At 70.8% G+C, this 223735-nt stretch carries 222 protein-coding genes and 6 pseudogenes (1 of these 228 cut by a window edge); 128 read left to right on the plus strand and 100 right to left on the minus strand.

The window, feature by feature from the left end; genetic code table 11:
- Positions 1 to 468 (minus strand): lytic polysaccharide monooxygenase (locus tag L6E10_RS13165; protein WP_236219794.1); only part of this gene is annotated, 468 nt, incomplete at its 3' end.
- Positions 469 to 536: 68 nt separating this feature from the next.
- Here L6E10_RS13165 and ilvA point away from each other — a divergent pair.
- Positions 537 to 1772 (plus strand): threonine ammonia-lyase IlvA, encoded by a 1236-nt coding sequence (gene ilvA, locus L6E10_RS13170; protein WP_236219795.1) that lies wholly within the window; start codon positions 537 to 539, stop codon positions 1770 to 1772.
- Here ilvA and L6E10_RS13175 read toward each other — a convergent pair.
- The 3 genes from L6E10_RS13175 to L6E10_RS13185 form a co-directional block, all read right to left on the minus strand.
- The gene (locus L6E10_RS13175) at positions 1769 to 3004 is read right to left on the minus strand and encodes a hypothetical protein (RefSeq protein ID WP_236219796.1); all 1236 of its coding nucleotides are present in this window, start codon (positions 3002 to 3004) and stop codon (positions 1769 to 1771) included. The two genes, ilvA and L6E10_RS13175, sit on opposite strands and share 4 nt — an antisense overlap.
- Before the next feature lie 96 nt (positions 3005 to 3100).
- Positions 3101 to 3745, minus strand: a complete 645-nt coding sequence (locus L6E10_RS13180; protein ID WP_236219797.1) for a DUF4360 domain-containing protein — start codon at positions 3743 to 3745, stop codon at positions 3101 to 3103.
- 58 nt (positions 3746 to 3803) lie between these two features.
- Positions 3804 to 4427 carry a DUF4360 domain-containing protein gene (locus tag L6E10_RS13185; protein WP_236219798.1) on the minus strand — a complete coding sequence of 208 codons (624 nt, stop codon included), beginning with the start codon at positions 4425 to 4427 and terminating at the stop codon, positions 3804 to 3806.
- Between the two features lie 297 nt (positions 4428 to 4724).
- On the opposite strand from L6E10_RS13185, the gene L6E10_RS13190 reads away from it, so the two are divergent.
- The gene (locus L6E10_RS13190; RefSeq protein ID WP_089919660.1) at positions 4725 to 4970 is read left to right on the plus strand and encodes a mycoredoxin; all 246 of its coding nucleotides are present in this window, start codon (positions 4725 to 4727) and stop codon (positions 4968 to 4970) included.
- Here the strand turns inward: L6E10_RS13190 and L6E10_RS13195 are convergent.
- The 3 genes from L6E10_RS13195 to L6E10_RS13205 all read right to left on the minus strand — a co-directional run bounded on the left by L6E10_RS13195 (position 4967) and on the right by L6E10_RS13205 (position 7275).
- Positions 4967 to 5458, minus strand: a complete 492-nt coding sequence (locus L6E10_RS13195) for a DinB family protein (protein WP_236219799.1) — start codon at positions 5456 to 5458, stop codon at positions 4967 to 4969. The genes L6E10_RS13190 and L6E10_RS13195 overlap by 4 nt on opposite strands.
- Before the next feature lie 53 nt (positions 5459 to 5511).
- Entirely contained in the window at positions 5512 to 6540 is a 1029-nt protein-coding gene (locus L6E10_RS13200) for a glycoside hydrolase family 19 protein (RefSeq protein ID WP_236219800.1), read from the minus strand.
- A 351-nt stretch (positions 6541 to 6891) separates the two neighbouring features.
- Complete coding sequence (locus L6E10_RS13205) at positions 6892 to 7275, minus strand: VOC family protein (RefSeq protein WP_236219801.1); 384 nt, start codon at positions 7273 to 7275, stop codon at positions 6892 to 6894.
- 138 nt (positions 7276 to 7413) lie between these two features.
- On the opposite strand from L6E10_RS13205, the gene L6E10_RS13210 reads away from it, so the two are divergent.
- The gene (locus L6E10_RS13210) at positions 7414 to 10608 is read left to right on the plus strand and encodes a GH92 family glycosyl hydrolase (RefSeq protein ID WP_240010482.1); all 3195 of its coding nucleotides are present in this window, start codon (positions 7414 to 7416) and stop codon (positions 10606 to 10608) included.
- Positions 10609 to 10841: 233 nt separating this feature from the next.
- Here the strand turns inward: L6E10_RS13210 and L6E10_RS13215 are convergent, their stop codons facing one another.
- Entirely contained in the window at positions 10842 to 11159 is a 318-nt protein-coding gene (locus L6E10_RS13215; protein ID WP_236219803.1) for a hypothetical protein, read from the minus strand.
- Between the two features lie 175 nt (positions 11160 to 11334).
- Here L6E10_RS13215 and L6E10_RS13220 point away from each other — a divergent pair, with 175 nt between their 5' ends.
- The gene (locus L6E10_RS13220; protein ID WP_236219804.1) at positions 11335 to 12228 is read left to right on the plus strand and encodes an aminoglycoside phosphotransferase family protein; all 894 of its coding nucleotides are present in this window, start codon (positions 11335 to 11337) and stop codon (positions 12226 to 12228) included.
- Between the two features lie 91 nt (positions 12229 to 12319).
- Here the strand turns inward: L6E10_RS13220 and L6E10_RS13225 are convergent, their stop codons facing one another.
- The gene (locus L6E10_RS13225) at positions 12320 to 13228 is read right to left on the minus strand and encodes an RluA family pseudouridine synthase (RefSeq protein ID WP_236219805.1); all 909 of its coding nucleotides are present in this window, start codon (positions 13226 to 13228) and stop codon (positions 12320 to 12322) included.
- Between the two features lie 92 nt (positions 13229 to 13320).
- On the opposite strand from L6E10_RS13225, the gene L6E10_RS13230 reads away from it, so the two are divergent.
- Positions 13321 to 14184: a DMT family transporter gene (locus L6E10_RS13230; RefSeq protein ID WP_236219806.1), complete on the plus strand. Its 864-nt coding sequence runs from the start codon at positions 13321 to 13323 to the stop codon at positions 14182 to 14184.
- Here the strand turns inward: L6E10_RS13230 and L6E10_RS13235 are convergent.
- The gene (locus L6E10_RS13235) at positions 14087 to 14974 is read right to left on the minus strand and encodes a LysR family transcriptional regulator (protein WP_236219807.1); all 888 of its coding nucleotides are present in this window, start codon (positions 14972 to 14974) and stop codon (positions 14087 to 14089) included. The genes L6E10_RS13230 and L6E10_RS13235 overlap by 98 nt on opposite strands.
- Positions 14975 to 15054: 80 nt before the next feature.
- Here L6E10_RS13235 and L6E10_RS13240 point away from each other — a divergent pair, with 80 nt between their 5' ends.
- A complete protein-coding gene (locus tag L6E10_RS13240) occupies positions 15055 to 15657 on the plus strand; it encodes a hypothetical protein (protein WP_236219808.1) in 603 nt (200 codons plus the stop codon).
- Complete coding sequence (locus tag L6E10_RS13245) at positions 15654 to 16325, plus strand: fibronectin type III domain-containing protein (RefSeq protein ID WP_236219809.1); 672 nt, start codon at positions 15654 to 15656, stop codon at positions 16323 to 16325. The genes L6E10_RS13240 and L6E10_RS13245 overlap by 4 nt, the downstream gene beginning before the upstream one ends.
- A 179-nt stretch (positions 16326 to 16504) precedes the next feature.
- On the opposite strand, the gene L6E10_RS13250 is transcribed toward L6E10_RS13245, so the two are convergent.
- On the minus strand, positions 16505 to 17149 hold the full coding sequence (locus L6E10_RS13250) for a hypothetical protein (RefSeq protein ID WP_236219810.1): 645 nt from the start codon (positions 17147 to 17149) through the stop codon (positions 16505 to 16507).
- A 188-nt stretch (positions 17150 to 17337) separates the two neighbouring features.
- Between L6E10_RS13250 and L6E10_RS13255 the strand changes: the two genes are divergently transcribed.
- From L6E10_RS13255 to L6E10_RS40775, 4 genes are read left to right on the plus strand one after another with little or no spacing between them, the layout of a single operon-like run.
- Positions 17338 to 19509 (plus strand): hypothetical protein, encoded by a 2172-nt coding sequence (locus L6E10_RS13255; RefSeq protein WP_236219811.1) that lies wholly within the window; start codon positions 17338 to 17340, stop codon positions 19507 to 19509.
- A complete protein-coding gene (locus L6E10_RS13260; RefSeq protein WP_236219812.1) occupies positions 19506 to 20471 on the plus strand; it encodes a MoxR family ATPase in 966 nt (321 codons plus the stop codon). The genes L6E10_RS13255 and L6E10_RS13260 overlap by 4 nt, the downstream gene beginning before the upstream one ends.
- Positions 20468 to 21574, plus strand: a complete 1107-nt coding sequence (locus L6E10_RS13265) for a DUF58 domain-containing protein (protein WP_236219813.1) — start codon at positions 20468 to 20470, stop codon at positions 21572 to 21574. The genes L6E10_RS13260 and L6E10_RS13265 overlap by 4 nt, the downstream gene beginning before the upstream one ends.
- Positions 21575 to 21620: 46 nt before the next feature.
- Complete coding sequence (locus L6E10_RS40775; RefSeq protein ID WP_236219814.1) at positions 21621 to 23633, plus strand: transglutaminase domain-containing protein; 2013 nt, start codon at positions 21621 to 21623, stop codon at positions 23631 to 23633.
- Positions 23634 to 23667: 34 nt separating this feature from the next.
- On the opposite strand, the gene L6E10_RS13275 is transcribed toward L6E10_RS40775, so the two are convergent.
- The 3 genes from L6E10_RS13275 to L6E10_RS13285 all read right to left on the minus strand — a co-directional run bounded on the left by L6E10_RS13275 (position 23668) and on the right by L6E10_RS13285 (position 26549).
- Positions 23668 to 24186 carry a hypothetical protein gene (locus L6E10_RS13275; RefSeq protein WP_236219815.1) on the minus strand — a complete coding sequence of 173 codons (519 nt, stop codon included), beginning with the start codon at positions 24184 to 24186 and terminating at the stop codon, positions 23668 to 23670.
- 52 nt (positions 24187 to 24238) lie between these two features.
- Positions 24239 to 25855 carry a serine/threonine-protein kinase gene (locus L6E10_RS13280; protein WP_236219816.1) on the minus strand — a complete coding sequence of 539 codons (1617 nt, stop codon included), beginning with the start codon at positions 25853 to 25855 and terminating at the stop codon, positions 24239 to 24241.
- Positions 25856 to 25937: 82 nt separating this feature from the next.
- On the minus strand, positions 25938 to 26549 hold the full coding sequence (locus L6E10_RS13285; RefSeq protein ID WP_236219817.1) for a DUF4230 domain-containing protein: 612 nt from the start codon (positions 26547 to 26549) through the stop codon (positions 25938 to 25940).
- Positions 26550 to 26679: 130 nt separating this feature from the next.
- Here L6E10_RS13285 and L6E10_RS13290 point away from each other — a divergent pair, with 130 nt between their 5' ends.
- From L6E10_RS13290 to L6E10_RS13300, 3 genes are read left to right on the plus strand one after another with little or no spacing between them, the layout of a single operon-like run.
- Positions 26680 to 27567 (plus strand): proteasome assembly chaperone family protein, encoded by an 888-nt coding sequence (locus L6E10_RS13290; protein ID WP_236219818.1) that lies wholly within the window; start codon positions 26680 to 26682, stop codon positions 27565 to 27567.
- Positions 27568 to 27577: 10 nt separating this feature from the next.
- A complete protein-coding gene (locus tag L6E10_RS13295; protein WP_236219819.1) occupies positions 27578 to 27937 on the plus strand; it encodes an MmcQ/YjbR family DNA-binding protein in 360 nt (119 codons plus the stop codon).
- A complete protein-coding gene (locus tag L6E10_RS13300) occupies positions 27937 to 28461 on the plus strand; it encodes a YciI family protein (protein WP_236220111.1) in 525 nt (174 codons plus the stop codon). Before L6E10_RS13295 ends, L6E10_RS13300 begins: the two co-directional genes overlap by 1 nt.
- Here L6E10_RS13300 and L6E10_RS13305 read toward each other — a convergent pair.
- From L6E10_RS13305 to L6E10_RS13320, 4 genes are read right to left on the minus strand one after another with little or no spacing between them, the layout of a single operon-like run.
- Complete coding sequence (locus L6E10_RS13305) at positions 28455 to 28910, minus strand: dihydrofolate reductase (protein ID WP_236219820.1); 456 nt, start codon at positions 28908 to 28910, stop codon at positions 28455 to 28457. The two genes, L6E10_RS13300 and L6E10_RS13305, sit on opposite strands and share 7 nt — an antisense overlap.
- The gene (locus L6E10_RS13310; protein WP_236219821.1) at positions 28907 to 29704 is read right to left on the minus strand and encodes a thymidylate synthase; all 798 of its coding nucleotides are present in this window, start codon (positions 29702 to 29704) and stop codon (positions 28907 to 28909) included. Before L6E10_RS13310 ends, L6E10_RS13305 begins: the two co-directional genes overlap by 4 nt.
- 34 nt (positions 29705 to 29738) lie before the next feature.
- Positions 29739 to 30830, minus strand: a complete 1092-nt coding sequence (locus L6E10_RS13315) for an acyl-CoA dehydrogenase family protein (RefSeq protein WP_236219822.1) — start codon at positions 30828 to 30830, stop codon at positions 29739 to 29741.
- A 22-nt stretch (positions 30831 to 30852) separates the two neighbouring features.
- Positions 30853 to 31290: a MarR family winged helix-turn-helix transcriptional regulator gene (locus L6E10_RS13320; protein WP_236219823.1), complete on the minus strand. Its 438-nt coding sequence runs from the start codon at positions 31288 to 31290 to the stop codon at positions 30853 to 30855.
- 83 nt (positions 31291 to 31373) lie between these two features.
- On the opposite strand from L6E10_RS13320, the gene L6E10_RS13325 reads away from it, so the two are divergent.
- Positions 31374 to 32138, plus strand: a complete 765-nt coding sequence (locus L6E10_RS13325) for an SDR family NAD(P)-dependent oxidoreductase (protein WP_236219824.1) — start codon at positions 31374 to 31376, stop codon at positions 32136 to 32138.
- 51 nt (positions 32139 to 32189) lie between these two features.
- The gene (locus tag L6E10_RS13330) at positions 32190 to 32975 is read left to right on the plus strand and encodes an aldo/keto reductase (RefSeq protein ID WP_236220112.1); all 786 of its coding nucleotides are present in this window, start codon (positions 32190 to 32192) and stop codon (positions 32973 to 32975) included.
- Between the two features lie 63 nt (positions 32976 to 33038).
- Here the strand turns inward: L6E10_RS13330 and L6E10_RS13335 are convergent, their stop codons facing one another.
- The 3 genes from L6E10_RS13335 to L6E10_RS13345 are packed head-to-tail and all read right to left on the minus strand — an operon-like array spanning position 33039 to position 36060.
- Positions 33039 to 34367, minus strand: coding sequence for an ABC transporter permease (locus L6E10_RS13335; protein ID WP_236219825.1), 1329 nt, complete (start codon positions 34365 to 34367; stop codon positions 33039 to 33041).
- Complete coding sequence (locus L6E10_RS13340; RefSeq protein ID WP_236219826.1) at positions 34367 to 35071, minus strand: ABC transporter ATP-binding protein; 705 nt, start codon at positions 35069 to 35071, stop codon at positions 34367 to 34369. The genes L6E10_RS13335 and L6E10_RS13340 overlap by 1 nt, the downstream gene beginning before the upstream one ends.
- Complete coding sequence (locus tag L6E10_RS13345; protein ID WP_236219827.1) at positions 35071 to 36060, minus strand: efflux RND transporter periplasmic adaptor subunit; 990 nt, start codon at positions 36058 to 36060, stop codon at positions 35071 to 35073. The genes L6E10_RS13340 and L6E10_RS13345 overlap by 1 nt, the downstream gene beginning before the upstream one ends.
- A gap of 139 nt (positions 36061 to 36199) precedes the next feature.
- Between L6E10_RS13345 and L6E10_RS13350 the strand changes: the two genes are divergently transcribed.
- From L6E10_RS13350 to L6E10_RS13360, 3 genes are read left to right on the plus strand one after another with little or no spacing between them, the layout of a single operon-like run.
- Positions 36200 to 36994 carry an SDR family oxidoreductase gene (locus L6E10_RS13350; protein ID WP_236219828.1) on the plus strand — a complete coding sequence of 265 codons (795 nt, stop codon included), beginning with the start codon at positions 36200 to 36202 and terminating at the stop codon, positions 36992 to 36994.
- Between the two features lie 16 nt (positions 36995 to 37010).
- Entirely contained in the window at positions 37011 to 37202 is a 192-nt protein-coding gene (locus L6E10_RS13355; protein ID WP_236219829.1) for a DUF2795 domain-containing protein, read from the plus strand.
- On the plus strand, positions 37199 to 37675 hold the full coding sequence (locus L6E10_RS13360; protein ID WP_308102784.1) for a DUF1360 domain-containing protein: 477 nt from the start codon (positions 37199 to 37201) through the stop codon (positions 37673 to 37675). The genes L6E10_RS13355 and L6E10_RS13360 overlap by 4 nt, the downstream gene beginning before the upstream one ends.
- Here the strand turns inward: L6E10_RS13360 and L6E10_RS13365 are convergent.
- Entirely contained in the window at positions 37670 to 38251 is a 582-nt protein-coding gene (locus tag L6E10_RS13365; RefSeq protein ID WP_236219830.1) for a hypothetical protein, read from the minus strand. The two genes, L6E10_RS13360 and L6E10_RS13365, sit on opposite strands and share 6 nt — an antisense overlap.
- Before the next feature lie 72 nt (positions 38252 to 38323).
- Here L6E10_RS13365 and L6E10_RS13370 point away from each other — a divergent pair, with 72 nt between their 5' ends.
- Both L6E10_RS13370 and L6E10_RS13375 read left to right on the plus strand, forming a co-directional pair.
- The gene (locus L6E10_RS13370) at positions 38324 to 39019 is read left to right on the plus strand and encodes a HemK2/MTQ2 family protein methyltransferase (protein ID WP_236220114.1); all 696 of its coding nucleotides are present in this window, start codon (positions 38324 to 38326) and stop codon (positions 39017 to 39019) included.
- On the plus strand, positions 38961 to 39185 hold the full coding sequence (locus L6E10_RS13375) for a CDGSH iron-sulfur domain-containing protein (RefSeq protein WP_236219831.1): 225 nt from the start codon (positions 38961 to 38963) through the stop codon (positions 39183 to 39185). Before L6E10_RS13370 ends, L6E10_RS13375 begins: the two co-directional genes overlap by 59 nt.
- 69 nt (positions 39186 to 39254) lie before the next feature.
- On the opposite strand, the gene L6E10_RS13380 is transcribed toward L6E10_RS13375, so the two are convergent.
- From L6E10_RS13380 to L6E10_RS13390, 3 genes are read right to left on the minus strand one after another with little or no spacing between them, the layout of a single operon-like run.
- Entirely contained in the window at positions 39255 to 40253 is a 999-nt protein-coding gene (locus L6E10_RS13380; protein ID WP_236219832.1) for an iron-containing redox enzyme family protein, read from the minus strand.
- On the minus strand, positions 40228 to 41205 hold the full coding sequence (locus tag L6E10_RS13385) for a YbdK family carboxylate-amine ligase (protein ID WP_236220115.1): 978 nt from the start codon (positions 41203 to 41205) through the stop codon (positions 40228 to 40230). The genes L6E10_RS13380 and L6E10_RS13385 overlap by 26 nt, the downstream gene beginning before the upstream one ends.
- Positions 41189 to 41620, minus strand: coding sequence for a DUF4383 domain-containing protein (locus L6E10_RS13390; RefSeq protein ID WP_236219833.1), 432 nt, complete (start codon positions 41618 to 41620; stop codon positions 41189 to 41191). The genes L6E10_RS13385 and L6E10_RS13390 overlap by 17 nt, the downstream gene beginning before the upstream one ends.
- Positions 41621 to 41712: 92 nt before the next feature.
- Between L6E10_RS13390 and L6E10_RS13395 the strand changes: the two genes are divergently transcribed.
- On the plus strand, positions 41713 to 42111 hold the full coding sequence (locus L6E10_RS13395; protein WP_236219834.1) for a hypothetical protein: 399 nt from the start codon (positions 41713 to 41715) through the stop codon (positions 42109 to 42111).
- Here L6E10_RS13395 and L6E10_RS40305 read toward each other — a convergent pair.
- The 3 genes from L6E10_RS40305 to L6E10_RS13415 all read right to left on the minus strand — a co-directional run bounded on the left by L6E10_RS40305 (position 42060) and on the right by L6E10_RS13415 (position 47801).
- On the minus strand, positions 42060 to 44936 hold the full coding sequence (locus L6E10_RS40305; protein ID WP_275676467.1) for a LuxR family transcriptional regulator: 2877 nt from the start codon (positions 44934 to 44936) through the stop codon (positions 42060 to 42062). The genes L6E10_RS13395 and L6E10_RS40305 overlap by 52 nt on opposite strands.
- A 70-nt stretch (positions 44937 to 45006) precedes the next feature.
- Positions 45007 to 45195, minus strand: a complete 189-nt coding sequence (locus tag L6E10_RS13410; RefSeq protein WP_236219835.1) for a hypothetical protein — start codon at positions 45193 to 45195, stop codon at positions 45007 to 45009.
- Positions 45192 to 47801: a type 2 lanthipeptide synthetase LanM family protein gene (locus L6E10_RS13415; RefSeq protein WP_236219836.1), complete on the minus strand. Its 2610-nt coding sequence runs from the start codon at positions 47799 to 47801 to the stop codon at positions 45192 to 45194. The genes L6E10_RS13410 and L6E10_RS13415 overlap by 4 nt, the downstream gene beginning before the upstream one ends.
- Positions 47802 to 47943: 142 nt before the next feature.
- Between L6E10_RS13415 and L6E10_RS13420 the strand changes: the two genes are divergently transcribed.
- Positions 47944 to 49029 (plus strand): helix-turn-helix domain-containing protein, encoded by a 1086-nt coding sequence (locus L6E10_RS13420; protein ID WP_236219837.1) that lies wholly within the window; start codon positions 47944 to 47946, stop codon positions 49027 to 49029.
- Positions 49030 to 49102: 73 nt separating this feature from the next.
- Here L6E10_RS13420 and L6E10_RS13425 read toward each other — a convergent pair whose 3' ends face one another.
- Together L6E10_RS13425 and L6E10_RS13430 are read right to left on the minus strand one after the other, a co-directional pair.
- Entirely contained in the window at positions 49103 to 49723 is a 621-nt protein-coding gene (locus tag L6E10_RS13425; RefSeq protein ID WP_236219838.1) for a superoxide dismutase family protein, read from the minus strand.
- A 66-nt stretch (positions 49724 to 49789) separates the two neighbouring features.
- Positions 49790 to 52132, minus strand: a complete 2343-nt coding sequence (locus L6E10_RS13430) for a hypothetical protein (protein WP_236219839.1) — start codon at positions 52130 to 52132, stop codon at positions 49790 to 49792.
- A gap of 121 nt (positions 52133 to 52253) precedes the next feature.
- Between L6E10_RS13430 and L6E10_RS13435 the strand changes: the two genes are divergently transcribed.
- Positions 52254 to 54128, plus strand: a complete 1875-nt coding sequence (locus tag L6E10_RS13435) for a S41 family peptidase (RefSeq protein ID WP_236219840.1) — start codon at positions 52254 to 52256, stop codon at positions 54126 to 54128.
- A gap of 56 nt (positions 54129 to 54184) precedes the next feature.
- Here the strand turns inward: L6E10_RS13435 and L6E10_RS13440 are convergent, their stop codons facing one another.
- Positions 54185 to 54760 (minus strand): hypothetical protein, encoded by a 576-nt coding sequence (locus L6E10_RS13440; protein ID WP_236219841.1) that lies wholly within the window; start codon positions 54758 to 54760, stop codon positions 54185 to 54187.
- 83 nt (positions 54761 to 54843) lie between these two features.
- Positions 54844 to 55770, minus strand: coding sequence for a LuxR C-terminal-related transcriptional regulator (locus tag L6E10_RS13445; protein WP_236219842.1), 927 nt, complete (start codon positions 55768 to 55770; stop codon positions 54844 to 54846).
- Between the two features lie 234 nt (positions 55771 to 56004).
- Between L6E10_RS13445 and L6E10_RS13450 the strand changes: the two genes are divergently transcribed.
- Positions 56005 to 57747, plus strand: a complete 1743-nt coding sequence (locus L6E10_RS13450) for a S8 family serine peptidase (RefSeq protein WP_236219843.1) — start codon at positions 56005 to 56007, stop codon at positions 57745 to 57747.
- A gap of 112 nt (positions 57748 to 57859) precedes the next feature.
- Positions 57860 to 58609 carry a PIG-L family deacetylase gene (locus tag L6E10_RS13455; RefSeq protein WP_236219844.1) on the plus strand — a complete coding sequence of 250 codons (750 nt, stop codon included), beginning with the start codon at positions 57860 to 57862 and terminating at the stop codon, positions 58607 to 58609.
- A 58-nt stretch (positions 58610 to 58667) separates the two neighbouring features.
- Here L6E10_RS13455 and L6E10_RS13460 read toward each other — a convergent pair whose 3' ends face one another.
- The 4 genes from L6E10_RS13460 to L6E10_RS13475 all read right to left on the minus strand — a co-directional run bounded on the left by L6E10_RS13460 (position 58668) and on the right by L6E10_RS13475 (position 64607).
- The gene (locus L6E10_RS13460; protein WP_236219845.1) at positions 58668 to 59273 is read right to left on the minus strand and encodes an LPXTG cell wall anchor domain-containing protein; all 606 of its coding nucleotides are present in this window, start codon (positions 59271 to 59273) and stop codon (positions 58668 to 58670) included.
- Positions 59274 to 59408: 135 nt separating this feature from the next.
- Positions 59409 to 62279: a bifunctional RecB family nuclease/DEAD/DEAH box helicase gene (locus tag L6E10_RS13465; protein ID WP_236219846.1), complete on the minus strand. Its 2871-nt coding sequence runs from the start codon at positions 62277 to 62279 to the stop codon at positions 59409 to 59411.
- A 162-nt stretch (positions 62280 to 62441) separates the two neighbouring features.
- Entirely contained in the window at positions 62442 to 63104 is a 663-nt protein-coding gene (locus L6E10_RS13470; RefSeq protein WP_236219847.1) for a Ku protein, read from the minus strand.
- Between the two features lie 117 nt (positions 63105 to 63221).
- The gene (locus tag L6E10_RS13475; protein WP_236219848.1) at positions 63222 to 64607 is read right to left on the minus strand and encodes an SDR family oxidoreductase; all 1386 of its coding nucleotides are present in this window, start codon (positions 64605 to 64607) and stop codon (positions 63222 to 63224) included.
- 35 nt (positions 64608 to 64642) lie between these two features.
- Between L6E10_RS13475 and L6E10_RS13480 the strand changes: the two genes are divergently transcribed.
- Genes L6E10_RS13480 through L6E10_RS13490 form a run of 3 tightly spaced genes read left to right on the plus strand, consistent with a single transcriptional unit; the run spans position 64643 to position 67008 of the window.
- Positions 64643 to 65338 (plus strand): haloacid dehalogenase-like hydrolase, encoded by a 696-nt coding sequence (locus tag L6E10_RS13480; protein ID WP_236219849.1) that lies wholly within the window; start codon positions 64643 to 64645, stop codon positions 65336 to 65338.
- Between the two features lie 54 nt (positions 65339 to 65392).
- Positions 65393 to 66595 (plus strand): DUF4231 domain-containing protein, encoded by a 1203-nt coding sequence (locus L6E10_RS13485; protein WP_236219850.1) that lies wholly within the window; start codon positions 65393 to 65395, stop codon positions 66593 to 66595.
- On the plus strand, positions 66592 to 67008 hold the full coding sequence (locus L6E10_RS13490; RefSeq protein ID WP_236219851.1) for an SLATT domain-containing protein: 417 nt from the start codon (positions 66592 to 66594) through the stop codon (positions 67006 to 67008). Before L6E10_RS13485 ends, L6E10_RS13490 begins: the two co-directional genes overlap by 4 nt.
- A gap of 280 nt (positions 67009 to 67288) precedes the next feature.
- Here L6E10_RS13490 and L6E10_RS13495 read toward each other — a convergent pair whose 3' ends face one another.
- The gene (locus L6E10_RS13495; protein WP_236219852.1) at positions 67289 to 67972 is read right to left on the minus strand and encodes a DUF2306 domain-containing protein; all 684 of its coding nucleotides are present in this window, start codon (positions 67970 to 67972) and stop codon (positions 67289 to 67291) included.
- 90 nt (positions 67973 to 68062) lie between these two features.
- On the opposite strand from L6E10_RS13495, the gene L6E10_RS13500 reads away from it, so the two are divergent.
- The 9 genes from L6E10_RS13500 to L6E10_RS13540 all read left to right on the plus strand — a co-directional run bounded on the left by L6E10_RS13500 (position 68063) and on the right by L6E10_RS13540 (position 80710).
- A complete protein-coding gene (locus L6E10_RS13500) occupies positions 68063 to 68278 on the plus strand; it encodes an RNA-binding S4 domain-containing protein (RefSeq protein ID WP_236219853.1) in 216 nt (71 codons plus the stop codon).
- Between the two features lie 374 nt (positions 68279 to 68652).
- The gene (locus L6E10_RS13505; protein ID WP_236219854.1) at positions 68653 to 70146 is read left to right on the plus strand and encodes a sugar transferase; all 1494 of its coding nucleotides are present in this window, start codon (positions 68653 to 68655) and stop codon (positions 70144 to 70146) included.
- Entirely contained in the window at positions 70146 to 71186 is a 1041-nt protein-coding gene (locus L6E10_RS13510; protein ID WP_236219855.1) for a Gfo/Idh/MocA family protein, read from the plus strand. The genes L6E10_RS13505 and L6E10_RS13510 overlap by 1 nt, the downstream gene beginning before the upstream one ends.
- Positions 71183 to 72184, plus strand: coding sequence for an NAD-dependent epimerase/dehydratase family protein (locus L6E10_RS13515; RefSeq protein WP_236219856.1), 1002 nt, complete (start codon positions 71183 to 71185; stop codon positions 72182 to 72184). The genes L6E10_RS13510 and L6E10_RS13515 overlap by 4 nt, the downstream gene beginning before the upstream one ends.
- A 182-nt stretch (positions 72185 to 72366) precedes the next feature.
- Positions 72367 to 73509, plus strand: coding sequence for a DegT/DnrJ/EryC1/StrS aminotransferase family protein (locus L6E10_RS13520; protein WP_236219857.1), 1143 nt, complete (start codon positions 72367 to 72369; stop codon positions 73507 to 73509).
- A gap of 148 nt (positions 73510 to 73657) precedes the next feature.
- Entirely contained in the window at positions 73658 to 78433 is a 4776-nt protein-coding gene (locus L6E10_RS13525) for a DUF4082 domain-containing protein (protein WP_236219858.1), read from the plus strand.
- Positions 78430 to 79074, plus strand: a complete 645-nt coding sequence (locus L6E10_RS13530) for an acetyltransferase (protein WP_236219859.1) — start codon at positions 78430 to 78432, stop codon at positions 79072 to 79074. Before L6E10_RS13525 ends, L6E10_RS13530 begins: the two co-directional genes overlap by 4 nt.
- Positions 79071 to 80153, plus strand: coding sequence for a DegT/DnrJ/EryC1/StrS family aminotransferase (locus L6E10_RS13535; protein WP_374236527.1), 1083 nt, complete (start codon positions 79071 to 79073; stop codon positions 80151 to 80153). The genes L6E10_RS13530 and L6E10_RS13535 overlap by 4 nt, the downstream gene beginning before the upstream one ends.
- Positions 80150 to 80710 (plus strand): acyltransferase, encoded by a 561-nt coding sequence (locus L6E10_RS13540; RefSeq protein ID WP_090097918.1) that lies wholly within the window; start codon positions 80150 to 80152, stop codon positions 80708 to 80710. Before L6E10_RS13535 ends, L6E10_RS13540 begins: the two co-directional genes overlap by 4 nt.
- A gap of 88 nt (positions 80711 to 80798) precedes the next feature.
- Here the strand turns inward: L6E10_RS13540 and L6E10_RS13545 are convergent, their stop codons facing one another.
- A complete protein-coding gene (locus L6E10_RS13545) occupies positions 80799 to 81536 on the minus strand; it encodes a maleylpyruvate isomerase family mycothiol-dependent enzyme (protein WP_236219860.1) in 738 nt (245 codons plus the stop codon).
- Positions 81537 to 81616: 80 nt separating this feature from the next.
- A complete protein-coding gene (locus L6E10_RS13550) occupies positions 81617 to 82798 on the minus strand; it encodes an HNH endonuclease signature motif containing protein (RefSeq protein ID WP_236219861.1) in 1182 nt (393 codons plus the stop codon).
- A gap of 176 nt (positions 82799 to 82974) precedes the next feature.
- Between L6E10_RS13550 and L6E10_RS13555 the strand changes: the two genes are divergently transcribed.
- The 4 genes from L6E10_RS13555 (at position 82975) to L6E10_RS13570 (ending at position 85359) form a co-directional block, all read left to right on the plus strand.
- Positions 82975 to 83823 carry a helix-turn-helix transcriptional regulator gene (locus tag L6E10_RS13555; protein WP_236219862.1) on the plus strand — a complete coding sequence of 283 codons (849 nt, stop codon included), beginning with the start codon at positions 82975 to 82977 and terminating at the stop codon, positions 83821 to 83823.
- Positions 83798 to 83974, plus strand: coding sequence for a DUF397 domain-containing protein (locus L6E10_RS13560; RefSeq protein WP_236219863.1), 177 nt, complete (start codon positions 83798 to 83800; stop codon positions 83972 to 83974). The genes L6E10_RS13555 and L6E10_RS13560 overlap by 26 nt, the downstream gene beginning before the upstream one ends.
- Before the next feature lie 90 nt (positions 83975 to 84064).
- Positions 84065 to 84814: a DddA-like double-stranded DNA deaminase toxin gene (locus tag L6E10_RS13565; protein ID WP_236219864.1), complete on the plus strand. Its 750-nt coding sequence runs from the start codon at positions 84065 to 84067 to the stop codon at positions 84812 to 84814.
- The gene (locus tag L6E10_RS13570; RefSeq protein WP_236219865.1) at positions 84811 to 85359 is read left to right on the plus strand and encodes an Imm1 family immunity protein; all 549 of its coding nucleotides are present in this window, start codon (positions 84811 to 84813) and stop codon (positions 85357 to 85359) included. Before L6E10_RS13565 ends, L6E10_RS13570 begins: the two co-directional genes overlap by 4 nt.
- A gap of 25 nt (positions 85360 to 85384) precedes the next feature.
- Here the strand turns inward: L6E10_RS13570 and L6E10_RS13575 are convergent, their stop codons facing one another.
- On the minus strand, positions 85385 to 86710 hold the full coding sequence (locus tag L6E10_RS13575; protein ID WP_236219866.1) for an O-antigen ligase: 1326 nt from the start codon (positions 86708 to 86710) through the stop codon (positions 85385 to 85387).
- Positions 86692 to 87546 carry a hypothetical protein gene (locus tag L6E10_RS13580; RefSeq protein ID WP_236219867.1) on the minus strand — a complete coding sequence of 285 codons (855 nt, stop codon included), beginning with the start codon at positions 87544 to 87546 and terminating at the stop codon, positions 86692 to 86694. The genes L6E10_RS13575 and L6E10_RS13580 overlap by 19 nt, the downstream gene beginning before the upstream one ends.
- A gap of 137 nt (positions 87547 to 87683) precedes the next feature.
- Here L6E10_RS13580 and L6E10_RS13585 point away from each other — a divergent pair, with 137 nt between their 5' ends.
- Entirely contained in the window at positions 87684 to 88649 is a 966-nt protein-coding gene (locus L6E10_RS13585; RefSeq protein ID WP_236219868.1) for a hypothetical protein, read from the plus strand.
- On the opposite strand, the gene L6E10_RS13590 is transcribed toward L6E10_RS13585, so the two are convergent.
- From L6E10_RS13590 to L6E10_RS13600, 3 genes are read right to left on the minus strand one after another with little or no spacing between them, the layout of a single operon-like run.
- Positions 88642 to 89835: a glycosyltransferase family 1 protein gene (locus L6E10_RS13590; protein WP_236219869.1), complete on the minus strand. Its 1194-nt coding sequence runs from the start codon at positions 89833 to 89835 to the stop codon at positions 88642 to 88644. The genes L6E10_RS13585 and L6E10_RS13590 overlap by 8 nt on opposite strands.
- Positions 89832 to 91280 carry a lipopolysaccharide biosynthesis protein gene (locus L6E10_RS13595; RefSeq protein ID WP_236219870.1) on the minus strand — a complete coding sequence of 483 codons (1449 nt, stop codon included), beginning with the start codon at positions 91278 to 91280 and terminating at the stop codon, positions 89832 to 89834. The genes L6E10_RS13590 and L6E10_RS13595 overlap by 4 nt, the downstream gene beginning before the upstream one ends.
- The gene (locus L6E10_RS13600) at positions 91277 to 92302 is read right to left on the minus strand and encodes a glycosyltransferase (protein ID WP_236219871.1); all 1026 of its coding nucleotides are present in this window, start codon (positions 92300 to 92302) and stop codon (positions 91277 to 91279) included. Before L6E10_RS13600 ends, L6E10_RS13595 begins: the two co-directional genes overlap by 4 nt.
- 109 nt (positions 92303 to 92411) lie before the next feature.
- On the opposite strand from L6E10_RS13600, the gene L6E10_RS13605 reads away from it, so the two are divergent.
- Entirely contained in the window at positions 92412 to 93257 is an 846-nt protein-coding gene (locus L6E10_RS13605) for a glycosyltransferase (protein WP_236219872.1), read from the plus strand.
- Here L6E10_RS13605 and L6E10_RS13610 read toward each other — a convergent pair.
- From L6E10_RS13610 to L6E10_RS40780, 3 genes are all read right to left on the minus strand, one after another.
- Complete coding sequence (locus L6E10_RS13610; protein ID WP_236219873.1) at positions 93229 to 94452, minus strand: MFS transporter; 1224 nt, start codon at positions 94450 to 94452, stop codon at positions 93229 to 93231. The two genes, L6E10_RS13605 and L6E10_RS13610, sit on opposite strands and share 29 nt — an antisense overlap.
- A gap of 156 nt (positions 94453 to 94608) precedes the next feature.
- Positions 94609 to 96432, minus strand: a complete 1824-nt coding sequence (gene asnB / locus L6E10_RS13615) for an asparagine synthase (glutamine-hydrolyzing) (protein WP_236219874.1) — start codon at positions 96430 to 96432, stop codon at positions 94609 to 94611.
- 2 nt (positions 96433 to 96434) lie between these two features.
- Positions 96435 to 98435 carry a glycosyltransferase gene (locus L6E10_RS40780; protein WP_236219875.1) on the minus strand — a complete coding sequence of 667 codons (2001 nt, stop codon included), beginning with the start codon at positions 98433 to 98435 and terminating at the stop codon, positions 96435 to 96437.
- Between the two features lie 111 nt (positions 98436 to 98546).
- Between L6E10_RS40780 and L6E10_RS13625 the strand changes: the two genes are divergently transcribed.
- Positions 98547 to 99878 carry a glycosyltransferase family 4 protein gene (locus tag L6E10_RS13625; protein WP_236219876.1) on the plus strand — a complete coding sequence of 444 codons (1332 nt, stop codon included), beginning with the start codon at positions 98547 to 98549 and terminating at the stop codon, positions 99876 to 99878.
- Positions 99878 to 101182: a UDP-glucose/GDP-mannose dehydrogenase family protein gene (locus L6E10_RS13630; protein ID WP_236219877.1), complete on the plus strand. Its 1305-nt coding sequence runs from the start codon at positions 99878 to 99880 to the stop codon at positions 101180 to 101182. The genes L6E10_RS13625 and L6E10_RS13630 overlap by 1 nt, the downstream gene beginning before the upstream one ends.
- 121 nt (positions 101183 to 101303) lie before the next feature.
- Here the strand turns inward: L6E10_RS13630 and L6E10_RS13635 are convergent, their stop codons facing one another.
- Positions 101304 to 102032: a PIG-L deacetylase family protein gene (locus L6E10_RS13635; protein ID WP_236219878.1), complete on the minus strand. Its 729-nt coding sequence runs from the start codon at positions 102030 to 102032 to the stop codon at positions 101304 to 101306.
- A gap of 34 nt (positions 102033 to 102066) precedes the next feature.
- On the opposite strand from L6E10_RS13635, the gene L6E10_RS13640 reads away from it, so the two are divergent.
- Entirely contained in the window at positions 102067 to 102522 is a 456-nt protein-coding gene (locus tag L6E10_RS13640; protein ID WP_236219879.1) for an SLATT domain-containing protein, read from the plus strand.
- Between the two features lie 164 nt (positions 102523 to 102686).
- On the opposite strand, the gene L6E10_RS13645 is transcribed toward L6E10_RS13640, so the two are convergent.
- Positions 102687 to 103592: a hypothetical protein gene (locus L6E10_RS13645; protein ID WP_236219880.1), complete on the minus strand. Its 906-nt coding sequence runs from the start codon at positions 103590 to 103592 to the stop codon at positions 102687 to 102689.
- A gap of 10 nt (positions 103593 to 103602) precedes the next feature.
- On the opposite strand from L6E10_RS13645, the gene L6E10_RS13650 reads away from it, so the two are divergent.
- Positions 103603 to 103833 (plus strand): hypothetical protein, encoded by a 231-nt coding sequence (locus L6E10_RS13650; RefSeq protein ID WP_236219881.1) that lies wholly within the window; start codon positions 103603 to 103605, stop codon positions 103831 to 103833.
- Between the two features lie 230 nt (positions 103834 to 104063).
- Here the strand turns inward: L6E10_RS13650 and L6E10_RS13655 are convergent, their stop codons facing one another.
- Together L6E10_RS13655 and L6E10_RS13660 are read right to left on the minus strand one after the other, a co-directional pair.
- Positions 104064 to 104831 (minus strand): enoyl-CoA hydratase/isomerase family protein, encoded by a 768-nt coding sequence (locus L6E10_RS13655; RefSeq protein ID WP_236219882.1) that lies wholly within the window; start codon positions 104829 to 104831, stop codon positions 104064 to 104066.
- A 7-nt stretch (positions 104832 to 104838) separates the two neighbouring features.
- Complete coding sequence (locus L6E10_RS13660) at positions 104839 to 105795, minus strand: magnesium transporter CorA family protein (protein WP_236219883.1); 957 nt, start codon at positions 105793 to 105795, stop codon at positions 104839 to 104841.
- 69 nt (positions 105796 to 105864) lie between these two features.
- Between L6E10_RS13660 and L6E10_RS13665 the strand changes: the two genes are divergently transcribed.
- Positions 105865 to 107190, plus strand: coding sequence for a serine/threonine-protein kinase (locus tag L6E10_RS13665; protein ID WP_236219884.1), 1326 nt, complete (start codon positions 105865 to 105867; stop codon positions 107188 to 107190).
- Here L6E10_RS13665 and L6E10_RS13670 read toward each other — a convergent pair.
- Both L6E10_RS13670 and L6E10_RS13675 read right to left on the minus strand, forming a co-directional pair.
- Entirely contained in the window at positions 107175 to 108041 is an 867-nt protein-coding gene (locus tag L6E10_RS13670; protein WP_236219885.1) for a hypothetical protein, read from the minus strand. The two genes, L6E10_RS13665 and L6E10_RS13670, sit on opposite strands and share 16 nt — an antisense overlap.
- Positions 108034 to 108531: an RNA polymerase sigma factor gene (locus tag L6E10_RS13675; RefSeq protein ID WP_236219886.1), complete on the minus strand. Its 498-nt coding sequence runs from the start codon at positions 108529 to 108531 to the stop codon at positions 108034 to 108036. Before L6E10_RS13675 ends, L6E10_RS13670 begins: the two co-directional genes overlap by 8 nt.
- 79 nt (positions 108532 to 108610) lie before the next feature.
- On the opposite strand from L6E10_RS13675, the gene L6E10_RS13680 reads away from it, so the two are divergent.
- Both L6E10_RS13680 and L6E10_RS13685 read left to right on the plus strand, forming a co-directional pair.
- Entirely contained in the window at positions 108611 to 109105 is a 495-nt protein-coding gene (locus L6E10_RS13680; RefSeq protein ID WP_236219887.1) for a GNAT family N-acetyltransferase, read from the plus strand.
- Between the two features lie 36 nt (positions 109106 to 109141).
- A complete protein-coding gene (locus L6E10_RS13685) occupies positions 109142 to 110437 on the plus strand; it encodes a beta-propeller fold lactonase family protein (protein ID WP_236219888.1) in 1296 nt (431 codons plus the stop codon).
- A gap of 21 nt (positions 110438 to 110458) precedes the next feature.
- Here the strand turns inward: L6E10_RS13685 and L6E10_RS13690 are convergent, their stop codons facing one another.
- On the minus strand, positions 110459 to 110647 hold the full coding sequence (locus tag L6E10_RS13690; protein WP_236219889.1) for an MbtH family protein: 189 nt from the start codon (positions 110645 to 110647) through the stop codon (positions 110459 to 110461).
- Between the two features lie 113 nt (positions 110648 to 110760).
- On the opposite strand from L6E10_RS13690, the gene idi reads away from it, so the two are divergent.
- Entirely contained in the window at positions 110761 to 111336 is a 576-nt protein-coding gene (gene idi / locus L6E10_RS13695; RefSeq protein WP_236220118.1) for an isopentenyl-diphosphate Delta-isomerase, read from the plus strand.
- A gap of 6 nt (positions 111337 to 111342) precedes the next feature.
- Here idi and L6E10_RS13700 read toward each other — a convergent pair whose 3' ends face one another.
- Entirely contained in the window at positions 111343 to 111561 is a 219-nt protein-coding gene (locus tag L6E10_RS13700; protein WP_236219890.1) for a cold-shock protein, read from the minus strand.
- An 80-nt stretch (positions 111562 to 111641) separates the two neighbouring features.
- Positions 111642 to 112190: a LysE/ArgO family amino acid transporter gene (locus L6E10_RS13705; protein ID WP_236220119.1), complete on the minus strand. Its 549-nt coding sequence runs from the start codon at positions 112188 to 112190 to the stop codon at positions 111642 to 111644.
- A gap of 99 nt (positions 112191 to 112289) precedes the next feature.
- Here L6E10_RS13705 and L6E10_RS13710 point away from each other — a divergent pair, with 99 nt between their 5' ends.
- From L6E10_RS13710 to L6E10_RS13745, 8 genes are all read left to right on the plus strand, one after another.
- A complete protein-coding gene (locus L6E10_RS13710; RefSeq protein WP_236220120.1) occupies positions 112290 to 113147 on the plus strand; it encodes a LysR family transcriptional regulator ArgP in 858 nt (285 codons plus the stop codon).
- 66 nt (positions 113148 to 113213) lie between these two features.
- On the plus strand, positions 113214 to 113555 hold the full coding sequence (locus L6E10_RS13715; protein WP_236219891.1) for a hypothetical protein: 342 nt from the start codon (positions 113214 to 113216) through the stop codon (positions 113553 to 113555).
- Positions 113556 to 113583: 28 nt separating this feature from the next.
- Positions 113584 to 114309, plus strand: coding sequence for an SDR family NAD(P)-dependent oxidoreductase (locus tag L6E10_RS13720; RefSeq protein ID WP_236220121.1), 726 nt, complete (start codon positions 113584 to 113586; stop codon positions 114307 to 114309).
- Between the two features lie 80 nt (positions 114310 to 114389).
- Positions 114390 to 115097, plus strand: coding sequence for a DUF998 domain-containing protein (locus tag L6E10_RS13725; RefSeq protein WP_236219892.1), 708 nt, complete (start codon positions 114390 to 114392; stop codon positions 115095 to 115097).
- A complete protein-coding gene (locus L6E10_RS13730; RefSeq protein ID WP_236219893.1) occupies positions 115022 to 115432 on the plus strand; it encodes a YbjN domain-containing protein in 411 nt (136 codons plus the stop codon). Before L6E10_RS13725 ends, L6E10_RS13730 begins: the two co-directional genes overlap by 76 nt.
- Complete coding sequence (locus tag L6E10_RS13735) at positions 115432 to 115998, plus strand: TIGR03086 family metal-binding protein (protein WP_236219894.1); 567 nt, start codon at positions 115432 to 115434, stop codon at positions 115996 to 115998. Before L6E10_RS13730 ends, L6E10_RS13735 begins: the two co-directional genes overlap by 1 nt.
- Before the next feature lie 11 nt (positions 115999 to 116009).
- A complete protein-coding gene (locus tag L6E10_RS13740; RefSeq protein WP_236219895.1) occupies positions 116010 to 116348 on the plus strand; it encodes a hypothetical protein in 339 nt (112 codons plus the stop codon).
- 80 nt (positions 116349 to 116428) lie between these two features.
- The gene (locus tag L6E10_RS13745; RefSeq protein ID WP_236219896.1) at positions 116429 to 117010 is read left to right on the plus strand and encodes a type II secretion system F family protein; all 582 of its coding nucleotides are present in this window, start codon (positions 116429 to 116431) and stop codon (positions 117008 to 117010) included.
- A 129-nt stretch (positions 117011 to 117139) separates the two neighbouring features.
- Here L6E10_RS13745 and L6E10_RS13750 read toward each other — a convergent pair whose 3' ends face one another.
- Both L6E10_RS13750 and L6E10_RS13755 read right to left on the minus strand, forming a co-directional pair.
- On the minus strand, positions 117140 to 117904 hold the full coding sequence (locus L6E10_RS13750; RefSeq protein ID WP_236219897.1) for a class I SAM-dependent methyltransferase: 765 nt from the start codon (positions 117902 to 117904) through the stop codon (positions 117140 to 117142).
- A complete protein-coding gene (locus L6E10_RS13755) occupies positions 117897 to 118127 on the minus strand; it encodes a hypothetical protein (RefSeq protein WP_236219898.1) in 231 nt (76 codons plus the stop codon). Before L6E10_RS13755 ends, L6E10_RS13750 begins: the two co-directional genes overlap by 8 nt.
- A gap of 31 nt (positions 118128 to 118158) precedes the next feature.
- Between L6E10_RS13755 and L6E10_RS13760 the strand changes: the two genes are divergently transcribed.
- Both L6E10_RS13760 and L6E10_RS13765 read left to right on the plus strand, forming a co-directional pair.
- On the plus strand, positions 118159 to 118491 hold the full coding sequence (locus L6E10_RS13760; RefSeq protein WP_236219899.1) for a cellulase family glycosylhydrolase: 333 nt from the start codon (positions 118159 to 118161) through the stop codon (positions 118489 to 118491).
- Positions 118451 to 118558 carry a glycoside hydrolase family 5 protein gene (locus L6E10_RS13765; protein ID WP_236219900.1) on the plus strand — a complete coding sequence of 36 codons (108 nt, stop codon included), beginning with the start codon at positions 118451 to 118453 and terminating at the stop codon, positions 118556 to 118558. Before L6E10_RS13760 ends, L6E10_RS13765 begins: the two co-directional genes overlap by 41 nt.
- Before the next feature lie 202 nt (positions 118559 to 118760).
- Here L6E10_RS13765 and L6E10_RS13770 read toward each other — a convergent pair whose 3' ends face one another.
- The 3 genes from L6E10_RS13770 to L6E10_RS13780 form a co-directional block, all read right to left on the minus strand.
- Positions 118761 to 120239 (minus strand): glutamate--cysteine ligase, encoded by a 1479-nt coding sequence (locus tag L6E10_RS13770; protein WP_236219901.1) that lies wholly within the window; start codon positions 120237 to 120239, stop codon positions 118761 to 118763.
- A gap of 212 nt (positions 120240 to 120451) precedes the next feature.
- Positions 120452 to 121102 (minus strand): 4'-phosphopantetheinyl transferase superfamily protein, encoded by a 651-nt coding sequence (locus L6E10_RS13775; RefSeq protein WP_236219902.1) that lies wholly within the window; start codon positions 121100 to 121102, stop codon positions 120452 to 120454.
- Entirely contained in the window at positions 121099 to 121917 is an 819-nt protein-coding gene (locus L6E10_RS13780) for a metallophosphoesterase (RefSeq protein ID WP_236219903.1), read from the minus strand. The genes L6E10_RS13775 and L6E10_RS13780 overlap by 4 nt, the downstream gene beginning before the upstream one ends.
- A gap of 659 nt (positions 121918 to 122576) precedes the next feature.
- Here L6E10_RS13780 and L6E10_RS13785 point away from each other — a divergent pair.
- Positions 122577 to 122930 (plus strand): annotated as a pseudogene (locus L6E10_RS13785) (transposase); the annotation flags it as partial.
- Positions 122931 to 123164: 234 nt separating this feature from the next.
- Here the strand turns inward: L6E10_RS13785 and L6E10_RS13790 are convergent.
- From L6E10_RS13790 to L6E10_RS13810, 5 genes are all read right to left on the minus strand, one after another.
- Positions 123165 to 124340: a sensor histidine kinase gene (locus L6E10_RS13790; RefSeq protein WP_236219904.1), complete on the minus strand. Its 1176-nt coding sequence runs from the start codon at positions 124338 to 124340 to the stop codon at positions 123165 to 123167.
- Between the two features lie 13 nt (positions 124341 to 124353).
- Complete coding sequence (locus tag L6E10_RS13795) at positions 124354 to 126096, minus strand: cation acetate symporter (protein ID WP_236219905.1); 1743 nt, start codon at positions 126094 to 126096, stop codon at positions 124354 to 124356.
- Positions 126093 to 126467: a hypothetical protein gene (locus tag L6E10_RS13800; protein ID WP_236219906.1), complete on the minus strand. Its 375-nt coding sequence runs from the start codon at positions 126465 to 126467 to the stop codon at positions 126093 to 126095. The genes L6E10_RS13795 and L6E10_RS13800 overlap by 4 nt, the downstream gene beginning before the upstream one ends.
- A gap of 23 nt (positions 126468 to 126490) precedes the next feature.
- Positions 126491 to 127417, minus strand: coding sequence for a LytTR family DNA-binding domain-containing protein (locus tag L6E10_RS13805; RefSeq protein WP_236219907.1), 927 nt, complete (start codon positions 127415 to 127417; stop codon positions 126491 to 126493).
- 246 nt (positions 127418 to 127663) lie between these two features.
- Positions 127664 to 127951, minus strand: coding sequence for a hypothetical protein (locus tag L6E10_RS13810; RefSeq protein WP_090097958.1), 288 nt, complete (start codon positions 127949 to 127951; stop codon positions 127664 to 127666).
- 255 nt (positions 127952 to 128206) lie between these two features.
- On the opposite strand from L6E10_RS13810, the gene L6E10_RS13815 reads away from it, so the two are divergent.
- Positions 128207 to 129550: a hypothetical protein gene (locus L6E10_RS13815; protein ID WP_236219908.1), complete on the plus strand. Its 1344-nt coding sequence runs from the start codon at positions 128207 to 128209 to the stop codon at positions 129548 to 129550.
- A gap of 7 nt (positions 129551 to 129557) precedes the next feature.
- Here the strand turns inward: L6E10_RS13815 and L6E10_RS13820 are convergent, their stop codons facing one another.
- Both L6E10_RS13820 and L6E10_RS13825 read right to left on the minus strand, forming a co-directional pair.
- Positions 129558 to 132050, minus strand: coding sequence for an RNA helicase (locus L6E10_RS13820; RefSeq protein WP_236219909.1), 2493 nt, complete (start codon positions 132048 to 132050; stop codon positions 129558 to 129560).
- A gap of 10 nt (positions 132051 to 132060) precedes the next feature.
- On the minus strand, positions 132061 to 133395 hold the full coding sequence (locus L6E10_RS13825) for a glutamine synthetase family protein (RefSeq protein ID WP_236219910.1): 1335 nt from the start codon (positions 133393 to 133395) through the stop codon (positions 132061 to 132063).
- A gap of 364 nt (positions 133396 to 133759) precedes the next feature.
- Between L6E10_RS13825 and L6E10_RS13830 the strand changes: the two genes are divergently transcribed.
- Positions 133760 to 134275: a MarR family winged helix-turn-helix transcriptional regulator gene (locus L6E10_RS13830; RefSeq protein ID WP_236219911.1), complete on the plus strand. Its 516-nt coding sequence runs from the start codon at positions 133760 to 133762 to the stop codon at positions 134273 to 134275.
- A gap of 336 nt (positions 134276 to 134611) precedes the next feature.
- Here the strand turns inward: L6E10_RS13830 and L6E10_RS13835 are convergent, their stop codons facing one another.
- Together L6E10_RS13835 and L6E10_RS13840 are read right to left on the minus strand one after the other, a co-directional pair.
- Entirely contained in the window at positions 134612 to 135961 is a 1350-nt protein-coding gene (locus tag L6E10_RS13835) for an aminotransferase class V-fold PLP-dependent enzyme (protein ID WP_236219912.1), read from the minus strand.
- A gap of 49 nt (positions 135962 to 136010) precedes the next feature.
- Entirely contained in the window at positions 136011 to 138107 is a 2097-nt protein-coding gene (locus L6E10_RS13840) for a glycoside hydrolase family 95-like protein (RefSeq protein ID WP_236219913.1), read from the minus strand.
- Between the two features lie 307 nt (positions 138108 to 138414).
- Between L6E10_RS13840 and L6E10_RS13845 the strand changes: the two genes are divergently transcribed.
- From L6E10_RS13845 to L6E10_RS13860, 4 genes and pseudogenes are all read left to right on the plus strand, one after another.
- A complete protein-coding gene (locus tag L6E10_RS13845; protein WP_236219914.1) occupies positions 138415 to 139101 on the plus strand; it encodes an energy-coupling factor ABC transporter permease in 687 nt (228 codons plus the stop codon).
- Entirely contained in the window at positions 139098 to 139382 is a 285-nt protein-coding gene (locus tag L6E10_RS13850) for a PDGLE domain-containing protein (RefSeq protein ID WP_236219915.1), read from the plus strand. Before L6E10_RS13845 ends, L6E10_RS13850 begins: the two co-directional genes overlap by 4 nt.
- Positions 139379 to 140017 (plus strand): annotated as a pseudogene (gene cbiQ, locus L6E10_RS13855) (cobalt ECF transporter T component CbiQ); the annotation flags it as partial. The gene L6E10_RS13850 and the pseudogene cbiQ, both read left to right, overlap by 4 nt.
- Positions 140006 to 140794: an energy-coupling factor ABC transporter ATP-binding protein gene (locus L6E10_RS13860; protein WP_236220122.1), complete on the plus strand. Its 789-nt coding sequence runs from the start codon at positions 140006 to 140008 to the stop codon at positions 140792 to 140794. The pseudogene cbiQ and the gene L6E10_RS13860, both read left to right, overlap by 12 nt.
- Here the strand turns inward: L6E10_RS13860 and L6E10_RS13865 are convergent.
- Positions 140773 to 141288, minus strand: a complete 516-nt coding sequence (locus L6E10_RS13865) for a TetR/AcrR family transcriptional regulator (RefSeq protein ID WP_236219916.1) — start codon at positions 141286 to 141288, stop codon at positions 140773 to 140775. The two genes, L6E10_RS13860 and L6E10_RS13865, sit on opposite strands and share 22 nt — an antisense overlap.
- A gap of 73 nt (positions 141289 to 141361) precedes the next feature.
- Here L6E10_RS13865 and L6E10_RS13870 point away from each other — a divergent pair, with 73 nt between their 5' ends.
- Genes L6E10_RS13870 through L6E10_RS13880 form a run of 3 tightly spaced genes read left to right on the plus strand, consistent with a single transcriptional unit; the run spans position 141362 to position 143015 of the window.
- Positions 141362 to 141778 (plus strand): nuclear transport factor 2 family protein, encoded by a 417-nt coding sequence (locus L6E10_RS13870; RefSeq protein WP_236219917.1) that lies wholly within the window; start codon positions 141362 to 141364, stop codon positions 141776 to 141778.
- Positions 141778 to 142677, plus strand: coding sequence for a phosphotransferase (locus L6E10_RS13875; RefSeq protein WP_236219918.1), 900 nt, complete (start codon positions 141778 to 141780; stop codon positions 142675 to 142677). Before L6E10_RS13870 ends, L6E10_RS13875 begins: the two co-directional genes overlap by 1 nt.
- Before the next feature lie 29 nt (positions 142678 to 142706).
- The gene (locus L6E10_RS13880) at positions 142707 to 143015 is read left to right on the plus strand and encodes a DUF4303 domain-containing protein (RefSeq protein ID WP_236219919.1); all 309 of its coding nucleotides are present in this window, start codon (positions 142707 to 142709) and stop codon (positions 143013 to 143015) included.
- Here the strand turns inward: L6E10_RS13880 and L6E10_RS13885 are convergent.
- Entirely contained in the window at positions 143012 to 143743 is a 732-nt protein-coding gene (locus L6E10_RS13885; RefSeq protein ID WP_236219920.1) for an RDD family protein, read from the minus strand. The genes L6E10_RS13880 and L6E10_RS13885 overlap by 4 nt on opposite strands.
- 19 nt (positions 143744 to 143762) lie before the next feature.
- Between L6E10_RS13885 and L6E10_RS13890 the strand changes: the two genes are divergently transcribed.
- Entirely contained in the window at positions 143763 to 144770 is a 1008-nt protein-coding gene (locus L6E10_RS13890; protein WP_236219921.1) for a stage II sporulation protein M, read from the plus strand.
- On the opposite strand, the gene L6E10_RS13895 is transcribed toward L6E10_RS13890, so the two are convergent.
- From L6E10_RS13895 to L6E10_RS13920, 6 genes are all read right to left on the minus strand, one after another.
- Complete coding sequence (locus tag L6E10_RS13895) at positions 144767 to 146056, minus strand: DUF58 domain-containing protein (RefSeq protein WP_236219922.1); 1290 nt, start codon at positions 146054 to 146056, stop codon at positions 144767 to 144769. The genes L6E10_RS13890 and L6E10_RS13895 overlap by 4 nt on opposite strands.
- A gap of 1 nt (position 146057) precedes the next feature.
- Positions 146058 to 147020: a MoxR family ATPase gene (locus L6E10_RS13900; protein ID WP_236219923.1), complete on the minus strand. Its 963-nt coding sequence runs from the start codon at positions 147018 to 147020 to the stop codon at positions 146058 to 146060.
- Positions 147017 to 148048: a DUF4350 domain-containing protein gene (locus L6E10_RS13905; protein ID WP_236219924.1), complete on the minus strand. Its 1032-nt coding sequence runs from the start codon at positions 148046 to 148048 to the stop codon at positions 147017 to 147019. Before L6E10_RS13905 ends, L6E10_RS13900 begins: the two co-directional genes overlap by 4 nt.
- The gene (locus tag L6E10_RS13910; protein WP_236219925.1) at positions 148045 to 148644 is read right to left on the minus strand and encodes a DUF4129 domain-containing protein; all 600 of its coding nucleotides are present in this window, start codon (positions 148642 to 148644) and stop codon (positions 148045 to 148047) included. The genes L6E10_RS13905 and L6E10_RS13910 overlap by 4 nt, the downstream gene beginning before the upstream one ends.
- On the minus strand, positions 148631 to 149638 hold the full coding sequence (locus tag L6E10_RS13915; RefSeq protein ID WP_236219926.1) for a hypothetical protein: 1008 nt from the start codon (positions 149636 to 149638) through the stop codon (positions 148631 to 148633). The genes L6E10_RS13910 and L6E10_RS13915 overlap by 14 nt, the downstream gene beginning before the upstream one ends.
- A gap of 71 nt (positions 149639 to 149709) precedes the next feature.
- Entirely contained in the window at positions 149710 to 150288 is a 579-nt protein-coding gene (locus L6E10_RS13920) for a uridine kinase (protein ID WP_236219927.1), read from the minus strand.
- Positions 150289 to 150382: 94 nt separating this feature from the next.
- Between L6E10_RS13920 and L6E10_RS13925 the strand changes: the two genes are divergently transcribed.
- Complete coding sequence (locus L6E10_RS13925; RefSeq protein WP_236219928.1) at positions 150383 to 151732, plus strand: replication-associated recombination protein A; 1350 nt, start codon at positions 150383 to 150385, stop codon at positions 151730 to 151732.
- Positions 151733 to 151854: 122 nt separating this feature from the next.
- Positions 151855 to 152490 carry a maleylpyruvate isomerase N-terminal domain-containing protein gene (locus L6E10_RS13930; protein WP_236219929.1) on the plus strand — a complete coding sequence of 212 codons (636 nt, stop codon included), beginning with the start codon at positions 151855 to 151857 and terminating at the stop codon, positions 152488 to 152490.
- Here L6E10_RS13930 and L6E10_RS13935 read toward each other — a convergent pair.
- Entirely contained in the window at positions 152477 to 153079 is a 603-nt protein-coding gene (locus L6E10_RS13935; RefSeq protein WP_236219930.1) for a GNAT family N-acetyltransferase, read from the minus strand. The two genes, L6E10_RS13930 and L6E10_RS13935, sit on opposite strands and share 14 nt — an antisense overlap.
- Before the next feature lie 340 nt (positions 153080 to 153419).
- On the opposite strand from L6E10_RS13935, the gene L6E10_RS13940 reads away from it, so the two are divergent.
- The 6 genes from L6E10_RS13940 to L6E10_RS13965 are packed head-to-tail and all read left to right on the plus strand — an operon-like array spanning position 153420 to position 159317.
- Entirely contained in the window at positions 153420 to 153812 is a 393-nt protein-coding gene (locus tag L6E10_RS13940) for a DUF948 domain-containing protein (RefSeq protein WP_236219931.1), read from the plus strand.
- Positions 153809 to 154078, plus strand: coding sequence for a hypothetical protein (locus L6E10_RS13945; protein ID WP_236219932.1), 270 nt, complete (start codon positions 153809 to 153811; stop codon positions 154076 to 154078). Before L6E10_RS13940 ends, L6E10_RS13945 begins: the two co-directional genes overlap by 4 nt.
- A 56-nt stretch (positions 154079 to 154134) precedes the next feature.
- Positions 154135 to 156804, plus strand: a complete 2670-nt coding sequence (gene alaS / locus L6E10_RS13950; protein WP_236219933.1) for an alanine--tRNA ligase — start codon at positions 154135 to 154137, stop codon at positions 156802 to 156804.
- Positions 156791 to 157279, plus strand: coding sequence for a Holliday junction resolvase RuvX (gene ruvX / locus L6E10_RS13955; protein WP_236219934.1), 489 nt, complete (start codon positions 156791 to 156793; stop codon positions 157277 to 157279). The genes alaS and ruvX overlap by 14 nt, the downstream gene beginning before the upstream one ends.
- Positions 157276 to 158496 carry an endolytic transglycosylase MltG gene (gene mltG / locus L6E10_RS13960; RefSeq protein ID WP_236219935.1) on the plus strand — a complete coding sequence of 407 codons (1221 nt, stop codon included), beginning with the start codon at positions 157276 to 157278 and terminating at the stop codon, positions 158494 to 158496. The genes ruvX and mltG overlap by 4 nt, the downstream gene beginning before the upstream one ends.
- Positions 158496 to 159317, plus strand: coding sequence for a shikimate dehydrogenase (locus L6E10_RS13965; RefSeq protein ID WP_236219936.1), 822 nt, complete (start codon positions 158496 to 158498; stop codon positions 159315 to 159317). Before mltG ends, L6E10_RS13965 begins: the two co-directional genes overlap by 1 nt.
- 149 nt (positions 159318 to 159466) lie before the next feature.
- On the opposite strand, the gene L6E10_RS13970 is transcribed toward L6E10_RS13965, so the two are convergent.
- Genes L6E10_RS13970 through L6E10_RS13980 form a run of 3 tightly spaced genes read right to left on the minus strand, consistent with a single transcriptional unit; the run spans position 159467 to position 161870 of the window.
- Positions 159467 to 159856, minus strand: a complete 390-nt coding sequence (locus tag L6E10_RS13970; protein WP_236219937.1) for a hypothetical protein — start codon at positions 159854 to 159856, stop codon at positions 159467 to 159469.
- Positions 159853 to 161199, minus strand: coding sequence for a cell wall metabolism sensor histidine kinase WalK (locus L6E10_RS13975; RefSeq protein WP_236219938.1), 1347 nt, complete (start codon positions 161197 to 161199; stop codon positions 159853 to 159855). Before L6E10_RS13975 ends, L6E10_RS13970 begins: the two co-directional genes overlap by 4 nt.
- Positions 161196 to 161870, minus strand: a complete 675-nt coding sequence (locus L6E10_RS13980) for a response regulator transcription factor (RefSeq protein WP_236219939.1) — start codon at positions 161868 to 161870, stop codon at positions 161196 to 161198. Before L6E10_RS13980 ends, L6E10_RS13975 begins: the two co-directional genes overlap by 4 nt.
- Positions 161871 to 162110: 240 nt before the next feature.
- On the opposite strand from L6E10_RS13980, the pseudogene L6E10_RS13985 reads away from it, so the two are divergent.
- Positions 162111 to 162464 (plus strand): annotated as a pseudogene (locus L6E10_RS13985) (phosphatase PAP2 family protein); the annotation flags it as partial.
- 198 nt (positions 162465 to 162662) lie between these two features.
- On the opposite strand, the gene L6E10_RS13990 reads toward L6E10_RS13985, so the two are convergent.
- The 3 genes from L6E10_RS13990 to L6E10_RS14000 are packed head-to-tail and all read right to left on the minus strand — an operon-like array spanning position 162663 to position 164992.
- A complete protein-coding gene (locus tag L6E10_RS13990; protein WP_236220123.1) occupies positions 162663 to 162929 on the minus strand; it encodes an HPr family phosphocarrier protein in 267 nt (88 codons plus the stop codon).
- A 30-nt stretch (positions 162930 to 162959) separates the two neighbouring features.
- On the minus strand, positions 162960 to 164240 hold the full coding sequence (locus tag L6E10_RS13995) for a PTS transporter subunit EIIC (RefSeq protein ID WP_236219940.1): 1281 nt from the start codon (positions 164238 to 164240) through the stop codon (positions 162960 to 162962).
- A complete protein-coding gene (locus L6E10_RS14000) occupies positions 164237 to 164992 on the minus strand; it encodes a GntR family transcriptional regulator (RefSeq protein ID WP_236219941.1) in 756 nt (251 codons plus the stop codon). The genes L6E10_RS13995 and L6E10_RS14000 overlap by 4 nt, the downstream gene beginning before the upstream one ends.
- Positions 164993 to 165103: 111 nt before the next feature.
- On the opposite strand from L6E10_RS14000, the gene L6E10_RS14005 reads away from it, so the two are divergent.
- From L6E10_RS14005 to aroQ, 7 genes and pseudogenes are all read left to right on the plus strand, one after another.
- Positions 165104 to 165340 carry a glucose PTS transporter subunit EIIB gene (locus tag L6E10_RS14005; protein ID WP_236219942.1) on the plus strand — a complete coding sequence of 79 codons (237 nt, stop codon included), beginning with the start codon at positions 165104 to 165106 and terminating at the stop codon, positions 165338 to 165340.
- Positions 165337 to 165792 (plus strand): PTS glucose transporter subunit IIA, encoded by a 456-nt coding sequence (locus tag L6E10_RS14010; RefSeq protein WP_236219943.1) that lies wholly within the window; start codon positions 165337 to 165339, stop codon positions 165790 to 165792. Before L6E10_RS14005 ends, L6E10_RS14010 begins: the two co-directional genes overlap by 4 nt.
- A gap of 112 nt (positions 165793 to 165904) precedes the next feature.
- Complete coding sequence (locus L6E10_RS14015) at positions 165905 to 166357, plus strand: A24 family peptidase (protein ID WP_236219944.1); 453 nt, start codon at positions 165905 to 165907, stop codon at positions 166355 to 166357.
- 13 nt (positions 166358 to 166370) lie between these two features.
- Positions 166371 to 167570: a chorismate synthase gene (aroC, locus tag L6E10_RS14020; protein WP_236220124.1), complete on the plus strand. Its 1200-nt coding sequence runs from the start codon at positions 166371 to 166373 to the stop codon at positions 167568 to 167570.
- Positions 167567 to 168092 (plus strand): annotated as a pseudogene (locus L6E10_RS14025) (shikimate kinase); the annotation flags it as partial. The gene aroC and the pseudogene L6E10_RS14025, both read left to right, overlap by 4 nt.
- A 28-nt stretch (positions 168093 to 168120) precedes the next feature.
- On the plus strand, positions 168121 to 169179 hold the full coding sequence (aroB, locus tag L6E10_RS14030) for a 3-dehydroquinate synthase (RefSeq protein WP_374236566.1): 1059 nt from the start codon (positions 168121 to 168123) through the stop codon (positions 169177 to 169179).
- The gene (aroQ, locus tag L6E10_RS14035) at positions 169176 to 169604 is read left to right on the plus strand and encodes a type II 3-dehydroquinate dehydratase (RefSeq protein ID WP_236219946.1); all 429 of its coding nucleotides are present in this window, start codon (positions 169176 to 169178) and stop codon (positions 169602 to 169604) included. Before aroB ends, aroQ begins: the two co-directional genes overlap by 4 nt.
- On the opposite strand, the gene L6E10_RS14040 is transcribed toward aroQ, so the two are convergent.
- From L6E10_RS14040 to L6E10_RS14050, 3 genes are all read right to left on the minus strand, one after another.
- Positions 169565 to 169819 carry a hypothetical protein gene (locus L6E10_RS14040; protein WP_236219947.1) on the minus strand — a complete coding sequence of 85 codons (255 nt, stop codon included), beginning with the start codon at positions 169817 to 169819 and terminating at the stop codon, positions 169565 to 169567. The genes aroQ and L6E10_RS14040 overlap by 40 nt on opposite strands.
- A 123-nt stretch (positions 169820 to 169942) precedes the next feature.
- Positions 169943 to 170119, minus strand: a complete 177-nt coding sequence (locus tag L6E10_RS14045) for a hypothetical protein (protein WP_236219948.1) — start codon at positions 170117 to 170119, stop codon at positions 169943 to 169945.
- Between the two features lie 595 nt (positions 170120 to 170714).
- Positions 170715 to 171650 (minus strand): hypothetical protein, encoded by a 936-nt coding sequence (locus L6E10_RS14050; RefSeq protein ID WP_236219949.1) that lies wholly within the window; start codon positions 171648 to 171650, stop codon positions 170715 to 170717.
- A gap of 68 nt (positions 171651 to 171718) precedes the next feature.
- Between L6E10_RS14050 and L6E10_RS14055 the strand changes: the two genes are divergently transcribed.
- A complete protein-coding gene (locus tag L6E10_RS14055; protein WP_236219950.1) occupies positions 171719 to 172096 on the plus strand; it encodes a VOC family protein in 378 nt (125 codons plus the stop codon).
- 19 nt (positions 172097 to 172115) lie between these two features.
- A complete protein-coding gene (locus L6E10_RS14060) occupies positions 172116 to 172718 on the plus strand; it encodes a hypothetical protein (protein ID WP_236219951.1) in 603 nt (200 codons plus the stop codon).
- Here the strand turns inward: L6E10_RS14060 and L6E10_RS14065 are convergent.
- Positions 172702 to 173112, minus strand: a complete 411-nt coding sequence (locus tag L6E10_RS14065; protein ID WP_236219952.1) for a B-4DMT family transporter — start codon at positions 173110 to 173112, stop codon at positions 172702 to 172704. The genes L6E10_RS14060 and L6E10_RS14065 overlap by 17 nt on opposite strands.
- 35 nt (positions 173113 to 173147) lie before the next feature.
- Here L6E10_RS14065 and L6E10_RS14070 point away from each other — a divergent pair, with 35 nt between their 5' ends.
- The 3 genes from L6E10_RS14070 to nusB are packed head-to-tail and all read left to right on the plus strand — an operon-like array spanning position 173148 to position 175241.
- Positions 173148 to 174224, plus strand: a complete 1077-nt coding sequence (locus L6E10_RS14070; protein ID WP_236219953.1) for a Xaa-Pro peptidase family protein — start codon at positions 173148 to 173150, stop codon at positions 174222 to 174224.
- Between the two features lie 31 nt (positions 174225 to 174255).
- Complete coding sequence (efp, locus tag L6E10_RS14075; RefSeq protein WP_090097995.1) at positions 174256 to 174822, plus strand: elongation factor P; 567 nt, start codon at positions 174256 to 174258, stop codon at positions 174820 to 174822.
- Complete coding sequence (gene nusB / locus L6E10_RS14080) at positions 174822 to 175241, plus strand: transcription antitermination factor NusB (RefSeq protein ID WP_236219954.1); 420 nt, start codon at positions 174822 to 174824, stop codon at positions 175239 to 175241. The genes efp and nusB overlap by 1 nt, the downstream gene beginning before the upstream one ends.
- Before the next feature lie 42 nt (positions 175242 to 175283).
- On the opposite strand, the gene L6E10_RS14085 is transcribed toward nusB, so the two are convergent.
- Positions 175284 to 175925, minus strand: a complete 642-nt coding sequence (locus L6E10_RS14085) for an HD family hydrolase (protein WP_236219955.1) — start codon at positions 175923 to 175925, stop codon at positions 175284 to 175286.
- Between the two features lie 109 nt (positions 175926 to 176034).
- On the opposite strand from L6E10_RS14085, the gene L6E10_RS14090 reads away from it, so the two are divergent.
- The gene (locus L6E10_RS14090; protein ID WP_308102785.1) at positions 176035 to 176844 is read left to right on the plus strand and encodes a sigma-70 family RNA polymerase sigma factor; all 810 of its coding nucleotides are present in this window, start codon (positions 176035 to 176037) and stop codon (positions 176842 to 176844) included.
- Positions 176845 to 177509: 665 nt separating this feature from the next.
- On the opposite strand, the gene L6E10_RS14095 is transcribed toward L6E10_RS14090, so the two are convergent.
- The gene (locus tag L6E10_RS14095) at positions 177510 to 177998 is read right to left on the minus strand and encodes a transcriptional regulator (RefSeq protein WP_030471611.1); all 489 of its coding nucleotides are present in this window, start codon (positions 177996 to 177998) and stop codon (positions 177510 to 177512) included.
- A 257-nt stretch (positions 177999 to 178255) separates the two neighbouring features.
- Here L6E10_RS14095 and pyrR point away from each other — a divergent pair, with 257 nt between their 5' ends.
- From pyrR to L6E10_RS41195, 16 genes and pseudogenes are all read left to right on the plus strand, one after another.
- On the plus strand, positions 178256 to 178828 hold the full coding sequence (gene pyrR / locus L6E10_RS14100) for a bifunctional pyr operon transcriptional regulator/uracil phosphoribosyltransferase PyrR (RefSeq protein ID WP_090097999.1): 573 nt from the start codon (positions 178256 to 178258) through the stop codon (positions 178826 to 178828).
- Positions 178825 to 179757 carry an aspartate carbamoyltransferase catalytic subunit gene (locus L6E10_RS14105; protein ID WP_236219956.1) on the plus strand — a complete coding sequence of 311 codons (933 nt, stop codon included), beginning with the start codon at positions 178825 to 178827 and terminating at the stop codon, positions 179755 to 179757. The genes pyrR and L6E10_RS14105 overlap by 4 nt, the downstream gene beginning before the upstream one ends.
- Positions 179754 to 181034, plus strand: a complete 1281-nt coding sequence (locus L6E10_RS14110; protein ID WP_236219957.1) for a dihydroorotase — start codon at positions 179754 to 179756, stop codon at positions 181032 to 181034. The genes L6E10_RS14105 and L6E10_RS14110 overlap by 4 nt, the downstream gene beginning before the upstream one ends.
- Positions 181031 to 181519 carry a transporter gene (locus tag L6E10_RS14115; RefSeq protein ID WP_236219958.1) on the plus strand — a complete coding sequence of 163 codons (489 nt, stop codon included), beginning with the start codon at positions 181031 to 181033 and terminating at the stop codon, positions 181517 to 181519. The genes L6E10_RS14110 and L6E10_RS14115 overlap by 4 nt, the downstream gene beginning before the upstream one ends.
- Positions 181486 to 182628: a glutamine-hydrolyzing carbamoyl-phosphate synthase small subunit gene (gene carA / locus L6E10_RS14120; RefSeq protein ID WP_236219959.1), complete on the plus strand. Its 1143-nt coding sequence runs from the start codon at positions 181486 to 181488 to the stop codon at positions 182626 to 182628. Before L6E10_RS14115 ends, carA begins: the two co-directional genes overlap by 34 nt.
- Position 182629: 1 nt before the next feature.
- On the plus strand, positions 182630 to 185932 hold the full coding sequence (carB, locus tag L6E10_RS14125; protein WP_236219960.1) for a carbamoyl-phosphate synthase large subunit: 3303 nt from the start codon (positions 182630 to 182632) through the stop codon (positions 185930 to 185932).
- 5 nt (positions 185933 to 185937) lie between these two features.
- The gene (gene pyrF / locus L6E10_RS14130; protein WP_236220127.1) at positions 185938 to 186750 is read left to right on the plus strand and encodes an orotidine-5'-phosphate decarboxylase; all 813 of its coding nucleotides are present in this window, start codon (positions 185938 to 185940) and stop codon (positions 186748 to 186750) included.
- Between the two features lie 295 nt (positions 186751 to 187045).
- Positions 187046 to 187363: an integration host factor, actinobacterial type gene (mihF, locus tag L6E10_RS14135; RefSeq protein ID WP_030471603.1), complete on the plus strand. Its 318-nt coding sequence runs from the start codon at positions 187046 to 187048 to the stop codon at positions 187361 to 187363.
- Entirely contained in the window at positions 187360 to 187956 is a 597-nt protein-coding gene (gene gmk / locus L6E10_RS14140; protein WP_236219961.1) for a guanylate kinase, read from the plus strand. Before mihF ends, gmk begins: the two co-directional genes overlap by 4 nt.
- A gap of 2 nt (positions 187957 to 187958) precedes the next feature.
- A complete protein-coding gene (rpoZ, locus tag L6E10_RS14145; RefSeq protein ID WP_045313812.1) occupies positions 187959 to 188237 on the plus strand; it encodes a DNA-directed RNA polymerase subunit omega in 279 nt (92 codons plus the stop codon).
- Positions 188234 to 189487: a bifunctional phosphopantothenoylcysteine decarboxylase/phosphopantothenate--cysteine ligase CoaBC gene (gene coaBC, locus L6E10_RS14150; protein ID WP_236219962.1), complete on the plus strand. Its 1254-nt coding sequence runs from the start codon at positions 188234 to 188236 to the stop codon at positions 189485 to 189487. Before rpoZ ends, coaBC begins: the two co-directional genes overlap by 4 nt.
- Positions 189488 to 189524: 37 nt before the next feature.
- Entirely contained in the window at positions 189525 to 190727 is a 1203-nt protein-coding gene (gene metK / locus L6E10_RS14155; RefSeq protein WP_236219963.1) for a methionine adenosyltransferase, read from the plus strand.
- A 211-nt stretch (positions 190728 to 190938) separates the two neighbouring features.
- A complete protein-coding gene (locus L6E10_RS40320) occupies positions 190939 to 191070 on the plus strand; it encodes a hypothetical protein (protein ID WP_275676479.1) in 132 nt (43 codons plus the stop codon).
- A gap of 355 nt (positions 191071 to 191425) precedes the next feature.
- The gene (locus L6E10_RS14160) at positions 191426 to 193372 is read left to right on the plus strand and encodes a phosphocholine-specific phospholipase C (RefSeq protein WP_275676480.1); all 1947 of its coding nucleotides are present in this window, start codon (positions 191426 to 191428) and stop codon (positions 193370 to 193372) included.
- Positions 193373 to 193753: 381 nt separating this feature from the next.
- A pseudogene (locus L6E10_RS41190) lies at positions 193754 to 194104 on the plus strand (primosome assembly protein PriA); the annotation flags it as partial.
- Positions 194105 to 194719: 615 nt separating this feature from the next.
- Positions 194720 to 196432 (plus strand): annotated as a pseudogene (locus L6E10_RS41195) (primosome assembly protein PriA); the annotation flags it as partial.
- A 5-nt stretch (positions 196433 to 196437) separates the two neighbouring features.
- Here the strand turns inward: L6E10_RS41195 and L6E10_RS14170 are convergent.
- The gene (locus tag L6E10_RS14170) at positions 196438 to 196905 is read right to left on the minus strand and encodes a hypothetical protein (protein WP_236219966.1); all 468 of its coding nucleotides are present in this window, start codon (positions 196903 to 196905) and stop codon (positions 196438 to 196440) included.
- A 65-nt stretch (positions 196906 to 196970) separates the two neighbouring features.
- On the opposite strand from L6E10_RS14170, the gene ggt reads away from it, so the two are divergent.
- Entirely contained in the window at positions 196971 to 198740 is a 1770-nt protein-coding gene (ggt, locus tag L6E10_RS14175; RefSeq protein ID WP_236219967.1) for a gamma-glutamyltransferase, read from the plus strand.
- A 1-nt stretch (position 198741) separates the two neighbouring features.
- Here ggt and L6E10_RS14180 read toward each other — a convergent pair whose 3' ends face one another.
- Positions 198742 to 199260 (minus strand): DinB family protein, encoded by a 519-nt coding sequence (locus tag L6E10_RS14180; RefSeq protein ID WP_236219968.1) that lies wholly within the window; start codon positions 199258 to 199260, stop codon positions 198742 to 198744.
- A 263-nt stretch (positions 199261 to 199523) separates the two neighbouring features.
- On the opposite strand from L6E10_RS14180, the gene L6E10_RS14185 reads away from it, so the two are divergent.
- From L6E10_RS14185 to L6E10_RS14200, 4 genes are all read left to right on the plus strand, one after another.
- On the plus strand, positions 199524 to 199673 hold the full coding sequence (locus L6E10_RS14185) for a hypothetical protein (RefSeq protein WP_236219969.1): 150 nt from the start codon (positions 199524 to 199526) through the stop codon (positions 199671 to 199673).
- A 46-nt stretch (positions 199674 to 199719) separates the two neighbouring features.
- Complete coding sequence (gene def / locus L6E10_RS14190; protein ID WP_090098011.1) at positions 199720 to 200268, plus strand: peptide deformylase; 549 nt, start codon at positions 199720 to 199722, stop codon at positions 200266 to 200268.
- A gap of 2 nt (positions 200269 to 200270) precedes the next feature.
- Positions 200271 to 201197 (plus strand): methionyl-tRNA formyltransferase, encoded by a 927-nt coding sequence (fmt, locus tag L6E10_RS14195; protein ID WP_236219970.1) that lies wholly within the window; start codon positions 200271 to 200273, stop codon positions 201195 to 201197.
- A gap of 64 nt (positions 201198 to 201261) precedes the next feature.
- On the plus strand, positions 201262 to 202698 hold the full coding sequence (locus L6E10_RS14200) for an RsmB/NOP family class I SAM-dependent RNA methyltransferase (RefSeq protein ID WP_236219971.1): 1437 nt from the start codon (positions 201262 to 201264) through the stop codon (positions 202696 to 202698).
- Between the two features lie 155 nt (positions 202699 to 202853).
- Here L6E10_RS14200 and L6E10_RS14205 read toward each other — a convergent pair whose 3' ends face one another.
- A complete protein-coding gene (locus L6E10_RS14205) occupies positions 202854 to 203855 on the minus strand; it encodes a hypothetical protein (protein WP_236219972.1) in 1002 nt (333 codons plus the stop codon).
- Positions 203856 to 203942: 87 nt separating this feature from the next.
- Here L6E10_RS14205 and L6E10_RS14210 point away from each other — a divergent pair, with 87 nt between their 5' ends.
- Genes L6E10_RS14210 through L6E10_RS14240 form a run of 7 tightly spaced genes read left to right on the plus strand, consistent with a single transcriptional unit; the run spans position 203943 to position 208937 of the window.
- Positions 203943 to 204443, plus strand: a complete 501-nt coding sequence (locus L6E10_RS14210) for a flavoprotein (RefSeq protein WP_236219973.1) — start codon at positions 203943 to 203945, stop codon at positions 204441 to 204443.
- Between the two features lie 26 nt (positions 204444 to 204469).
- Complete coding sequence (gene rpe / locus L6E10_RS14215) at positions 204470 to 205120, plus strand: ribulose-phosphate 3-epimerase (protein WP_177229636.1); 651 nt, start codon at positions 204470 to 204472, stop codon at positions 205118 to 205120.
- 14 nt (positions 205121 to 205134) lie between these two features.
- A complete protein-coding gene (gene ribD / locus L6E10_RS14220) occupies positions 205135 to 206118 on the plus strand; it encodes a bifunctional diaminohydroxyphosphoribosylaminopyrimidine deaminase/5-amino-6-(5-phosphoribosylamino)uracil reductase RibD (protein ID WP_236220128.1) in 984 nt (327 codons plus the stop codon).
- Between the two features lie 8 nt (positions 206119 to 206126).
- The gene (locus tag L6E10_RS14225) at positions 206127 to 206747 is read left to right on the plus strand and encodes a riboflavin synthase (RefSeq protein ID WP_236219974.1); all 621 of its coding nucleotides are present in this window, start codon (positions 206127 to 206129) and stop codon (positions 206745 to 206747) included.
- Complete coding sequence (locus tag L6E10_RS14230) at positions 206744 to 208006, plus strand: bifunctional 3,4-dihydroxy-2-butanone-4-phosphate synthase/GTP cyclohydrolase II (protein WP_236219975.1); 1263 nt, start codon at positions 206744 to 206746, stop codon at positions 208004 to 208006. Before L6E10_RS14225 ends, L6E10_RS14230 begins: the two co-directional genes overlap by 4 nt.
- On the plus strand, positions 208003 to 208500 hold the full coding sequence (gene ribH, locus L6E10_RS14235) for a 6,7-dimethyl-8-ribityllumazine synthase (protein ID WP_236219976.1): 498 nt from the start codon (positions 208003 to 208005) through the stop codon (positions 208498 to 208500). The genes L6E10_RS14230 and ribH overlap by 4 nt, the downstream gene beginning before the upstream one ends.
- Positions 208497 to 208937, plus strand: coding sequence for a PH domain-containing protein (locus L6E10_RS14240; protein WP_374236582.1), 441 nt, complete (start codon positions 208497 to 208499; stop codon positions 208935 to 208937). Before ribH ends, L6E10_RS14240 begins: the two co-directional genes overlap by 4 nt.
- On the opposite strand, the gene L6E10_RS14245 is transcribed toward L6E10_RS14240, so the two are convergent.
- The 3 genes from L6E10_RS14245 to L6E10_RS14255 all read right to left on the minus strand — a co-directional run bounded on the left by L6E10_RS14245 (position 208934) and on the right by L6E10_RS14255 (position 214229).
- Positions 208934 to 209359: a DUF1761 domain-containing protein gene (locus tag L6E10_RS14245; protein WP_236219978.1), complete on the minus strand. Its 426-nt coding sequence runs from the start codon at positions 209357 to 209359 to the stop codon at positions 208934 to 208936. The two genes, L6E10_RS14240 and L6E10_RS14245, sit on opposite strands and share 4 nt — an antisense overlap.
- A 135-nt stretch (positions 209360 to 209494) precedes the next feature.
- Positions 209495 to 211204: a VWA domain-containing protein gene (locus L6E10_RS14250; protein ID WP_236219979.1), complete on the minus strand. Its 1710-nt coding sequence runs from the start codon at positions 211202 to 211204 to the stop codon at positions 209495 to 209497.
- 178 nt (positions 211205 to 211382) lie between these two features.
- Positions 211383 to 214229, minus strand: coding sequence for an aconitate hydratase (locus tag L6E10_RS14255; RefSeq protein WP_236219980.1), 2847 nt, complete (start codon positions 214227 to 214229; stop codon positions 211383 to 211385).
- A gap of 203 nt (positions 214230 to 214432) precedes the next feature.
- On the opposite strand from L6E10_RS14255, the gene L6E10_RS14260 reads away from it, so the two are divergent.
- The 3 genes from L6E10_RS14260 to L6E10_RS14270 are packed head-to-tail and all read left to right on the plus strand — an operon-like array spanning position 214433 to position 218657.
- The gene (locus tag L6E10_RS14260; RefSeq protein WP_236219981.1) at positions 214433 to 215143 is read left to right on the plus strand and encodes an ATP-binding cassette domain-containing protein; all 711 of its coding nucleotides are present in this window, start codon (positions 214433 to 214435) and stop codon (positions 215141 to 215143) included.
- A 50-nt stretch (positions 215144 to 215193) separates the two neighbouring features.
- A complete protein-coding gene (locus L6E10_RS14265) occupies positions 215194 to 215772 on the plus strand; it encodes a hypothetical protein (protein ID WP_236219982.1) in 579 nt (192 codons plus the stop codon).
- Complete coding sequence (locus L6E10_RS14270; RefSeq protein ID WP_236219983.1) at positions 215772 to 218657, plus strand: BTAD domain-containing putative transcriptional regulator; 2886 nt, start codon at positions 215772 to 215774, stop codon at positions 218655 to 218657. The genes L6E10_RS14265 and L6E10_RS14270 overlap by 1 nt, the downstream gene beginning before the upstream one ends.
- Here L6E10_RS14270 and L6E10_RS14275 read toward each other — a convergent pair.
- The 3 genes from L6E10_RS14275 to L6E10_RS14285 all read right to left on the minus strand — a co-directional run bounded on the left by L6E10_RS14275 (position 218577) and on the right by L6E10_RS14285 (position 221897).
- The gene (locus tag L6E10_RS14275; RefSeq protein WP_236219984.1) at positions 218577 to 219878 is read right to left on the minus strand and encodes an FAD-dependent monooxygenase; all 1302 of its coding nucleotides are present in this window, start codon (positions 219876 to 219878) and stop codon (positions 218577 to 218579) included. The two genes, L6E10_RS14270 and L6E10_RS14275, sit on opposite strands and share 81 nt — an antisense overlap.
- Before the next feature lie 85 nt (positions 219879 to 219963).
- Positions 219964 to 221448 carry a flagellar basal body protein FliL gene (locus L6E10_RS14280; protein ID WP_236219985.1) on the minus strand — a complete coding sequence of 495 codons (1485 nt, stop codon included), beginning with the start codon at positions 221446 to 221448 and terminating at the stop codon, positions 219964 to 219966.
- A complete protein-coding gene (locus L6E10_RS14285) occupies positions 221445 to 221897 on the minus strand; it encodes a hypothetical protein (protein ID WP_236219986.1) in 453 nt (150 codons plus the stop codon). The genes L6E10_RS14280 and L6E10_RS14285 overlap by 4 nt, the downstream gene beginning before the upstream one ends.
- A gap of 17 nt (positions 221898 to 221914) precedes the next feature.
- Here L6E10_RS14285 and L6E10_RS14290 point away from each other — a divergent pair, with 17 nt between their 5' ends.
- Both L6E10_RS14290 and L6E10_RS14295 read left to right on the plus strand, forming a co-directional pair.
- Positions 221915 to 222724: a Sir2 family NAD-dependent protein deacetylase gene (locus tag L6E10_RS14290; protein WP_236219987.1), complete on the plus strand. Its 810-nt coding sequence runs from the start codon at positions 221915 to 221917 to the stop codon at positions 222722 to 222724.
- A gap of 10 nt (positions 222725 to 222734) precedes the next feature.
- Positions 222735 to 223735, plus strand: partial view of a class I adenylate-forming enzyme family protein gene (locus tag L6E10_RS14295; RefSeq protein WP_236219988.1) — the 5' portion only. It continues 514 nt past the right edge of the window; the window shows 1001 of its 1515 coding nt (coding positions 1-1001); the start codon lies at positions 222735 to 222737; its stop codon lies off the right edge, out of view.

A 223735-nucleotide genomic window follows, 5' to 3' on the forward strand; every position in this document is an offset into this window, starting at 1 on the left:
GGAGCCGTTCACGAGCGGGGGACCGGGCACGGTGAGGAACTGCTCCAGGTCCGCCCACCGCAGCGGCCGGGCGGGCGAGTACCCGTCGCGCGTGACGTAGAAGCGGAACGACCCCCGGTGCGGGATCGTCGCCCGGTAGGTGAAGGCGGTGCCCTTGAGCTTCGTCGCGGGCCAGGCGGCCGACGGCACGTCGAGCCCGGCGTACCTCGGCAGGCCCGCGCTGCACAGCTTGCCGTCGGGGACCATCGCCGCGTCACGCCCCCGGACGTCCGCCAGGCGGACGTTGTCCCACTCCTCGGACGGCAACCCCGCCGCGATGGCGCCGCGGCAGGGCGAGGATGATGCTGTGGGCTGACCTGGCGAACACAGGAACGCCCTGCTCGCGGGGTCGGTCGGCGCGCCATGGGCGTGCGCGGGCACCCCGGAGACCAGCATGAGCAGCGTCAGCACGCCCACAAGGCGAAACACGGGCACCGCCCCCTTCCTTCCAGGAGTACGCGTGCCAGACCCGAGTCGTTCACGGAAGATGTACTGACATGTCCTTCGCTGATGAGGTGTCCGCGGCCGCAGCCCGGCTCGGTGGAGTCGCCCGCACCACGCCGCTCGAGGTGAACCAGCGCTTGTCCGAGCGCACCGGCGCGCGGGTGTGGTTCAAGCGCGAGGACCTCCAGGTCGGCCGCTCCTACAAGCTGCGCGGCGCGTTCAACCTGCTCTGCCAGACCGAGCTCGCGTTCGGCGGCGCCGTCTGCGCCTCCGCGGGCAACCACGGCCAGGGCATGGCCTACGCGTGCCGCCGCCTCGGCATCGAGGGCCGCGTGCACGTGCCGCGCACCACCCCGCGCCAGAAGCGGGACCGCATCGCCGCGCTCGGTCAGGGCATGGTCCAGCTGATCGTCGACGGCGACACCTACGACGACGCGGCGGCCCTCGCCCAGGAGTACGCGCAGACCACGGGCGCAACCCTGGTCCCGGCCTTCGACGACCCGCGCACGGTCGCGGGCCAGGGCACCGTCGGCCTGGAGATCGTCCAGCAGCTCGGCGGCGCCCCCGACGTCGTCGTGGTGCCCGTCGGCGGTGGAGGCCTGCTCTCCGGCGTCGGCACCTGGTTCAAGGAGCGCTTCCCGCGCACCCGCATCATCGGCGTCGAACCGGCCGGCGCCGCGAGCATGATCGCCGCTGTCCACGCGGGCGGCCCCGTGACGCTGCCCGAGGTGGACTCGTTCGTCGACGGCGCCGCGGTCCGCCGCGCGGGCGACGTGACGTTCCCGATGGTGCGCGACAGCGGCGCCGAGCTGCTCACCGTCGCCGAGGGCGCCGTCTGCACCGAGATGCTCGAGCTGTACCAGATCGACGGCATCATCGCCGAGCCCGCGGGCGCCCTGGCCTCGGCCGCGCTGCTGGAGGAGATCTCCGTCGCGCCCGACTCGACCGTGGTGTGCCTGCTCTCCGGCGGCAACAACGACGTCTCCCGCTACGCCGAGATCGTCGAGCGCTCGATGATCCACCGGGGCCTCAAGCACTGGTTCCTCGTCGAGTTCCCGCAGGAGCCCGGCGCGCTGCGGCGGTTCCTCGACGACGTGCTCGGCAAGGACGACGACATCGTGCGGTTCGAGTACGTCAAGCGCGACAACCGGGAGACCGGCGCCGCGCTGGTGTGCATCGAACTCGGCCGTCGCGAGGACTACGACCAGCTGTGGGGGCGGATGAAGGAGTCCCCGCTCAGGATCCAGCACGTCGAGCCGGGGTCGACGGCGTACCGCTTCCTGATCTAGGCGGTGTCGACGCGGTGCAGCACCGCGCCGGTCGCGACGTCGACGACCTCGACGAGGTGAGCCGAGCGCTGCACCGCCACCCACGGCAGCCCGTGGTGCTGGATCACGGGTCCCTCGAACTCGACGACCGTGCGCACGTCGTGCTGCCGCCGTGCTCGGACGACCTCGCCCTCCCGGGTCAGCAGCGCCGGTTGTCCCTCGACCTCGGTGAGGCCGAGGACGTGCTCGTCCGGAGGATCCGGGATGACAGCGCCGTCCGTGCTCCAGATCTTCCACCCCGACCCCTGCAGTTCGCCGTGCGAGCCGTTCGGCCCGAAGAGCGATCGATCGCCTCCGAAGACCTCGGCGTGCCAGGGCCAGCGGCCGGGCTGATGTGTCGTGGCCCGCGACTCCGCGAGCGTGACCGTGCCGCCGTGGTAGCGCAGGTTCCACCACCTCCCGGCGCGGCGGAAGTAGACGCCGTACCGCCACGGTTCGTCCATGTCGAGGTAGAGCGGTGAGAGGTCCCGCTCCGCCTCGTCGGTGACGCTGAAGCCGATCGGTGTGCGCAACTCGCTCGTCTCCGGGTCCTGGCCGTGTTCGACGCGCACCAGCTCGCCGTCGACCTCGACCAGTGCGATCAGCTGCTCCTGGGACGTGTCGGCCACGTGGGTCGCCGCGAGCACCGGTCCCGCCATGCGGTACCTCGTCACCGGCAGGCCGCACCGCCAGAGCAGCAGCTCGTCCGGCCCGTCGCCGCGGGCGAGGATCGAGGCACCCGCGCTCGGGAAGACGGGGAACCGCAGTGGCGTTCCCCTCACGCCGGTCTTCAGCAGACGCCGGCAGTCCTCCTCGGACGGCACCGCGACCGCGATCCGCACGTCACCCGACGTCACGTGCACGGTGCCGTCCTCCTCGGTCAGCGTCACCGTGCGCCAGGGCGACTGCTCCTTGCCGTCGGCGAAGGTGAACCCGCGGGAGGGGTGTTCCCGCGAGATCAGCCACTCCGAGCCGATCCGGTTCCAGTGGCAGGCCGTGACGGGCAGGACCCGGAACCTCGGAGCTTCCCTCTCGAGCACCACGATCACGGCCAGCCGCACGAGGTCCAGCCGCGCGGACGAGTCCGGCAAGTCGTCGAGCAGCACCGAGATCCGCGGGTCCACCGGAAGCGGCAGGTCCTTCGCGATCGCGTCCACGACGGACCGGAAGGCCTCGCCGGGATCCGTCCCGGCCAGCACGGGCAGGTGAGTCATGGTCGTCCCCCCGGACGTCGGCTCGGAGCCGATCATCCCAGGACGAGGGCGTGCCGGGCACCCCGTTCGCGGAATGCCCGGCACCTGGCGGGACGACTACGGCCTCGTGGGGGGACAGACCTTCCAGGAGAAGTGGTAGGTCGTCTCGATCGACCCGTCCGTCGAGTCCATCGAGATGAAGCTGGTCAGCTTCTTGTCGGAGGTGCCGGCCATGACCCGCAGCTCCGTGTTGATGTTGAAGTTCCGCTTCTCGCCGCACGGGTGGTAGACGATGGCGGCCACGTCGGTCGTGTCCGTCGCCTGCCAGTCGTCGCTGAACGGGCCGCGGTAGTTGTGCTGCTTGTACTCGGTCTGCGACATGCCCTGGAAGTAGTAGTTCGCGCGTTCCAGGGCCGTGGCGCCGCGTTCGAGGTGCGCGAAGCCGCGGTAGTCGGTCGACGAGATGCCGTAGGTGAAGCCGGACGGCACGTTGACGCGCAGGTTCAGCTGGCAGTTCTTGCGGAAGTCGGTCGGCAGGGCCTGGGGTCCGACCTGCGCCATGAACTCGCTGTAGGTGACCGTGAACGCCTTGTTGTCCGGGCTGACGGCGACGGCGGCGGTTCCGGCCCGGCAGCCCGATCCGTTGATCGTCACGACGTCGATGGTGATGTGGTCCGGCGGCGGGGTGTCGCCGGGGGCGCCGCCGGGCGGGATGATGATCGTCGACATCGCGAGTGCGGCCGCGGCCAGTGTCGTGAGCATGGGGCACCTTTCCGTCTGGGGGTCAACGCTGAACGGGCGGCGGCGATCGGTGCCGGGGTCAGCAGCGCTTCCAGGAGAACTGGTACTTCGTGCTCACGCTGTTGTCGGTGGAATCCATCGTCATGAAGCTGTTCGCCTTCGACGCGGTTCCCGCATTCACGCGCAGTTCCGTGTTGATGTTCAGGTGGCGGACCTCACCGCACGGCGCGTAGACGATTTCCGACACCTGCGCGCGGTCGGTGGCCTGCCAGTTGTCGCTCTTCGGGCCGTTGAAGGTGTGGGTGCGGCTCGCGCCCTGCGACATGCCCTGGAAGTAGTAGTTGCCTCTTTCCGTTCCTGTGGCGCCCGGCTGCAGGTGGGCGAAACCGCGGTAGTCGGCCTGGGCGATGCCGAACGTGAAGCCCTGCGGGTAGCTCACCCTGATGTTGAGCTGGCAGTTCTTGCGGAAGTCGGTGGGGCCGGAGCCCTGTCCGGCCTGCGCGAGGTACTGGCTGTACGTGACCGTGAAGGCCGTGCGGTCGTCCGCGGCCGCGACCGCCGCGGTGCCGGCGGGACAACCGGAACCGTTCACGGTGACGACGTCGATCGTCACGAAGTCGGGGACGTCGGGTGCTGCGTGGGCGGCAGGCGCGGTCAGGACCGCGGACAGCGCGAGGGCGGCAGCCGCCACCGTTTTCAACATGGCCAGCCTTTCTTTTGTGCGGTGCGGTAGCGGCGGCGGAATGCAGACGATAGCGGAAACCCTCCGTGGTGACGGGCCACCGAATGGGTGACTGAATTGTGCGGTGGTCACGGCTCGAATGCACGACTGAATGCACGTCCGAAATTCTCGGACGCGCGGGAACCATGCTGGCCGAAGGCGTGCGGAATAGACCTGACGATTGCCTGACGATCGGGGCCGGGCGGGCCCGGGAAGAACCGCGCGCGGCGGTGCGTTGACACCGGTGACACCGTCCGACCCCGACGAGGAGTGCGCCTGATGGCTCCCGACCAGCTGACCGTCTACTCGACCTCGTGGTGCGGCTACTGCCGCATCCTGAAGAGCTCGCTCGACCGGGAAGGCATCGAGTACGTCGAGATCAACATCGAGGAGACGCCGGGAGCGGCCGACTTCGTGATGAGCGTGAACGGCGGCAACCGCACGGTGCCGACCGTCCACTTCCCGAACGGCGCGGCGCTCACCAACCCGTCGCTGGCGCAGGTCAAGGAACAGCTCGCGGCCTAGGACTCGCGAAGGGACGCGGTCGTCGACTGACCGTCGAGCGTCTCCCGGATGATGTCCGCGTGACCCGCGTGCTGCGCGGTCTCCCGGATCAGGTGCAGCACGATCATGCGGATCGACATGGGCTGCGGGTCCGTGTCCCACGGCGCGGACGGCAGCGGGACGAGCTTGTCGAGCGAGGCGGCGCGCACGGCCTCATCGGTCGCGCGCACCGCCTCGTCGTACGACGCGAGCAGCCCCTCGAAGTCCGTGCCCGTCCAGGTGTACTGGTCGGAGTCCAGCATCCCGGGCGGGGGGAGGGGCTGCTCGGTCAGGATGTGGGTCCAGCTGCGCTCACACCGGATGAGGTGCTTGAGCAACCCACCCAGCGTGAGCTCGCTGGCCGTCGCGCGCTTCACCGCGTCGGCCGCGGTGAGACCCCGCATCGTGATGCGGAAGGTCCGGCGCTGGTCGTTCAGTTCGTGCAGCAGGTCGTTGAGCTCCATGGTCATGCAGTGAAGCTATGACCGAACCAGGACCGCTCGAGTCCTGGTCCGGCCGACCACTAGCAGTAGAGGTTGCCGCCGGGGGTCACCCCGATGATGCCGGTGATCTGCTGGTACTTCGAGACGCGGCTCTGGACCTGCGCCGGGTTGCGGCCGTCGCACTCCAGGGAGCCGTTGATGCTGCGGATGGTCTGGCCGAAGCCGGCGCTGGTGACCATCGCGTCGTGCGGCGTCATCGAACCGGGACCGCGCTGCGTCATCCAGTACCAGATCGCCGTCCGCCACGCGGTCGTGGAGTTCTGCGCCACCTGGTACGGGTTCTGCAGCAGGTTCAGGCCGAGGTAGTCGCCGGCGGCCTTGTAGTTGAAGTTCCACGACAGCTGGATCGGACCGCGGCCGTAGTAGGCGTAGGTGCCGGCCGGGCAGCCGTAGGGCTGGCTCTCGTCGCAGAGGTCGTTGTTCTTGTTGATCTCTTCGATGTGCACGAGGCCATCGGTCTCGTGCGACGCGTTCGCGAGGAACGCCGCGACTTCCTGCTTCTTCACCGTGTCGCTACCGGTCGTGCCGAACGCGGGGATGGTGCGCGCCGCGTCGACGAAGCCCTGGTAGGTGTAGAAGGCGTTGCGGCCGGGGAACATCTGGTTGAACTGGGCTTCGCTGACGACGAAGCTGCCGCCGCCACCGCCGCCTCCGCCGCCGCCGCAGTTGTGCGGCTCCCAGAACCACGTGGAGACCGTCGGGTCGTAACCGGGGTTGTCGTGCTCGGCGATGTAGTAGGAACCGTTGTAGCGCACGATGTTGCCGGTGTAGTACTGCCGTCCGGCGACCCAGTCGGTGGCGCTGGTGCAGGTGCCGCCGCCACCTCCGCCACCGCCGTCACAGCTCGTCGGCTCCCAGTACCACGTGGAAACCGTCGGGCTGTAGCCCGGGTTGTCGTGCTCGGCGACGTAGTACCTGCCTTCGAATCTCACGATCGAGCCGGTGGTGTACCACTGACCCTGGACCCAGTCCGTGGAGGTGCAGGCCTGCGCGGACACTTCTGCCTGGGAGGACGCGGCCGGCGCGATGACGGCCAGAGAAGCCGCCATCACCCCTGCCGCGAGAGACGCCAAGATGCGTTTTTTCAGCAAGGTCACCCACTCCTGGAGTCTTGGTGCATCCGAGGAATCGAGGATGTGAACAGTGCTGAGGTTGGCACTATTGGTCCAGACCAGTCAAGGGTCTAGACCTGTTTTGTCGCGCCGATGGTGCAGCCGCTGTGGAGGTGGGCCTGTTGCGGGACGGAACACGCGCTTGGCGATGTGCGGCGCGTGTTCCCGCCGCGGCGACCAACTCCTCGGAGGGTCTGCGCCCACTGCGTGTTACCGCTCTCACGGTGGCAGGCGGGGACGCCGAGTACAAGAGTCGGTCTGTGCCTTTTGGCTGCGTGAACCGGTTCGTCAGGCACCGGACCCGTACGGACGCGTGATGATCTCCAGTGCGTGGCCGTCCGGGTCGTTCCAGTAGACGCCGCGGCCACCGTCGTTGTGGTTGATCTCTCCCGGCCGGCTGTGGAAGGGGTCGGCCCAGTGGTCGAGGCCGCGTTCCCGGATGCGTCCGAAGATCTCGTCGAACTCCTCCTCGGACACGAGGAACGCGTAGTGCTGCCCGGTGATGGGGCCCTGGCTGGTCATGTAGTCGAGGGAGACGCCGTTCGCGACCTCGACGACGAGGAACGGGCCGTAGCGCACCGGGTCCGGCAGACCGAGCAGTTCGGTCAGGAAGCGGGCGGAGCGGTTCTGGTCGCTGGCGTGGACGATGGTGTGGTTGAGCTGTGCGGGCATGACACCTGCTTACCGCAGGCGCCTCGAGGTGACCACGATTGACAAAACACGACAGGAACAGCCGGCACCGCGACAAAAACGCGCATCGCCGACCTCGGACGGTGTCGGCGCGGCGGTGAACGGACAATACTGCCTTTCATGCGGACACTGGTTGTGGTCGGGCTGTTACTAGGGTTGACGGTCCCCGTGCAAGCGGCTCAGGCGGACGAGGACCCCTCGTCCCTGGTGAACCCCTTCGTGGGGACGCAGAACTTCGGCAACACCTTCCCGGGCGCCTCGCTGCCGTTCGGAATGGTCCAGGTCAGCCCTGACACGGGTGGTCAGGGCGGGTACGACTACAAGGCCACCTCCCTCCACGGCTTCTCGCAGACCCACCTGTCGGGTGTGGGGTGCGGCGTCATGGGCGAGCTGCCGGTGATGCCCACTGTCGGGTCTGTTGACAACGTTGACATCAACGGTTACAAGTCCGGCTTCAGCCATTCGGACGAAGCCGCGCAGCCCGGCTACTACCGCGTCGGCCTGTCCCGCTACGGCGTGAACGCCGAGCTCACGGCGACGCAGCGGACCGGCTGGCAGCGCTACACGTTCCCGTCGTCGGGGGCGGCCAACGTCCTGTTCAACACCGGGCGTTCCAACCAGACGGTGCTGGACTCGGAGATCCACGTCGTCGGCGACAGGACGATCGAGGGCCGGGTGCGCAACGGCCGGTTCTGCGCGGGCAAGGACGAGCACACCGTGTACTTCACGGCCTCGTTCGACCGCCCGTTCGCGTCCTTCGGCTCGTGGCGGGGCAACGTTCCCACGCCGGGGTCGCGGGACGCCGCCGGCACGGGCGGGAACGGCGCGTGGGTGACGTTCGACGCCACCGCCGACCGCGATGTCGTGCTGAAGCTCGGCCTGTCCTACACGGGCATCGAGGGCGCGCGGAAGAACCTCGCGGCCGAGGCGCCGTCCTACGACTTCGACGGCACGGTCGCCGCGGCGAAGGACGTCTGGAAGAAGCAGCTCGACGCCGTGCGGGTGTCCGGCGGGCCGCGGGACCGGCAGGTCGCGTTCTACACCGCGCTCTACCACTCGGTGCTGCACCCGAACCTCGCCGGTGACGTCGACGGCAGGTACATGGGCTTCGACGGCAAGGTGCGCACGGCGTCGGGCTACACGCCGTACCAGAACTTCTCGCTGTGGGACACCTACCGGCCGCAGAACCAGTTGCTGCAGATCCTCGAACCCCGTGTCGCGCGTGACGTCGCACTGTCGGTCGTGGCCAGTGGCCGGGACGGCGGGTGGCTGCCGCGCTGGGCCCTCGCGTCGTCCGAGACGAACATCATGACCGGCGACCCGGTCACGCCGTTCCTCGTCGAGGCCTGGTCGAAGGGGCTGCTCAAGGGGTACGAGGAGGAGACCTACCGGCTCCTGCGCGCGAACGCGACGTCGTTGCCCCCCGCCGAATCCCCGTACAACGGCCGTTCCGGCGTCACCTACTACGCCGACCGCGGGTACATCCCGTCCGGTCTCGAACTGGGTGAGGACTGCGCGCACAAGGGCGGCGACAACGACTGCGTGCACCCGGCCTCCGCGACCCTCGAGTACTCGGCCGCCGACGCGTCGCTCGCGCTGATGGCCGAGGGGCTCGGCAAGAAGGCGGACGCGCGGATGTTCGCGGACCGCGGCCAGTGGTACCGCAACCTCTGGGACTCCTCGATCGGCCAGTTCCGCCCGCGCACCGCCGCAGGCACCTGGCTGGCGCCGTACAACCCGGTCGACGCCTCGCACCAGTTCCACGAGGGCGGCGCGTACCAGTACCAGTGGCTGGTGCCGCAGGACCCGGCCGGGCTGGTGTCGCTGATGGGCGGCCGCAAGGAGACCGAGAAGCGCCTCGACTCGTTCTTCGCCTACGACAAGCTGCTCGTCGACCCCGCCGGCACCGCGCGGCGTGACTGGATCACCGAGCCGTACGACTACTACGGCAAGCCGACCTACAACCCGAACAACGAACCCGACCTGCTCGCGCCGTACATGTACCTGTGGGCGGGCGCGCCGTCGAAGACCGCGACGGTCGTGCGGGCGGCCATGACGTTGTTCACGACCGGCCCGGACGGCATGACCGGCAACGACGACCTGGGCACGATGTCGGCCTGGTACGTCTTCTCGTCGCTGGGGCTCTACCCGACGTTCAACGGCGCGGACTTCCTCGCCCTGTCGTCACCGCAGTTCGAGTCCGCGACCGTCCGAATCGGACAGCACGGCTCGCAGGGCGGCACGCTGAGCGTGACGGCGAAGGGCGTGTCGGACACCAACCGGTACATCAAGAGCGTGTCGTTCGGCGGCCGCGACGTCCGCAAGACCTACCTGACGTGGTCGTCGCTGCAGCGCGGCGGCAAGCTGACCCACGAGGTGTCGTCGAAGCCCTCGTCGTGGGGCACGGGGCGCTCGGACGAGCCGCCGTCGCTCAACGACGGCAAGCAGGACTCGCGCCGAGCCCTGTCCGCGTCGCTGCGCAACACCGAGGTCGTGCTGCCGGCCTCGGACTCCCCGCAGTCGCTGACGGTGCAGCTCGACGTGCTGGCCCAGTCGCCGGGCGCCACCTCGGTGCGGCCCGCCGTGACGGCACCCGCCGGGTGGGAGGTGAACGGCGCCAAGCCGTTCGTCATCGTGTCGCGGCACCTGCCGTCGCAGAAGACGGTGCCGCTGACGTTCACCGTGCCCGCGGGCGTGGCGCCGGGGTCGTACGAGATCTCCGTGCAGGTCGAGTCGATCTCGCTGAAGGCGGTGGTCGAGGTCAAACCGGCCGCCCTGTGCGCGTTCTCGACGTGCTCGGTGGACGTCACGTCGGAGCTCAACCACGACGGCACGGCCACGGTCGCGGACTCCGCCGCGGGCAACTTCGACGGCGGCGGCTGGAGCTACGACGCCGCCCTGCTGCCCCCGGCCGGTCCCGTGACGTGGGGCGGCATCACCTACCAGGCACCGGATCCGACCGGTACGGCGCCGAACTTCGTGGAGGCGCGGGGCCAGGGCCTGCTGCTGCCCGCCGGCCAGTACTCGTGGCTGCACGTCGTGGGGTCGTCGCACAACGGACCGGTGTCCGCCGCGTTCACCGTCTGGTACACCGACGGCACCTCGGCCGAGGTCGCCGCGCCGGTGCCGGACTGGGCGGGCGGCGGCCCGGCGGTCCTGGAGATGCCGCACCGCATCAAGGCAGGACAGGGTGTTGACGGGCCACCGGTCCGGCTGTTCGGTCAGTCGCTGAGGCTGGACGCGTCGAAGACGGTCCGCTCGGTGACGCTGCCCGACGACCCGCGGGTGGAGCTGTACGCGCTGACGCTCGCCTGACCCGAGCCGGTCGGGGTGCCCGCGGATCCACCGTTCCGCGGGCACCTCGACCAGCCGGTGCGGCAGCCAGGCCGCGACCGTCGACGCCGCGAACGTCCCGAGCGCCGCGGCGAGCGGGAACGCGTGCACGTCGAAGGCCTTCTCCGCCACCCGCATGACGATCTGGGGCCCATGTGGAACGCGAACGACACGGTCCCGAGCCACACCATCCACCGCGACCGCCACGGCCGGGATCAGCAGTGCCAGCGGGACCACCGTGCCGGCGACGTACGGGAACGACGCCGGCAGGTACCAGGACCCGACGTACGCGACGACGAACAGGCGGAAGACGAAAACGAGCCGGTGTTCGACGTGTTCAGGTCGAAGTAGACGCTCTCGCTGGGGATCCACGCCTGCGGCAACGACAGGTTCGCGAGCGCCGCCGCGGGTGTCGCCGACACCGCGAGCAGGACGACGAGCCAGGTCGCGACGTGGTTGGGGAAGATCTTCGCGGCTCGCCGCCGCCACACCGCCGGTGCCGGGGTGCCCGGCCTCGCCGACCAGGTGAGCACGATAGGGCCACAAGCCGGCCGCGTTGATGTGGAAACCGAACGCGGCGATGAATCTCATGCCGGTCAGCGACGGTAATCGTCCCGCTTGCTCGCCACGGTTCCGCACGACTGTGGATCCGCGTGGTTCGCGGACGTTGTTACACAACTCTTCGAACGTGTGGAATGGTGTTGTTCCGTGGAACGGCTTCCGAGCGGAGTGCGGTCGCGGGTGTGGGCGGACGGCGACCGGGTCGTCAAGCAGGTGGTGGCGGACCAGGCCGCTTTCGAGCGCGAGGTGACGGCGCTGCGACTGGCCGCGCACACGGGTGCGGTGCCGCGCGTCCTGTCCGTGGACCACGCCGAACGGACCGTGGTGCTGGAGAAGCTGCGCTCCGATCCGCCGCGCGAGGACTGGGTCGTCGACTACGCCCGCGGTCTCGCCCGGCTGCACGGCGCCACCGGCCCCGAGCACGCCGGCCTGCTGCCGCGCCAGGTGGTCCCGGACCCGACGCCGTTCCTGCGGTTCGTGCGGGCGATGGAGGTCGAGCTCGGCGGCGCCGAGGAGGAACTGGTCTTCGAGGACACCGGGAAGTTCGACCTCCTGCACGGCGACCCGTGTGCCGGCAACGACATGTACTCACCGCAGGGCGCGAGGTTCGTCGACCTCGAAGGCGCCGCGCTGGGCGACGGCCTGACCGAGGTCGTCTACCTCCGCATCGGCTTCCCGACCTGCGCCACGGTCACCGAAACGCCCCGTGAGCTGCGCGAAGCCGCCGAGCAGGCGTACTTCGAGGAGCGCGGGTTCACGGCCCCGCTCGAAGACGCGTGCCTGCGGTGGTTCGTGCAGGGCGACGCCTTGGTGCAGCGCGCCGAACGCGACGGCACCGACCACCTCGCCAGGGTCGTGGACGAGGACTGGTTCTGGTACAGCACGACGGCGCGCGGCCGGCTGATGTACCGCGCGCGGGTGGTCGCGACGTTCACCGAGACGCACCCGCGGATGAGCGCGCTCGCGGCGCGGCTGCTCGAACGGATGGGGCAGGTGTGGGAACCGCAGCCGATCGGGACTGTGCGCACGCACGTCTCATGACCACGCGTGCGCTCTCGCGGCGTGGGTGACTCGGACTCCGGTCAGCGGTTGCCACGCCTGCGAACCGGTCCGCACCGGTCGCTCGCACGTCTCATGACCAGGCGGACAGCTCCAGCCGGGAGCGGAAGGACCGCCGCACCCCGGACACCGGGTCCACGAAGGACAGATCGCGGGCCAGCAGCTGCAGCGGCGACGAGAAGTCGTCGAGCGGCCGGTCCCGCAGCACCGGGTAGAAGTCGTCGTTCACGATCGGCACCCCGAGCCCGGACATGTGCAGCCGCAGCTGGTGGGTGCGTCCGGTCAACGGCTTCAACCGGTAGCGCCCCAACCCGTCGCGGTGCTCCACGAGGGACACGTGCGTCTCGGCGTTCGGCTCGCCGTCGACCTCGAACGCGGTGATGATCCCGCGCTCCTTGACGATCCGCGAGCGCACCACGCGAGGCAACGACAACGCCGGGTCGTGCGGTGCGATGGCCTCGTATTCCTTGTGCACCAGGCGGTCGCGGAACATCGTCTGGTACTTGCCCCGCAGCTCGCGCCGCACGACGAACAGCACGAGCCCGGCCGTGACGCGGTCCAGGCGGTGCGCGGGGGAGAGCTCCGGCAGGCCGAGCGAGTCGCGCAGCTTCACCAGCGCCGTCTGCATGATGTGCTGCCCGCGCGGGATCGTCGCGAGGAAGTGCGGTTTGTCCGCGACCACGATGTCGTCGTCCTGGTGCACGACCCCGATCTCGAACGGCACCGGCACCTCGGTGGGCAGGTCGCGGTGGAACCAGATGTAGGAGTCGGGCACGAACGGCGCGTCGAGGCCGAGCGGTCCGGAGACGCCCCAGATCCGGTCCTCCGCCAGCATCTCGTCGATGCGTGAGGAGGCCACGCGCGGCAGGCGCTCCACCAGGTGGTCGCGCAGCGACAGCCACGGGCCTTCCGGGGGCAGCTTCAGCCGCGCGGCGTCCAGGCCGTGGCGCTGGGGGAGGGGGGAGGTGAGTTTGCGTCTCATCGCCCGACCAGTCTAATCGGTCGGAAAAACCGAACGATACCGCTCATTAACATTCGCTGTACTGAACAGACGGCAGCACGAAGACTGGCCGCATGTCGGTCTTCCTCGTCCTCGGCTCGGTCATCTCACTGCAGTTCGGCGCGGCGTTCGCGAACCAGCTCTTCGGCCAGGTCGGCGCTCCGGGCGCCACGGCCCTGCGGCTCGGCATCGCGGCGCTGGTGCTGGCGGTGGTGGTGCGGCCGAAGTTCCGGCAGGAGACGCTCGTGCTCGGCATGACGATGGCCGGCATGAACGGCACGTTCTACCTCGCCCTCGACCGGATCCCGCTCGGCGTGGCCGTGACGATCGAGTTCCTCGGGCCGCTCGGGCTCGCCGCGGTGCTGAGCAGGCGGCCGCGGGACTTCGTGTGGGTCGGGCTGGCCCTCGTGGGCGTGCTGGTCCTCGGGTGGCGCGAGTACACGGGCTCGGAGCTCGACCTGGTCGGGGTGGCGCTCGCGTTGATCGCGGCCGCGTTCTGGGCCTGCTACGTGCTCGCGGGGCGCGAGGTCGCGACGGCGGGGCTCGGCACCGGCGGACTGGCGGGCGCGAGTGTGATCGCGGCCGCGCTGACGTTGCCGTACGGGCTGTCGACGGCAGGCACCGCGTTGTTCGAGCCGAAGATGCTGCTGCTCGGCACGCTGGTGGCGCTGCTGGCGTCCGCGGTCCCCTACACCCTGGAGATCAGGGCGCTCAAGACGTTGCAGCCCAGCACGTTCGGCGTCGTGCTCGCCCTCGAACCCGCCGCCGCCGCGCTCGCCGGGGCGTTGCTGCTCGGCCAGCACCTCGGTGTGGTCTCGCTGCTCGGCATCGCGCTCGTGATCACGGCCGGGGTCGGAGCGGCGCTACGGAAAGCGCCAGCGTCTCGCGGAAAGCCCGCACAGCCGGATGCTGACCTCGCCCTGCCCGTGCGGCGGTGAACAGCAGCCGGGACCTCGGTTCCGGCAGCTCGTGCAGGTCGACGGTGATCTCGCGGTCGTACCAGACCAGGTCCGGCAGCAGCGCGACCGCGAGACCCCGCTCCACGAACCGCAGCTTCACCAGCACGTCGGTGGAGGAGAAGCGCACGTCCGGCTCGAAACCGTTGTGGCGGCACCAGTTCACGTTGAAGATCCGCTGCGGGTAGCCCTCGGTCTCCATGATCCACGGGTGGGAGCCGATCTCGGAGACCGGGAGTCCGCGGGGGACGGCCAGCCGGATCGGGTCCCGGGTCAGTTCCCGGTACTCGAGACCGCTGAACCGTGCCTCCGGCTGGTCCGGCCACTCCTCCACGAAGACGAGGTCGAAGTCCCTGGCGTTCAAGGCGGACAGCGCTTCCGCGGGGTCGAGCACCTGGAACTCGATCCGCAGCGACGGGTGCTCGTCCCGCATGCGCGCCAGCGTCGCCGGGATCAGCGCCAGGGCCGCCGTCTGGAACGTCGCGACGCGCAGCGTGCCGGTGATCTCGTGCAGCGAGGCGGCGACCTCCGACTCGGCCTGGTCGAGCCGGGTGAGGACCTCTTCGGTGTGCCGCACCAGGATCTCGGCCTGGGGAGTGAGCTTGACACGACGGCCGACGGGTTCCAGGAGCGGCACGCCGACCTCGTTCTCCAGCAACGACAGCTGCTGCGACACCGACGAGGGGCTGTAGTTCAACGCCTGCGCGACGGCCGCGAGCGTCCCCCTTCGGGAGAGTTCGCGCAGAAGTCGCAGGCGGTGGAGGTCGAACACCGGATCATTATCCGCTACAGTCCGGCTACCGCCCCCTGAGAAGACGTGCTGTCCTCAGCACGTCTTGAGGAGGTAGCGGTATGTCCGAACGACTCCGCGCCATCGCGGCGATCGCACTGGCAGCCGGTCTGCTCGTGCCGGTCTCCCCGGCGCAGGCCCAGGTCGAAACCGGACCGTGGACGAGCTACTCGCCGTCGTTCACCGTCCAGGAACGCGGCTGCGGCACGGTCAGCGACCTGACGTTCCGGCTCACCTGCTCCACCGCGAGCGGTGACCAGCGCGCCGAGCGGCGTTACGCCACCTACACCGGCGGCACGCGCCAGTTCGAGGGCAGCTTCCGGATCACGAGTCTCGGCGGCACCCGCGTCAGTCTCAAGCAGACGTTCCGGGAGGCCCCCACCGCGGGACCGTTCTGGATGCTCGCCGTCGAACGCGGCGGCCGCCTGTACGCCGTGCACGGGGGCGCCACCATCTCCACCGGCGCGACCGTGGGCACGACCGTTCGCGTGAACACCGTGCACAACACGGCTACAGAACACCGCACGTACATCAACGGCTCGCGCGCGCACACCTACGCGAGCTCGGGTACGAGCTTCTACGACAAGTTCGGCGCCTACAGGACGTCCAGCGGCCAGGGACCTGCCACGGTCGTCTGGAGCAACGTGCGGTTCTGGCGCAAGTGATCGGGCGGGCGACCCTGGTGGGACTGCTGTTCCTGGCTGCCTGCGGCCAGGAGCGGCAGGACCCCGTGCTGACGTCCGAGCTGACCTCGCCCGTGGACGTGACGCTGCACTGGCGTCCGGAGGCGGGGGCGGCCGGGCAGGTCGTCGAGTACGCGAACGCGGCGGACGGCGAGTACGCGGTCCTGGAGTTCAGCCCACCGGCGAAGAACTCCTACCGGCACCGGGACCTGATCCCGGAAACCTCTTTCTACTACCGGGTCCGGCCGTACACGGGAACCGCTTCGGCCACCGTGGACGTCGCTCTGCCACCGGGGGACGACGTGCCGGAGATCGAGGGGCCGGACTGGACGGCGCCGCGCAGGGACGGCGGGGGCACGCACCCCGTGGCGTCACCCGAGGCGGCGGCGCGCGAGCTCGGGGCGGAGGTGAAGCACGCCAACGGGATCCTGTTCACCTGGCGGGACAGGGCGTCGGACGAGGACGGGTACCTGATCGAGGTCAGGCCCGCGGGCGCGGTGGACTACCGCGTCGCCGTGCAGCTCGACCCGGACACCACGTCCTACGGGGTGATCACACTCCCAGACGAGAAAGCCGCGGCCTATCGGGTGCGGGCGTTCCGGTTCGGGGCGCCCTCGAACCTGACCCACCAGAGGACGGGGAAGGTCTGAGGGCCTGTCTGCCGCACCACGCGCTCGCGGCGAGGAGCATCGCCGCGAGCGGGTAGGGCCAGGTCGTGCTCTCGGTGACCGCGAGCAGGACGTTCACCGCGGCCAGGAGTCCGAAGACGCCGGTCAGCAGCCACCAGATGAGTTGATCTTCGCGCGCGTGGGCCGTCATGGCGGCCGGGTTACCCGTTCTCGTCCTCCTTCACACCCTCTTCTTCCTCCTTTTTCTCCCCGCGGCGGCGCATGAACCCGAAACCGGGGATGCCGAGGATCGCCTGGCGCATGTCGCTCGTGACCTCGAGCAGCTGGTGCACCTCGGGGCCGACGCGGTCGAGGGTGGCGAGGATCGGCAGGATGTCGCTGGTCAGGTGCTCGGTCAGCACCGGCAGCTCGTCCACGAGCTTGATCGCGGCCTCGATCTCGTGCGGCGAGAGCTCCTCCACGAACCGCTTCGCGAGCGGCTGGGCCTGCTTGGCGATCGGTTCGTAGATGCCGATGAGCTCGTTGGCCGTGTCCGCGGTCTGACCGGCCGCCGTGACGACCAGACCGGCGCGCTGGGCGACGTCGCCGGCGCTCGCCGTGATCGCGCGGACCTCGTCGACCGCCTTCTCCGCGTCCGAGACGACGTTCGCCGTGCGGCCGACGAGCTCGTCGGCCCTGCGCACGACGCCGTCGACGGCGTCGATCGTGCCGTTGACCTTGCGGACGAGCTGCTCGACCTCGGTGATGAGACCCAGCAAGCGGGTGGGGACGGCCGCGACGGCCGCCGTCGTGTCGAGGGCGGTGTCGAGCGCCTGCTTGGCGAGTCCCATGCCGGGGATTTCCATGCGTCCCACTCTGCCTTAAGCGTTGGTCGGTTCGGGGTAACGCCATTCGGTTTTCCACACTGTCAGACCTCCGGATTACCGTTTTCGATGTCTGCCAGTCGGCTGACCGGGCGAACCGGGAACCATGCGCCGCCCGAACAGGTCAGAGCCGGGGGTTAGCATCCCCGGCGGGCGAGGGAGGGCGCGCTATGTCTTGGTGGCACCGGATCAGACGCATCATCTCCGGTGGAGGGCGGGAATCGGCGAGTTTCGTCGCGGCACTGCTGGGTGTCCTGGTGCTCGCGGGCGCCGCGCTCGGTCAGGGCATCTCCCGGACGTCGGTCGCGGTGTCGGACGGGCTCACCTGGCTGGGCGACGACCAGCGGGGTGAGGTCGTGCAGGTCAACCCCGTGTCGGGCAAGCCGCAGACGCGCCTGCAGATCAGCGGCCCCGACTCGCGGCTCGAGATCGCGCAGGAGGACGGGCGGCTCATCGTCCTCGACCGCCGCACCGGCGAGATCACCGTCATCGACCTGGCCACGCTGCTCGCCTCCGGCCGCCGGCAGGCGCCGCCCGGTGCGACGAGCAAGGTGCTGGTGTCGAACGGGATGGTGTTCGTCGTCGACCGCGCCGGCGGCACCGTGCACACCGCCGACCCGCTGACGCTGGCCGACGTCGGCCGGCCGTGGGAGGCGGGCCAGCCCCTCGCCGACGCCGTGGTGGACGAGCGCGGCGTGCTGTGGCTGGTCGACCACGGCGGCACGCTGCGCTCGCTCGACTGGTCCTACGACGAGGAGCGGTTCGAGGAGCGCACCCAGCGCCAGGTGACCGGTGCCGGTCCGCGCACGGTTCTCGTGCCGCACGACCAGGGCGTCACGCTGATCGGCCTCGACGGCGGTGTCGTCGTGCGCGACGGCACGGGGGAGGACGTCGACTCGTCGACCGACCGCTCCGACGCCGAGGTGGTCGCCGCCCAGTCCTCGCCGCTCGACCTGGTGCCCGCGTCGGTCCCGGCGTCCTCGGCCGTGGTGCTGGTCGTCGGCCGCGACGTCCTGCGCGTCGACGTCGGCGCGATGGGGTGCCCGAAGCCGGGCAGGCCCGCGGTGTTCCGCGACAAGGTCTACGTGCCCTGCAAGGGGTCCGGCAAGGTCGTCGTCCTCGACCGCGGGGGCAGGCGCGGTGGCGACGACGTGCGGACGTCCGGCGGGTCCGACCCCGAGCTCGTCTTCGACGACGGCCGGCTGTTCGTGAACGTGCCGGGCTCGTCCACGGGCGTGCTGGTCGACCCGGACGGCGCGACGCGCTCGCTGACGATCCGCAGCCCCGAGCTCCCGGTGAAGGACCCGGACCGCTCGCCGCCGCCGTCCGTGCCGCCGCCCCCGCCACCGAACCCGGACGAGCCGGCGAAGCCGCCGCGCAACCCCGGCAACGGCAACAACGGCGACAACAACGGCAACGGGCCCACCACGGAGGTCTCCACCCCTCCGACGACGTCGTCGGTGCCGCCCTCCACGGGGGGCACGGCTCCGGCCGCGCCCGCCGGTGTGTCGGTGCGGGAGAAGTCGCGCAGCGCGTCCGCTCTCGTCGTCACGGTGAGCTGGAACGCGGCCACGTCGGCCGATCCGGTCGTGGGCTACACGGTGTCCGGTTCCGGCTCGTTCTCCGGCGGCTCGGTGTCGGCGCAGACGGCCGGGACGTCCACGGACCTGTCGGTGCCGTGCGCGGGTTCGACGTTCTGCACGAGCGGCAGGCTCGACGTGACGGTGCGGGCCTCCACGGCGTCGGCCGCGGGTGCGGCGGGCATGGCGGCGTTCACGGTGACGCCGCCGAACAACCCGCCTCCTCCGCCCCCGCCGCCGGTGACGACCACGACGACACCTCCGCCCCCGCCGCCACCTCCGCCGCCGGTGACGACCACGACCACGCCCCCGCCTCCTCCGCCGCCACCCCCGCCGTCGCTGCCGACCGCGGGCGCCGCGGTGATCACCGGCGTCAGCGGTGTCCGGACGTTGCCCAGGCGCACGGTGAGCATGGCGCCGCCGGCGGACTGGGCGAGCCACAACGGCCGTTGTGAGGTCGTGAACAGGACGTACGGCTACTCCGTCGGCATCCCGTGCAACGCGACGACGGCCACGATCGACCTGGAGGAGGGCGCCAACGCGATCGTGGTGCGCGCCTACGCGGCCACCGGTGCCGGCCAGGTCGACTCGGCGGTGAAGAACGCGTTCTTCACCTACGACGAGTGCCAGGGAAAGCCCGGGTGCATCCCCAGGATGGCGCCGGCCGGAGCGGGGACCGCGCCGATGGGGGCGGGCGGTCTCGGCCTGCTGGCGTGTGCGTTCCTGCTGCGCATCGGTGTTCGCAGAGAAGAGGAAAAGTGATCGACGCCGGTGAGGTTTCCGCCTTCCGCGACCTGCACACCCGGCTCGGTGACGCGGTCGAGGGCGCCGTGCGCGGCAAGCGCGACGTGGTCGACCTGGTCCTCGTGGCCATGTTCGCGGGCGGTCACGTGCTGCTCGAGGACGTTCCGGGCACGGGCAAGACGACGCTCGCGCGTGCCGTCGCGGGCGCGCTCGGCGGGGTGTCGCGGCGCGTGCAGTTCACGCCGGACCTGCTGCCGTCCGACGTCACGGGCACCTCGGTCTACGACCCGCAGACGGGCCAGATCCGGTTCCGGCCGGGCCCGGTGTTCGCGAACGTCGTGCTGGCGGACGAGATCAACCGCGCGGCGGCCAAGACGCAGTCCGCGCTGCTCGAGGTGATGGAGGAGCGCACGGTCACGATCGACGGCGTCGGGCACGCGGTGCCCGACCCGTTCCTCGTCGTGGCCACGCAGAACCCGATCGACCTCGACGGCACCTACCGCCTGCCCGAGGCCCAGCTGGACAGGTTCATGCTGCGCACATCGATCGGCTACCCGTCGGTCGAGGACGAGCTCGACGTGCTGCGCCCCGGCAGCGGCGCCGGCCGGATCGCCGACGTGCACACCGTGTCGTCGCCACGGGAGATCAGCGCGTTCAGCGGCCGCCTGTCGCTGCTGCACGTGGCCGACCCGATCCTGCGGTACATCTCGGGCCTGGGCACGGGCACGAGGTCCGACGAGCGCCTGCGCCTCGGCGCCTCGACCCGCGGCCTGCGGACCCTGGTCCGCTGCGCCCAGGTGTACGCGGCGTCGAAGGGCCGGCACTTCGTGGTGCCGCAGGACGTCCAGGACATCGCCGACCCGGTGCTGGCCCACCGCCTGGTGCTGACGCGGGAGAGCGTGCTGGCGGGCGTGACGACGTCCGAGGTGCTGGCCGACGTGCTGTCGCGCGTGCCGGTGCCCAAGCCCTCGGCCCAATGAGACTCACCGTGCGCGGCACCGGGACAGCGGTGCTGGGCGTGCTGATGCTGGGCGTCGGCCTGTGGTGGCGCTACGCGGGCATGGCGGCGTTCGGCCTGGCCCTGACGGCCCTGGTCGTCGCGTCGGTGGTCTCGGTGCTGGTCGCGTCGCCGCTGTCGGTGTCGCGCACGGTCCGTCCCCGCACCGTCGCGCGCCTGGCCCGCTGCAACGGCCGCCTGGAGCTGTCCGCGGTGGGCCGCTGGCCGGTCGCCCTGGACGCCGTCGACGTGGTGGCGGGGGTCCCGATGTCCGTGGACGTGCCGCTGCTGGAGCCGGGAGCGGTCGAGGCCGTCGACTACGCCATCCCGACCGAGCGCCGAGGTGTGTTCGACGTGGGCCCGCTGACGTTGCGCCGCAAGGGCCTGGCCGGCCTGGCGCAGGCGAGGACGGTGCTGGGCGAGGTCGTGCAGGTGCGCGTCGTCCCGCGCGTGCTCCCGGTCCGCGGCCTGCCGTCCGGCGCACGCCGTGGCCAGGTGGGCGCCGACGAACGGGTGGAACGCGGTGGCACCGACCTGGTGGGCCTGCGCGAGTACGTGCCGGGCGACGACCTCCGCCGCCTGCACTGGGCCACCTCGGCCCGCACCGGCACCCTGATGATCCGCGAGGACGCCGACCCGGCCCGCCCGCACCTGGCCGTGCTGCTCGACGACAGCACCACCTCGTACGCCGACCCCCAGCGCTTCGAGGAGGCCGTCGAGGTGGCCGCCTCCCTGATCACCTCGGCCCTGGAACAGGGCCACCCGGTCCGCCTGCTGACGTCCTCCGGCGGCACCGACCTCGAGGAGCAGCAGGACCCGGCCCCGATCCTCTCCGCCCTGGCGGACCTGGAACTGCGGGACGTCGACGGCCGCCCGGCCGTGCCCGTGCGCGACCTGGACGTGGTGGCCGTGGTCAGCGGAACCTCCGTCCCGGCCCTGGTCCTGGAGGCGGGACGAGCGGCCCACGGCGTCGTGCTCGTGGTGGACGGGCAACGCCCGGTGAGCGCGGCCGGGTCGGTGCTGGTGATCAGCGGCGACCGTGCGGAGGACCTGGTCGACTCGTGGAACGCGGTGGTGGCGCGATGAGGCGCCGGACAGGGCGACGCGGCGCGCCGGCAACGGCGGTGGCCGCGTGAACGGCTCCCTCCTCAAGTACGGCTGGGTGGCCGCCCTCGTCCTGGTCGCCTCCCTCCAGCTGGCCCAGGCCTGGGACGGCGCGACCCTCTACTTCGGACTGGCCGCGCTCGTCGGCTTCGTCGCCCTGCCGCTCAAGAGGCTCGTCCCCGCCGGCCTGGCCGCCCTCGCCATCATGGTCGTGGCCATGACCGGCGGCTTCTTCGCCGCCAGAGGCGCCTCCCCGGACCGCGACCCCACGTGGGTCCTGCTGGACACCGTGCCGAGGCTCCTCACGGCCGCGCGTCCCGCCCCGGCGACCCCGGAACTGCTGGTGCCGGGCCTTCTGCTGATCATCGGCGTCTCGACCGGCGCGGTGCTGTCGGTGAGCAAGCGCGGCACGGCGTTGTTCGTGCCGGCGCTCGGAGCGGCCGCGTTGTACGTGTCGGCGGCGTTGCTCACCACGGGGCGTGCGGACAAGTACGGGCTTGTGGCGCTCACGTTGGTCGTGTTGCTGGCGTTGGGGTGGCTGATCATCGACCGGCGCGGGCCCGTGGTGCCGCCGGCCGTGCCGGCGACGGCGCTCTCGTCCTTGACGTTGGTGGCGTTCGTGTTGCCCACCAACGGGTTCGAGCCGCGCAAGCTGGTCACGCCGCCGGTCACGGACATCGCGATCTCCAACCCGCTGCCGCAGCTCGCGGCCTGGGCGGCGCAGGGGGAGGCGGAGCTGTTCCGGATGCGCGGGCCCGAGGTGCCGGTGCGGCTGGTGACGCTCAGCCGGTACACGGGGGCCTCGTGGGAGGCGGCGTCGACGTACGGGCCGCTGGGCGTCGTGGACCCGCCGGACCTGCCGGTTGGAGGCAGGGTCCAGGACGCGAGCGTCGACCTGCGGATCACCGGGTTGCAGGGGGAGTGGCTGCCCGGTGTCGGGAAGCCGCAGGCCGTGTCGCTGAGCAACGCCATGGTGGACCCGGACACGGGGTCGCTGGTGGTGGCCGAGGGGCTCAGGACCGGGATGAGCTACACGGTCCGGGGCGTGCTCGAGACTCCGGCCGACGCCGATCTCGCCGAGGCCCGGGTGCCCGCGGACGCGACGAAGTACACGGCGTTGCCGCGGTTGCCGTTCACGCTGGCGGACTACGCGCGGCAGGCCACGCAGAACGCGCGCACGCCGTACGAGAAGGCCGTTGCGCTGGAACAGGTCGTGCGGCTCAACCGGCGGCCGGACGCGGAGGCGCCGGTCGGGTCGTCGTACGCGCGGCTGGAGACGTTCCTGTTCGGGGCTCCCGGGGAGTCCGGCGCCGGAGCGGGGACGGCGGAGCAGTTCGCGTCGGCCTACGCGGTGCTGGCGCGGGCCGTCGGGTTGCCGACGCGGGTGGTGGTCGGGTTCCAGCCGGTGCCCGAGGTGAACGGTGAGCGCATCGTGCGGGCCGCGGACGCCACGGCGTGGCCGGAGGTGTACTTCAGCGGGTGGGGCTGGGTGGCGTTCGATCCCGTGTCCGGCAACGGGAGCGGGCCCAGCGCGGCCTCGAAGCGCGAGGTGCTGAACCGCCTCGCGTCGACGACCGCGAAGCCGACGCCGACGTCGCTGCCGTCGGTGCCGCCGCTGGTGCAGCCGACGGCCGTGCAGGGCGACGCGGTGGCCGCGCCCCCGGCGGACAGCGGTTTCCCGTTCTGGGTGTTCACACCGCTGCTGGTGCTCGTGGCGCTGTACGCGGCACGGACTTCGCGGCGCCTGAGGCTCCGCGCGGCAGGGCCGGTGGGCGCGTGGAACGAGGTGCTCGACGCGCTGCAGCTCGCGGGCCTGAGGCCGGAGCCGAGTCGCACGGTGCCGGACATCGGCCGCGAGTGGGGCGAGGCGGGTGCCCGGCTGGCGGTGATGGTCGACCAGGCCGCGTTCGCGCCACGGCCGGCACCGGCCGAGGACGGCTGGCGGCTGGCGCGGCAGGTCGAGAAGGCGGTGCGGCGCAAGGCTTCCCGGTGGCGCAGGGTGCTGTGGGCGGTCGACCCGCGTCCGCTGTTCCGCCGCTGATCCGGGCAGGTCGTCCGCTGCCCGGCCGGAACGGTCAGCGGACGACCTGCGCGGGGATGCAGTTCTTCCCGGTCACCTTGAGCAACGCCTCGCACAGCGACGGCGCGACGTCCGACTGGAACGGCCCGATCCACACGAACCGCGTGAACTTCGGGTCGTTCGGGACGATCGCGTCGCAGACGTCGTCCCGCCTGCTCAGCAACGCCGTCTGGCCGCGCAGGACGGGGTTCGCGTTCTCCCGGTACCGCACCCACAACGTCTCGTAGTCCAGCAGCACCTTGACGTCCGCCGCCGGCATGGCGCCCTCCAGCGAGTGCAGGACGAGCACCGACGAGCCGGGGTCGCAGGGCATGTCGGTGTACTCCAGTTGCGGGGCCTCGTTCACCGGTGCGGTGGGGGTGGGGTTCACCGGAGCGGGAGGGGTGAGGTCGCCCCCGATCAGCACGCCGATCCCGATGCCGACGACGAGGGGAACGGCCGCCCACGCCACGAGTGCGCGGCGCTTACTTCCACGGGCGAACATCGGTGGGCCGGCATAACGAGCGCTTTGCACCGGGGGACCGTACGCCAGCGCGCGCACCCGCAACAACGTGACCTCGCAACCGTCAGTTCTTGGTGGCGCAGACCTTCCCGGAGCTGCCCCGTTCGCCGCTGTAGCCGAAAGCCGCGATCTGGAAGCAACGCCGCGAACCGCCGCCGTCCTCGATCACGTACTTGGTGCCACCGCCGGTCACCCTCGTCACGGCCGTCGGCTTCGCGCCCGTCACGTCGATCACCACGAACTCGGCCTGGCCGTCGCTCGGATCGCTCCACTCCAGCTCGATCGCCCCGCCCCGGTACTCGGCGCGCTTGAGGACCGGGACGAACCTCGGATCGGCGTTCGGGGGCGGGCCCGCGTCGACGGACTCCGACGTCGGCACGGGCGGTGTCGTTGTCGTCACAGGAGGTTGCGCCTGCTGCCGGTCATCGCCACCGCGGTTGAGCAGCATGCCCGCGACCACACCGCCCGTCACCGCGATTACGGCCAGGAGTGCGAGCACGCCGCCGCGCCTGCTCCTGCGGACAGGCCCGGTCATCGGCTCTACCGGGGGCGGCAGGTCGACCGCGGGCAGCACGGCGACCGGTTCCGGCCGCGGAGGAGGGGGCGGGACGAGGTCGTGCCGCCGGTAGGTCAGGTCCTCGAGCTGCCCGCGCCACGAGTCGTCGCGCTCGGCTTCCGGTTCGGCTTCCGGTTCGGGTTCCGGTTCCGGGACGAAGCCGCGCGGACCGAAGCCGGGAGCCTCGGTCGGGCCCTCCGGGAAGAACAGGGGGCGCTCGCCCAGCACCGCCGTCGCATCGACGTCCACAGTGGACAGGGTCGTGCCGGAGTTCGCCGCCATCAGCGCGTCCCGCAGCTCCAGCGCCGACCCGAACCGCTCGGCGCGGTCCTTGCGCAGGCAGCGGTCGATGACGGCGACGAGCGGCGCCGGCACGTCGAACCGGGTGAGCGAACGGGGTTCCCCGCTGCCGACCCGGCCGACGTAGGACAGCAGCGTGTCCTCGTCCGGGTTGTCCGACGCGAACGGCGGTTTGCCCTCCAGCAACGTGAACAGCGTCGAGCCGAGCGACCAGATGTCGTCGGCGAACGACGGCGCGACGCCTTCCAGCATCTGCGGGGCGGCGTGCCGGTAGCTGACCATCTGCAGCGACGCGGAGTGACCCGCGTCGGCTCCGCGCGCGACGCCGAAGTCGGCCAGCACGTAGGAGGTCGGGAGCGCCAGCACGTTCTGCGGCTTGACGTCGCGGTGCAGGACGCCCTGGCCGTGCGCGAACGCCAGCGCGTCCGCGACCGCGATGCCCGCCGCCACCACGTCGGCCACGGGCAACGGGCCCATGGCGCGCAAACGGTCGTGCAGCGAGCCGCGCTCGTAGAACTCCATGACGATGCACGGGCGGCCGTCGGGCAGCGTGCCCGTGTCGAGCACCGTGACGATGTGGGGGTGCTGGCGGCCGAGCTCGACGGTGATGGCGAGCTCGCGGCGGAAGCGGGTCACCGTCGCCGGGTCGGTCACCTGCAGCACCTTGACCGCGACGTCGCGGCCGAGACCGTCCTGGCGGGCGCGGTAGATCGTGCCTTCCCCGCCCTGCGCGATCACGCGGAAACCGCTGTAGCCGGGCAACGCGATCTCGGGCGCCCGTGCGGCGCCCTGCGCGGGCGCCCAGGCCATCAGATCGTCGTCCACCGGCGGATCCTATCCCGGGGAGAAGGGGTCACCGGTGGAAGTTCGCGCGGGGAGGACCCGGCGGTCCGGATCGTCCGCGGAGCTAGTCCCCGACCACCTTCACCTGGAATCCCAACGACTGCAGCATTCCGGTGAGCATCACGCGGGTGTTGTCCTCTGCCCGCTTGAGCAGCTCCGACTGCTTCGCGGCCTCCGTCAGCTTCCCCTCGGCCGCGACGTAGAACCGCTGCTGGTCGGGAGGCCCGGCCAGCGCCTGCAGGTCGTTGACGAGTCCGCGTTCCTGGCTGAAGACGTAGGACCTGTCGTGGTGCAGGTTCGGCTTGTCCAGCCGGGGCTCCGGCAGCCGCAGTTCGACCGTCTTGCCGTCCGGCGACACCACCAGCCCGTCGTCCTTCAACGACCCCAGGTCCACGTACGCGTTGACGGACCCGGCCGCGACGAACAGCGTGCGCTGACCCGCCAGCGCGGCGGGCACCCACTTCACGTCGTCCTCGATGTCCAGCACGACCTGGAACTCGCCCGCCGCGGCGTGGTACTGGCTCAGGTCCCGCACCGACTTGAGCATCGCGGGCTGGCTGCGGTCGATCGACTCGCCGCCGAACGGCCGGACCAGGCCGAAGACGTACGCCGCCGCGCCGAGGAGAATGAGAACGGCCGCGACCAGAGCTCCACGCATCACCCAGCGCTTGTACACCGCGCTCGGGTACCCGTGAAGTGATGCGCGCACACGGGCCGTATGGGCTAATCGACCCGAGCGGAATCAGTTGCGCGTCCGCGTGGTTGGCTTTGGGCGAGACGAAAGCGATTGTTCAGGAGGCGTTGCGGTGGACCCGGAGAACCTGTACGAGGTGGACTCGGAGGTGCCGGACCTCACGGGTGCGGTGCTGCTGCACCACTTCGAGGGCTTCATGGACGCCGGCGCCGCGGGCCGCCTGCTCGCCGAGCACCTGCTGGAGACCCTCGAGAGCCGCGTCGTGGCGCGGTTCGACGTCGACGGCCTGATCGACTACCGCTCGCGCCGCCCGCTGATGACCTACGCGACCGACCACTGGGAGGACTACGCCGCCCCGCAACTGGTCGTGCACCTGCTGTTCGACAGCGCGGGGCACCCGTTCCTGCTGCTCACGGGCCCGGAGCCGGACCGCGGCTGGGAGGCGTTCATCCAGGCCGTGAAGTCGTTGGTCGACCGTTGGGGCGTCCGCCTCACCATCGGCTTCCACGGCATCCCGATGGGCGTGCCGCACACCCGCCCGCTGAACGTCATCGGCCACGCCACGCGCCCCGAGCTCGTGTCGGAGTACCAGCCGTTCTTCAACCGCGTGCAGGTGCCGGGCAACGTCTCCGGCCTGCTGGAGTTCCGCCTGGGCCAGGCGGGCCACGACGCCATGGGTTTCGCCGCCCAGGTGCCGCACTACCTCGCCCAGTCGCAGTACCCGACCGCCGCCGTGACGCTGCTGGACGCCGTCGCCCGCGCCTCGGGCCTAGCCCTGCCGATCGGCTCGCTGATCGAGGCTGCCCAGACCGCCGACGCCGAGATCCACCGCCAGGTCGCGGAGTCCGAGGAGGTCGCGCAGGTGGTGGAAGCGCTCGAGCGGCAGTACGACGCGTTCATCCAGACTGTCGGCGACACCGACATCCCCAGCGCGGACGAGCTGGGTGCCGAGTTCGAGCGGTTCCTCGCCGAGCAGCAGCGTCCGCCGGACCACCTGTAGGAGCTCCGCCATGGCCACCTGGGACGACGTGCGCAGGATCGCCACCTCCATGCCGGACGTGACGGAGGGGGTGCGGGAGGGCGTCGCCGACTGGAGGGTCAGGGAGAAGCTGTTCGTCTGGGAACGGCCGCTGCGGGGGACCGACCTGTCGGCCCTGGGCGCGGCGGCCCCCTCCGGGCCTATCCTGGCGGCGCGGGTGCCCGACCTCGGCGTCAAGGAGGCGCTGCTCGCGTCGGACCGGTCGGTCTACTTCACGACGCCGCACTTCCAGGGGTACCCGGCGATCTTCGTGCGGCTGGAGCACATCGGGGTGGGGGAGCTGGAGGAGCTGATCGTGGAGGCGTGGCACGCGCGGGCGCGCAGGCGCTGATGGAGTTCTTCTGCCACCACCGGGACCGGCCGGGCTCGATGCCGTTGCGCGAGAGGCTCGTCGAGCAGCACTGGTCCTACATGGACCGGTTCGACCTGATCGCCCGCGGCCCGACGTTCACCGGCGGTGTGCTCACCGGCAGCGTCCACGTCGTCGACCTCCCCGGCCCGGCCGCCGCACGGGCGTTCGCGTTCGACGAGCCGAACCACCGGGCCGGCGCGTACCGCGACGTGCTGCTGCGCAGGTGGCGCAACGTGCTCGGCCGCACGATGTGGGACTTCCCCGGCGGCCGCGAGGGCGGTGGCCACCTCGTGCTCGGGTTCGGGTCGGGCGAACCGGCCGACCTCGTCCCCGCGCGCCCCGACGAGCTGATCGCGTACGGGCCGTTGCTGTCCGACGACGGCACTGCGTGGCTGGGGACGGCGGCACTGGTCAGGTCGGCCGACCCGCGGTCGGTGCTGACCGTCGACCGGTACGACGCCGTCGAGGTGCACGAATGGGAGTTCGGCGGCCGGCGTCAGTAGCTGACGAACCGGTAGTGCAGGCCGCTGCTCGACTCCAGCCACTCCCCGACGCGCACCGGCTCGCGGTCCACGGCGGGCGCGCGGGTGTCGCCCTCGAACGCCTCCCGGATCTCGGTCACCTCGACGCGGTCCGCGAACGGCAGCGTGGCCGCGTACACCGCGGACCCGCCGATCACCCACAGGTCGCCGGTGACGTCCGCGAGCGCCTCCCGCAGCGAGGAGAACGTCTCCGCACCCTCCTGGGGCGTGCGCGACAGCACCAGGTTGCGGCGGCCGGGCAGCGGGCGGAAGCGCGGCGGCAGGGACTCCCAGGTGCGGCGTCCCATGAGGACCGCCGCCCCCGCGGTGGTCTCCCGGAAGTGCTTCATGTCCTCGGGGACGTGCCACGGGATGGCGTTGTCGCGGCCGATCACGCCGTTCGCGGCCTGCGCCCAGATCAGGCCGATCACACCGCCACCGGGGCCTTGATGCCGGGGTGCGGGTCGTAGCCCTCGATCGTGAAGTCCTCGTAGGTGTGGTCGAACAGCGACGGCGCGGAGGCCAGCCGGAGGGTGGGGAACTCGCGGGCCTCGCGGCTGAGCTGCAGTTCGACCTGCTCGACGTGGTTGTCGTAGATGTGGCAGTCGCCGCCGGTCCAGATGAAGTCGCCGACGCCGAGGCCGGTCTGCGCCGCGATCATGTGCGTGAGCAGCGCGTAGGAGGCGATGTTGAACGGCACGCCGAGGAACAGGTCCGCGCTGCGCTGGTAGAGCTGGCAGGACAGCTTGCCGTCGGCGACGTAGAACTGGAAGAACGCGTGGCAGGGCGGCAGCGCCATCTGCGGGATCTCGCCGACGTTCCAGGCGGAGACGATGATCCGGCGCGAGTCCGGGTTCTCCCGCAGGGTCCTCAGCACCTCGGCGATCTGGTCGACGTGCCCGCCGTCCGGGGTGGGCCACGAGCGCCACTGCACGCCGTAGACGGGGCCGAGCTCGCCCTCCGGGGACGCCCACTCGTCCCAGATGGACACGCCGTGCTCCCGCAGCCAGCGGACGTTGCTGTCGCCGCGCAGGAACCACAGCAGCTCGTACGCGATCGACTTGAAGTGGACCTTCTTCGTCGTGATCAGCGGGAAGCCCGCGGCGAGCGGGTAGCGCAGCTGGTGGCCGAAGATCGACCGCGTGCCGGTGCCGGTGCGGTCTTCCTTGCGCACGCCCTCCTTCAGGACGTGGCGGAGCAGGTCTTCGTACTGCGTGTCGGGCATGCACGCACCCTAGCTCCACCATCCCGGTCCGGCTTCAGAACCTCGACATGTCGGGTCCGAGGCCCAGCTTGAGCATCGAGTACGTCTCCAGCACCCGGCGCGACACCACGGTGTGCTGGGCGGCGACGTGGGCGTCGCGCAGGCACCGTTGCAGGGCGGACGACTCGAACACCGAGCTGCCGCCGCCCGCCGCGAACGCCTTCTGCGTGACGTCGGCCGCCTCACCCGAGGCGAACGAGCAGGCCAGCCGCAGCCGCGCCTTCACCGCGTCCGGGGTCGGGGTGCCGTTCACGGCGTGCTCCCAGGCGGCGCTCAGGGCCTCGTGCAGGAACGCCGTCGCCGACGACAGCCGTGCCTCGGCCAGCGCGAGCTCGATCTGCACGCCGGTCTGCTCGGCGAGCCGGGTGGTCGCGTGCTGAGGGGTCTTCGCGACGGCCAGCGCCTCTATCTCGTCGACCGCGCGGCGGGCGATGCCCAGGCACACGGACGCGACGCCCACGGCCAGGAAGCTGAAGTACGGGAAGACGGTGATCGGGCCCTCGATGCCGGGCGTGCAGCCGATCGGCCACACTGCACGGCGTGCCGGCAGGAAGGCGTCGTCGAGGGAGAACTCGTGCGAACCGGTGGCGCGCAGGCCGGCGGCGTTCCAGGTGTCGTGGATCGTCACGTCCGCACGGGGGTACACGGCCAGACGCGGGCCGACGGGCGTGAGCGTGCCTGCGATGACCCAGTCGGAGTGGGTGACGGCGCTGCCCCAGCCCCAGCGGCCGGTGACGCGGTAGCCGCCGTCGGCCTCGACCGCCCTGCCGAGCGGTGCGGCCGTGCCCGCGATCAGCGCACGCGGGTCGCCGAAGACCTCGTCGGAGGCATCCCGGGGCAGGTACCAGGCCAGTGACGCCGAGACCGCGGTCGTCATCGCGGTCCACCCGGTCGAGGCGTCGGCCCGCGCCAGCTCCTGGACCTCCCGGCTCCACTCCGGCAGGCCGAGTTCGGCGCCGCCGTAGCGCCGCGGGGCGATCCGGCGGTGCACGCCGTGGTCGACGAGCGCGGTGAGCACCGGTTCGGTGAGGGCGCGCTGCTGCTCGGCCATCGGCGCCTCGGCGCGGATCAGGGCGTGGAGATCCATGCGGGTGATCTTGCCGAGTGGGTCAGAGCTTGGCGAGCGCCTCAACGAGTGGCTTCAGCTCCGGAGCGGCCGAAGCCTCCTCCAGCGAGGCGGAGAGGACGGCGTCGTGCGTGGGACGGGCCTGTGCGAGCAGCGCGTGGCCCTTGCCGGTGACCTCGGTGTAGATGCCGCGCCGGTCGGTGGGGCAGAGGTAGCGGGCCAGCAGGCCGCGGTCCTCCAGGCGCGTGACCAGGCGCGTCGTGGCCGACTGGCTGAGCACCACGGCGTTGGAGAGCTGGTTCATCCGGAGGTGGAAGCCGTCCTGGCGGTTGAGGACGTCCAGAACGGTGTACTCGCTGACGGAAAGTTCGTGGGCCTTCTGCAGCGCTCTTTCGAGACGGTCCTCGATCCGCGCGTGCAACGCCGCGAGCGTGCGCCACCCCTGTGCGCGCGCCTGGACGGCGTCGTCGTCCAGTGACATGGGTCGATCCCTCTCGAATAGACAGCGTGTGCAACTATTGCGTACGCTTGTAATCGTCTTCAGCAAGTCTACCGGGGAGAGACATGGATCTGTCGGGACGCACGGCGCTCGTGACGGGCTCCACCGCCGGCATCGGGTACGCCACGGCGGAGGCGCTGCTCAAGGCGGGTGCCGCCGTCGTCATCACCGGCCGCGGCCCCGACCGCGTCGCCGAGGCGGTCGGCAAGCTGAGCGCGAACGGTGACGTGCGCGGCGTCGCGGCGGACCTCGCGACCGCCGAGGGCGCGGCCGACCTCGTCAGCCGGGTGCCCGACGTCGACGTCCTGGTCAACAACCTGGGGATCTACGGCGCGAAGCCGGTCTTCGAGATCGACGACGCCGAGTGGCAGCGCTACTTCGACACCAACATCATGTCCGGCGTGCGCCTCGCCCGGCACTACACGCCCCGCATGGTCGAGCGCGGCTGGGGCCGGGTGATCTTCGTGAGCAGCGAGTCCTCCGTCTTCACCCCGACCGAGATGGTCCACTACGGCATGACGAAGACCGCGCAGCTCGCCCTCTCGCGCGGCATGGCCCAGGAGGTCAAGGGCACCGGCGTCACCGTCAACTCGGTGCTGCCCGGCCCGACGCTGACCCCCGGCGTCGAGGAGTTCATCCGCGACCGCGTCGGCGAGGGCGGCGAGGCGGAGTTCGTCCGCACCGAACGCCCCACGCTCCTGCTCGGCCGCCTGATCCGCCCCCACGAGGTCGCGAACCTCATCACCTACGTCGCGTCGGACCTGTCGTCCGCGACGACCGGAGCCGCGTTGCGCGTCGACGGCGGCACCGCTCCGACGCTCATCCCGTAACGACGTAAGGATTTTCTCTTGAACACCGTGAAGCTCAACAACGGCGTCGTCATGCCCCAGCTCGGCTTCGGCGTCTGGCAGGTGCCCGACGCGGAGGCCACCCCGGCCGTCGCGGAGGCGCTGGAGGCCGGCTACCGCAGCATCGACACCGCGGCCGCCTACGGCAACGAGGCCGGCACCGGCCAGGCCATCGCCGAGTCCGGCCTGGCCCGCGACGACGTCTTCGTCACCACCAAGCTCTGGAACTCCGCGCAGGGCTACGACTCGACGCTGCGCGCGTTCGACGACTCGATGCGCAAGCTCGGCCTCGACGTGCTCGACCTGTACCTGATCCACTGGCCGGCCCCGGCCCGCGACCTCTACGTCGACACGTGGAAGGCGTTCGTCGAGCTGCGGGAGCAGGGCCGCATCCGCGCCATCGGAGTCTCCAACTTCCAGCCCGAGCACCTGCGCCGCCTGATCGACGAGACCGGCGTCACCCCGGCCGTGAACCAGATCGAGCTGCACCCGTACCTCCAGCAGGCCGAGCTGCGCGCGTTCAACGCCGAGCACGGCATCCAGACCGAGGCGTGGTCGCCGCTCGGCCAGGGCGGCGAGCTGCTGTCCGACCCGGTCGTGCAGAAGATCGCGCTGGCGCACGGCAAGTCCGCCGCCCAGGTCGTGCTGCGCTGGCACCTGCAGATCGGCAACGTCGTGATCCCGAAGTCCGTGACGCCGTCCCGGATCCGGGAGAACATCGACGTGTTCGACTTCGAGCTGCCGGAGGCCGAGCTGGAGGCCCTGTCCACGCTGGACCGGGGTGGCCGGATCGGGCCGGACCCGGACGAGCTCAACTAGCCCGGAGAACACGAAGCCCGGACCGCTCGATCGCGGTCCGGGCTTCGCCGGCAACGAGCCGCCTCAGGCTCGCATGACTGTGGCGATCGGGATCCGCGCCGCCCGGACGGCCGGGATCAACCCGCCCAGCACGCCCGCGACCAGACCCGCGATCACGCCCGCGACCCCCGCCTCCCAGGGGAAGGCGGTGCCCTGCAGCGACGGGAAGCGGCTGCCGAACATCATCAGGGCCACCTGCAGGCCCGCCGCGCCGGCGCCGATCGCGAGCGTCGCGGTCAGCAGGCCCGTCAGCAGCGTCTCGGCCAGCACGATGCCGGCGAGCAGCATCCGGGACATGCCCACCGCGCGGCGCAGGGCGAACTCCTCGACCCGCTCGCCGACGGTGGCGAGGCCGACGTTCAGGATGCCGGCGACGCCGATCAGCAGCACCAGGAACGCCATGCCGAGGAAGATCAGGCGCATGATCTTCAGCTCGGACTCCATGCGCTCCTTGGAGTTCACGACCTGGAAGTGCATCTGGTCCTGCGGGATGCCGACGCCGGCGAGCTTCGCCTTGAGCAGCCGCTGGAGGTCGTCGGAACCCGGCTGCAGGTAGAGCTCGAGGTTGGTGCCGCCGCCGCGCATCCTGTCGACCTCGGTGGTCTCGGCGGCCGCGGGCATCCACGTGCGCAGTTCGTCGAGGCGCATGTAGATGCGCGGCTGGAAGTAGCCGTCCTGCACCACGCCCGTGATCTGGGGCGACACGTGGTGGGTGGCGCCGTCGATCATCATCTCGCCGGGGACGCGGTACTGCCGCAGGCCCTTGGCGGCCTCCTCGTTCAGCACGATCCGCGGTGCCAGGGAGGGCGCGGTGCCGAACTCGAGCCAGTTGCCGGAGACCGGGCGGAACGGCTTGAACGGGCGGATGTCACCGGTCAGCGCGACCATGCTGACCTCGATCGCCTGGCCGTCCGGCTTCTTCTCCTGCGCCTTCTGCTCGGTGCAGGTGCCGTTCTTGTCGCAGTACACCTGCGGGCCGGAGTAGTCACCGCCGCGGCCCGCGTACTCGAACGGCATGCCGCCCTCGTTGATCGGCCGCACGCCGGGCTCGCCGATGATCGCTTTGGAGCCGATCATCGCGACCGCGTCGGTGCGGCCCTTCATCATGGCCTCGACGATGCCCGGCGCGCCCTTCTCGCCGGGGACGTAGCCCATGACCGTGCCGTCCTTGCCGGACTGCAGCTCGACGTCGGTGAGCATCGCGCGTTCGGCGATCTCCGCGCCCGCCTGCACGGCGACGACGGCGAGGACGCCGAGGAACAACGAGACCATCGACAGGAACGTGCGCAGTTTTCGGGCGCGGATGCCCTGTCCGCCGATGACGAGGGCGGACCGGAACTTGCCGGAAAGCATCAGTTGAACCGCCCGTCGCGCAGCTCCAGCACGCGGCCCATCTTGCGCGCGTGGTCGTGGTCGTGCGTGACCAGCACGAGGCCGCAGCCCTGCCTGGTCGTGTTGAGCAGCACCTCGACGACGAGGTTGCCGGTCTCGGTGTCGAGCGCGCCCGTGGGCTCGTCGGCGAGGATGATGCGCGGCTGCCGCACGAGGGCGCGGGCGATCGCGACGCGCTGCTGCTCGCCGCCGGAGAGCCTGGTGGGCTTGGACTTCGCGAGGTGAGCGATGCCGACCTGCTCCAGCGCGTCCATCACCTGCTGCCTGCGCTTGCGCCGCGCCGACCAGCCCTGGCCGTTCACGAGCGCCATCGCGACGTTCTGCGCCGCGGTGAGGTGCTTGAGCAGGAAGAAGCGCTGGAAGACGAACCCGAACTCCGCGCTGCGCAACGCCGCGGCCCTGCGTTCGGGGAGCTTGGTGATGTCGTCGCCGTGCAGGAGGTACTGACCTCCGTCGGCACGGTCGAACAGTCCGATCAGCGACAGCAGGGTCGACTTGCCGGAGCCGGAACGGCCGAGGATCGCCACGCTCTGTCCAGGGTGGACGGTCAGGTCCACCCCCGACAGGATGGTGCGCGGTTCCTCCTGCCCCTTCAGCACTTTCGTGATCCCGTTGAGCTGCAACAGCGGTGCCTGCACCGCGGGCTGGGCGAAGGACTGCGTCATCACGGTCCCGTCGGCTTGCTCTGGTCGCCGCCCTGCTGCTGGCCCTCCGGCAGGTTCGGGCCGGGCACGGCGAGCTCCTCGTCGCCGGTGAGACCCGACTTCACCTCGATCACCTTGCCGTCGGTGAGGCCGAGCACCACGTCGGTGGTGCGGCGCCGGCCGTCGGCGCCGAGGACGTCGACCTTGCCCTTGCCCTGCTGGCCCGCGACGGCCTCGACCGGGACGACCAGCGCCTGCGTCGACTTGCCGGTGGTGACCTCGATCGACGCCGTGGCGCCGTTGATCATCTGCACGTCGGCGGGCGCGGTGCACACGATGCGCAGGCCCGTCGAACCGCTCGGCTGCTGCGGCTGCTCCGGGGTCTTGGGCTGCTGCTGCGGCTGCTGCTCCTTGGAGTCCTTGCCGTCGGGCGTGGCCGGAGGCTTCTCCGGGACGGTGCCCTGCGGCAGCGCGGCGATCGTGCCGAGCACCGTGCACGGGAAGGGGCCGGGCCCGCTCTTGATCTGCGCCGTCACGTCGGTGAGCGCGCCGCTGATCTTGTACGCCTGCTGGCCGTCGATGTCGCCGACGAGCGCGTAGCCGACGTGCTTCGCGGACGCGATCGGCATGCCCGCCGTCACCGTCGCCTTGTCGTCGACGAGCCTGCCGCTGAACGTGGACCCCGCCGGGGCCTCGACGTAGTTCGGCGTCTGGCCGCTCCACACGGTCGCGACCCGGATCGGCCTCGTGGGGGTGCCGTTCGGAGCCGGGACGTCGAAGTACCGCACCTGGCCCGCGGTGGGGGCGACCAGCCCGAACGTGGGGTTCATCTCGACCTTGCCCGAGATGCTGAGCTTGGTGGTCAGGTCCTGCCTCGTCGGCTTGACCTTCGTCATCGTCGTGCCCCGCGGCGCCAGCTCCGGGTCGGTCTGGTCGGGACCCGACGGACTGCACGCAGCCACGCCCACCGTGACCAGCGCGCACAGCGGCGCGAGAACAATTTTCCGCACGAACGTCCCCCATGTCGTTTCGACCAACCTATGGATAAGGACACCCCACCCGCCGTGGAGGTTGCATCGGACTTTCGGCCGATGTCGCATCGACCTGGTGGCCACGGGTATCCGGGCGTTGACCGGAAGGAGAAAGCTTGTGAATGCGCTTGCCGTGGTAACCGGCGCGTCCAGTGGAATCGGTTACGAACTCGCCAAGGTCTTCGCGGACAACGGCTTCGACGTGGTGGTCGTGGCGGAGGACGAGAGGATCGAGGAGGCCGCCGCGCAGCTGGGGCTGCGCAGCGGCGGTGTGCGGGTCGAACCGGTGCTCGCCGACCTGCGCCTGTTCGAGGGGGTCGAGTCCCTCGTGGCACGGCTGCGCGCGATGGGCCGCCCGGTCGACGCGCTCGTGATCAACGCGGGCGTCGGTGTCGGCGGCGACTTCGTGCGCGACACCGCGCTCGGCGACAACCTGGAGATCGTCGACCTCAACGTCCGCTCCGCGGTGCACCTCGCGCACCGCCTGATCGGCGACATGGTGGACCGCAAGGAGGGCAAGGTGCTCTTCACGTCGTCCATCGCCGCCACCGCGCCCGGCCCGTTCCACTCCGTCTACGCGGCCTCGAAGGCGTTCCTGGCGTCGTTCGCCCAAAGCCTGCGCGAGGAGCTGCGCGACACCGGCGTCAGCGTCACGAGCCTGATGCCCGGCCCGACCGACACCGAGTTCTTCGACCGCGCCGGCATGCAGGACACCAAGGTCGCGACGGGGGACAAGGACGACCCGGCGCAGGTCGCGCAGCAGGGGTTCGAGGCGCTGATGAAGGGCGACGACCACGTGGTGGCCGGGTCGCTCAAGAACAAGGTCCAGGCGATCGCGGGCAGGGTCGCCCCGGACCCGGTGAAGGCCAAGATGATGCGTTCGATGACGGAGCCCGGTTCAGCCGACTCCTGACGGGTATTCGCGGCCCATGGACCAACCGAACCCCAGCGAAGTCCGGAAGTACCCGTCCGGCGTCGGCCACCCCGTGCACGAGGGGCACCCGCTCGACGCCGGACGGGGGAACGGGGCCGGCGAGGACGTCCCGGCAGCGCCGGAAAAGCTGCCCGAACACGACTACAACGGCCCGAACGCCGTCAGTGCGGAGGTCTCGAACGCGTGAACCGGATCCAGCAGGCGTACGGCGAGGGCAGGCCGCTTCCCGGCTACCTGCTCGCCATGGGCACGTACGCGGCACTCGTCGGCGCCGTCGCGGCGGTCGGACGCTTCACCGGCGCCCGGCTTCCCGAGAAGTTCTCCCTCGGCGACACCGCGCTCGTGGCCGTGGCGACGCACAAGGCGAGCCGGCTTCTCACCAAGGAAGCGGTGACGAGCCCGCTCAGGGCACCGTTCACCCGCTACGAGGAGCCGGCGGGCCACGCGGAGCTCAAGGAGTCGGTGCGGTCGGACCACCCGGCGCGGCACGCGATCGGCGAGCTGCTGACGTGCCCGTTCTGCGCGGGCGTGTGGATCGCGAGCGGGCTCACCGCCGGCATGGTGTTCGCACCGCGGTTCACCCGCCTGGTGTCGACGGCCCTCACCGCCGTGGCGGCCTCGGACACCCTGAACCTCGTCTACGACAAGTTGAAGTCATGACCCGCGGCGACCGCGCCGGCTCCCCTCGTAGGCCTCCCGGCGCACCGTGGCGAGCCAGCGCGGCGCCAGTTCCAGCTCCGGCGGCAGGTTGAGCACCGGGTCGAACGCCACCGGTCGCGCGTCCTCGCGCGGCCGCAGCGTCAGCTCGGCGACCTGGCGCCACCGCGCGTCCCTGCCCGACGCGTGCAGGGTGAACCTCCCCGGCGGCTCGCCCTCGCCGGGAACGGCCATGAACCACAGCAGCTCGCCGCGGTACCGGTAGGGCGCCAGCGTGCCGAGCCGGGCGTCGCGCCAGCGGCGCACGAACTTCGGCAGCATCCGCGTCCGCCGACCCGTGCCGGTGCTCGACAGCAGCAGGTCCCAGTCGCCGGACGGGGTGGGCACGCGCAGGGCGAGGCCGAGCACGTCGGGCTTGCCGGGACCGGTGCCCGCGCCTTTGGACAGTCGCACGACGACCTCGGCACCGCGGGGGAAGGGGTCGGATCCGGTCAGCTCCCCGGTCAGCAGGAGGCCGCGCGGGTGGAAGGCCCGGGCGTGCCGCGCCTTCGCGAGCAGCCGGAAGACAGTCGTCAGCACATCCTCGTGTACCCCCGAAACGCGCAGGAAAACGTGGTGTTTCAAGGCATTCCGACGGGGGATTCCAGCGTGGTGAGGCTGCTCAGAGCACCAGGCGTGTACACGCCCCAGGACGACACCGCGCTTCTCGTCGAAGCGCTGCACGCGGCGGCGGTTCCGCCCGGTGGCCGTGTGCTCGACATCGGAACGGGCACCGGCGCGCTCGCCATCGCGGCGATCCGCGCGGGAGCCGCCGAGGTGACCGGAGTGGACGTCTCCCGGCGTGCGGTGTGGACCGCGCGCGTCAACGCCGCGCTGAACCGGGTTCCGCTGCGCGTCCGGCTCGGCAACGCGCTGGAGGTGGTCGCCGACGAGAGCTTCGACCTGGTGCTCTCGAACCCCCCGTACGTGCCCGCGTCGAACCCGTGCGCGGCGCAGGGGCCGGCCAGGGCCTGGGACGCGGGGCTCGACGGGCGCCAGCTGCTCGACCCGTTGTGCGCCAGGATGTACGAGCTGCTGAACCCCGGCGGCGTCCTGCTGATGGTCCACTCGGCACTGTGCGGGGTGGAGGCGACGCTCGCGCGGTTGCGCGACTGCGGTCTCAAGGCCGCTGTCGTGCAGCGGCGCTGGGTGCCGTTCGGTCCCGTCATGAACAGCAGGACGAGCTTCCTGGAACAACACGGTCTGATCGAACCCGGTCAGCGGCACGAGGAACTGGTGGTGATCCGAGGTGACCGGCCAGAACGCCCGCAGGGTGACGGTGGTGCCGAACGGGCCGGTGCTCGTTGAGGGCCCCGTCGAACTGGTGACCGACGACGGCGTGACGCACTCCAGCGACCGCTTCGTGGTCGCGGTGTGCGCCTGTCGTCGCAGCAAGCGCTTTCCGTTCTGCGACACCAGCCACCGCAAGCGTGTGCGCACCGATGCCGCGGAGCACCAGGACGACAGCAGCTGATCCCTCGCAAGTGCGGACAAAGGTCTGGCCCCGGGAACACGTGTTCTCGGGGCCAGACCTCTTGTCAGGTCACTGCAGGCGTCGGTGCAGCGACGTCTCGCCCGCGCGCCACGACGACAACAGGTGGTTCGCGAGGCGTTCCTCCAGCAGTTCCGTGGCCTGGATGCCGAACACCACGTCCGGCTTGAGCTCGGGCTCCTGCTCCAGCAACGAGCCGATGACGTCGCGGCGCATGATCTGCTCGTGCACGGCGTCGGCCTCGATGTGCTCGGTGAAGAACTCGACGCAGCGCGGGTCGGCCTCCAGGCGGGTCAGGGCCTGCGCCATCCGGTGCGCACTGGGCGCCGTGGTGATCTCGGCGGCGGCGAAGTGCCCGACCAGGGCGCCCCGCAGCGAGCGGTGCAGCCCGAACAGCGACATCATGTTCACGATCGCGATGGCCGGAGCCGGCACGTCGTCGAGGTAGGACAGGTACTCCGACGACATCCCGGCGCCCTCGAGCAGGTCCGCGTAGAGGCGGGAGTGCATCCGGTCGGCCTTGCCGCCGCCGAACTCGTCGAACTCGACCGCGACCAGCGCCGCCTTCGCCCTGCCGCGCAACCGGGGGATCACCCACGCGTGCGGGTCGGCCTCCTTGTGGTGGTAGACCGACCTGTGCGCGAAGTACTCGCGCATCTCCTCCCAGGTGCCGTTGTCGCGCAGGTGGTGCGACACGCCGGTGCCGGGGACGTGTTCCACCAGCAACGCCTCCAGCGCCGCGTCGAGGTCGCTGCCGCCCTCCACCTCCGACCGCAGCGCGCCGAGGAACGCCTGCTCGACCTGCGCTCGCAGCCTGAGCAGGTCCGGGTCCCACTCCCAGTCCGGGTCCACGCCGTCGAAGCCGCCGTAGTGCAGCTCGTAGAGGACGTGCAGCGCGATGGTCAGGTCCTCGCCGAACGGGTCGGCGGCGGCGAAGGGGATCGGCCTGCCGCGTTCGCCGTTCAGGGCGTCGATCACGGCCTCGGACAGTTGCCCGCGGGGCGAGGGAAGTTTCACCCGGTTGTCATACCCGCCGTCCGAGGAGGTCATGCACGAGCCGGAGCTCACCCCGGGCCTCCAACGCCGGCGTCACGTGCTCGACCAGCGCCTCGAGCAACGCGGTCGCGGGCACCCTGCACTCGCGCCACGGATCGACCGCCACACCGTCCAAGCCGTACCGGGAAGCCGTCCAGACGGCCGCCGCGCACACGTCGTCACGCACCGGCGCCGGTTCCCCTCCCCGGGACGCCACCTGGACGAGAGCACGCGACAGGGCCGCGAGCAGCACCGCGTCCTCGACGGCCGGCGCCGCGTCCGCGACCCGGAACTCCACGGTCGGCAGCTTCGGCGACAGCCTGATCAGCCAGAACGACTGGGCCTCGTCCACCAGGGTCCCGCACGCGACCATCCGGGCGACCTGCTCGTCGTAGTCCGCCGCACCGGTGAAGACCGGCGGCACGCCCGAACCGGGGAAGCGCGACTGCTGCACCATCCGCCAGCTCGCGTAGCCGTTGTCCGGGGAGTTCGCCGACAGCGCGAGCAGCGTGGGCAGCCAGGGGCGGACGTGGTTCAGCACCCGCACGGCCGTCTCCCGGTCCGGGACGCCCACGTGGACGTGGCACCCGCAGGCCTCGTAGTCCTCGACGACGCCCGCGTAGGTGTCGAGGACCCGGCGGAAGCGGGGGTTCTCGCGGCTCACGACCTGCTGCTCCGACGGTTCCGGCGGGGTGCCGCGGGAGAGCAGCGCGAGGCCTTCCTCGTCCGCCGCCTTCGCGAGCGCGTCCCGGGCCTGCCGCAACGCGTCACCCAGATCGGTGACAGAGGTGCACGGACCCGTCGCCGCCTCGACCTGCGTGCCGGCCAGCTCGGCGTGGAACTTCGTCAGATCCGTGTCCTGCACACGCGCCAACACGGCGCCGGCACGCACCGAGGTGCGTCCGGACGCCGTGTCGACGAGCAGGAACTCTTCTTCGACGCCAACGGTGTCAGCGCACTGCGGCACGCTTGCCAAGCGCCACTCCCAGTCCGATCATGGCGACGCCGAGCACGAAGTGCAGCCAGTCGTCAGCGGTGTTGAGGGGGACGAAGTTGGCGCCGCTCGTCTTGTCGATCACCAGCCCGTACAGCCACAGCACGAGGTAGATCGCACCGCCGCCGATCAGGTACGCCCGCGCGCCCGCGGCGGTGCGCGCCATCAGGAAACCCGCGACGCCGAACAGCAGGTGCACGATGTTGTGCAGGATCGACACCATGAAGACGCCGAGCAGCATCGCGCCGGACTCGTGACCCGCGAAGGTCATCTGGTCGTAACCGGTCGTGACGCCGGGGATGAAGCCCAGCACACCGACCAGGGCGAACACCGCGGCCACGGCTAACGCGGCCTGCTGGACCTTCGTGCGGGTAGCTACATCGACCATCGGACTCACCTCGAGGTTTGGTCGTGAACGTGGTCGATCTGCGGCTACCCGGCGAAGGTAGGCGCAAACTTCCGCTGGGTATTCGTTCCGGCATGGACGACAAGACGATCCAGGCGCTCGGCAAGCTCAGCGAGGCGCTGGAGACCACCGAACGGGCCCGCGGCCACCTCTACTCGTTCCACCAGCTCACCGGCCACGCCGACCTGATGCTCGACGAGGTGGTCTCGCTGTTGCGCGAGGCGGGCCACCACGAGCACGCCGACCGGGTCCAGCGGGACGTGCTCGGTCGCGACGTGCTGCCGGGCAAGTGGACCTTCGAGGTCGTCGAGCAGTACGAGGACACCTACTACGAGGTGTTCCGCGAGGTCGAGCGCGCCGCGCGCACCGACCTCGCGGGCGGGAAGCGCCACGAGTTCGAGGCGCGGATGAAGCGCGAGCGTCAGCGGCTCAGCGCGGCGGCGTACGCGGACAGGGACTCCCGGTCGGGCTGACCCGTCTTCGCGATGAGCGAGGCGACGTGCTTCTCCACCGTGCGCGGCGAGATGTGCAGGCGCGTACCGATGGCCTTGTTGCCCATCCGGTCGGCCAGCAGCACGAACACCTCGAACTCGCGCACCGTCACACCGTGCCCGCGCAGCTGCCGCGGGACCTGGTCCGTGCCCGTGCGGCGTTGCTGCACGGGCGCTCCGGCCTGCCTGAGCAGGCCGCGGCACGCCGACGCCACGGCGGTGTTGCCGGCCTGGTGGAAGTACTCCTCCGCCGACCGCAGCCACGTCACCGGATCGCCCCACCCGGCCGCCTCCGGCGCCACCAGCCGCAGGCCCAGGTGCCGGGCCATCGGGTAGATCGCCGCGGCCTCCTGGGCACACCGGAACGCCTCCGCGGCCTCGGCGTGCCTGCCGTCGCGGCCGAGGAGGACGGCGCGCGCCAGCGCGGTGAACTGCCGGTTCCACCGCATCCCGGCAGCCGAGGGCGCGGTCTGCGCCTCGAAGTCGGGCCAGGAGAACCGGCCGTCCAGCACGCCGAGGAGCACGCGCATGCCGTGCGTGCCGGAGAGGTGGAACGTCGTGGGGTTCTGCGACTCCACGTCGAGCGCGCGGTCGAGCTCCGCCGCCGCCAGCCGGTGGTTCTCCTCGAGCAGCGCGCAGAACGCTCGGGCGAGCCCGAAGCAGAGCGAGTGCTCCTGCGCGCCGTTCTTCGCGACGGACTCGAACCTCCCGACGGCGTCGTCGGTCGCCGCGCGGTCACCGCGGTGCGCGGCCAGCGTCGCCTTCGCCATCAGCAGGTAGCGGGTCAGCGCGTGGAAGCGCAGGCGGGTCGTGGTCCGCAGGCACCGGTCGATCTGCTCGGCCGCGACCGCGTAGTCGCCGGTCAGCACGTGCTGCAACGCGAGGATCGCGTCCACGTTGTGCGCCACCGTGATCGCGCCCGCCCGGCAGGCCTCGGCGTGCGTGCGGTCCAGGGAGGCCGTGGTGCCGTGCTGCAACCAGTCGTTGCCCGCCATGCGCACCAGCGCGTAGACGTGCTGGATCGGCATCCGGTGCGCGTCCGCGAGTGACAGCGCCTTGCCGAAGCACGCGTTCGCCTCGTCCAGGTCCTGTTCGCGCGCGATGATGCCGAGCAGTTGCCACGCCTCGCACGCCACCGCCGGCAGTCGCGCGCGGTCCGCCGCCAGCGCCGCCTCCCTGGCGAGCCCCGCCGCGGACGAGATCCGGTCCGGGCTCGGGATGTTCAGCGTCAGGTAGGCCGAGTTCACGTCCAGCTGCGCGGTCAGCTCGTCCGGGGCGTCCGGGCCGAGCAACGTCCGCGCGATGCGCACCTGCTCCACGCCCTCGGTGAACCAGCCCGCGGTGTAGGCCACCCTGGACAGTCGCGTGTGGAGCTTCGCGCGCCGGGAGGCGTCCAGGGACTGCAGGCCCGCGACGTCCAGCGCGAAGGCCCGTTCGAAGTCACCGGTCTCGGCCAGGGCGGGGAGGAGCGTGTCGAGCACTTCGGCGCGCGCGGCGACGTCGTGCTCCAGCAACTGCTGCGCGCGGTCCAGCAAGGTGACGGCGGAACCCGCCGCGCCACCGGCCAGCGCGCGTCTGCCCGCCTCGGCGAACAGCAGCCCCGCCTGCGTCTGGGCTCCCGCGTCGAACCGCAGCTTCGCGACGAGCGGGCACCAGTCGCCGGGCAGGCCGGGGTGCAGCTCCTCCACCGCGTCGGCCGCGCGTTCCGACAGGTCGGCGCGTTCGGCGGGGGTGAGCTGGGCGAGCAACGCGTCCGCGGTGAGCGGGTGGCGGAACGCGTACCAGTCCGGCGCGGGCTCGTCCGGCGTGACGAGCTGCGCGGCCACGCCCGCGTGCAGGTGGCTGAGCAGCTCGCGGTCGTCCGTGCGGGTGACCTTCTGCACCACCGAGAGCGGGAACCTGTGCCCGAGCACCGCCGCGCTGGACAGCACCTCGCGGCCCTGTGGCCCCAGCCTGTCCGTGCGGTGCGCGACGCTGCGCACGAACGCCGCCGGCACCGGCAGCTTCAGCTCTCCCAGCACCTGCCAGCCCTGGGCCCCGGCGACGAGCAGGCCGCCGCTCACCATGCCGTGCAGCAGTTCCTCGACGACGAACGGGTTCCCGGCGCTGTCCGTCCACAGGCGATCGACGAGCTCCGCCGGGACGGCGGCGCCCTCCAGGCAGGCGGCCGTCATCTGCTCGACCTCGTCCTGCGACAACCGGTGCAGCTCCACGAGACCACCGGACCCGCGCTGCACCATCCGGCGCACGAGCTCCAGCGCGTTGCCGGGTTCGGTGCGGATCGTGGCGAGCAGGAGCACCGGCTGGTCCTCCAGGTTGTCCGCCAGGTACTCGATGACCGCGAGCGTCTCGGCGTCCGCCTCGTGCAGGTCCTCGAGGACGAGCAGGCACGGCGTCTTGCGCGCGACCGACGCCAGCAGCCTGAGCACCGCCTCGGCCAGCACGACGACCGACTCCGTCGTGGACGACGGGTCGTGCCACTCGGGGATCAGCGCGCCCAGCACGGGTTTGTACGGGCCCAGGGCGGAGTCGTCCGGCGGATCTCCGCGGAAGAGGCCGAGAAGTGCCTCCGCGATCGGGCGGAACGGCACCATCGGCCCGATCGTCGTGCCACGGCCCTTGATCACGCGCATGCCGTCGTCGTAGGCGAGGCCCGCCGCGTACCTCGCGAGCCTGGACTTGCCGATGCCCGCCTCACCGGTGAGGAAGAGAGCACCGCCGCGGGACTCGCGCGTCCGGGAGAGCGCCCCGGTGACGGCCGCGATCTCGCGATCGCGGCCGACCACGTGGGACGCGCGGGTTTGCATGTCTGGACCCTAACGGTCCCGTGACGGTCTCCCTATCGGCTGCCCAGGCGTATTCGGGGGGAATAGTGCTCTACACGACGCTCACGGTCGTGTCCGAGAGCGCCGGGGTGAGCGCCGTGAACGCACCCATCGCGAGGGTCAGTCCCATCAGCGCGCGCGCCCGTGCCCCCGCGGAGGTCTTCGGCGCGAGCTCCATCTCCCCGATCGCGTGTTCGGCCGCCTCGGGCTGGTCGGCCGTGCGGTGCAGGGACTCGTTCATCGGGTGGACTCCTCTTCATCGGGTGGTGCTTGCAACAGCAGGGCGGACGGCACCGGAAAACCTCGGCGCAGCAGGCCGTGACCGATGCCGGCCAGGCCCGTGAGCAGCCCGGGCGACGGGACACCGCCCGGGGTGGCGCACCGGGCGCCGTGCTCGTCCAGTGCTCCCAGCAGCAGCGCCGTGCGACGGGTCGCGGCGCTGGGGTGGTGTGCGGCCAGTGCCTCGACCACGCCGAGCTCGCCGTGGCAGAGACTCATGTCCCGCAACGGTTCCCTCGACGCCAGCAGACCGGCCAGGCGCTCGTCGTCGCGGGCGAGCGAGATCCCGGCCAGACCCGTGCACCAGCCGGTGTCGGTCGGGTCGAGGGCGTCGCTCTCCAGGAACGTCTGTGCGGCCACATACGCATTCTCGTCGCCGACCGCCGCAGCGTAACGCCGAAGCGCCCATCCGATTCCCGCATGACCCCGGGCGAAGCCATTCGTCCGGCAAATAGCGCCACGCAGGAGCGACGCGTAGTGGTCCGCCAGCTCCAGCGCCTCGGGCGTGCCCACGGCGAGCATCGCGGCCAGCGAGCCCGCCACACCGTCCACGACGGTCGGAGACGTGTCGTCGCGGGGCATCAGCGACACCGCACGCGCCAGCAGTGCGGGGTCCAGGCCGAGCAGGGGGGTGAGGCGGGCGAGGCCGTAGCAGATGCCACCGAGCCCGTGCACCCCGCCGCCCGCGGCCGACACCATTTCCGGCTCGGCGGCGAAGACCTCCAGCAGAGCGGGCAACGGCCGCACCGCGTCCCGGGCGAAGTCGACGTACCGCGCGGCACCCGTCAGCGCGCCCAGCTCCGCCAGGAACAGCGCCACACCCGTGTACCCGTTCGACAACCCGGCCCCGAGCGGCTGCACCGTCCAGTGCCGGTCGTCGACCAGTTCGAGTCCGAGCCAGTTGACGCGGTCCTCGCCCGTGACCGCGTGGGCGAGGATCTGGTCCGCGATCCCGCACGCCGCCACCAGCAACCGCGCCGGGTCCGGGTCGACCAGCGCGACGTGGCCGGGCACCGGGGCGCCGCTGCGGTGCGACACCGGACGCGACCGCGACGCGAGCAGCGCCCTGATCACCCACTGCTGGTCGTGCCGGTCCACCTCGTTCATCGCGAGGACCTTGCGCGTCACCGCGTGCAGCCCGGGCTCCGGCAGCATCCCCGGCAGCCGGAGCCCGGACGCGGTCCACAGGTCGGTCGAGCCGGGCCTGCAGGTGAAGAGCGGCACGTCACCGCGCCACAGGTCCGAGACCTCGAACGGCACGAGCCGGTCGAGCAGCGGGTCGTCGGCCACCAGCACGGCGAACGCCAGGTCGCGGTCCAGGGCGTCGGCCAGCACGGACGGGTGCGTCGACTCGTCCAGCAACCGCGCGTACTGGCGCGTCGCGCGCGCCACGAACCGCACCTCTTCGTCGGCGCACGCCCTGAGGAGGCGCAGCAGTTCGTCGCGGTGGTCGACTACCGCGTCGTAGCCCGAGCGGAACCCGGCGAGCAGCGAGTCCTGGTAGTCGGCGGGCTCGGCCGGCACACCACCGAGCAGCGGCCTGTTCCTCGCGCCGGTGGAGGCGCGGGGCCGCCGGACGAGCCGCATCCTGTCCGTGCCGGCGTCGGCCCAGTCGACGACGTCGAGCGGCGACAGCACGCCGTGGTCACCGCCGACGCCGGACACGTCCGCGACCCCGTTGTCGCCCAGCAGCACGTGGGGGAGCAGGGCGGTGCGGTGCACCGACCGCACGAGCGCGAGGACCGCGGGGTCGGTGGCCGGGCTCAGCGTCGGGTGGAACAGCGTCTCCACGTCCACGAGCACCGGCTGGTCGCCGCACGCGATCAGGTTCTCGTAGTGCATGTCCGTGCCGTCGACCGCGTAGAGCAGCGCCAGCAGGGCGCCGAGCCTGCGGTAGAACTCGGCGACGCCGGCGACGTCCGCGCACGGTTCGTGCTCGACGTGCTCGATCCAGCCGTAGCCGTCGCGGGCGAGCAGACGCGGTGCCCGGAACGTGATTCCAGTTCGCTGGGAAAGCCAGTCCAGCTGCTGGGTGAACCGCACGTGCAGGCCGATCGGGCGCGGCCGGTAGACGAGCTTGCGCCCGCGGTCGAAGGTCAGGACCGCCACGGTCCGCCCCTGCTGGTGGGCGTCGCCCCGGCCGGTCTCGATCGACACGAGCGCACCGGGGTCGTGGCCGTCGAAGAGGGTGCGGACGATCTCCCCGCGATCGCGCGTGTACCGCGCCGACAGCTCGTGGTGGGCGGAAACGGCCTGCTCACAGGCCTGGGCGAGCAGCCGCGCCAGCACCGGGTAGCGGCTGAAGAGGCGGGAGAGGTCGAGCGTGCGGGTGAACTCGGTGAACCGCTCGGCGCTCGTCGCGGCGGTCAGGGTGTCGCGGACGGTGTGCAGCTCCAGCACGAGCGTGCGCGCCGCGATGGCCACGAGCCGCCGTCCGAGCTGCTCGGCGAACGCCGCGTCGAACGGCGGCGCCACCTCCGTGCGGGAGGCGTCTATCAGCGGGCGCAACGCGTGGGCGAAGGCCGCTGTCCAGCTCTCGCTGGTGCTGGTGTCGGCCGCTGAGGTCACGAGGGCAACCTGGCACGCGCGGGCGCGGCGGCACATGGGGACCAACCCCCCACATTTGCACCCGGACGCGAATATGGGGGAGCGCCACCCATGTCCCCCCGCCCGGTTCGTCCGAGACTCGGTGTCCAAGGGAGGGAAGGGCATGAAGGAGTTCGGGGAACTACTGCGCACGCACCGCATCCGTGCCGGCCTCACCCAGCAGCAGCTGGCCGACTTCGCGATGGTGAGCGTGCGGGCGATCCGCGACCTGGAGTGCGGCCGGACGCGCTCGCCCCGCGCCGAGACCGTGCGGCTGCTCGCGGACGGCCTGCGCCTCGACGACCGCAGCCGGGCGGAGCTGCAGCAGGCGGGAGGACGCGGTGCCGGCCGGGCGGCGGTGGCACCGCCGGCACCCGCGGGGCCCGCCGGCGTCCTCGTCGGACGTGAGGCGGAGGCAGCGGCCCTGACGGCGCTGCTGACCGACGCGTCCTGCCTGCCGGGCGAGTCGCGCCTGGTCACCATCACCGGCGTCAGCGGCGCCGGCAAGACGAGACTCGCCCTGGAGGTCGCGGGAGACCTGCACTTCCGCCAGGGCTGGTCCGTGGTGTGGCAGCCGTCGTCGGCGACTCCGCCGATCGACGACGACCAGGACACCGTCCTCGTCACCGACCGCCGCCCGGACCGGGGCCTGCTCGACGCCCACCCGCGCCTGCGGGTCGTCGTCACGGCGCTGGCCCCCACCGGCGTGCCCGGGGAACACGTCTTCCCGCTGGGACCGCTGGCCGACGACGCGGCGGTGCGGCTGCTGCTGCGGCACGTGCACCGGGTGCGCCCCGCATTCCGGGCCGAACCCGCGAACCAGGCCGCCCTGGTCGGCCTGGTCCACGCGCTGGACGGACTGCCGTCGGCGCTGGAGTTCGCCGCGGGCTGGTTCATGGTCTACTCGCCGCAGCACCTGCTGGAACGGCTGCGCGGCAACCCGCTCGACCCGACCTCGGCCCACCTGCGCGACTCGCTGCGCCGCTCGTTGTCCACTTTGGACGAGGAAGGCCGCGCGCTGCTGGTGCGGATGGCCGAGGGGGACGAGGACCCCGGGCCGGCGGGGCTCGTGCGGGAGCTGAGCGTGCGCGGACTGGTGCGCCGCGCGGGGCCCCGGCACGAGGTGCTCAACCTGGTGCGGGCCGCGGTGCTGGAACCGGTGGCCGGGCCGCACCTCGGCGGAGGGGTGGCTCTGAGCTGGCCGGTGTAGCCCGCGGGGCGGTGGCACCTCGACCGGTGAGGTGCCGCCTCGAGCTCGCGGCACGCGTCCGCCATCCGCGGGCTCAGAACGCGGCCGTCAGGCACGCGAGCCGGTCACCCGCCGTTCCCGCCTTCCCGTGCTCGGTGCTGGTGTGCGCGGCGTGCACCACGACCGAGTTCGCCTCGCCCTTGCGGAACTCCCACTCCACCGTCGCCGTGCCCGTGGCGGCGCCCTGCGCGTCGGTGGTGAAGTCCAGCCAGATCTCGTTGCGCGCGTTGGCGAACGCCGGGTCGACGCTCGGCGACACCGGGTCCTTCTCGTGCTGGTAGTGCGGGCCCGAGTCGGCGGGCTTGGCGCCGCACGGCTTGGTGTGCACGTGCGAGCCGTACTGCGTGTTCGGCAGCAGGCCGGACACCTCCAGCCGGACCGTCGTCCGTCCATTCGCGACGGAGGAACCGGTGGAGAGCCGCGCGCCCACCGGGATCCGCGCCACGTCGTAGGTGATGCCCTTCGGCTGGTCCCCGGACGCCACCGGCGCCACCACGTCGGCCTCCGCCACCGGCTTCACGGCAGGAGCCCCGGACGACGCCGGTGCCCCCGGCGACGACGGGGCGGTGGAGGGGGCCTCGGACGGGGCCGAGCAGGCGGCCAGCCCTCCGGTGAGCAGCACGGCACCCACGAGGGTCGCCACAGTCGCGCGCATGTTTCTCCTTGGGTCAACGGCGTTCCAGGTTCCCATCCCCTCCACGTCCACGATCGGGTGACCGGTTCAGATCGGCCGGGACACGAGGTCCGCGAAAGCGTCTCGATAGGCGGAGCACAGGTGGTAGTCGCTGTGCGTCTCCACCTTGTCCGCCGAGCCGTCCGTCTCGCCGGCGCGGCGGTCGAGGTCGTTGGGCTGCCAGCCGTGCACGGGGAACCCGAGGTAGTCGGTGCGCCGCCACAGGTTGATCCAGTTGGTGCCCAGCAACGAGTACAGCCCGCGGTCCTGCGCCGCGCCGGGATCCCGGCGCCACGGGTCGCACGAGAACATCGCGCCCGCGCGCACCTCCGGCGTGCCGAGGACGGCCGGGCCGAGCAGGTCGGGGAAGATCCGGCCGAAGTACGGCCGCAGCTGCACGCCGTACGTCAGCAGCTGCACCCGCCGCAGGTACCCGTCCGGCAGCGCGTACAGCGCCGCGACGGCCAGCACCGCGCCCAGGCTGTGCGCGGACAGCACCACGCGGTGCCGCGGCGAGGCGTCCAGGAACTCGCGGGCCCGGTCGGCGATCTCCGGCACCGCGCGTTCGGCGTAGCAGGGCGGCGCGAAGGGGTGCGCCGTGCGCGGCAGGAAGCACATCAGGTCCCACAGCAGTCCGAGCGGCCTGCGGTTGGTGAGCATCCCGGCGCCGACGAACGACCCGATCACCGCGACCCCGGCGAGACCCGTCACCCAGTCGCCCCTGCCCACCACCCACGCGACGCCGGACGATCCGGCCCAGCCCGGCGAGGCGAACGTCAGGTAGCACGTCAGCAGCACCGCGAGCACGCCCAGCGTCGACAGCACGCCGACCACGTTCTCGGCCCGGTGCGTCACCGCGACGACGTGCCGCACCCGCACGACGAGCACCTCGGCCTCGTCGTCGAGCACGGACGGCTTCGTCAGCCGGGACAGCAGGACGAGGGCCTGCACCAGGAGCAGCACCACCAGCGGCACCAGCGCCGCCGCGAACGCCGCGCTGAACCACGAGTAGAACGACGGCACGCGCAGTCCTGTGCCGACCCAGCCGCGGAACGTCAGCACCAGCACCGCCGACAGCACCACCGACGCCGTCAGCGACAGGCCCAGCAGCACTCCGGGTCCGGCACCGTGCCAGGCCTGCCACTCGTCACCACGCCGCGGCCTCGCCCGCCACGCCAGCGCCCCGCCGGCCACCGCCGCACCGGCCCACGCGAGCGGGAACCAGTACGTGGCGACCATGAACGCCACGAACAGCACGAGCAGGACCAGCGGGCCCTTGGCGTCGTCGCGCCGCCACGACCACGCCGCCAGCACCGACCCGAGCAGCGCCACCGCGACCACCGGCGGTCCCCACGACGTCAGCCACAGCGGCCCGTCGAAGACCGGCTCGACCGCGTGCAGCGCGAACCCGTGCGCCACCAGCACGACGACCGCCGAGATCATCAGCAGCCACGACCACAGGCCGCCCTTCTCGGTCGACGGCACGTCCGGGCAGTCGGCCGCCGTCACCACGACCCGGCCCACCACGACGGCGAGCACACCACCCGCGACCACGCTCAGCACCAGGAAGACCGCGTTCTGCCACACCTGCGTGCTCGTCACCAGCACCACGACGCAGCACCCGGCGGCGATGTGCAGCCGGGTGAGCCGGCGGATCCGCGGGCTGCCCTCCCACATCGACGCCCGGCTGAGCACCACGCCCGGCCGCCGCACCGGCGTGCGGCGCATCGCCGTCATCTCGTACCTGCTGCGCGACAACGAGGTCAGCGCCAGCAACCCGAGCAGCAGCAACACCGGTACGGCGGACGCGGCGAGCACCCGGACGTGCCGCGCGGGATCGCCGAGCACGTCGAGGAACTCCGGCAGGCGCCTGCACGTGGTGCCGGGCAACGAGCACTGGACCGCGTAGACGTCGATCGCGACCTCGCACACCGCGAGCACCAGCAAGATCGTCAGCCCCAGCCCGAAGAGCCGCGTGCTGGCCGCACCGCGCCCGGCGTTCCACCACACCATCCGCTTCGTCGCCGGCACCGAGTCGTCGGGGAGCCTGCGGGACCAGTAGGCGACGTTCGCGAGCCCGAACGGCAGCAGCAACGCCCACCCGATGCGCCCCAGCACGTTCGCGAGCACCGACGGCACCCCGCTGCCGGGCACGCCGGGGCTGCTGCGCGCCATGCCGCCCCACGAGTACGCCTCGCGCCGCACGGCCTGCGACACCCGCCCGGCGTGGTCGGCGGGCAGGTCGGCGAGCCTGTCCGCCTTCGGCCGCCAGAAACTGCCGAACCGGTCGCCGCGGAACTGCTCGACGGCGTGGTCGGGGAGCGCCAGCATCGCGTTCGGGGGCGTGTTGTTGACCCCGTGGATGCGCAGTTCCAGGACACGTGGGCTCATCGCGCGCCTCCCCCTTTACTCCGGTTGTCGTCGCGGCAGCTGCTCCGGTTAGCGGCCGAACGGGTGAAAAAGGTGTATCCGGACGCCTCCGCAAGCCTCTACTTGGCAAGGAGGCCCCACCATGACCGCAACCGCTCACCCGAACGTCGCACACTCCGCAGGACTCGCCGAGTTCCTGGCCACCGCGGGCACGCTCACCCTGGCGCAGCGCAAGCTCATCGTCGACCAAGCGCTGATCATGCTGGAACAGAACTACGCGCACCTGCCGCTGAAAGTCGCCATGCACGCGGTGAACCCCGTGCAAAGACTCAGGGTCCTCAGAGCCAGGCTCGAACGGCAGACCGACGCCACGGCCGAGCCCGAGTGGCAGTTCCACCGCGAGCTGTCGAGCACCTTCCACTCGGTGCGCGACCTGCACACCAACTACCTCCTGCCGGCGCCGTTCGCGGGCAAGATCGCCTTCCTGCCGTTCCAGCTGGAGCGCTGCTTCGCACCCGACGGCACCGAGCAGTACCTCGTCGCCCGCACGGTCGCGGGCTTCACCGGCATCGAGGCCGGCACCGAGGTGACGCACTGGAACGGCACGCCGATCGCCCGCGCGGTCGCGCTGAACGGCGCGGTGTTCGCGGGCAGCAACGCCGCCGCGAACCTCGCCCGCGGTCTGGAGTCGCTCACGCTGCGCCCCCTGGTGATCCAGCTCCCGCCCGACGAGGACTGGGTGGTCGTCACCTACCGCGGCGCGACCGGTCCCGAGGACGTGCGCGTCGACTGGCAGGTGACGGAGAACCTGCCGCCGATGACGGACGTCGACGCGCTCTCACCCGCCGCGGCCGCGCAGGGCGTGGACCTGGACTCCGACGAGAAGGCACGTGCCAAGAAGTTGTTGCACGCGCCCGAAGTCGTGCAGGCCGAGGCCGCCGGCGGCGCCGTCGCGATGGGCTCGCAGGACGTCGCGACGACGATGCCCGGCGTGTTCCGGGCCCGCCCGGTCACGACGCCGTCCGGCACGTTCGGGCACCTGCGGATCTTCACGTTCAGCGTCGACGACCCCGACGCGTTCCTCGCGGAGTTCGTGCGGCTCGCGGCTTTGTTGCCGCAGAACGGACTCATCGTCGACGTGCGCGACAACGGCGGCGGCCACATCTTCGCCGCGGAGTTCCTGCTGCAGACGATGACGCCCCGCCGCGTCGAACCGGAACCCGTGCAGTTCCTCAGCACCCCGCTGAACCTGCGCATCTGCCGGCGCCACGCGGACGACCCGACGGGCCGGATCAACCTGGGCCCGTGGTTCCCCTCGCTCGACTCGTCGACCGAGACGGGCCAGGCGTTCTCCTGCTCGCACACCATCACGCCGGTCGAGGGCGCGAACGCCGTGGGCCAGACCTACCACGGCCCGGTCGTGCTGATCACCGACGCGCGCTGCTACTCCGCGACCGACATCTTCGCCGCGGGCTGGGCCGACCACGACCTGGGCCCGATCCTCGGTGTGGACGACAACACCGGTGCCGGCGGCGCGAACGTGTGGACGCACGGACTCCTGGCGACACTGCTGAAGATCCCCGCGCCGGCCGACGCCGAGTCGCCGTACAAGCCGTTGCCCAACAAGGCGAACATGCGCGTCTCGATCCGCCGCACCCTGCGCGTCGGCAAGCTCGCCGGCACACCCGTGGAGGACCTCGGCGTGCGCCCGACGCACCAGCACAAGGTCACGCGCGCGGACCTGCTGGAGGGCAACGTGGACCTGCTCGCCCGCGCGGGGGAGCTGCTGGCGGAACAGCCCGTGCGCAGGCTGGGGGTGGCGGTCGCCGGAACGACCGTCTCACTGGACACCGTGAACCTCGACCGGGTCGACGTCTACGTCGACGGGCGCCCCGCCACCTCGCTGGACGTGACCGACGGCGCGCACACCGCGACGTTGACCGCGACCGGCGCGGAGGTGCGCGTCGAGGGCTTCGCGGACGGGCAGCTGGTGGCCGCGCGCAAGGTCGCCGGCTGATGGAGCGGGCGCTTCCGGTGACGCCATGACCGGAAGCGCCCGCTCTCCACTTCTCCCTAGCGCGTGAACGTGTACGCGCGGTCCGACGCCACCGCGGCCAGCTGCGCCTCGGTGCCCGGCGTCCAGCTCTGCGCCCAGACGACCTCACCGTTGCGGCGGAAGTTCCACGCGACCGTGATGCCGTGCACCTCGTCCTTGGTGAAGACCGTCACGCCACCGCGGTGGTCGCCGGCCTCACCGGTGCACTTGTCGCGCTCGCAGAGCTGCTTCGGCGAGTCCTTGAAGAAGCCCGGAGCGTTGACCTGCATGAACACCGTGCTGCCCTGACCGCGGACGTCGAACGTCGTCCAGTTGGTCATGTACTGCATGTCGTCGAACAGCCCCTCGGCCTCGCCACCCCAGTTGCCGGGCGAGACGTTCCGGGCACCGGCGAAGATCCTCGGGAAGGTCTTCTGCTGGCGGGCGGTGAACCCGGCAGCCTGCTTCTCGAGCTCCGCCTTGGTCTTGTGGACCGGCGTGACGTCCTTCGGCGGCCAGACCACGTCCGCCGACGGCGAGGCCGAGGCCGTGCCCGCGAGACCGATCAGGGCGAGGCCCGTCAGGGCAGCCGCCATCACCTTGCGCATGCGCATCGTTGAATCCCCCTGGTGAGTGTTCGCTTGCTGTGGGTGAAGACGCCGCAAGATCACCGGAGGTTGCACGCGAGATCCGCTTTCTACAGCCAGCCGCGCCGCATCGCCTGCACCCCGGCCTGGAACCGCGTCTGCGCCCCGCACCGGTCCATCAGCTGCCGCACCCGCCGCTGCACCGTGCGCGGCGCCAGCCCCAGCTGCCGCGCGATCGACTCGTCGGTCAGCCCGGCCGCGAGCAGCCCGAGCAGGTTCGGGTCGACGTCGGCCGCCGCCGCGTAGATCCCGCCGGGGCTGAACGGGATTCCCTTGTCCCAGTACAGCTCGAACGTCGAGCGCAGCACGTCGAGCAGTGCCGACGGGCGGATCAGCAGCACTTTGTCGACCACGTCGCCGTTCACGACGGGGAGCACGGCGGCGTGCGCGTCGATCACCGCGAGCTTGAACGGCAGCGTCGGCGTGACGCGGGCCCGCTCGCCGGCGGCGACCAGTTCGATGATCTCGACGACACGGCCGGGGATGTCCACGGCGGACCTGTCGTAGACGACCCGCCACCGCACGTCCCGCTCGCGCGTCTCGTCCTCCAGGGCGACGTGCTGGCCGAGCGGCGTCACGTACGGCGGCTGGTCGAGGACGCAGACCTCCTCGCGGGCGCCGCGCAGCAGCGTGTGCCACAGGTCGCGGACCGCGGCCACGCCGGAGATCACCTCGACGAACGCGTTGTCCGCCAGCTCCTCGTCGCGGTTGCGCAGGTAGAGCTCCATCAGCGGGCCGACGTCCGCGCGTGCCCGGCGGTGGGCTTCTTCGCGGGCGGCGATCAGCGCCTCCACCGCGAGGTCCGGCGCGACGGCCTGCCACACGTCCCCCGGCAGGTGCCGGACCAGGCCGAGCTCGCGCATCTCCCGCAGCACCCCGGCGGTGACGCCGATCTCCTCCGTCGTGCGGCTACCCCCTGTGACCAGGAGTTCGTAGACCGCCGACAGCTCCGGCGAGACGCCCAGATGTCCGAACACGGCCATATTGTGCGCCATTCAGCGCAACGCCCCTGTCGTGAACACGCCAGTGTCGTTATTCGGACTCCGCTGGACCTGTTTTCGCAGGGTGACGCGACTTACGGTCCTCCCCACCTCCGCAGCCGGTTCAGAACCCTGACGCCCTCAACGGCACGCGGAAGGTCATGCGTGGAAGGACCTCACGTGAACGGATTGCGACGCACGAGTGTGTGCGCCGCGGCAGTTTCCGCCGCTGTGCTCAGCGTTGTCGCCCCTGTCAGCGCGGCACCGTCCCAGATCCAGTCCCAGCCGGACTCGACGCAGGTCAACCGGCCTTTCGAGCGGTTGATCGTCGGCTACCGGCCGGGCACCGCCGAGGCCTCGTCCGACTCCGCCGCCTCGGACGACGCCCGCAGCAAGGGCAAGTCCGTGCACCGCCGCATGGCGAGCGGCGCCGTCGTCGTGGACCTGGGATCGAAGACCTCGAACGCCGACTCGGTCATCCAGGCGTTCAAGAACGACCCCGATGTCGCCTACGTCGAGCCGGACCTGCTGATGCAGCCGTTCGCCGACCCGAACGACACCGAGTACTCCCGGCAGTGGGACCTCTTCGAGGGGACCGCCGGCATGAACGTCCCCGGCGCGTGGTCCAGCACGACCGGCGCGGGCGTGACCGTCGCGGTCATCGACACCGGCTACGTCGCGCACAGCGACCTCGCGAGCAAGGTCGTCGCGGGCTACGACTTCGTCTCGGACGCGGCGCGCGCCCGTGACAACAACGGCCGCGACGCCAACCCGGCCGACGAGGGCGACTGGGTCGCCCGCGGCGAGTGCGGCACCGACGCGAACGGCAACCCGGTGCCCGCCGCCGACCAGAGCTCGTCCTGGCACGGCACCCACGTGGCCGGCACGATCGCCGCGTCCACGAACAACACCAAGGGCATCGCCGGCATCGCCTACGACGCCAAGATCCAGCCCCTGCGCGTCCTCGCGAAGTGCGGCGGCGCCACCTCGGACATCGCCGACGCGATCACCTGGGCGTCGGGCGGCGCGGTGAGCGGCGTCCCCGCCAACGCCACGCCCGCCAAGGTCATCAACATGTCGCTGGGCGGCCAGTCCTCCTGCTCGACGACCTACCAGAACGCGATCAACGGGGCCATCAACCGCGGCAGCACGGTCGTCGTCGCGGCCGGCAACTCGAACATGAACGTCTCGAACTTCACCCCGGCGAACTGCAACGGCGTCATCACCGTCGCGGCCTCCTCGCGCGAGGGCAACAAGGCGTTCTACTCGAACTACGGCACCCGCATCGACATCGCGGCCCCCGGCGGCGAGACCCGCCGCGGCACCGACACCCCCGGCACCACCACCACGCCGGAGAACGGCATCTGGTCGACGCTGAACGCGGGCACCACCGTCCCCGGCGCCGAGAACTACAAGCCGTACCAGGGCACCTCGATGGCGGCCCCGCACATCGCGGGCCTCGCGGCGCTGCTCGTGGCGAAGAAGCCGTCCCTGACCCCGGCCCAGGTCAAGGACCTCATCAAGACGAACTCCCGCGCCCTGCCCGGTACCTGCTCGGGCGGCTGCGGCGCCGGCCTCGCCGACGCCACCAAGACCGTGAACGCCCTGGACACCACGCCTCCGCCCAGCGGCGCCCTGGAGAACACCACGGACGTCGCCATCCCGGACCGCGGCACCGCGGTCACCTCGTCCATCACCTCCACGGTGACGGGCAACGCCAGCAGCACCACCAAGGTCGGCGTGGACATCGTCCACACCTACCGCGGCGACCTGGTGATCGACCTGGTCGCGCCGGACGGCACCGCCTACCGGCTGAAGAACTCCTCGTCGTCCGACAGCGCCGACAACGTGGTGGCGACCTACACGGTCAACGCCTCGTCCGAGGTCGCGGCGGGCACGTGGAAGCTGCGGGTCCAGGACCTGTACTCCGGTGACACCGGGTACATCAACGCCTGGAACCTGACCCTGCGATAGCTCCACGAGTTCGCCGAGGGGCGGCGCCTCCCAGCCTGCACGGGGGAGCGCCGCCCTTTCACATGTCCGCGGCCACCCGGGGCGAACCCCGCCACCGGGTAACGTCGCGACCATGGCAACCCTGGTGACGTTCCACGCCCACCCCGACGACGAGTGCATCGTGACCGGCGGCGTCATGCGCAAGGCCTTCGAAGAGGGGCACCGCGTGGTGCTGGTGGTGGCCACCAGGGGCGAGGCGGGCGAGATCCCCGACTTCCTCGGGGAGAACGAGGAACTGTGGCAACGCCGTGTCCAGGAAACCCTTGCGTCAGCGGACATCCTCGGCGTGGCGCGAGTGGAGTTCCTGGGCTACCGCGACTCCGGCATGATGGGGGACGCCCTCAACACCGAACCCGGCTCCTTCTGGACCGCGGACGTGGAGGAGGCGGCCCGGACACTCGCGAAGATCCTCGAGGAGGAGGACGCGAAGGTCCTCACGACGTACGACAGCTTCGGCGGCTACGGCCACCCCGACCACATCCAGGTCCACCGCGTCGGCATGCGCGCGGCCGAGCTCGCCGGCACCCCGAACGTCTACCAGGCGATGGTGCGGGAGTCGGAGTTCCGCGAGGCCTTCCGCCGCTCCGGCATCGCGGAGCCGCCGCCCCTGGGGGAAGGCGCCGTCCCGGAGTCGGAGATCAACGTGGGCGTCGACGTCACCGAGTACCTGGAGTTCAAGCGCAAGGCCATGCGCGCGCACGCCTCGCAGATCGCCGAGGACTCGTTCTTCCTGGCGCTGGACGAACCGACGTTCGCCCACGCGTTCGGCACGGAGTGGTTCATCCGCGAGGGCCACGGCCCGGCCACGGCGTTGGACCTCTAGAAGAGCGGGAAGCGGCGGTGGCCGGAAGGTGGCCACCGCCGCTCCTGGATCGGCTACTTCACGCGCTGCGGCGGCGGCGCAGGAACAGCAGGGTGCCGGCACCGGCACCGACGAGGCCCAGACCCGAGAGCAGCAGCCACGTCGGGGACGCACCGGTCGCCGCGAGCGGCGGTTCCGGAGCGCTGCCGCCGGGAGCGGCCGGGGTGGTCGACGGCGGGGCCTCAGCGGAGGTCGAGGGCATCTCCGGAGCCGTGGTGGCCGGCGTCGTGGTCGTCGTCGTGGGCTTGGTCGTCGTGGTGGGCGGCGTCTTCTTCGCGCACGGCTCGACCGTCTTGGTGTCGGTCTTGTTGAAGCCGTCCCAGGCCGTCACGACGATCTTGAACTCGTGCTTGACGCTGGCGTCGAGGTCGTTCTTCTTCCAGTGGAACGACTCCGGGAACTCGGTCGTCTTGAGGAGTTCCTTGCCGTTGTCCGTGAGCGTGACGGTGTTCTTGCCCTTGCTCACGTACTGGGTGAGGTCGATCGACACCTTGGTGACCTTGGCGTCCTCGTCGCAGCGCGCAGACCAAATGGGGTTGTGGGCGCTTGCGGGGGTGGCCATCACGATCGTGGCCAGCGCGGCGGTGGCGGTCACCGCGACCGCGCCGAGAACTCTCCGTGCCAACGAATCTCTCCTGCTCTGCGTTGATGCGTGGCGGATCGAGCGAACATTCATGGTCTGAACCACCCGATCGGGTGAACCGCGTCACGCTAACAACCCAGAGCAGTCGAAAGGTCACCGTCCGACAACGCTACGGTGTCACCACGGAAAGATTCTCATGTTTTCGGTCAGCCCGATCGTGCCCGCCACCAGCCGCATCTGCTCCACTCCGCGCACGTCGGCGTCCAGCAGCCGGGGCGAGCAGATCATCACGGCCAGCACCTGAGCCCGCGACAACGCCACGTTCAACCGGTTGCGCGACAGCAGGAAGTCCAGGCCGCGGGGCAGGTCCACGGTGGACGACGACGTCATCGACATGATGACGGCCGGCGCCTCCTGACCCTGGAACCGGTCCACGGTGCCCACCCGCGTGCCCTCGAACCCCGCCTCGGCCAGCCGGCGGCGGATCACCCGCACCTGCAGGTTGTACGGCGCCACGACCAGGATGTCCGCATCGGTAAGTTCGCGTGTTTTGCCGTTGTCCGTCCATTCCCGACCGACGATCGCGCGCACCGTGTCGACCACGGCGTCGGCCTCCTCGACCGACGACGTGATGTTGTGCCGGTGGTCGACCTCGCGCAGGTAGATCCCGGGTTCGATGCCGGAGATCGACCGGAGGGCGGCGGTCTCGTGCGAATGGAGCAGTCCGGCGTAGGACAGTTCGGACACGGGACGGCACACCGCCGGGTGCATCCGCCGCGTCTCGGCGAGGAAGTAGCCCAGGTGCGGGGGGATCACGTCCGAGTCGCCGAGCAGGTGGCCGAGCGCCGAGGCGTCCGAGCCGGGCGGGTGCACGCCCTGCACGACCTGCGGGAGCTGCTGCGGATCGCCCAGCAGCACGAGGTTGCGCGCCGCCGTCGCCACGGCCACCGCGTCGGCCAGCGCGAACTGGCCGGCCTCGTCGATGATCATCACGTCGAACGGGTTCGCCTTGACCACGGCGTTCGAGAACGTCCAGGCGGTGCCGCCGACGAGATGGCCCTGCGGGTGTTCCTCACGCCACCGGGCCAGCGCGCCGTTGGTCTTCGGCTGGTCCCACGGCAGGCCCTCCTCCGGCTTCTTCTCCTTGGGGCGCTTGGCCATCGGGATGTCCGGGTCGACGCTCGACAGCACGTTCTCGACGGCCTTGTGCGACGTCGAGGTGACCGCGACGGTCTTGCCCTGGTCGATCAGGTGCCGCACCAGCTTCGTCGCGAGGTACGTCTTGCCGGCGCCGGGCGGTCCCTGCACGGCCAGCGTTCCGCCGTCGAGCTGGTCGACGGCCTTGATCACGGCCTGCACCACGTCGTCGTGCTGCGGCAGCGGTTGCGCGGGCGGTGTGCGCAGCAGCAGGTCGATGCCGGGGTTGCGGGGGAGCAGCGGCAACAGGCCGACCGCCTGCTCGGCCAGTTCCGCGACGGCCTCGTCCTTCGGCGATGCCGGCACCGGGCTGCCCGGCAGCACCGCGATCGGCATCTCGCCGTGCACGACGGCGTTGCTCTCGGTCAGCACCAGCTCGTACGGGTTGTCGTCGGCCACCACGGCGTTGCGCGTCACGTTGCCGGGGTAGAGCAGCCGGACCTGCTCGCCGGAGCCGAACGGGTGCGGGCGCTCCGGGTCGATCCGCGCGTGCACCTGCCGCTTGTGCGTCCTGACCCGCCCGCTCGGCGGCACCCAGTCCTCGGCCCGCAGCGTGATCGGCACCGCGCAGTTCGAGTCCGTCTCCAGGTCGGAGATCGGCGCGGTGGCCTGCCGGAAGAAGTCGCCCCACGCCGGACTCGCCTCGCGCCGGTGGTAGCCGACCGTCGCCGCGAAGAGGTCGTGCCCTTCCGCCGCCAACGGCTCGGTCAGCGCCGCCATCCGGCGTGCCCGCTCGGCCGCCTTCTCCAGCGCCGCCTCGTCGCGTTCCGGCGGGGCGGCGGTCTCGATCTCGAGCTCCACCTTGATGCGGTGCAGCAGATCCCGCAGGCCGCGCGTCGGGACCTCGTCGTCCAGCAACGGCTTCAGCGCGGGCAGCGTGTACTCCCTTGTGGACACCCGCAACACCCGCCGCGTCAACGCACCCAGGTCGACGCACCGCCGCACCAGCTCGTCCACTTCGGACTCCAGCGTCGCCGACCGCGCGGCCCGGCCGGCCAGGTCGTGCGGCGTGAAGTGGTAGACCGTCGCGGACGGCGTGCGCTCGACGAACTCCGCGAACGTCCCCTCCCAGCCCGGCGTGCGGAACGTGTCGCCGTCGACCTCCAGGAACACGTCGTCCGCGGCGGGCTCCGGCAGGTGCGCCAGCGCCTCGGGCGCCACGACCTCGTAGGTGGTCTCGCCGGTGCGTTCCTGCCGCACCTGCAGCCGAGCCTGGGCGGCCAGCGCCGTGAAGCTGGCGGGCGACATCGCGGCAGGCCGTTCCTCGGTCTCCGCAAGCGCGTCGATGGTGTCAATGCCGGCTGAAACCAGCTTCCGCCGCTGGTCCGCGCGCAACCCGGCCACGAGCGAGAGGTCACGCGCCTCCTCACGGCCGGAAGCGCAGTGACGGGCGAACCGGCACCCGGTGCACGCCGCCCGCACCTCACCCCACGACCGGGCGGGCGCGGGACCGGGTTTCGCGAGCCGCGTCCGCAGCCGCCCGAGCAGGGGGGTGAAGTCGGCGACGCGCAACGACGTCCGCCGCCCGTCCACGACCAGGTGCGCCCGCTCGGCCCCCACCGCCTGCGCGGCCGCGACCAGCGACAACACGGCCAGCGGCGTGGCTTCGGGGACTTCGTCGCACGGCTCGTAGCCGTCGGCCGTGCGCACGAGGGTCTGCGTCGAGCAGTGGAAGACACCGTCGAAGAACACCGCGTTCTCGACCAGGTCCGCGCCGGACCGCACGTCCCGCGCCGTCCGGGCGGCGAGCCGGTGCAGCTCGGCGGGGTCGCCGCGCCGTTCGTCACGAGCCAGGTGGCTGCGGTGCTCGCACTCGAGCAGGTCGACGAGGTCGGACGGACTGACGAGCATGGGCAGTGATGCTAGTTAGCCGCACCGACAGCGGTGGGACCTCACCCCGGCGTGGCAACCCCGGGAGTGCTTCCGGGGTTGCCACGCCGGCGGCGCGGGCGCGCGCCCCGCGTTCATCCCCGATACGCGGGGAGCGCGCCCGGTCCCACCTGGAGCGGTGGCCTAGACGTTCGCCTCCACGAGGTGCAGCAGCGCCTCGTGGTGCGTGTTCGGGTAGTCGTGCGGCTTGAACGGACGGGTCTGCGCGCGGACCAGCGCCGCCGCGGCGGCCAGTTCGCCGGTTCGCACCTCGGTGTCGCGGTGCAGGAACGCGAAGTGCGGCTCCCGCACCTCGTCCGGCCACAGCAGCGTGTGCAGGACGAGGACGCCCTGCTGCGGCCGGATCGCGGCCAGTGCCTCCTTGCCCCGCAGGGCGAACTTCACGATGGCCGCGGCCTTGGTGCGCTCCAGCGTCTCGCGCAGCAGCACGTAGGACCGCACGGCCAGGTCGTCGGGCTCCAGGTAGTAGCTGCGGTGCAACGCCACCGGGTCGAGGTCGACCTGCGGTGCGAACTGCTGCACGTCGATCACGCCGTCCTCGGGCGCCGGAAGGTCCGCCGGGTCGATCTGCACGATGCGCCCGTCGTCGAGCTCGTAGCCCCGCCCGATGTCGTCCGGTGTGAGCCTCAGCGAGCATTCCCCGCACACCTGCTGGTGCCGCACGCGGCCGCTGTCCTCGCGGTGCACGAGGTGCACCTTGCTGCGGTGCTCGGTCGCCGCCGACACCAGCCGCACCGTCATGGTCGTCATCCCGAACCGGAGTGCTCCCCGCCACACAGTTCTCATGACAAAGGAGTACTCGAACAGGTGTTCAAACAGGCCTTCGACGTGACGAAAGGGCTCGTTCGGGTGCGTCCGACCGGTACCTCGGACGCGTGTTTCCCGACGGAAGGCGCTCGCCGCTCACCACGGGGAGGGTGCGTAGTCCTTCAGGAAGCAGCCGTACAGGTCCTCGCCGGCCTCGCCGCGCACGATCGGGTCGTACACCCGCGCCGCGCCGTCGACCAGGTCCAGCGGGGCGTGGAAGCCCTCCTCGGCCAGCCGCATCTTCATCGGGTGCGGCCGTTCGTCGGTGATCCAGCCGGTGTCGACGGCCGTCATCAGGATCCCGTCGGACTGCAGCATCTCCTCGGCGCTGGTGCGCGTCAACATGTTGAGCGCGGCCTTGGCCATGTTGGTGTGCGGGTGCCCGGAACCCTTGTAGGCGCGGGAGAACTGGCCCTCCATCGCCGACACGTTCACCACGTACTTGCGGCGGTGCGACGACTTCGCCATCGAGGCGCGCAGCCGCGAGATCAGCAGGAACGGCGCCGTCGAGTTGCAGAGCTGCACCTCCAGCAGCTCCACCGGGTCGACTTCGTCGACGTTCTGGATCCACGAGTTCGTCGCCGCCGTGTCCGGCACCAGGCCGCCCGCGTCGATGTCCTTGGACCCCGCCATCAACGCCAGCGTCGTCACCGAGTGGGCCTCGGGAACCGCGGTGCCCGGCAGCGCGAGCTGGCCGTGGCCGCCGAACGAGATCAGCTCCGGACGGCGGGCGTCCCCGGTCAGCGCCTCGTGCTCGGCGTGGGCCAGCGGTGCGTACGCGCCGGGGGAGCGGCGCACGGTCTGGGCGGCGTTGTTGATCAGGACGTCCAGCGGGCCGTTCGAGGCGACCTCGTCCGCCAGCGCCAGCACCTGGGCCGGGTCGCGCAGGTCGATGCCCACGATCTTGAGGCGGTCGATCCAGTCGGCAGCGTCGGGCATCGAGGCGAACCGGCGGGCCGCGTCCTTGGGGAAGCGGGTGGTGATCGTGGTGTGCGCGCCGTCGCGCAGCAGCCGCAGCGCGATGTACATGCCGATCTTCGCCCTGCCGCCGGTCAGCAGCGCGTTGCGGCCGGTCAGGTCGGTGCGGGCGTCGCGCTTGCCGTGGTTGAACGCGGCGCAGGAGGGGCAGAGGTTGTGGTAGAAGGCGTCGACCTCGACGAACCTCGAACGGCACGTGTAGCAGGACCGGGCGCGCAGCAGCGTCCCGGCGGTGGCGCCGGCGGCGTTCGACACCAGGGGGAGGCCCTGCGTCTCGTCGTCGATGCGGTCCGGCGACCCGGTGGCCGTGAGCGCGGTCACAGCGCGGTCGTTGGCCACGATGGCGGCCTTGCGCTCGGACTTCCGGAACTTCTTCGCGGCCTTGAAGATCTTCGCGGTGGCCCGGCGGACGCGCACGGCGTCGTCGTGTTCGGCCGGCAGGTCCTCGACCTGGGCAAGCACGCGCAGGCAGACTTCCAGCTCTGCGGGGTCGATCGAGGTCATGATCAGGCATTTTACGGGGAGTGGGGGGTGGTCCGGTGACCGGGCCCGAGCTGCTGGTGCTGTGGGACGTCGACAACACGCTGATCTCGGCGCGCGGGTTCGGCGGGCTGATGTACAGCCAGGCGTTCCGCGCGGCGTTCGGCCGGGAGCTCACCGGTCCCGTGGACCTCGGCGGACGTACCGAGGTCGACGTCATCGGCGAGGTGCTGCGGCAGCACGGCATCGAGGACACCGAGGAGGCCGCGCGCCTGCTGTCCGACGCGCTGGCGCACTCCTTCGAGACGCGCCGCGCCGAGATCCCCGGCCACGGCGAGGTCCTGCCGGGTGCGCTCCGGGCCCTCGAGCACTTCGCGGACGACCCGCGCGTGCACCAGGGCGTGCTGACCGCCAACCTCAGGAGCGTGGCGCTCATCAAGCTCGAGGAGTTCGGCCTCGCGCACCTCGTCGACTGGGACGTGAGCGCGTTCGGCGACGAGCACGCGGACCGCGCCGAACTGGTGACCTTCGCCCGCGAACGCGCACAGCGCATCCGGCCCTTCACCCGCGATCAGGTCGTCGTCATCGGCGATACCCCGCACGACGTGCACGCGGCCACGAAGGCGGGCGTGCGCCTGGTCGCGGTGGCCACGGGGCGCAGCTCGCGGCAGGACCTCCACCGGGCAGGGGCGCAGATCGTGATCGACGACCTGAGCGACCTGGAAGAGCTGATCAGGAGCGTGTGGGCGAGGTGAGACGGGTCTGAACGGCTCTGGCCTCCGGTCGATCACGGCGTTATGGTGCGCGGCATGCCCACAGCAGGCGGCCCTACAGTCAAACGGCTGTCCCAGCCGGACGCCGAGATCAAACCGAAGGCCCTCGGCCTGCCCCGAGGACGCACGGTCATCGCGGTCTTCGGTTCCACGCAGGACATCGAGACGGATCTCGCCGCGAAGTTGTTGCCGGTGCTCAGATCCGTGGTCGTGACCGCGGCGCGCCATGGTGCCGTGTTCGTCACCGAAGGCACCGACAGAGGCGTTGTCCACCTGCTGGGCCTGGCTTTGCGGGCGTGCGAGCAGCAGTGGCCCGCCGTCGTCGGTGTCGCACCGAGCAGCAAGGTGCACGACCTCACCGAGACCTCCACCAACGGTCAGGTCCCGCTGGAACCCCACCACAGCGTCGCCGTGATCGTCCCCGGTTCGGAGTGGACGGACGCGACGCCGGTGCTGTTCCGCACGGTCGACGCGGTGCGCCACAAGAAGCCCGTGGTCGCTCTCGTCGCCGGAGGCGAGAACGAGGAGGAGGTCGTCGACCACCTCGGCGGGAACAACCCGTTGCTGGTGCTCGCCGGCACCGGCGGTCTCGCGGACCGCATCGCGACCGGTGACCTCAGCGGCGACCTCGCGGTGCTCGTGCGCAGCGGCCGGATCTTCATCGTCCACGTGGACGAGGGGCCCGCGAAGGCCGTCACCGCGCTGGAACGGTTGCTGGGCAAGGAGAAGCCCGTCAAGCCGCCGAAGCTGCTGCCCCAGGTCCGCTACCGGGCACCGCAACCGCGCCCGCTCGTCGACCCCGGCTTCGTCGTGGCGTACCCGGCGCTCGCCGACGCGATCCACGACGCCAACCAGGTCGTCGCACCCGCCTTCCAGGAGCTCGACGCGCAGGCGGAGGCGGAGCAGAACCGCTACCGCCTCACCGCGGTGCTCGCGATCGCCGGTGGTCTCACGACGACGGTGTTCGCCGCGCTGCAGACGTGGCTCAGGGACACGCCGTGGCCCGGCGTCCTGGTCGTCGCGGGCGGGGCGTTCGCCGCGGCCATCACGATCGTGGCGCGCAGGAGGGAGTCGCTCGACAAGTACCTCACCGCGAGGTCGAGGGCGGAACGCCTGCGGGCGCTGTACTTCGCGCACCTCGCCGCACCCGCGCCGGCGACGGAGGAGGAACGGCAGGACCGGGTGGCGGACCTGGAGGCCGCGGTCAGCGACCGCAAGCACGAGGTGGTCAGGACATGAGCGACAAGCAGCGGCAGGCCCAGTTCGTCGAAGCCTATCTGCGGCACCGGTTCTCCGACCGCCTCGACCACTTCGAACGCAGCCGTAAGCGGTACTCCGCCGCTCACACGTGGACGGTCGCGCTCGCGGCGGCGCTGTTCATCGCCGCCGCGGCGGCCGCGGCGATCGGCATGGCGGACGGGCCACGCCGGGCCATGTGGGGTTTCGCGGCGACGACCCTCGCCGCGCTCGGCACGGCGATGTCGCTCTACGAGGCCACGTTCGGCTTTCGCCGTCTCGCCCGGGAAAGCGCCACCACTTCCGTTGCACTGCAACGGCTCGCTGTGGACGGTCCCACTCCGGAAGACGTGGACGACGAACGCCTTGTTGCATTTGTGACCGAAGTGGAGTCGGTCCTGAGGTACGGCAGGTAAAGCCGAAACGCGGCTGAAAAATCGTTTGGAGCGTTCTTGAGAAAGCGCTCCGACAGTTGGCACGCAGCGTGGGTGGTCGATTACGGTAAGCACAAGTTCTGGTGTTTCGGTGATCCCGTTGTCATGATGGCTTCATCCCCCGATGCGGAAGCAGGCACGACATGACTTGGGCGCGTCCCGCGATCGCCGAGCCCGAAACCGGCACCTTTGCCGAGGCCAAGGCCCTGGAGAAGGAGCACAGCACGATTCAGAACAGCAAGGCGGCGCGCACCGTGGCCTGTCACGCCACGGACGCGCTCGACTGCGCTGACCTGCTCGAGATGCTCGGGCTCAGCGCTGCGGAGGGCAAGTCGCGGGTGTAGCCCCGCGACTGGACCCACCACTCGGCGACCAGCAGGTTCACCACGAGCGACAACCAGTTCGCCGTGGTGAAGACCAGGAGCCCGTCGGCTTCCGGCAGCAGCGAGCCGAGCAGCAGTGCCCACAGCCGGCCGGTGACGGCGGCGGTGGTCAGCGCGAACCCGCGGATCATCCAGATGCGGTGAGCGCCGAACTGGCGCCGCCGGGCCGTTCGCAGACCTTGCACGGCGGTGACGAACCAGAGCACCGACAGCACGGTCAGCGGCCCGGACGACGGCAGCCCGACGACGGCGAGCTGAGCGCACACGAGACCGAGCAGCGACGACGGCAGCACGGCCGCGAAGTAGACGCGGCCCAGCACCCGGTGCACCTGCGGGTGCCTGCCGCGCAGCTTCGGCCAGAACTGCGGTACACCCGTCAGGACCGCGACCGATCCGGTGAACACGTGCGCGACGAGCAGCCCGTAGTGCAGCGGCCCGCGCAGCGGTGGTCTGGCCTGGTCCACGTCCAGCGTGACGTAAGCGCTCGCCGCGAAGATCGTTAACGCCACGCAGACGATCCCCGACACCGCCAACCAGGCGATGTACCCCCTCGAAGTTCTCATGCCCCGAGCCTGTCAACGGCGTCACTCGAACGCGCTGGTGTCGGCCCCCGAGCGCGCGGTGGGGTGCGCCCTACTGGGATGATGGCGCTCATGCGGACGGTGGAGATCTCCGAAGAGCCGATCAGGCTAGGGCAGTTCCTCAAGCTGGCTCAGCTGGCGGAGGACGGTGGGCACGCGAAGGAGCTCATCGAGGACGGAGAAGTCCACGTCAACGGCTCTGTGGAGCTGCGGCGGGGAGCACAGCTGCGTCACGGTGACGTAGTGGTGGTCGAAGGTGATGAAGTACGCGTTTCCGTTCGGCCGTAACGCATTGCTCCATTCAGCGGTAAGAGCATGCACAATCGCAGTCGATCGGACAAGGGTCTGAAGACCTGATCTGAACGATTACCTCGCGGCATACGTAACCTCTATGTCCCTTTTGGACATCTTGAAACGTCTTGCGTCGCCACGGTTTCCAGTTGGTGAGACGCGCGTCACGTCCGTTCTTCGATCGCCGGAGAAACTTTCTTCCACGGTCTGTAACGCGAACACCGGAACGCGCGAATCACCGGTTGCGAGCTTCGGCTGCCGCGCCTGAATGTGGCGCGGCCGGAGATCGCGAAGATCTGAGAATCAAGGTCCTCGGGGTGACCTGCGTACGTGCACGTCCGAATCGCCGCTGAGCCGGGGAGATCAGAACGATGAGTGAGCAGGTCCGCGCTGCCCGTGACGTCGACGGGCGGCGCTCCACGCTCAATCCGCTGTCGGAACGCAGACAGACCCACCCACCTGTTGCCCGCTGGGAAAGCCGCTACCGCTACGCCGTGATCACCGCCGACGTGCTGACCGTTGCCCTGGTCGTCGTCGCCGTCGGTGCGGTCATGAGCGTGCGCCACACGGCCTTCGGCCCGCTTTCCCTCGCCCTGCTGGACATGCTCACAGTAGTCCTCGTCGTCGGCTCCCTCGCGATCAACCGCGTGTGGCAGCCGGCCGTTCTCGGCCAGGGTGCCGAGGAGTTCCGAAGACTCGGCCGGGGGTTGTTCGGTGCCGTCGTGGCGCTCGGCCTCGGAGCGCTCGCCGTCGACATCCCCGGCGCCCGCCTGTGGATCTTCGTCGTGGTACCCGCGATCGCCCTGGTCGCGTTCCCCATGCGCTACCTCCTGCGCCGCCCCCTGCACCGCGGCCGCGGTGAAGGGCGCTTCCTGCTCCCGGTCCTCGCCGCCGGCAACCTCGACACCGTCGAGGACCTGATCCACCGCACCAAGCGCGTCGCCCACCTGGGCTGGCGCGTCGACGCCATCTGCACCATCGACGGCCGCGGCCGCACCGGTACCGACGTCGACGGCGTGCCCGTCGTCGGCCAGCTGCGCGAGCTCGCCGAGCACGTCCGCCGCGGCGGGTACCGCATCGTCGCCGTGACACCCGACGCCTACTGGACACCTCGCCGTCTCCAGCAGCTCGCGTGGGCCCTCGAAGGCACCGGTGCCGAGATGGTCGTCTCGCCCGGTCTCATGGAGGTCGCGGGACCGCGCCTGCACATGAGCGCCGTGCTCGGCATGCCGCTGCTGCGGGTGAGCGAACCGGCGCTGAGCGGGTTCCGCCGTCTGGTCAAGGAGGTCGTCGACCGCGTCGGAGCGTTCGTGCTGCTGCTCCTGCTGGCACCGCTCATGTTCGCCGTCGCCGCGTTCGTGATGATCGACAGCCGCGGCCCCGTCTTCTACCGCCAGAAGCGGGTCGGCAGGACCGGCGTGCCGTTCACGATCGTCAAGTTCCGCACGATGGTCACCAACGCGGATGCGTTGCGCGCCAGGCTCGCCGCTGTCGACGAGGGCAACGGCGTGCTGTTCAAGGTGAAGAAGGACCCGCGCATCACCAAGGTCGGCACGGTCCTGCGCCGCTACTCGATCGACGAGCTGCCCCAGCTGTTCAACGTCCTCGCGGGCAGCATGTCGCTCGTCGGTCCCCGCCCGCCGCTGCCGGAGGAGACCGCGAAGTACTCCTCGGACGTGCGGCGCCGCTTGCTGGTGAAGCCCGGCCTGACCGGCCTCTGGCAGGTGAGCGGACGCAGCGACCTCTCGTGGGAGGAGTCGGTCCGCCTCGACCTGCGCTACGTCGAGGACTGGTCGCTCGCCCTCGACCTCGTGATCATGTGGAAGACCTTCCGCGCCGTCTTCGGCGGCCAGGGGGCTTACTGATGGGGGACCAAGACGTGATCGGCCTTGCTGTCATCGGCGCCGGGTACTGGGGGCCGAACCTCGTCCGCAACGCCCAGGCCACGCCCGAGCTGCACCTGCGCTACCTCTGCGACCTCGACGTGGACAAGGCTCGGCGCGTGCTGGGCCAGTACTCGACCGTGCGCGCCACGGCGTCCCTCGACGAGGTCCTCGCCGACCCCGAGGTGCACGCCGTCGCCATCGCGACACCCGCCGCCACGCACCTGCCCGTCGCGCTCGCGGCGCTGGAGGCCGGCAAGCACGTCCTCGTGGAGAAGCCGCTCGCGGCCAACCTCGAGGACGGCCTGAAGCTCGTCGAGACCGCGGAACAGCGCGGCCTCACGCTGATGCTCGACCACACCTTCGCGTACACGTCGTCGGTGCAGCACCTGCGCCAGATCATCCGTGGCGGCGAGCTCGGCGACATCCAGTACATCGACTCGGTGCGCATCAACCTCGGTCTGGTGCAGCCGGACGTGGACGTGCTGTGGGACCTCGCCCCGCACGACCTCTCGATCTTCGAGGCGATCCTGCCCGACGACGTGGTGCCGGTGGAGGTCGCCGCGCACGGTTCGGACCCGATCGGCGCGGGCGTCGCGTGCGTCGGCCACCTCACGGTCCGGCTGTCGAACGGCGCCATCACGCACGTGCACGTGAACTGGCTGTCTCCCACCAAGATCCGCACGATGGTCATCGGCGGCTCGCAGCGCACGGTCGTGTGGGACGACAACAACCCGGCGCAGCGACTGTCCATTTACGACCGCGGCGTCGAACGCTCCCTGGAGCAGCAGAAGATCTCCTACCGCACCGGCGACATGGTCGCGCCGGCGCTGGTCGAACGCGAGGCGCTGCGCACGATGATGGCCGAGTTCGCCGCGTCCATCACCGAGAAGCGCGCGCCGCTCACCGACGGACGCGCGGGCCTGCGCGTGCTGGCGGTGCTGGAGGCGGCGTCGGAGTCGCTGCGCTCCGGCGGTCTGTTCGTCCCCGTACACCAAGTCGAAGGCAGGGTTTCTCCATGACCGCCCAGAACGAAGCGGGCCAGCCGATCACGGGGCAGCGTGCCCTCGTCACCGGTGGTGCGGGCACGATCGGCTCCTCGGTGGTGGACCAGCTCGTCGAGGCCGGCGCCGCCGAGGTCGTCGTGCTGGACAACTTCGTGCGCGGCCGCCGGGAGAACCTGGCCTCCGCGCTCGAGTCCGGTGTCGTCCGCGTCGTCGAGGGCGACATCAACGACAAGGCCCTGGTGCGGGAGCTGACCGAGGGGGTGGACCTCGTCTTCCACCTCGCCGCCATCCGCATCACCCAGTGCGCCGAGGAACCGCGCCTCGCGCTGGAGTGCCTGGTCGACGGCACGTTCACGATCCTGGAGGCCGCCGCGGCCGCCGGGGTGAAGAAGGTCATCGCGTCGTCGTCGGCCTCGGTCTACGGCCTCGCGGAGTCGTTCCCCACCGACGAACGGCACCACCCGTACAACAACGACACCTTCTACGGCGCCGCGAAGGCGTTCAACGAAGGCATGCTCCGCAGCTTCAAGGCCATGTACGACCTCGACTACGTGGCACTGCGCTACTTCAACGTGTACGGACCGCGGATGGACGTCCACGGCCTGTACACCGAGGTGCTCATCCGCTGGATGGAGCGCATCGTCGAGGGCAAGTCGCCGCTCATCTTCGGCGACGGCGCCCAGACGATGGACTTCGTGCACGTCCACGACATCGCACGCGCCAACATCCTCGCGGCCAAGGCGCCGGTCACGGACGCGGTGTACAACATCGCGTCCTCCCAGGAGACCTCGCTCAAGGAGCTCGCCCTCGCGCTGCTCGCCGCGATGGACTCCGACCTGCCGCTGGAGCACGGCCCCGAGCGCAAGGTGAACGGCGTGACGCGCCGGCTCGCCGACATCAGCCTCGCGGCCCGCGAGCTCGGGTGGAAGCCCGAGATCGAGATGGACGGCGGACTGCGCGACCTCGTCGCGTGGTGGCGTGCCGAGAAGGCCGCCGCCGAGCAGAACGCCTGACGGACCGACCGCGGCCGCGGGCCTGACGCCCGTGGCCGCGCCTGCGGAGCCGCGGTCCGGAAAATCCACGGCCGCACCCGCGGAAGGAAGTCCACGGCTGTGTTTCCGCGAGCCGTGGGTCCGAGCCCACGGCCGCACCCCTTTCCCCACTAACGTTCGTCCGCCAGCGAAGGGCAGTACCAGTGATCCCGGTTATGCGGCCGTTGCTCGGTGAGGAAGAGGCGCTCGCCGCCGCCGAGGCCGTCCGGTCCGGCTGGGTGGCGCAGGGCCCCCGAGTCCGCGAGTTCGAAGAGGCCTTCGCCGCGTCCGTCGGCGCCCGGCACGGTGTCGCCGTGTCCTCCTGCACCACCGGCCTGCACCTCGGCGTGCACGTGCTCGGCATCGGGCCCGGCGACGAGGTCGTCGTGCCGTCGCTGTCGTTCATCGCGACCGCCAACTCGGTCCGCTACACGGGCGCGACTCCGGTGTTCGCCGACGTCGAGCCCGGCACCGGCAACCTGAGCGCGTCCACTGTGGAACCCGTGCTCACCGGGCGCACCCGCGCGGTCATGGTCGTGCACCAGGCCGGCGTGCCCGCGGACGTCGACGCGATCAAGGCGCTCTGCGCACCGCGGGGCATCGCGGTGATCGAGGACGCGGCCTGCGCGGCGGGCTCCACGTACAAGGGGGCGCCGGTCGGGACGAACGCGTTGCTCGCCGCCTGGTCGTTCCACCCGCGCAAGCTCCTCACCACCGGTGAGGGCGGCATGGTCACCACCGACGACCCCGAGTGGGCCGTGCGGCTCAAGCGCCTGCGCGAGCACGGCATGAGCGTCTCGGCGGCGGACCGCCACAACGGCGGCAGCGCCGTGATCGAGCAGTACCTGGAGACGGCGTTCAACTACCGGATGACCGACATCCAGGCCGCGGTGGGCCTGGTGCAGCTGTCCAAACTGGACGCGATCATCGTTCGTCGCCGTGAGCTGGCCGCCCGCTACCACGAGCTGCTGGCGGACCTCGGCCTCGAGACCGTGCGCGACCCGGAGCACGGAACGACGAACTACCAGTCGTTCTGGGTGTGGCTGCCCGAGGGCGCGCCCGACCGCCAGGAAGTTCTCGCCGGCCTGGCCGAGCGCGGCGTGAGCGCGCGGCGCGGGATCATGGCGTCGCACCTCGAACCCGCCTACTCCGGCCACGGGAGCGTGGAGCTCCCGGTGACGGAGGCCTTCACGGCCAGGACGCTGATCCTCCCGCTGTTCCACGACATGACGGAGTCCGAACAGGACCAGGTCGTGTCAGCGTTGTCGGCCACTCTGCACGCATCCCGCCTGACCGTGCGTGGTTGAAGCCGGGGATTTCAAGCCCTGCCGGAACATTCTTTTGTTGACACGTAACAGTTACAGTCAGATCGCCGACGTTCGGAGTAGCAGCCCTGTGCTGTCCAGCGTAGTGCGTGGATCACACACGGTAACTCCGTCCGAGAGGTGAAACCCCATGGTGGCTCAACAGTCGCGTCTCGTGCGGATGCTCGTGATCACGGCGTTGATCGCATCGACGATGTTCGTGCTCGGGGTCTTCAAAGCACCCAACGCCCACGCTGCTCCGTGCGACTTCCCGGTCACCAACAAGGTCGCGTGCGAGAACACGCAGCCCGGCGCGGACAACTGGCAGGCCCAGTACCGCGACGACACGATCCTCGGCTACACGACGGACATCAGCTACAACATCGGCCAGACCGTCAGCTTCAAGATGCTGACCTCGGCCTCGTCGTACAAGCTCGACATCTACCGGATGGGCTGGTACGGCGGCAAAGGCGCCCGGTACATGGGCACGGTCCAGCGCAACACACCGCAGAACCAACCACCCTGTCTGCGGGACGCGCCGACAGCGCTCATCGACTGCGGCAACTGGGCCGTGTCGCTCACCTGGAACATCCCGGCCACCGCCACCTCGGGCATCTACTACGTGCGCATGACGCGCAACGACACCGGTGCCGAGAACGAGATGGCCTTCGTCGTCCGCGACGACAGCTCCCAGTCGAAGATCTTCTTCCAGACCTCCGACGCCACCTGGGTCGCCTACAACCGCTACGGCGGCAACAGCCTCTACTTCGGTGACGGTCCCGGCCAGGGTGGCAGCTCGTACAAGGTCAGTTACAACCGCCCCTACACCGGCGGCGACGGCGACGAGAACTTCATCTTCAACGCCGAGTACCCGATGCTCAGGTTCCTGGAGCGCAACGGGTACGACATGAGCTACACGACCGACGTCGACTCCGCGCGCCGCGGGCACCTGATCAAGAACCACAAGGTGTTCATGGCCGTCGGCCACGACGAGTACTGGTCGAACGAGCAGTGGAACAACGTGATGGCCGCCCGCGACGCCGGGGTGCACATGGCGTTCCTCACCGGCAACGAGATCTTCTGGAAGACTCGCTACGAGAAGAGCATCGACTCCTCGCAGACGGACTGGCGGACCATCGCCTGCTTCAAGGAGACCAAGGGCACCCAGAACGACGGCCTGAACGACTGGACCGGCACGTGGCGCGACCCGCGCCACAGCCCTCCGCAGGACGGCGGCAGGCCGGAGAACGCGTTGCTCGGCAACATGTTCACCGTCAACGGCCGGCGTGACGACGCGCTGCAGGTGCCGGCCGCGTACGGCAAGATGCGGCTCTGGCGCAACACCGACCTGCAGAACATGACCGCGGGCACCACGTACACCTTCGAGCCCGGCACGCTCGGCTACGAGTGGAACACCGTGTACGACAACGGCTTCCAGCCCGCCGGTGTCGCGCAGATGTCGCGCACGACCGTGCAGCTCGACGGCTACTACGCGCTGAAGAACTACGGCGACGAGTACGGCTCGAGCACCGAGACCCACGCGATCACGTACTACCGCGCGCCTTCCGGTGCGCTGGTGTTCGGCGCGGGCACGGTGCAGTGGGCTTGGGGCGTGGACGACGAGCACGCGTTCCCGACCAACACCCCGACCTCGGACAAGCGGATCAAGCAGGCGACGGTCAACTTCCTCGCCGACATGGGCGTGCAGCCCTACCAGCTGTGGGCGGCCGACCAGCTCTCCACCTCCGGCGCCATCAGCGACAACGCCGCACCGGGCGTGCAGATCACGACCCTGCCGTCGCAGTCGGCCGTCGGCCAGCCCTACACCTTCGGCGGCACCGTGATCGACGCCGCCGGCCGGGTCGCGGGCGTCGAGGTCTCCACCGACGGCGGCACCCGCTGGCACTACGCGAACTGGCAGGCGGGCCAGACGACGTGGAGCTACACCTACACGCCGTCGCAGTCCGGCACGGCCCAGCTCCGCGTCCGCGCGGTCGACGACTCGCTCAACCTGTCGGCGCCCGTGCCGGCCACCCCGAACGTGACCGCGAAGACCTGCCCGTGCGGCATGTTCTCCGGCACCGAGGTCCCGAAGGTCGCCTCCGCGGACGACAGCTCGCAGCTGGAGCTCGGCGTGAAGTGGCGCGCCGCGAGCAACGGCTTCGTCCGCGGCGTCAAGTTCTTCAAGGGCACCGGCAACACCGGAACGCACACCGGCTCCCTGTGGTCCGCGAACGGTGACCTGCTCGCGACCGGCACGTTCACCAACGAGAGCCCGAGCGGCTGGCAGACGCTGCTCTTCCCGCAACCCGTGGCGGTGAACGGGAACACGACCTACATCGTGTCCTACTACACCCCGACGGGGCACTTCTCGTACGACACGGGCGGGTTCTACCAGCAGCAGGCGTACATGGAGCCCATCACCGGCCTGAAGTCCGGTGTGGACGGACCGAACGGCGTCTTCCGCTTCGGCGCCGGCTTCCCGAACCAGACGTTCGACCACACCAACTACTGGGTCGACGTGGTGTGGGCGACGGACCCCGGTCCGGACACGCGTGCGCCGCTGCAATCCGCGACGTCCCCGGTGGCCAACGCGGGCTCCGTCGCGCTCACCACCGCGGTGTCCGGCACGTTCGACGAGAACGTGACGCTCAGCTCGGCGCAGGTCACGGTGACCGGCCCGGCCGGAGCCGTCACGGGCACCAAGTCGATCTCCAACGACGCCCGCACGATCACGTTCACGCCCTCGGCACCCCTGGCGGCGGCCACGGCCTACACCGTCACGATGAGGGCGGCGGACGCGGCCGGGAACCTGTCCACGCAGGCGAACTGGACGTTCACGACAGGCTCGCCGCGCCCGGCGACCTGCCCGTGCACCGTCTGGGACGACTTCGCGGCACCGGCCGTGGCCGACTCCGGTGACACCACCGCGGTCGAGCTCGGCACCAAGGTCCGCTTCGACGGCAAGGGCGAGGTGCTCGGCGTCCGCTTCTACAAGGGCACCGGCAACACCGGCACGCACACCGGCTCGCTGTGGACCTCCACGGGTCTGCTGCTCGCGACCGGCACGTTCAGCGGCGAGACCACGTCCGGCTGGCAGAAGCTGATGTTCACCTCGCCGGTCCAGGTGCAGGCGAACACGACCTACGTCGTGTCCTACAACGCCCCGAACGGCCGGTACTCGGTCTCCTCCGGCTACTTCAACGGCCAGGAGGCGAGCTACCAGTCGCTGCACGCGCTGCAGAACGGTGCCGACGGCGGCAACGGCGTCTACAAGTACGGCAGCGGCTTCCCGAACAGCTCCTACAACGCCACGAACTACTGGGTCGACGTCATCTACCGCAACGGGCTCAACGGTGACACCACGCCGCCGACGATCACGAACCGCACGCCGGCCGTGAACGCGACGAACGTGGGCCTGCAGAGCACGCTGACGGCGACGTTCAGCGAGGCGGTCGACCCGGCGTCGGCGCAGATCTGGCTGGAGGACCCGAAGGGCGCCAGGCTGTCCGGCTCGGTGTCGCTGTCCGGAGACCAGAAGACGGTCACGTGGACACCGTCCGGCAAGCTCGTGTCCGGCACGCAGTACAAGGCGCACGTGGGTATCGCGGACGCCAACGGCATCGCGATGCCGAACGCCGCGGAGTGGACCTTCACGACCACGACGACGGCCACCTGCCCGTGCTCGCTGTTCAGCACGGCGACCGTTCCGGCGGTGACCTCGGCCGAGGACAACGGCGCGTACGAGCTGGGCGTGAGGTTCAGCCCGACGCAGTCCGGCCAGATCACCGGTGTCCGCTTCTACAAGGGCGCGGGCAACACCGGCACGCACACCGGCTCGCTGTGGAACGCCACCGGCTCGCGGCTCGCGACCGGCACGTTCACCGGTGAGACCGCGACCGGCTGGCAGACGCTCACGTTCTCGCAGCCGGTGATCGTCAGCGCGGGCCAGACGTACACGGCCTCGTACACGACCACCACCGGCAACTACGCGGTGAACGCCGGCTACTTCGGCACCGGCCCGGTCAGCTCCGGTCCGCTGTCGGCACCGCAGGAGACGAACGGCGTCTTCGTCCCCGGCTCGGGCTTCCCGACGATGACGTACGGCTCCGGCAACTACTGGGTCGACGTCGTCTACCAGCCCAACGCCGACAACGACGCGCCCGTCCTGCAGTCCCGCACCCCGTTGCCCGGCGCGTCCGAGGTGGCGCTGGACTCGGCCGTCACCGCGTCGTTCGACGAGGCCGTCGACCTGAGCTCCGCGCAGTTCACCGTCACCGACCCCGGTGGCGCGAAGATCGCCGGCACGCTGGCGCTCTCGGCGGACTCGCGGATGGTCACGTTCACCCCGGCCGCCAGGTTCGCGGCGTCCACCGCGTACTCGGTGAGCGTCAAGATCGCCGACACGTTCGGCAACCTGATGCCCAACGCGCAGACGTGGTCGTTCACGTCGGCGACGACGCAGACCTGCCCGTGCTCGCTGTTCAGCGCGGCCACGGTCCCGTCCGTCACCTCCGCCGACGACAACGGCGCCTACGAGCTGGGCGTGAAGTTCACGTCGACCGCCAACGGCCAGATCACCGGCGTGAAGTTCTACAAGGGCGCCGGCAACACCGGCACCCACACCGGGTCGCTCTGGTCCGCGGACGGGCAGCGCCTCGCGACCGGCACGTTCTCGAACGAGACCGAGTCGGGCTGGCAGACGCTGACGTTCTCGCAGCCGGTGTCGATCACGGCCGGAACCGAGTACACGGCCTCGTACACGACCACCACGGGTCACTACGCGGTCAACGCCGGCTACTTCGGCTCGGTGACCTCGCCGCCGCTGGGCGCGACGCCGAACGCCGGTGTGTTCACGGCCGGGTCGGGCTTCCCGGCCACGACCTACAACGGCGGCAACTACTGGGTGGACGTGGTCTTCCAGTGACCAGGCCGTTGCTGCTGATCGGAGCGGGGGGACTCGCCCGCGAGGTGCTCGCGGCGGTCCGCCTCCTCCCGGACGTCTGGACCCCGGTCGGGGCTCTCGACGACTCCGCCGCCCTGCACGGCACCCTGGTCGACGGGGTGCCCGTGCTGGGCGGGCTCGACAGCCTCGGTGACCACCCGGACGCGGCCGTCGTGGCGTGCATCGCCAACGCGCGGCGGCCGTTGTCCCGCTTGAACCTCGTGGAGAGGCTCGGGCTGCCGGACGAGCGCTGGGCGACCGTCGTGCACCCGGCGGCCGTCACCTCCGGCGCCACCATCGGCGCCGGGACGGTGTTGCTCGCCGGTGTCGTGATCACGACACCGCTGGAGATCGGCCGGCACGTCGTGGCGATGCCGCACGTGCTGATCACCCACGACGACGAGGTGTCGGACGGCGTCACGTTCGCCGGCCGCGCCTCGCTCGGCGGGGGAGTGTTCGTGGGGGAGTCCGCGTACCTGGGGCAGGGAGCCCTGGTGCGCGAGGGTGTGAAGATCGGCGCCGGTGCCGTCGTCGGCATGGGAGCCGTTGTCCTGCGGGACGTCCCGGCAGGCCAGACGTGGGCCGGTGTGCCGGCCCGCCCGTTGCGTGGGGAGAGCGCGTGATCGAGATTCCGCTGGTGGACCTGCGTGCCCAGCACGAGCAGGTGGCCGACGAGGTGGCCGACGGCTGGGCAGAGGTGCTCAAGACGACAGCCTTCATCGGTGGCCCCCAGGTCGCCCGGTTCGAGTCGGAATTCGCTGCCTACCAAGAAGTTCCGCACGCCATCGGCGTCGGCAACGGCACCGACGCCATCGAGCTGGCGCTGCGCGCGCTGGGCGTCGGCCACGGCGACGAGGTCGTGCTGCCCGCCAACACCTTCATCGCCACGGCCGAGGCCGTCGCCCGCTGCGGCGCGACGCCCGTGCTCGTGGACTGCGTCGACGACACCCTGCTGATCGACGTCACCCAGGTGTCCTCCGCGGTCACCTCGCGCACCAAGGCGATCGTGCCGGTGCACCTCTACGGCCAGGCCGCCCCGGTCGAGCTGCTGCCGCACGGCCTGCCGGTCGTCGAGGACGCCGCCCAGGCTCAAGGTGCCCGCCGCAACGGCGTCGCCGTCGGCGGTCTCGGCGTCGCCGCCGCCACCTCCTTCTACCCCGGCAAGAACCTCGGCGCCTACGGCGACGGCGGCGCGGTGCTGACGACCTCCGACGCGATCGCCGAATCGGTGAAGCTGCTGCGCGAGCACGGTTCGCCCCGCAAGTACGAGCACCCGGTGCTCGGCTTCAACAGCCGTCTCGACACGCTGCAGGCCGTGGTGCTGTCCGCGAAGCTGCGCCGCCTCGAGGGCTGGAACCAGGCCCGCCGCGCCGCCGCGCAGCGCTACACCGAGATGCTCGCCGACGTCCCCGGCGTGCGCACGCCGGTCGTGCTGGACGGCAACCTGCCGGTCTGGCACCTCTACGTCGTGCGCGTCGCCGAGCGCGACCGCGTGCTCTCCGCACTGCACGCGGCCGGTGTCGGCGCGGGGATCCACTACCCGACGCCGCTGCACAGGACCGGCGCCTTCGCCGAGTTGGCGGGCTCGTTCCCGGTGGCGGAGACCTCGGCCGCGGAGATCCTGTCGCTGCCGCTGTTCCCGGAGATCACCGAGGCGCAGCAGACCCGCGTGGTCGAGGCGCTCGCGGAGGCGCTGCGATGACCGGGGTCCGTGTCCACCCCCACGGCCTCTGCGAATCCGACGACGTGGGCGACGGCACGCGCGTCTGGGCGTTCGCGCACGTGCTGCCCGGCGCCCGCATCGGCCGCGACTGCAACATCTGCGACGGCGCGTTCGTCGAGTCGCGCGCGGTGCTCGGCGACAACGTGACGGTCAAGAACGGGACTCTGGTCTTCGACGGCGTCACGTGCGAGGACGACGTGTTCCTCGGCCCGAACGTGCTCTTCACCAACGACCTCCGCCCCCGCGCACACGTGAAGAAGACCGGTGACGCGCTGGAGACCACACTCGTGCGCCGAGGGGCGACTCTCGGTGCTGGTGCTGTGGTGGTGTGCGGCACGGAGATCGGTGAGCACGCCTTCGCCGCCGCCGGTGCGGTCGTGACGAAGTCGGTGCCCGCGCACGCGTTCGTTGCCGGCAACCCGGCGGTCGTGAAGGGCTGGGTCTGCGCGTGCGGCCTGCGGCTCTCAGCGGACCTGTCGTGCCCGGAGTGCGGCATCCGGCATGAGCAGACGCCGGACGGCCTGAAAGCCGTCTGAGAACGCGGCGAGGCCCCCGGAAACGGGGGCCTCGGTCGTGTCGGAAGGCGTCTGCTTCGCGCAGCGCCGCCGCCTCCTCCAGCACCGCCTACTCCGGCACCCATTCCCCGAGCCGGTCGATCACCTTCGTGTCCCCGTCGATCTTCCACGAGTCCGTCGACCCGCGCCCGTACAGCACCATCAGCAGGTCGTGCGCGGACGCCTCCGCCGACGTGTCCGCCGGACCGCCGCCGGGCTCGACGACGCGGGCACCGTCCGCGGACATCGAGATCCGCCACGACCCGCCCTCGGTGACGCGGTAGTCGACGACGGCGGGGTCGTGCGGCCACGGGCTGGAGGTCGAGAAGCAGGTCATCAGGAACTCGTCCACGCCGTCGACCGCGATCTCCGCCGGGATGGGTTCAGGCGCACCCGCCGCGAGCTGTGCGTCGTAGGTGTGGGCGGCGATCTCGTGGAGCTGGCGGCGGGCCGCGGTGGCGACGGTCGGGGGCGACTGCGAGTCGCCCCACCAGTTCCAGCACCCCTGGTCCGGGCCGGCCGCCTCCAGCGCGGTCAGCAACAGCCCGGTGGACTCGGCCATCCACTCCGCCAAGCCCTCTCGCGGTGCCTCCACGGGCGTGCGGGCCGGGGGAGTGTCGGACGGTCCCGCGGCCACGATCTCCGCCCACTTGCGGCGGCCGTCGCCCAGGTGCTGCACGAGGTCGAAGACCGTCCAGCCCGGGCAGGTGGGCACCGGTGCGTCGAGGTCGCCCACGGCCGCGATGAACGCGGTGGTCCGCTCGTCGATCAAGCGGAGCAGGTCCGGGAAGCTGAGAGGGGTGTGCACGGGCGCTGTCTACCATCGTGGCCTCATTCCGAGACAGTGATTATCGTCGGCAGTGATCATCGGCGGGCAGCGCCGGATGGTCAGGCGACGACGTTGACGCGGTTCCGGCGTGGTCTTCGGTCGGGGTCGACGAAGGCCGGTGGACGGAAGACCGGTCTGCCGCCGGCCATCTCGGGTTCCCAGTCCGAGTGGTGGACCAGGTCGTGGTGCCTGCGGCAGAGCAGGGTGAGGTTGTCCAGGTTGGTCTCACCGCCGTTGGCCCAGTGCCGGACGTGGTGGGCCTCGCAGTGGCTGGGCGGGCGGGTACAGCCCGGGAAGGTGCAGCCCCTGTCCCTCGCCACGAGCACGCGGCGCAGCCCCGCGTTGATGGTCCTGGTCCTGCGACCCACGTCGTGGACCTGGGAGCGGGTTCCCAGCACCATCGGGATGACGGCGCAGTCACAAGCGATCTTGCGGACCTGGTGCATCGGGATCCGCTCGCCGTTGTCGAGCCGGGCGGCGCCGATGCCCGCGCGCAGATTGTCGTAGTCGAGCGTGACGGTGAGCTGCACGCGCTCGCCGCCACGGAGGTGCTGGCGGCTCGCGCGCAGGGCCAGGCCGACGACTTCGCAGAACGCGTCGCCTTCTCGCTCAGGGGCGTGGCGGAGGTCGGAGGGTTCCGGCTTCGCGAGCGGATCGATCAGCGCGTCGAGCTTGGCGCCGGTCTCGGCGTCGACGTCGGCGAAGAGGTGGTACCGGCCGCCCTTCCACTGACGCCGCACCACGTTGCGCGGGCGCACTGGCTCCGGGGCGGCCGGTGCCGGACCGTCCTGGTCCAGGCGGTAGACGAGTTCCCTGCAGAACGCCTTGGTCGAGCGGGGTTCGTGCTGCCGCGCGTACTCCACCAGGTGGACCTCGGCCACGGCGGGCAGTTCCGCCATCGCTTCGGCCACGACCTCGACGTGCTCCTCGGACAGCGTGCCCGCCGCCATCGCCGCGGCGGCCAGCGGCAGCACGGGATCCACCGTCGCCCCGTTCGGGGTCACGGTGGGGCACAAAGCCCTGGCCAAGGCGATTGTGCGGCGCGAGACCTTCGGGTCCCAGCGCAGCACGTGCTTGAAGACCTCGACGAGATCCTTGTACCCCAACGTTTCGGCGGCGCCCTGCCGATCAAGCGCGCCGACCACCTCCACCACCTGGAACTGGAGCCGCCGCAGCGCGCGGACCTTCCGCTCGAGCTCTTCCAGGAGCTCGAGCGGGGAGGCGAGGCCGAGTGCTGTCATGTGTTCATCGTGGCATGAACACGTGTTCGAAAACCATTCCACGATGAGGTGAACGTGCAGGTCAGGCCTATGGCGCCGTATGCGTCGCCTCTCTCTCGCGGAGGCTGAAACCGACGACTGTTTTCACCCGAACGAGCCGTTCATTGGAGCGGTTTCACCGCATACGGTCCAAGAGCATGACCGCGATCACTTCCACCGCCTACAGCAGGGACCTGGGCGACGAACTGCGCAGGCTGCGCGAGAACTGCACCGGTTTCGGGGGCCGCGCGATGGCCGCCCAGCTGGGGTGGGACCCGAGCAAGGTCTCGAACATCGAGACGGGCAAAGCCCGCGCGTCCGAGATCGACCTGGCCCAGTACCTCGCGACGTGCGGCAAGGACCTCGACTACCTGCTCGACTTCACCAGCCGGTACCGGCACGCGTTCGACCTGTACTTCGCCCAGGTACCGGAGAACCTGCGCACCCTGGCGATGGTCGAGGCGATGGCCACGAAGATCTTCACCTACGAGATCCTGTCGATTCCGGGCCTGCTGCAAACGGAGGCCTACGCGCGAGCGCTGTTCATCGAGACCGGCAACGTGCCCGAGGACGTGGAGAAGGGTGTCAAGCTCCGCATGGAGCGCCAATGCATCTGGCAGCGGCCTTACCGCCCGAGCTGTGAGTTCTTCGTGCACGAACTGGCCTTGCGGATGCGGATCGGGGACGCGAAGGTCATGGAGGACCAGTACCTGCGGCTCCTCTTCAACGCTCACATCCTCCGAGTCGTGCCGGCGAACGTCGTCGGTCTCGCGTTCAAGTCGCCACTCACCCTGTTCGAGTTCGGCAAGGCGTCGCCTCTGGCGTACACGGAGTCCGACCTGGCCAAGGTGTTCGCGCAGGACAGCTCGGCCGTGGTGGTGAGCAGGAAGCTCTTCGAACGGCTCGATGCGGTCGCGTTGGATGAGGAACAATCTCGAAGCAGGCTGGCGGAGTACGTCAGCGGACTGCGAGAGGACCTTCATGACCAGCGAACGGAACTGGCGTAAGAGCTCTTACAGCGGCGGCTCGATCGACAGCAACTGCGTCGAGGTATCCCTGGACCGCGAAGCCCAGGTGCGGGACTCGAAGAACGCGAGCGGTGACGTCCTCGCGTTCTCCGCCACCGCCTGGCAGAACCTGCTCAGCTGGCTGGACTGACCTCGGCCGCCTTCCCGGCGGCGGCCTCCGTCCGGCTATCCGCTGGCATCGGTCAGCGGAGGCCCCGATTCGTGGGGTGACGGGGTGCGCGTGGCGAGGTTCGAAGAGATCGCCGACGGGCTTGATCGCGTCTTGAACAAGGCCGATGAGACGAACGCCGCCTTGCTGCGGGCGGGAGGTCTTGCCGACGAGGCGGCGAAGCTGCTGACCGAGGTCATGCGGGGGTCGGACCACCTCGAGGACGAGTTCACCCTGGCGGTTCAGGCGTGGTCGGAGGCGGCCAATCGGGTTGCTGAGCTGTCAGAGATCATCGCTATGGGGTGTCGACGGGTCGAGTCGTACCGCGAGACCCTTCGGGGTGTCGGCTCCGCGCTGCAACCGGCGCTTCCTGGACAGGCGGCGCCTCCATCAGCGACCACGGTACCGACCGTGGCGGCACGTACTCCCCTGGAGCCGACGTGGGCCGAACGGCAGAGAGAACAGCTTCCCGCCTACGTCACCAGCGGGTTTTACCGGGACTCTGATGGCAACTCCGACGTGGTTCAAAGCGGCCAGGATGCCTGGGGGGAGCACCACGCGATCGCTGAACACCTGCGTGCCGAGGGCTTCCCACCAATCGGGCCAGGCAGGGTCACCACCGGCGAGCACGTGGAGGGCAAGGTGGCATGGCGCCTGCGCAACAGTGGCGACACGCACGTCGACCTGGTCGTCAACTTCCCGATGTGCGCTGGTCCCTACTCCTGCAGGAACCTCCTACCCTTCATCCTGAAGCCCGGACAGTCCATGACGGTGCATGATCCGATGAAGACCCGTACGTTCCACGGCAGGAGCACAAGGTGAAGCACGCTCTCGACTTCTGGTACTTCACCGAAACGAGTGATGCGGACGATCCTGTCACCGTGGAGTCGAGCGCCGATCTCGAACGCGTCCTCGGCGAGGTGTTCGCGTACAAGCAGTTCCATCCGACGGTGGTCTGCGTGAAGGACCGCCCCACTCTCGGTGGCCCCCTGAGCCTGCCGGACCATCAGCTCAAGTTCGACCTCGACGTGCCTCGCCGTGTTGCCGCGATCCACGCGATGGGCGTGCCCGATTTCTTGCCGGCTGACGATCGGGACAAGGTGAACGCCGAGGGGCACGGCACAGCCGAGGAAACACCCGGAGGCGTGATGCGGGCCTGGGTCACGAAGGGCTCGCGAGCACGGCCTGCAACTGTTCGGCAGGCAGACGGTCACGAGGTCGATCTGTTCGTGGACTTCGACACCCGTACGCGATTCCCCGCTGATGCTGCCATCTCGTGGGAGGAACTGTGCGAGGCGCTCGAGGAGTTGGCCGAAACAGGCATGCGCCCCACATGTGTGGACTGGCAGGAGTCAGGCGTCTTCTGAACCACCACCGCCTGGCAGAACCTGCTCAACTGGCTGGACTGACCTCGGCCGCCTTCCTGGCGGCGGCCTCCTGTCCGGCGATGCGCAGCAACGCCCCGGACACGCCGATCAGCATGAACGTCATGCCGGTGGCCACGCTGAACGCCAGCTCGTCGAACGTCGCGGCGCCCAGCGCGGACGTCAGCAGCGAGGCGACGAGGCACATGGCGATCCCGCGCACGTTCTCGTCGCGCGAGAGCGCGCGGGCCCGCAGTGCCGCGAAGATGCCGCCCAGGAACAGCAGCACGAAGCCGACCAGGCCGAGGTAGCCGTTCTCGATCATCGTCAGCAGGTACTGGTTGTCGAGGATCGTGTACTTCGAGGGCAGGAACGTGCCGAACCCGCGGCCGAGCCACGGGTGCTTGGCGATCTCCAGCCAGGCGCCGTCGTAGTCCTTGGTGCGGCCCTGGAACGACGGGTCGTCCTCGATGTTGGAGAACATCGAGGTCACCGTGCCGAACAGGCCGGGGACGACGATCGAGGCGCCGCCGAGGAACACCGCGCCGACGCCGAGCAGGGGCAGGCCGCGTTCGCGGGGGAGCAGGACGGCCATCACGACGCCGGTGATGACCAGGCCGAGGATCGCGGTGCGCGAGAGCGACAGGATCGACATCAGCGCGAGCAGCGACAGGGCGAGCCACCAGCGGCCGACGGGTTCGCCGCGGTCCTTCGCCCGGAACACGAAGTGCGCGGCGAAGGGCACGCCGAGCACGCAGACCAGGCCGAACTCGATCGGGTGGTTCACCGTGCCGGCGGGGCGGAAGAAGATCGACCGCGACTCGAGCGCCGAGTAGCCGTTGTCCTGCACGCGCAGGCCCGGCAGCGAGATGTACGACGCGAGGTCGAGGCCCAGGCCGAACTGGAACAGGCCGACGAACGCGCTCACCGTCAGGCACGCGACCATGACCCGCAGGGCCCGGCTCAGCCTCTCCCCGGTGCGCACCGCGTCGCACACGAAGACCGCGAGCGCCGCCATCGACACGATCCTGATCAGCGCCGAGTCCGACACCGACAGCTCGTCGGCCGGCAGGTAGCGCCGGGTCGCGAGGGCGTACGTCGACAGGTGCAGGACCACGTAGATCGCGAGGACCGTGCGGACGGCGTTGCGGCCCTTGGCCATCGACAGGTGGTCGACGAGGTGCGCGGCGAACCACAGGACCGCGAGGCACATCGCCACGAACAGCGCGGGCGGCAGCGTGATCGGGACGAACGCGATCGTGAACCGGGCCGGGACGACGAGCAGCGCCACCATGTAGAAGATCAGCAGAGTGGCGCCGTCGGCACGTTGGGCGGTCAGTCTTCTTTCGGCCATGCCGGGTCTGCGGGAGGCTTGGGGGCGGCGATGATGACGGTCTTCTGGTGCGCGTTCGGCACGCCCTGCGCCGCGGGGCGCTGCGGCGGGCCGCCTCGGCCGTTGCCCTGGGGCTGCGGCCGGACCGGGGGTGTCGGGGGCGGAGTGGTGTCCTTCTCGGACGGTGGCGCGGCGCCGGACTCCTTGCCGTCCTTGCCCTCCTTGCGCCGCCGGGTCCGCAGCAGGACCGAGTCGGCGGCGAACGTGGAGGCGATCGTCAGCAGCAGCAACACGACCGTGGCCGCGCCGACGTAGCGGACCTTGCCGCCGATCTTGGCCGACGCGGTCGTCGGCTTCACCAGGACCTGCGCGGTGATGAACGTCTGCTCGGGCGCGCTCAACGCCTTCTGCTGCGCCGCCAGTTCGGCGACGGTCTTCTCGAGCACCTTGCCGACGAGGCCCTCGGCGTCCTGCGCCGAGTCGGCCTCGGTCGAGATGAACAGCAGCGGACCGCCGACGGGACCGGTGTTCGCGGTGTACACGGCCGTGGAGTCCTTGCCCGCCAGCTCCTCCGCGGTCTTCGGGTCGCCGAGGATCTGCGTGAGGATCTGCGCGGTGGTCGTGAGGCTGCCGTCGAACTGCAGCAGCGGGTTGACCCGCACCACGTCCTCGGGCTTGGTCTTCTCCGAGTACCGGCCGCCGGCCGCGGGGGAGGTGAGGACCAGCACGCCGCTCGACTCGTACCGCGTGGGCACCGTGACGTAGACGTACAGCGCGAGGATGCCCGTGATCAGCACTGCGGGCAGGGCGATGTACCACCGCCGCCGCAGCACTCGTACGGTTCCCCAGAAGTCCATCAAAGTCCCCGATCCGCGGCTCGGTCTTGCGATCGCACTGCTCGTAGGGTATCGCCCACCAGGAAAATCGGGGTGAGCTGCCAACTGTTACAGGCCGTAGCTGTCGGGCGATGGAGGAAGGGAACCCAGGAGGCAGCATGCGCGCAGGACGACTGACCGTGACCGTCGCGGCCATTCTCGTGGTCATCGGCGGAACAACGGCTTACGTCGTCTCGTCGGCCGGTGAAGCGGACAACCCGGCGGGCACCGAGCAGGTGTCGCGGGCCCAGGCCGGCGACCTGTTGTTCGTCGACCTCGCCGGTGGGCAGAACCGGGTCGAGAAGCTCGCCGGCAGCGGTTCCCGCACCCCGACGGAGCTCGTCTGCCAGCGGTTCTACGCCGCGGCCGGCACCAGCGTGTGCCTCAAGCTCTCCGGTCCCGGCCCGTCCTACACCGCCGAGGTGAGCCGCGGCGGCAAGCCGGTGAAGTCGATCCCGCTGCCCGGCATCCCGAGCCGCGCGAAGGTCTCGCACTCCGGCAACGTGGTGTCGTGGACCAGTTTCGTCACGGGCGACTCTTACTCGGTGCCCGGCGGCTTCTCCACCCGCACCGGTTTCCACGACCTGCGCACGGGCGAGACGGCCGAGTCGCTGGAGCACTTCGCCGCCACTGTGGAGGGTGCCCCGCTCACCGCGAGTGACGTCAACTACTGGGGCCTGACGGTGGCTTCCGACGACAGGACCTTCTACGCCACCCTGGCGAGCGGCGGGTTCACCTGGCTGGTCAAGGGTGATCTCGGCACGAGGTCCGTGACGTCGCTGCGCCGCGATGCCGAGTGCCCCTCGCTGTCCCCGGACGGCACCAAGGTCGCGTACAAGAAGCGCATCGGCCGTCTCGGCCCGTGGGACCTCGCGGTGCTCGACCTGGCCTCCGGCACGGAGAAGCGGCTGCCCGGCACCGCCGGCGTCGACGACCAGACGACGTGGCTGAGCGAGACCGAGGTCGCGTTCGCCGCCGTGCCGAGGGACGCCGAGCTGCCCGCGGTGCACGTCGCCCCCGCCGACGGCTCGCAGCCCGCGCGGGTGCTGGTGCCGGACGCCACCTCGCCGTCCCCGGTCACATAGCGAGCTCGCGGCGGAGCACCTTCTCGAGCTCGTGTCCTGCCGCATCCCAGGAACGTCCCTCCACACTGGACGCGGCCGCACGGGCGACCGCGTCGAAGTCCGGCGTTGTGACCACTTCGGACAAAGCGCGCGCCAGTGAGTGCGGGGTGGGCGTCGCGTACCGGACGTGGTCGTTGTCCAGGACTACGCGGTTGAAGTGCGCGTCGTTCACCACGGGGATGCATCCGGCGGCGAGCATCTCGTGCGGCACGAGTGAGACGTTGGTCATCGACAGCGACAGCCCGGCGAAACAGCGGTTGTAGATGGCGTTGAGGTCGTCGGGCGTGACGAGGCCGTGGTCGACGAACTGGGGCCCGAGCTGCCCGATCTTCTCGCCGTAGACGTGGATCTTCAGGTCGGGGTGCTTCTCGGCGAAGACCTCCAGCGCGAGCACGCCGAGCTCGAACGCCCTGCGCGGTGCCATGCGCCGCGCGTAGAAGACGATGCCGTCGCGCTTCTCGCCGCCGAGCCGGTACCGGTCGGCGTCGCAGCCGAAGTCGAAGTGGTCGGCCGGCATGCCGTGGTCGTCGAGGACCTTGTCCGCGAGGAACCGCCCGGCCGTGAAGCCGTGCATGCCCATCCGGTACGTGTTCTCCGCCAGCGTGTAGAGGCCGCCCTGCGGGTAGAACCACGGTTCGTAGTCCTGCACGAGGTAGAACCTCTTGCCCTTGCACGGGTCGTTGAACGCCGGGTACGCGGTGATCCACGCCGTCGCGAACACCGCGTGCGCGTCCGCCATCCCGTCCGTCACGTCGTGGATCGGACCGCGGAAGAACGGGAACGCGGCGCGGATGCCGGGTTCGAGGTCCGCGACCGTGTTGCCGAACGTGTCGTACAGGTAGAGCTTGCACGTGTGGCCGAGCGACTCCAGGTGCCGGATGAGCCGGAACAGGGTGGTGTGGCCGCCGGAGCCCTTCGACGGGGGAGTGGTGACCCAGTTGACCGTCAGCCTGCCGTCCGCGGGGATCGGCGGGACGACCACGGGCTTGCGCACCTCGACGTCGGCCCTGCGGACGTCCTCCACGCGCACGGGCAGCTCCTCGCCCTCGGCGCCGAGCCGGCGGGTCGCCGCGGTCAGCAGCCGCACGCCGAGCCGCTTCGGCCCCTGCTCGCGGACGATCTTCGTGACCTGCCTCAGACGTCTCACGCGCCGGCCCTCTTCCGCAGCACCGCAATGATTTCGTGTCGCATCGGGAACACCACCAGCGCGTAGGCGAGGCACGACAGCGCACCGCCGGCGAGGATCTGCACCAGCTCGCTGTCGACCACGTTCCGGACCGCGATCACGACCGCGACCATCAGCACGCCGCCGAGGAACGGCCGCAGCAGCCGCGCGCCGAGCGCCCCGGCGCGGACGCCGTAGGACTTGAAGGTGATCAGGTACGCGGGTGTGATGACCAGGACGGCGACCACGACGTGCGCCGCCGCGACCCCGCGGATGCCGTCGAGGTGCGCTCCCAGTGCCAGCAACGGCACTAGCGCGCCCAGCCACACCAGGTGGATGACGAGGATCGCTCGCGACCGCCCGGCGGACGCGAGGAAGTCGTAGCCGAGCTCCAGCGCGACCCGGACCGCGCCGAGCAGCACCAGCAACGCGAGCGCGGCCGCGGCCGGAGCCCAGCGCTCGCCGTAGACGACCCGGATGAGAGGCTCGGCCAGGGCGGCCAGCAGCACGCACGCGGGCACCGTGACGAGCGCCAGGAGGCCCAGTGCGCGCCCGAACGACCGTTGGAACAGGTCCGGGTCCTCGCGGACCTTCGAGAACGCGGCCAGCGAGACGCTGCGGACCGGCGCGGAGAAGGCCGCCACGGGCCAGCTCGCGAGGTTGAAGGCCAGCAGGTAGAAGCCGAGCGGCACGGTGCCGAGCAGCGCGCCGACGACGATGTAGTCGACGTTCATCACGCCGAAGATCAGCAGGCTCGACCCGGCGAGCGGCAGCCCGAACGCCAGCAGCTCCTTCGCCTGGCCGGAGTTCCACCCCGGCCGGAAGCGGTCCTGGGTGAGCCAGAACATGATGACCGCGGCGGAGAGGTTCTGCGCGATCCGCTGCCACGCGAGGCTCCACGCGCCGAAGCCCATGACCGCCAGCACGACCGCGACGGCCGTCCCCACGACGAAGGCGGCCGTGTCGGCGTAGAACTTGTGGTCCTGCCGGAAGTTGCGCTGCATCATCGCGCCGGGCACCGCGGTGGCGCCGGCGATGACGAGCGCGACCGACATGAGCTGGATGACGCCCGTGGCCTCCGGCGCGTCCATGGCGCCCGAGAACCACGGCGCGCCGAGGAAGCAGATCAGCGCCAGCAGTGTGCCGGACGCGAGCGACAGCGTCGTGACGGTCGGCGCCATCTCCTCCACCGGCCCGTTGTGGCGGACCAGGGCGGCGCTCACGCCGAGCTCGGACACGCTCAGCACGATGTTGAGCACGACCAGGGCGACCGCGAAGACGCCGAACTGCTCCGGGGCGATCAGGCGGGCCAGCAGGACGCTGATGCCGACGGCGGCGAGGCGTTGCAGGAGCGAGTTGACCGCGCTCCACCGGATCGCCGAGGAGACCTCGTTCTCCAGCTTGCCGGTGTCCTGTTCGGTCGTCACCACTCGCCCCGCCACTTCCACTTCTGCGTCCCGATCCACAGCTTCGCCCTCTTGCCGGCGTGCGGCGCGAGGAAGAGCTGCGTGCGGTTCAGGAAGCGCGGGCTGAACTTCTTGCGCCGCAGCAGCGCCCGGTACTCCGGCAGCTCCTCGAGCGCCGGGTGGGTCTCGCGCGCGAAGCGGAGCAGTTCCTCCTCGGTGCCGTCGAGCTGGTCGCGGTCGTGCAGCCGCACCGCGCGCCAGAGCGCGTCTGCCGCGATCGCCCTGCGCGCCAGCGTCCCCAGCCGCGCCGGCAGGCCGGGGTTCTGCTCCAGCACGAGGTCGAACACGTCCCGGCGCTGCTCCAGGTCGGCGAACACCGACTTGAACGTCGTGCGCATCATGGAGTTCTCGTGCACGCGGTAGTACGCGCCGGGCTTGCCGCTGACGTAGCCGATGTCCGACACGGCCGCGATGCGCAGCCACATCTCCAGGTCACCCGCGTGGGGGAGGTCGGAGCGGTAGCCGCCGACCTTCTGCTGGACCTTCGTCCGCACCACGACCTCCGGCGAGGAGATCACGTTGCGGCTGCTGCGGAAGCGGTTCTCGATCCACTCCTCGCCGCGCCACACCTTCGACGTGGCCGGGAGCTGCGTCACCTTCGGCAACGCGTTGTGGTCGCTGTAGTACACGACGCGGCCGTAGACCATGCCCACCTCGGGGTTCTGCTCGAAGACCCCGGCCGCGCGCTGCAACGCTCCCGGCGCCAGCAGGTCGTCCGCGGACAGCAGCACCGTGTAGTCGGCGCTCGCCCAGTCCAGCAGCCCCTCGTTGTAGGTGGCGATGTGCCCCTTGTTCACCTCGTGCCGGTATCCCTCGACGCGCTTGTCGGCGGCCATCAGCTCGGCCATCACCCCGGGCGTGTCGTCCGACGACGTGTCGTCGATCACGAGCACGCGCACGTCGACGCCCGGCTGGTCGAGGACGCTGCGGACGCAGGCCGGCAGGAAGCGGGCGTAGTTGTAGCAGGGGATCACGACGTCCACTGTGGGAAGCGTTGGCACAACCTGAGTATCGGTACCGCCGGGCATTCGTTAGCGCCGCAACGTTTCGGGTGCGCCGGGCGATGAAGGGGTGACCGGAGTAAGGGGAGTCATGGCCGACCACGTCATCCTGACGCGCTTCAACCTGCCTTCGAAGGGCGCCGAGAGCTACGTCCGGGCGAAGGAGGGGTGGCTGACCGAGCGCGTCGCCCTGTTCGAGCGCTACTGCCTGCCGTCGGTGCTGGCGCAGACGGACGAACGGACGCGGTGGCTCATCTACTTCGACCCCGAATCACCGCAATGGCTCAAGGACAAGATCGCCTCGCACGGTGACGCGTACACGCCCGTTTACCGCGCGGAGGTCTCGCGGGAGGAGCTGCGGTCGGACATCCGGTCGCTCTTCTCCCGGACGAGCTCCGAGCTCATCACCACGAACCTCGACAACGACGACGGCCTCGCAGTCGACTTCGTCGAACGCCTCCGCGCCGCACCCCGCCCGACGACCACGGCGGCGTACTACCTGGTGAACGGTCTGATCAAGTCGCCGGGCGGCCTCTACCACCGCGTCGACCGGCACAACGCGTTCGTGTCGGTCCGCGAGTCGTGGGACGAGCCGGTGACGTGCTGGGCGCACTGGCACAACCGGATGCACCTGCACTTCCCCGTCGTCGAGCTGGGCGGCGCCCCCGGCTGGCTGCAGGTCGTGCACGGCGGCAACGTCTCGAACCGCACCCGCGGCCGGCTCGTCTCGCCCGCGCCCCACCGCGCCGCCTTCGGCGCGTCGCTGGACGACGTGCCGGAGCCGGGCTCGCTGGCCGTCGCGCAGGACCGGCTCGTCGACCAGCCGATCCGGTTCGTGCGCGACTCCGGGCGCGTGGCCGCGAAGAACGCGGCGATGAAGGTGCTGGGCAAGGGCGGCTTCGAGAAGATCAAGCAGAAGCTGGCTGCTCGCGGTTAGTCCCGTAAGCGATGATCAGCGTCACGGTGAGTGCGACGAGCGCCACCGCGACGCCGACGCCGATGCCGGAGTGCTGCAGAAGTAGTCCAAACGCGACGGACGAGACGAGACGGCCGAGCGCCTGCCCCGTCTGCACGACGGACAGGCCGCTCGCCCGCAGCGACTCCGGCGCCGTCTCGCTCACCTTGGCCGACAGCACCCCGTCCGTGGCGGCGTAGAACAGCCCGTGCAGCAGCAGTGCGGCGATCGCCACGCCCATCCCGCCCTCGGGGATGAACAGCAGCGCGTACACGCCCAGCAGCAACCCGTGCCCGACGAGGAACATCCGCCACCGGCCGAGCCTGTCCGAGAGCTTCCCGAGCGGCGCGGCGGCCGCGAGGAAGACGACCGCCGTGCCGAGCGGGAGCAGGGGCAGGTAGCCCAGCGAGATGCCGGTGGCCTTCTGCACCAGCACGTAGACGAACGCGTCCGAGATCGTCGCGAGGCCCAGCAGGCCGGCGGAGATGGTGGTGCGCCGGAAACTCCGGTCCGTGAGCAGGTTCAGCCCCGCCTTGAACGACGGCCGCGGCCCCTTCGGCTGCTCGGTCCTCGGCTCCCGCACGAACGAGATCAGCACGATCAACCCGATCACCGCGAACGCCGCCGACACGGCGAAGATCGGTCCCGGCACCATCCCGATCTGTGCTAGCAGCAGGAAGGTGATCAGGGGTCCCAGCAGCGCGCCGAACGTGTCCATGCTGCGGTGCACCCCGAACGCCGCACCCAGCCGGTCCTCGGGCGTGGCGAGGGAGATCATCGCGTCCCTGGGGGCGGTCCGGATGCCCTTGCCCGCGCGGTCGGCGGCCATCAGCGCACCGATGCCGAACGCCGACGCTCCGACCAGCGGGAAGAACAGCTTGGTGGCCGCCGACAGCCCGTACCCCGCTGCCGCGACGGCCTTGGGCTTGCGGAACTTGTCCGCGACGCCGCCGCCGACCAGCCGGAGCACCGCCGTGGCACCCGTGTAGATGCCGTCCAGCAGGCCGAACTGCGCGTAGCCCAGCTGGAGCGTGAAGAGCAGGTAGACGGGCAGGAACGCCGTGATCATCTCGGCGGAGACGTCGGTCAGGAAGCTCACCGTGCCGAGGGCGAAGACCGTGCCCGGCAACCGCTTGCGGAAGTCCGCCTTGCCGGGGCGCGAGGAGGCGACGTACATGGGAGACCTACCTGCCCGGGATGTCGGTGGAGCGAGGAGCGCGGTGCGCCGGCGCGCGGCCGGGACGTGGCTCCGCCATCGCGAAGTCCCGGTTGCCCCGCGGGAGCGGAGCGGCGTTCGCGGCCGCCGTTCGTCTCGCGGCCGCCCCCACGCCGCTCACCACGCCAGCGTCTGGTGCCACACCTCGAGCGACAACAGCGTCCAGATGCGCGGCTGCTCGTTGCGGTCACCCGAGTCGTGGTCGTCGAGCAGCGCACGCACCGCCGCCCGGTCGAAGGTCTCGCCCACGAACGACGTGGGCCCGGTCAGCAGGTCGTGGGCCATGTCCCGCAGGCCGTCGCGGAACCACGCGTCGAGCGGCACCTTGAAGCCGGACTTGGGGCGGTCGACGACGTCGGCCGGCAGGTGCCGGCGCGCCACCTCCTTCACGACCCACTTGGTCGTGCCGCCGCGCACCTTGACGTTGCTCGGCAGCGAGAACGCGAGCTCGGCGACGCGGTGGTCGAGGAACGGCGGGCGCAGCTCCAGGGACGCGGCCATCGACATGCGGTCGCCGCGCTCCAGCAGGTTGTCGGCGAGCCAGGTGTGCGAGTCGGCGTAGAGCATGCGCCGCAACGCGTCCCCGCGGCCGTCGACGTAGGGCGCCAGCACCGAACGCGTGGCCGGGCCGCCCAGCAACGCTGCCCGTTCGGACACCGTGAAGGGTGCGAACCAGCCGCGCATGCGTTCGGCGTACGAGGGCTCGGCCAGCGCGCGCAAGGCGATGCCCATGCGCGCCTTCGAAGCCGGCAGCGCCTTCTCCAGGCGCCTCAGGGCGAACGAGGGCGCGGCGCCGGCCAGGCGGGTCGGCAGCGCGAAGCGGTACTTCGGGTAGCCGCCGAACAGCTCGTCGCTGCCCTCGCCGGACAGCACGACCTTGACGTCGCGGCGGGCCAGTTCGGCCAGGCGGAAGACGGCCACGTCGGCCGGTTCGGACAGGGGGGCGTCGCGGTGCCAAGAGAGCTTGGCCCAGCTGTCGCGGAAGTCGTCGGCCGTCACGACCACGTTGTGGTGCACGCTGCCGACGAGGCCTGCGACCTTCTCGGCCCAGTGCAGCTCGTCGACGCGCGGATCGCCGAAGCCCGCGGAGAACGTGTGCAGCTCCGCGTCGCCCCGTTCGCGTGCGACCAGGGCCGTGATCAGCGACGAGTCCACTCCGCCGGAGAGGTACGCGCCGACGGGCACGTCCGCGACCAGCGCGTCGCGCACCGACGCCGTGAGGGCCTCCTCGACCAGGCGGACGGCCTCGGCGGGCGTCACCGAGCGGATCTCGGACTCGCGCGGCAGCTCCCAGTACGCCTCGACGCGCACGTCGCCCGAGGCCGTCACGACCAGGTGGTGGCCCTGCGGCACCTTCCGGACGCCGCGCACGAGCGTGTACGGCGCGGGCACGCTGCGGTGCGCCAGGTAGTCGTGCAGCGACTCGTGGTCGACCTCGGCGGCGCCGATCGCCGGCAGCAGCGCCTTGATCTCCGACGCGAACGCGAACATCGACGAGTCCGCGTAGTAGTAGAGCGGCAGGATGCCGAGCCGGTCGCGGAACAGGTGCGTCTCACCGGTGGCCGCGTCGTGGATCGCGTACGCGAACTGGCCGCGCAGCCGCGAGACACCGGCGGCGCCGTGCTGTTCGTACAGCGCGAGCAGCACCTCGGTGTCGCCGTTCGTGCGGAACGGGTAGCCGAGCTGGGTCCGCAGCTGCCGGTAGTTCAGGATCTCGCCGTTGAACGCGATCTGCGTCGTGCCGGACGCGCCCGCCATCGGCTGCGGCGACCCGGCCAGGTCGATGATCGAGAGCCGGGTGTGCGCGAGGCCGATCGAGCCGTCGGAGAAGAAACCGCTGTCGTCGGGGCCGCGGTGGTGCAGCCGCTTCGCCATCTCGGCGAGCAGCTCGCGGGAGACGGGCGCGCCGTCGAACCGCCTGATGCCTGCGATGCCGCACATGGTCAGCGGCCCTCCGCGATCTGCATGAGCTCACGGGCACGGGAGTCCCAGGAGGCGGTCAGCACGGCCGCGCGGCGCTCGGCGGGGGTCTTGAGGCCGCCGTCCTTGAGCGTCAGGCGGATCCGGTCGATGAAGTCGGCCTCGCCGGACGCGATCCGGATGACGTCGGAGTAGCGCTCGACCTCGGGGAAGTCCGTGGACACCACGGCGAGCCCCAGGGCCAGGTACTCCTTCATCTTGATCGGGTTCGCGTGCTTGATCCAGTCGTTGTCGAGCCACGGCATGAGCGCCACGTCGAAGGCCGAGCCGTAGCCGGGGATCTGCTCGTAGGACCGGAAGTCCAGCCAGTGCACGTTCGGGTACCCGGCGTAGCGCTCCATCGAGCACGTGGCGTCACCGATCAGCACCACGGAGGCCTCGGGGAACTCCTGCGCGACCTTCTCGACCAGGTCGAAGTCGACGAGGTAGTCGTCGAGGCTGCCGAAGAACCCGATGCGCGGTCCCGGGATCGAGGCGATGTCCGCCGGCAGTTCGGCGCGGCGGGTGAAGTGGTCGACGTCCACGCCGTGGTCGAGGAAGTGCGCGCGATTCCCCGTCAGCGCGGATTCCTCCTCCTGCAAGGCGCGCGAGACGTAGAGGACGGTGTCCGAATTGGACAGCAGCTGGTTCTCCAGCGCGGCGATCGTGCCCTGGTCGGCCTCGGGGAACGCCGAGTGCCGGTCGGAGCGGTTGAACACCAGGCCCCTGTGCTTCATCGGCTTCACGACGTCCCACGCCGTGGGGATCGTGGCGACGACCACGGGCGTGCCCATCCGCAGGAAGAAGCACACCGCGCGGACCTGGGCGCGCACCAGCACGGAGTTGAGCTTCCGCAGCCACGGCTTGCCGTAGAACGGCAGGGGAGCGGGCGTCATCACGTAGAAGTTCGGCGTCTCGGGGATCGGCTGCCGCACGAGCATCGCGACGCTCTTGGCCTTGCGGAAGATCCGGCGCAGGAACTGCGTGCTCCTGCCGGGCGACGGCATGCGCAGGCCGATGCTGTTGACCAGCAGCACCTTGCGGTGCTTGGCGACGCGGCGCAGCAGCTGGAAGTCCGAGTGCGCCCGGTTGTGGTACCACCAGTCCTGCGCCGAGAAGCACAGGTAGCTCGGTCCTTCGGACGCGACCTCCTCCGGCCAGCGGCGCATTCCGAAAAGCCCCTTCAACGCGGTGCGGTGCTTCGGCGAACGCGCGCGAAGTCCTTCGTTCACGATCATCGCGAGCCACAGGAAGAACGCGGCGAACCGCCCGTGCAGCTCGCGGTGCAGGCGCACCTTGTTCGCGGTCAGCATCGACCACAGCCGGGCGTTCGTGGACACCTCGCCGCCGATGTGCGTGACCACCGCGCGCGGCTCGAACCAGACACCGCCGGCGCGCAGCATGTACTCGGTTTCCTCCGAATAGAGGAAGTAGCGTTCGTCCAGAAGGCCGTGCTTCTCGATGACCTCGCGCTTGACCAGCCACGCGCAGCCCGTCGCCCAGTCGGCGGCGTGCGCGCCTTGGTAGGCCTTGTCGTCGGTGACCGTCTCGCCCAGGCCGATCGCGCCGGCGCGGCGACCGCCGATCACCGCCTCCGCGAAAGCACCCAGGACGCTCGGCTCGCGACGCAGCGAATGCGACAGCACGCCGTTCTCGTCGACCAGGCGGGGCGCGACGATCGGCTTATCCGCGGCGCGCAGCGATTCCACGGCTCCGGGGTGCAACCGGATGTCGGCGTTGAGCACGAGGACGTCGTGCCCTTCCGCCGCTTTGATCCCGAGGTTCACACCCGCGGCGTAGCCGCCGTTCACCGGGCTGCGCAGGACCTCCACGCCGGGGCGAGTGGCGGCCGCCACAGTGCCGTCGGTGGAAGCGTTGTCGACGACGATCACCCTCACGCCGTCGGGCAGTGAGTCCAGGCACCCCGCGATGACCTGTTCGCTCTGGTAAGTGACGATGACCACCGCGACAGGTGACCGCTCCACGACCGCTCCTCGTTTTTCGGGTCTCTGCGCCTACATCGAGCGTTGTGCAACCTCCGTTACGAGAACCGCGGAAGGTGTAACCGTTTCGCCCTCCGGAACGAGAACCAGAGCGTGACGTCATCGCCGCACGTGTTGATCATCGTGCAGAACCTCCCCGTGCCTCTGGACCGCCGGGTGTGGCTGGAGTGCCGTGCCCTGACGGCCGCCGGGTACGAGGTTTCGGTGATCTGCCCGAAGGGTCCGGGTGATCCCGCCTACCAGCTCCTCGACGGGGTGCACCTCCACAAGTACGCTCCGCCGCCCCAGGCCGAGGGCGCGCTGGGCTACGCGTGGGAGTTCCTGTACTGCTGGGTGCGCACGGCGTTGCTGAGCGTGAAGGTCCGCGCCCGCAGGCGGTTCGACGTCATGCAGGCCTGCAACCCGCCGGACACCTACTGGGCGCTCGCACTGCTCTGGCGGCTCGGTGGCGTGAAGTTCGTCTTCGACCACCACGACCTCAACCCCGAGGTGTTCCTCTCCCGCTTCGGCGAGCCCCGGGGGATCGCGGGCAAGCTGCAGTACCGGATCTTGAAGTGGCTGGAGCGCAGGACGTTCCGCACGGCCGACAGGGTGACGTCGACCAACACCTCGTACCAGAAGATCGCGTGGACGCGCGGCTCCGTGCCGCCCGAGCACACCACCGTCGTGCGCTCCGGTCCCGACACCACCGTGATGCGGCCTGTCGAAGGCGTGGACGAACTGCGACGCGGCGGCAAACACTTGGTGGCGTATCTGGGAATCATGGGACCGCAAGACGGCGTCGACGGCGTCCTCGAGGTCGCGCGGAGGGTGGTCTTCGACCGCGGCCGGACCGACGTCCGGTTCGCGCTGCTGGGCTTCGGCGACTGCCTCGAGGACCTGAAGAAGCAGGCCACGGCCTGGGAGCTCGATCCCTACGTCGAGTTCACCGGACGGGTCGGGCCCGAACAGATCACCCGTTACCTGTCCACGTCGTCGGTCGGACTGGGCCCGGATCCGTTGTCGCCTTTGAACGACGTGTCCACTATGAACAAGACCATGGAGTACATGGCCTACGCGCTGCCGGTCGTCACGTACCGGCTGCAGGAGACCGTGGTGTCCGCCGGCGAGTGCGCCGTGCTGGTCGAGCCGGGTGACGTGGAGGGGTTCACCACGGCGCTGCTCGACCTGCTCGACGACGCGGAACGGCGCGGCCGCCTCGGCTTCGAGGGCCGCCGCCGCTGCGAGGCGGTGCTCGACTGGCGTCCGCAGGCCGAGAACTACGTCGCGGTGTTCGACGGGCTCACCGGCTTCGTCTCGCGCGGCCCGTTCCCCGGCGGCAGGCCCGAGCTCGGCGCCGGAACCGACCGGTGGGGCAACAAGATGATCGACGTGAGCGACGACGCCGTGCTCCGCGCGTTCGCCGTGAACCGAACGGGAGAATGATGTTCGTCAGAAGGATCGCTGTCGTCGGCACCGGCTACGTCGGTCTGACCACGGGCGCCTGCCTCGCGTCGCTCGGGCACCGCGTGGTGTGCGCGGACGTCGACGCGGGCAAGGTCGAGCGCCTCTCGCGCGGCGAGGTCGACATCCTCGAACCACGTCTTGCCGAACTGGTCGCCGAGGGTTTGGCCTCCGGTCGCCTGTCGTTCGTCCTCGGGGCCTCGGCCGCCGTCGCCGACGCCGAGGTCGTCTTCCTCTGCGTGCCCACGCCGATGGGCGTGGGCGGCATCGCGGACCTGCAGGCCGTCGAGTCCGTTGTGGACGAGACGCGCGACCTGCTGCCGTCCGGCTGCGTGATCGTCAACAAGTCCACCGTGCCCGTCGGCACCTCGCTGCGCACCGCGGAGCTGCTGCGCCGCGACGACGTGGCCGTCGTCTCGAACCCCGAGTTCCTGCGCGAGGGCACGGCCGTGCACGACTTCCTGAACCCGGACCGCATCGTCGTCGGCTGCGACCAGCAGGACGCCGCCGAGCGCGTCGCCGCCCTGTACGCCCGCCTCGGCGCGCCGACGGTGCTGACCGACGCCGCCTCCGCCGAGATGGTCAAGTACGCGGCGAACTGCTTCCTCGCGATGAAGCTCTCGTACGTCAACGCGGTCGCGGAGCTGTGCGAGCGGCTCGGTGCCAACATCACCGACGTCACCGAGGGCATGGGCTACGACAAGCGCATCGGCCAGGCCTTCCTCAACCCCGGCCCCGGCTGGGGCGGTTCCTGCCTGCCCAAGGACACGCACGCCATGCTCCAGGTCGCGGACGCCGCCGACTTCGAGTTCCGCCTCCTGCGCGCCACGATCGACACCAACGAGCGCCAGCGGCAGCGGATGGTCGAGAAGGTGCGCCTGGCCGTCACCGGCAAGCGCGGTGGCTCGCTGTCCCACGTCCGCCTCGGCCTGCTGGGCCTCACGTTCAAGGCGGGCACGGACGACCTGCGCGACTCGCCCGCCCTGGCCGTGGCCGCTCTGCTGAAGCAGGCCGGCGCGGAGCTCGTCGGCTACGACCCGGCCCTGACCGGCGGCACCGACCTCGGCGCGGTGTCCGTTGTGGACGATCCGTACCAGGCGGCGAAGGACGTCGACGCCCTCGTCGTGCTGACCGAGTGGCCGGATTTCCGCTCGCTGGACTGGGCGCGGCTGTCCGAGGCCGTGAAGCAGCCCGTCGTCGTCGACACCCGCAACATCCTGGACCCGGACGTCCTCGGCCGCGCGGGCTTCCGGTGCACCTCGCTCGGCCGCCGGGTGTCCGTTTAGGACGGACGCGCGGACAGTTCTGTCCCCGGTAGCGGGGCGTTCGTGCGGTCCGGGTCCGGTGGTGGTCCCGGCTGCCGAACGTCCCGCTGTTCCGCGGTCGCGGACCACCACCTGCGGCTCCTCACCACCGCGGCAGATCCGGCCCGTGGTGCCTGATGCCGGCGAAGAGGTCCGTCTCCGGCAGGGGAGCGTTCGTCGTGTCTATGGCGCGGATGTAGGACTCGGTCGAGGACCGCTGCCGCGCCGTCAGCTTCCCGATGAGCGACTGGCTCTCGTAGCAGTACATCGCCTTGCGCTTGAGCTCCGCCACCGACGACGTGTCGATCGTCGTCGTGGCCTGGCTTTCGTGCGCCTCGAGGTACAGCTTGGCCGGAATGCCCGTTTCCCTGGCCGCGAGGTGCGCCACCCGAGCCGCGTGCACGTGGTCGCGGTGCTGGTGCGGGTTGTGGTGGTCGTGCGTGACGACCACCTGCGGCCGGTAGTGCTCGATGAGCGCGGCGACCCGTCCCGCCGCCGTCTCGACGGGGATGGAGCAGAACGCGCCGGGCGGCACCTCCCCGGTCTCCCCGGAGTCGTGGTACCCCAACAGTTCCAGGTCCGTGACGCCCAGCACGTCGCACGCCGCGAACAGCTGCGTCCTGCGCCTGGCCGCCACCGCCTGCGGGTGGTGGTCGAGATCGCCCGGCTTGATCCCGCCGGGCATGTCACCCAGCTCGCCGCCGGTGCACGTGACGAGGACGACGCGAACGCCCTGCTGGGCGTAAAGGGCGAGGACGCCTCCCGTCGACCGCGACTCGTCGTCGGGGTGGGCGTGGACGGCCAGCAAGGTTCTCGGTCCATCGAACTGCACGCGGGAAAGCTACCCGGAAACTATTGTGCGGCGCGTGACCGACTTGCCGTCCGGCTTGAAGCCGCTGGAACTCGCCAACCACCTTCTTGGACAGATCACCCGCGGGCACGAGTACGCCCGTTCGCGCAAGCACCAGTTCCGGTGGAAGTCGGTAACTGTCCGACTGACCACTTTGGTGCTTTCGGCGGTGTCGACGATCATCCTCGGACTGCAGAACCTGAACCCCTGGACCGGGACGGCGTTCGCGCTCGTCGCGGTGGTGACCGTGGTGTCCGCTTTGGAGCCGTTCTTCGCTTGGCGGTCTTTGTGGGTGTTGATGGAGGACGCGTCCCACCGGTTCCACCGGCTGGAGGACGATCTCACGTACTACGTCGCGTCCACGTCCGCGGAGGAGGTGGACGCCGAGCGGGTTCGGGAGATGTTCGAGCAGTACCAGGCCATTTGGGACTCGCTGAGCTCCCGGTGGTCGAGGTTGCGGGACAACGGGTGAGGCCTGGGGTCGTCGCCTGTGCGGACCGGCTTGCGAGGGCCGTTTTCCCGCCCCGCACGTCCGGAAGGACGCCCCGCCTTCGGCTTTGGTCCGCCGCTCCCCGCGAACGCCACCGCCTCCGTCTCGGGCCGAGGGCCCGGTGGCAGGAAGCGGGCGGCCGGCCGTCAGGGCGTGGCCGCCGGCTTTCCCTTGCCGTCCGGAGCGTTCGGGTCGTGCACGTAGTTCTCCTGCCACACCGCCCACTTGTGGGCGGTGCCGTTCTGGCTCACGTAGGCCGCGCCCCAGCCCGTGCCGGTGAAGCGGTTGTTGATGGACCTCATGTTGCGGCCGTAGCTGTGGCCGAAGCCCGACTCGAGGCCCAGCTGGTAGCCGCCGCCCTCGAGCAGGTTGCCCTCCACGGTGACGTTGTCGATGTCGTTGCCGTAGGTCTGGATGAACAGCGCGCCGGTGTCGTTGCCGGTGGAGCAGTCGATGCGGTTGTTGCGGAACGCCAGGGTGCGGCCCGCGTTCTTGTCCAGCGGGAAGTCTCGGACGGTGGCGCCGTCGTTGTGGGACTCGCCCTCCGAGCGGAGGCCTCGGACGTAGTTGCCTTCGGCCAGGGCGTTCAGGGAGTGGCCGGTGTTGAAGAAGCAGATGCCGGAGCCCATGCCGCTGATGTAGTTGCGTTGCAGGGTGCCGACTCCCAGGAACGCGCACGAGCCCGCGATGGTCTTGGCCGGGAGGGCCGAGCCGTCGATGTTCGAGTCGCGGATGGTGACCGGGCCGCCGGTCACCTGGCACGAGTTGCTGCCGCAGGGGCCGTTCGTGGTGATGAGGGGTGCGGTCTCGCCGAGGCGGGTGGGGCGGATGCAGGACTTCTCGACGGTGATGCCGCCCGCGAAGAGGGTCAGGGCCTGTTCGACCCGCTTGCCGGAGATCACGGTGCCCGCGGGCGGGGCGGCGGGGCCCGTGTAGAGGGGCAGGGAGTCGCATTTCAGGCCGTGCGCGGCCAGGCCGGTGTTGGCCTGGGTGAGCTTCCAGCCCGGGGAGCCCGCCGGCGCGGGGGTGCCGGGGTTCGCGGGGGGCTTCACGGGGCCGTTCGTGGCGGAGGCCACCGAGGAGCTGGGGGCCGCCGAGCTGCTGCTCGGGGCGGGGGAACTGCTGGTCGTGCTGCTCGAGGTGGCGCTGGTGCCGTCCGCGACCGGTGCCGGTGGGGCCGCCCCGGTCGGGGAGCAGGCGGCCAGCGCGACGACACCACCGGTCAGCAGCACGGCCATTCTCGGTTTCACGGCTGGATCCACCTCCACGCGCGTTCACGACGGGGGACCGTGAACGCGCTGATTGTGTCGTCGGCCGTTGCGGAATGTGCGCGGAACTCGTGCGACCGAGTTCGTACCGGGGGCCTTGGAACGGTAGGCACACTGCACGTGCCGACGTGCGGAGTCAAGCTGATCCCGTTGCGCCGCAACATCATCTTCCCGTTCGGCGGGAATCGACCGGGACGTGCGGGCAGGCAGATCACGGTTTCACCACCGCGGTATTCGGTTCTTCGATGTGTGAGGTCAGCGACCCGTGAACGTCGCGCGGCCGGGGCCGTCGGTGAGGAAGCTGTGCACGGCGCGGGGCAGGTCTTCCGTTTCGAACAACCCCGAGGCGATCGTCGTGACGTGCGCGTCGGCCTCCGGGACGCCGCCGTTCTCGAAATGCGCGAGGACCTGTTTGGTCGCGGAATGCGCCTTCGTCGGGCCGACGGCGAGCGCCAGCGCGAACTCTTCGGCGGCCAGCGCGAAGCCCTCGTCCGGGAACACGCGGTTCACGACGTTCCAGCGCTCCAGCTCCGCGGCGCCGTAGAGGTCGCCCGTCATGACGAGCTCCTTCGCCCGAGCCACCCCCGCGCGGGCCGCCAGGCGCTGCGTGCCGCCCATCGTCGGCGTCAGGCCCACGACCTTCTCGACCAGGCCGAACCGCGCCGACTGTGCGGCCACCAGCAGGTCGCACGCCACCGCCAGCTCGAAGGCCCAGGTCAGGCACAGGGCGTGCGCCGCGAAGACGGTCGGGATCGGCAGCACGGCGAGGCGCCGGGGGAGCAGCAGCATGCGGTCGAACAGCTGCTGCGCCTCCTCGCGGTACTCCTGCGCGGCGAACAGCGACACGTCGACACCGCCCGACACGACCTTGCCCGTGGCGTTGACCAGCAACGCCCGTGCGTCGCCCAGCTCGTCCAGGGCCTCGTGGAACTCCGCGTCGAGGTCGAGGGCGTAGAGGTTGAGCGGCGGCGCGTCGATCGTGATCACGGCGAGCTCGTCGCGGCGGGTCAGGTGGATCTTCAAAACTGGCTCACAACCAATCGCGGCGCTTGAACATCACGTACAGGAAGTAGGAGAGGCCGAAGATACCCAGCGTGGCGACCAGGAAGCCCCACCTCTGCTCAAAGCCGGGATACGGGACGTTCATGCCGTAGTACCCGGAGATCGCGGTCGGCACCGCGATGATCGCGGCCCAGCTCGTCACCTTCTTCATGATCGAGTTCAGCCGGTTGCCCTGCACGGCGACCTCGGCCTCGCGCAGGTTCGTGACCAGCTCGCGCATCGACTCGGTCATCTCGGCGATGACCAGCGTGTGGTCCTTGACGTCGAGGTAGTACGGCATCATCACGTCGTCGACGAGCTCGTGGTCGCGGTGCAGCAGCGAGCCCAGCACCTCGCGCATCGGCAGCGCGACACGCCGCAGCTGGACCAGAGCGCGCCTGAGCCGCAGCGCCTCGCGGCCCACGTCCGGCTTCTCGTCGTAGATCCGGTCCTCGAGGTCCTCGATCGCGTCGTCGAGCTGCTGCGCGACGGCGTAGTGGCCGTCCACCAGGTCGTCGAGCAGGCCGTGCAGCAGGAACCCGATGCCCGCGCCCGCCAGCGTCGGCGCGGCGTCCCAGCGGCGCTGCACGCCCGCGAGGTCGTAGTCCTCGCTCTCGCGCACCGTCACCAGCGCGTTCCGGGTCACGAAGATGTCGACCTCGCACGTCTTGAGCTCGTGCTCCTCGTACCGGACCGCGTAGACGGAGAGGAAGAGGTGGGTGGGGTAGCGGTCGACCTTCGGGCGCTGCCGCTCGGAGAACGCGTCCTCGATGGCGAGCTCGTGCAACCCCAGCTCGTCGCGCAGCAGAGCCGTCTGGGCCTCCGACGGGGCGCACAGGTCGAACCACACGACGGCGGACGGGTCCCCGAGGTGGTCCGAGACCTCCTCGAACGGGAAGTTCGAGTCGACGAGTTCGCCGTTGCGGTACAACCTTGTCCGACCCATGGGTGATTAGCGTACGTAGATCTACTCAGATGTGAGGTTTCGGCCCGAGTTCCCGCTACCCTCGATCCGGTGAAGGTGGACCAGCCACAGCGCATCGGCGACTACCTGCTCCTGGGCAGGCTCGGCCGTGGTGCCATGGGAACGGTCTACCTGGGACAAGGCAGCGACGGGCGGCAGGTCGCCGTCAAGGTCGCCCGTGCAGAGCTGGCCGACGACCCGCGCTTCCGCGAGCGGTTCCGCCGCGAGGTGCAGATGGCCCGCGCGGTCGGCAGTGCCGGCACGGCGGCGGTCGTGGACGCCGACACGCGCGCGCCGCGGCCGTGGATGGCCACGGAGTACGTGCCCGGCCCGACGCTGCAGGAGGCGATCGAACGCCACGGCCCGCTGCCCGAGCACCACCTGAGACGACTCGCCGAGGGACTGGCCGAGGCGCTCACCGCCATCCACCGCGCGGGCCTCGTCCACCGCGACCTCAAGCCGTCGAACGTCCTGCTGGGCGCGGACGGGCCGCGTGTCATCGACTTCGGCATCTCGCGCGCGATGGAGCACACGGCGCTGACGGAGACCGGCATGGTCTTCGGCACGCCGGGCTTCCTCTCGCCCGAGCAGATCACCGGCCAGGAGGTCGCGTCCCCGAGCGACGTCTTCGCGCTGGGCGCGGTGCTGGTCTACGCCGCGACGGGCAGGGGCCCGTTCGGCGAGGGGCCGACGGCGACGCTGCTCTACAAGGCCGCGCACGGCGAGCCGGACATCGACGGCGTGCCCAAGGCGCTGCGCCCGCTGGTGCAGAAGTGCATGCACCGCGACCCGGCCAAGCGCCCGGAGCCCGCCGAGGTCACCCGGATGCTCGCCCAGGTCGCCACGCCCAAGCCGCCGACCACGAAGATGCCCGCGCCGATGACGCCCGCGGCGGCGACGTTCTCGACCTCGCGGTTCGTGCCGATGGCGTGGGGCGGGCTGAACCTCGCCGTGGCCCTGCTCGCCGCCGCGATCGCCGATCCGGCGGCCCAGGCCAACGGCGCCACACAGCTGCTCGCGCTGGCCGCGTTCTGCGTGCTCATCGTGCGCGCGGCGCGGTACTTCAGCGCCGCCGCCCGCCGCAAGGTCGTCATCGAGATCAGCCGTGAGGGCATCGCGACGACGCGCAACGGCAAGTTCCACCAGTACTGGTGGTACGAGCTCGCCCGCGTGCGCGTGGTGCCGCACAAGAAAAGGCCGTGGGTCGTCGTCTGGTTGAAGGACCCGGCGCCACGCCGCTTCTTCGGCGCGCACCACGGCGGTGTGCGCGTGTTCCCGGTTGCCCACGAGCGGACCAGGAGGCGGCGCGAGCGCGACGTCGCCGAGCTGCGCGCCGCCCTGGCCTGGTACCTGCCCCGCTCCTACGACGGCCGCTGATCGGTCCACTCGGAGGTGACGGTGGTCGACTGGAGCACGGTGCCCGCCGGAAGCGCCCTGCCCGCGATGACCTGGCGTTCCTCGTACCCGGTCACCTCGCCCGTCCGCGGGTCGAGGGTGAACGACGCCTTGCTGCCGTCCGCGGTCACCAGGCCGTTGTCGTAGCGGACACCGGGAATCGCGGCGAGCTGGCGGTACAGCACCGCCTTGCGCTCGTTCGTGGTGAACGGCGAGAGCAACGCCGACGACCCGGAACCGATCGTCTCCGCGGGGTTCTGGCTCAACGGGTTCAGCAGGCTCGTCTCGTGGCACGGCGTCGTCGGGCAGACCGTGCCCCACATCGACGGCCCCGTGTAGATCTTGCTGAAGTCGTACTCGGCGGCCATCGCGATGCCGGGCACCGGGCGCGTGCGGCCGGTGGGCCTGCGGTGGGTCCGCACGTGCTGGCCCTTGGCGGTCGGCAGCCAGACCTCGACGACGAACTCCGACTGCAGTGCGGTCGTCGTGCCGTTGCCGGTGATCGAGAACGTCTCCCACGTCTCGTACCTGATGTGCCTGTACTTGCCGCGCGGCTGCGACCGTTCCAGCAACGTCGCGGCCTCGGCGAGGTTCGTGGCGGGCGCGGTCGGCATCTCGGCGACGTCCGGGGCGGACCGGTCCGGACGCAGGAACACCACGAGGCCGGTGATCAGCACGACCGCCACGACCGCCGCCGCGACGCCCGCCCAGTTGCGGGAGCGGGGCCGCGGCTTCTCGGCGAAGAGCTGCTCGCGCAGGCGGGCCAGGCGCACGTCGTCGCTGCCCCGCACCGGGTACAGCTCCGCGAGGTCGTCGTCCAGCAGGTCACGCATGGCGGAGCTCCAGTTCCTTCAGCTTGGTGCGCAGCCGGTGCAGACGGGACCGGGCGGTGGCCGGGTTCATCGCGAGGGCCTGCGCGGCCTCCTGCACGGTCAGGCCGGCGAGCGACACGAGCAGCAGCAGGTCGCGGTCCGAGGTCTGCATCCTGCTCAGCTCGCCGGCGATCAGCCTCAGGTGCGACCGGGCGTCGATGCGGGTCACCACCGTGTGCTCCAGCGACTCGGCGACGCCGAGGTCGACGCCGTAGCGCTCGGCGGTGCGCAGCAGGCGGGTCTCGCGCTTGGCGTGGCCGCGCAACAGGTTCGTGGCGATGCCGTAGAGCCAGCCGACGACGCTGCCCTTCTCCGGGTCGTAGCTCTCCTTGCCGCGCATGGCGGCGAGGAAGGTCTCGCTGACGAGGTCGTCAGCCACGTCGACACCGACCCGCCGCGCCAGATATCGGTGCAGCGGGTGGGCGTGCTCGTCGAACAGCTCCGCGAACATCACGCCCCCAGTTGGCTTCTCGCGGTGTCGGTGTTGCAGTGACCTGAATCACAGTGGACGGGTTTCCGATGATGGTCCCATGACCACCTGGACCGTGACGGCCGCCGATGCCGCGCGTTCGCCGCTCAACCGCGAGTACAACGCCGAGATGATCAGCCGCTACTGGGGCCGGCCGGCGGACGACGCCGAGATCGACGCCTACGAACGCGACGAGCAGGACCACGACGTGCCGGTGTTCCTCGTGGCGTCCGGCGACGGCGAGGACGTCGGGTGCCTGGGCATGCGGTTCCTGACCGGCGACGTCGGTGAGCTGACGCGGATGTTCGTGCGCGAGCCGTTCCGCGGCAAGGGTGTCGCGTCGGCGTTGCTCGCGGCAATGGAGACCGAAGCCCTGCAGCGCGGCATCACCGTGTTGCGCCTCGACACCCGCAAGGACCTCGTGGAAGCGCGCACCCTCTACGCGAAGCACGGTTTTGTCGAGATCGAGCGCTACAACGACGCCGAGTACGCCGATCACTGGTTCGAGAAGGCGCTGAAGAGGCTAACGCCCGCTCCGCCGGTCGCGATGTCCTGAGAAGGTCGGGATGACGTGCGCCAGGAGGCATTGAACATGCGGTTGCGCCCACTGGTGACGGCTGCGGCCGTCACCGCGGCACTGGTGGTGGTGACCCCGGCCGAGGCGGCCCCCGCCGGCCGGGTTCTGGGTTACGTCGCCAACAACGGCGGCGGGGTGTCGGTCATCGACACGGCCACCAACGCGGTGTCCGAGACGATCGCGGACAGCGGCGGCAACTCGCCGTACATGGCAGCGGTCGCTTTCGACGGCACCCGCGGCTACGTGACGAACTCCGTGCAGAACACGTTGACGGTCATCGACACGCCGACCAACACGGTCGACAGGGCCGTCCCCGTCGGGTCCCACCCGGCGGGCGTCGCGGTGGCGCCCGGTGGTGGCTTCGCCTACGTCACCAACTACCTCGACGGCACGGTCTCCGTGGTCGACACGGCCACCCTGGCGGTCACCGCGACCGTCGCGGTCGGGTCGAACGCGGACGGCGTCGTCGTCACGAAGGACGGTTCCGCCGTCTACGTCACGCACGACGTCCCCGGACCGGGCAAGGTCTCGGTCATCGACACCACGTCCAACTCCGTCGCCGCCACGATCCCGGTCGGCAACGCGGCGACCGCCATCGCCGCCTCGCCGGACGGCACGCGGATGTACGTGGTGAACAAGGGATCGGACAGCGTCTCCGCCATCGACGTGGCCACGCGCACCGTCGCCGGCACCGCCGCCGTCGGCTTCACGCCGCACGGCATCGCGTTGACGCCGGACGGAACCCGCGCGTACGTGACGAACAGCGAGTTCGACACGGTCTCCGTCGTGGACCTCACGACGATGACCGAACTGCGGAAGGTCGTCGTCGGCGACCGCCCGATCAGCGTGGCCCTCACGCCGGACGGTGCGTCCGCCTACGTCACGAACTTCAACAGCAACACGGTGTCGATCATCGACACGGCGTCCGACACGGTCACCGGCACCGTCGCCGTGGGTCAGCGCCCGGTGGGCATCGCGATCAACTTCGTGCCGCCCGCCACGTCGAAGCTCGTGTCCGGCACCGCCGCGCTGCAGTTGCGGCTCCTCGGTTTCACGGTCCGCGGTCTCAACGCGACGCTGACCGAGAAGCACACCGGGGCGCCGATCGCCGGTCAGCAGGTCGTCTTCCGCACGGTGAAGGGCAACCCGCTCTGCACCGCGACGACCGGCTCGTCCGGCAAGGCCACCTGCGACGCCCAGGCGTCGCTGCTGATCGGCCTGTCGACGCTGCTGCAAGGCTTCACGGCGTCGTACGCGGGCAGCAACGAGCACGGCGCTGTCTCGTCGCACGGGTACATCAGGTTGCTCTGACAGTAGTGGGGCTGCTTGTCATCAGGCGGCCATCGGCAGGTCGGCACGGAGCGCGTCCAGGTAGTCCGCACAGGACTGCTTGGACGCGACTCCGTGGACGACCTGCCAGCCTGCCGGCACCTGCAGCACCGCGGGCCAGATCGAGTACTGGCCCGCCGGGCTGACCAGCACCAGGAACATGGTGTGAGCCTGAGCGAACGGGGAAGTCATGACCTCAGGGTGACCTGCGCCACCCGGAGGCCTGCTATCCCCGCGCTGGAGCGTTCACCCCGGCGCTCGTTTCCCGATCTTGGTCCGGGTGTGATTACGTGGTGCGCGTGACTGTGGAACAGGTAGTGCTCCTGGCCGAGGACGGCTCCGCCATCGGCGTCGAGGACAAAGCAGTGGTGCACCACGCGGACACGCCGCTGCACCTGGCGTTTTCCAGCTACGTGTTCGACTCCGCCGGCAACACGCTGCTCACGCGCCGCGCGTTGCACAAGAAGACGTTCCCCGGTCTGTGGACGAACACCTGCTGCGGCCACCCGCTGCCCGAGGAGGACATGGCGCAGGCCGTGCTCCGCCGCCTGCGCGACGAGCTGGGCCTGCGGTGCTCCGCCCCCGAACTGCTGCTCCCGGCCTTCCGCTACCGCGCGGTCATGGACGGCGTCGTCGAGAACGAGATGTGCCCGGTGTTCCGCGTGCTCTGCGACGACGACGCGGTGCCGAACCCGGACGAGGTCGACTCGGTGGAACGGGTGCCGTGGACCGAGTTCGCCGCCTCCGTGCTGGACGGCACGCGGGAGATCTCCCCGTGGTCCCGGTTGCAGGTCGCCGAGCTCGTCGAGCTCGGGCCCGATCCGCTGGCGTGGCCCGTGGCGGACCGCGCGGGGCTGCCCGCGGCCGTGCGGCTGGGGTGAGCCGGGTCAGAGCTCGCGGACGCGCGTCACGCGGAACCGGAAGCCGTCCTGCCGGGCCTCCTCGTAGTGGAACTCGACCCGGTCACCCGCCCGCAGCACGCGGAAGCCGTCCGCCTCGATCGCGCTGAAGTGCACCCACGCGTCGCAGCCGTCCGGCAGCTCCGGTGAGGCGATCGCTCCCCAGCCGTCCTCGGGCGAGAAGAACCTGACGGTGCCGAGCGCCATGACGGCATGGTCGCGGACGCACCCCCGCGGCGGCAACCGGAACGGCCGTGCGGCCATCCCGGTCGCGCCCGCTCACCACTTCACCACCCGGCGATCAGGGTCACCCCGAGAGTGATCATCACGGCCGCGATCAGGCCGTCGAGGACCCGCCACGCGCGGGGTCGCGCGAACAGCGGGCTGAGCAGCCGGGCGCCGAAACCGAGCGCGACGAACCACGTGACGCTCGCCGTCACCGCGCCGACGCCGAAGAGCCACCGGCCGGCCGCGATGGAGCCGAGCAGCAGCAGCGTGTCGAGGTAGACGTGCGGGTTGAGCCACGTCAGCGCCAGCGCCGTCAGCACGGGCCGTCCGCTCGTCCGGGTTCCGGCGTCGAGCGCGGACGGCCGGAACGCCCGCCGTGCCGCCAGGAACCCGTACCCCAGCAGGAAAGTCCCGCCCACGACGGCCGCGATCGTGATCGCCCGCGGGAACGCCCGCACGATCGCGCCGAATCCGGCGACGCCCACCGCGACCAGGATCGCGTCCGAGAGGGCGCACACGGCGACGACCCGCGCGACCGCGTGCCGGCGAAGTCCTTGGCGCAGCACGAAAGCGTTCTGCGCGCCGATCGCGACGATCAGGGTCATCATGGTGCCGAAGCCGAGGAACAGGTCTTTCACGCCGTCCACGGTATTGACGCGTTCTTGATGAGACCAGCTACAGGTTCTTACGTATCATTAGCGTCCGTGATGGATCTCGACCTGGTGCGCACGCTGCTCGCGGTCGTCGACGCGGGCACGTTCGACGCGGCGGCGGCAGCGCTGCACATCACGCCTTCCGCTGTCTCGCAACGCATCAAGGCGCTGGAACAGCGCACCGGCCGCGTCCTGCTCGTGCGGGCGCGCCCGGTGAGGCTGACGCCGTCCGGCGAGGTGCTGGTCCGCTACGGTCGGCAACTGCTGGCCCTCGACCAGGACCTCGGGGCGGCGCTCGGCGAGGACGCCGTGGTGCGCGTGCCGATCGCGGTCAACGCCGACTCGCTAGCCACGTGGTTCCTGCCCGCCCTGCAACGGGTTCCGCCCGGCCTGAGGATCTCGTTCGACCTCCACCGCGAGGACCAGGACCACACGACCGCGCTCCTGCGGCAGGGCGTGGTGATGGCCGCGGTGACGTCCTCGCGCGAACCGGTGGCGGGCTGCTCGGTGCGCAAGCTCGGCGACATCCGCTACGCGGCCATGGCCTCGCGGTCCTTCCAGGACGGGCACCGCGACGGCCCGCTGAAGTCGTGGCTGCCCTCCGCCCCGGTCGTGGTGTTCGACCGCAACGACGACCTGCAGGACCGCTTCGTGCGCACCCTGACCCGCGGCCGCGGTGCCTCCGAGCACCGCCACCACGTGCCGTCGTCCGAGGTGTACGTGCGGGCGGTCGTGGCGGGCCTCGGCTGGGGGATGGTGCCGCCGCAGCAGCTGCAGGAGGGGCTGGTGGACCTGGCACCGGGACGCACGATCTCCGTGCCGCTGTACTGGCAGCAGTGGAAGCTCGACTCGCCGGCGCTGAACGCGGTGGCGGAGGCCGTGGCCGCCGAGGCGGCGGTCGCGCTCCGCTGAGCCGTGCCGCTCGGGCGACGACGTGGTGCACACTGGCGGTTCCCGTGCGACCCGGAGGACCGAGCCGTGCCCGACCGGCCTGAGATCGTCTGCATCTGCGGCTCCACCCGGTTCGTGGAGGAGATGCGTGCGGCGAACCGCGACCTGACCCTCGCGGGTGTCATCGTCGTCGCACCGGGCGAGACGGGCGGGGTGGTCACCGACGCGCAGAGGGCCGCGCTCGACGCGCTCCACCTGCGCAAGATCGACCTGGCCGACCGGGTGCTGGTCGTCAACCCCGGCGGGTACGTCGGCGAGTCCACGAGCAGGGAGATCGCCCATGCCCGCTCCACCGGCAAGCCGGTCTCGTTCACCGACCCCGTTCCGCCGGATCGCCGCGCTCCGGCGGACGGCGACGTTCCCGGCTGACTACGCTGACCGGATGACCGGCGAACCCATGAACCTCGACGGGAAGACCGCTGTCATCTACGGCGCGGGCACGATCGGCGGTGCGATCGCGCAGGCCTTCATCGAGGCGGGGGCCGAGGTCCACCTGGCCGCACGCTCCGAGCCCGCTCTCAGGGCGAAGGCCGAGCGGCTCGGGGCGAAGTACGCCGTGGTCGACGCCCTGGACGAACGGGCGGTGGACGAGCACGCGGCCGCGTTCGAGCGGATCGACATCTCGGTCAACGTCATCTCCGACAACGACGTCCAGGGCACGCCGCTGCACGAGATGAGCGTCGACGACTACCTGAGTCCCGTGGTCACGAACGTCCGCTCGAAGTTCCTCACCTCTCGCGCCGCCGCACGGCACATGGTCCGGCAGAAGAGCGGCGTCATCCTGTTCTTCGGCGGCGGCGGTGACGGGTCGGTGCACCGGCGCTGGCACCTCGGAGGGCTGGTCACGGCGTTCGACGCGGTCGAGTCGCTGCGCAGGCAGCTCGCGGCGGAGCTGGGGCCGCACGGGGTCCGGGCGGTGACGCTGCAGACCGGCGGCATCCCCGAGTCGATCCCGGCGGAGCTCCGCGACCGGGTGGAACCGGACCTGGTCGGGCAGACGGTGCTCGGACGGGCGGCGACGCTGCGGGACGTGGGCAGGGTCGCGGTGTTCGCCGCCTCGGACTGGGGGCGCACGATCACGGGATCGCAGGTCAACATCACCTGCGGCAGCGTCCTCGCGTAGAGCTGTCGCCAGCCCGGGCGGAAACTGTCGGGTTCCTGAATCCAGGAACCCCGCGCACCGGCCGGGGCGTTGTCCGAGGTGTGCTGATACCTCGTCTCGCCGCCACCGGCGGTTCGCTCGCCGTCGTCGTGACCGTGGCCATGGTCGGTCTGCTGGACCTGACCGTCGGGCCGCTGCGGCGCACGATCAGCGAGTACGCGCTGGGTGAGTACCGGCCGGTCTTCGACGTCGCGGTGGTGCTGCTCGCGGCCGGGTCGCTCGCGATCCTCCACGTGCTCGTGCACAAGGGCCTGACGAGGTGGCGGTCGACAGGGGCTATCGCGTTGAGCCTGTGGTCCGTGGGCCTGTTCCTGGTCGTGGTGTTCCCCAAGACGAACTGGGCGATGGGCACCAACGAGGTCAGCGGCAGCATCCACCGGTTCGGCAGCATGCTGGCGTTCGTCAGCCTGCCGATCGCGATCATCGCGCTGGCGAGGCCGTGGCTGAAGGACCACGTGTGGGGGCGACACGCCAGGTGGACGATGGCGTCCGGGTTGTTGAGCATCGTCGCGTTCATGCCGCTGCTCTACGCCATTGCGCTAAGCGTGGTCTCGGACGTTCGGTGGTGGCGCGTGTTCCCGTTGGGCTACATCGAGAGGATCTTGCTCATCGCCGAGGTCGGCGCCGTGCTCGTCATCGGGCTGTGGTCGATCGCGGCCAGTAGGGTTGCGCCATGGCGAGTTGGGGAGACCTCGCGGATTACGTCCGCGCCACGTACGACGTCATCCACGACGACGGTGAGGAGCTGAGGATCCTCTGCACCTTCGGGGACGTGGAGGAGGACGAGGACGACCGCACGCAGGTCGTGATCATCGTCCGGGAAGTGCTGGACAAGATGCACGAGTGGGTGCAGATCGCCTCCCCGTGCGGGCTGGCCTCGCAGGTGGACCTGCGCGCGGTGCTGGAGGAGGTGGGCAACTCCACGGTCGCCTGCGGTCTCGCGATCATGGGCGAACACGTCGTGGTCCGGCACTCGCTGCCGCTGACCGACCTCGACATCCACGAGTTCACCGACCCGTTGCAGCTGCTGGCCGGAACCGCGGACTCGCTCGAGGAGCAGTTCTGGGGAGGTGACGGGTACTGATGTACGACCTGACCCCTGCGGCCGACCGGCTGGCCGACGTGGTGCGCAACGTGACCGACGGCGACCTGAAGGCGCCGACACCCTGTCCCGGCTACACGGTCGGGGACCTGCTCGACCACGTGAACGGCCTGGCGGTCGCGTTCACGCTGGCGGCGAGGAAGACCCCGTTGCAGGGCACGGCTTCCGGTGACGCGGCACGGCTGCCGCTCGACTTCCGCGAGTCGATCCCGCAGCGGCTCGGCGAGCTGGCCAGGGCCTGGCAGGTGCCGGCGGCGTGGGAGGGCATGACCGCGGCGGGCGGTGTCGACCTGCCCGGTGAGGTCGCCGCCGCCGTGGCGCTGGACGAGGTCGTGCTGCACGGCTGGGACCTCGCGCGGGCCACCGGTCAGCCGTTCGAGGTCGAGGAAGGCCTGCTCGAGGTCGTGCACGGCTTCGTGTCGTCCATCGGCCCGGACGACCGCGACAGCTCGCTCTTCGGGCCCGCGGTCGAGGTGGACTCGAATTCTCCTCTGCTGGACCGTGTCCTGGGCCTCAGTGGGCGCGACCCGAAGTGGCACCTAGGTTAGGCTCTCCTAACGTGAGAGCCATTACGGTGCAGGTTCGGGCAGGGCTGGGCGTGGGACGTCTGGCCGCCGCCATGGAGTCCCTGGTGGAACTGCATCCCGAACTGTGTCGTTCCGGCTTCGCGCACCACGAGGTCGCCGACCCCGCCGCCGCCACCCCCGCCGCCCTCGCGGAGGCGGAGGCGGGGCTCGACCTCCAGAGCGGTGTGCTGATGCACGTCGTGTGGCTCGACGCCGGGCCCGTGCGGTCCGGCCGGATCGTGCTGGTGCTGCACGACATCGTGGCCGACCGGCTGCCGCGGGTGCTGCCGTGGCTCGTGCAGGCCTGGAAGCAGCCGGCGCTCGTCAGCTGACCCTGTGGTTCTTGCCGAATAGTGGACAGTCGGTGCGAACGCGCCACAGGCCGATCCGCTTTGCCGCAACGTTGGTCCTCGTGGCAGGAGACGACGAGCGGTACCTGGCGGACCGGCTCGACCAGGTGCACAGGGCCATGCGCCGAGGTGACGTCGACGACGTGCTGCGGCAGGTCGGTCATGTGCGCGGCGAGAGCGACCCGCAGACCGCCGACACCCTGATGCGGCTCGCCCTCGACCGCGAGCTCGAGGAGTCGCGCAAGAAGATCCGGCTCTGGATGGCGGTCGCGATCGTCCTGGCGGTGGGCGCCGCGATCACCATCGCCGTGGTCCTGCCGAAGACGAGGCTCGGCACCGTCGCCGACACCGCGACCACGGTGACGCAGACGGTGGTGTCGACGGTGCCGGTCCCGGTGGCCACGCCCAGCGCACCGGGTTCCTCGGTCGTCCCTCCCGTGCCGGCGCCGGACGGGTCGAACTTCACCGTGCTGCACGAGCTGACGGACATCACCATGGGCGGTCCGATCTGCGGCGAGGTCGACGAGGGCAAACTCGACATCGACGATCTCGCACCCAACCACCGGACCGCGAGCATCTCGACCTGCACCAGGCAGTTCAAGCTCGACCCGCGGGCGGCAGGTACATCGCCAAGGCTCCTCTGACGCAGCCCACCGCCGGGGAGTGCGCGACGCAGTCCAAGCGCGGCTCTCAGACGTCGTGGGACAACGACGAGGTGAAGGCGGGCGAGTTCGCGGTGTGCGTGACGTCGAAGAAGGGCAACGTCGCCTGGGTCAGAGTTGCCAGGGTGGACGTCCAAGGCCGGATGACCCTCCAGGTCGTCGTGTGGGCGCCGAGGCAGCGCTGACCTTCCGCGCCACGAACACGTGCTCGCGTCCCGGCCGGTCCGGGGCGTCGCGCACGTCCACGACCTCGAACCCGCACGCCACCAGGCTGTCCTCGACCTCGGCGCGCGACCGGAACCGCAGCGTCGAGTCCGAGGCGACCTCCGTGCCGTCCGGGAACCGGTAGGTGTGGCGGAACGAGACGAACGGCAGGTCCACGCCGAGCAGCTCGCGCCGTTCCTCCACCCCGTCCACCACCCGGTGCGTGGTCTCCGCCCAGCCCTCCCAGGCCCGGGCCTCGAGCCGCCGCGTCTCGAACACCAGGTGCCCTCCCGGCCGCAGCGCGCCGTGCACGCCTCGCAGCGCCGCTTCCCAGTCGTCGCCCAGGAACACCTGCGCCACGTTCGCCGTCATCGTCGCGAGGTCGGCCCGCAACGGGGGCAGACCGGTCGCGTCGCCGTGGAGCCACGTGACGCGGGAGTCCTTGGCCCGGGCGAGCTCCAGCGAGGCCAGTGCGGGTTCGACGCCGACGACCGAGAACCCGGCGTCGGCCAGCAGGACGCCGAAACAGCCCGTGCCGCACCCGATGTCGAGCACCGAGCGGGCGCCGAGCTCGGCCGCGATCGCGAGGTACGGGTCCAGGTCGTCGCGCGGACCGTCGAAGGCGTCGTAGAGGCGGGCCAGCCGCGGGTCGGCGAAAAGCGCGTCAGGCATGCCACATCCCGGATCCGACGACGAAGGGCCTCAGCAACTCGATCACCTCTCTATCCGGTCGTCCGTGCAGTTCCTCTTCCGCGACCCGGCGCGCGATGCCCGCCAGGAAGTCGGCCACCTGCACGCGGGCGTCCTGCCGCGAGTCCGCCAGGGTCAGGCTCCTCAGCCGTGGCGCGGCCTGCTCGAGCTGCCGGATCCGGCCGCCGGTCAGCGACAGCGTCAACGACTGGAACGCGGACTTCCTCCGCGTCGCCATGGACGTCGCGGCCGGTGAGGGCGGCTACGAGACGAACCCTCGCTACTTCACCGACCTCATGCACAGCTACATCGAGGAGGCGACCCGCCGCGGCGTCTACGTCCTGATCGACTGGCACCAGCTCGACCCGGGCGACCCCAACGCCCACACGTCCCAGGCGAAGACGTCCTTCACCGAGATCGCGCAGCGCCACAAGGACAAGACGAACCTGATCTACGACATCGCGAACGAGCCAACGACCACCGGGACGGTCACCTCGCCGCGTTGGACCGCGTGTCCAGCCAGTGCCGGTGTTCGTGACCGAGTTCGGCACGCAGCAGGCGAGTGGTGACGGCCCGAACGACTTCACCACGTCCCAGAAGTACGTCGACCTGATGGCCCGCAAGAAGATCTCGTAGGCCAACTGGAACTTCTCCGACGACTTCCGGTCCGGCGCGGTGTTCAAGTCCGGCACGTGCTCGGGCAGCGGCTTCAGCGGAACCGGTGTGCTGAAGCCGGCCGGTGTCCGGGTGCGCGACCGCGTCCACACCCCGGACGCCTTCCCGACCTCCTGACCACCTGAACGGGCGGGGTGGCCGCCGCGGCGGCCACCCCGCCCCCTCACGTCAGGGGCCAGGTGTGCACGGGTTCGTTGGCGTGCATGAGGTCGACGTAGGTCTTCAGCATTGTGCGCAGCGCGTCCGCCCGGTCCAGGTGCGAGTGGTCGTAGTGCCGGTGGAACTCCCGGGCCTGCCAGGTGGCGCCGTTCACACCGCTGAGGCAGCGCTGCTCGATGACGCCCAGCAGGCGGTCGCGCTCCGCCGAGTCGACGCCCCACCGGATCAGGCCCTCGTGGGCGAGGGGGAGCAGCCGCCGCAGCACCAGCTCGACCACCGGCACCGTGCCGACGCCGGGCCAGTACATCTGCGCGTCCATGCCGTTGCGCGAGGCGGCGTTGAAGTTCTCCTCGGCCGCCTGGAAGCTCATCTGCGACCACAGTGGACGCTCGTCCTCGGCCAGCGCCCGCACCAGCCCGAAGTACAGGGCGGCGTTCGCGAGGGTGTCCACGACGGTCGGCCCCGCGGGCAGCACCCGGTTCTCGACGCGCAGGTGCGGACGGTCGCGCACGACGTCGTAGACCGGCCGGTTCCAGCGGTAGATGGTGCCGTTGTGCAGCTTCAGCTCGCTCAACGAGGGCGTGTCGCCCTTGTCGAGCACCGCGAGGGGGTCTTCCTCGTCGGTGATGGGCAGCAGCGCGGGGAAGTAGCGGACGTTCTCCTCGAACAGGTCGAAGATCGAGTTGATCCACCGCTCGCCGAACCACACCCGCGGCCGCACGCCCTGCGCCTTGAGCTCGTCCCCGCGCGTGTCCGTGGCCTGCTGGAAGAGCGCGATCCGCGTCTCCCGCCACAGCTCCTTGCCGAGGAAGAACGGCGAGTTCGCGCCCACCGCCACCTGCACGCCCGCGATGGCCTGGGCGGCGTTCCAGTAGGCGGGGAACTGCTCCGGGCTGACCTGCAGGTGCAGCTGCGTGCTCGTGCAGGCGGCCTCGGGGACGATCGAGCTCGACGTGAGGTGCAGGCGCTCGACGCCGTCGATGGCGATCTGCAGGTCCTCGCCCCGCGCGGCCAGGACCTGCTCGTTGAGCAACGCGTAGCGGGGGTTGCCCGACAGCAGGTCGGGCGAGATGTCCTTCGAGCGCAACGTCGGCAGGATGCCGTTGATCACCATGTGCGCGCCGACCTCGCGCGCCTTCTGCTCGGCGTCGTTGAGGCTGCGGCGCACGGTTTCCTCGAACGCCGTGATGCCCCCGCCCGCGAGCCGGCGCGGAGCCACGTTGATCTCGATGTTCCACTGGCCGAGCTCGGTCACGAAGTCCGGGTCGTCGATGACGTTGAGGGCCTCGTGGTTCTTCATCGCGGGGTCGCCGTGCTCGTCGATGAGGTTGATCTCGATCTCCAGGCCGGTCATCGGCCTCTCGAAGTCGAACCTGGCCTCACGCAGCATCCTGGCGAACACGTCGAGGCACCGCCGCACCTTGGTGCGGTAGCGCGTGCGGTCCTCGCGCGTGAACTCGTGCTTCGCGACGTCCTCGCCCATGGTGGCCTCCCGGCGGTCGGTCGAGGGTTCACCTCACCACTGTGCACCATGGTTGATCAATCCGACACTCGTGTGCGGTGATCCGGAACGTTCCGGTCAGGCCGGCACGGTGGTCGGAGGGGGCACCGTTGGGGCTGAGGTGCGCAGGTCACCGCCCGCGAGCCGTGCCGGTGAGCACGACGCCGGCCTGGTGCTGACCGCCCTCGCCGGAGCTACGACCCGGAAGGCACCGCGATCGCCGTGACCAGCACGTCGCCCTGCACGAGCCAGCGGCCGTCGAACCCCGCGACGGGGGTGTCGGCCAGCAGGACGCGCGAGTGGAACGTGCCGTCCGGGCGCAGCGTGATGTCGGCGTCCTCGAAGCCGAGCCACCGGTTCGTGATCGGGAACCACGCCTTGTAGGTGCTCTCCTTGGCGCTGAACAGCAGGCGGTCCCAGCAGATCTTCGGGTCCTCCGCCCTCAGCCCCGGCATGCGCTCCAGCTCGGCCGGGACCGCGATCGCGCCCAGCACGCCGTCCGGCGCGGGAGCGTGCGGCTCGGCGTCGATGCCGATGGTCCGGAAGTCGGCACTCCTCGCGAGCGCCGCGGCCCGGTAGCCGGTGCAGTGCGTGAGGCTGCCGACGACGCCCGCCGGCCACAGCGGCTCGCGCTTCGGACCCGGCAGGATCGGGGCGGGCCCGAAGCCGAGGTCGCGCAGGGCCTCGCGGGCGCACGCGCGGGCGGTGCCGAACTCGTGCCGGCGCTTGGGCACGGCGTTGGCGATCAGCAGCGCCTCCTCGGGGAAGAGCTCGACCGGCTGCTCGTCGTCGTAGCGTTCCACCGCCGCGATGGGCGGGGGCAGGAGCTGTTCCAGCACGGTCACGACTCCCGAAGCACGTCGTGCAGCTTCACGTGCGTGATGCCGCGCGGTTTCCACTCGCGCGGGTAGCCGAGCGAGACCTCGTCGAAGCGCACGCCGTCGTAATGCGTCGTGCGGGGGATGTGCAGGTGGCCGTAGACCATCTCGACGGCGTTGAACCGCCGGTGCCAGTCCGCGGTCAGCGTCGTGCCGCACCACAGCGCGAACTCGGGGTAGCGCAGCACGAACGTGGGGTCGCGCACCAGCGGGTAGTGGTTGATCAGCACGGTCGGGCCGTCGATCCGCGCGAGCCTCTCCGCGGTCTCCTCCACCCGCGCCTCGCACCACGCCTCGCGGGACGGGTACGGGTCGGGGTGCAGGAAGTACTCGTCCGTGCACACCACTCCGGCCTCGTGCGCGATGGCGAGGGCGGACTTCACGTCCGTGGCACCTTGTGGCCTGAACGAGTAGTCGTAACCGAGGAACAGCGGACAGACAGTGACCGGCCCGCCCTCGCCCGGGAACGTGACGTACGGGTCTTCCGGCGTGATCACGTCGAGGCTGCGGCAGAGTTCCACGAGCTGCTTGTAGCGCATCTCGCCGCGGGACTGGTTGGCGTCGTCCTTGGTGGTCCAGAGCTCGTGGTTGCCCGGCGACCAGATCACCCGGCCGAACCGCGGGCGCAGCGTGCGGAGCGTCCACTCGATGGAGTCGAACTTCTCGGCCACGTCCCCGGCGATGATCAGCCAGTCGCCTTCCGCGGACGGCGCGATCGCCTCCACGACGTCGCGGTTCTCCTGGTAGGAGACGTGCAGATCGCTGGTCGCCAAGAGCTTCACACCTCGAACGGTAGCCGTGGCGTCAACGAACCCGATCACCGCGTCCGGACGAGTCGGCGCGAATCACCCATAAGGGGAACGCGTGACACGACCGGTTATCCGTTCGTCGCAGACAGTGCGCCACTCGTCTCAACAGGGAGAGCCGTGCATCGGCACCGCACGTCCGCTCATCGCCTATCCCGGCCTACCTACTTACCTGTTTCGTAAACGTCTTCTTACTGTGAGTGCTGTCACCTGACGGAAAAGTCCTGGCGGAGGACCACACCATGACCGACTCGCAGCAGTTCGCACGCACATCGGACCCGCGCCTCGCGCGCCAGGTCCCGCCCCGCCAGGTGCCAGGACGCCCCGTCCCGCCCCACCAGGCTCAGGTCCCGGTCCGCTACGGCCAGCCGGTCGACCCGCGCCTCGCCGGCACCCCGTCGTTCCGCCGCACCGTCGGCGCCGAGATCGCGCGCCACGCCCAGCAGGCCTACGCCGTCCCGCCGCGCCGCACCACGGCCGAGGACACCGCCCTGGCCACCCTGCTCCGCTCCCGCCAGCGCGCCGAGTCCGCCCGCCAGGACACGCGGCCCGCCGACGTCGCGCCGCGCACGGAGAGCTGGATGCGCTCCTCCGCGTGGCCCGAGTCGAGCGTCGAGCCCGGCCGCGGTGACGTCATCGAACAGCTCTCGGCCCGCCTCGTGCCGGCGAACCTGTGGGCGGTCGTCGAGCCGCTCATCCCGCCGGCCAAGGTGCGGCGGCAGGGCGGCGGGCGCGGGCGCGTGTCCAACCGGGCCGTGTTCACCGCGATCGTGTTCGTGTTGTCGTCGGGATGCGCGTGGCGGCATCTGCCGGCGTCGTTCGGGGTGACCGTGCCCACCGTGCACCGGCGGTTCCAGGAGTGGACCGACCTGGGGTTGTGGGTCCGGCTGCGGCGGGCCGCGGCCGAGGGCGCGTGCTCCGGGGACGAGCTGGCGTGGATCCGGGCGGTGCTGGACGCCGCTGACCGGCGGGCGGCGAAGGCCGCCAGCTGAGGGGGTGGCTTCGCCGGGGCCGCCCTGCGGAAGGGCGGCCCCGGCGAGTTGTTCCGCGGGGCGGGCCGGTGGCTGTTCCGGCGGAGGGTCACCTTCGGAGTGACGTCACCTCGGTACCGCTCGTCAGACAGGTCTGGTCGTCGGCTTCCCGTGACTGTCAGACCCCATTACTAGATTGGGTCGCGGGGGAGCCGGCACACGAGGGGACCCCTGCGCGAGCCCGCTCTGGCGTCACATCCCGTTGATCCCGGCCTGGTACTTCGGGACCCGGACGGTGATCTTCGTGCCCAGCCCCAGGGCGGTCTCCACCACCAGGCCGTACTCGTCGCCGTACACCCGCCGCAGCCGCTCGTCGATGTTGCCCAGGCCGATGCCCGCGGACTCGTCCACCTGGCCGGCCAGGGTGCGGCGGAGCTTCTCGGGGTCCATGCCGATGCCGTCGTCCTCGATCGTGATGTGGGCTTCGGCGCCGCCGTCGTCCGCGTAGATCTGGATGTGGCCCGGTTCCACCTTGCCCTCCATGCCGTGGCGCACGGCGTTCTCCACGAGGGGTTGCAGGCAGAGGAACGGCACGGTGACCGGGAGGACCTCGGGGGCGACCTGGAGGGTGACCCTCAGGCGTTCGCCGAAGCGGGCTCGTTCGAGGGCCAGGTACTGGTCGATGGAGCGGAGCTCCTCGGCCAGGGTGGTGAAGTCGCCGTGGCGGCGGAACGAGTAGCGGGTGAAGTCCGCGAAGTCGAGGAGGAGCGTGCGGGCGCGTTCCGGGTTGGTGCGGACGTACGAGGCGATGGCGGACAGCGAGTTGTAGATGAAGTGCGGCGAGATCTGGGCTCGCAGGGCTCGCACCTCCGCTTCCACCAGGCGGGTCCGGGAGCGGTCCAGCTCGGCGAGTTCCAGTTGGCCCGCCGCCCAGCGGGCCACCTGGTTCGTGGCGCGGACGAGACCCGCCGATGCTTCGCGGGAGTAGGCGGCGAGGGTGCCCACCACGCGGCCTTCCACGGTCAGAGGGGCCACCACGGCGCAGTTGATCGGGCAGTTCGGCTCGGAGCAGCCTATGTCGAACGCCTGGGTGCGGCCGGTCAGGAAGACGTCCTCCGCCTGCGCCATGGCCTCGTGGGCGTGGTGGTCGGAGACGCCTTCCCACGCCACGACCTCCGTCTCGTCGGTGAGGGCGAGGGCGGGGGTGTCGAGCAGCGTGCGCAGGTGCCGCGCGGACTTCTTCGCCGCGTCGGGGACGAGGCCCGCCCGGAGTGGCGGGGCGGCGGACCAGGCCGTGTGCAGGGTTTCGTAGGTGACGCGTTGTGCTTCGGTCGAGAGCGACTGCCTGTTGCGGGTGCCCCGCCACAGGACGAGCACCGCCGAGCCGCCCACGACCAGGATCGCGGCGGCGGTGAGGAAGTCCGCCATTTCACGCCACCTTCTAGCTTCGCTCTTCGCCCGAGTGCGGGCCGGAGCTGTCGAGCCCGAGGTTCTCGGGCGCGTGGAGCTTGACCATCGTGCGCTGCACCCCGGACGGCACGTGGCGCTGGGTGAGCAGCGAGACGACGTACATGACCGCGAAGCCGAGCGGCGCGGTCCAGGCCGCCGGGCGGGAGAGCAGGATCTCGTACCAGGCGTCGCCGGTGTCGGTGAACATCGTGACGAGGCCCGCGGTCAGGGCGGGCAGGCCGCCGGCGAGCATGCCGGCGATCGCGCCGACGGTCGTGATGCGCGACGACCAGATCCCCAGCATCAGCAACGGGCACAGGGAGGACGCCGCCACCGCGAACGCCAGGCCGACCATGTCCGCCACGGGCATCCCGGTCGACACGAACGTCATCGCGAGCGGCACGAGGCCCGCCAGCACCGTCGACACGCGGAAGCCGCGCACGCCGCCCAGGCGCAGCACGTCCTGGGAGAGCACGCCGGCCAGCGACACGACCAGGCCGGACGACGTCGAGAGGAACGCCGCGAAGGCGCCGCCCGCCACCAGGGCACCGAGCAGTTCGCCGCCCACGCCGTCGATCATGCGCGTCGGCAGCACGAGCACCACGGCGTCGGTCTGGCCCGTCATCAGCAGTTCGGGCGTGTAGATGCGGCCGAGCGCGCCGTAAATCGGCGGCATCAGGTAGAAGACGGACAGCAGGCCGAGCACGATCAACGTCGTGCGGCGCGCGGCCGTGCCGTTCGGGTTCGTGTAGAAGCGCACGATCACGTGCGGCAGGCCCATCGTGCCGAGGAACGTCGCGATGATGAGTGAATAGGCCCCGTACAACGGGAAGTCCGCGCCGCTCGACATCGGCAGCGACCACATTTCGTTCGTGTTGTGCGCCATGGAGGACAGGTGCGGGACGGCGGCGTCCTTCGGGAACACGAACTCCGAGCCCTGCCCGATGCGGTGGTAGCCCTCGGCGAGCAGCACCGCGGCGTTCTCGACGCGTGCGCCGTCGACCTCGCCCGTGCCCTTCACGACGATCGGCCGCTCGGCGTGGACCACCGTCGGGCGCTGGAAGGAGACCTCGGTGTCCTGCCGGAACGCCGGGAACTCCGGCTTGGTCAGCGACTGGGCGCCGTGCACCTGCCAGACGATCACCAGGAACACGATCGGCACGGTGATCGCGGTGAGCTTGAACCAGTACTGGAAGGCCTGCACGAACGTGATCGACCGCATTCCGCCGGACATCACGTTCGCCGTCACGACGACCGTCACGATCAGCGCGCCCACCCAGTCCGGTGCGCCCGTGACGGTGTTCAGGGTCAGACCGGCGCCTTCGAGCTGCGGCAGCAGGTAGAGCCAGCCGATCGCGAGCGCCAGCACCGACGCGACCGCGCGCACGCCCCGCGAGCGGAACCGGGCCTCGGCGAAGTCCGGCAGCGTGTAGGCGCCCGAACGCCGCAACGGCGCCGCGACCATCGTCAGCAGCACCAGGTACCCGGCGGTGTAGCCGACCGGGAACCACAGCATGTCCGGCCCGTACGCGAAGATCAGCCCGGCGATGCCGACGAACGACGCCGCCGAGAGGTACTCGCCGCCGATCGCGGAGGCGTTCCACCACGGTGACACCGTGCGTGACGCGACGTAGAAGTCCGACGTGGTGCGGGAAACGCGCAAGCCGTAGGTGCCGACCAGGATCGCACCCAGTACGACGACCACCACCGCCACGATGGCGTAGCCACTCGTCATGGACGTTCGACCAGCTCCGCGAACTCGCGTTCACTGCGCTCGGCCTGCCGCACGTAGAACCAGCCGGCCAGCAGCAGCATCGGGAACGTCGCCACGCACAGCAGGAACCACGGCAGCCCGAGACCGAGCACCCGGAACTTCCCGAGCTCCGGCTCGATCGCGAACAGCAGCGGCAACAGCCCCAGCGCGCCGCACGCCACCAGGCACACCGACAGGCCGAGGCGTCGTTGCGCCCGGATCAGCGTGCGCATGTAGACGGCACCGAGCTCGCTCTGCTCCTTGATCTCGCGCGTGCCCGAGTACGGGCGGCGCGCGCGGGGCGCCCGCGTGCGCGGGCTCGTCACCACCACGCGCTGGGTCGGCTTCGGCACCGGCCGCCGGGGTGGTGGCGCCGTCACGACCCCAGCCCGTTCCTGGGCTGCTGCGCCGCTCCGGTGGAGGCGGTCTGGCCCGCGACGGGAGCCGGGCGGGCGCGGCGGACCAGCAGTTGGCGCAGGTGCCGGGCGTGCCGGCGGCTGACCGGCAGCACCGCGCCGCCGATCGTGACGCTGAGGTGGCCCTCCTCGAGGCGCAGCTCGTCGATGTGGCCGAGCGACACCAGGTGGCTGCGGTGGATGCGGACGAACCCGGCGCTGCGCCAGCGTTCCTCCAGGCCGTTCAACGCCGCGCGCACCAGGCCGCTGCCGGTCGCGGTGTGCAGGCGGGCGTAGTCGCCGTGCGCCTCCACGTACCGGATGTCGGCGAGGCGGATGAACCGGGTGACGCCGCCGAGTTCGACGGGGATGACCTCGTCCCCCATCTCCGGCGGCGTGGAGTTCGCGGGCTGCGCCGGCGCCGGGGCGGTGGACTCGCCGGACGTCTTCGCGGCGTTCTTCGCGTCCCACACCTCGTGCACGATGCGGTGCACGGACTCTGCAAGCCGTTCGGGACGCACGGGCTTGAGCAGGTAGTCGAGGGCCTTGAGCTCGAACGCCTCGACGGCGGGTTGGTGGTGCGCCGTCACGAACACGACGGGCGGCGGCTGCGCGAACCGGGACAGCACGCGGGCGAGGTCGAGACCGTCGAGCCCCGGCATGCGGATGTCGAGGAACACCGCGTCCAACGGCTGACCGGCGTCCATCGCGCGGTGCAGCACGCGGAGCGCCTTCGTGGCGTCGGTGACCGCCTCGACGTGGGCGATGCGCGGATCGGAGCGCAACAGGTACACGAGGTCTTCCAGGGCCGGTGCCTCGTCGTCGACGGCGAGCACCCGCAACGAGCGTTCGAGGCCGCCACGTCGATCAGGCCCCTCGCAGATGGGGCAGGGCAGACCTGAGGTCATTCGAGATCGAGTCCAAACTGTGTACGGCCGATCCTCCCGTGCGGCGATCAGACCGTGCTGCGGTCGTCACGTGCCCGGAGAGCCGAGGGCGTCGGATACGCGATCATGCACCGTCACGGAGGGTGACCCGGCCTGGGGGTCTGGTAGCACCGTGTGAGCACTACGTGACCCCCTTTCGACCGTGTGAACCCGATCGGCCGCATCATCCGCCAGGTGGGCGACACGCCGGAACCCTCCGATCGGGTGTCAGGACTGCCGGACCGCCCGCGGCTGGGCCGCCAGCGCGTCACCGAGCGTGATCTCCAGCTCGATGAACGACTCCTCGGCACGGCGGGCGGCGACGCTCACGGAAGCGGCGGCGGCCGGGCCGATCAGTCTGCGGGTGGGCGCGCGCAGCGCCCCGATGGCCTCGGACCACTGGTTCGACAGCTTGGCGAGGCCGCTCAGCGTGTCGACGAGCTCGTCGGTGGTGTCCGGCGGCGATGCGATGATCTCCGCCAGCCGGTCGCGCAGGGCGTCCAGTGCCGGGTCCACTTCGTCCTCCAGTCGGCTGCGCCCGGGAATTCCCAGGCAATTCCCCAGTGCGCCTCACCATATCCCGGCCACCGCGTCCCCGTGCAATGGTGTTGCCCCCAACGGCTCCACGCGGTCAATCGATTGGCATTCCGCCGCGGGGATTGCGTCTCAAATGGGGCGCGCTTTTGCGCCGGACCGGAAAAAGCGGCTTTTCAGGTGACTTCCGGCGGGCGGCCGGGTATGACTGGGGTTCGGCCGATCTGGGGGGATGCGGTGAAGTATTTCGTGGTTCAGGACGGTGGCCGGTTCCCGTGCGCTCTCGTGCGGGTGGACGGCGACCGGGAGCAGCGGCTGGCCGGCACGGGCGAGTGGGTCGCCTCCGCGGTTCTCGCCGCGCCCGAACCGGCGTGGACGGTCGCGGAGGTCGGGAGCCACGTGTTCTACGACCACGTGTACGAGGCCATGCGTGAGGCGAGGGCCGGACTGCCGTGCGTGGCGGTGATCTCGACGACCTTCCGCGTCGACGAGTTCGTCAACGTGACGGCGGTGATGCGCCGGCGGGACGGGGTGGAGGAGTGGCTCGGCCACCACCTCACCCCGGACAACGTCTGGCGAGCCGGGAAACGCGCCTACCGGGGATCGCTCTGGTTGCCGATCAGCGAGGAGGAGCTCGCGCGCCACCAATGGGCGGCGATCCGGCCGTCGTGGTTCGTGGTGCGCGAGGAGAGCGGCCGGCTGCACGCGGTGGTCAGGAAGATCCCGTCGGCGGAAGAGGCTTTCACACGCGACCTGCGCTGGGTTCCCTCCGACCTGCTCGGCCGCGACGACCTCCGGGTGGAGGAGCTCGACCGCGTCGACTCCGGCAGGGCGCTGGAGGAGATCGAGCTCGAGGTGCGCCGCGAACGGCTGCGGGGCGGCCCCGAGTACTTCACGGTGGAGGACAGGACATTCGGCTCCGGGGGTGTCCTGTGCGTGATCAGGCGGACCGGGTCGGTGGAGGAGGTCCACACCGGGGCGTCCGGCTGGGCGCCCTCGGAGCTGCTCGCCGAGGTCGAACAGCGCAAGCGGCACTACCGCCACCGCGCCGTGTCCGCCGAGGAGGCCGAGGCGGTCATCGCGGGACGGTCCGGCCGCCGGTGCTTCCTGCTGCTGGACGCACCGGGCGAGCTCCCGCTGCCGCTCGCGGTGGTCCGGGTCGACGGGAATCGCGAGGAGGCGTTCACCCGCGACCTGGTGTGGACCCCGTCGGACCTGATGGCGCGGGTGGCGCGGCGGCCGGGGGTGCGGGTCGAGGAAGTCCTGCCCGGCTTCGAGGTGAACCACGCCTTCATGATGGCCAGCAGGATCCGCCATGAGAGGCAGCGGACCGCCTGGCCGCAGGACGGGCACCGGTACTACGCGTTCTTCCCCGACCGCGCCGCGGCGCTCGACCTCGCGAACCTGGACCATCTGCACCGCACCGGGCGCTGGGGACGCGCCGAGTACCGCGGGGACGGCGAGTGGCACTCCACGCACTGGGCGCTGGAGGACTACGACCGGGGCACGCGCGACGGCGAGTACCTGCCCGTCAGCCCCGACGAGGCCCGGTGGCTGACGGGACTCCTCGACGACCGCTGAACACCGGTCAGAGGCGGCCGACGTCCGTGACGACCACGACCGCCTCGCCGAGCTCGTCCGACGCCGCCAGGTCGACCTCGGCGTTGAAACCCCAGTCCTTGTCCCCGGCCGGGTCCTCGAAGATCTGCCGGCACACCCAGCGCTCGGGCTCAACGTTGATGATCAGGAACGCCGGGCCGCGCGCGTTCGGGCCCGCGCCGATGTCCGAGTGCTCCTCGAAGTAGGGCTCCAGCGCGTCCATCCACTCCTTGGCCGTCCAGCCCGACTCGTGGTCGAGCTCGCCCAGGGAGTACCAGTCGCGCCGGGCGGCCAGCTCGACGCGGCGGAACAGGGCGTTGCGGACGAGCACGCGGAACGCGCGGACGTTGCGGGTCACGGCCGGCGGCAGGTCGACCCGGACCTCGGCCGGGACCGCGTCGTCTCCGGGGTTCGTGAGCTTCTCCCACTCGTCGATCAGCGACGAGTCGACCTGGCGGACCAGCTCGCCGAGCCACGAGATCAGGTCCTGCAGCTCCTCGGTCTTCGCCTCCTCCGGCACCGTCTGCGACAGCGCCTTGTAGGCGTCGGCCAGGTACCGCAGGACGAGGCCCTCGGAGCGTGCGAGGCCGTAGAACGACACGTACTCCGTGAACGTCATCGCGCGCTCGTACATGTCGCGCACGACGGCCTTGGGGGACAGCGAGTAGTCGCCGACCCACGGGTGGCCGCGGCGGTAGGTCAGGAACGCGGCGTCGAGCAGCTCGGCGAGCGGCTTCGGGTACGTGACCTCGTCCAGCAGCTCCATGCGCTGGTCGTACTCGATGCCGTCGGCCTTCATCGCGCCGATCGCCTCGCCGCGGGCCTTGTGCTCCTGCGCGCCCAGGATCTGCCGCGGGTCGTCCAAAGTGGACTCGATCACCGACAGCACGTCCAGCGCGTAACCGGGCGCCTCGCGGTCGAGCAGCTCGATCGCGGCCAGTGCGAACGGGGAGAGCGGCTGGTTCAGCGCGAAGTTGAACTGCAGGTCGACGGTCAGGCGGAAGTCGTCGCCGTCGCGCTCCACGACACCCGCCGCCACCAGCGCCCGGTACATCGCGAGCGCGCGGCGGATGTGCCTGAGCTGCTTCGGGCGGTCCTCGTGGTTGTCCTCGAGCAGGTGCCGCATCGCCTGGAACGCGCCGCCGCCGGGGCGGCCGATCACGTTGAGCAGCATGGCGTGCGAGACCTGGAACGACGACGTCAGCGGCTCCGGTTCGGCGCCGACGAGCCGTTCGAACGTCGACTCGCTCCACGACACGAACCCGTCCGGGGCCTTCTTGCGGACGACCTTGCGGCGCTTCTTCGGGTCGTCGCCCGCCTTCGCCAGCGCCTTGATGTTCTCGACCTCGTGCTCGGGCGCCTGCACGACGACCGTGCCGACGGTGTCGTAGCCCGCGCGACCCGCCCGCCCGGCGATCTGGTGGAACTCGCGGGCCTTGAGGATGCGGGTGCGCTGGCCGTCGTACTTCGACAACGCCGTGAAGACGACCGTGCGGATCGGCACGTTGATGCCGACGCCGAGGGTGTCCGTGCCGCAGATGACCTTGAGCAGGCCTGCCTGGGCGAGCTGTTCGACCAGGCGGCGGTACTTCGGCAGCATGCCGGCGTGGTGCACGCCGATGCCGTGCCGGACCAGCCGCGACAGCGTCTTGCCGAAGCCGGAGGAGAAGCGGAAGTTGCCGATCGTCGAGGCGATCTGCTCCTTCTCCGCCTTCGTGGCGACGTTGACGCTCATCAGCGACTGCGCGCGCTCCAGCGCGGCGGCCTGTGTGAAGTGCACGACGTAGATCGGCGCCTCGCGGCCGTGGAGCAGGTCTTCGATCGTCTCGTGCAACGGCGTGGTGACGTACTGGAAGTTGAGCGGCACCGGCCGTTGCGCCGACCGGACCACCGCCGTCGGCCTGCCGGTGCGCCGCGTCAGGTCCTTCTCGAAGAACGCGACGTCGCCGAGCGTCGCCGACATCAGCAGGAACTGCGCCTGCGGCAGCTCGACGATCGGCACCTGCCAGGCCCAGCCGCGGTCGGGCTCGCTGTAGAAGTGGAACTCGTCCATCACGACCTGGCCGACGTCGGCCTCCGCGCCGTCGCGCAGCGCGATGTTCGCGAGGATCTCCGCGGTGCAGCAGATGATGGGCGCCTGGTCGTTCACCGAGGCGTCGCCGGTCATCATGCCGACGTTCTCCGGCCCGAACACCTCGCACAGGGCGAAGAACTTCTCCGAGACCAGGGCCTTGATCGGCGCGGTGTAGAAGCTGCGCTGGTTGCCCGCCATCGCGACGAGGTGGGCCCCGATGGCCACCAGGCTCTTGCCGGACCCCGTGGGGGTGCTGAGGATGACGTTGGCCCCCGAGACGAGCTCGATGACCGCCTCCTCCTGCGCCGGGTACAGCGCGAGGCCGCGCTCGGTCGCCCAGTGGGAGAAGGCGTCGAACAGTTCGTCTTCGTCGGCGATCGAGGTGAGCCGGTCCGTGAGTGCAGTCATCGCAGGTGAACTATAGGTGGTACGCGTATTCGGTGAACTCCCAGTCGGTCACGAACCGCTGGAACCGGGCCACCTCCTCCCACTTGAAGTCCACATAGGACCGCACGAAGTCCTTGCCCAGCACCTCGACCATGGCCGTGTCCTCCTCCAGGTAGGCCAGCGCGTCGGGCAGGGTGGCGGGCAGCGTCGGTGCCTTCGACGGGTCGTAGCCGTAGCCCGCCGACGGCCGCGGCGGCTCGATCCGGTCGCGAATGCCCAGGTAGGTGGCCGCGATGAGGCCGGCGATGCCGAGGTAGGGGTTCGCGCTCGCGTCGCCGAGCCGCAGCTCCAGCCGGGTCGTGTCGCCGCGCTCCGCCGGCACCCGCAGCATCGCGCTGCGGTTGTCGAGGCCCCAGTCGATCAGCCAGGGCGCGAGCGAGTCCGGCCCGAACCGCTTGTACGAGTTGACCGTGGGGTTGAGCAGCGCGGCCAGCGCCGGGGCGTGCTTGAGGATGCCGCCGATCGCCCAGCGCGCCTCCTCCGACGGGCCGCTCGCGGTGCCCGGCGCCTGGAACGCGTTGCGGCCGTCCGCCTCGTGGCAGGACAGGTGCAGGTGGAAGCCGCTGCCGCCGCCGTCGTTGAACGGCTTGGCCATGAACGTCGCCATCCGGCCTTCCCGCCTGGCCAGTTCCTTGACGCTCGTCTTGAACCGGAACGCGCGGTCGGCCGCGTCCATGGCGGAGGAATGGACGAGGTTGATCTCGAACTGCCCGCCCGCGTACTCGTGGTTCCCGCCGGTCGTCTGGAGGCCGGCGCTGCTGAGCGTCCGAAGAGTTCTCAACAGATGACCGTCGGAATCACCCCGGCGGCCGGTCGCGTACACGTTGCCCGGCGCGTCGCAGTAGGGCCGCCACCCGTTCGGGCGATCTTCATCGGGTTCGCAGAGAAAATATTCCAACTCGGGGCCGACCACCGGGTGCAGTCCGGTGGTCTCGAATATTTCCAAGGCCCTGCGCAACACCTGCCGGGGCGATTCGTCCACAGGTCTTTCGTCCGCGGGGCTCACGGCGTCGCCGATGCACCACGCCACCCCCGGCTCCCAGGGGATCGGGAGGAGCGTGTCGAGGTCCGGGACCACGGTCACGTCGGGCAGCCCGGCGTCGAGCACACCCCCGTTCTCCGTGGTCTTGCCGCCCGGAGTCGTGCTGTACACGGCCCGGCAGAACGACAGCCCGCGGTGCACAACCGCAGGTAGGTGCTCTACCAGGACGTCACGGCCCCGGTCGGTGCCGAGCAGGTCGGGGAAGACGACGCGCACCACGTCGATCCCGTCCTCGCCGAGTCTTGCCGCGAGTTCCCGTGTCACCTGTTCACCGACCACGTCGAACTACCTTTCCGGCACAGTGTGTCGCTGGCGCGGAGGGGATAACGTTGAGGAACAAACGCTATCGACCCGTCCGTGGAGCAAAGACCAGTCGGTGCTCCGCACTCATCGTCCACCACGGGGCAACAGTCCGTAACTGGACGGGTGACGACCGTCACGAGATCATGCACGATGTGGGATCGTGATCAAAGCGGTTGCGGACCGACTCGCACCACACCACAGACATAGTTCGGAACCGCAAGTATTGTGCCGGGAACACCTGAGCTCGAGCACGGGAGACTTTGAGTTGTCTGGTCACCACACGATTGCCGAGACCGAGAAAGCCGTCCAGGCCAAACTCGGTGCGGTGCCGCTGCATCGCGAGCAGATGGCGGCGGTGTCGAACATCCACCGCGCCGCGACCGCGATCCGGCAGCACCTCGAGAACTCGGTGCTGCGCACCAGCGATCTGACCTGGACCGGCTTCGTCGTGCTCTGGGTCGTGTGGATCTGGGGCGAGATGGAGACGCGCTACGTCGCCGAGGAGGCGGGGATCTCCAAGGGCACCCTGACGGGCGTCGCGAAGACGCTGCAGTCGCGGGGCCTGCTGGAACGCCTCGGCCACCCGACCGACGGGCGGCTCGCGGTCCTGCGGCTCACCCCCGAGGGTGAGGAGCTGATGGCCGACCTCTTCCCCAAGTTCAACGAGGAAGAGGTCTTCGTCAGCGACCCGCTGGAGTCGTCCGAGGCCCAGTCGCTGGCCGAGATGCTGCGCCGGATGGTCACGCACCTGGAGGCCAACGGCGAGCAGCGGCGGCTGGACCTGCGCGGCGACACGCCGCTGCCGCCTCGGCGGTCCGGGCGGCGGGCCAAGCACGGCTGATCGGCGCACCGTTCGCGGGCGACTCACCGGGGGTGAGTCGCCCAGTTCGGCGTTGGTCCGGAGCCTGGGGTGGGGCTCCGGGGCAGCTGCGGTGACTCCGGGGAGGCGTCCGCAGCGGGATGCGGGTGCTGGCCGGCTCGGGGTGGCCGGGTGCTGTTCTGGCGGAGGGGTCGCCTGCTGCGGCGACGTCACCCTTGCCGAATGATCGCCTGGGGTCCTGCATCGCGCGTGCTCGCTTCATCGCCGCTTCGCGACCGCACCCGAGGTCAAGCCCCAATCGTCGTCGTGGTTGCGCCATCACCGCTGATCAGAGCCGTATCGTCGGACGGCTCGCCGTCAGAGCAGGCTGAGCACCCGCGCGTGCAGCGTGTCGAGGTAGTCCTCGGACTCCGGCTTCATCAGCACGCTGCGCAGCACCCGTGCGCCGTCCGCGTCGGCGGTCACCTCGGGGTGGCGGGCCGCGAACGCCTCCTTCGAGGCGCGCGTCACGCTCAGGAAGACCGGGTCGAGCGGGGCGTTCATGCCGGTCTCCATGACGCGGTGCGAGGCGGCGTCCACCGCGGAGAGGCTCAGCGGGGTGGTGCGCGGGAAGTACGTGACGATGTCCAGTTCGGGTTCCTGGTACAGCTCCAGGGCGTCGGACTCGTGGATCGCCGACGCCCAGCGCACGGCTGCCCGCCGGCCCGCCGCCAGGACTTCGCCCAGGCCGTCGCGGGTCAGGGGGAGCAGGCGCAGGGTCAGCCAGAGACCCGCAGCGGCGGCGCCCGCCCGGGAGCATTCCAGGCTGATCTCGCCCAGGTGCATCTCGTCGGACGTGAAGTACGTGTACGGGGAGTCGTGCAGGTAGAAGCGGCCTACGGAGGAGTCGCGGAACAGGACCGCGCCACAGCCGTAGGGCTGCAGGCCGTGCTTGTGCGGGTCCACCACCACCGAGTCGCACTCCGCGATGGCCTCCCACGGTTCCGGTGCCAGGTCTGTGCCTGCCAGGAGGGTGAAGAAGCCTCCGTACGCCCCGTCCACGTGCACCCGTGCGTCGTAGCGGCGTGCTACGTCCAGCACGAGGTGCACCGGTTCGACGGCACCCAAAGCGGTGGTTCCCGGGGTGACCACGACCGTGCCGACCTTGCCGGTGCGCAGGAGGTCTTCCAGGGCGTCCAGGTCCATGCGGCCGCGGTCGTCCACGGGGACCGGGTGGCCCTCGATGCCGAGGACGCCGCACATGCGTGAGTGCGTGTAGTGCGCCTCGGAGGAGTAGGCGACGCCACGAGCCGGGTGCAGCGAGCGCGCCACGAAGAGGGCTTCGAGGTTCGCGATCGTGCCGCTGGAGGTGAGGTGGCCGAGGTGGCCTTCGTCATAGCCGAACATGGTCGCCAGGGACTCGACGACCTCGCGTTCCATCGCCGCGGTGGCGGGGCCGCCGTCGAGGGCGTGGTTGTTCGGGTTGATCAGCATCGCGGAGAGGTAGCCGACCACCGCCGCGGGGTGCGGGGGTTTGAGCATCTGGCCCGCGTAGCGCGGGTGGAAGAACGGGTAGTTGTCGCGCAGGCGGTCCTGCAGCTCGGCCAGCGCCGAGCCGAAGACGGCCGGGTCGACGTGCAGCGACGAGTGGGGTGTGAAGGCGCCGTACTCGGCGGTCCACTTCTCGTGGTTGGCCAGCGCCTCGTTGAGCCAGTGCTGAAGATCCACCGCACACCCCACCCGTTCACGCACACGTCCGAATGTTCGAATTTGGACGTTACGGCAGACCCCAGCGCGAAGACGAGCCGTTGGCTTCCACATCACGCGCCGAGACCTCGGGCCGTGTGCCGCGGCGCGCGATGATGGCGCTCTGACCTCGTCGAAGGGGGATTTCGACGGCAGTGCCGCGAGTGCGGTGCTCCAGGCGGCGGCCGCGCGCGTCGCGGACGTCGACGTCACCCGTGATCCCGTGCTCCAGCACCAAAGGCGCGCCCGCCTCCGAGTGCACCCTCACCCAGTCGGTGCGGCCACCGGAGCGCGAAGCGTCCACGAGGAAAGCACCTTGCGTGCGCAACGACGAGATGGACGCATCGGCCCAAGTGGACGAAACGGAGGGGAAGACGCGCACGACGTCGTTGTGCGACTGGACCATCATCTCCAGCACGGCCTGGGCGGCCATGAGCGGTGACTCGATGGCGAGGTTGCCGCCCTCGCGGTAGAAGGTGTTCTCGGTCAGCACGGCGTTCGAACCGACCTGCTTGCGCTCGAGGAAGTGGCGCAGGAACGACAGCGCGTCCGCCGGGCGGCCCATCGCCGAGTACATCGCGGAGGCGGCTCCGTAGCTGTAACCGGCCCACGCCTCACGGCGGGAGGTCCAGAGGCCGACCGTCCGCGCGATGAGCGCTCGGTGCTCCGGCATGTCCCACGTGAGCTCCCGCAACGGGTAGAACCACAGCAGGTGCGAGAAGTGGCGGTGCGAGTCCTCCAGCGCCTTGTCCCTGCCGATCCGGACGCCGCTCGCGTCCTGCCAGTAGGGCGTCAGGCGGGTCAGCACGTCACGCCAGCGCGGGTTCTCCTCGATGGACAGCAGCGTCTTCACGCCCCAGCGGATCAGCGACAGGTCGTAGGTCGCGTCGACGCTGTTCGCGTACTCCGGTGAGCGCGTCTCCGGCAGGTGGAGCTTGCCGTCGGTGCCCTCGACGAGGAAACGGGCGTAGTAGTTGACCGCCTTCGTCAGGACGGGGAACAGGACGTCCCTGACGATCCTGCGGTCCATCGTGTGCCGGTAGCCGAGCCAGACGTTGTGGCAGGCCCACAGGAGGTTGCCCGTGTGGTCGTTCGGCGCGACGCCGGGAACGCCGCAGTAGCGCGGACCGGAGCGCAGCGTGCGGTCGCCGGGGTGGCAGATCGCGTACGAGTTCCCGTCGCGGTAGGCGGGGTTCACGTTCGACTCGAGGTTGTGCTCGAACCGCTTGAGCGTCGTCGTCACGGCGTCCAGCTCGTGGTGGTTCGAGCCGTTGACCAGCGGGTACGAGACCTGGACGTTGAGGTTCCACCACACGGCCGTCCAGCTGTTGCCCTGCTCGGGGAACCACGGGCCCCACTCGGAGATGACGGGCGCGTCGGCACGGGTGGCGGCGGCCATCTTGTAGAGCTGCAGCCAGTAGAAGCGCTGCACGAGCTTGTCCGGCACCGACACCAGCGACTTCGAGTAGTAGGCGTTCCACCAGCGGCGGTGCTGCAGCGCCAGGACCTCGAACGGGATCGCCAGCGCCGTGCGCACCTCGCGGATCGCGTCAGACGTGTGCGTGTCCGCAGGGTGTGTGTACGCGATGTGAGCCGCTAAACGGCCGTTGCGGGTGTTCCAGGCCGTTGTGTAGCCACCGCCCGCGAGCAGCGGTTGTGCGGCATAGGAGACGCCGTTGGCCGTGCCGAGGGTCGGCGCGGGGTTGGCCGTGTAGTCGGCCGGCCTGCGGACCTGCCGGGTGGTCGACGACTCCAGCGGCTGGAAACCCCAGGTCACGTCCCCTCGGACCGAGGCGAGGAACGTGCTGCGCGAGTTGTGCACGAGCATCGTGAACGTGGCGCTGCCCTGCGTGGTCGTCACCGAGCCCGTCAGCTCGGCGTTCCACAGGTCGAGCGTCCAGTCGACGGCCGTGATCGCGCCGGCGAACTTCAGGGTCAGGTAGCCGATCGGCAGCCGCGACAGCCCGACCGCCGCCTCCCAGTGCGCCCGCTGGTCCTGGACCTCGGAGTGGCTGAGCATCAGCTTCAGCTCGTCCGCGGTACGGCCCCGGTAGACCTGGACGCCCAGGAAGCCGTTGGCCAGAAAGGGACTATCGCCCCAATTCGTCGGCAGCCGCCTCCATTCCACGCGAGCGTCGCGAACGACGTCCCGGTGCACGCTGTGACCCGATGTATCGGGGATCGTCGGCGCTGCGACCGCGGTGCCCCCGACCAGTCCGGAAGCTCCTACGACCGCGCCTGTTGCGTGCAGAAAGGTTCTACGCGACAGCTCTGCCACTGTTCGTCCCTCCGTGCCGTGGCGGCGGCGGAACGGATCTAACCGCAGAAGTCATCCGAGGACTAGCGGCGCTGTGACGACTGACGCGCTGTTGCCCGCAGATAGTTGTTGCACAGTTCTAGCCACAGCCGAGGTCGGGCAATTAGCGTCAGCACCCATGTCACCTGTTGCCATGCACATGAGCGACGGTCTGCTGAACGCGCCGGTCTCGGTCGCCTTCCTCGTCATCGCGGCACTCGGTGTCGGGTTCGCGTTGGTCAAGGCACGTGCGGACCTCGACGACCGCACGGCGCCGATGGCGGCCCTGGTGGCCACGTTCATCTTCGCCGTCCAGATGATCAACTTCCCGATCCTCCCCGGCGCCTCCGGCCACCTGCTCGGCGGAGCCCTCGCGGCGATCCTGGTCGGCCCGTACGTCGGCGCGCTGTGCGTGACGATCGTGCTCGTGGTGCAGGCCCTGCTGTTCGCGGACGGTGGTCTGACCGCGTTGGGGGCCAACGTCACGAACATGGCGCTGATCGGCACGGCGGCCGGGTTCCTCGTCGCCGTGGCGCTGCGGAAGTTCGCCCGAAAGGGCAAGGGCGGTCTCGCGGCCGTCGCCTTCGTCTCGGCGTTCGTCAACACGCTGCTCGCCGCGACGGGCTTCGTCGTCGAGTACGCGATCGGCGGCGCCGGCGGCGTGGAGATCGGCAAGGTCGCGCTGCTGATGTGGGGCCTGCACGCGCTGATCGGCATCGGCGAGGGCCTGATCACCGCGGCCACCGTCACGTCGGTCGCCTCGATCCGCCCCGACCTCGTCTTCCTGCTGAAGGGCACCCGCAAGCCGCTGGAGGTGCGGTCGTGAAGAAGTTCTCCATCGGGTTCGCGTTCGTCTCGCTGCTGATCGCCGGGGTGCTGTCGTACTTCGCGTCCGGCGACCCGGACGGCCTCGACAAGACCGTCGAGGACACCGGCATCGCCGAGCACGCGCGGGAGCACCCGTTCGCCGGCGGCACGTTCGCCGACTACGCGCTCGGTGGCGACGACAGGTTCACCGGTCTCGCGGGCGTGCTCGGCGTGGTCGTCGTGCTGGCCCTCTCGTTCGGCCTGTTCTGGGTGCTGCGCAAGAAGTCCGGCGCACGATGAGCGGCGCCCACGACGTCCTGCACCACGCCGGCGACTCGCCGGTGCACCGCCTCGCGCCCCACGTGAAGATCCTCGTGGCGTTCGGGGCGGTGCTGGGCGTCGTGGCGACCCCGCGCGCGCTGTTCCCGCTGTTCGGCCTCTACCTGCTGGTGATCGTCGCGGTGTGGGGCGTCGCCCGGGTTCCCGCGCTGTGGTTCGTGAAGCGCGCGGTGATCGAGGTGCCGTTCGTGGTGCTCGCGTTCCTGCTGCCGATCTTCGGCACGGACCCGCGCACCGACTTCCTGGGGCTCTCGGTGTCGGTGGAGGGCTCGCTGGCGGGCTGGAACATCCTCGCCAAGGGCACCCTGGGCGTTCTGATCAGCCTGACCCTGGCCGCCACGACGGCGCCGGGGGAGTTGTTGCGCGGCCTGCAGACCTTGCGGGTGCCGGCACCGCTGATCATGATCGCCACGCTGATGCTCCGCTACGGCGAAGTCGTCGTCGGGGAGGCCAGGCGCATGCGCGTCGCCCGCATCTCCCGCGGCGACGACCCGCGGTTCCTGTGGCAGGCGGGCGCGATGGCGCGCTCCGTCGGCACGTTGTTCATCCGGTCCTACGAACGCGGAGAGAGGGTGCACCTGGCGATGGTGTCGCGCGGCTGGACGGGCAGTCCCGGGGGCTCGGTGGCGTTCGTGCCGGAGACCCCCGCCGCTGCCGCGCTGGAGGTCTCCGGGCTCGCGTTCGCCTACCCCGACGGGCACCAGGCGTTGTTCGGCGTCGACCTGCGCGTCGAGCGCGGCGAGCGCGTCGCGGTGCTCGGCCCGAACGGAGCCGGCAAGACCACGTTCGCGTTGCACCTCAACGGAGTTCTCTCCGGCGGCGCGGGCACGGTCTCGGTCGCGGGACTCGAGGTGTCGAAGAAGAACCTCCGCGAGGTCCGCCGCCGCGTCGGCCTCGTGTTCCAGGACCCGGACGACCAGCTCTTCAGCCCCACGGTCGCCGAGGACGTCGCTTTCGGCCCGCGCAACTTCGGCATGTCCGATGTGGACGCCCGGGTGCTGGAGGCGTTGCGGGCGGTCGGCATGGAGTCGGTCGCCGGCCGCTCACCGCTGCACCTCTCCGGAGGCCAGCGCCGCCGCGTCGCGCTGGCGTCGGTGCTCGCCTGCTCACCCGAGATCCTGGTGCTGGACGAGCCGTCGGCGAACCTCGAACCGGTGGCGCGCAGGGAATTGGCCGAACTGCTGCTCTCGCTGGCGCCCACCATGCTCGTGGTCACGCACGACCTGCCGTTCGCGCTGCAGGTCTGCCCCCGCAGCGTGCTGATCGACGACGGCGTGGTCGTGGCGGACGGCCCGACGCGCGAGATCCTCGCCGACACCGCGTTGCTCGCCCGCCACCGCCTCGAACTGCCCTACGGCTTCCGGCTCGACTGAAGCCCGGCCAGCACGACCCGCAGCAGCACCGCGGGGTTCGCGCCTTCGTGCATGCTCTGGAGCATCCCCTTCATCAACGCGACCAGGTCCCCGGTCGTGACGTCGGTGCGCACCTGGCCGGACTCCTGCGCTCGCCGCAGCAGCGTGCCGAGCGCGGCGTGCAGGCGGTCGCGCAGCTCTGACGGCACCGCGATGGCGTCGGACATGTCCCGCTTGGCCGCCGCCTCGTCCGCCATCCTCGTGAGGAACGCGGTCAGGTCCGCGCCGGCGTCGTCCGAGGCCTGCTCCGCGGTCCCGATCATGGCCGCGACGCGCACCTCCGTGACGGCCTGGAACAGCGCCTGCTTCGTGGGGAAGTGCCGGTAGACCGTCCCCGGTCCCACGCCGGCCCGGGCCGCGATCTCGTCCAGCGGCACGTCGAAGCCCTCGGCGGCGAAGAGCTCCCGCGCCGCCTGCAACACCTTCTCGCGGTTGCGCGCGGCGTCCGCCCTCATCGTTGCCAACCGGGGCGCACGTTCCGTATCGTCTTAACCGGGGTCACCGTTCCGATTCTACGAGGGGCACGCGATGAAGCGCACACCGGCACAGATCGTGGAACACGTCCGCCGCCAGGTCGCGGGAGAGCAGACGCACGACTCGTTCGCGGACCTCTTCACCGAGGACGGAGTGATGGCGTACCGCTTCCCGGCACCGTTCCAGGAGCCGGAGATCCGGGGGCGCGACGCGATCCGCGCCTACTTCGACCGCATGCGCGGCGCCCGCGTCCGCGAGAAGATCGAGGTCCAGCACGCCGAGGCCGTCACGAGGCTCACCGACGACCCGGACGTCGTGGTCGCCGAGATCACCCACCGGGGCTGGTCGAAGGTGAAGCAGGACTACTACACGTTCACCGCCGTCGCGATCATCCACTTGCGCGACGGCGAGATCGTCCGCTACGACGACTACATGAACCCGCTGCTGCTGACCGAGCTGCTGGGAGCCTGATGGACATCGCCGCCTGGTGCGCCGCCGAGCTGGGCAGCGCACCGGTCTCGGTGTTCTACGAGCGGGAGTCGATCTCGTCGGTGCACGGGGTGCTGCTGGCCGACGGCCGCTCCGTCTACGTGAAGGTCCGTCCGGACGACGGCCGGGCGCATTCCTGCCTCGCCGCGCAGGCGTTCCTGGCGTCGCGCGGATTTCCCTGCCCCCGCCCCGCCACGCCGGTGACGGTGGTGGACGGGATGGCCGTGCACGCCGAGGAAGCGCTGCCCGGCGGGGAGGTGCTGCCCGGTTCCGGCGCCGGCGTCGCCCGGCGGTACGCGGTCGTGTTCGCCCGGTCGACGTCGTTGCTGGCCGAGGTGCGGGTCCCACCGCCGGTGCCCGCGCCGCGCTGGGCCCGGTGGGACCACTCGGATCCGGGGGTCTGGCCGGCCGTCGACTTCCTGGACGCGCGCGACCAGAGCGCGGTGCCCGCGTTCGTGGTCGAGTTCGCCACGCGGCTGCGCGCGCGGTTGCTCGCCACCTCGCTGCCGCGCGTCCTCGGGCACGCCGACTTCGAGGCGCAGAACCTGCGGTGGCGCGACGGCGAGGTGTGGGCGGTGCACGACTGGGACAGCCTCGCCTGGCAGCCCGAGGCCGCGCTGGCCGGGGCGGCCGCCGGGGCGTTCGCCAACGCCTCCCCGCCCTCGCTGGCGCCGATCGCCGGCTCTGCGGCGTTCATCGAGGCCTACCAGCAGGCTCGCGGACGGTCGTTCTCCGCCGAGGAGTGGGAGATCGCGTGGGCCGGGAGCCTGTGGACCGCCGTGCACAACGCCCGGTGGGAGGCCCTGCACGGAGATCCGCCGGTGTCGCTGGAGGCGGTGCGGGCGCAGGGGGAGGAACGGCTGCGGCTGGCGAACGCCTGACCGGCCGCCGCGGTGTGGTCCGATGCCCCGTGATCCCGACCGAAGCGGACCTCGCGGACGCGGTGACCTCGGCCGTTCGCGCGTTCGGACCGGCGCTGCCGGCGTGGTCGCACGAGGCGCCAGCGCGGCGAACGGACGCCGGCTCCCCGTTCTCGATCGTGGGGGAGCAGCACCCGCGGCCGGTCCGCGAGCCGATGGAGACCGCACTGCGCAGGCTCGGCGACGCCCGCGCGGGTGTGCTGGTCCTGGTCGAGGTCGTCCCCGATGACGAGGAGAACGTCCCCTCGGCGCGCCGGCTCAACCCGCCGGGGCCGGCGCCGGACGCCTGGCTGGGCTAGGCCTCCGCCCGCCGGCGCCGTTCCGCCAGCACCGCCGACAGGTACGGGTGCGGATGCGTGTGCTCCAGCCGGGGCGACCGCACCGCCGTCCCCACGTCGTCCGCCAGCCGCGACCCCAGGTCCCACCGCGCCTGCTCGCTCAGCTCCCGGTACCGGCTCAGGTACTGCCGCACCGCGAGCACCAGCTCGTCCGGCAGCTGCGACAGGTCCAGCCCGGACGCCCACGGCGCGAGCTGCGGCGGCATCGTGGCGAGCTCGACCTGCTGCTTCGGAACGCGGACGTGGATCACGACCGTGCCGGCGAGGTAGTCGCCGACGCGTTTGCCCTGCGGGGAGAACAGCGACACGAACAGGGCCACGGCGCCGCCCAGGCCGAGGGCCCAGAAGTCGACGAAGAAGCCGCCGAGCGCGCGCACCAGGGCGTGGCGGAAGCGGATGGCACCGCCGTCGTCGCGCACCACGCGCAGGCCCATCACCAGCTTGCCCAGCGAGCGGCCGCGGGTCAGCGACTCGACGGCCGCCGGGTAGCCGACGAGGACCAGCACCGCGAGGGCGAGGGCCACAGCCGTCTGCAGGGCGTCGTCGAAACCGATCGGGACGAGCAGCGAGACGAGCACGAGCAACCCGAACTGCACGGCCACGTCGAACGCGAACGCGACGGCCCTGCTGGCCAGTTGTGCGACGCGCAGGTCCAGAACTACGGCTTCACCGGTGACGAGGTCCCCCACGCGGATAGTGTGACTCATCGTGGATCTGGACGTGTTCATCGAGCGTCACCGCGCGTCGTGGCAGCGCCTCGAACAGCTCGTGAAGCGGACCGGCCGGCTCAGCGGGGCCGAGGCCGACGAGCTCGTCGAGCTGTACCAGCGCGTCACGACGCACCTGTCGGTCGTGCGCAGCCAGGCCCCGGACCCGGCGACGGTGGAACGGTTGTCGTCGCTGGTCGCGCAGGCCCGGTCGGCGCTCACGGGCACGCACACGCCGGCGTGGCGGGTGTTCACGCGCTTCTTCACCCACCGGCTGCCCGCCGCCATCTACCTCGGCTGGCGCTGGTGGGTCCCGGCCGGACTCGCGTTCTACCTGGTCACGGGCATCATCGCGGCCTGGATCGCCTCCAGCCCCGAGGTGCAGGCGACGATCGCGGCACCGGACGAGCTCCGCGAGATGACCAGGGCCGGCGGCAGCTACGAGTCGTACTACTCCAGCGATCCCGCGGGGTCGTTCGCGGCGAAGGTGTGGACCAACAACGCCTGGATCTCGGCCGCGTGCCTGTTGCTCGGCGTGTTGTTCGCGATCCCGCCGATCTACTTCCTCTTCACCAACGCGGTGAACGTCGCCGTCGGCATCGGGTTGATGTTCGGCGCGGGCCGCGGCGAGCTGTTCCTCGGACTGTTGGCGCCGCACGGGCTGTTGGAGCTCACGGCGGTGTTCGTGGCGGCCGGGATCGGCATGCGGCTGGGCTGGCAGGTGATCGATCCCGGCAGGCGCACCCGCGCCCAGGCCCTCGCCGCGGAGGGCCGTTCGGTCGTGGCGGTGGCGCTCGGGCTCGTGGTGGTGCTGCTCGTGTCCGGTGTGCTGGAAGGGTTCGTGACACCGTCCGGGCTGCCGACGTGGGCGCGCGTCGGCATCGGGGTCGTGGCCGAGGTGCTGTTCCTGCTCTACGTGTTCGTCATCGGGCGGCGGGCCGCGCGGCAGGGCGAGACCGGCGACGTCGACGCGAGCGAACGCGAGGACGTCGCACCGGTGGCCGTCTAGAGCTTTCCCGCCGCTTTCAACGAGAGATAGCGATCCGCGAGAGCGCGCGGCAGGTCGTCCGGCAGTGCGTCCACGACGTCGACACCGTGCCGTGCGAGCAAAGTGGTGAGACGGCGTCGTTCGGCCAGAGTGCGTTCCGCAGCAGCAGCCGAGTAAACGGCTTCGAGGTCACCACGGCCCGCCGCCATCGCGTGCACCGCCGGATCGGCCACGGAGGCGATGAGCAGGTGGTGCCGCGACGCCAGGGCAGGCAGCAGCGGCAGCAGACCGTGCTCGATCGACGGCTCCAGCGACGTCAGCAACACCACCAGCGACCGTCGTCCGGCCCGGCGCAGCACCTCGGCGACGGCGGCACGCGCGTCGAACTCCACCAGCTCGGCCTCCAGCGGCGCCATCGCCTGCACCAGGGCCGGCAGCGCCGCCCGCGGCACCGAGGCGCGCACCTTGTGGCTGAACGCGACGAAGTCCACCTGGTCGCGGGAGTGCGAAGCCAAGGCGGACAACAGCAACGCGGCGTCCATCGACGTGTCGAGGCGCGGCAGGCCACCGAGAGCGCCCTGCACGCGGCCCGCCGACGTGCGGGCGGTGTCGAGCACGATCGTCACCTGGCGGTCGCGCTCCGGGCGCCACGTGCGCACCACGACGTCCGACGACCGTGCGGAGGCACGCCAGTCGATCGACCGCACGTCGTCACCGATCACGTACGCGCGCAGCGAGTCGAACTCCGTGCCGGCGCCACGGATCAACGAAGCACGGCGGCCGTCCAGTTCGCGCAGGCGTTCCAGCAACGGCGGCAGGTGGCGACGACTGTGGAACGGCGGCAACGCACGCACGGTCCACGGCACGACGTGCGAGCCCTGCCGTGCCGCGACACCCAACGGTCCGAGAGAACGCACAGTCACACGGTCAGCCGTGCGATCGCCACGACGCACGGGCCGCAGCTCGAACGAGAACGTGCGCGATCCACCGGCGGGCACCTCCACCGCGACGCGGTCGGCGACCACACCGGCAGAAGGCGCCCATGCGTCACGAAGAACGCCACGCAACCGACGTCCGGGGTTGTGCACTGTCAGCTCGACCACGCACAACTCGCCGGTGCGCACGGACACCGCCCCGGAGCGCGAGAACGTCAGCCTCCGGACGCCCGCGGCGAGCACCAGGTCGATCGCCACGCACGCCACCAGCACCGCGAACACGACGAGAACCCCTTGCCACGACGGCAAGAGCAGTCCGACGACGAGAACCCCGATGAGCGCGAGCAGACCCGCGCGGCCCGTGAGCGCCACGTCAGCGCGGCACCTGGACCGCGCCGAGCACGCCGTCGAGCACGCCGTCCGCCGTCACGCCCTCCAGTTCGGCCTCCGGGCGCAGCTCCAGCCGGTGCCGCAGAGCGGGCCGAGCCAACGCCTTCACGTCGTCCGGCGTCACGTAGTCACGGCCCGAGAGCCACGCCCACGCGCGCGACGCGGCCAGCAAAGCCGTTGCGCCACGCGGAGAAACGCCCAGACGCACGGCCGGGGACTCGCGGGTCGCACGGCACACGTCGACGATGTACGCGACCACTTCGGGAGCCACCGTCAACGCGCGCACGGCCGCCGAACCGGCGTCCAGGTGCGCCGCGCCGGCCACCGGCTGCAACGCCGACAGGTCGCGCGGGTCGAAGCCGGAGGCGTGCCGGGTCAGGACGTCGATCTCGTGCTCCCGCGCGGGAACCGGCATCGTCACCTTCAGCAGGAACCGGTCCAGCTGCGCCTCGGGCAGCGGATAGGTGCCCTCGTACTCGACCGGGTTCTGCGTCGCCACGACGATGAACGGCGAGGGCAGCGGCCGCGTCCTGCCGTCGGCGGACACCTGCCGTTCCTCCATCGCCTCCAGCAGCGCGGACTGCGTCTTCGGCGGCGTCCGGTTGATCTCGTCCGCGAGCAGCAGGTTCGTGAAGACCGGACCCTCGCGGAACGAGAACGCCGCGTTGTGCGAGTCGTAGACCAGCGAGCCCGTGAGGTCGCCGGGCATCAGGTCCGGCGTGAACTGCACACGCGTTGTCGAGAGGTCCAACGCGCGCGCAAGAGCACGCACGAGCAACGTCTTCGCGACGCCCGGCACACCCTCCAGCAGCACGTGCCCCTTGCACAGCAACGCGAGGATCAACGACGTCACGGCCGCGTCGTTGCCCACCACGGCCTTGCCGATCTCCGCGCGCAACGCCACCAGCGCCGTGCGGGCTTCCTCGGTGGTGACCACTGCCGTCATCCCTTGCGCACCTCGTTCTCCAGAGCGTCCAGCTCGTCGGCCAGCGCGACCAGCCCCCGGTCGTCCACCGGCCCGTTGTCGTAGAGCAGCGCCCGCACCGAGGTGACGGGGCGCGAAGTCCTGCGGGCGATCTCCTCCGACGGGTCCTCGCCCACCGGCAGCCCCAGCAGTGGCGCCAAGCGGTCCCTTGCCGCCTGCCGCAGCACCTCGGCGGCGTGGCCGGCGGCGTGCGAACGGCGGTACAGCCGCGCCCTGCCCTCGACCGTCTCCGAGGCCCTGACCAGCACCGGGAGCTGCTCGGGCACCACGCGGCCGAGCCTGCGGGCCCGCCACAGCGCGATCAGCACGGCCGCGACGCCGAGCTGCAGGGCGCCGAACTTCCAGCCGTCCGGGACGAGGTCGCCGAACGACTTCTGCCGGGACCTGTCCGCCGCCGAAGGCACGTACCAGACCAGCCGCTCGTGCTGGCCGAGCAACGACAGCGCCAGCGCCGCGTTGCCCTCGGAGTCGAGGTCGCGGTTGGTGAAGATGCCGCCGTGGCCGATCGTCGTCACGGTGCCCGTGCGCACCAAAGTCGAGTCGTAGCAGCGTTGTTCGCCTTCGTAGACGAACCCGCCGGTGGTCGCCGCGCCCGCCTTGGCCGCGAGCGGGCAACCGGGCTGCCGCGTCTCGGGCTCCACGCGGCCGACGCCGTTCGCCGGTGCGAGCAGCACCGTGGCGGCGGCGCGGCCGCTGAGGTCCGCGAGCCGCCGCGGGTCGATCAGGTTCGGTTGCGTCACGAACAGCGTCGCGCCCTCCACGGAGGACGCGTCGTCGGTGAGCTCGACGCGCACGCCGTTGCGCTCCAGCAGCGCGGCGACCGCGCGACTGCCCTCCGGCCGGTAGGAGCGCGGGTCGAGCGAGCCGCCCTCACCGGTGCCGCGCAGCACCGTGATGACCACGGCCGCGAACAGGATGACCACGCCGATCAGCAACGGGCCGCGCGCGGCCGTCCAGATCCGCCGCGAGTCCGGGGACACCGCCGTCATCCGCGCACCTTGCCGTCGACGGAGACCACCTGCCGGTACCCCTCCTCGGTGGCGGGCCTGCCGCCGTACCAGACGTCGTCGAACTGCACCGCGGCGCCGCGCAGGTCGTCCGCGAGCGCCGGGAGCGCCGCGCCCGCCTCGGACGCCACCTCGTCGACGGTGCGGCCCGCCCGCGCGTCGAGCACCCCGCGCTGCTCCAGTTCCCGCACCACGGCGCGGAAGCGTTCGCGCACCGCCTCCGCCAGGTCACCGGCCGCGGCCGCCTTCTCGGCGGCCTCGCGGTGCTCGGCGGCGGTCAGCGCGGCCGAGCCGAACACCTCGCCGCCCGAACGCAGGGCACGGCCGGTGCGCCCGGTGCGCAGCCTGATCACGACCGCGACGACCACCGCCAGGACGACGAGGGTCGTGACCGCGGTGAAGCCGCTCATGCCGCCCGCCCCGGCGAACAGCTCGCCGAGGCGTTCGAGGACCCAGTCGATGGCCCGTTCCAGCGGGTTCGGGTCGTCGGAGACGTACGCGGGGTCGCTGAGCTCCCGCGCGGCCGCCTCCCTCGCCTCGTCGCGGCCGGGATCCACCGGTACGTCAGAGACCTCCATGCCCCGCGGCCCGCTGGAGTTCGATGTCCATGCCCTCGGAGCGCATCCGGCGGTCGACGTAGACCAGCACGGTGACCGCGGAGCTGAACGGCAGCGTGATCGTCGAGGCGATGATCGCGCCGATGGTCGACAGGACCAGCGAGCCCAGGCCGAGCGCCGCCGCGGGGTCGGCGGACAGGCCGGACGACACCGCGCCCGCGAGGCCGAAGGGGAGGCTGACGATCCAGCTGATCACCCAGCCGATCACGAGGGTGAGCAGCAGGATGCCGAACGTGCGCCACCACGCGCCTTTGACGAGCTTCCTGGAACGGCCGAACGCCGCGCCGACGCCGCAGCGCTCCAGCACGAGAGCGGGGGTGACGAGGGCGAACATCACCCACAGCCAGACGCCCGGCACGATGCACAGGAGCGCGCCGACGGTGATCACGAGACTGGAGAGCAGGGTCGCGCCGAGCAGCGGCAGCAGCCGCGGCTTGAACTCCTCCCACGCCTGCCCGAACGACACGGGCTCGCCCAGCACGGCGTGGCCGACGATCACCGTGATGTAGCCGGACAGGAACACCGTGCCGATCAGCACCAGCAGCGTGCTGAGGAACGCGCCGCCGAGGACGCCGGGGAGCGTGTTCGTGAACTGCTCCAGGATCTGCTCTTCCGTCATGGTGTTCGGGTCGAGCGACACCGCGGCGGTGAGGTCGTCGAGGAACGGCAGCTGCACCAGCAGGCCGATGATCTGCGTGACCGCCGCGACGACCGCGGCCGCGCCGATGATCAGCTTCGGGTAGCGGCGCATCGTCGTGATGGAGCCGTCGATGATCTCGCCGGCGGAGAGCGGGCGCAGCGGGATCACACCGGGCTTGATCGACTGCTGCGGTCCGGGCGGCGGGGCGTTGTAGCCGTACTGCCCGCCGTACTGCGGCTGCTGACCGTACTGCGGCGGCTGGTTCGGCTGGTTCGATGGCTGGTCGGGCGACGACCAGCCGGGCGTGTCGGACATCGCGGCTAACCCCCGGTTGTGGTGTGAGCGGCATCCTGCCAGACCAGGTCCGGGGCAACCGGCCGACCCGATCACGAGACGAGTTCGGCCCTGGCCTTCTTCGGCGTGGTGGGGCGCATGCCGGCGCCGACGCAGCGCCGGACCACCCGCGGCTGCTCGCGCATCAGCCGCAGACCGCGCCGGATCAGCGTCGGCACGGGTTTGCGGGCCTCGGCCACGTCGCGGGCGAACCGGCGCACGAACGTGACCGGCGGGCTCGGCGCGAGCACGATGGCGTCCCTGAGCACCCCGGCCTCGCGCGCGCCCGCGACCAGGAGGTCGGCGAACAGGCCCTCCGCGATGAACGCGGGCGCGTCGCCGAGAACGATCTTCTGCGTGCCGACCGCGCGGTCCTCGCCGATCGAGTAGACCGGCGCCTCGACCTCACCGGTGGTGGACAGCTCGACGATCGCCCGCAGCGCCTCGTCCGCGTTCCACGACCCGACCGCGTCCCAGTCGGCGCGCCCGTGCTCGTCGCGGGGCAGCAGCGGGTCGTCACCGTCGCGGTAGAAGTCGTCCAGGCGCAGCACGGGCCAGCCGAGGTGGGCGGCGAGTGTCGACTTGCCTGAGCCGGAGGGTCCGGCGAGCAGCACGGCACGGGGGATGGGCACGGAACGCGATCCTCGCACATGGCCCGGCGGTGCCCCGCGGGTCCGTGCGACCCTCGCCGGACGGAGCCGCCGGACACGGCTTAGGCTCGAACGCATGAGCGAAGGTCTGTTCGACGAGGGCCTCTTCGGCGCGACCGACGAGGAGAAGGCCGAGCGCATCGCGGCCAACGCCCCGCTGGCCGTGCGGATGCGTCCGGCCGCGCTCGACGAGGTCGTCGGCCAGGACCACCTGCTCGGGCCGGGCGCGCCGCTGCGCCGTCTGGTCGAGGGCGCCACACCGGCGTCCGTGATGCTCTACGGCCCTCCCGGCACCGGCAAGACGACCCTCGCGACCCTGGTGTCGAAGGCGACCGGCCGCCGGTTCGTCGCGCTGTCGGCGTTGTCCGCGGGCGTGAAGGAGGTGCGGGCGGTCATCGACGAGGCCCGGCGCCGCCTGGTCCGCTCCGGTGAGTCGACCGTGCTGTTCATCGACGAGGTGCACCGGTTCTCCAAGACGCAGCAGGACGCATTGCTCGGCGCGGTCGAGGACAGGATCGTGCTGCTGGTCGCGGCCACCACGGAGAACCCGTTCTTCTCGGTCGTGTCGCCGTTGCTGTCGCGCTCCCTCGTGCTGCAGCTCAAGTCGCTGACCGACGACGGGGTGCGGGCGGTGATCCGGCGCGCGGTGTCCGACGAGCGCGGCCTGGGCGGGTCCGTCGTCCTGGAACCCGACGCCGAGGACCACCTGATCCGCCTCGCCGGTGGTGACGCGCGCCGGTCGCTGACCGCGCTGGAGGCGGCGGCCGACTCGGCGCTCGCGTCCAACGGGGGCGTGGTCACGCTGCCGCTGCTCGAGTCCACCGTGGACAAGGCGGCGGTGCGCTACGACCGCGACGGCGACCAGCACTACGACGTGACGTCGGCGTTCATCAAGTCGATCCGCGGCTCGGACGTCGACGCGGCGCTGCACTACCTCGCCCGCATGATCGAGGCGGGGGAGGACCCGAGGTTCATCGCGCGGCGGCTGGTGATCCACGCCAGCGAGGACGTCGGCATGGCCGACCCGACGGCGCTGCAGACGTGCGTGGCGGCGGCCCAGGCCGTGCAGCTCATCGGTCTGCCCGAGTGCGCTCTGAACCTCGCGCAGGCCACCATCCACCTCGCCACCGCGCCGAAGTCGAACGCCGTGACGACCGCGATCTACGCGGCCATCGAGGACGTCCGCAAAGGCGCCATCGGTTCCGTGCCCGCGCATCTGCGCGATGGCCACTACGCCGGTGCCGCCAAGCTCGGCAACGCCCAGGGCTACCGCTACCCGCACGACGTCCCGGAAGGCGTGCTGACGCAGCAGTACGCGCCGGACGAGCTGGTGGGCCGCGACTACTACGAGCCGACCGGTCGGGGCAACGAGCGCGCTGTGGCGGAACGGCTGCCGCGCCTGCGCAGGGTGATCAGGGGCGGGTGAACCGCTTCGCGCCCTCCGCGTGACCAGGGCGTGGAACTCGTGCCGCACGATCCTCGCCTTCCCGGGCACGACCGCGGAAAACGAGGTGATCGCCGCCCGCCGCGGTCGGTAGCTTCGGCGCGGTGACCATCAGAGAAGACTTCCTGACCACCGCCCGCACCGCGCTCGGACTCCTGCGCCACGACCGGGTGGCGGCGAACTGGGACCGGCCGAGCGCCCTGCCGGAGTTCGGCGTCAGCGGTCTCGCCGGTCACCTGGCCTACCAGGTGCTGCCGCTGCCGTCGATGATCGGGACCCCCGCCGGTGACGAGCCGGTCGTCCCGCTGGCGGAGCACTACGCGCGGGCCGGGTGGACCGACCTGGACGTCGACTCCGACTTCCACACGCGCATCCGGGCGGGCGGCGAGAAGCTGGCGGCCGAGGGTCCCGGCGCCCTGGCCGACCGGGTCGGGGCGACGCTGCTGGAGCTCGAGACGTCGCTGCCCGGTCAGGAGAACCGGGGCGTCCGCATGCCGCACTGGGGGCCGTGGGCGGTGCCGCTGGACGAGTACCTCGTCAGCAGGCTGATGGAGCTCGTCGTGCACTGCGACGACCTCGCGGTGAGCGTCGGGGTGCAGACGCCGGAGTTCCCCCGCCACGTCCACGAGACCGTCATCGACCTGCTGACGCGCATGGCGCTCGACAAGCACAGCGGGATCGACCTGGTGCGCGCGCTCAGCCGCAAGGAACGCGCACCGGGGGACATCACCGCGTTCTAGCGGCGGCACTGGACCGGCGGCACACCATCAGCAGCGCGACCTTGCCCGGCAGCACGATCTCGTCGGCCGCCACGAACCCGCCCGCCTCGAACGACCGGATGGCACGCGTGTTGCGCACGTCCGGCTCCAGCACGATCCGCGTGCAGTGCGGGTCGGCCTCGAACAGCGCGTCGGTCAGCCGGGGGAGCAGCGAGCGCACCAGGCCCCGGTCGGTCATCGCCAGCTCGCCGACCGCGAGGTTCAGCCCGAGGTCGTGCGGCCGTGCCCGGTAGCAGCTCCCGACGGCGTGCCGGGCCGCGCGGCAGACCTCGGCGTAGATCACCGGGCGGCCGTGCCAGCTGATCAGCAGCGGGCGGACGTCGTCACCGTCGAGCTGCGCCCGCAGCTCCGCCTCCCAGCGGGGCAGCGTCCAGGCCTGCCGGCGGAACGCCGCCACGTGCGGTGCGGAGTTCCAGCGGTGGACGAGGTGCAGGTCGTAGCCGTCCGAACACGCCACTCGGGCGTCCCAGGGCATCGACAGCTCCGGGACCGGGGGCGGGCCCGCGGTGACCTGCGTCCGGTAGGAGTCCAGGTGCGTCACCGGCTTCACGGAGCCTCCTGCGCGTCGACTCAGGTGTGCCCGACTCCACGCTGCGCGAGGCCGCGGGTCAAGCCCTGTGTGACCGGTATTTCACAGGCAGTGACAGCCGCGCGTCAACGAGTGGTCCGTTCCAATCGGCTCGCGCGGGTCGGCCGAGGTGCCGCGGCCGCGGTGCGCACCGGCTCCCGGCGGCGGCCGGAACCACCCGCCACGCCGGCCTCGTCCGCGAGCGGGCCGACGGCGCGGTGGTTCGTTGAAGATCAACAAATGGTGCCGCTCGGCCGGGTTCCGGGGCAACGCGGTAATCTCACCCCACCAAAGCCCGAATGCCTGTTCACCAGGAGGATCTGTGTCGCCAGGGTGGCTCGCCGCCGGTGCCTTCGTGCTGCTCGTGCTGCTGCTGGCGATTCCGGCTTTCAAGGCGGCACGCTTCTTCGACGAGGCCACGATCGCGATGCGCAAGGCGCACGAGAACACGGACCCGTTGTTCAGTGAGGCCAACACGACGCTCACGCACGTGAACACGCAGCTCGAACGCGTCGACGGCATCACGGCCAACGCACGCGCTGTCACGGGCAACGTCTCCGCGCTCACCAGCCTGTTCACCGCCACCCTCGGCGGGCCGCTGGTCAAGGCCGCCGCGCTGTCCTACGGCCTGAGCAAGGCGGTCAAGGCCCGCCGCAAGGCCGCCGAGCAGCCGAACAAGCACGCCAAGCGCCGCCTGAAGCGGGGGTCGCGATGAGCCGCCTCTTCTGGTTCGGCCTGGGTGCCGCCGCCGGCCTCTTCGCCGCGAGGAAGGCCGCCGAGGTGACAAAGCAGGCGACTCCCGCCGGCATCGGCGCTAACGTGGGTGAAGGCCTGCGAGAGCTCGCCGGCGCCATCGGCTCCTTCGGGGCCGAGGTCCGCGCGGGAATGGCCGAGCGGGAACAGGAGTTGCAGGACACCGTGGAGCGTCAGACGGGATTCACGCCGGGGCGTCGAGCGCCCAGGGCGAACGGGAAGAACTGACCGTTCGCCTCCGAAGCGCGCCCTGACAACTCCCAGCAACTTCCAAGGACCCTCCCGTGCAGACCCACGAGATCATCAAGCGCTTCCGCGAGCACTTCGAGAACGCCGGGCACAAGTACATCCCCAGCGCCTCGCTGCTGCTCGACGACCCCAACCTGCTGTTCGTCAACGCCGGCATGGTGCCGTTCAAGCCGTACTTCCTCGGCGAGGCCCCGCCGCCCGCCCCGCGGATGACGAGCATCCAGAAGTGCGTGCGCACGCCCGACATCGACGAGGTCGGCAAGACCACGCGCCACCTCACGTTCTTCCAGATGGCCGGCAACTTCTCGCTCGGCGACTACTTCAAGGAAGACGCCATCCGCCTGGCCTGGGAGCTCATCACCAAGTCCCAGGACGAAGGCGGCTACGGCTTCGACCCCGAGCGCATCTGGGTCACCGTCTACGAGACCGACGACGAGGCCATCGAGCTGTGGCAGAAGGTCGCCGGCATGCCGCTCGAGCGCATCCAGCGCCGCGGCGTCGAGGACAACTTCTGGTCGATGGGCGTGCCCGGCCCGTGCGGCCCGTGCTCGGAGATCTACTACGACCGCGGCCCCGCCTACGGCAAGGAGGGCGGCCCGGTCGTCGACGAGGACAGGTACCTGGAGATCTGGAACCTCGTCTTCATGCAGAACATCCGCGGCGAGGGTGGCGCCAAGAAGGACTACCCCGTCCTCGGTGAGCTGCCGTCGAAGAACATCGACACCGGCATGGGCGTCGAGCGCGTCGCCTACCTGCTGCAGGGCGTCGACAACGTCTACGAGACCGACCTGGTCCGCGCCGTCATCAACAAGGCCGAGGAGCTGTCGGGCCGCAAGTACGGCGCCAACGAGGTCGACGACGTCCGCTTCCGCGTCATCGCCGACCACGCCCGCAGCGGTGTGCTGCTGGTGGGCGACGGCGTCACGCCCGGCAACGAGGCCCGCGGCTACGTGCTGCGCCGCCTGCTGCGCCGCATCGTCCGCAGCTCGCGCCTGCTCGGCGTGACCGAGCCGGTGCTGCAGACGTTCGCCGAGGTCGTCCGCGACTCGATGGGCGAGGCCTACCCCGAGCTGGTCAGCGGCTTCGCCCGCATCCAGCAGGTCCTCAAGGCCGAGGAGGACACGTTCCTCCGCACGCTCGACGCCGGGTCGCGGATCTTCGAGAACGCCGCCGCCGAGGTGAAGTCCGACGGCCGCGCCACGCTGCCCGGCGACAAGGCCTTCCAGCTGCACGACACGTACGGCTTCCCGATCGACCTCACGCTGGAGATGGCCTCCGAGGCCGGCCTCTCGGTCGACGAGGACGGCTTCCGCAAGCTGATGGCCGAGCAGCGCGCCCGCGCCAAGGCCGACGCCGCCGGCAAGAAGACCGGCCACGGCGACCAGTCGGTGTACCGCGAGCTGCTGGAGCAGGGCCCGACCGAGTTCACCGGCTACACCGAGCTCGCCTCCGAGGCCACGCTGCGCGGCATCGTGCTCGACGGTGCCCGCGTGAAGTCGGCCAGGGAAGGCGACATCGTCGAGGTCGTCCTCGACCGCACGCCGCTCTACGCCGAGTCCGGTGGCCAGGAGTCCGACGCCGGCACGATCGTCACCGGCAACGCCGAGCTCGAGGTGCTCGACGTGCAGAAGGTCGCCCGCAAGCTGTGGGTGCACCAGGTGCGCGTCCGCTCCGGCGAGATCGCCGAGGGCGAGCACGTCGAGGCCCGCGTCGACCCGGAGTGGCGCGTCGGCGCCCGCCAGGGCCACTCGGGCACGCACGTCGTGCACGCCGCCCTGCGTCAGGTGCTCGGCCCGTCGGCCCTGCAGAGCGGCTCGTACAACAAGCCCGGCTACCTGCGCCTCGACTTCGCCTGGACCGGTGGCCTGTCCGCCGAGGCCCGCTCGGAGATCGAAGAGGTCTCGAACCTCGCCGTGCGCAAGGACCTGCCGGTCAGCATCGTCTACACCGACATGGCCGGTGCCCAGGAGATGGGCGCCGTCGCCCTGTTCGGCGAGACGTACGACGAGACCGTGCGCGTCATCGAGATCGGCGGCCCGTGGTCGCGCGAGCTCTGCGGTGGCACCCACGTCGAGCACTCGTCGCAGATCGGCCCGATCACCCTGCTCGGTGAGTCGTCGGTCGGCTCCGGCGTGCGCCGCCTGGAGGCCTACGTCGGCATCGAGGCCATGCGGTTCCTCGCCAAGGAACGCGCCATCGTGCAGAACCTCTCCGACATGCTCAAGGTCGGCTCCGACGGTCTGCCCGAGCGGATCGAGTCCCTGGTCGAGCGCCTGAAGGCCGCCGAGAAGGAGCTCGAGAAGGTCCGCGCCGCCCAGCTGCTCGGCAACGCCGGGTCGCTGGCCGACAAGGCCCTCGACGTCCGCGGCCTGTCGCTGGTGGCCCTCGGCCTGGAGGGCGTGACGGGCAACGACCTGCGCACCCTCGGTGGCGAGGTCCGCAACCGCCTGGGCAGCAAGCCCGGTGTCGTGGCCCTGTTCTCGGTCGACGGCGACAAGGTGAGCTTCGTGGTCGCCACGACGGCCGCCGCCCGCGACCTGGGCCTGGCCGCCGGCAAGCTCGTCCCGGTGTTCGGCCCGGCCATCGCCGCCCGCGGTGGCGGCAAGCCCGACCTCGCCCAGGGCGGTGGCACCAACCCTGCCGGTGTCCCCGAGGCCATCACGGCTCTCACCAACGAACTGGACAAGGTGCTTGAGCAGCACTGATTCGCCTGGCGTCGACGACCCGGGCCTCGGACGGAGGCTCGGCGTCGACGTCGGATCGGTTCGAGTGGGAATTTCTCTCAGCGACCCGGGCGCGTTTTTGGCGACTCCGCTGGTTACTCTCCAGCGTGACGAGAAGCGCGGCTCGGACCTCACCGAGCTCGTACGTCTCGTGGCCGAGCATGACGTCGTCGAGGTCGTGGTCGGTCTGCCCAGAACCCTGGCGGGACGTCACGGCCCGGCGGCGGAGGCGGCGACCAGGTACGCCACCGCGCTCGCCGAGCGGATCGCCCCCGTGCCGGTCCGGCTGAGCGACGAGCGGCTGACGACGGTCGTGGTGAGCCGGGTGCTGGCGCAGCGCGGTGTGAAGGGCAAGAAGCAGCGTGCCGTGGTCGACCAGGCTGCCGCTGTCGAGATCCTGCAGTCTTGGCTGGACGCGCGGGCCCGTTTCGTGGCCGCCCGAAAGGACGAAGTGTGAGCGACGACCTCGGGTTGTTCACCGACCCCGACGTGGAAGAGCGACGCCCGGTCCGCAAGCGCGACCGCGGGCGTGACACCGCGCGCGCCAAGGCGAAGAAGCGCAAGAAGACGGTCCTGTGGCTGGTCGTCGCGCTGGTCCTCGCCGTCGGCATGGGCGGCGCGTACTACGGCTACCAGGAGCTGCGCGGCATCGGCTCGTTCGAGGACTTCTCGGGTGCCGGCGAGGCCGACGCGATCGTGGAGGTCCAGGACGGCGACCCGGTCAGCAAGATCGCGTCGACCCTGTACGACAACGGCGTCATCGCCTCCGCGCGCGCCTTCACCGAGGCCAGCAAGACCGACGCCCGCGTGACGTCGATCCAGCCCGGCTTCTACCTGATGAAGACGAAGATGTCGGGCCAGGAGGCCGTGGCCCGCATGATCGACCCGAAGACCAGGGTCCCGGCCGTGCAGATCGTCGGCGGCCTGAAGCTCACCGACATCAAGGTGGGCGACAAGACGGTCAAGGGCGTCTACTCCCAGCTCGCCGACGCGAGCTGCACGGAGAAGGACGGCGCGAAGAAGTGCCTGACGTTCGACGAGATCAAGGCCGCCGCCGAGCAGACCGACCCGGTCGCCCTCGGCGTGCCGGACTGGGCGATCTCCGACGTGAAGCGCGCCGACCCGCAGTTCCGCCTCGAAGGCCTGATCATGCGCGGCGTGTACCAGGTCAAGCCCGGCGTGAGCGCGGTCGAGCTGCTCCGCAGCGTCATCGTGTCCTCCGCCCAGAAGCTGCAGGGCGCCGGCATCCCCGGCGGCACCATGAACACCGGCTTCCGGCCGTACGAGGTCCTGGTCATCGCCTCGCTGATCGAGAAGGAAGCGATCGAGAAGGACTTCGGCAAGGTCTCGCGGGTCATCTACAACCGCATCAAGAAGCCGATGCCCCTGCAGTTCGACTCGACCATCAACTACAAGAACAACCAGCCCCACATCCGCACGTCCGACGCGGACCGCAACGCGCAGGGGCCGTACAACTCCTACATCAACCAGGGCCTGACGCCCACCCCGATCGGCTCGCCGTCGCAGCAGGCCATCGCCGCCGCGATCAATCCCGAGGCCGGCGAGATGCTGTACTTCGTGAAGTGCCAGAAGGACGGCACCTCCTGCTTCGCGACCACGTTCGAGGAGCACAACGCCAACGACCAGAAGGCCCAGAGGGAGAACGTCTACTGATGCGGCACAAGGCGGCGGTGATCGGTTCGCCGATCGAGCACTCCCTCTCTCCCGTGCTGCACAACGCCGCTTACGCCGCGCTCGGCCTCGACTGGGAGTACACGAGGCTGGAGTGCGCCGAGGACGCGGTGCCGTCGCTCGTGTCCTCGCTGGGGCCGGAGTGGGCCGGCCTGTCGTGCACGATGCCGACGAAGCGCGCGGCTCTGGCCTTCGCCTCGACGGTGACCCCGCGGGCCTCGGCCGTGGGGGCGGCGAACACGTTGGTGCGCACCGACTCCGGGTGGCACGCGGACTGCACCGACGTCGACGGTGTCGTGGGGGCCTTGCGGGGGAAGGGTTTCTCCGGCGGGGCTCGCGGCGTGGTGCTCGGGGCGGGCGGAACGGCTACCGCCGCGCTGGCCGGGTTCGCCGAGCTGGGCGTCTCCTCCGTTTCCCTGGTGGTGCGGGACCCTTCCCGGGCTGGGGAGGCCGTTCGGACCGCGGAACGGGTGGGCGTGGCGGTGGAGGTGCTGCCGCTGTCCTCAGTGGACGTCGGTTCGCTCGCTGCCGGGTGTGACGTGCTGGTGTCGACCGTGCCCGCGGCCGCCACCGAGTCACTGGCCGGTGACCTGGCGCGGGCGCCGTTCGTGCTGGACGTGATCTACCACCCCTGGCCCACGCCCGTCGCCGATGCGGTCCGGGGTTCCGGGGCCCGGTTGGCGACCGGGCTGGACATGTTGCTGCACCAGGCTTTCGGTCAGGTCGAGCTGTTCACCGGGATGGACGCGCCCCGGGACGTCATGCGGGAGGCGTTGGGGGCCGCGTTGGCGGCTCGCGCGTAGCACCTCCGGCGCCGGGTGTCGTCGAGGACGAGTACGGCGGGTTCTCGGGTGTGCCGCTTGCCGTTCCTGTGCCGGCCGGGCGGTGCGTCCGTCGCATGTGGACGGTCGCGGGAACGATGCGGCGCCAACGACGTGGACGGTTGCGCGGTCTAGGGGCAGTTGACGTCCGACGTCGGCACGCCCGCCACCTTCGCGCGGCTCGCCAGAGCTGTGCAGTGCACCTGGAACAGCGCCCACTTGGTCGGCGGCTCGGTGCCTTCGGGCATGACGATGACGTTGAGCACGGCGATCGCTTTCGCCGTGGTTTCCGGGACCTCCGTGACCAGGCCCAGTTCCTCCTCCGCCTCGGTCAGGCCGGCCAGCAGGGAGTTCATGGCCGTGGTGATGTCCACGGTGCCGATGTGGGTGCGGGTTCTGCGGACCAGGCCGTCGCGATCGGCGTTGACGAGGTAGACGGTCAGCGCGTGGGCGGAGACGGTGGGGGCCTCGCCGCCGGTCAGGACCGGGGTGGGGCGGATGCCGCACGCCGTGAGCGTCACCAGGGCAAGCGCAAGGTGAAGACCGCGCCGCCCGAGGGGGCGTTGGCCGCTTCGAGCGTGCCGCCGTGCAGGCGTGCGTTCTCCCATGCGATCGCCAATCCCAGTCCGCTGCCCTCGGAACGGGAGCGGGCCGTGTCTGCCTTGTAGAAGCGGTCGAAGAGGTGGGGGAGGGCCTCTTCGGAGATGCCGGGGCCGTTGTCGGCCACCTCGACGGCGTCTTCGCGCACCGTCACGCGGACCGGGGTGCCACCGTGCTTCAGGGCGTTGCCGACGAGGTTGGCGACGATGACGTCGAGGCGGCGGCGGTCGACCCTGCCGATCACGCCCGGTGGGAGGGGGGCCTCGACCGAGGTGGTCCAGCCGCGGGCGGCGAGGGTGTCGCGGACCGCGGTGCCGATGTCCCACTCGTCGAGCTCCAGGACGTTGCGGCCCTCGTCGAAGCGGGAGATCTCCATCAGGTCGTTGACCAGGCGGGTGAGCTTGCGGGTCTCGGCCGAGACCAGGCGGGCGGCCACGGCGGTGTCCGGGGGCAGGGTGTCGGCGTCCTCGTCCAGGACGGCTGTCACGGCGTTCATCGCCGTCAGCGGCGTGCGGAGCTCGTGGGAGACGTCCGCCACGAAGCGGCGGGAGGCGGCCTGGGAGGCTTCCAGCTGCTCGGCGGCGCGGTTGAACGTGCGGGCGAGGTCGGAGAGCTCGTCGGAGCCCCGTTCGTCGACCCTCGTGTCCAGGCGGCCGGAGCCCAGGGCGCGGGCGGCGGCGCCCAGCCTGCGGACCGGGCGCAGGACGCCTCTGGCCGTGAAGAGGGCGAGGCCCAGGGCGACGGGGACCACCAGGCTCACGCCGACCCAGGCGCCGGTGGAGAGGCTGTTGATGGCGGCCCTCGTGACGTCGAGGCCGGTGACGGCCCACACCTCCACGCCGGTCGCCGTGCCGTCGGCGTGCACGAGCGGCATCCCGACGACCAGGTGCGGGTTCCCGTTGTCGGTGCGACGCTGCCAGAGGATCGTCCTGCTGGTCTTCAGGGCCTCGCGCATCTCCGCCGGGATGAACGACGGGTCGGGGCCGTGGTGGGAGCGCAGGTCCCCGTAGAGGACGACCGCGGAGCCGCGCAGGTACTTGGCGAAGTCCTCCAGGTCCTGCTGCGACGGCGGAACGGTCAGGCGGGGCGCGTAGTCGCGGACGTCCCCCACGAGCGGGTTCATGAAGCCGTCCTGGGCGTCCTCCAGCAGCAACGTGCGGGCGGTCGCGTAGGAGGCGCCCGCCGCTCCCGCCGCGCCGAGGACCGTCAGGAGCAGGAACGCGGCCATCAGCCTCGGCTTCAGGCCGCGCGACAACGACTTCATCGCGGGCCGAAGCGGTAACCGAAGCCGCGCACCGTGTGCACGTAGCGGGGCTCGGACGGCACGTCCTCGATCTTGGCGCGCAGCCGCTGGACGCACGCGTCGACCAGGCGGGAGTCGCCGAGGTAGTCGTGCTCCCAGACGGCTTCGAGGATCTGCTGGCGGGTCAGCACCCGGCCGGGGGTGCGGGAGAGCTCCAGCAGCAGCTTCAGCTCGGTCGGCGTGAGCGCGACCTTCACGTCGTCCTTGAGGACCAGCAGCCCTGCCCGATCGATCAGCAGGGAGCCGTGCCGCTCCACCGACGACGGCTCGGGCACGGTCCGGCGCAGCACCGCGCGGATGCGGGCCTCCAGCACGCGCGGCTCGACCGGCTTCACCACGTAGTCGTCCGCGCCCGCCTCCAGGCCCGCGACCACGTCGAAGTCGTCGCCGCGCGCGGTCAGCACGATGATCGGCACCTCGCCCTGCGACCGCATCCGCCGGCACGTCTCGAAGCCGTCGATGCCCGGCAGCATGATGTCGAGGACGACGATGTCGGGACGGGACTCGCGCAGCTTCTCCACGCCTTCCTCGCCCGTCCCCGCCGCACGCACGTCGTGTCCCTGGCGGCGCAGCGCCAGTCCGAGTCCTTCGCGCACACCGGGGTCGTCCTCGACCAGCAAGACCATCGCCACGAGATCCATTATCGGCAGGCGGGAGCGCCCTGGCCGGTTCTGTAGCGGAACCATGACATGGCGTGGACGTTCCCATATCGCGGCGCGCGGAGCCTCGAACGCATGGCCGGAAGCTTGCTGGGATTTCTCTTCACGTACTTCGCGCTGGTGTGGACGTCGTTCGGGCAGAAGGCGGAGAACGCCGCGTTGCCCGAGCTGTCACTTCAACGCTCGTGGGCGTCCAACGTGGACATGGTGATCATGGTGGCCGCGGTCCTCGTGGTCCTGTTCGCGCGCAAGAAGGCGTTCGCGCCGTTGCTCGTTCTCGGCGGATCGGTGCTGGGAGCTCAGGTCCTGAAGCTGCACGTGCTGGTGCGGCCACCGCTGGACGACGACGCCGTGCTGGTGCACAACAGCTTCCCGAGCGGGCACACGACCGCGGCGGTGGCGTCGGTGGTCGCGGTGACGATGGCGGTGCCCCGGCGGTTCGCGCTGTTCGTGGCGGTGCCGGGGGCTTTCGGCGCGGGGGCGGTGGCGGCGGAGACGGTGTCGCTCGGCTGGCACCGGTTCAGCGACACGCTCGGCGCGGCGCTGCTGGTCTCGGTCCTCGCGTTCCTCGTGCTGCGCAGGTGGACCGCGGGCCTGGTCGTGCCGCCGCTGCTGGCCGTCGGCGGGGTGTGGCTGGTGGTGAGCTACCCGCAGGCCACGCCGTCGGCTCTCGCCGGCGTCGTGACCGCGGGGGTGGTGCTGCACTTCGGGTGGGTCGCGGGTGGTCCCGCCCGTCGGGGCGACCGGGACCACCCGCGGCCCGGATCACTCGTCGTGGTCGGTGGCGATCAGTTCGGCGATGGCGTCCAGAGCGGCGTCCGCTCCGTCCCCGTCGGCGCTGAGCACCACCTCGTCACCGTGCATGGCGCCCAGGGTCATCAGACCCAGGACACTCGCCGCGTCGACGGCTTCGCCGTCGTCCTTGCGGATGGTGACCGTCACCGGCTGGTCGGCGGCGGCCTTCGCCAGCAGTGCGGCGGGCCGGGCGTGCAGTCCGACCTTGCTGGCCACGGTTACCCGTCGCTCGGCCATGATGATTCCTCCCGGTAGAGCTCGGTGTGCTTACTGCTGGTCGTCGCGGGTGCGCTTCTCGCGCACGGCGGTGTCACCGGCGCTGCCGACGACGCTCTCGTCGGCCTCCGGGGACTCGTCGTCCTCGCGTCCCGGCGTCTTCAGGTTCCACTTGGTGATGACGAAGCGGAACAGGAAGTAGTAGATCACCGCGTAGATCGCGCCGAGGATGAGCAGCAGCCACGGCTTGGTCGCGATGTTCCAGTTCAGGATGAAGTCGATCGCACCGGCCGAGAACGAGAACCCGTCGTGGGCGCCCAGGGCGTTGGAGATGGCGAGCGACGTACCGGTCAGCACGGCGTGGATCAGGTACAGCGGCCACGCGACGAACATGAACGCGAACTCGAGCGGCTCCGTCACACCGGTGATGAACGCGGTGAGGGCGGCGGAGCCCATGATGCCGCCGATGAGCTTGCGCTGGCTCGGGCGCGCGGTGTGCACGATCGCGAGCGCCGCGGCCGGCAGGGCGAACATCAGGATGGGGAAGAAGCCGGTCTGGAACGTGCCGGCGGTCGGGTCGCCCGCGAGGAAGCGCGGGATGTCACCGGTCTTGTCGTTGTACTCGCCGAACTGGAACCACACGACGTTGTTGACGATGTGGTGCAGACCCAGCGGGATCAGCAGGCGGTTCACGACACCGTAGATGAAGGCACCGATGATCGTGCTGCCGGTGACCCACTCGCCGATGGCGGTCAGGCCCGCGTCGAACCACGGGTAGACCAGGCCGAGCAGGACGCCGATGATCGTCATGACGCCGGCGACGATGATCGGGACGAACCGGCGGCCACCGAAGAACGCCAGGTACGGGGGCAGCTTGATGCGGTGGTACTTCTGCCACAGCAGGGCGGTCAGGATGCCGACGACGATACCGCCGAGGACACCGTAGTTGATCACCTCGGGCTTGGCGGCCGGGTCGGTCGGCTGGTCGAGGACCAGCGGGGACATCGCCTTGAACACGCTCGTCAGCACGACGTAGCCGACGACGCCCGCGAGCGCCGTGGAGCCGTCACCGCGCCGTGCGAAACCGACGGCGATGCCGACGGCGAACAGCAGGGCGAGGTTGCTGAACAGCGCGTCGCCCGCCGCACCGATCACCGAGGCGACGGCGTTCCAGCCCAGGCCGTCCTTGCCCAGCATGTCGGGCTGACCGAAGCGGAGCAGCAGACCTGCCGCGGGCAGCACGGCGATCGGCAGCATGAGGCTGCGACCGAAGCGCTGCAACGTGGCGAGGCCCTTGATCTCACGACCACCGGTTGCGGCGTCCGTGCTCATCGGGTTCCTCCCTTGGCGGAGTTCGGTCCGGAACCCGGGACGGTCCGGTCCAGTTGCATGGTCACCTGGTAGAGATCGCCCCGGTACCAGGAAGTGACGTCTTCGCAGGGCCGCCCCTCGGAGCTGGCGACCCTCCTGAACACGAGGAGCGGGCTGCCCTTGCGGACGTCGAGCGCCTTCGCGGTCTCCGCGTCGGCGGTCTCGGCCCACACGGTCTGCCGCGCGTGGTCGAGCTGGATGCCGTACCGGGTCGCGATGATCTCGTAGATCGACCCGGTCAGATCGCATCGGTCGAGCTCGGGAAGCATGTGCGGGCTGTACCAGCCGGCCTCGAGCGCGAGGGGGGCTCCGTCGGCCTTGCGCAGCCGCACGACGCGGTACGCGTACTCGTCGGGTTCGAGGCCCAGCGAGGCCTTGGAACCCGGCGCGGCCTGGCCGCAGCTGAGCACCTCGGTGCTGGGTTCGACCCCGCGCGCCTTCATGTCCGAGGTGAACGACGCGAGGAAGAGCTGCAGGTCGTAGCGCCGCTTGGCGGTGAACGTCCCGCGTCCCTTGGCCCGGGTGAGCAGGCCGTCGGCGACCAGCTGGCCGACCGCGGCCCGCACGGTGATGCGGGAGACCCCGTACCGCTCCGCCAGGTCCCGCTCCGAGGGGATTGGCGAGCCGGGAGCCAGCTCCTGTTCGGCGAGCCTGCGCAGGATCTCGCGGAGCTGCGCGTGCTTGGGCTTGGGCCCGTCCACGATCTCGTGCACTCGCTCACCTCCTCGCTAGTGGTACTTTCCGGTCTAGACCAGTTGGTGCGGGAGGATGCTCCGCGCACCGAGCGGGTGTCAACCGCTGTTACGGGAACGAGAGGTACGAACGTGGCTGACGAGAAGGCGAAGAAGATCCTCGAGGCGCTGGGCGGCGCCGACAACATCGTCGAGATCGAGCCGTGCATCACCCGGCTGCGGTGTGAGCTGGAGGACGGCTCCGTCGTCGACGAGAAGGCCCTGAAGGCCCTGGGAGCACACGGGGTCATGCGTTCCGGCAACGTCGTCCAGGTCGTCGTCGGGCCCGAGGCGGACACCATCGCGTCGGACATCGAGGACCTCCTGTGAGCCTGCGCGTCGGCAGCCCCGTGGCCGGCCGCGTGGTCGCGCTCTCCGCGGTTCCCGACCCGGTCTTCTCGCAGGCGATGGTCGGTCCCGGCGTCGCGGTCGAACCGCTCCGGTCGAAGGCCGACGTGGTCTCGCCGCTCGACGGCACCGTCGTGACGCTGCACCCGCACGCCTTCGTGGTCGCGGGCGCCGACGGCGCCGCGGTGCTCGTCCACCTGGGCATCGACACCGTGAAGCGCAAGGGCGAGGGCTTCGAGCTCCACGTCGTCAAGGGCGAGGAGGTGCGCGCCGGTCAGCGGATCGTGACGTGGGACCCGGCCGAGGTCGAGGCGGCCGGGTTCGCGCCGATCTGCCCGGTGATCGCGCTGGACGCGTCAGCCGAGGTGCTCGGTGACCTCGCGCTGGACAAGGACGTGGCGGCGAACGACGCCCTGTTCGACTGGTCTCGCTGAAACGACTTCTCCGGGCGCTCTCGCCGCCCGGAGTGACGTGCTGTCGTGAACGGACCGTTCACGACGGTCCGGGACTTGGTCCCGCACGTGCCCGAGCAGGACCGTGGTCGCCATGACCACGGTCCTGCTCTCGTTCGCGCTGGGTTCGCTGTGGACGGTCGCCGCCGCCCTGGACGCGCCACCCTCGTCGTACCTGCTGGCCTGGTTCGGCGTCGTGCTCGCGACGACCGACCTGCGGCAGCACCGGTTGCCGGACGCGCTCACCCTCCCGCTGGGCGCCGGGCTGCTGCTCCTGCGGTTCCACGGACCGGGAGCGGCGGCGCTCGCGGCGGTGGTCTTCGGCGGCGCGCACCTCGCCGTCCGGCGCTGGAGACCGGCGATCATGGGCGGCGGCGACGTCAAGCTCGCCTTCTCGCTCGGCGCCGCGCTCCCGCTGTCGTCGCTCCTACCTGCGGCGATCCTGGCCAGCGCGGTCACGCTCGCCGTCGCGGCACTGAGACGTGCGCGCGCGGTGCCGCACGGGCCCGGCCTGCTGGCCGCCACCTGGGCGTTGGTGACATTGTGAAAGGATGGTCAACGTGCTGCGCTGGATCACCGCTGGAGAGTCACACGGCCCCGCCCTCGTCGCCGTCCTGGAGGGCATGCCCGCCGGAGTCGAGGTGACCACCGAGGACCTCGTCGCCCAGCTCGAGCGCCGCAGGCTCGGGTTCGGTCGCTCGCCCCGCATGGGCTTCGAGCAGGACGAGGTCCAGATCCTCGGCGGCGTGCGCCACGGCAAGACCCAGGGCGGTCCGGTCGCGGTCACCATCGGCAACTCCGAGTGGCCCAAGTGGCAGACGGTCATGTCCGCCGACCCCGTCGACCCCGGCCTGCTCAAGCCGACCGGCCGCAACGAGGCCCTCACGCGCCCGCGTCCCGGCCACGCCGACCTGCCGGGCATGCAGAAGTTCGGCTTCGACGAGGCCCGGCCCGTCCTCGAACGCGCGTCCGCCCGCGAGACCGCCGCGCGCACGGCCCTCGGCACGGTGGCCCGGCAGTTCCTGCAGCAGTTGCTCGGCGTGCAGGTCCTCAGCCACGTGGTGTCGATCGGCGGGGCCCGCACGCCCGACGACGCGGCGCTGCCCACCCCGGACGACCTGGCCGCGATCGACGACTCGCCGGTGCGCTGCTTCGACCAGCGCGGCACCGACGCGATGGTCGCCGAGGTCGAGGCCGTCAAGGACGCCGGTGACACCGTCGGCGGCGTCATCGAGGTGCTCGCGTACGGCCTGCCGCCGGGCCTCGGCTCGCACGTGCACTGGGACCGCCGCCTCGACGCCCGCCTGGCCGCCGCCCTGATGGGCGTGCAGGCGATGAAGGGCGTGGAGATCGGCGACGGCTTCACCACCGCCCAGCGCTGGGGCTCGCAGGCGCACGACGAGATCGACCGGGGCAGCGGCCCCGTCGGCGTCACCCGCCGCTCGAACCGCGCCGGCGGCCTCGAAGGCGGCATCACCAACGGCGAGGTCCTGCGCGCCCGCGTGGCGATGAAGCCGATCTCGACCGTCCCCCGCGCACTGTCCACGGTGGACGTTCGCACCGGCGAGCCCGCCGTCGCGATCCACCAGCGCTCGGACGTCTGCGCCGTGCCGCGCGCCGGCGTCGTGCTGGAGTCCGTGATGGCGCTCGTGCTCGCCGAGGCCGCGCTGGAGAAGTTCGGCGGCGACTCGCTCGACGAGACGCGCCGCAACGCCCACGCCTACCTCAAGGCGCTGGAAGCCCGCTGGGAGGGCGTGTGAGCCCCCGCTGCGTGGTGGTCGGTCCTCCCGGAGCCGGGAAGACCACCGTCAGCGAGCTGCTGGCCGCCCGGCTCGGCGTGCCGTTCCGCGACGTCGACGCGGACATCGTCGCCCTGGCCGGCAAGCCGATCTCGGACATCTTCACCGACGACGGCGAGCCCGCCTTCCGCGCCCTGGAAGAGGACGCGGTCGCCAAGGCGCTCGTCGAGCACGAGGGCGTGCTGGCGCTGGGCGGGGGAGCGGTGCTGTCCGCCACGACCCGCGAGCGCCTGCGGGAGCACACCGTCGTCTTCCTGAACGTGGGCATGGCCGAGGGCGTGCGCCGCACCGGGCTGTCGTCCGCGCGGCCGCTGCTGTCCGGAGTGAACCCGCGCTCCACCTTCAAGGCGCTGCTGGACGCGCGCCTGCCGCTGTACCGCGAGGTCGCGACGGTCGAGGTCCTGACGGACGCGCTCGATCCGCAGCAGGTGACCGACGCGGTGATCGAGGGAGTAGGGGAATGACCGAGCCGCTGACCGTCGAGGTCAACGCCGAGAAGCCGTACCTCGTCGTGATCGGCCGTGGCCTGCTGGGCGAGATCGTCGCGCACCTCGAGGGCACCGCCAAGGTCGCGATCGTGCACCAGCCGACCCTGGCCGCCACGGCCGAGGTGCTGGTCGACGAGCTGAAGGCGACGGGCATCGACGCGCACCGCGTCGAGGTGCCCGACGCCGAGGACGGCAAGGACCTCGCCGTCGCCGGCTTCTGCTGGGACGTGCTCGGCAAGATCGGCCTGTCCCGCAGCGACGTCGTGGTGGGCCTCGGCGGCGGCGCGGTCACCGACCTCGCCGGCTTCGTCGCCTCCACCTGGATGCGCGGCGTGCGCCTGGTCAACATCCCGACCACCATGCTGGGCATGGTCGACGCCGCCGTGGGCGGCAAGACCGGCATCAACACCGACGCGGGCAAGAACCTCGTCGGCACGTTCTACGAGCCCGAGGTCGTCTTCGTCGACCTCGCGACGCTGGAGACGTTGCCGCGCAACGAGCTCATCGCCGGCATGGCCGAGGTGGTGAAGGGCGGCTTCATCGCCGACCCGGTCATCCTCGACCTGATCGAGGCCGACCCGCGGGCCGCTCTGGACCCGACCGGCGACGTGCTCGCGGAGCTCGTCCGCCGCAAGATCCAGATCAAGGCCGACGTCGTCTCGAACGACCTGCGCGAGTCGTCGTTGCGCGAGATCCTCAACTACGGCCACACCCTCGGCCACGCCATCGAGCGCCGCGAGCGCTACCGCTGGCGCCACGGCGCCGCCATCAGCGTGGGCCTGGTCTTCGCCGCCGAACTGGCCCGCCTGGCCGGCCGCCTCGACGACGAGACCGCCGACCGCCACAAGCGCGTCCTGGAACTGCTCGGCCTGCCGACGACCTACGACCCGGACGGCCTCCCGCAGCTCATGGAGGGCATGAAGGTCGACAAGAAGAACAAGGCGGGCGTGCTGCGCTTCGTCGTCCTCGACGGCCTCGCCAAGCCCGGCCGCCTGGAAGGCCCCGACCCGGCCCTGATCGCCGCCGCCTACTCGGCCGTCGCCGCCGAGCCGAAGTCCCCCGGCGGGACGGTGCTGCTGTGAAGGTCCTCGTCCTCAACGGCCCGAACCTCGACCGCCTCGGCACCCGCGAGCCGCTCATCTACGGCAGCACCACCCACGCCGACCTCGTCGAGATGTGCGTCGCGGAGGGCAAGGACCTCGGCTTCGACGTCGAGGTCCGCCAGACCGCCCACGAGGGCGAGATGGTGGAGTGGCTGCACGAGGCCGCCGACGCCTCGATCCCGGTCGTGCTGAACGGCGCGGCCTGGACGCACTACTCGATCGCGCTGCGCGACGCGTGCTCGCAGCTCACCGCCCCGCTGGTCGAGGTGCACATCTCGAACATCCACCAGCGCGAGGAGTTCCGGCACCACAGCGTCATCTCGGCGGTGGCGAGCGGCGTCATCGTGGGCCTGGGCGTGGAGGGCTACCTGCTCGCGCTGCGCTGGCTGTCGCTCAAGAGGTAGCGCAGGCCGAGCAGGACTACGGCGGCGAGCGCGGTCGCGCCGAGAACGATCGGTTCGACCTCGTTCGTGCCGAGTCGTGGGCGTAGCGCGGCCGTCGACCGCTTCGCGCTCGTCGTGAACACGAGGTCCCCGTTCACGCTGTGCACCTGCACGACCGCGCTTCCTGTCCGGACGTCGCCCGAGATGTTGTTGCGCGTGCGGGAGTTGTCGGTCATGGCCGCCCTTGGTCCGGGATTCGAAGTGGGATGTCCAGGACGCTAGTGGCGATCTTGACTGCATACAGGCCCAGTTGAGCGTCAATCAAGGACCAAATAATGGACATTGCGCGTTCGGATGTGTCAGATGCGTGTCATGGTGTCCGGGTGGCGCATCCAGAGGTTCGTCTCCTCGTGGAGCCCCTGGTCGCGCTCCCGGTCGACCGCGAGGAGGTCCAGCCCTCCCGGCACGACGTAGCGGCTGGAGCGCGGGAACGCCATGCCGGTCCACCTCTCCCACTGCGCCACGGTGCCTGACACGACCAGCGACCGGGCGCGGGTCCGAGGATCGTGGCGCCGAGGCGCTGGTGCGGGCGGACCACGGGTCGGGGTGCAGGCCGTCGTCGCGGGTCCACTGCTGGAAGTCCGCCATCGACGTCAGCGGATGGGCCGCCTTGAGCGTCGGCCGGACCGGCACGACCACCCGCGCGAGACCTGCCTGCGCGGCCCGGCCGCGCAGGGCCGTGAGCACCTTCCCGGCCCGCCGGCCCGGTGCGGCCGGACCGCACGGTCGCGGCCACCACGCACAGGGTGTCGGGCGGGACGCCGTTCTCGTGCCCGGTGACGGCCGCAACCAGGGCGCCGTCGTACCCGCCGTCCGGCAGCGTCGCCGTCTCGCCGTCCCGGATCAGCGCCACGGCGGTCGCCCGCGCGAGCACGGTGTCGTCGTCATCGAGGAGCAGCACGTCGTAGCCGGGGAAGCACCTCGCCACGGCGTCGCGGTGGTCCCGGGGAACCTGGCCGCGCAGGACGAACGCGGGCCAGCCGTCCCGCAGCGCCGCCTGGGCGCTGCCCTGCGGATCGGGTCGCTCGCCGTTCGTCACGACCTTCATCGGCCGATCGTGGGAGCCGGGTCCTATGGCAGGTGCTGGATCTGCAGCACTCGCGCGATGCCGTTGGCGACCCGCACCAGAGTCGCCCGGTAGTTGCCGAGCTGCGTGTACACCGGCCGGTCGTCCTGCGACCAGGCCATGACCGAGTAGCTCCCGGTCACCAGCACGAGCCCGAACTCGTAGTCGTGCACGACACGCGGCGGGTTGGCCACCGGACTCTTGTTGAGCTGCCACTTCACCCCCTGCATCACCGGCGTGTCCTCGGCTCGGGGACAGATGGGCACCATGGGCGACTCGGTGGACCTCGTGCAGATGTCGAACGCCTCGTCGATCGCCTCTTTGACGGCTGACTCGGCCAGCTCGAAGCCGCGCTTGCGGATCGGCCCTAGGTCGCGGTACGGCAGCAGGTCGACGTCCGCGGTCGTCAGGTCGCCCTCGTGCCACCGGACCTCGGCGGAGAAGCGCGTCCTGTCCAGGTCGTCGCCGGTGCCGTTGGAGGTGAGGTAGTTCATGGTCATGACCGCGGTACCGCTCACGTAGGCCCGCGTCCCGCGCCACACGACCCGCATGCCGTCGGTCGGGAAACCGCGGATCGCCCACTTCCCGAAGTGCATGTGCTCGGCGGCGCTGCGCTGCGGGCAGTTCACGGGAATGGGGACGACCTCCCGCGCACACTGCCGCAGCTTCTCGTCGACCAGCCTGATGATCTTCTTCTCGTCCGCGCCGATGGGGCGGACGGTCGCGGCGTCCGGGAACGTGCCGTCGCCGAGGACGCTGATCGCGTACTGGCCGGCGGCGATCAGCAGCAGCAGGACCAGCGCCCGTGCCGTTCGCGCCTTCGTCCGCCCGGCCCGGTCGCGGCGGGCCGGCCCGCGGTGGAGCACGATGTCGCCGGCGACCTCGTGGACCTGCAGCACCGTGCCGCCGTCGTGGACAGCACCAGACGCCTGGTTGCACATGCATTCGATTTCGGCACGTCCACCGCGTCGATCAATTGCCAAAAAACGGACACCACGGGGGAGCGGGCATGATTCACCACATCGAGTTATGGGTGCCGGACCTCGGCCGCGCCGAGGCGTCGATCGGGTGGATCTTCACCGCGCTCGGCTGGGCCGAGCACCAGCGCTGGAGCGCGGGGGTCAGCTGGAAGCTCGGCGAGACCTACGTCGTGGTCGAGCGGTCGCCGGCGCTGACCGGTTCCCACGACCGGATGAAAGCCGGCCTGAACCACCTCGCCCTGCACGCGGGCACCCGCGCCGACGTCGACCGGCTGACGCGGGAGTCCGAGGCGCACGGCTGGCGGCTCCTGTTCGCGGACCTCCACCCCCACGCGGGCGGACCGGACCACTACGCGGCCTTCCTGGAGAACGAGGACGGCTTCGAAATCGAGCTGGTGGCCTCCTGAGCGTGCAAAGATGCCGCTCGTGCCGAGATCGTTCATCGTCGCGTCCGCCCTGCTCCTGGCCGGGTGCGCCACCGCGGGGCCGCAGCCCTCGCCCGTCAGCGCGACGACGCCGTCGGCGGGCGCCGAACGGTTGTCCGACAAGGACCTGCAGGCGCGGTGGTGGACGTGGGCGGCGGCGACGCCGGAGAACCGCAACCCGGTCGTCGACGACACCGGGCAGTGGTGCGCCGAGGCCCAGCCGCGGGACGTCTGGTTCTTCGCCGGGACGTTCGGTGGCGAGGTGAGCCGCAGGTGCGAGGTGCCGGCCGGGCGCCCGCTGGCCGGGCCCGCGGTCAACGCGACCAGGAACTGCACGTCGTTCCTGGCCGGCGCGACGGGCTCGGTGACGCTCGACGGGCAGGTGGTGGAGCTGCGGCGGATCGCGCCGGTCGGGATCGGCTTCCAGGCCGCGAAGGGCAACGTCCTGGGGGTGCGCGAGGGTCGCGTGCAGGCTCAGGCGTGCGGGTTGTGGGCGTGGATCCCGCCGTTGAGCCCGGGGGAGCACGAACTGCTCGTCGAGGGGGAGGCGGACGGTTTCCGCACGTCGGCGCGCTACCTGCTCACCGTCAGCGCTGGGGACTAGCCGAATCCTTGCGGGCCAGGAACCCGCCCAGCAGCATCCCGAGCCCCGCCGGCGCCAGCACGAGCAACGCCGTGAACGCCGCCCCGCCCGTGAGCGCCACCCACAGAGCCTCCTGCCCGGTCTGGTCGACCAGCAGCGCCGACCCGACCACCCCCAGCGCCCCGGCGAACGGCCCGGCGATCAGCGCGGCGACGAACCACTGCATGCCGCGCCCCTCGAGGTCGCGCAGCGTGTCGACGGCACCCCAGATGACCGCGGCGGCGATCAGCAGGCCGATGGCGATGGGGCGGACCGCCCCGGCCTCGGGGCTGCGCACGCCCACGGCCGCCACGCCGGTCTGCACGGCTCCGTGCAGGAGCCCCATCCACAACGCACGGACGAACCAAGGACGCATGCGGACAGCTTAGGACTGGCCGTACGCTGCGGGACATGTCGTCGTACGCCGCACGCCGAAACGCACTGCGCCGAGAGCTCCAGGCCGCGAACCTGGACGCGCTGCTCGTGACGAACCTCCTGAACGTCCGGTACCTCACCGGGTTCACGGGCTCGAACGCCGCCGTGCTGGTCGACGCGGACGGCGACGACACCACGGTGTTCTGCACCGACGGCCGCTACCTCACCCAGTCGGCGCGGCAGGTGCCGGACCTGGAACGCGTCATCGACCGGCCGTGCGACACCGCGCTCGCGCGCAGGGCGAAGGGCAGGCTCGGGTTCGAGAGCCACGCCGTCACGGTCGACGGGTTCGACGAGCTGACCTCGGCGGCCGGCAGGGCCGAGCTGGTCAAGGCCGGTGGCTTCGTCGAGAAGCTGCGGCTCGTCAAGGACGAGGTCGAGATCGAGGCGCTGCGGATGGCGTGCGCGGCGGCGGACCGGGCGCTGGGGGCGCTGATCGGGCACGGCGGCCTGCGGGCGGGCCGCACCGAACGCGAGGTCGCGCGCGAGCTGGAGAGCCGCATGCTCGACCACGGCGCGGAGGGCCCGTCGTTCTCCTCGATCGTGGCGTTCGGCGCGAACTCCGCGGTGCCGCACCACTCGCCGACGGACGCGACCCTGCACGTGGGCGACTTCATCAAGCTGGACTTCGGCGCGCTCGTCGACGGCTACCACTCGGACATGACGCGCACGCTCGTCCTCGGCAAGCCCGCCGACTGGCAGCGCGACCTGTACGACCTGGTGGCGCGCTCGCAGGCGGCCGGGCGCAACGCGCTCAAGCCGGGCGTGCGGGTCAGCGGAGTCGACCACGCGTCGCGCGAGGTGATCGAGAAGGCCGGGCACGGAGAGGACTTCCTGCACGGCCTCGGCCACGGGGTCGGGCTGGAGATCCACGAGGCACCGGCGTTGTCGAAGGCGGGTGCCGGTACACTTTCGGCCGGTATGGCGGTCACCGTCGAGCCCGGCGTCTACTTGCCGGGGCGGGGCGGGGTCCGCATCGAGGACACCCTCGTGGTCCGCGAGAGCGGGCCGGAGCTCCTCACCCTGACCACGAAAGAACTCGTGGTCGTCTGACACCCCCGTCCTACACAGGAGAAATCCCACCGTGGCCACCACGAACGACCTGAAGAACGGCCTGGTGCTGAACCTCGACGGCCAGCTCTGGACCGTCACCGCGTTCCAGCACGTCAAGCCCGGCAAGGGTGGCGCCTTCGTGCGCACGACCCTCAAGCACGTGCTGACCGGCAAGGTCGTCGACAAGACCTTCAACGCGGGCACCAAGGTCGACACGGCCACCGTGGACAAGCGCGGCATGACGTTCCTCTACAAGGACGGCGCCGACTTCATCTTCATGGACGGCGACACCTACGACCAGATCCCGGTCCCGGCTGAGACGGTGGGCGACGCCGCCAACTACCTGCTGGAGAACCAGGAGGCCGTCGTGGCCGTCCACGAGGGCGTGCCGCTGTTCATCGAGCTCCCGACCTCGGTCGAGCTCGTGATCGAGCACACCGACCCGGGTCTGCAGGGCGACCGCTCCACCGGTGGCACCAAGCCCGCCCGCCTCGAGACCGGCGCCGAGATCCAGGTCCCGCTGTTCGTCACGACGGGCGAGAAGATCAAGGTCGACACCCGCGACGGCCGGTACCTCGGCCGCATCAGCGACAAGTAATGGGCGCACGGAGCAAGGCCCGCAAGCGCGCGGTCGACTTCCTCTACGAAGCCGACCTGCTGGGCACCGACCCGGTGACGCTGCTGGCCTCGCGCGTCGGTTCCCCCGACGTGCCGCCGGTGAACGACTACACGGTGACCCTCGTCGAGGGCGTCACCGCCCACCGCGCGCGCATCGACGACCTGATCTCCGAGCACGCCGAGGGCTGGACCCTGCAGCGCATGCCGGCGGTCGACCGGGCGGTCCTGCGCATCGGCCTGTACGAGCTGCTGTGGGCGGCCGACGTGCCGGACGCGGTGGCCATCGACGAGGCCGTCGAGCTCGCCAAGGGCCTGTCGACGGACGACTCGCCGCGGTTCGTGAACGGCGTGCTCGGCCGGATCGCGGTGATCGCGGACCAGTTGCGCGCTGTTCTGTAGCTCTTCCCGTGGGCGTCACACGCAGCGTGTGGCGTCCACGGTTCAGCTCCGGGCCCAGCCCCGCCGCTCACCTTCGTCGATCAGGTGCAGCGCCGCCTCCCAGAGCTTCGCCGACCCGTCGCCGATCACGGCCTTGCGGGCACGCACGTCGTCCGCGGTCACCCCGGGCGTCCGCCACGTCCCGCCCTTCGCCATCCAGTTGAGCAGCAACGGCTGCAGCCGGTCCATGGCCTTCGCGAACCGCGCCTCGGGCGTCCGGCGGGCCTCGAACTCGTCCCACAACGCGCGGAGCGCCCGTCCGGTGTCGCCGGGCAGGATCCCGAACAACCTCTCGGCGGCGGCCTCTTCCCGCTCCTGCTGGCTCGCGGCCAGCTCGGTGTCGTAGATCGGCGTATCTCCCGCGTAGATCTCGATGAGGTCGTGCACGACGACGAGCTTCATCGTGTGGCCGACGTCAATCGGTTCGTCGGCGTACTCCGCGAGCGTCATGACCATCAGCGCGAGGTGCCACGAGTGCTCCGCGTCGTTCTCACGCCTGTCCGCCGCCGCGAGAGGGGACGCGCGCAACACGGTCTTGAGCCGGTCGACCTCGATGAGGAACGTGAGGTGCTCGCGCAGCCGGGAGTCGACACCGGAGGGCAGCGGGTTCTGGCCGGCGAGGAGGCCGGCATCGGAGGTGGTCACGGTGCCGGGACTCTACAGCGACCAGGTCCTCCCGGGTGCCGACGTGCCTGCCGGTCCCGCTCGTCACGGGAACGTGACAGGCTGTGTGCCAGGCCATAGGGGGAAAGCAGTGATCGCGCAGTTCGAGCAGGAGCGCACCCGTTTGCGCGCCATCGCCCACCGCATGCTGGGCTCGTTCGCCGAAGCGGACGACGCGATGCAGGAAGCCTGGCTCCGGGTCGAGCGCGCGGACACGAGCGGGATCGAGAACCCGGCCGCGTGGCTCACCACCGTCGTCGGCCGTGTGTGCCTGAACATGCTGCGGGACAGGCGCGAGCACGCGTTCGAGATGCCGGACCCCGTGATCGACACGGGGGAGGAGCCCGAGCACCGGGCCGTCGCGAAGGACCAGGTCGGGCTCGCGATGCTGATCGTTCTCGACTCGTTGAAGCCCGACGAGCGGCTCGCGTTCGTGCTGCACGACATGTTCGCGGTGCCGTTCGACGACATCGCGCCGTTGATCGACAAGACGCCGGCCGCGACTCGGCAACTCGCGTCGCGTGCGCGCAAGCGTGTGCAGGGCCGTCCGCAGCCCAACGTCGGTCTGCCGCAGCAGCGGGAGGTCGTGGAGGCGTTCCTCAAGGCGTCGCAGGAGGGCGATCTCGAAGGCCTCGTCTCGGTGCTGCACCCGGACGTCGTGCTCCGCGCCGGCGCGTTGGAGGTCATCGGCGGACGCAACGTCGCCGGGCGTGCCAGCACCTTCCGCAAGTACGCCGTGTCGGCGACCGCGCAGTTCGCGCTCATCGGCGACGAGATCGGCTTCATCTCGCGGGTCGGCGGGGTGCCGTTCTCCGTCATGGCGTTCACCGTCCGCGATGGACGGATCGCCGCCATCCACGTCATCCAGGACGAGGAGCAGCTCGCCGCGCTGGTGCCGTGAGCGGGGCGACTCCCGTCGGGGAGCGCCAGAGGGGACGCGTTCACGCGGACGGACGGGTGGCGTACGTGCTTCGACGAGCCGTTCGCGCGGATCGCGTCGCTGCTCGGCCGCATGCCGTCGGGTGCGTTACTGACCGGCCGCACGCCGCCGGGTGCGTCACTGACCGGCCGCACGCCGCCGCGTGCGTCGCAGGTGGAGACGCCGGCGGGTGAAGGCCAGGCCGGTGTCCGTGCGGACCTCGCGAGCCAGCCGACCCCATGTCGGATGCGCACCTCGACGGCCAGCCGACCCGGTTGTCCGAATGTTGACATTCGGACAACCGGGGGGCGCCGGTGCAAGCGAACACCCGGTTGGTGAGCCAGCGGCGTTCACGCTGCGGAAGACCAGGATCGCGGCGGTCCCACGCGATCACGGACCGGGAGCACGCCCCCCACCTCGGGGCACCCACACCGCCCAGCGCAGCTGTCCCGCCCGGTACCCCTGACGCCAGGGATGCGGCGAGCCGCGAGCACAGCGCCGCACCGAGCAGCGGAGCCACGTGCGGCAGCGCGACGACCTGGCGGTAGTCCACTCCGCGCACCCCGGCACAAAAGCAGCAGTGGCTCCCCTGACGTCCTCAGGGCGACTTGCAGGACGTCAGGGGAGCCACTGCTCCAAGCGGGGGTTCAGTCTTCCTTGGCGGGACGGGCCTCGGGAGGCAGCACGCCCCAGTCGATGAGCTGCTCGGTCAGCTCGCCCGGCGTCATGTCGTAGATGATCGCGAGCGAACGCAGGTCCTCGGTGCGGATCGAGAGGACCTTGCCGTTGTAGTCACCGCGCTGCGACTGGATGGTCGCGGCGTAGCGGGCCAGCGGGCCGACCTTCTCGACCGGCAGCTGCTGGAGCCGCTCGAGGTTGATCACGATCTTGGTGGCCGGCTCGGCACCCGACGGCACGCGGCCCTCGGGCAGGAGCTCGGCGACGGGAACCCCGTAGAAGTCGGCCAGCTCGGCCAGCTTCTGCACGGTCACCGCGCGGTCACCGCGCTCGTACGAGCCGACGACCACCGCCTTCCAGCGACCGCCGGACTTCTGCTCGACGCCGTGCAGGGACAGACCCTGCTGCTGGCGGATAGCGCGGAGCTTGGCCCCCAGCGCCTTGGCGTAGTCGCCCATGTGGCGGTTCTCCGTTCATTCGCCCCGTCAGCAGTACGGGCGTGCTGCGGGGAGGCTTAGATCGATACGCAGAGTAATGATTACTCGCCGTGGTCGGCAGGTCAAGCTGATCTCGGGCAGAGACGCTCGCCACGCCTGGCGCACCACTCGGACGGCTGACCGTCCGCAGGTGATACCGTGCAGGTCAGCCTGGTTTTGGCCAGGTGTCCGACGTCCTTTAAGGACCCGTCCAGTGAGGCGGGGAAGGAGGTCCAGCCGTGGCGTCACGTCAACGTGGCGCGACGGATCCGGCCGGAGATCGCGAGATCCTCTCGGCCGGTGACGTCGCGCGCACCGTCGCCCGAATGGCCCATCAGATCATCGAGAAGACCGCTCTCGATGCACCCAGCGCACCCGACGTCGTCTTGATGGGTATTCCCAGCCGAGGAGCCCCTCTCGCACGGCGCCTTGCCGCTAAGATCGCCGAATTTTCCGGCCGGACCGTGCTCGAGGGCACGCTCGACATCACGCTCTACCGCGACGACCTGCGCCGGGGGCCCACGCGGCCGCTGGAGGCGACGAAGCTGCCCGAGGGCGGCATCGACGACAAGCTGGTCGTGCTCGTGGACGACGTGCTGTTCTCCGGCCGCACGATCCGCTCCGCGCTCGACGCCCTGCGCGACCACGGCCGGCCCCGCGCCGTCCAGCTGGCCGTGCTCGTCGACCGCGGTCACCGCGAGCTGCCGATCCGCGCGGACTACGTGGGCAAGAACCTGCCGACGTCCAAGACCGAGGACGTCGTCGTGATGCTCGAGGAGTTCGACGGCCGCGACGGAGTGGTGCTGAAGTGAAGCACCTGCTCTCCACCGACGGCCTCGACCGCGACCAGGCGATCGCGATCCTCGACACCGCGGACCGGCTGAAGCAGGCGCTGCTCGGCCGCGAGGTCCGCAAGCTGCCGACGCTGCGCGGCCGCACGGTGATCACGATGTTCTACGAGAACAGCACCCGCACCCGCGTGAGCTTCGAGATCGCCGGCAAGTGGATGTCCGCGGACGTGATCAACGTCAGCAGCTCCGGCTCCAGCGTCAGCAAGGGCGAGTCGCTGCGCGACACCGCGCTGACCCTGCAGGCCGCGGGCGCCGACTGCGTGATCGTGCGGCACCCGGCGTCCGGTGCCGCCCACCGGCTCGCGGGCTGGCTCAAGCACACCGGCACGTCCGTGGTGAACGCGGGCGACGGCATGCACGAGCACCCCACGCAGGCGTTGCTCGACGCCGCCACGCTGCGCGACCGCCTCGGCGGCCTCGACGGCCGCCGGGTCGCGATCGTCGGCGACGTGCTGCACAGCCGCGTCGCCCGGTCGAACGTGCACCTGCTGACGACGCTCGGTGCCGAGGTCACGCTGGTCGCGCCGCCGACCCTGCTGCCCACCGGCGTCGAGAACTGGCCGGTCACCGTCTCCCACGAGATCGACTCGGAGCTCGCGAGCCAGGACGCGGTGATGTTGCTGCGCGTGCAGGCCGAGCGGATGACCGGCGGGTTCTTCCCGAGCGCGCGCGAGTACTCGATCGCGTACGGCCTCAACGAGCGGCGCCTGAAGCTGCTGCCCGAGCACGCCGTCGTGCTGCACCCCGGCCCGATGCTGCGCGGCATGGAGATCGCCTCCGTCGTCGCGGACAGCCCGCAGGCCGCCATCACCGAGCAGGTCCGCAACGGTGTCCACGTGCGCATGGCCGTGCTGTACCACCTGCTTGCCCACGAGGAGGAAACCGCGTGAAACCCTTGTTGCTCAAGGGAGTCAGGCCCTACGGCGAGGGTGAACCGATCGACCTGCTGATCCGCGACGGCGTGATCGCGGAAGGTTCGGACGAGAACGCCGAGATCATCGAGGGCAACGGCGCGGTCCTGCTGCCGGGCTTCGTCGACCTGCACACCCACCTGCGCGAACCCGGCCGCGAGGACACGGAGACCATCGAGACGGGCTCGAGGGCGGCCGCTCTCGGCGGGTACACGGCGGTGTTCGCCATGGCCAACACCGACCCGGTCGCCGACAACGCCGTCATCGTCGAGCACGTCGCCCGCCGCGGCCAGGAGGTCGGCCTGGTCGACGTCCACCCGGTCGGCGCCGTCACGGTCGGCCTCCAGGGCGAGAAGCTCGCCGAGCTCGGCACGATGGCCAAGTCCAAGGCCAATGTCCGCGTCTTCTCCGACGACGGGCACTGCGTGCACGACCCGCTGATCATGCGCCGGGCGCTGGAGTACTCGAAGGCGCTGGGCGCTGTCATCGCCCAGCACGCCGAGGAGCCGCGGCTCACCGTCGGCGCGCAGGCGCACGAGGGCGAGAACGCGTCACGGCTCGGCCTGCAGGGCTGGCCGGCGGCGGCCGAGGAGTCGATCGTCGCCCGCGACTGCATCCTCGCGAAGCAGGTCGACGCGAAGCTGCACGTCTGCCACGTCAGCACCACCGGCACGGCGGACGTCCTGAGGTGGGCCAAGGCCCGCGGCACCGAGGTCAGCGCCGAGGTCACCCCGCACCACCTGATCCTCACCGACGACCGGCTCGCCACCTACGACCCGGTCAACAAGGTCAACCCGCCGCTGCGCACGCAGGCCGACGTCGACGCGCTGCGCCAGGCGCTGGCCGACGGCACGATCGACTGCGTCGCCACGGACCACGCCCCGCACGCCGTGCAGGACAAGGACTGCGAGTGGTCGGCGGCCCGCCCGGGCATGCTCGGCCTGCAGACCGCGCTCGGCATCGTCGCCGAGACGATGGTGAGGACCGGGCTGCTGGACTGGCGCGGCGTCGCGCGGGTGATGAGCGAGAAGCCCGCCGAGATCGCCGGCCTGACCGACCAGGGCCGCCCGATCGCGGCCGGCGAGCCCGCGAACCTGGTGCTGGTCGACCCGGACGCCTCCTGGACCGTGCACGGCGCGCAGCTCGCGAGCATCGCGGGCAACACCCCCTTCGAGGGCATGGAGCTGCCCGCCGCGGTGACGGCCACCATCTTGCGTGGCCGGGTGACCGCACTCGCGGGGAGGATTGCGCGATGACCCGCGTTCTGCTGTCCCTGGCGGTTTTCCTGCTCTTCGCGCTGTGCGTGTACGGCATGTGGCACGGCTGGAAGCGACGTCAGCGCGCGCAGGCCGGCCTGCCGGCGTTCCCGTCGACACCGCGGCAGCTCGGCACGGCGCGGCTCACGACCACGGGCGTCTACATCGGAACGACGAACGCGGGCAACTGGCAGGACCGCATCCAGGTCGGCGACATCGGCCACCGGGCCGAGGCGACGCTCAGCCTGGTGCCCGAAGGCGTCGCGATCGACCGCGTCGGCGCGACACCGATCTTCATCCCGGCCGCGTCCATCCGCGACGCCCGCACGGACCGGGGCCTCGCCGGGAAGGTCATGTTCAGCGAGGAAGGCTTGTTGGTGGTCCAGTGGGAAAACGATGGCCACCTGTTCGACACTGGTTTCCGCGGTGACGACAAAGACGTTTACGAAGAATGGGTAGCAGCACTCGTGGGAGGCAAGGCGTGACGAACGCGGCATTGGTGCTGGAAGACGGACGTGTCTTCCGCGGTGAGGCGTACGGAGCGACCGGCGTCTCGCTCGGCGAGGTCGTGTTCTCCACGGCCATGACCGGGTACCAGGAAACCCTGACCGACCCCTCCTACCACCGCCAGATCGTGGTGCAGACCGCACCGCAGATCGGCAACACCGGCTGGAACGACGAGGACGACGAGTCGTCCAAGATCTGGGTCGCCGGCTACGTGGTCCGCGACCCCGCGCGCACGCCGTCGAACTGGCGGTCCAGGCGCGGCCTCGACGAGGAGCTCGCGAACCAGGGCGTCGTCGGCATCTCCGGCCTCGACACCCGCACCCTGACCCGCCACATCCGCGAGCAGGGCGCCATGCGCGCCGGGGTGTTCTCCGGCGCGGAGCTCACCGACGACGCGTCGATGGTCGAGCAGGTCAAGGCGTCGGCGCAGATGGTCGGCGCGAACCTCGCGGTCGACGTGACCACGGACAAGCCGTACGTGGTCGAGGCGATCGGCGAGAAGAAGTTCACCGTCGCGGCGCTCGACCTGGGCATCAAGTCGAACACCCCGCGGATGATGGCGGCACGCGGCATCGAGGTGCACGTCCTGCCGCTGACCAGCACCTTCGACGACATCCTGAAGGTCGGCCCCGACGGCCTCTTCCTGTCCAACGGCCCGGGTGACCCGGCCACGCAGGACCACGCCATCGCCCTGACGAAGGAGGCGCTGGGCCGCGAGCTGCCGCTGTTCGGCATCTGCTTCGGCAACCAGATCCTGGGCCGCGCCGTCGGCCGCGGGACCTACAAGATGCGCTACGGCCACCGCGGCATCAACATCCCGGTCATCGACGTGACCACCGGCAAGGTCGCCATCACCTCGCAGAACCACGGGTTCGCGCTGGAGGGCACGCCGGGCGAGGAGTTCACCTCGGAGTTCGGCCGCGCCGTGCTGTCGCACTACTGCCCGAACGACGGCACCGTCGAGGGCGTCCGGCTGCTCGACGCGCCGGCGTTCTCCGTGCAGTACCACCCCGAGGCCGCGGCCGGACCGCACGACGCCGCGCCCCTGTTCGACGACTTCGTGACCATGATGAACGGCGGCCGCTGACATGCCCAAGAGGACTGATCTCAAGCACATCCTGGTCATCGGCTCCGGCCCGATCGTCATCGGCCAGGCGTGCGAGTTCGACTACTCCGGCACCCAGGCGTGCCGGGTGCTGCGGGAGGAGGGCATCAGGGTCAGCCTGGTGAACTCCAACCCGGCCACGATCATGACCGACCCCGAGTTCGCGGACGCCACCTACATCGAGCCGATCACGGCCGAGTTCGTGGAGAAGGTCATCGCGCGGGAACGCCCCGACGCGATCCTGGCGACGCTGGGCGGCCAGACGGCGCTGAACACCGCGATCGCGCTGCACGAGCGCGGCGTGCTGGAGAAGTACAACGTCGAGCTGATCGGCGCGAACGTCGACGCCATCCAGCGCGGCGAGGACCGGCAGATCTTCAAGGACCTGGTGCGCAAGATCGGCGCCGAGGTGCCGCGTTCGGCCGTGTGCAACACGATGGACGAGGTCCGCAAGACCGTCGCCGAGCTGGGCCTGCCGGTCGTCATCCGGCCGTCGTTCACCATGGGCGGCCTGGGCTCCGGCATGGCCTACACCGAGGAGGAGCTGGAACGCCTCGCGGCCATCGGCCTGGAGGAGTCCCCGGTCACCGAGGTGCTGATCGAGGAGAGCGTGCTCGGGTGGAAGGAGTACGAGCTCGAGCTGATGCGCGACCGCAACGACAACGTCGTCGTCATCTGCTCGATCGAGAACATCGACCCGATGGGCGTGCACACCGGTGACTCGGTGACGGTCGCGCCCGCGATGACGCTGACCGACCGCGAGTACCAGCACATGCGCGACGTCGGCATCCAGGTGATCCGCGAGGTCGGCGTCGACACCGGTGGCTGCAACATCCAGTTCGCGATCCACCCCGAGAACGGCCGCATGGTCGTCATCGAGATGAACCCGCGCGTGTCGCGGTCGTCGGCGCTCGCGTCCAAGGCGACAGGCTTCCCGATCGCCAAGATCGCCGCGAAGCTCGCCATCGGCTACACGCTCGACGAGATCACCAACGACATCACCGGGGAGACCCCGGCGTCGTTCGAGCCGACGCTCGACTACGTGGTCGTGAAGGCGCCGCGGTTCGCGTTCGAGAAGTTCCCCGGCGCGGACCCGACGCTGACGACCACGATGAAGTCGGTCGGCGAGGCCATGTCGATCGGCCGCAACTTCGTCGAGGCGCTGGGCAAGGCGCTGCGGTCGCTCGAGACCAAGTCGGTCGGCTTCTGGACCCAGCCCGACCCCGAGGGCGTGACGCTGGAGTCCACGCTCAAGCAGCTGGAGCGCGGTCACGACGGCCGCCTCTACACGGTCGAGCGCGCGCTGCGGCTCGGTGCGTCCATTGAGGACGTCCACGCCGCCTCGGGTATCGACCCGTGGTTCGTCGAGCAGATCGCGTGGCTGGGCAACCTCCGCCAGGAGCTGCTCGACGCACCGGTGCTCGACGAACCGTTGCTGCGCAAGGCGAAGCGCGCCGGTCTCTCCGACCGGCAGATCTCCGTGCTGCGGCCGGAGCTCGCGGGTGAGGACGGCGTGCGCGCGCTGCGGCACCGTCTGGGCGTGCGGCCGGTCTACAAGACGGTCGACACGTGCGCGGCGGAGTTCAAGTCGGAGACGCCGTACCACTACTCCGCCTACGAGCTCGACCCGAACGCGGAGTCGGAGGTCGCGGAGCAGCGGGAGAAGCCGAAGGTGCTGATCCTGGGCTCCGGCCCGAACCGCATCGGCCAGGGCATCGAGTTCGACTACTCCTGCGTGCACGCCGCGATGGCGCTGCGGGCGGCCGGGTACGAGACCGTCATGGTCAACTGCAACCCGGAGACGGTGTCGACGGACTACGACACCTCCGACCGCCTGTACTTCGAGCCGCTGACGTTCGAGGACGTGCTGGAGGTCGTGCACTCCGAGCAGCGCTCCGGCGAGGTCGCCGGCGTGATCGTGCAGCTCGGCGGCCAGACGCCGCTCGGCCTCGCGCAGCGCCTGTCCGACGCCGGCGTGCCCGTCGTCGGCACGACGCCCGAGGCGATCCACCTCGCCGAGGACCGCGGCCAGTTCGGCAAGGTGCTGACCGAGGCCGGGCTGCCCGCGCCGAAGTTCGGCACCGCCACGTCGTTCGACGAGGCCAAGGAGATCGCGGACGAGATCGGCTACCCGGTCCTCGTGCGGCCCTCCTACGTGCTCGGCGGGCGCGGCATGGAGATCGTCTACGACGAGGAGTCGCTGTCGGGCTACATCGCCCGCGCGACCGAGGTGACGCCCGAGCACCCGGTGCTGGTCGACCGGTTCCTCGACGACGCCATCGAGATCGACGTCGACGCGCTGTGCGACGGCGACGAGGTGTTCATCGGCGGCGTGATGGAGCACATCGAGGAGGCCGGCGTGCACTCCGGCGACTCCTCCTGCGCGCTGCCGCCGATCACGCTGGGCGCGTCGGACATCGAGAACGTCCGCCGCTCCACCGAGGCCATCGCCCGCGGCATCGGCGTGAAGGGCCTCCTGAACGTCCAGTACGCGCTCAAGGACGACGTGTTGTACGTCCTGGAGGCAAACCCGCGTGCGTCGCGCACGGTGCCGTTCGTGTCCAAGGCGACGGCCGTGTCGATGGCCAAGGCCGCGTCGCGCGTCATGCTCGGCGCCACGATCGCGGAACTGCGCGAGGAGGGCGTGCTGCCGGCCACCGGCGACGGCGCCCGGCTGCCCGAGCACGCGCCGGTCGCGGTCAAGGAAGCCGTCATGCAGTTCCACCGCTTCCGCACGCCCGAGGGCCACGGCGTCGACTCGCTGCTCGGCCCGGAGATGAAGTCCACGGGCGAGGTCATGGGCATCGACTCGTCGTTCGGCAAGGCGTTCGCGAAGTCGCAGACGGCCTCGTACGGCTCGCTCCCGACCTCCGGCAAGGTGTTCGTGTCGTTCGCGAACCGCGACAAGCGCGCGATGATCTTCCCGGTCAAGCGCCTCGCGGACCTCGGCTTCCAGATCCTCGCGACCTCCGGCACCGCGGAGGTGCTGAAGCGCAACGGGATCCCGTGCACCGAGGTGCGCAAGCACTTCGAGGGCGAGGGCAACGTCGTCGACATGATCCTCAACGGCGAGATCGACATGATCTTCAACACGCCGTACGGCAACAGCGGTCCCCGTGTGGACGGGTACGAGATCCGCACCGCCGCCGTCGCCAAGGACATCCCGTGCGTCACCACGATCCAGGGCGCCGCCGCGGCCGTGCACGGCATCGAGGCGCTCATCCAGGGTGACATCGGCGTCCAGCCGCTGCAGGCCCTCCAGGCCGCGCTGCGGGGTGACGCGTGACGGCGGTGAACTTCGGGGAGAAGCTCGCGAAGGCCGTCGCGGAGCACGGACCCCTGTGCGTCGGCATCGACCCGCACCCGAGCCTGCTGGAGGCCTGGGGCCTCTCGCCGACCGCGGAGGGCCTCGAACGGTTCGCCCTCACGGCCGTGGAGGCGTTCGGCGGCAAGGTGTCGATGGTGAAGCCGCAGGCGGCGTTCTTCGAGGCCTACGGCTCGCGTGGCGTCGCCGTGCTGGAGCGGGTGGTCGCCGGGCTGCGCGACTTGGGCACGCTGGTGCTCGTGGACGCCAAGCGCGGCGACATCGGCTCGACCATGGCCGCCTACGCGCAGGCGTACCTCGCCGACGGCTCGCCGCTCGCCGGGGACGCCGTCACGGTCTCGCCGTTCCTCGGCTTCGGATCGTTGCAGCCCGCGCTCGACACGGCGCGGGCGGCGGGCCGGGGCGTGTTCGTCCTCGCCCTCACCTCCAACCCGGAGGGTGCCGAGGTCCAGCGCTCGGTTGCTCCGGACGGGCGAACCGTGGCGCAAACGATCATCGATTTCGCCACGGCTCGGAATTCCGGCATTTCCCCGTACGGCGATGTCGGTCTCGTCGTAGGTGCCACGATCGGGGAAACGGATGTGGACCTCGCGGGGTTCAACGGACCGATCCTGGCGCCCGGTTTCGGCGCTCAGGGTGGCTCGGTGACCGATCTGAAACGGCTCTTCGGACCCGACATGCGCAACGTCTTTCCGACTTCTTCACGAGATGTTCTCAAGCACGGGCCCGACGTGTCTTCGCTGGTCAGCGCCGTGCGGAGGGTTCAGGAGAGCCTCTGAGGAGGGGCGCGCCGCAACTTTTGGGGTGTGGCGCGCTCACCTGGGCAAACATGTGTTGGTAGGGTCCACGCCACCGGCTGCCCCGCTGGTCACCGGCCTCATAGCACACCTGGAGTGCGCGACGAGTAGTCGGTGGCGGTGATCAGGCCGCCGGAGGGTGTTGGTACTACTACCACCCGCCGCATCACTCATGACCGCTGAAGATTTACCTGACTGGGTCACGTTGTACTCAGGCAATTGCGGTCGGTACGGTCGCGGCACCGATCCGAAAAGAATCCACACCACGGAGGAAATCGTGGCTCTTCCCCAGCTTACCGAGGAGCAGCGAGCCGCAGCGCTGGAGAAGGCTGCTGCCGCTCGTCGCGCTCGGGCTGAGCTCAAGGAGCGCCTCAAGCGCGGCGGCACGACCCTGACGGACGTGCTCAAGGCCGCCGAGAGCGACGAGGTCCTGGGCAAGATGAAGGTGTCCGCGCTGCTCGAGGCCCTCCCGGGCGTCGGCAAGGTTCGCGCGCAGCAGATCATGGAGCGCCTCGAGATCGCTCCCAGCCGTCGCCTGCGCGGTCTCGGTGACCGCCAGCGCAAGGCCCTGCTCTCCGAGTTCAGCGGAGAGTGATTGGCACCGAGGCGGGGGCGGGTTCCGCCCGTCCCCGCCTCACCGTCTTGTCCGGGCCGTCCGGCGTTGGCAAGTCCAGCGTCCTGGCGGAGCTGCGCAGGCAGCAGCCCGATGTGTACTTTTCCGTCTCGGCGACCACCAGGAAGCCGAGGCCGGGCGAGGTCGACGGGGTGCACTACCACTTCGTGGACCACGAGAAGTTCCAGCAGATGGTCGACGCGGGCGAGTTCCTCGAACACGCCGAGTTCGCCGGAAACCGCTACGGAACACCTCGCAGGCCCGTCGAGGAAGCGCTGGCTTCCGGCCGTCCCGCACTGCTGGAGATCGAACTGCAGGGCGCGCGGCAGGTCCGCGTGGCCATGCCCGAGGCCCAGCTGGTCATGCTGATGCCCCCGTCCTGGGAGCACCTGGTCGGCCGGCTGACCGGGCGGGGCACCGAACACCCGGACGTCGTCGCCCGCCGTCTCGAGATCGCCCGCGAGGAGCTGGCGGCCGAGAAGGAGTTCGACGAGGTCGTCGTGAACGCCGACGTGCAGTCGGCCGCCGCCGACTTGCTATCCTTGATGGTCGGACCACGAATTTCAGGAGTCTGAAAGTGATCACCCACACCGAGCTCGGTCACCTGACCGGTTCCCCGGAGGGCATCACCAACCCGCCGATCGACGACCTGCTGGAGCAGGTGAGCTCGAAGTACGCGTTGGTGATCTACGCCGCGAAGCGTGCCCGCCAGATCAACGACTACTACGCGCAGCTCGGAGAAGGCCTGCTCGAGTACGTCGGCCCGCTCGTCGAGCCGGGTCCGCGCGAGAAGCCCCTCTCGATCGCTCTGCGCGAGATCCACGCGGGTCTCCTCGAGCACACCGAGGGCGAGTGACCTCCGCGTCCAGTGACGCTGATGCCCCCACCAAGCCCAGGATCATCCTGGGCGTTGGCGGGGGCATCGCCGCGTACAAGGCCTGTGAGGTGCTGCGGCGGCTGACGGAGTCCGGTCACTCCGTGCGGGTCGTCCCGACCGAGGGCGCGCTCAAGTTCGTGGGAGCGGCCACGTTCGAGGCGCTGTCGGGCCAGGTCGTGTCCGCCGACCCGTTCGACGACGTGCACGAGGTGCCGCACGTCAAGCTCGGGCAGAACGCCGACCTCGTCGTGGTGGCCCCGGCGACGGCGAACCTCATCGCGAAGGCCGCGCACGGCCTCGCCGACGACCTCCTGACGAACACCCTGCTGACCGCGCGCTGCCCGGTCCTGCTGGTGCCGGCGATGCACACCGAGATGTGGGAGCACCCGGCCACCCAGCACAACGTGGCGCTGCTGCGCTCGCGCGGCGTTGTCGTCGCCGAGCCCGCGTCCGGCCGGCTGACCGGCAAGGACACCGGCAAGGGCCGTCTGCCCGACCCCGCCGAGATCGTGGAGCTGGCCCGGCTCCTGCTCGTGCGGCCGGACGCCTTGAAGCGCTCGCTCGAAGGCGTGCACGTGGCCATCTCCGCCGGCGGCACGCGAGAAGCGCTCGATCCGGTGCGGTTCATCGGCAACCGGTCGTCCGGCAAGCAGGGCTACGCACTCGCGCGGGTTGCCGCGCAGCGCGGTGCACGCGTGACCTTGGTCGCGGGCACCACGGCGGACCTGGCCACGCCTGCGGGGGTCGACCTGGTGCGGGTGGGCTCGGCGGTGGAGCTGCGCGACGCCATGCACAAGGTCGCGGCCGACGCGGACGTGGTCGTGATGGCCGCCGCGGTGGCCGACTTCCGGCCGGTGTCGCTCACCGGTCACAAGATCAAGAAGACCGACGGCGACCCCGACCCGATCGCGCTGACGAAGAACCCCGACATCCTCGTGGAGCTCGTTTCCGCACGTCGCACCGGCCAGCTGATCGTCGGGTTCGCCGCGGAGACCGGCGACGAGACGACGTCGGTGCTCGACTACGGCCGGGCCAAGCTGCGCCGCAAGGGCTGCGACCTGCTGGTGCTGAACGCGGTCGGTGACGGCAAGGCGTTCGAGCAGGACGACAACGCCGGCTGGCTGCTGTCGCCGGACGGCACCGAGACGCCTATCCCGCACGGCCCGAAAACACAAGTGGCGTCCGCGGTGTGGGACGCGGTTACCGCTCGCTCCACCGAGTCTCAGTAGAATTTCCCGAAGTCCAACCCGCAATTAAGGAGTGTCCGTGAGCCAGCACAGCAGCAGGCTGTTCACCAGTGAGTCGGTGACCGAGGGACACCCGGACAAGATCTGCGACGCGATCAGCGACTCGATCCTGGACGCGTTGCTGGCCAAGGACCCGCGCTCCCGCGTTGCGGTGGAGACCCTGGTCACCACCGGTCAGGTCCACGTCGCGGGTGAGGTCACCACCGAGGCGTACGCGGACATCCCCACGATCGTCCGCGAGAAGATCCTGGAGATCGGCTACGACTCGTCGCAGAAGGGCTTCGACGGCAACTCCTGCGGCGTGAACGTCGCCATCGGCGCGCAGTCACCGGACATCGCGCAGGGCGTCGACACGGCGTTCGAGGAGCGCGTCGAGGGTGCCGCGGACGAGATCGACAAGCAGGGCGCCGGCGACCAGGGCCTGATGTTCGGCTACGCGTGCACCGACACGCCCGAGCTCATGCCGCTGCCGATCGCGCTGGCCCACCGCCTCTCGCGCCGCCTGACCGCGGTCCGCAAGGACGGCACCGTCCCGTACCTGCGCCCCGACGGCAAGACCCAGGTCACCATCGAGTACGCGGGCGACCAGCCCGTGCGCCTCGACACGGTCGTCATCTCCACCCAGCACGCCGACGGCATCGACCTCGAGAAGCTCCTCGGCGTCGACCTGCGCGAGCACGTCGTGGCTCCCGAGATCGCCGAGCTCGGCCTCGACACCGCGAACGTGCGCCTGCTGACCAACCCGACCGGCCGCTTCGTCATCGGCGGCCCGATGGGCGACGCGGGCCTCACCGGCCGCAAGATCATCGTCGACACCTACGGCGGCATGGCCCGCCACGGCGGCGGCGCCTTCTCCGGCAAGGACCCGTCGAAGGTCGACCGCTCCGCCGCCTACGCCATGCGCTGGGTCGCGAAGAACACCGTCGCCGCCGGCCTGGCCACGCGCGTCGAGGTCCAGGTCGCCTACGCCATCGGCAAGGCGGCCCCCGTCGGCCTGTTCGTCGAGACCTTCGGCACCGAGACCGTCGACCCGCAGAAGATCCAGCAGGCCATCACCGAGGTCTTCGACCTCCGGCCCGCCGCGATCATCCGCGACCTCGACCTGCTGCGCCCGATCTACGCCCCGACCGCCGCGTACGGCCACTTCGGCCGCACCGACGTCGACCTCCCCTGGGAGTCGACGGACCGCGCCGAGGCCCTGCGCAGCGCCGCCGGCGCCTGATCCGGCTTCCGGACGGCCCGCTTCCCCTCGGGGAGGCGGGCCGTCCGGCGTTCGTGGGCCTGCGGGCCGTGCCGCGCCCGCTCGACGTGTGCCTGTTCCTCGACGACGTGCATGAGGTGCCCAACGGATCGCCGGGCACGCAACAACTCGAAGCCGTCGCACGCGCGTTGCCCGATATGGCGCATCTCGTGTTGTCCGGGCGAACGGTGCCGTGTCTTCCGTTGGTACGCAGAAGGCGGCGGGCGAGGTCGTCAGGATCGACACCGCCGATCTCGCCTTCACCGACGCGGAAGCGTCCGCGCTCGCCGAGAACCACGGCTGGCCCGCGCTGATCAGGCTATAGCTCACGGCCGACCGGTGCGTCGTGGCGTTACGCCGCCGAAGAAGTGTTGAGTCGTCTGTCCCAAGAGACCCGCACGACGTTGGCGGCGCTTGTGGTGTTGGGCTCCGCGAGCGAGCAGGAGATCATCGCGGTCGCGGGAAGAACGGCGAACACGGAGCAAGTCGTCCGCGAGGTGCCGTTGGTCGACCGGCTCGACGACGGCCTACGGCCGGAAGAGTCGCAACGGAGCGTTGCCCGAACGCTGACCAGAGCGCGGGTCGCCACTGTGATCTGTGAACGAGGCGCTGGTCATCCGGGACCTTTGTTCATACGAGGGTCGGTTCCGCGACATGTCGTGGGGCTAGAAACTCGGTTCATGTCGCTCTCTCGTCGTGGGTTCATGGCCGCGGTTGCCGCTGCTGGTGCGGGCACGTTGCTTCCACCGTCGGTGTACGCCGCATTGGCCCGTGAGCCTCGTGCAGGAGGGTTGCGCGCGATCAAGCACGTCGTGCTGCTGATGCAGGAGAACCGTTCGTTCGATCACTACTACGGAACTCTTCGCGGTGTACGCGGGTTCTCCGATCGCAACGCGCTGAGGGGTGTGTTCAACCAGTCGGGCGTGCTGCCGTTCCCGTTGCGTGAGGCGGCTTCCGGACGCGACATCCAGTACATCGGCGACCTGGACCACAGCTGGAACGGCGGGCACTCGGCGTTGCGCGGCGGGTGGAACGACAACTGGGTGCCGGCGAAGACCGCGGCGACGATGGCGTTCTACACCCGCCAGGACATCCCGTTCCACCACGAGCTCGCGGACACCTTCACCCTGTGCGACGCCTACCACTGCTCGGTGCCGTCCTCGACGGCGCCGAACCGGAACTACTGGGTGTCCGGCTACACGGGGTTCGAGCCGTCCGGGGGCAGGGCGACCGGCAACGCGGCCTACAGCGAGGACACCCACGCCGGGTACACCTGGACGACCTACCCGGAACGCCTGGAGGCGGCGGGCCGGTCGTGGCGGGTGTACCAGGAGTGGGACAACTTCCAAGACAACAACCTGGAGTTCTTCGCGCGGTTCAAGGAGATCGCGCGCAAGGTGCTGCCCGCCGGGTTCAAGTCGCTGGACAAGCTGTACGGGACGGGGGACGCCGCACTGATCGGGTCCATCGACCTGTCCGGGCTCACCGCGGCCGAGAGGTCGTTGTACTCCAGGGGACTGCACCGCGTGCGGCCGGGCGGACTGGGGGAGGCGTTCCGCGCGGACGTCGAGTCGGGACGGTTGCCGGCCGTGTCGTACCTCGTGCCGTCGTCCGCGGACTCCGAGCACCCCGGTGCGTCGTCCCCCGCTGCCTCGGCCTCGATCACCTACCAGGTGCTGGACGCGCTGGCGTCGAACCAGGAGGTGTGGGAGTCGACGGTCCTGTTCATCACCTACGACGAGAACGACGGCTTCTACGACCACATGCCGCCGCCGCGGCCACCGTTGTCCGTCACCGACGAATACGTGGGTGACAAGCCCTTGGGGCTCGGTACGCGCGTGCCGATGACCGTCGTCTCGCCGTGGTCCGTAGGCGGTTACGTGTGTTCGCAGGTCTTCGACCACACGTCGATGACGCAGTTCCTCGAGAAGTGGACCGGGGTGCGCTCGGAGGAGATCTCCGCGTGGCGCCGGACCGTGTCCGGGGACCTGACCTCGGCGTTCGACTTCGACCGGAAGAGGACGTGGCCGGAGGTCGGTGAGCCCGCCGCCGTTCCGCCCGCCACGCCGCGCTGGCGTCCTTCGCCGCCTTCGACGCAGAAGATGCCCGAGCAGGAGCCCGGGCGTCGGCGTGCGCGCGCATTGCCCTATCAGCCCGATGCGTCGTTGCGCGGTTCTCGGTTGGAGATGTCGAACACCGGGTCCGCGTCCGTTCACCTGGCGCTGTACCCGTACTCGGGCCAGTTCGCGCTGCCGCAGCACTTCGACGTCACGTCGACCGCGTCCGTGGAGGTCGCGGGGGAGCATGACCTCGTGCTGCTGGGGCCCAACGGTTTCCGCCGTGAGTTCGCCGGGTCGTCGTCTGACCGTGCGCGTGTCTCGTCGTCGGTGCGCGGATACAGCCGTGTGCTGACGTTGACGTTCGAGAACAGCGGATCGACGCGGTTGACGTTCGTGCTGGGGCGTCGTCGTTACGTCGTGAGGCCGGGTCATCGGCACGTGATCCCGTGGCTGACCGCGATGAACTCCGGCTGGTACGACCTGACCGTCACGGTGGAGGAGGAACCCGAGTTCCGCCGGCGCCTGTGCGGTCACATCGAGAACGGTCAGGAGTCGATCTCAGGCTGACGTCTGACCCGTGGGGATCACGGGGACGAGGTCCGGCAGATGGCCGGCCACGAGTCGCTGGAACCGAGGGGACTGGTCATCACCGGTGCACGGATCACCGGTCAGCTCGACCTCGGCTGACGCTGCTCTCCACCCGCACGCCTTACCCCTCGACCGCCGCGGCCAGCTCTCCCGGTGGGCCGCACCGGGCACCTCGTCCGCGGGGGTGACCGTCGAACAGGTCGGCTACGCCCTCAACGTCGCTAGTCGAGGTCGACGCGGCGTGCTGCACCGTCGACGCGGCCTCGGGAGCGGGGCGTTCGCGACCCTGTTCGTGGTGGGCTTCACCGGTTTGGTGAGGCGCAACGCGTGACTGTCGGGGGTGTCTGATACACCAGGGGCATGAGCGCGAAGACCGGAGCGAGAAAAGGGGAGCGCGTCCCCGCCGAGTCGCTGCCGGTCGCCAGGATCGTGGTGGACGTGCCGCTGGCCCACCTCGACCGGCCCTTCGACTACGCCGTTCCGTCCGAACTGGACGCGACCGCCGTCCCGGGTTGCCGCGTGCGCGTGCGGTTCGCGGGCCAGCTCGTCGACGGCTACCTCCTCGAACGCGTCGAGACCTCCGAGTACGGCAAGAAACTGGCATTCCTCGAGAAGGTCGTCTCGCCCGAACCGGTGCTGGCACCGGAGATCGCCGCACTCGCCCGCGCCATCGCCGACCGGTACGCGGGCGGCATGATCGACGTGCTGCGCCTGGCCATCCCGCCGCGCCACGCCCGTGCGGAAGCCGCGCCGTCGGGGGAGGCGCCGCCGCTGCCGCGGGTCCCGGCCTGGGTGGGGGAGCGGGCGGCCCAGGTGGATCCGGCGGCAGGAGCCGCGCACTCGTCGGAGGCGGCCGCCTCCGCCACGGCCGAGGACACCGCCGTGGCCGAGGACGTCGTTGCGGCTGGGGGCTCCGCCGCGGCCGCCGACCCGAACAAGGCTGCCGACCCGAACAAGGCTGCCGACCCGAACAAGGCTGCCGACTCTCCCGTGTCCGCCGATTCTGCCGTGTCCGCCGACGGCATCGACTCTGCTGCGGCCGCCAACTCTGCCGATGATGCCGACTCCACTGTGGATGGTGACTCCGCCGTGGGCGGCGATTCCCGTGCGGCTGCTGACGCTGCCGTGACCGCCGACTCCGGTGCGGTCCCCGACCCCACAGCGATCCCCGACCCCTCAGTGGTCGGCGGCCCCACCATGTCCGCCGCGCCCGTCGATCCCATCGCGCTCGCGGCACCTGCCGACCGGACGTCGCCCGCGAACCCGGCGGCGTCCGGAGGCGCGGAGTCGCCCGACGCCGCACTCGACGCCGCCGCGGTGCCCACCACGCCGGTCGACCCCACCGCTGAGCCCGCTACGTCGGTCGACCCGACCGCTGGGCCCGCTGCGTCGGTCGACCCCACCGCTGGGCCCGCCGCGTCGGCCGATCCCGCCGCGCACTCCGCCGAACAGCCCGTGCGCTCCCAGCTGCCGCCCGTTCCCGCCGACGCCTGGTCGCGGTACCCCCGCGGCCCCAAGTACCTGGAGGCTCTGCGCGAGGGCCGTCCCGCGCACGCCGTCTGGCAGGCGTTGCCCTCCGAGGACTGGCCCGCCCGCCTCGCCGAGGCGGCGGCCGCCGTCGCGTCGACCGGTCGCGGCGTGGTGATCGTCGTTCCCGACCACCGCGACCTCGCGCGGGTCGCCGAGGCGTGTGCCGTGCTGATCGAGGGCGTGGTGACCCTGTCGGCCGACCTCGGGCCGTCCGAGCGGTACAAGCGCTGGCTCGCGGTGCGGCGGGGCGTGGCGCGGGTCGTGGTCGGCACGCGCGCGACGGCCTTCGCGCCGGTCAAGGACCCCGGGTTGCTCGTGGTGTGGGACGACGGTGACGACCTGCACGTCGAGCAGCGGTCGCCGTACCCGAACGTGCGGGACGTGCTGGTGCAGCGTGCGCACATGACGGGGGCCGCGCTTCTGATCGGCGGGTTCGCGCGCACGGCCGAGGCGCAGTTGCTGGTGGAGACGGGCTGGGCGCACGAGATCGTGGCGTCGCGCGAGACGCTGCGTGCTGTGGCGCCGCGTGTGGTGTCCGTGGGCGACAACGAGTGGCAGGACGTCAAAGACCCCGCCGCTCGCACGGCTCGGCTGCCGTCCATCGCGTTCGAAGCGGCGCGGTTCGCCCTGGCCGACTCGCCGGTGCTGATCCAGGTGCCCCGGCGCGGGTACGTGCCGTCCCTGGCGTGCGGTCAGTGCCGTGGACCGGCCCGGTGCCGTCGCTGCGCCGGACCCCTGGCGTTGCCCGGCGGCACCGAGGACGGCCTGCCGAAGCCCGCGTACTGCCGGTGGTGCGCGGCGACCGAGGCCGGGTTCCGCTGCCCGACGTGCGGCTCGCGCAAGCTGCGCGGTCAGATCATCGGCGCCCGGCGCACGGCCGAGGAGCTCGGGCGTGCGTTCCCCGGTCACCCGGTGCGGACCAGCGGTGCGGACGAGGTGCTGACCAAGGTGCCGGGCAAACCCTCCCTGGTCGTCGCCACGCCCGGTGCCGAACCCGTGGCCGAAGGCGGCTACGGCGCGGTGCTGCTGCTCGACGGCTGGGCGTTGCTCGGCCGAGCCGACCTGCGCGCCTCCGAGGAAGCGCTCCGGCGGTGGATGACGGCGGCAGGTCTCGTGCGCCCCGGCAACGGCCGCGTGGTCGTGATCGCCGACTCGGCACTGACCCCGGTGCAGGCGCTCGTCCGCTGGGACCCGGTGTGGCACGCCGCCACCGAACTGGCCGCGCGGACCGAACTGGGCTTCCCGCCGGCGGTCCGGATGGCGACCGTCGACGGCACCCCGGACGCGGTGAACGCCCTGCTCGACGAGCTGCGGCTGCCGCCGACCGGCGAGGTCCTCGGCCCGGTGCCGCTGGGCGACGACGAGACCAGGGAACGCGCGCTCGTGCGCGTCTCCCGCTCCGAAGGCCGTCAGCTCGCCGCTGTGCTGGCCGAGGCGCAGGCGGTGCGGACGGCGCGCAAGGAGCAGGAGCTGGTGCGGATCAAGCTCGACCCGCTCGAGGTCCTGTAGGCGCTTCAGCCCTCGTAGTGGGAGCGCAGGCCCGCGATGTGCTCGCGGATGTCCTCGTCGGTGAGCTTCACGTACTCGAGGTACTCGCTCATGTAGGTCATCAGGTCGCCGCGCTCGGCGTGCTGCTCGCTCGCGATCACGTGGGCCGTCGTGCCCGCGATGCCCGCGGGGAACAGCAGGAAGCCGTCGAGGCCCGCCATGGTGTCGAACGAGGCGTTCTTGGCCTCCCAAAGCGCCCAGACGTCCTCCTCGCGGCCGCACTCGGCGAGCAGCAGGGCGGCGAGCACCATCGCGTCGCGCACACCCCAGCCCTCCTGGTGGGCGGCGGTCTCCTCGGCGAGCAGGTGGCGCAGCAGGTCGGCGTCGTCGTCGCGGCGTTCGCGCAGCAGGAGGTGCAGCGCTTCCTCGCGGTCGGCCTCGTCGAGCGGGGTGTTCGTGAAAGTGGTTCGCAACTGGTCAAGATCGATCGACACGTCCGCACCTTAGGCCTTCCTCAAGGGGTGTTGCCATCCGGTCGCAAGGGAGTAGAAGTTTCCGCATGTTGCGAACGGTTGCCGCACTGACGCTCTCCGTCGTACTGGTCGCCCCTGCCACGGCAGGTGCGGCGGAACCACCGCCACGCGTGCCCGAGCAGGTGGGCTGGGGAGGCGCTGTGTCCAGCGTCGACCCCGACGCGTCCCAGATCGGCATCGACGTGCTCCGCCGCGGTGGCAACGCGGTCGACGCCGCCGTGGCCACCGCCGCCGCGCTCGGCGTGACCGACCCGTTCAGCGCCGGGATCGGCGGTGGCGGGTTCTTCGTCCACTACGACGCCCGCACCGGCCGCGTGTCCACATTGGATGGACGCGAGACCGCGCCGCGCTCCGCCACCGACCAGCTCTTCGTGGAGAACGGCCAGCCCCTGCCGTTCGCCGAGGCCATGACCAGCGGCCTGTCCGTCGGCGTCCCCGGCACCCCGAAGACGTGGCAGCAGGCGCTGCGCCGGTGGGGCACGCTCGACCTGCGGGAGGCCATGGCGCCCGCGGAAGCGCTGGCGAGGCGTGGGTTCGTCGTCGACAAGACGTTCAACACCCAGATCACGAGCAACGCCGCCCGCTTCGCCGACTTCACCTCGACCCGCGACCTCTTCCTGCCGGGCGGCCAGCCCCCGGCGATCGGCAGCACGTTCCGCAACCCGCAGCTCGCCGACACCTACCGCGAGCTCGCCCGCACCGAGCTCGCGTCGCTGTACGGCGGAGCCGTCGGCCGCGACCTGGTGAAGGCCGTGCGCCAGCCGCCGGTCGTGCCCGGATCGACCCGCAACGTCCGCGCCGGCGACATGCAGCTCTCCGACCTGGCCCGCTACCAGGTCGAACGCCGCGACCCGACGCACACGCGCTACCGCGGCCTCGACGTCTACGGCATGGCGGCGCCGTCGTCCGGCGGCACCACCGTCGGCGAGGCCCTCAACATCCTCGAGTCGACCGACCTGTCGAAGGCCTCCGACGTCGAGTACCTGCACCGCTTCATCGAGTCGACGAAGCTCTCCTTCGCCGACCGCCTGCGCTGGGTCGGCGACCCGGCCTTCTCGCGCGTGCCGACCGAGGGCCTGCTGTCGCAGAAGTTCGCCGACAGCCGCGCGTGCCTGATCAAGCCCGACGCGGTGCTGCCCGCCCCGCAGCCCGCCGCCGACCCCCGCAACCCCCAGGCCTGTGAAGCCACCGCGGGCATCTCCGCGCTGCGCGAGGACGCCGAACGCACGACGCACCTCACCACCGCCGACCGCTGGGGCAACGTCGTCGCCTACACCCTCACCATCGAGGCGGAGGGCGGCAGCGGCATCGTGGTGCCGGGCCGCGGTTTCCTGCTCAACAACGAGCTCACCGACTTCGAGTTCGTCGCCCCCACGCCGGGCGTCCCGCACCCGAACCTCCCCGGCCCCGGCAAGCGCCCGCGCTCGTCCATGGCCCCGACCATCGTCCTCGACCACGGCAAGGTCGTCCTCGCCGTCGGCTCGCCGGGCGGCTCCACCATCATCACCACGGTCACCCAGATCCTGACCGCGCGCCTGGACCGCAAGATGTCCCTGCTCGACGCCGTGGCGGCCCCGCGCGCCTCGCAGCGCAACGCGGCCACCACCCCGGCCGAAGCGGCGTTCCTCGCCGCCTCGACCACCGCGGGCCTGCAGGCGATCGGGCACAGGTTCAGCCAGAACGCCGAGATCGGCGCCGCGACGGCCGTCGAACGGGCCTCCCACGGCCGCTGGCGCGCCGTGGCCGAACCGACCCGGCGCGGAGGTGGTGCGGCCCGCGTGGTGACGGTGGGCTGAGCTAGGCGTTGGTGCGTCCGTCGATGCGTTCCCTGATGAGGTCGGCGTGGCCGTTGTGCTGCGCGTACTCCTCGATCAGGTGGAGGTAGAGCCACCGCACCGACATCTCGCCCGCCTGCTCGTGCAGGAACACGTCGTCGAGGTCCCGCGCCGCCACCGCGGCGCGGGCCTCGGCCATCTCGGCGACGAGCTCGCCGTACTCGGCTTCGGCGCGGGCCGGGTCCAGGTCGCCGAACGCGAGGTCGGGAACGTCCGGCGCGCGGTGGAGGGGCTCGACGTCCTGCCTCGCGAGCCGGATGCGCCACCACATGCGCTCCACGTCCGCGAGGTGCCGGATCAGGCCCAGCAGCGTCAGGTTCGACGGGGGCGCGGACACCGTGGCGAGCTGCTCGCCGGTGAGGCCCGCGCAGTTGCGCAGGAACATCGCCCGGTGGCGGTCCAGCAGCGCTTCCAGCAACGTGCGCTCGGCGCCGACCAGCGGTTCCTCGGTCAGTTCTACTTCGGGTGCCTTCCAGGTCATGGACCATGCCTAGCGGATGACGCCCTCGCGGACGATCTCTTTACCGCCCGGCGAGCCGGCGCCGCCCGGTTCGGAGGTCCGGTGGCCACCGCGTCCGGGACCCGTTCGACGCCGAGGCCCCGGCGCGGCCGCATCAGCCTGCCGACCCGGCGGTGTCCACCTTCCGGCCGAGCGGGGCGGCCGATCTTCCGACCTCAGGCCGATGCGGGGTCGATACCGCGAGCTGATGTGCGGTGACCTGCGCGAACGGCACAGTTGACGCCATGACGACAACCACGGTCTCCCGTTCCCACGCGGCCCACTTCGACCTGCACGCGGTGTTCCGGCCCGTGCTGATGGCCCTGCGCCTGACCGGCCACTTCGTCGTGGCGCTGGTGGGCGTGATCTTCCTCGGCAGCGCGTCCGGGCACTGACCGCGCTCCTCGTAGACTGGCCTCCAGTCCACACGAGGAGCACTGCGTGACCGTCCAACCCATCCGCCTGTTCGGCGACCCCGTGCTGCGCACCGCGGCCGCCGAGGTCACCGACTTCGACAAGGAACTGCGCACCCTGGTCAAGGACCTGTGGGACACGATGCAGGACGCGGGCGGAGCCGGCCTCGCCGCGCCCCAGCTCGGTGTGGGGCTGCGCGTGTTCACCTACCACTGCGACGGCTTCGCGGGACACCTCGTCAACCCCACGTGGGACGTGGTCGGCGAGGAGATGCAGGACGGCTCCGAGGGATGTCTGTCCATCCCCGGCATGTCGTGGGACTGCAAGCGCCACCTGCACGTCGTGGCCAAGGGCTGGAACATGCACGGCGAGCCCGTCGAGGTCGAAGGCACCGAGACGCTGGCGCGCTGCATCCAGCACGAGAGCGACCACCTCGACGGCGTGCTCTTCCTCGACCGCCTCGACGCCGAGACGCGCAAGCAGGCCATGCGCGAAATCCGGCAGTCCGAGTGGTTCGACGGTACGGTGCCCACCTTGAAGCAGAGCCCGCACCCACTCTTCGGCAGGTCCAGCTGACCATGCGACTCGTGTTCGCCGGCACGCCCGAGGTCGCACTGCCCTCGTTGCGCGCCTTCATCGACTCCTCCCGCCACGACGTCGTCGCCGTGGTCACCCGTCCCGACGCCCCCTCCGGCCGCGGTCGCAGGCTCGAGCGCTCCCCGGTGGGCGCGCTCGCCGACGAGCACGGCATCGAGGTCCTCACGCCCGCCAAGGCGGGCGATCCCGAGTTCCTGGAGCGCCTGCGCGCGCTGGAACCCGACGTCTGCCCGGTCGTCGCCTACGGCAACCTCCTGCCGCAGCGGACGCTCGACGTCCCCAAGTTCGGCTGGGTCAACCTCCACTTCTCCGTGCTGCCCGCGTGGCGCGGCGCGGCGCCGGTGCAGGCCGCCGTGCGCAACGGCGACGACATCACGGGCGCCTCGACGTTCCGGATCGTCAAGGAGCTCGACGCCGGCCCGGTCTTCGGCGTGGTCACCGAGAAGGTGCGCGACCGCGACACCTCCGGCGACCTGCTGACCCGGCTGTCGATCTCCGGCGCCGACCTGCTTTTGTCCACTGTGGACGGCATCGAGGACGGCACCCTCCGCGCGGTCGAGCAGCCCTCCGACGGCGTGACCTACGCGCCGAAGATCGCCGTCGAGGACGCGCGCCTCGACTTCACGACGCCCGCGACGGCCGTCGACCGCCTGGCGCGCGCCGTGACGCCGGAGCCCGGCGCGTGGGCCGAGTTCCGGGGCGAGCGCCTCAAGCTCGGGCCCGTGACGCCGGTGGACGACGTCACGCTGCCCGCGGGCGAGGTGCTCGTCGAGCGCAAGCGCGTGCTCGTGGGCACCGCGACCACCGCCGTGGCCCTCGGCGAGGTCCAGGCGCAGGGCAAGAAGCGCATGGCCGCGACCGACTGGGCCCGCGGCGTCCGGATCGAAGCAGGGGAGCGCATCTCATGACGGGCTCCCGACCGAGCTTGGCAAGCGCCGCCGTCGAGCGGCCCAGGACAGTGGAGCACAGCGCATGACCGGCCACCCGCGAGGCGCTTCCAAGCCTTCCCGCCCGAGCAGGCCGCACCCGCCGCGCCGGCGCACCGGACCCTCCCGGCCGCCCGTGGAGGACCCGGCACGCCTCGCCGCACTGGAGACGTTGCGCGCCGTGCGCCAACGCGACGCGTACGCGAACCTCGTTCTGCCGCAGCTGCTTCGCGACCGTCGCATCACCGGTCGCGACGCGGCTCTGGCCACCGAGCTCACCTACGGCGCGGCGCGGGCCCAGGGCCTGCTCGACGCCGTCATCGAGGCGTGCTCGGACCGCCCGCTGTCCGAAGTGGACGGCTCGGCGCTCGACGCGTTGCGGCTCGGTGCGTATCAGCTGCTGCGCACGCGCATTCCGTCCCACGCCGCGGTCGCCTCGACCGTCGACCTCGTGCGGGCCGAGCTCGGGTCCGGCATCGCCGGCTTCGTCAACGCCGTCCTGCGCCGGGTCGCCGAGCAGGACGAGGCCGCCTGGGTCGACGAGCTCGCACCGGACCCGGACACCGACCCGGTCGGCAACCTGGCCTTCACGCACGCCCACCCGCGCTGGATCGCGCAGGCGTTCGCGGAGGCCCTCGGCAGCCGCGAGGAGCCGTTGAAGCTGGCTCTCGAGGCCGACGACGCGCGGCCCGCCGTGCACCTCGTGGCACGTCCTGGCGAGGTGAGCGCCGACGAGCTCGCCGCCATCGTGGGCGGCGACGTGGCGCCGTACTCGCCTTACGGTGTGCACCTGGAGACCGGGGCGGGCGACCCGGGCGATCTCGAGCCCGTCCGGGAACGCCTCGCCAACGTGCAGGACGAGGGCAGCCAGCTCTGCGCGTTGGCCCTCACCCGCGCGCCGCTCGAGGGCACCGATGACCGCTGGCTGGACCTCTGCGCGGGCCCTGGCGGCAAGGCCGCCCTGCTGGCCGCGCTGGTGGGCCTCGAAGGCGGCGAGCTGATCGCCGTCGAGAAGGCACCTCACCGCGCCGAGCTCGTCCGCAAGATCACCACCGGTCTGCCGATCACCGTGGAGGTGGCCGACGGCCGCGAGACCGACTTCCTGGAAGGGGCGTTCGACCGAGTGCTGGTCGACGCGCCCTGCACCGGTCTCGGTGCCCTGCGCCGGCGCCCGGAGGCGCGGTGGAGGCGCCAGCCCGCCGATGTCGGCACGCTCACGAAGCTGCAGCGGGAGCTGCTGACCGAGGCGTTGCGACTGGTGCGGCCGGGCGGCGTCGTGGCTTATGTCGTGTGTTCACCTCATCTCTCCGAAACAGTCGGGGTCGTCACCGACGTCGTCCGCAAGAGCGGGGCCGAGGTGCTGGACACGCGCGAGCTCTTCCCCGGAGTTCCGGACCTCGGGGACGGGCCGCACGTCCAGCTCTGGCCGCACCTGCACGGAACCGATGCGATGTTCTGCTCGGTGCTGCGACGTCCTGCCTGAGCGCTCGGGAACGACGTTAGCGACGGGGTCCGACAGTGCCGGGCCCCGTCGGCTCGTCCCGGGGCACAACGACTCCGCGATTCACCGGTTCGGGTGACGGACGAGAAAAGGCCGGGCGAGCACACGTGCCCGCCCGGCCTCCCGTTCGCGGAACCTCAGGACTTCAGCACGTGCAGAGCCGGCGGCTGGTTCGTGTAAGCACCGCCGACGGCGTAGACCCACCGGCCGCCGGGACCCCACGCCAGACCAGCCGGGTAGAGCCCCCGCACCTCGTAGGAACGGGACTCGGTCAGAGAACCCGCCGGGAAGAGCCGCACCGACGTGTCGTCGTCGACGCCCGCGGCGAGCGCACCGCTGTCGGCGCTCGTCGAGACCGCCACCGGGTAGGGACCGGTGTTGTAGCTGCCGCGCACGGCGAGCGTGTCGCTCGTGAACGACTGGACGTAGTACGGGGCACCGGACGCCACGTGGACCTGCGTGCCGTCCTTCGAGAACTCGACGTCACGCAGGTTGCTGCCCGCTTCACGGGTCGACGCCTGGACGACGAGCCCGTCCCCCTCCTCGCGCAGCAGCTGCACCGTGGTGGGCGACAGCCCCGGCTGACCCGTCACCAGCACACCGGGCTTGGCCGGGGACGACGCCAGCTGCTGCGGGCTGTAGTGCCCGGTCACCAGGCCCGTGCGGGCCTCCGCGCCGTTGAACCCGACGCGGCCGATGCCACCGTCCCACTGGTTGCAACCGTGGCTGAAGTACAGGCGGTCGCCCGAGATCGCCAGGTCGGACGGGCACACCTCGCCGACCGGGTAGCGGGCGCGTTCGGTCAGCGTCAGCGTGTCCAGTGCGGCCACCGCGCCGTACTGGGACAGCGCGACGAAGACCGTGCCGCCGTCCGGGCTCAGCGCCAGACCCGTGGCGCCGGGCAGGTTCGACAGCTTGGTGACGACGTTGCCCGACAGGTCCGTGACGGCCACCGCGTGGTCGGTTCTGCTGCTCACGAACACATGCCCCAGCGTCGGGTCCACCACGATGTCCGAGAAGGACGTCAGCGGCAACGGCACCGTGCGCTGCGGCGGTTCCGCCATCGCCGGCAGGGCGGTGGCCGCCACCAGGGCGGCCGAGATCGCGGTGGCGCTGAGCCACCGGTTCCACTTGCGCATCTTGCTCCCCTCAGTGTGCGGGTGATCACCCGCAGTGGGGACGCTAGCGGCAGGGTCTGACGAATTTGACCGCCTAACATCGCAGCGGTGACGACCCGTGGATTGCTCGGATTGGTCGCTTCCGCTTGTGGCGGCGTCGAGTCGTGGTTCCGCACGGAGCTCGCCGAACCCGCTGTGCAACGGGGGTGGCGGTTGGCCATCACGCTCACCCCGGCGGTCGTGCCGTGGTTCGAGGAGGCGGGCGAGCTGGAGAAGGTCCAGGCGCTCACCGACCTGGAGGTCCGCTGGAACCCGCGGCTGCCGAGCCGGCCCAAGCCCTACCCGACGCCCGACGCGTTCGTCTTCGCTCCCGCCAGCGCGAACTCGGTGGCCAAGCTGGCCCTGGGCATCGGCGACAACCAGGCGCTGACGGCGTTGAACGAGGCCATCGGCGTGGAGAGCTGCAAGGTCGTCGTCATGCCCCAGGCCAACGCGGACAAGCGCCGCCACCCGATGTGGGAGACGCACGTCACGACACTCACCGGTGCGGGTGTCGTCGTGGTCTCAGACGTGGCTCCCGGCAGGTTGCTCGACCTTCTGGACACCTAGACTCCAGCGTTGTGGTCCACACGCCGATGATCGCCCCCAGCATCCTGTCCGCCGACTTCGCGCGCCTCGCCGACGAGCTCGCCGCGGTGCCCACCTCGGACTGGATCCACGTCGACGTCATGGACAACCACTTCGTGCCGAACCTGACCCTCGGCCTGCCCGTGGTGAAGTCGCTGCTGAAGGTCACCGACATCCCGATCGACTGCCACCTGATGATCGAGGACCCGGACCGCTGGGCCATCGGGTACGCCGAGGCGGGCGCCTACAACGTGACCGTGCACGTCGAGGCGGCGAACGACCCGGTCGCGCTCGCCAAGAACCTCAAGGCCGCGGGCAGCAAGGCAGGCCTCAGCATCAAGCCGGGCACCCCGCTCGAGCCGTACGTCGAGGTCCTCAAGCACTACGACACGCTGCTCGTCATGTCGGTCGAGCCGGGCTTCGGCGGCCAGAGCTTCATGGCCGACGTGCTGGACAAGGTGCGCCAGGCGCGCCACCTGGTCGACACCGGGCACCTCAAGCTGCTGGTGGAGATCGACGGCGGCATCAACGCCGACACGATCGAGCAGGCCGCGCAGGCCGGGGTGGACTGCTTCGTCGCGGGCTCCGCCGTGTACGACGCCGCGGACCCCGGCAAGGCCGTGGAAGCCCTGCGCGCGCAGGCAGCCGGGGCGAGGTGACACCCGAGGACGCGATGGTCCTCGCCATCGCGGAGAGCGAGCGGGTGAGGGGCACCACCAGCCCCAACCCGCCGGTCGGGTGCGTCATCCTCGACGACGCCGGCAGGGCGGTCGGGTTCGGCGGCACACGGCCGGCCGGTGGTGCGCACGCCGAGGTCATGGCGCTCAAGGAAGCGGGCACGAGAGCACGGGGCGGCACGGCCGTGGTCACCCTTGAGCCGTGTTCGCACTACGGCCGCACACCGCCGTGCACCGAGGCCCTCCTCGAAGCAGGCATCAAGCACGTCGTCCACGCCGTCAGCGACCCGAACCCGAAGGCGGCGGGCGGAGCGTCCGTGCTCAGGAAAGCCGGCGTCACGGTCGAAAGCGGCGTGATGGAACGCGAAGTCAGCACCGGCCCTCTCAGGGCGTGGTTGCACTACGCGCGCACGGGCCGTCCGCACGTCACGTGGAAGTACGCGGCCTCGCTCGACGGCAGGATCGCGGCCCGGGACGGCACGAGCCGGTGGATCAGTTCGGAGACCTCCCGCAAGGAGGTCCACGACCTGCGCGCGAAGCTCGACGCGATCGTCGTCGGCACGACCACCGTCATCAAGGACGACCCGGCGCTCACGGCCAGGGACGCGGATGGAATGCCGCTGGCCCGCCAGCCGTTGCCCGTGGTGGTGGGAATGAGCGACCTGCCGGGTGGGGCGAAGCTCCGGCACACCGCGCTGCACCTGCGCACGCACGACCCGGACGAGGTGCTGACCGCCCTCGCCGGACGGGGCGTCGTCGAGGTGCTGCTGGAGGGCGGGCCGACGCTGGCCGGTGCGTTCTGGCGGGCCGGCAGGGTCGACCGCGTGCTCGCCTACATCGCTCCGGCGCTGCTCGGGGATGGTCCCGCGGCGGTGCTGGACGCGGGCGTGTCGACCATCACGGAAGCTGTTCGGTTGACCGTGGAAGACGTCACCATGAGCGGACCGGACTTGCGGATCAGCGCGGTTCCGCAAACTTAGGAGGAGCGGTGTTCACCGGGATCGTCGAGGAACTCGGCCAGGTCGTCGCGATGGAGGACCTGGCCGACGCGGCACGGGTCCGCATCGCCGGGCCGATCGTGACCAGCGACGCGAAGCACGGCGACTCCATCGCGGTGAACGGCGTCTGCCTCACCGTCGTGGAGGTCGCGGACGGCACTTTCACCGCGGACGTGATGCGCGAAACCCTCACGCGCAGCAGCCTCGCGAAGGTCGCCCGGGGCGACAAGGTCAACCTGGAGCGCGCGGCCGCGGTCGGCCAGCGCCTCGGCGGCCACATCGTGCAGGGTCACGTCGACGGCACGGGCACCATCCTCGCGCGCGAGAAGGCCGAGCACTGGGAGATCGTCCACATCGGACTCCCGCCGACCCTCGCCCGCTACGTCGTCGAGAAGGGCTCCATCACGGTCGACGGGGTCTCGCTGACGGTCGTGACCGTCAGCGAGAACGAGTTCACCGTGAGCCTCATCCCGACGACCCTCGAACTCACCACGCTCGGGCACCGGCTGCCCGGCGACCTGGTGAACCTGGAGGTCGACGTGCTGGCGAAGTACGTTGAACGACTGGCGATCCCGCACCTGCGGGCCATCGCGGGCGAGGAGGCCCAATGAGCACCGACTTCGCCGAGATCGAGCGCGCGATCTCCGACATCGCCGCCGGACGGCCCGTGGTCGTCGTCGACGACGAGGACCGCGAGAACGAGGGCGACCTCATCTTCGCCGCCGAGAAGGCGACGCCGGAGCTGCTCGCGTTCATGGTCCGCTACACGTCCGGTTACGTCTGCGTGGCGCTGACGGACTCCGACTGCGACCGCCTCGACCTGCCGCCGATGTACCACACGAACCAGGACCAGCGCGGCACCGCGTACACGGTCACGGTGGACGCGCGCGAGGGCGTCAGCACCGGCATCTCGGCCGCGGACCGCGCCCGCACGATCCGGTTGCTGGCCGACCCGACCGCGAAGGCCACCGACTTCAACCGGCCCGGTCACGTCGTCCCGCTCCGCGCCAAGGACGGCGGCGTGCTGCGCCGGCCCGGCCACACCGAGGCCTCCGTCGACCTGGCGCGTCTCGCGGGCCTGGCACCCGCCGGCGTGCTCTGCGAGATCGTGTCGCAGAAGGTCGAGGAGGACATGGCCCGCCGCGAGGAGCTCGAGGTCTTCGCCGCGGACCACGACCTCGCGCTGGTCACGATCGCCGACCTGATCGCGTACCGCCGCCGCGTCGAGACCCAGGTCGTGCGCGCCGCCGAGGCCCGCATCCCGACCGCGCACGGCGTGTTCACCGCGTACGGCTACGACAGCCTGCTCGACGGCATCGAGCACGTCGCGATGGTGTACGGCGAGATCGGCGACGGCGAGGACGTGCTGGTGCGCGTGCACTCCGAGTGCCTCACCGGTGACGTGCTCGGGTCGTTGAGGTGCGACTGCGGTCCGCAGCTCGACGCGGCGCTGGAAGCCGTTGCGGCACAAGGACGCGGTGTCGTGCTCTACATGCGCGGCCACGAGGGCCGAGGCATCGGCCTGATGCACAAGCTGCAGGCCTACCAGCTGCAGGACGAGGGCGCGGACACCGTGGACGCGAACCTCGTCCAGGGCCTGCCGGCCGACGCGCGCGACTACGGCACGGGCGCGCAGATCCTCGTGGAGCTCGGCATCAAGTCCATGCGGCTGCTGACGAACAACCCGGCCAAGCGCGTCGGCCTGGAGGCCGGATACGGTCTGCGCGTGCTGGACCGGGTGCCGCTGCCGATCTCCCCGAACCCGGAGAACCTGCGGTACCTGCGCACCAAGCGCGACAGGATGGGCCACGAGCTGAACCAGCTGGAGCAGTACGAGGCCGTCGTTTCCGCAACGGAGGACCAGGAATGAGCGGCGAGGGCCGTCCAGAGCAGACGAAGCTCGACGGCAGGGGCCTGAGCGTCGCGATCGCGGCGACGCGCTGGCACACCAAGATCACCGACCAGCTCGTCGAGCGCGCCCTCAAGGCCGCCGAGGACGCGGGCTGCGTCGACACGACCGTCGTGCGCGTGGCGGGGGCGATCGAGCTCCCCGTCGTGGTGCAGGAACTGGCGCGCCACCACGACGCGGTGGTCGCGCTGGGCGTGGTCATCCGCGGGGGCACCCCGCACTTCGAGTACGTGTGCGACTCGGTGACCGACGGGCTCACGCGCGTCGCCCTCGACGAGTCGACGCCCGTGGGCAACGGCGTGCTGACCACCAACACCGAGGAGCAGGCGCTCGCCCGTGCAGGCCTGCCGGACTCGGTGGAGGACAAGGGCTACGAGGCGACCGTCGCCGCGATCGACACCGCACTGGTGCTGCGCGGCCTGCGCCAGCCGTGGACGGAGCGGGGTTTCGAATGATGACCGCGGAACGAATCGTGCTGCGCCCCAAGAAGATCCGCCGCGTCGCGTGGGCGTGCGCGGTCGGTCTCGTCGTGGTGTTCACCGTGGTGGGTCTGCTGCTGGGCAACACGCCGACCGGCGTGATCTTCCGGACGTCCGACCAGGTCGCCATGATCGTGCTGGGTTTCCTGCTGGCGGGCGGTGTGCTCCTGCTGACGCGTCCGCGCGTCACCGCGGACGCCACGGGGATCGACGTGCGCAACGTGGTGACGTCGCACCACTTCGACTGGAACGACGTGCTGTCGGTCAGCTTCCCGGACGGTGCCGCGTGGGCCCGGCTGGAGCTGCCGGAGGACGAGTACATCTCGGTGATGGCCGTGCAGGCCGTGGACCGCGAGTACGCCGTGTCGTCCGTGCGCGCGTTGCGTGAGCTGCACAAGGCAGCACGCATCTAGGTCCACTGACCGAGGATCGCGCCCGCGAGCGTGAGTCCGACGACGTGATAGCCCGCTCCGATGGCCGCGAAGGTGATCGGGGCGGGCTTCGTCATGTCGTAGGCGCCCGTCACGAACCTGACCGGCGACGCGATGCCGACTCCGATCACGAGTCCCAGCAGGAGACCTTCCATGACGGTGTCGGTGTCCGAGGCGGCGCCGATCATCGCGGTGACGAGCGTGAGGACGAAACACGTGGCCAGCGGCACGAGGTGGACGACGGAGCTGGTCTTCTCGGGCTTGTTGAGGTCCCAGCCGGACGCCCGTTCCCAGGCCCTGCCGAAGGCGTGGTCGGCGTACCAGACCGTGCCCAGCGCGAAGTAGGCGATCGTGGCCACGACAACGGCCGGCCAGTTCAGGTCGCCTAGCACGGTCAAGCTCATGAGGGGTCTCCCGCGAGTGGTCAGGGTGACTTGGCATCGCGGGGTGGTGGTGAGCTGTTACCGGTGGTCCGGGTTTCGGCATCACCGCGGCGAATGGACCGCTCGCCCCGAGGACGAGCGGTCCACGCCGTCACGTCACTTCGGAGGTGGCGGGACGTTGCAGCGGACGGGCGCCGACTCGTTGCCGGACGCGTCCTTCGCGCTCACCAGGGCGTCACCCTGGAGCGTGATCTTCCAGTCGATGTCACCGCTGCCGGGCTTCTGCGTCGGCGTCGCTCCCGGCGCCTGCACCAGCTTGATCTTGGTACCGCTGGGGAAACCGCCGAACACCGCCGTGCTCGCCGTGTCGCGGACGTAGATCTGCGGGTTCGGGTCGACGGCGTCCGTCGCGCTCAGCAGGTAGAACCCGTCCTCGTTGGTCGGCGGCGGAACGGTGCCACCGCTGGGGTTGTTCGTCGGGGTGCACGTCACGACCGGCGGGGTGGTGTCCACCCAGTCCTTCGTGACGTCGTCGCACACCGCGGTCCCGCTGGCGCGCGTGAAGCAGCCGCGGATCGTGTCGGTGCCGAGTCCCGCGAGCCCCTGCGTTCCGGGATAGGTGAAGTCTGTCAAGCCGGTGGCGGCCGTCGTGCCGTTGCCCGCCGCACCGGTGTTCGGGCCCGACAGCACGCCGAACGTGACGTCGGTGCCGGACACCGGGTCACCGAAGTCGTCGGTGACCTTGGCGGTGACGGTGTGGGTCTGGCCGGGCGTGCCCAGTTCGTTCACCGCGTGCTCGGGCTCGACGTCGATGTGGGCCGCGCAGCCGTGCACCTTCACCGTCGGGTTCGGGAACGTGACGGTGTGTCCCTCGGTGTCGCTGTAGACGACGCCCGGGTTCACGGCGAGCGTGCCACCGCCGGCGGCGGGCAGGTGCGTCGCGGTGAACGTCAGCGTGGCGCTCTCCGTGCGCAGCTCGCCGATCGTCCAGGTGAGCTCGTTGCCGTTCTGGGAGACGGTGCCCTTGGAGGCCGCGGCGCCGCTCACCGAGAACGCGGCGTTGACGGTGTCGACGACCTTCACGTTCGTCGCCGCCGGTACGACGATCGCCGCGCCGATGTTCGCGAAGATCTGCTGCAGCTGGGCGGAGTCGGGCGCGAAGAAGTAGTGCACGCCGTCGTCGGGGTCGGTCGTCCAGTCCTTGATCTCGTCCTGGAAGTTGGTCACGCGCAGGCCGATGCCGAAGATCTCGGTGCCGGCGGCGCGGGCGGCCGCGGCGGCGGGACTCGCGTCCACACCGGCGGTCGTCTCGCCGTCCGTCATGATGATCATCTTCTTGGCGTTGGACGGCACCGACCCGGCCAGTTGGGCCTGCCCGGTGGAGATGGCGTCGGAGTGGTTGGTGGCGCCCGCCGCCGACAGCGAGTCGATGGCCGATTTCACCGCCGCGGCGTCACCGGTCAGTCCCACGTCGACCGAGGCGCTTCCCGCGAAACTGACCACGCCCACGCGGGAACCGTTGGCGATCACGCCGTTCAAAGAACCGTCGGTCGCCTGGTCGATGATGTCGACGAAAGATTTCGCCGCGGCTTTCAAATCGACGATCGGTTGTCCCTGCATGCTGCCCGACCGGTCGAGCACGAGCTCGATGTCCGCCGGATTGCCCGCGATGCCGGTCTCGGCGTTCAGCGTCACCGTGACCGGGACGGTCCCGCCGCACTGGATGTCGGTGGTGCCCACCGTCTTGTCGCCGGTCACGGTGCCGTCCGCGGCCGCGTTCGCCTGGCCGGAGAGCGGAACGGCCATGGCCGCGACCAACGCCGCAGTGGTGACCACGGCTCTTCGTCCGATCTTTCTCACTTCCACTGGAACCCCTCCTTCGGCCCATTCGAAATGGGTCAGAAGAGGCTAAGCCCGGTTAAACCCGACGGCGACGAAGTTCACCCGTGTGCAGCAGTGAAAAACGTTAGCCGTATTTATCCGATTGTAACGAAAAGCCCGCCCGGAATGATCTCCGGACGGGCCTTTTCGCATTGATCAGGTATTAGCTGCGGACCATCTTGCGCAGCACGTACTGCATGATGCCGCCGTTGCGGTAGTAGTCGGCCTCACCGGGCGTGTCGATGCGGACGACCGCGTCGAACTCGACCTTCGAGCCGTCCGCCTTGGTGGCGACGACGTGCACCGTCGACGGCGTGGTGCCGTTGTTGAGCTCCGTGACACCGGTGAAGTCGAACGTCTCGGTGCCGTCGAGGCCCAGCGACGACGCGCTGTCGCCCTGCGGGAACTGCAGCGGCAGCACGCCCATGCCGATCAGGTTCGAGCGGTGGATGCGCTCGTAGGACTCGGCGATGACGGCGCGGACGCCGAGCAGCGAGGTGCCCTTGGCCGCCCAGTCGCGCGACGAACCGGAGCCGTACTCCTTGCCCGCCAGCACGACCAGCGGGACGCCGGCCTCCGCGTAGGCGACCGACGCGTCGTAGATCGTCGTCTGCGGGGCGTCGGGCTCCAGGAAGTTGCGGGTGAAGCCGCCCTGGACGTCGTCGAGCAGGAGGTTGCGCAGGCGGATGTTCGCGAACGTGCCGCGGATCATCACCTCGTGGTTGCCGCGGCGGGAGCCGTAGGAGTTGAAGTCCTTGCGCTCCACGCCGTGCTCGGTCAGGTACTTGCCCGCGGGCGAGTCGGCCTTGATCGAACCGGCGGGGGAGATGTGGTCCGTGGTGACCGAGTCGCCCAACAGCGCGAGGACGCGAGCGCCCGCGATGTCGGTGACCGGCTTCGGCTCCATCTCCATGCCCTCGAAGTACGGGGGCTTGCGCACGTAGGTGGACTCGGCGTCCCACTCGAACGTGTTGCCGGTCGGCGTGGGCAGCGACTGCCAGCGCTCGTCACCGGAGAAGACGTTCGTGTAGCCCTTGGTGAAGCCCTCCGCGGAGATCGAGGTCGAGATGACCTCGGCGATCTCGGCCGGCGACGGCCAGATCTCGGAGAGGTACACCGGCTTGCCCTCGGTGTCCGTGCCGAGCGGCTCGGTGGTGATGTCCTTGTCCATCGAACCGGCCAGCGCGTACGCCACGACGAGCGGCGGCGACGCGAGGTAGTTCATCTTGATGTCCGGGTTGATCCGGCCCTCGAAGTTGCGGTTGCCGGACAGCACCGAGACGACCGCGAGGTCGCCTTCCTGCACGCCCGCCGAGATCTCGTCCTGCAGCGGGCCCGAGTTGCCGATGCAGGTCGTGCAGCCGTAGCCGACCAGGTGGAAGCCGAGCTTCTCCAGGTACGGCATGAGGCCGGCGCGCTCGTAGTAGTCCATGACGACCTTCGAGCCCGGCGCCAGGGTCGTCTTGACCCACGGCTTGCGCTCGAGACCGCGCTCGACGGCCTTCTTCGCGAGAAGGGCCGCGCCGAGCATCACGGACGGGTTCGAGGTGTTGGTGCACGACGTGATCGCGGCGATCGCGACGGCGCCGTGGTCCAGCTCGAACTCGTTGCCGTCGACGGTGACCTTGACCGGGTTCGAGACGCGGCCGGTGGCGCCCTCGGCGGCGGTGTGGACCACCTTCGGCTTGCCGGAGCCGTTCTCGGCCTCTCCGACGGCGACCGGGTCGCTGGCCGGGAACGTCTCGTCGACGGCCTCGTCCACGCCGGAGAGCTCCGGGGAGTCGGTGTGCGCGACGTAGGCACCCAGTGCCTGGCGGAACGCCTCCTTGGCGGAGGTCAGCTCGATGCGGTCCTGCGGGCGCTTCGGGCCGGCGATGGACGGGACGACCGTCGCCAGATCGAGCTCCAGCGTCTCGGAGTACACGGCCTCGCGGGACGGGTCGTGCCAGAGGCCCTGCTCCTTGGCGTAGGCCTCGACGAGCGCGATCTGCTCTTCCGACCGGCCGGTCAGGCGCAGGTAGTCGATCGTCTCGCCGTCGATCGGGAAGATGCCGACCGTGGAGCCGAACTCCGGCGACATGTTGCCGATGGTGGCGCGGTTCGCGAGCGGCACGGCGCCGACGCCCTCGCCGTAGAACTCGACGAACTTGCCGACGACGCCCTGCTTGCGCAGCATCTCGGTGATCGTCAGCACGAGGTCGGTCGCGGTGGCGCCCGCGGGCAGCTCACCGGAGAGCTTGAAGCCCACGACGCGCGGGATCAGCATGGAGACCGGCTGGCCGAGCATCGCGGCCTCGGCCTCGATGCCGCCGACGCCCCAGCCCAGCACGCCGATGCCGTTGACCATCGTGGTGTGCGAGTCGGTGCCGACCAGCGTGTCCGGGTACGCCTGACCGCCCCGGACCATGACGACGCGGGCCAGGTGCTCGATGTTGACCTGGTGCACGATGCCGGTGCCGGGCGGGACGACCTTGAACTCGTCGAACGCCGTCTGGCCCCAGCGCAGGAACTGGTAGCGCTCGCGGTTGCGCTCGTACTCCAGGTCGACGTTCAGCTCGAACGCGTCCGGGCGGCCGAAGACGTCGGCGATGACCGAGTGGTCGATCACGAGCTCGGCGGGCGCGAGCGGGTTCACCTTCTCGGCGTCGCCGCCGAGTTGGGTGACGGCCTCGCGCATGGTGGCGAGGTCGACGACGCAGGGGACACCGGTGAAGTCCTGCATCACGACGCGCGCGGGCGTGAACTGGATCTCGGTGTCGGGCTCGGCGCTGGGGTCCCAGTTGGCGAGAGCGCGCACGTGGTCGGCGGTGATGTTCGCGCCGTCCTCGGTCCGCAGCAGGTTCTCCAGCAGGATCTTCAGGCTGAACGGCAGACGCTCGGCGCCCTCCACGGCGCTCAGCCGGAACACCTCGTACGAGGCGTCGCCGACGTTGAGCGTGCCGCGGGCGCCGAAGCTGTCCAGGCTGTTGCCTCCATCGCCGGCAGGCGAGGGCGTAGCTGGCTGAGTCACGTGCAACTCCATCTGGTGACAGCGCGGTGGTCAGTTCGGGGTACGGGGAGAGTCTTCCTCACCAGGTCGACCACTGCCCCTCGACCCCAAACAGTACGCTTGTCCTGTAAGCCGGTTCAACCCAGGTTGCCCTAAGTCACGCTCCCCGCACCGGGCTCACCGACTTCACGCCGTTCGAGAGCGTGCGTGGCTATCTTGGCGAGGTGCTCCTCGATCAAGTCTCCAAGCGGTACGGGCGCGGGCCGTGGGTGCTGCGCGACCTGACGCTGGAGGTGTCCGGCCTGACCGTGCTGACCGGCGCGAACGGCACCGGGAAGTCGACGTTGCTCAAGATCGCGGCGGGCATCCTGAAGCCGACGTCCGGACGGGTCGTGCGGCCGGCTTCGGTCGGCTACGTGCCCGAGCGGTTTCCGTCGGACGTGAGGATGTCCGCTTTGTCCTACCTGGCCCACCTGGGGCGGGTGCGCGGGACTGCCGCCGGTGACGTGCTGGAGCGGCTGGGGTTCGTCGGCTCGATGACGGCGCCGATGTCCGAGCTGTCCAAGGGCAACACGCAGAAGGTCGCGCTGGCGCAGGCGTTCCTCGCCTCGGACGTGCTCGTGCTCGACGAGCCGTGGACCGGGCTCGACCCGGCGGCGGCCGGCGAGCTGGTGTCGTTGCTGCGGGGGCGGACGGCGCTGGTGTCCGACCACGAGGGCCATCTCGCTTCGGCCACCCGGGTCGACCTCTCCGGTGGGCACGTGATGATCGAGCTGAGCCGGGTGCCGGCGCTCGACGCGTTGGAGGCGTTGGAAGGCGTGCGGTCCGTGCAGGCGCGCGGCTCGTCGGTGCGGGTGGAGGTGGCGCCGGACCGCAGCGACCACGTGCTGGCGGAGGCGTTGCGGCTCGGGTGCTCGGTGCGGAGCGTGCGGTGATCAATCTGGTGCGGTACCTCGCGGCCGATGTCCTTCGGGGACAACGGTACTTGGCGCCCCTGCTGGTGTTCCTCGGCGTGATGGGGATGTTGTTCGCCAGTGACGCGGGGGAGCCGCTGGAGGCCTACTCGGGGTCGTCGGCGTTGCTGTACCCGGTCGCGGCGTGGATGGCGGTCGTGGTGGCGACGTCCGAGGACGTGGTGCGGCGTGAGATCACGGTGGTGACCGCCGGCGGGTGGTCGCGCGTGCTCACGGCCGCGGCGCTGGTCTCGGTGCTGTTCGCGGTGGCCATGGCGCTGCTCGCGGCGGTGTGGCCGGTCGTGACGAACCCGCACCCGTACACGGCGGGTCAGTTTTTTGTCGGACTCGGCGCGCATACTGGATGTGCGCTGCTCGGCGTCGGGGTGGGCCTGATGTTCGCCCGCCCGGTGTTCGACTCCATCGGGCGCACCGTGCTGGCGGTGTTCTCGGTGGTGGTGCTGACGTATCCGCTGGGGCGGGTGACCCCGCTCGGGTGGGTGCTGGACGCGTTGGGCCACAACGAGGTGTCGCTGTCCTTGCTGTGGGCCGGTGTCGCCGGTGCCGCGCTGGTGGTGGCGGCGGTGCTGGTCGGAGTGCGGCGGGCCTGATGCGGGTCAACGTGCTCGGGCCGGTGCAGGTGCTGTCCGGTGGCGTGCCCGTCGAGGTGCGCGGCAGGCGGCTGCGCTGGTTGCTGATCCGGCTGGCGGCGCAACCGGGCCAGGTCGTCGCGCCGGACCGGCTGGTCGCCGACCTGTGGCCGGACGAGCCGCCGGTGGACGGTCACGCGGCGTTGCAGTCGCTGGTGTCGCGGCTGCGGCGGACGCTCGGCGCCGCGGTGGTCTCGTCGCACGCGTCGGGGTACCGGCTGGAGGCCTCGACCGACGTCGAGGAGTTCTGCCGGACGCGCGACGCGGCGCTGTGGCGCGGTGCGGCGTTCGAGGACGCGCCTTTCGCGGCCGAGGAGGCCGTGCGGCTGGCGTTGCTGCGCGACGACCTCGCGGGGCTGGAAGCCCTGGCGGCGGCGCATCCGCTGCGGGAGGACGTGCAGGCGCGGCTGATGCTGGCGTTGAACGCCGCCGGGAGGCGGTCGGACGCGCTGGCGGTGTTCGCGCGCGTTCGTTCGGCGCTGGCCGAGGAGCTGGGCGTGGACCCCGGTGAGGCGCTGGCTGCCGCCCACCTCGCGGTGCTGCGCGAGCGTTCGGTGCGCGGGAACCTGCCGGCACCGGTGGGTTCCTTCATCGGGCGTGACGCGGACCTGGCGGTGCTGGCGAGGTTGTTGCGCGACAACCGGTTGGTGACGCTGACCGGGTTCGGCGGCGTGGGCAAGACGCGGCTTGCGCTGACGCACGCCGCGACGGAACCGCGGGCGTGGTTCGTCGAGCTGGACTCGGCGGCGGACCCGCTGGCGGCGCTGGACGCCGCCCTGGGGCCGAACCCCCTGGCGGCGCCGTTGTTCTCGCGGCTCGGGTCGTCGCTCGTGGTGCTGGACAACTGCGAGCACGTCGTCGACTCCGCGGCGGCTCTGTGCGCTCGGCTGCTGGCGGAGGCGCCGGACGTGCGGGTGCTGGCCACGTCGCGGGAGCCGCTGGGCATCCCCGGCGAGGTCGTGCACCCGGTGCCGCCGCTGGACCTCGACCACGCCGTGCGGCTGTTCTCGGCACGGGTCGGCGCGGCGCTGGACCTCGACGTGGTGCGGCGGGTGTGCGCCGCGCTGGACGGCATCCCGCTCGCGCTGGAGCTCGCGGCGGCGCGCGCCCGGTCCTTGTCGCTCGCGCAGCTGGAGTCGCGTGTGGACAGCCGCCTGCGGTTGCTCGACCGCGGCGCGCGAACGGGGCCGGCGCGGCATCGGACGCTGCGGGCGGTGGTGGACTGGAGCTGGGAGCTGCTGGACGACTCCGAGCGGTTGTTGCTGGCGCGGCTGGCGGTGTTCGTCGGCGGGGCCGGCGGCTCGGCGGTGCACGAGGTGTGCGGGGCAGGCTTGCGCGGGGGTACCCCCTTCTCGGGAACCCCTGCATCTCACCGTACTCAGACCTCCCGACAAGATCAGGAACGTACGGCTGTCGGTTCTGATGCGGCCGACCGGAGTGCGCGCCACACGCAGACCGCGCTTCCACCAAGCGAGCTGGCGCACGACGACAAGGAAAGCGACCTCTGGGACACCGAGGACCTGCTGGCGGCGCTCGTCGAGAAGTCCTTGGTCGTCCGCACCGGCGAGCGCTACCGGCTGATGGAGACCGTGCGCGAGTACGCCCTGGAACAGGGCCAAGCCGACCACGCGAAGCACGCCGAGTACTACACGACCCTGGCCGAGCAGAACGAACCGTTGCTGCGGGGGCCGCGGCAGCTGGAGGCGCTGGGGGTCTTCGAGGCGGAACGGGCCAACCTCGACGCGGCGATGGCCTGGGCGGTGGCGCACGACCAGGGCGTCGCGCGGCGGATGCTCGCCGCGCGCACCTGGCACTGGCTGGTGATGACCAAGCGGGTGGAGGAGGTTCGCCGCTGGGCGTCGCGGGTCCCCGGCGATCCGCTGGCCGAGGTGCTGGCGGCGCTCGGCACGGCGGAGGTCGTCGGTGCGGTGGAGCGGTTGTGGCGGGAGGACGTGCCGACCGCCCTGTGCGCGTTGATGCTCACCAGCGGCCGGGTGTGGGGGCAGGCGGAGCTCGGCGACCAGCTCGTCCTGCTGGCCGAGCGGCTGGAGCGGTCGCAGGACGCGTGGATGCGGGCGTTCTCGGCGCTGGTGCGCGGGGTGGTGGCCGGGGAGTTCAGCGAGGGGGCGGCTCCGGAGGCGGAGGCGCAGTACCGGCGGGCGTTGGAGGGGTTCCGGGGCGTCGGGGACCGGTGGGCCGTGGTGTTCGGGTTGTCGTGCCTGGTCATGGTGCTGATCAACCGCGGCGCGTTCGCCGAGGGGGTCCGGGCGGTGTCGGAGGCCCGGCGGGTCGTGGAGGAGCTGGGCGAGTCGGAGAACGTCCTCGTGCCCATGTCGGTGCTGGTGCAGGCGGCGCGGCTGAAGATCAGGACCGGGGACCTCGACGGGGCGCGTGCCGACCTCGGGCGGGTGCCGGCCGCGCGGTTCGAGCTCGACCGGGGGCGGGTCACGCAGGCGCACGGCGAGATCGCCTTCTTCGGCGGCGACTTCGAGGAGGCGGTCCGGCTCTACCGGCAGGCGCTGACGACCACGGCGGGCTCGGTGGCCGACCAGTTCAAGGCGACCGTCCACGCCGGACTCGGGCTGGCGCTGACGCGGCTCGGTGACCTCGAGGCGGCGGGGCGGGAGCACGAACGGGCGCTCGATGCCGTCGGGCGGAGCGCGGACGGGCCGGCGCGGGCGTCGGTGCTCGAGTGGTACGCGGACTGGCTGCTCGCCCAGGGCGACCCGCGGAGCGCGGGCAACGCCCTGGACGAGGCGGAACGGCTACGCGGCGGTCCGAGCAGCGACCCGGCGGTGGTGCAGCTGCGTGACCGGGTTCGCGCCGAAGTAGGCGTCGACGGCTGAGCGTCCGATCGCGGCCACGTAGCCGTCGGGGCGCACCAGCACCGGGCCGTCGGGGAAGTCGAGCGTCACGAAGTCGGGGCCGCGCAGCAGGTCGAAGATCCGGCCCTGGTCGGTGATCCCGTCCGGCATGCGGTCGCCCGGCTGCAGGCCCTCGCCGTCGGTGGTGCGGTAGGAGAGCGAGAGCTGCAGGGTCTCGTCACCTCGGCGCTCGAACGGCCGGCCGGACGTCATGATCGCGGTCGTCATGCCCAGCAGCCACTCCGCGACGGGCTTGCGCTCGGCCTCGTAGGTGTCGAGCAGCGTCTCCATCGCGAGCTTCCAGCCGAGGTTGTAGGCGTCCTGGATACCGGTGTTCATGCCCTGCGCGCCGGCGGGCGAGTGCACGTGCGCGGCGTCACCCGCGAGGAACACGCGGCCCACGCGGAACCGGTCGACCATGCGGATGTTGGTGCGGTACAACGATGTCCACGTCGCGTCGTGCACGACGAGGTCGTCGCGGCCGGTGCGGTCGCGGATGATCTCGCGGTAGAGCTCCAGCGACGGGTCGCCGTCGCCGCTCGCCTGGAACTGGAAGAGGTCCGTGCCGGGCAACGGGCACAGCGCGAGCCACCGGTCGGTGCCGCCGCCCCACTGGTGCCAGTGGTCGCGGTCGAGGCCTGAGATCCGGAGGTCACCGATCAGCATGCGCTGGTCCTCGTGCGTCTCGCCGACGAACGGGACCCCGAGTCGCTTGCGCACGAACGACTTCCCGCCATCGCACCCGACGAGGTACTTCGCGCGCACGGTTTCCCCGCCGACCACGGCGGTGACTCCGGAGTCGTCCTGGGTGAACGACGTCAGCGGCTTGCCGTACTCGACCGGCTGCGGGAACGCCTCGCGGAGCACCTGCTCGACGCGGAACTGCGGGATGAGCATCGTGCGCGCGTAGGGGCGTTCGAGCGTGGGATGGCGGCCCTCGTGCACGTCCCACTCACGCACGACCTTGCGGCCCTGGTAGGCGCGCATCCTCAGGTCGAGCCGCCCGGAGGCCAGCACGGGCTCGATGACGCCCAGGTCGTGGAAGACCTCCATGCTGCGCGGCTGCAGGCCCTTGCCGCGCGAGCCGGCGAACGGCGCGGGCGAGGCGTCGACGATGCGGAACGGCACGCCGCGGCGGTGCAGGTCGAGGGCGAGGGTGAGACCGGTCGGGCCGGCTCCGGTGATCAGAACGTGGATGTCCATGACGGGGACACTCCGCCCCCGCACTGCCACGGCCCTGCCACCGCGCTGCTGCGGGTGACAGGGCCGTGGGCTGACCTGCGGGAACTTACTTCTTCATCAGCTCGATGAGCGCGTCGACGTCCTTGGGCTCGAAGCCGCGGAACAGCGTAAGCGCCAGCTCGTAGTAGGAGCGGATCGGGCTCACGTACCACTTGCCGTCGACCTCGGTGGCGACGACGCCGACACCGGACTTCATGACGGACCCGGCGACCCGGCCGATGACCTCGACGGCCTCGGCGGGGATCTTCTTGCCGCCCTGCTGCTCCAGCAGCTGCGTGATCTCGTCGGCGCAGAGCTTCTGCGTGCCCTGGCCGGGCACCTCGGCCGCGTAGCAGTCGCCTTCACGCGTGATGGTGACCGTCTCACCCTCGGCCGTGATCGACAGCTTCTTGACCGTGACCTGCTTGCCGCCGGTGACGTCCTTGACGTCGGTCTCCAGGGCCTCCAGCTTGGCGCCGGTCGGCTTCGTCGGGCCGGCCTCCTCGAGCAGCAGCGGGCCCAGGTCGTGCAGCACACCGGCCTCGTCCGGCGGCAGCAGCGTGATGACCTTCTTCAGGTCGCCGTCCAGCGCGGCGTTGACGAGCTGCTTCGCCGCGTCCTCCGCGGAACCCGCGCCCTCGGCCGCGAAGCCGGACTGCGGCCACTTCTGCTTCTCCTCCTCCAGGATCGCGTTGGCGATCGTGTAGAAGGCGCTCGGGTACCACTTGTCGCCGACCTTGATCGACGCGATGCCGATCGGGGTGCCGCGCTTCTTCACCTCGGCGGTGATGTCGACGGTCTCGGACTTCGACGAGGTCAGGTTGATCTCGTCACCCAGCGCGTCGACGAGCTTGTCGGTGAGCGGGATCTTCGAGGCGTCCGAGGTGATCGTGATCTTGCCCTCGACCAGCTTGTTGATGGTGAGGTGGTCGTTGATCTTCTCGGCCGCCGCCTCGTCGAACTTGATGTTCTCGCTCTTGAACTCGACGCCGGAGAGCTTGTTCGGGTCGGCCTCGGGCTTCAGGATCTCGAGGCGCTTCATCTCCTTGGTCATCGACTCCATGTAGTCCTTCGACAGCGCCGCCTCCGCGGGCGCCAGCGAGGCCATGATGCCGACGACGTCACCGCTGCCGAGCTGCTCGATCAGGTTCTTCGCGGCGATCGCCGGGGTGTCCTGACCGGCGTTCGAGCCCGGGTCGGCCTTCTGGAGCGCGAAGAACGTGACGCCGCCACCGATCAGCAGCAGTACGGCCACGACGGCCGTGACGACCAGGCCGGTGCGCTTCTTCTTCGGCGGCTCGCCGCCCATCGGCGCGTAGCCGTAGGGCTGCTGCTCGAAGCCCTGCTGAGGGAAGCCCTGGGGACCCGTCTGCGGGTAGCCCTGCTGCGGGAAGCCCTGCGGCCCGGTCTGCGGGTGACCACCCTGCTGCGGGTAGCCGCCCTGCGGGTAGCCACCCTGCTGCGGCTGCTGCTGGTAGCCGCCCTGCTGGGGCTGCTGCCCGTACGGGTTGTTCTGCGGCTGCCACTGGCCGCCACCACCTGGGTAGCTCACGGGTTCCCTCCTGGAGTTCTCACTGCGCTGCGCCTGGTCGAGGTGAGCACCGTGATCGCCCCCACGATCGTCAGTACGGCACCGGCAAGAGTCGTGATCGGACCGGAGATGCTGATCCCGACCAACGCACCCTTGCTATCCCCTTGGACTGCGGCTACTAGGGCCACGGTTCCGCTGATCGTGCCAAAAAGAAGGGCGACGCACGCGGCGATTCGGGGAAATCGGACCACGTACAGGGCCGCGGCGATCATCGCCAAGGGGGTCAGACCCACCCAGATCGACGTGACGACACCTCCCGCCACCCCGTCCAACCCGGCGAGATCACGGAGCGAGAGCACCTCGTAACTGTCCCTCGTGGTCGATCCGGATTTCAGCCAGGGCAAGAAGGTCCCGGTGATGGAGGTGACCAAGCCCACTGCCGCGACGGCGGCTCCCACAGCGCTGCGCACCCGGATAGTGTGAACCGATGGCCTCCCAGGCGTGCGCAGCGGCACGGGCGCTGGTCGCGTCCGCGCACCGGATCACGGTGCTGACGGGAGCCGGGGTCTCCACGGATTCGGGCATCCCGGACTTCCGCGGGCCCGGCGGCCTGTGGACGCGCGACGCCGACGCCGGGCTCGGGGCGACGCTCGACGCGTACCTGGCGGACCCCGAGCTGCGCAGGCTCACCTGGCGCGCCCGGCTCGACAGTCCCGTGTGGACCGCGAAGCCGAACGCGGCGCACAAGGCCCTGGTGGAGCTGGAACGGTCCGGCCGCCTGCGCACGGTGGTCACGCAGAACATCGACGGCCTGCACCAGAAGGCCGGTTCCGATCCGCACCGGGTCCTGGAGCTGCACGGCACGCTGCACGCCACCGTGTGCCTGGGCTGCGGTGCCACGGGGCCGATGCGCGAGGCGTTGAGGCGCGTCGCCGAGGGCGAAGCGGAACCGGACTGCCCGCGCTGCCGGGGAATCCTCAAGTCGGCCACGATCTCGTTCGGACAGGAGCTCGACGCCGAGGTGCTGCGCCGCGCCCGCCTCGCCGCCCTCGACTGCGACGTGCTGCTGGTGGCGGGGACGTCGTTGCAGGTGCAGCCCGCCGCGAGCCTCGTGCCGCTGGCGGCCAAAGCGGGTGCGCAGGTCATCATCTGCAACGCCGAACCGACGCCCTACGACTCCGTGGCGGCCGTTGTGCTGCACGAGTCCGTCAGCGAGGTGCTCCCCGACCTCAGCGCCGTTCCTCCATCCGGGGGAGGCGGCTTCTCGTCCTGGGGAGATCCGAGCACCTGGTCGTAGTGTCGGCTCCATGCGCGTACCGCTGATCACCACGGACTTCCTGGACCGGGCGTCGTTCGCGTTCGCGGCGACCACGGCGACCGTCGACGAGCCGGACCAACCGGCCAAGCCGGTCCCGACGACGACGTACGCGGAGATGGCGACCCGTGTGCGGGCGTGGCAGGCCGGGTTCGACGCGCTGGGCGTGGGCGAGGGCGAACGCGTCGCGGTGGTCAGCCACAACTCCGCGCGGATGCTGGAGCTGCTGCACGCGCTGCCCGGCAGCGGGCGCATCTGCGTGCCGGTGAACTTCCGCCTGCGGCCCGACGAGGTGAAGTACATCGTCGAGCACAGCGGCGCGTCGGCGTTGTTCGTCGACCCCGAACTGCGGCTGGACGACGTCGTGGCTCGGCACCGCTTCACGCTCGGCGAGGAGTCCGAGGCGCTGCTTCGGTTCGATGTGGAGCCACGGCCGTGGAGCGCGCCCTCGGAGGACGCGACGGCCACGATCAACTACACGTCGGGCACCACCGCGCGGCCCAAGGGCGTGCAGCTGACGCACCGCAACATCTGGCTGAACGCGGTCACGTTCGCCATGCACACCCGTGCGTGGGAGGGCGACGTCTACATGCACGTGCTGCCGATGTTCCACTGCAACGGCTGGGGCATGCCGTTCGGTCTCGCGGGCCTCGGCGTGCCGCAGGTGGTCCTGCGCAAGGTCGACGGCGCCGAGATCCTGCGCCGCGTGCGCGACCACGGCGTCACGCTCATGTGCGGTGCGCCGGCCGTGTGGAACTCCGTGCTGGACGCCGCCCAGGAGTGGGAGGGCGAGATCCCCGGCCGTGACCGGGTGCGGATCGTCTGCGCCGGCGCACCGCCGCCCTCGCGCACGATCCAGCGCGTGACCGAGGAGCTCGGGTGGGAGTTCCTGCAGATCTACGGCCTGACCGAGACGGCGCCGCTGCTGACGTTCAACCGCGCCCAGCCGGGCCCCACGGGCGAGAAGAAGGCGAAGAAGCAGTCGCGGGCGGG

Source organism: Lentzea sp. CC55 (assembly GCF_021056325.1).
Classification (GTDB): Bacteria; Actinomycetota; Actinomycetes; order Mycobacteriales; family Pseudonocardiaceae; genus Lentzea; species Lentzea jiangxiensis.

Bases quoted from the DNA above. Each gene is read 5' to 3' on its own strand.
- ilvA (WP_236219795.1), top strand. From the start codon at position 537: ATGTCCTTCGCTGATGAGGTGTCCGCGGCCGCAGCCCGGCTCGGTGGA.
- L6E10_RS13175 (WP_236219796.1), bottom strand. From the start codon at position 3,004: ATGACTCACCTGCCCGTGCTGGCCGGGACGGATCCCGGCGAGGCCTTC.
- L6E10_RS13180 (WP_236219797.1), bottom strand. From the start codon at position 3,745: ATGCTCACGACACTGGCCGCGGCCGCACTCGCGATGTCGACGATCATC.
- L6E10_RS13185 (WP_236219798.1), bottom strand. From the start codon at position 4,427: ATGTTGAAAACGGTGGCGGCTGCCGCCCTCGCGCTGTCCGCGGTCCTG.
- L6E10_RS13190 (WP_089919660.1), top strand. From the start codon at position 4,725: ATGGCTCCCGACCAGCTGACCGTCTACTCGACCTCGTGGTGCGGCTAC.
- L6E10_RS13195 (WP_236219799.1), bottom strand. From the start codon at position 5,458: ATGACCATGGAGCTCAACGACCTGCTGCACGAACTGAACGACCAGCGC.
- L6E10_RS13200 (WP_236219800.1), bottom strand. From the start codon at position 6,540: ATGGCGGCTTCTCTGGCCGTCATCGCGCCGGCCGCGTCCTCCCAGGCA.
- L6E10_RS13205 (WP_236219801.1), bottom strand. From the start codon at position 7,275: ATGCCCGCACAGCTCAACCACACCATCGTCCACGCCAGCGACCAGAAC.
- L6E10_RS13210 (WP_240010482.1), top strand. From the start codon at position 7,414: ATGCGGACACTGGTTGTGGTCGGGCTGTTACTAGGGTTGACGGTCCCC.
- L6E10_RS13225 (WP_236219805.1), bottom strand. From the start codon at position 13,228: ATGAGACGCAAACTCACCTCCCCCCTCCCCCAGCGCCACGGCCTGGAC.
- L6E10_RS13230 (WP_236219806.1), top strand. From the start codon at position 13,321: ATGTCGGTCTTCCTCGTCCTCGGCTCGGTCATCTCACTGCAGTTCGGC.
- L6E10_RS13240 (WP_236219808.1), top strand. From the start codon at position 15,055: ATGTCCGAACGACTCCGCGCCATCGCGGCGATCGCACTGGCAGCCGGT.
- L6E10_RS13250 (WP_236219810.1), bottom strand. From the start codon at position 17,149: ATGGAAATCCCCGGCATGGGACTCGCCAAGCAGGCGCTCGACACCGCC.
- L6E10_RS13255 (WP_236219811.1), top strand. From the start codon at position 17,338: ATGTCTTGGTGGCACCGGATCAGACGCATCATCTCCGGTGGAGGGCGG.
- L6E10_RS13265 (WP_236219813.1), top strand. From the start codon at position 20,468: ATGAGACTCACCGTGCGCGGCACCGGGACAGCGGTGCTGGGCGTGCTG.
- L6E10_RS13295 (WP_236219819.1), top strand. From the start codon at position 27,578: ATGGCCACCTGGGACGACGTGCGCAGGATCGCCACCTCCATGCCGGAC.
- L6E10_RS13300 (WP_236220111.1), top strand. From the start codon at position 27,937: ATGGAGTTCTTCTGCCACCACCGGGACCGGCCGGGCTCGATGCCGTTG.
- L6E10_RS13310 (WP_236219821.1), bottom strand. From the start codon at position 29,704: ATGCCCGACACGCAGTACGAAGACCTGCTCCGCCACGTCCTGAAGGAG.
- L6E10_RS13315 (WP_236219822.1), bottom strand. From the start codon at position 30,830: ATGGATCTCCACGCCCTGATCCGCGCCGAGGCGCCGATGGCCGAGCAG.
- L6E10_RS13320 (WP_236219823.1), bottom strand. From the start codon at position 31,290: ATGTCACTGGACGACGACGCCGTCCAGGCGCGCGCACAGGGGTGGCGC.
- L6E10_RS13325 (WP_236219824.1), top strand. From the start codon at position 31,374: ATGGATCTGTCGGGACGCACGGCGCTCGTGACGGGCTCCACCGCCGGC.
- L6E10_RS13330 (WP_236220112.1), top strand. From the start codon at position 32,190: ATGCCCCAGCTCGGCTTCGGCGTCTGGCAGGTGCCCGACGCGGAGGCC.
- L6E10_RS13335 (WP_236219825.1), bottom strand. From the start codon at position 34,367: ATGCTTTCCGGCAAGTTCCGGTCCGCCCTCGTCATCGGCGGACAGGGC.
- L6E10_RS13340 (WP_236219826.1), bottom strand. From the start codon at position 35,071: ATGACGCAGTCCTTCGCCCAGCCCGCGGTGCAGGCACCGCTGTTGCAG.
- L6E10_RS13355 (WP_236219829.1), top strand. From the start codon at position 37,011: ATGGACCAACCGAACCCCAGCGAAGTCCGGAAGTACCCGTCCGGCGTC.
- L6E10_RS13380 (WP_236219832.1), bottom strand. From the start codon at position 40,253: ATGACCTCCTCGGACGGCGGGTATGACAACCGGGTGAAACTTCCCTCG.
- L6E10_RS13390 (WP_236219833.1), bottom strand. From the start codon at position 41,620: ATGGTCGATGTAGCTACCCGCACGAAGGTCCAGCAGGCCGCGTTAGCC.
- L6E10_RS13395 (WP_236219834.1), top strand. From the start codon at position 41,713: ATGGACGACAAGACGATCCAGGCGCTCGGCAAGCTCAGCGAGGCGCTG.
- L6E10_RS40305 (WP_275676467.1), bottom strand. From the start codon at position 44,936: ATGCAAACCCGCGCGTCCCACGTGGTCGGCCGCGATCGCGAGATCGCG.
- L6E10_RS13410 (WP_236219835.1), bottom strand. From the start codon at position 45,195: ATGAACGAGTCCCTGCACCGCACGGCCGACCAGCCCGAGGCGGCCGAA.
- L6E10_RS13420 (WP_236219837.1), top strand. From the start codon at position 47,944: ATGAAGGAGTTCGGGGAACTACTGCGCACGCACCGCATCCGTGCCGGC.
- L6E10_RS13425 (WP_236219838.1), bottom strand. From the start codon at position 49,723: ATGCGCGCGACTGTGGCGACCCTCGTGGGTGCCGTGCTGCTCACCGGA.
- L6E10_RS13430 (WP_236219839.1), bottom strand. From the start codon at position 52,132: ATGAGCCCACGTGTCCTGGAACTGCGCATCCACGGGGTCAACAACACG.
- L6E10_RS13435 (WP_236219840.1), top strand. From the start codon at position 52,254: ATGACCGCAACCGCTCACCCGAACGTCGCACACTCCGCAGGACTCGCC.
- L6E10_RS13440 (WP_236219841.1), bottom strand. From the start codon at position 54,760: ATGCGCATGCGCAAGGTGATGGCGGCTGCCCTGACGGGCCTCGCCCTG.
- L6E10_RS13455 (WP_236219844.1), top strand. From the start codon at position 57,860: ATGGCAACCCTGGTGACGTTCCACGCCCACCCCGACGACGAGTGCATC.
- L6E10_RS13465 (WP_236219846.1), bottom strand. From the start codon at position 62,279: ATGCTCGTCAGTCCGTCCGACCTCGTCGACCTGCTCGAGTGCGAGCAC.
- L6E10_RS13470 (WP_236219847.1), bottom strand. From the start codon at position 63,104: ATGAGAACTGTGTGGCGGGGAGCACTCCGGTTCGGGATGACGACCATG.
- L6E10_RS13475 (WP_236219848.1), bottom strand. From the start codon at position 64,607: ATGACCTCGATCGACCCCGCAGAGCTGGAAGTCTGCCTGCGCGTGCTT.
- L6E10_RS13485 (WP_236219850.1), top strand. From the start codon at position 65,393: ATGCCCACAGCAGGCGGCCCTACAGTCAAACGGCTGTCCCAGCCGGAC.
- L6E10_RS13490 (WP_236219851.1), top strand. From the start codon at position 66,592: ATGAGCGACAAGCAGCGGCAGGCCCAGTTCGTCGAAGCCTATCTGCGG.
- L6E10_RS13495 (WP_236219852.1), bottom strand. From the start codon at position 67,972: ATGAGAACTTCGAGGGGGTACATCGCCTGGTTGGCGGTGTCGGGGATC.
- L6E10_RS13500 (WP_236219853.1), top strand. From the start codon at position 68,063: ATGCGGACGGTGGAGATCTCCGAAGAGCCGATCAGGCTAGGGCAGTTC.
- L6E10_RS13505 (WP_236219854.1), top strand. From the start codon at position 68,653: ATGAGTGAGCAGGTCCGCGCTGCCCGTGACGTCGACGGGCGGCGCTCC.
- L6E10_RS13510 (WP_236219855.1), top strand. From the start codon at position 70,146: ATGGGGGACCAAGACGTGATCGGCCTTGCTGTCATCGGCGCCGGGTAC.
- L6E10_RS13515 (WP_236219856.1), top strand. From the start codon at position 71,183: ATGACCGCCCAGAACGAAGCGGGCCAGCCGATCACGGGGCAGCGTGCC.
- L6E10_RS13525 (WP_236219858.1), top strand. From the start codon at position 73,658: ATGGTGGCTCAACAGTCGCGTCTCGTGCGGATGCTCGTGATCACGGCG.
- L6E10_RS13540 (WP_090097918.1), top strand. From the start codon at position 80,150: ATGACCGGGGTCCGTGTCCACCCCCACGGCCTCTGCGAATCCGACGAC.
- L6E10_RS13550 (WP_236219861.1), bottom strand. From the start codon at position 82,798: ATGACAGCACTCGGCCTCGCCTCCCCGCTCGAGCTCCTGGAAGAGCTC.
- L6E10_RS13555 (WP_236219862.1), top strand. From the start codon at position 82,975: ATGACCGCGATCACTTCCACCGCCTACAGCAGGGACCTGGGCGACGAA.
- L6E10_RS13560 (WP_236219863.1), top strand. From the start codon at position 83,798: ATGACCAGCGAACGGAACTGGCGTAAGAGCTCTTACAGCGGCGGCTCG.
- L6E10_RS13575 (WP_236219866.1), bottom strand. From the start codon at position 86,710: ATGGCCGAAAGAAGACTGACCGCCCAACGTGCCGACGGCGCCACTCTG.
- L6E10_RS13580 (WP_236219867.1), bottom strand. From the start codon at position 87,546: ATGGACTTCTGGGGAACCGTACGAGTGCTGCGGCGGCGGTGGTACATC.
- L6E10_RS13585 (WP_236219868.1), top strand. From the start codon at position 87,684: ATGCGCGCAGGACGACTGACCGTGACCGTCGCGGCCATTCTCGTGGTC.
- L6E10_RS13605 (WP_236219872.1), top strand. From the start codon at position 92,412: ATGGCCGACCACGTCATCCTGACGCGCTTCAACCTGCCTTCGAAGGGC.
- L6E10_RS13610 (WP_236219873.1), bottom strand. From the start codon at position 94,452: ATGTACGTCGCCTCCTCGCGCCCCGGCAAGGCGGACTTCCGCAAGCGG.
- asnB (WP_236219874.1), bottom strand. From the start codon at position 96,432: ATGTGCGGCATCGCAGGCATCAGGCGGTTCGACGGCGCGCCCGTCTCC.
- L6E10_RS13630 (WP_236219877.1), top strand. From the start codon at position 99,878: ATGTTCGTCAGAAGGATCGCTGTCGTCGGCACCGGCTACGTCGGTCTG.
- L6E10_RS13660 (WP_236219883.1), bottom strand. From the start codon at position 105,795: ATGGGTCGGACAAGGTTGTACCGCAACGGCGAACTCGTCGACTCGAAC.
- L6E10_RS13670 (WP_236219885.1), bottom strand. From the start codon at position 108,041: ATGCGTGACCTGCTGGACGACGACCTCGCGGAGCTGTACCCGGTGCGG.
- L6E10_RS13675 (WP_236219886.1), bottom strand. From the start codon at position 108,531: ATGTTCGCGGAGCTGTTCGACGAGCACGCCCACCCGCTGCACCGATAT.
- L6E10_RS13680 (WP_236219887.1), top strand. From the start codon at position 108,611: ATGACCACCTGGACCGTGACGGCCGCCGATGCCGCGCGTTCGCCGCTC.
- L6E10_RS13685 (WP_236219888.1), top strand. From the start codon at position 109,142: ATGCGGTTGCGCCCACTGGTGACGGCTGCGGCCGTCACCGCGGCACTG.
- L6E10_RS13690 (WP_236219889.1), bottom strand. From the start codon at position 110,647: ATGACTTCCCCGTTCGCTCAGGCTCACACCATGTTCCTGGTGCTGGTC.
- L6E10_RS13700 (WP_236219890.1), bottom strand. From the start codon at position 111,561: ATGGCGCTCGGCACCGTCAGGTTCTTCTCGCCCGAGGACGGCTGGGGA.
- L6E10_RS13705 (WP_236220119.1), bottom strand. From the start codon at position 112,190: ATGATGACCCTGATCGTCGCGATCGGCGCGCAGAACGCTTTCGTGCTG.
- L6E10_RS13710 (WP_236220120.1), top strand. From the start codon at position 112,290: ATGGATCTCGACCTGGTGCGCACGCTGCTCGCGGTCGTCGACGCGGGC.
- L6E10_RS13720 (WP_236220121.1), top strand. From the start codon at position 113,584: ATGAACCTCGACGGGAAGACCGCTGTCATCTACGGCGCGGGCACGATC.
- L6E10_RS13730 (WP_236219893.1), top strand. From the start codon at position 115,022: ATGGCGAGTTGGGGAGACCTCGCGGATTACGTCCGCGCCACGTACGAC.
- L6E10_RS13735 (WP_236219894.1), top strand. From the start codon at position 115,432: ATGTACGACCTGACCCCTGCGGCCGACCGGCTGGCCGACGTGGTGCGC.
- L6E10_RS13750 (WP_236219897.1), bottom strand. From the start codon at position 117,904: ATGCCTGACGCGCTTTTCGCCGACCCGCGGCTGGCCCGCCTCTACGAC.
- L6E10_RS13760 (WP_236219899.1), top strand. From the start codon at position 118,159: ATGGACGTCGCGGCCGGTGAGGGCGGCTACGAGACGAACCCTCGCTAC.
- L6E10_RS13770 (WP_236219901.1), bottom strand. From the start codon at position 120,239: ATGGGCGAGGACGTCGCGAAGCACGAGTTCACGCGCGAGGACCGCACG.
- L6E10_RS13790 (WP_236219904.1), bottom strand. From the start codon at position 124,340: ATGGCGGACTTCCTCACCGCCGCCGCGATCCTGGTCGTGGGCGGCTCG.
- L6E10_RS13795 (WP_236219905.1), bottom strand. From the start codon at position 126,096: ATGACGAGTGGCTACGCCATCGTGGCGGTGGTGGTCGTCGTACTGGGT.
- L6E10_RS13805 (WP_236219907.1), bottom strand. From the start codon at position 127,417: ATGACCTCAGGTCTGCCCTGCCCCATCTGCGAGGGGCCTGATCGACGT.
- L6E10_RS13820 (WP_236219909.1), bottom strand. From the start codon at position 132,050: ATGACTGCACTCACGGACCGGCTCACCTCGATCGCCGACGAAGACGAA.
- L6E10_RS13845 (WP_236219914.1), top strand. From the start codon at position 138,415: ATGTCACCTGTTGCCATGCACATGAGCGACGGTCTGCTGAACGCGCCG.
- L6E10_RS13860 (WP_236220122.1), top strand. From the start codon at position 140,006: ATGGTGTCGCGCGGCTGGACGGGCAGTCCCGGGGGCTCGGTGGCGTTC.
- L6E10_RS13865 (WP_236219916.1), bottom strand. From the start codon at position 141,288: ATGAGGGCGGACGCCGCGCGCAACCGCGAGAAGGTGTTGCAGGCGGCG.
- L6E10_RS13870 (WP_236219917.1), top strand. From the start codon at position 141,362: ATGAAGCGCACACCGGCACAGATCGTGGAACACGTCCGCCGCCAGGTC.
- L6E10_RS13875 (WP_236219918.1), top strand. From the start codon at position 141,778: ATGGACATCGCCGCCTGGTGCGCCGCCGAGCTGGGCAGCGCACCGGTC.
- L6E10_RS13900 (WP_236219923.1), bottom strand. From the start codon at position 147,020: ATGACGGCAGTGGTCACCACCGAGGAAGCCCGCACGGCGCTGGTGGCG.
- L6E10_RS13905 (WP_236219924.1), bottom strand. From the start codon at position 148,048: ATGACGGCGGTGTCCCCGGACTCGCGGCGGATCTGGACGGCCGCGCGC.
- L6E10_RS13910 (WP_236219925.1), bottom strand. From the start codon at position 148,644: ATGGAGGTCTCTGACGTACCGGTGGATCCCGGCCGCGACGAGGCGAGG.
- L6E10_RS13915 (WP_236219926.1), bottom strand. From the start codon at position 149,638: ATGTCCGACACGCCCGGCTGGTCGTCGCCCGACCAGCCATCGAACCAG.
- L6E10_RS13925 (WP_236219928.1), top strand. From the start codon at position 150,383: ATGAGCGAAGGTCTGTTCGACGAGGGCCTCTTCGGCGCGACCGACGAG.
- L6E10_RS13945 (WP_236219932.1), top strand. From the start codon at position 153,809: ATGAGCCGCCTCTTCTGGTTCGGCCTGGGTGCCGCCGCCGGCCTCTTC.
- L6E10_RS13965 (WP_236219936.1), top strand. From the start codon at position 158,496: ATGCGGCACAAGGCGGCGGTGATCGGTTCGCCGATCGAGCACTCCCTC.
- L6E10_RS13975 (WP_236219938.1), bottom strand. From the start codon at position 161,199: ATGAAGTCGTTGTCGCGCGGCCTGAAGCCGAGGCTGATGGCCGCGTTC.
- L6E10_RS13990 (WP_236220123.1), bottom strand. From the start codon at position 162,929: ATGGCCGAGCGACGGGTAACCGTGGCCAGCAAGGTCGGACTGCACGCC.
- L6E10_RS13995 (WP_236219940.1), bottom strand. From the start codon at position 164,240: ATGAGCACGGACGCCGCAACCGGTGGTCGTGAGATCAAGGGCCTCGCC.
- L6E10_RS14015 (WP_236219944.1), top strand. From the start codon at position 165,905: ATGACCACGGTCCTGCTCTCGTTCGCGCTGGGTTCGCTGTGGACGGTC.
- L6E10_RS14040 (WP_236219947.1), bottom strand. From the start codon at position 169,819: ATGACCGACAACTCCCGCACGCGCAACAACATCTCGGGCGACGTCCGG.
- L6E10_RS14050 (WP_236219949.1), bottom strand. From the start codon at position 171,650: ATGTGCAACCAGGCGTCTGGTGCTGTCCACGACGGCGGCACGGTGCTG.
- L6E10_RS14055 (WP_236219950.1), top strand. From the start codon at position 171,719: ATGATTCACCACATCGAGTTATGGGTGCCGGACCTCGGCCGCGCCGAG.
- L6E10_RS14065 (WP_236219952.1), bottom strand. From the start codon at position 173,112: ATGCGTCCTTGGTTCGTCCGTGCGTTGTGGATGGGGCTCCTGCACGGA.
- L6E10_RS14070 (WP_236219953.1), top strand. From the start codon at position 173,148: ATGTCGTCGTACGCCGCACGCCGAAACGCACTGCGCCGAGAGCTCCAG.
- nusB (WP_236219954.1), top strand. From the start codon at position 174,822: ATGGGCGCACGGAGCAAGGCCCGCAAGCGCGCGGTCGACTTCCTCTAC.
- L6E10_RS14095 (WP_030471611.1), bottom strand. From the start codon at position 177,998: ATGGGCGACTACGCCAAGGCGCTGGGGGCCAAGCTCCGCGCTATCCGC.
- L6E10_RS14115 (WP_236219958.1), top strand. From the start codon at position 181,031: ATGACCCGCGTTCTGCTGTCCCTGGCGGTTTTCCTGCTCTTCGCGCTG.
- carA (WP_236219959.1), top strand. From the start codon at position 181,486: ATGGGTAGCAGCACTCGTGGGAGGCAAGGCGTGACGAACGCGGCATTG.
- carB (WP_236219960.1), top strand. From the start codon at position 182,630: ATGCCCAAGAGGACTGATCTCAAGCACATCCTGGTCATCGGCTCCGGC.
- L6E10_RS14160 (WP_275676480.1), top strand. From the start codon at position 191,426: ATGTCGCTCTCTCGTCGTGGGTTCATGGCCGCGGTTGCCGCTGCTGGT.
- ggt (WP_236219967.1), top strand. From the start codon at position 196,971: ATGTTGCGAACGGTTGCCGCACTGACGCTCTCCGTCGTACTGGTCGCC.
- L6E10_RS14180 (WP_236219968.1), bottom strand. From the start codon at position 199,260: ATGACCTGGAAGGCACCCGAAGTAGAACTGACCGAGGAACCGCTGGTC.
- L6E10_RS14185 (WP_236219969.1), top strand. From the start codon at position 199,524: ATGACGACAACCACGGTCTCCCGTTCCCACGCGGCCCACTTCGACCTG.
- fmt (WP_236219970.1), top strand. From the start codon at position 200,271: ATGCGACTCGTGTTCGCCGGCACGCCCGAGGTCGCACTGCCCTCGTTG.
- L6E10_RS14200 (WP_236219971.1), top strand. From the start codon at position 201,262: ATGACCGGCCACCCGCGAGGCGCTTCCAAGCCTTCCCGCCCGAGCAGG.
- L6E10_RS14205 (WP_236219972.1), bottom strand. From the start codon at position 203,855: ATGCGCAAGTGGAACCGGTGGCTCAGCGCCACCGCGATCTCGGCCGCC.
- rpe (WP_177229636.1), top strand. From the start codon at position 204,470: ATGATCGCCCCCAGCATCCTGTCCGCCGACTTCGCGCGCCTCGCCGAC.
- ribD (WP_236220128.1), top strand. From the start codon at position 205,135: ATGGTCCTCGCCATCGCGGAGAGCGAGCGGGTGAGGGGCACCACCAGC.
- L6E10_RS14230 (WP_236219975.1), top strand. From the start codon at position 206,744: ATGAGCACCGACTTCGCCGAGATCGAGCGCGCGATCTCCGACATCGCC.
- ribH (WP_236219976.1), top strand. From the start codon at position 208,003: ATGAGCGGCGAGGGCCGTCCAGAGCAGACGAAGCTCGACGGCAGGGGC.
- L6E10_RS14240 (WP_374236582.1), top strand. From the start codon at position 208,497: ATGATGACCGCGGAACGAATCGTGCTGCGCCCCAAGAAGATCCGCCGC.
- L6E10_RS14245 (WP_236219978.1), bottom strand. From the start codon at position 209,359: ATGAGCTTGACCGTGCTAGGCGACCTGAACTGGCCGGCCGTTGTCGTG.
- L6E10_RS14270 (WP_236219983.1), top strand. From the start codon at position 215,772: ATGCGGGTCAACGTGCTCGGGCCGGTGCAGGTGCTGTCCGGTGGCGTG.
- L6E10_RS14275 (WP_236219984.1), bottom strand. From the start codon at position 219,878: ATGGACATCCACGTTCTGATCACCGGAGCCGGCCCGACCGGTCTCACC.
- L6E10_RS14290 (WP_236219987.1), top strand. From the start codon at position 221,915: ATGGCCTCCCAGGCGTGCGCAGCGGCACGGGCGCTGGTCGCGTCCGCG.